The following is a 230,686-nucleotide window of genomic DNA, read 5'->3' as shown; positions in this document are numbered from 1 at the left end:
CAGCGAGCCGAAGCTCATCGCGGAGACGTTGAAGATCGACATCGAGTACGGCTGCGCGCGGTCCGGGCCGACGACGATACGGAAGTCGTGGCTGTCGAGCGTGGTGGGCGCGAGCGAGTGGCTGATCCATTCGTGCGCGACGGCTTTCACGTCGAGCTCGGTGCCGTACGGGCGGCTATCCACGTCGTTCTTCGCGCGCTGATAGACGATGCTGCGTTGCGCACGCGAGAACGGTTTCTCTTCGGTATCGTCTTCGACGAAATACTGGCGGATTTCCGGGCGGATGAATTCGAACAGGAAGCGGAAGTGGCCCCACAGCGGATAGTTGCGCAGAATCGCGTGCCGTTCCTGGTTCAGGTCGAACAGGCCGAGCGCGACGAGCGCCACCGGCACGATGATCCAGAGCCACGAAATGTGATGCGTCGCGGCAAACAGCGCGCAGGCTGCGAGCAGAATGACTGCGCACCACATCGCCAGATAACGTCGAGAAAACATGGGGACTCCAGTGCAGTGAGGATCGTCGCGGCGGGATCGTCGACGCTGTCGGCGCAGACGGAGTCTGCCGCGAGGGGAACGAACACCTGTTTGTTATCGTGAAGCTAGCTGCGGCTTGAAGGTGACGCGTATGGGTGAAGCGTGAAGTCTGAACCTTGAAGATGAGGCATGCAGGTAAACCGCGTGCGGCGGCGCCAAAGCGTTGCCGCACGATCGGACTCAGGGCTCAACGGGCGGTGAGCAAGGCTGCCTGTTGTGGCTGGCGCGCCGCTGGCTGCCCGGTCGCCGCATGTTCGATGATGCCGCCACCGAGGCACACGTCGCCATCGTAGAGCACCGCAGATTGCCCCGGTGTGACAGCCCATTGCGCGGCGTCGAAATTCAGCTCGAAAAGGCCTTCGCCGACACCGGCCGTGCTAAAGGAGCATGCTGCGTCCGCCTGCCGGTAACGGGTTTTCGCGCCGCACGCGAAACCTTCGGCCGGCGGTTCGCCCGCCACCCAGCTCGTATTGCCGGCGGAGAGCGTATGGCTCAGCAGCCACGGATGCTCGTGGCCTTGCGCGACATACAGCGTGTTCGACGCAATATCTTTGCCGGCGACGAACCACGGCTCGCCGCTGCCGTCCTTGCTGCCGCCGAGGCCGATACCCTTGCGCTGCCCGAACGTGTAGAAGGCGAGGCCGATGTGTTCGCCGATCACTTTGCCGTCGGTGGTTTTCATCGGGCCGGGTTGGGTCGGCAGATAGCGGTTCAGGAAGTCGCGGAACGGCCGTTCGCCGATGAAACAGATGCCGGTCGAATCTTTTTTCTTCGCATTCGGCAGCGCGATCTGTTCGGCGATCTCGCGGACTCTGGTTTTCGGAATCTCGCCGAGCGGGAATAGCGTCTTCGACAATTGCGCCTGATTCAGCCGATGCAGAAAATACGACTGGTCCTTCGTATGATCGAAGGCCTTCAGCAGTTCGAAGCGGCCGTTGTTCTCGCGCACCCGCGCATAGTGGCCGGTCGCGATGGTTTCCGCGCCGAGCGACATCGCGTGATCGAGAAAGGCTTTGAACTTGATCTCGGCGTTGCACAGCACGTCGGGATTCGGCGTGCGGCCGGCCGAGTATTCGCGCAGGAATTCGGCGAACACGCGGTCTTTGTATTCGGCGGCGAAGTTGACCGCTTCCACGTCGATGCCGATCAGGTCCGCGACCGAGACGACGTCGATCCAGTCCTGCCGCGTCGAGCAGTACTCGCTGTCGTCATCGTCTTCCCAGTTTTTCATGAACAGGCCGACCACGTCGTAGCCCTGTTCCTTCAGCAGCCACGCGGTAACCGACGAATCGACGCCGCCCGACATGCCTACTACGACTTTCTGCTTGCTCATAAGGTGCTCACTGGGTACTGCGTGACTTCATTGATCGTGGGTTGACTGTATTGCCCGGCCGGTTGCCTTGCCGCTTGTGGCGGATCAGCCTCGTTTACGACGGGTTAAGCCAGCGACGGCTCGTAAAGCCGGCTGCCGTCTGCTTATATCTGTTTATGCCCGACCGAATGCGTATGCACGAAGTCGAGCGGGAAACGCCGCCCCGCGAGGTAATCGTCGAGGCATTGCATCACGAGCGGCGTGCGATGCCGTTCGGGGCAGGCGCGCAATTCGTCGGCGCTCATCCACAGTGTGCGGACAATGTCGGGATCGAGCGCGCGCTCCGCATCCGCTTCGCCACTCGTGCCGCAATAGGTGAAGCGCAGATACGTCACACCCTCACTGCCGGGCCGCTCAAAATGTGTCATGTACATGCCGACCAGCGCCTCGGGCGCGAACGGATGCGCGGTTTCCTCGAGCGTTTCGCGGATAACCGCCTCCAGAAGCGTTTCGCCCGCCTCCAGATGGCCGGCGGGCTGATTCAGGCGCAGGCCGTCGGCGGTATGTTCCTCGACGACGAGAAAACGCCCGTCACGCTCGACGATGGCCGCAACGGTGACGTGCGGCAGCCAGGTTTCCGGTTTCATGGGTGCGCATTTTACCGTTTATGGGCCAGGGCTGCCGGGAAGCGGACGGCCGGGATGGACCGGCAGGGCCGCTGGCCTTGATTGGGCGGCAGGTGAGGCCGGCGGCGCGCACCTGCCGCGAAACGGCAGGCAACGCACGCATGGCGTTCCCGGCCCGCAAGCCACGAGGCGTCCGCCGGGCCAAGACCCCCGGATTGTCCCCGATTTCTGCGCACCCCCAGGTTTCGGTTAAAGTGACGCGGTTAGCCGTTGCACCTGCAAGCCGGCGTGCCTCGTCGGCAGCTCTGTCGTAAAACAGGAAGTCGAGGAGGAAAAAAAGATGCACATCGGAGTGCCAGCCGAGACGCGCGCGCACGAAACCCGCGTCGCCGCGACGCCCGAAACGGTCAAGAAGTATGTGACCCAGGGCCACCGGGTCACAGTCCAGAGCGGCGCCGGCACCGGCGCGAGCTTTCCTGACGATGCCTTTACAGCCGCCGGCGCCGAAATTGTCGACGCGGCCACTGCTTTTGGCGCAGATCTGGTCCTCAAGGTCCAGTCCCCGACCGATGCCGAGTTGCCGCTGCTCAAGCGCGGCGCGACGCTGGTCGGCATGCTCGATCCGTTTAATACCGAAAACTCATCAAAGCTGGCGGCTGCGGGCGTGACGGCGTTCGCCCTGGAAGCCGCGCCTAGAACCACCCGTGCGCAGAGCCTCGACGTTTTGAGCTCGCAGGCGAACATCGCGGGCTACAAGGCGGTTCTATTGGCCGCCACGCTCTATCCGCGCTTCATGCCGATGCTGATGACCGCGGCCGGCACCGTGAAGGCGGCCCGCGTGCTGATTCTCGGCGCAGGCGTGGCCGGTTTGCAGGCGATCGCGACCGCCAAGCGCCTCGGCGCGGTGATCGAAGCGTCGGACGTGCGGCCGGCGGTGAAAGAGCAGATCGAATCGCTCGGCGCCAAATTCCTCGACGTGCCCTACGAAACCGACGAGGAACGCGAAGCCGCGCAGGGCGTTGGCGGCTACGCGCGGCCGATGCCGCCTTCGTGGCTCACGCGCCAGTCGGCGCTGGTCCACGAGCGTGCCAAGCAGGCTGACGTGGTCATCTCGACCGCGCTGATTCCGGGCCGTGCCGCGCCGACGCTGATCTCGGTGGAAACCGTGCAGGCGATGAAACCCGGCTCCGTGCTGGTCGACCTCGCGGCAGGACGCGGCGCCGAATACGAAGGCCGTCGCGGCGGCAACTGTCCGCTGACCGAAGCGGACCAGGTCGTCACCCGGCACGGCGTGCAGATCGTCGGCTATACGAATCTGGCGTCGATGGTGCCCGCCGACGCGTCGTCGCTCTACGCACGCAACCTGCTCGACTTCCTCAAGCTGATCATCACCAAGGAAGGCGCCCTGAACATCGATCTTGCGGACGACATCGTCGCGGCCACGCTGCTGGCCCGTGACGGCGAAGTCACGCGTAAGGCATAGAGGAGAACGGCGATGGAAGTCATCAACCACACCGTCATCAACCTGATCATTTTCGTGCTGGCGATCTACGTCGGCTACCACGTTGTCTGGAACGTCACGCCCGCACTGCACACGCCGCTGATGGCCGTGACCAACGCGATCTCGGCGATCGTGATCGTCGGCGCGATGCTGGCGGCCGGTCTCACGCTGGGCACGCCGGGCAAGTTCTTCGGCACGCTGGCGGTCGCGCTCGCAGCGGTGAACGTGTTCGGCGGCTTTCTCGTGACGAGGCGAATGCTGGAGATGTTCCGCAAGAAAGAGCCGAAGAAGCTCCCCGCCGCTGCCAAGGAGAACGCGTAATGAGTCTGAACGTCGTCACGCTGCTTTATCTGGTCGCGTCGGTCTGCTTCATTCAGGCGCTCAAGGGGCTGTCGAATCCGAAGACGGCGCGCACCGGCAATACCTTCGGCATGGTCGGGATGGCCATCGCGATCCTCACTACGATTGCGCTGATCGTCAAACAGGCTGCCGGGCTTGGCTCCAATCTGGCGCTCGGCCTCGGCCTGCTGTTTGCCGCGCTGATTGTCGGCGGAGCGATCGGCGCGTTCGTGGCTGCGCGCGTCGAGATGACCAAGATGCCGGAACTGGTCGCGGCGATGCACTCGCTGATCGGTCTCGCCGCCGTCTGTATTGCGTATGCGGTGGTGTCGGAGCCGTCGGCGTTCGGCCTCGTCGATCCTGATAATCCGATTCCGGGCTTCCTGCCGTACGGCAATCGGGTCGAGCTGTTCATCGGCACGTTCGTCGGCGCGATTACGTTCTCCGGTTCGGTGATCGCGTTCGGCAAGCTGTCGGGCAAGTACAAGTTCCGGTTGTTCCAGGGCGCACCGGTCGTCTATGCGGGGCAGCATCTGATCAACCTGCTGCTTGCGATCGCGATGCTCGGCTTCGGCGTGATCTTCTTCCTCACGCAGTCGTGGCTGCCGTTCATCATCATGACGCTGATCGCGTTCGTGCTCGGTGTGCTGATCATCATTCCGATCGGCGGAGCGGATATGCCGGTGGTGGTGTCGATGCTCAACTCGTACTCGGGCTGGGCGGCGGCAGGCATCGGCTTCTCGCTGAACAATCCGATGCTGATCATCGCGGGCTCGCTGGTGGGCTCGTCGGGTGCGATCCTGTCGTACATCATGTGCCGGGCGATGAACCGTTCGTTCTTCAACGTGATTCTCGGCGGCTTCGGCAACGAGGCGGGGGCGGCTGCGGCGGGTGGCGCGGCGGAGCAGCGTCCGGTGAAATCCGGTTCGGCCGACGATGCGTCGTTCATGCTAGGCAATGCTGAAACCGTGGTGATCGTGCCGGGGTATGGTCTTGCCGTGGCGCGTGCGCAGCATGCGTTGAAGGAGCTGACCGACAAGCTGGTCGAGAAGGGTATCGAGGTGAAGTACGCGATTCACCCGGTGGCCGGGCGCATGCCGGGTCACATGAACGTGCTGCTCGCCGAAGCCGAAGTGCCGTACGACATGGTCTACGAAATGGACGATATCAACGGCGAATTCGGTCAGGTCGACGTGGTGCTGGTGCTCGGCGCGAACGACGTGGTGAATCCGGCGGCGAAGAACGATCCGAAGTCGCCGATTGCCGGTATGCCGATCATTGAGGCTTATAAGGCGCGTACGGTCATCGTGAACAAGCGGTCGATGGCGGCGGGTTACGCCGGTCTCGACAACGATCTGTTCTACATGGACAAGACGATGATGGTGTTCGGCGATGCGAAGAAGGTGATCGAGGATATGGTGAAGGCGGTGGAATAACGTGCCTCGGCGGTTCGCGGCTTGCCTGACGGCGGGCGGCGAACCGCCGGGCGTACTGCCGCCTCGCACCGGGAAGAGAAGCACTCGCGTCCCGTCACCACCGCGGCTTCGTCTGCATCCTTATCGCGGCTTCGCATTCACATGCCGCAGCAGGTCCGCCAACCGTCGTCCTTCCAGATCCGGGTACGGTTCGAGCACCTGAAGCGCCTGAATCTTTTCCAGCCCGAAATTGCGGAAATCGCTCCGTAATTCGCACCATGCGCCGAGCGTCCAGCGCGCTCCCCAATAAGCCAGTGCGAGCGGCCATACGCGCCGTTCGGTCGCTGCGCCGTTCACATCGGTATAGGCAAAGCTCACGACGTGCCGGGCGTCGATCGCGCGATGCAGGATATCCACCTTCGCTGAAAAATCCGCCTTGATGTGAAACGACGGCGCGAAGATCGCCAGACGTTCGAGCTTGGCGCGCTTGTCGGCGGGCATGGCCGAGGCGATCTTCGCCAACGCCCCACGCGCGCCGCTCGCGAAGCCCGCGCCGCCCCACGATTCGAGCATCCGCGCGCCTGCTGCGAGCGCGGCCAGTTCATCGGCGGTGAAGGTAAGCGGCGGCAGGCTCGCCGCGCGGCTCAACCGGTAGCCGATGCCCGCTTCGCCTTCAATGGGCACGCCCGACAATTGCAGATCGCGCACGTCGCGATAGACCGTGCGCAGGGAGATATTCAGCCAGTCGGCGAGTTGTTGCGCAGTGGTCAGACGCCGTCCGCGCAACAGTTCGGCGATCTGGAACAGGCGGTCGGCGCGGCGCGTCATCGTGGGCGTCTTGTAGAAAAGGACGGGGACAGTCCCGCGATGATAGCGCCGCATGCCGCGCTCCGGTCGGCGTTCTGCGGGGTGCCTGCTGGCCGCCGTGCTTACGTGCCGTTTTGCGTGTTCAACCGTTGGTCCGTGAATGCAGGCCGAGGCGGTTGCCTTCCGTGTCGGTGAAGAACGCAATGTAGCCGATGTCCTGCGGCAGCTTGATCACCGGACCATCGGTCTTGCCGCCGGCCTGTTCGACGCGGGCAAGCACGGCGTCCACGGTGGGTTGCGCGTTCAGATAGACGAGCACGCCGTCGTTGGTAGGCGTCATCGACGGGTTATGGACGATCGCGCCGCCGGTGGCCGGTTCCTCGTAGCCGAAGATAGCGATCGGCTGGCCGCCGATTTCCTGACGGTTCAGTTTGATGTCGAAGGTGGTTTCGTAAAAGCGGACAGCGCGGTCGAAATTGACGGACGGGATCTCGAACCATGCAACAACTTTGGATGATGCGGACATGACACTCTCCTGTGGATGGCGGTAGGCCGTGCAAAGCGCCGGATGGCGTGAGAAGGAGTGTGCAGGGGGGCTACTGACAGCGTAGTGTCAGTAGGGCGTGGCGGACGTCGCGAAAGGGCATGGTGGGCGCGGAGGACGAATCACGGAGGACAAATAAGTCGAGGTGGCAATGGATGAGACCCGACTCCCGTTGACTACCGAAGGTACCGGCGAAAAAAAACCGCGGACCAGTATCCGCGGTTTCTTTCGATGCTGTTGTTCAGCGCCGGATTAAGCGGCTGGCGTGTCGTTGTTCTGAGGCCGCTGGCGAACGCTGCCTGCGATCAGATCGAAGCGGAACAGCCGGCATTCGAGCGCGCCGTTGAAGAGCGGCGTCTTGGTCGATTCACGCAAACGCAGTTGGCCCGGCAGTTTGCGATCCGACGTCAGGATGAACGCGTGCCAGCCGGTGAAGCGCTGCTTCAGCGCATCGCCGAGGGACTGGAAAAACTCGCTGTCCGGTGCTTCTTCCTGGACACGGTGGAAGCTTTCGTCATCCCGGCCTTCGCGTGTGGCGCGGCCTTCGCGGATTTCGCCGCGCGCATTGCGGCCGCGCACTTCGATCCGCTCGCCATACGGCGGATTCGCGACGAGAATGCCCGGCTCAGCCGATGGCGCCGTCATGCCGCGCGCATCGACCTGCTTGAGCGGAATGGAAGGCAGACCGGCGCGCTGGAAGTTCGCCCGTGCCTTGTCGAGCATATCGCCGGAAATATCGCTGCCGAAGATTTGCAGGTCGGCGCGCGAGGTGCGCGCGGCATGCTTGGCGTCGAGCGCGGCGGCCTTCAGCGTTTGCCATGTCTTGGCGTCGAATTGCTTGAGTCTTTCGAAGCCGAAGCGGCGCTCCGCGCCCGGCGCGATATTCAGCGCCACTTGCGCGGCTTCCGCGAGGAAGGTGCCGCTGCCGCACATCGGGTCGTACAACGGCGTGCCCGCAGTCCAGCCAGTCAGACGCAGGATGCCCGCCGCGAGGTTCTCGCGCAGCGGCGCCGCGCCCTTGTCCAGCCGCCAGCCGCGCTTGAAGAGCGGATCGCCGGAGGTGTCGAGGTAGAGCGTGCATTCGGTGGCGGTGAGGAAGGCGAACACGCGCACGTCGGGCATGGCGGTGTCGATGTTCGGCCGCGCGCCGCTGACTTCACGCAGACGGTCGCAGATTGCGTCCTTGACCCGCAGCGTTGTGAATTCGAGGCTGCGCAGCGGCGACTTGATGGCGGTGACATCCACCCGCAGCGTCTCGTTCGCCGAGAACCACTGCTCCCAGCGCTGTTCGACCGCTAGCGCGTAGATGTCCTGCTCGCTGCGGTACGGCCGATGCGCGATTTTCAGCAGCACGCGGCTCGCGAGGCGCGAGTGCAGGTTGGCGGCCATGCCGGCGGCCCAGCCGCCGCGGAAATGCACACCGCCCGGCACTTGCGCGCCGGCCGCGAACGGCGCGCCGTTCAGGTGCTTCGCAGCGATTTCGGCGAGCTCGGTGGCGAGCGAGGCTTCAAGGCCGCGCGGACAGGGAAGGAAGAAATCGAAGGACATTGAGGTTGCCGGAAGGCGTTAGATAAGGCGCTATTGTACGCGGTCGGGGTGCGGCGCCGTTTTGGCCGGCCATACCAGTTCCAGCGGATGCCTGAACACCCGCTGCCAGATCGCGCCACGCAGCGAGCGCACGGCGTTGCGGCGCAAGTCGCGCGATTTCACCGCCATGTAGAAGGCGAGCGCGAAACTCACGGCCACGTTGAGGATCGCCATGCTGCCGACACCCGCGACCGCCCACCACAGCTCCGGCAACTTCAAGGCGTCCTTGCCGAGCACGCCGAGCGCGATGCCGATCGAGCCCGCGCTCAGCGTCACGTGACGCACCTCGAAGGTGAAGGCGAAGGCGGTGAGGATCGCCGGTACGAGCCCAAGCATCAGGCCGAGCGTGATATTGCCCACGACGCCCGCTACATTCGAGCGGCAAAACGCGGCGAGCCGGGCGGCGCCGGCCGCGCCGAGCGTCATGCGCAGACGCCGGTTATAGGCGAGCGCATCCGCCACGCGATGCAGGACGAACCAGTTGTCCGCCCAACCCGACAGCAAACTCGACGACCACAGCAGCACGCCGGTCAGCGCCGCGTAGAACGGCGTCGGCCCCGCCAGCGAGAACGAGTGCAGCGTGGCGTGCGCCTTCTCGGGCGAAATGATGTTGGCGTTGAACAGCGCGTGCCACAGCAACTGCACGGCGAAGCACACGGGAAACACCAGCAGCACGTTGCCGAGCACCGCGGCTGCCTGCGTGCGCATCAAGGCGGTCACCGAACTCACGAAGCTGTCGACGCCGGCCGGCGTGCCGGTGCCGTCGAGTTCGCGGGCGAGGGTGGGCGCGGTCATCGCCGGTTGCTTGGTGGCGAGCGAGAAATGCAGGAAGTGCATCAGCAGGAAGCTGGCCGCGTAGTTGATGCCGGCGAGCAGGCCTTCGAACATCGATTGCAGATGCGCGCCGGTGATGGCGAATTTCACGCAGACCGTGACGACGGTCACGAGTCCGCCGCCCGCCGCCATGCGCAGCATCTTCAGGTATTCGGCGCGATCGCGGGCGATGTAGTGTTCGCCGGTATCGGCGCTGTACTCGACGACCTTGCGCGCCAGCAACGAGAAATTGCTGCGCACCAGATGCGCGACGCTCTGGCTCGCGCGATTCGCGTCCACCAGTTCGGCGGCGAGCCGTGCGCCGGCGTGCGGATCGTCCTGCGCCATCCAGGCGTTCAGCAGATGCTCCGCGCGCACGATGCGCATGCGCATCCGCTCGACCTGGAACACGATATCGACACTGACGCCGTTGCGGTAGAGATGGGCGAAGACGTTGTCGGTGGCGCTGCGGCATTCGTCGAGCAGCAGGCGCAGATAGTTGACCTCATGCAGCAGCTTGTCTTGCGGGGCGCCGGCACTGACCGCCTGATGGGCTGCTTCGACGGCGAGCATGGCGCGCGTGAGCCGGTAGAACGGCTGCTTTTCCATAGCGACGCGTACGTCCCCGGGGTCACCGACGTCGACTTCGCCGAGACGGCTGCGGACAGTTTGCGACAGACCGGTCGAGCTGATCTGGCAGGTGAGGTTGTGCAGGGCGGCCAGCAGGTCAAGCGAGAACGGGGTGGTGTCGCGTGGTTCGCTGTCGTCCTGTTCGTAGTCGAAGAGGGCGCGGATACGGGTGAGCAGATCGGTTGGCAGATTGGCGATCCATTCGGCGTCGCGTTCCTGGCTGAACATCAGCGTGACGATCGCGCGCAGATCGCGCTGGTTTGGCGCGGGGGGAATCAGTGAGGCTTCGAGGCGCTCGAAGAGTGCGCCGAAGAAGCCTGAGTGCACGGGCATGCCCGCATCACAGAGAAGCGAGAGGCCGTCGCTTTCGCGCAGAAGCGCGCGGAGAATGCCCGCGACGTTGGACTTCCAGGCCGGGTTGCGGTCCAGTACGTGGAGCAGATAGCGGATTCTGGTGTGTGCTGGGGTTGAGCGTGATGGGGTGTCTGCTTCGATGTTATCGAGTTGTTCGGGGGGGACTACTGCGCGGCTGCGGTGGATCCAGTGGGCGAGTTCGATCAGCCATTCACTGCGGTCTGGATAAGGTGCCGTCTTGTCGGCGATTGCTAGTAGCGCGTCTAGCTGGTGGCCGCTGTCGCGGGAGGCGCGCCATTTCTTTAGGAGTCTTTTGATTGAGGTGAACATTTTGGGGTTTTTGCCCTACGGGGGTGGGTGCCTGTGGGGGCTGGGTTGTGTACCTGCGGTGCTAGCTTTTTTGTTGAGCTGGTTTATTTGGGTTTTCCCTTGCCTTGTTTGCTTGCGGTGTTGGCCTTTCCTTGAATTGCTAATGGTCTATTAGCGTTCGCCCCTGTGCGGGGCAGGCACTTACTTTCTTTGCCGCCGCAAAGAAAGATAAGCAAAGAAAGCGGCTCACACCGCCAGCTCATAAGCGGGGCCTCCGCACAGTTACGGTAGTGGTGCATCTGGAATCTGTGTTCTCGCACATTCGGCGGTAGTGACAAAGGTGTCATCAATTCCCACTCCGCACTGCGTGCGTCGCGGATGGGTATGCAAAGGAAACCAGCGGCATCGCTTGGAGATGGTGGGAGTCATCGGCTTCGCCTTGCCAACGTGCCTCTGCACTTATAAACAAATCCCCACTTCAAATGGAATGATGATGTGCAGCACTCGCACTCGCACTCGCACTCGCACTCGCAACCACTGCCACTGCCACTGCCACTGCCACTGCCACTGCCACTGCTACTGCTACTGCTACTGCCATTACGGTTGCGAAGCAATCACGAGTTTGGGAGATGGGTAAAACACGAAGGTCAAAACGTAGCGGGTGGTTTTAAGAAATGGGTTTCGGCGCGCGCAGCGTCGCTGGACGTATGACGGCTTTGTCACTGGCGCCGAATGTGCGAGGACACGGATTCCAGATGCACCACTATCCGTAGCGGACCACGGTACCCACTTAGCATTAGCGGTGTGAGCCGCTTTCTTTGCTTATCTTTCTTTGCGGCGGCAAAGAAAGTAAGTGCCGCCCCGCACAGGGGCAACGCTAATAGACCACTACCAATTCAAGAAAAGGCCAAAAAAAATCCAGACCAACGAAAAACCAAAACCGCAAAACCACCACCGAAAACCCACCACCAAACCCCACCCCGCGAAGCGCCCCAAACCACCCCAGCGCCCGCAGGGCAAAAAACCCTTCAACTACCTGCAGCAGCCACAACACCAGAAGGACAAGCCGGCGGCACAACAACCCTACCAGCGGAGCCACCCTTAGACACAATAACCGCCATCCCCTGCACCGCACCCGCAACCTGCCCAGCAATCTGCTGCAACGCCGCCCGATGCCCATTAACAAGCGCGTCGTAGCCGCCGCTAACCGGCTCACTCACCACACTCCGACAGGTCATCACAGCAGTACCACGCACAGCCCGCACACTCCAGACCGCATCGATCAACGCATGCGACCCCGGCCATGACTCGAACCGCTGCACATTCATGCTGACCCGGTACACCGGCGTCGTATCCGGATACGCGGTGCCATACACGTCGATCGTGCCCAACTGCTGCGTCAGACTGGTCGACAAAGCCCGCCGAATCTCGTCACCCGGCAACGACGCCCAACGCTCCTGTTCGAGCACCTGAACCTGCGTCGGCCCCGTCTGCACCACAAGCTGATTCTTTGCCACTTGCGGCGGTACGTCGATCGGCGCGACTTCGATCAGCCACGCCGGCGCCGCCGTGGTCCGGGCGCTAACCGGTGCCGTGGCGCCAGCAGGCGCACCCTCCGCGCCGAGCGTATAGAAGCGGCTGCTCGGCGACGAACACGCCGCCATCGCCACCAGTCCGGCCAGAGCGCCAACATAAACAGCGCCTCGCACGAGCCCGCGCGGCGGGCGGGGGAGCCGGGCAAACATCATGGTTTATCTCCTGTTTTACCGCGCAACAGCGATTCCGGATGACGCTCCAGATAATCCGACAACGCATTCAGCGACTGCAACGTGCGCGTCAGTTCCTGCAACGCCTGATGAACATCCGACTGCAACGGCGAGTCCTGCTGCAGCGTCGCCTCGGCCGAACCGAAGGTCTGCTTCGCCGCGGCCAGGGTGTCGCGCGCCTCCGGCACGACTTCCTTGTCGAGTCGCGTGAACAGCTGGTCGGCATTCTTCAGCGCACTGTTCAGGTTCGAACCGATCTGGTCGAACGGCACCTTGTCGAGCTTCTTCGCAATGTCGGCGACCTGCACCTGCAGTTCGTCGAGCGAGTTCGGAATGGTCGGCAATTCGAGCGGGTCGCCCGTTACATCAACCGTGGCCGGTGGCGCTTTCGGGAAGATATCGAGCGCCACGTACAACTGGCTCGTAATCAGATTGCCGGTCCGCAACTGGCCGCGCAGACCATGCTTGACGAGCTGTTGCAGCAAGCTTTGACCCGCAAGGCTGCCCGGCACCGGCGCGGTTTCGCGGAAACGCTTGCCGAGTCGGTCCGGGTACAGGTTCATCGTCACCGGCATCGTGAAGCTGCGCGTCTTCGGATCGTAGTCGATGCCGATGTTGGTCACCTGACCCAGCACGATGCCGCGGAAGTCGACCGTCGCGCCGACCGACAGCCCGCGCAGCGACTGATTGAAGTTCATCACCACGCGCAACGGCACGCCGTCCGGTTCGCGCATCGCATCCTGTTCATCGGAGCCGAGGCGGAACGTCATGTTGTTCGGCGCCTGCGCACCCACGCCCTGGCCCGGTGGCGACTGGAACGACAAGCCGCCGACGATCACCGTCGCAAGCGACTGCGTATTCAGCTTGAAGCCGCTCGAGTCGAGCCGCAGATCGACGCCGCTCGCGTGCCACCAGCGCGAATTGGTGCCGACGTACTGATCGAACGGCGCCGATACGAACACCTGCATCGTCACGCCGGTGCCGTCCTTGTCCAGCGAAAAGCCGACCACCTGGCCGACCTGCACGCGGCGGTAGAAAATCGGCGAACCGATGTCGATCGAGCCGAGCGAGTCGCCGTGCAGAATGAACTGGTGGCCCTTCTGGTCGCCGGTAATCGGCGGCGGCGTTTCGAGGCCGACGAAGTTCTTTTCGGTGTCCGGCGAATGGCCGGCGTCCGCGCCGATGTACGCACCCGAGAGCAGCGTGGTCAGCCCCGACACACCGCTCGCGCCGACGCGAGGGCGCACCACCCAGAAGCGCGAATCCTTGACCGCGAAGTCTTCGCCTTCCTTGGTGAGCTGCACCTGGACCAGCACGTGCGACAGATCTTTCGAGAGCGTGATGGTCTTCACCGAGCCGACGTCGACGTCCTTGTACTTGACCTTGGTCTTGCCGGGTTCGAGGCCTTCCGCGCTCGTGAACGTGATCGTGATGGTCGGGCCTCTTTCAGTCACCGATTTGATCACGAGTGCGAGGCCGATCAGCGCGGCGATCAGCGGAATCACCCAGACGAGCGAGGGCAGCCAGCGGCTCTTCGGCTCGATGTCGGGGTCGGGCAGTTGGGGCGGCAGCTTCGGTCCGTTCGAATCGTTGCGCGGCGCATCGGAGGCGGGCGTCGGTCCTTGCGGGCTAGTCATGGTCGAGGTCCTGAGGTTTTGGAGTACTGCCTTCCACGTTGTCCCAGATGAGCCGTGGATCGAATTGCATGGATGCCATCATCGTCAGAATCACCACCGAGCCGAAGGCGATCGCGCCCGGTCCGGCCGTGATCACGGCAAGCGACTTGAAACGGACCAGTGCGACGGTCAGCGTGACGACGAACACGTCGAGCATCGACCAGCGTCCGATCCGTTCGACCATCCGGTACAGCGTGGTGCGTTGCTCCGGCCGCCAGCGCGAGCGGCGCTGCGCGGTGGCGGTGAGCAGCACCAGCACACTGAGCTTGAGCATCGGCACCATGATGCTGGCGATGAACACGATCACGGCCAGCGGCCAGTCGCCCGAGGTCCAGAAGTACACGACACCGCTCATGATGGTGTCGTCTTCCGAACCGAGCAGCGACGACGTATGCATCACCGGCAGCAGATTCGCGGGAATATACAGCAAGGCCGCGGCGATCAGCAGCGCCCAGGTGCGCATCAGGCTATCGGGGTTGCGCCGGTGCAGCACCGCGCCGCAACGGCTGCAGTGCTGCGGCGTGACGGAGCGGATGCGCGGCTCGACGCGTCCGCACGCATGGCAGGCGACGAGGCCAGCGCGCTTCGCGGTGACGTATTTCATGGCGCGCTCATCCCTGGTGCGGGGCCGGTGGCACGCCTGGCGGCAACGCGGATTGCGTTCCGGCTTGCACCTCCGGCGGCGCGGGCGGCCCGGCGACCGAACTGACGGCAGCCGCCGCGCTGTCCGCGGAGGTGCGCGGCAGCGGGCGCCGGTCGCGGTCGCCCATTTCGTCGGCCACATCCCACAGCACGCGTGGATCGAACGTGAGGACCACCGCGATCATCAGCGTCAGCACGCCGAACGCGAACAGCGCCGCTTCGGGAATCACGCGCGCGAGACTCACCATCTTCACGATGGTGATCAGCACGCCGAGCATGAACACTTCGATCATGCCCCACGGCCGTACGAATTGAATGGCGCGCAACACCCGGTTGAAGGCGGGCGGCACGTAGCCGGCGCGCAGCGGGATCAGCACGTAGAGCAGCGCGACTAGTTCGGTCAGCGGGAACAGGATGGTCGAGCAGAACACCATGACCGCAACGATCTGCATGTCCTCGCCCCATAACGCGATGAGCGCGCCGAACAACGTGGTTTGCGAGGTGATGCCGTTGGTTTCGAGTTCGACGATCGGGAAGGCCTGGGCGATGATGAAGGTGATCAGCGCGGCCAGCGTCATGGCACAGATGCTGTCGAGCTTGCGGGAAACGCCGCGATAGAGCGTCGCGCCGCAACGCGGACAGCGTGCGACTTCCCGCCCGACAAGCCGGGGCTTGCGGAACAGCGTATCGCATTCATGGCACGCGATCAGGTTGTCATGGTCCATACGGCAGAAGGGCTAACGACGTGATGGGAGGCGTGCGATGCCGGTTTTAGGACAGGGCTGCAGAAAGCGTGGAGCAATAGTACCAAACGCGCTTGTCCGCTGGGCGGGCCATTGCACCTTGTGGAAGCAGCGGCCCCGCCGACGTCGAAAACAAGAATAGTCTTACACAAAAATGCTTACTTCTGACATTGTCCGTCCCCAATTGTTCAATACTATTCTGCATGCGGGAAAACTTTCCGCGTGGACGTGTTCAGGGCAGTCGGCTTTGCATGGGGAACGGAGTAAGTAAGTGTTCAAGCGCTAACTCGGGTCCCATGCACAGCCAGCTTTTTCCGCTTGCGGTAGCATGGCGGCCTTGGCGTGTGCCGCAGCCGCCATGCGTTCTATCGCGTCGCACGATGCAGCATGCATTGCCGCCGGCATGGAATAGCAGGGGCGGCTGCGCCGTTAACCTCTCTTAGCTTGCGTTGACCTGTCATGGCACTCAATCCTTCTTTCGGTAGCAGGGAGTCGTACACTCGGACCGCCATTGCCTTTCACTGGTTGATCGCGCTGCTGATCGTATGCGGCTTCGCGCTCGGTTGGGTGATGACCGATATTCCCGGCTTCACGCCCGCCAAGCTGCGCTACTTCTCCTGGCACAAATGGATCGGCGTGACGGTGTTCGCGCTCGCCGTGCTGCGCATTCTGTGGCGCGCCACCCACGCGGCCCCGCCGATGCCGCGCCGCATGCCGGCTTGGCAGCGCGGCGCCGCGCATCTCACGCATCTGCTGCTTTACGTGCTGATGGTCGTGATTCCCGTCTCCGGCTATCTGTATAGCTCGGCGGCCAACGTGCCGGTGGTGTACCTCGGCCTGATTCCGCTGCCGCGTCTGATCGCACCGGACCCGCATCTCAAGGAACTGCTGAAGAATGTGCATATCGCGCTGAATTACACGCTGCTCGTGCTGGTCATATTGCACGTCGCGGCGGCGCTCAAGCATCAATGGTTGGACCGCGACGGCCTGTTGTCGCGCATGCTCCCTTTCATCAAATAAGGATAACCATGAAAGTTTCGTTTTATCGCTACATGCTCGCCGCGTTTGCCGCGGCCTCGCTGACTGCAGCCGGCAGTGCGCTGGCCCAGGTAGACGTCGCGAAGAGTTCGGTGACGGCAACCTCGAAGCAGATGAACGTGCCGGTGGAAGGCAAGTTCGGCAAATTCACCGCGCAAGTGAAGTTCGATCCGGCAAAACCGGCCGACGGCAGTGCACAGTTCAGCATCGACGTGGCCAGCTACGATCTCGGCGACGAAAGCTACAACGACCAGGTGCGCGGCAAGGACTGGTTCGACGCGAAGACTTATCCGGCTGCAACTTTCGTGTCGAGTGCGATCGCCCCGGCCGGCGGCAATCAGTTCAAGGTCACAGGCAAGCTGACCATCAAGGGTAAATCGCAGACCGTCGTGGTGCCGGTCACGGTCACCCAGCAGGGTGCGACGCAAACGTTCGACGGCTCGTTGCCGATCAAGCGCTCGCAATTCGACATCGGTACGGGCGAATGGAAAGATACCTCGGTGGTCGCCGATGAGGTGGTGATCAAGTTTCATATCGTTGCAGCACACAAGTGACGTTTGCCGCGCTCTCTGGGCGCGGCCGCTTTTCTTCAGGTCAGGAATTCCGGAAACACAAGGAGCATGAATTGAAAACATCCCTCTTGATCGCCGTCGGCGCATTGGCCTCTTCTTTCTCGCTCGGCGCATTTGCGGCCGATACGTATCAGCTCGACCCGACCCACACGTATCCGAGCTTCGAAGCGGATCACTTCGGCGGCCTCTCGGTGTGGCGCGGCAAGTTCACCAAGAGCTCCGGCACGGTCACGCTCGACCGCGCGGCGAAGACCGGCACGGTGGACGTCACGGTTGACCCGGCTTCGGTAGACACCGGCAACAGCAAGCTCGATGAGCATCTGAAGACGGACGCGTTCTTCGACGTGACCAAGTATCCGACAGTGACCTACAAGGGTACCGATATCAAGTTCGACGGCGACAAGCCGGTCCAGGTGATCGGCAGCCTGACGATCCGTGGCGTGACCAAGCCGCTGAATCTGACGATCGAATCGTTCAAGTGCATGCAGCACCCGGTGCTCAAGCGCGAAGTGTGCGGCGTGGAAGCGAGCGCGCATTTCAACCGCTCTGACTACGGCATGGATTTTGGCGCGAAGTACGGCTTCAGCATGGATACCAAGCTGCATATTCAGGCCGAAGGCATCAAGCAATAAGCGCGTTAACGGGCCTTTTGCGTCTTCGTATTGAGTGACACGAGGGTGCCGTCGTTGCGTCGCAACAAAAAACCGCTTCGTTCGCCTTTGCGATGAAGCGGTTTTTTTATTGCCTCCCCGAAGCGCCGGAAGCCTTGTGCAATGGCCGCAGGCGATTTCCTGCTCGCGCCGTTTTAATTTTTCAGGTACATAGAGCGCTGACACCGCATTGGTTGTGCGCGCACCCAGTTCGGCAAGATTCAGCGTAAAGCCTACGTCAATAATATTTCGCGCGCATTGGAGATCTGCATGAATGCAACGACAGCGACAAGCCTGGCGGGGAGCCGGAGGAATTCGTGGCGCGCGGTGGTCGCCGCTTCGATTGGCAACGCGCTGGAATGGTTTGATCTGGTGGTGTACGGATTTTTTGCGGTCACCATCGCGAAACTGTTTTTTCCGGCGGGTAATGACACGATCTCGCTGCTACTGACCCTTGGCACTTTCGGCGTGTCGTTCTTCATGCGGCCGCTCGGCGCGATTGTGATCGGTGCTTATGCCGACCGCGCCGGACGCAAAGCGGCGCTCACGCTGTCAATCCTGCTGATGATGTGCGGCACGTTGATCATTGCGGTTTTGCCGACGTATCAGAGCATTGGTCTTGCCGCGCCCGTGATTCTCGTGGTGGCGCGTCTGATGCAAGGTTTTTCGGCGGGTGGCGAATTCGGTAGTGCCACGGCTTTCCTCGCGGAACACGTACCGGGGCGGCGTGGTTTCTTCGCGAGCTGGCAGGTCGCGAGCCAGGGGCTCACCACGCTGCTCGCGGCCGGCTTCGGTGTGTTGCTGACCGGCAAGCTGTCGCCGGAGCAGATGGCCTCCTGGGGTTGGCGCGTGCCGTTCTTCTTTGGGCTCCTGATCGGGCCGGTTGCGTGGTACATCCGCACCAAGCTCGACGAAACGCCGGAGTTCCTTGCGGCGGAAACCACCACGACGCCGCTGCGCGACACCTTCGCGAACCAGAAGCTGCGCCTCGTGATTGCGATCGGTGTGGTGGTGCTCGGCACGGTGTCGACCTATCTGGTGCTGTTCATGCCGACTTATGGCGTGAAGCAGTTGGGTCTGGCGCCTTCGGTCGCGTTCGCGGCGATTGCGCTGACCGGTGTAATCCAGATGGTGTTTTCGCCGCTGGTCGGCCATCTGTCGGATCGCCACGGGCGCATCACGATCATGCTGATTTCGGCGCTGCTGCTTCTCGTGCTGATCAATCCGGCGTTCGTGTATCTGGTCGCGCATCCGACTTTCGGCACGCTGATCGCGCTGCAGGTGGTGTTCGGTTTTCTGATGACGGGTTACTTCGCGGCGCTGCCGGGTTTGCTCTCCGAGATGTTCCCGGTGCAGACGCGCACGACCGGCATGTCGCTGGCCTATAACATCGCCGTGACGATCTTCGGTGGCTTCGGGCCGTTCATCATCGCGTGGCTGATCAGCTTCACGGGTTCGAAGGCCGCGCCGAGCTATTACATGATTTTTGCGGCGGCGATTAGCCTGGTGGCGCTAATGGCGGCGCGACGCAAGCTTGGCTTCCGTTAAAACGCGGCACAGGCGGTAAACGTAAAAGGCCGGTTCGCGAGAACCGGCCTTTTTTCATGACGACGCTATCGACGGCAAGCTCAAACTTGCGCGCCTGCGTTTGGATCGTCCGGATCGACGCGTTCCTTCTTGTCCTTGATCAGGTCTTCGCGCTTCACGCCGAGCCACATGGCGAGCGCTGCAGCGACGAACACCGACGAGTAGATACCGAACAGAATACCGACCGTCAGCGCCAGAGCGAAGTAGTGCAGTGTCGGGCCGCCGAACAGGAACATCGACAGCACCATCATCTGCGTACAGCCGTGGGTGATGATGGTACGCGACATGGTGCTGGTGATCGCGTGGTTGATCACCTCGATCACGGTCATCTTGCGTTCGCGGCGGAAGGTCTCACGAATCCGGTCGAAGATAACGACGGATTCGTTCACCGAATAGCCGAGCACCGCGAGCACCGCAGCCAGCACCGACAGTGAGAACTCCCACTGGAAGAACGCGAAGAAGCCGAGAATGATGACCACGTCGTGCAAGTTCGCGATCACGCCGGCCACGGCGTATTTCCACTCGAAGCGGAACGACAGATAGATCACGATGCCGATCACCACGCAGGCCAGCGCGAGCAGGCCGTCGGTAGCGAGTTCCTTGCCGACCTGGGGGCCGACGAACTCGACACGTTGCAATTGCACTTCCGGCGTGTCGGCCTTCAGCGCGCCCATCACCTGGTCGCTCTGTTGAGCCGACGTGTAGCCCTGCTTGAGCGGCAGACGGATCAGCACGTCGCGCGAGGTGCCGAAGTTCTGCACCTGAGCGTCGGCATAACCGAGCTTGCCGAGCGTGCCGCGCACCGGTTCGAGCGGCGCGGCGCCCGGATACTGTACTTCGATGACCGTCCCGCCGGTGAATTCCACCGACAGATGCAGCCCGCGATGCAGCAGGAAAAACACAGCAGCGACGAACGTCAGCAGCGAGATGGCGTTGAACAGCAACGCACGCTGCATGAACGGAATGTCTTTGCGAAAACGGAAAAATTCCATGGTCTTGTTCTCCGGGACTCAGCGGGATGAACCCGGTTTCTGCGGCGTGTTCGACGAACCGGACGCGTCGCGGCGGCGCACGGTCGGCTTGGCACGCGCTTGGGCCGCAGCTTTGGCTTTGGGCTTGGCGCTGGCCGCGGCGACGGCTCGTGCTGTGTCGGTCGCGGCGTCGTCGTTACCGAGGTAGGCGGCAGCACCATCGATGCCTTCCGCCTGCGGACGCCACACCTGACCGATCGCCAGCGATTTGAGCTTCTTCTTGCCGCCGTACCAGAGGTTGACGATGCCGCGCGAGAAGAACACGGCCGAGAACATCGAGGTCAGGATGCCGATACAGTGGACCATCGCGAAGCCACGAACCGGGCCGGAGCCGAAGGCGAGCAGCGCGAGGCCGGCGATCAGCGTGGTGACGTTCGAGTCGAGAATCGTCGCCCATGCATGTGCGTAGCCGTTCTGGATCGCCAGTTGCGGCGGCGCGCCGTGGCGCAGTTCTTCGCGCACGCGCTCGTTGATCAGCACGTTTGCGTCGATTGCCATACCGAGCGCGAGCGCGATAGCGGCGATACCCGGCAAGGTGAGCGTGGCCTGCAACATGGACAGCACGGCGATCAGCAGCAGCAGGTTGACCGACAGGCCGATCATCGAGATCACGCCGAACAGCATGTAGTACGCGATCATGAAGACGGCGATCGCCACGAAGCCCCACACCACCGAGTGGAAGCCCTTCTTGATGTTGTCCGCGCCGAGGCTCGGACCGATCGTGCGTTCTTCGATGATGTCCATTGGAGCCGCGAGCGAACCGGCGCGCAACAGCAGCGCGAGGTCGGCGGCGCCTTGCGGCGTGGCCTGGCCGGTGATCTGGAAGCGGTCACCCAGTTCCGACTGGATGGTCGCCACCGTCAGCACTTCGCCCTTGCCCTTTTCGAACAGCACCATCGCCATCGGCTTGCCGATGTTGTCGCGCGAGACGCTGCGCACCGCGCGGCCACCGGCCGAGTCGAGGCGGATATTGACCGACGGACGCTGATGTTCGTCGAAACCTGCCGACGCGTCGATGATGCGGTCACCCGTGAAGATGATCTGCTTGCGCAGCAGCACCGGTGTCTGGTTGCCTTGCGTGAACAGTTCGTCGCCCGGCGGCACCGGATCGGACGGATTCGGATGCGTGTTCACCGGGTCGGCGAGGCGCGCTTCGAGCGTTGCCGTGCGGCCGATGATGTCCTTTGCCTTCGCCGTGTCCTGCACGCCCGGCAGTTCGACGACGATACGGTCCGAGCCTTGCTGCTGGATCACCGGCTCGGCCACGCCGAGTTCGTTCACGCGGTTATGGAGCGTGGTGATGTTCTGCTTGAGCGCAGCGTCCTGCACGGCTTTCTGCACCGCCGGCGTGAACGTGCCGACCAGTTGCACACCGCCGTCCGGGTTCGCTTGCGAGGCCCACTGGAGTTCGCTGATGCCGCGGCCCAGTTGTTTGGATGCCGCGTCCGCCGTGGCCTGGTCGGCGAAATTGATCACCACCGTCTGGTTGACGCGGTTCACGCCGCCGTCACGGATGTTGTTGTCACGCAGCATGGTGCGTGCATCCGAAGCGTCGGAGTCGAGCTTCTTGTTGAGCGCGCCGGCCATGTCGACCTGCAGCAGGAAGTGCACGCCACCGCGCAAGTCCAGACCGAGGTACATCGGCAGCGCATGCAGGGCGGTCAGCCAGCGCGGCGACGCGCTTTGCAGGTTCAGTGCGACGATGAATTGCGGGTCGGTCGGGTCGCTGTTCAGCGACTTCTGCAGCAGGTCCTTCACGCGCAACTGCGTGTCGGTGTCCAGCAGGCGCACGCGGATGTTCGCGTTGGTCGACGAATTGTCGAACGTGACTTCGTCAGGCTTGATCTGATTGGCGGCAAGCGCCGTTTCGACTGCCGACAGCGTGGTCGAGTCGAGCTTGACCGTTGCCTTGCCGCTCGACACCTGCACCGCCGGCGCTTCGCCGAACAGGTTGGGCAGCGTGTACACGAGGCCGATGACCAGAGCCACCAGCATCACGGCATATTTCCAGAGGGGGTAACGATTCATGAGTGGTCCAACGGGAAGGTTGGCTTGGAAGCGATGCGCCCGGCGATGAGCGCGGGCAGTTCAGCGTTGTGCTGCGAGAACCGCCGGCGAGGCCGCGCCGGACGCGAGAGAGCAGGCCTTACAGCGACTTGATCGTGCCCTTCGGGAGAATCGTCGTAACCGACGCTTTTTGCACGGTGATTTCCGTGCCTTCCGAGATTTCGACGCCGACGTAAGCTTCACCCACCTTGGTCACCTTGCCGACGATGCCGCCGTTCGTCACCACCTCGTCGCCCTTGGCCATGGCGGCGAGCATGTTGCGGTGTTCCTTCTGGCGCTTCATTTGCGGGCGAATCATGATGAAGTACAGCACGCCGAACATCAGGATCAGCGGCAGGAAGCTCATCAGGTTCGATTCAATGCCACCTGTTGCTGTGCCTTGGGCGAAGGCATCGGTAATGAACGACACGTTGGTCTCTCCGGTATATATCGAAACAATCAAAAAAATCAGCCGGTTATTCTACCACCGGCCTGACAGGGGTCGGCACGGCGAATCGGCTTTCCGATCAACCGTTTAAAGCCTTTTTGCCGTGCGCGAAAGTTAATTGTAAGGTTTTCCGCGCGACGCCAGCAGATTCTTCCGGCAAATTCGTCAGCGGATTCCCGAATGCCGGCTAGTCGATGCCGCGCGCGCGGTTCTCGTGGAAGCGCTTGCGGAAAGGCTCGAACAGTTTTGCGTCGATCGCGTCGCGCATTTCCTGCATCAATTCGAGGTAGTAGTGCAGGTTGTGGATCGTGTTCAACTGCGCACCGAGGATTTCCCCTACACGATGCAGATGGTGCAGGTAGCCGCGAGTGAAATTTCGGCAGGTGTAGCAACCGCACTGCTCGTCGAGCGGGCGCAGCGAGTTCTTGTGCGCGGCGTTGCGGATCTTGATGTCGCCGAAACGGGTGAAGAGCCAGCCGTTGCGCGCGTTGCGGGTCGGCATCACGCAGTCGAACATATCGACGCCGGCGGCCACGCCCGCCACCAGGTCTTCCGGCGTGCCGACGCCCATCAGGTAGTGCGGCTTGTCGGGCGGCAGCTTCGGGCCGATGTGGTTCAGCACGCGCATCATGTCTTCTTTCGGTTCGCCAACCGACAGCCCACCGATCGCCAGGCCGTGGAAATCCATCTCCGCGAGCCCCGCCAGCGACTCGTCGCGCAGGTCTTCGAACATGCCGCCCTGGACGATGCCGAACAACGCGTTCGGATTGCCGAGGCGGTTGAATTCGTCGATCGAGCGCCTGGCCCAGCGCATCGACATGCGCATCGAATCGGCCGCCTCCTGATGCGAAGTCGGCACGTTGTTGGTCGCGTAGGGCGTGCATTCGTCGAACTGCATGACGATGTCCGAGTTCAGCACCTTCTGGATCTGCATCGACACTTCGGGCGACAGGAAGAGCTTGTCGCCATTGATCGGCGAGGCGAACGTGGCGCCATCTTCGGTGATCTTGCGCAGATCGCCGAGCGAAAACACCTGAAAACCACCCGAGTCGGTCAGGATCGGCTTCTTCCAGCCCATGAAGCCGTGCAGGCCGCCGTGCGCCTCGATGGTTTCCAGACCCGGGCGCAGCCACAGGTGGAAAGTGTTGCCGAGGATGATCTGCGCGTGCATTTCCTCGAGCTCGCGCGGCTGGACCGCCTTCACGGTGCCGTACGTGCCGACCGGCATGAAGATCGGCGTCTCGACCACGCCGTGGTTCAGCGTGACGCGGCCGCGGCGGGCCTGGCCGTCGGTGCCGAGCAGTTCGAATTTGAGGCCGTTGTCAGGGCGCTCGCCTTGGCTCGCGCAGGTATTGCAGGTACCGCTTGTATCGTGGGTATGACCGTCGGTCATGGGGAACTCCTGTGCCACCGGAGAACAGTCCGGCGCAAATGATGAACGCCGCCGGGTAGGCCGCGGCGGCTGGGTAAAAAATTCGAGATGCTGCGCCGATCTGCCACTGCATGTGGGCGCAGGAGAGGTCGGCAACAACTGCCGCTACATCAACGTAGCAAGGAGCGGCAGACTACCGCGCGCGCTGCCGGCGCGCAACGCTATCGCACGGGATATTGCCGTGCGACACGAAACGTGTCAGACGTCGCGGCGCGTCAGCAGCATCGCGTCGCCATAGCTGAAGAAGCGGTAACGCTGTTCGATCGCATGCCGATACGTTTCACGGATGGTCTCGACCCCCGCGAACGCCGACACCAGCATCAGCAACGTCGACTTCGGCAAATGGAAATTGGTCACCAGCCGGTCGACCACGCGGAATGTGTAGCCGGGCGTGATGAAGATGTCGGTCTCTGTGCTGGCCGCGCCGAGCGGGCGGCCGGCGGCTTCGGCATCGCGCGCGGCGGCTTCGAGCGCGCGCATCGACGTCGTGCCCACCGCGATCACGCGGTTGCCGCGCGCACGCGTCGCCGCGATCTTGTCGGCAAGCGATTGCGGCAAGTGATACCACTCGCTGTGCATCTTGTGCTCGGCCAGATTTTCCACCCGCACCGGCTGGAAGGTGCCCGCGCCGACATGCAGCGTCAGCGTCGCGCGCTCCACGCCGCGAGCGTCGAGCCGCGCGAGCAGCGCGTCGTCGAAATGCAGACCGGCGGTGGGCGCAGCCACCGCGCCCGGATTTTGCGCGAACACGGTCTGGTAGCGGGTTTCGTCGGTTGCGTCGGGATCGTGCTCGATGTACGGCGGCAGCGGCAGGCGGCCGAATTGCTCGATCAGCGTCAGGCAGTCGTCGGGGAAATGCAGCGTGTAGAACGGTTCGACGCGTTCGCCGATCGTGACGTCGAACGCGTCGGCCAGACGGATCGTAGTGCCTGGCTGCGGGCTCTTGCTCGCGCGGATTTGCGCGAGCGCCGTGCGCTCACCCGTCAGACGCTCTACCAGCACTTCGACCTTGCCGCCACTGGCCTTCTGGCCGAGGAAGCGCGCCTTCAGGACTTTGGTATCGTTGAAGACCAGCAGATCGCCGGGCGTGATGCATTCGGGCAGTTCGGCAAAGCGGCGGTCGATCAGGCGCGCGGCGTCGGCCGCGCCGGCCAGGTTGGCCACTTCGAGCAGACGGCTGGCGCTGCGCTCGGGCAGCGCGACTTGTGCGATCAGCTCGGGCGGCAGATCGAAATCGAAATCGGAAAGCGTAAACATGCGGACGACTGGAAGCGAATTGGGACTGAATTGAGCCGAAGCCGGAGCCGGGCGGCTATGATTGCGGGACGCCGGAGCGGCCCGCGGACCCGTGTGCTGCTTGGCGGCGACACCTTTGACAGCCGATATTGTACTTGCGAAGCAACCCATGCCTTTGTCCGAACGCCGATTGCCCTCCGCTACCGATGAAGTGAGCGCCGAGCCGAAGCGCCGCGTCTCGCGGGGCAAAGCAGCGGCGGCCGACCTGAACGACCTCGGCGCGGACGTCGCGCCGGCGAGCGACAAGGCCGCGCGTGAAGGCGAAATGGTCAACCCATTCGGCGACAAGCCCGCCGGCAAACCCGCGGGTAAAGCCGCCGGGAAGCGTGCTGCCGAAGCCGGCGCCAAACCCGCGGCCAAACCCGTCGACAAGCTCGCCAAACTCGGCCTCACGCGCGACATCGATCTGGTGCTGCATCTGCCGATGCGCTACGAAGACGAGACCTCGCTGACACCGATCGGCCATCTGCTGCCAGGTGGCATTTCGCAAACGGAAGGCGTGGTGTTCGATAACGAAATTGCCTATCGCCCGCGCCGGCAGTTGCTGGTGAAACTGCGCGACGACGCAGGCGACGAACTCGTCCTGCGCTTTCTGAATTTCTACGGCTCGCAGGTCAAGCAGATGGCGATCGGCGCGCGGCTGCGCGTGCGTGGCGACGTGCGCGGCGGTTTCTTCGGTATGGAGATGGTGCACCCGGCGGTGCGCGTGGTCGATGAAGACACGCCGCTGCCGCAAGCGCTGACACCGGTGTATCCGAGTACGGCGGGCGTGACGCAGGCGTATCTGCGCAAGTCGATCGACAACGCGTTGTCGCGCACCGCGTTGCCGGAGTTACTGCCTGAGCCGATCGCGCAGGCTTATTTGCAGCCGCTCGGCGTGCCCACGCTGATGGAGGCGGTGCGCACGCTGCATCATCCGGGCGTGCAGTCCGATGAAACCGCGCTGATCGACGGCACGCACCCGGCGTGGGTGCGCATCAAGTTCGAGGAATTGCTGGCGCAGCAGATGTCGTTGAAGCGCGCCCATGACGAACGTCGCACGCGCGCCGCGCCGGCCATGCCGCGCCGCAAGCTGGGCGACGAAGCGGCGCTGGTGGCGCGTTTGCTGAAGGCGCTGCCGTTTTCGCTGACGGCGGCGCAGGAGCGCGTGGGCGGCGAGATCGCGCTCGACCTCACGCAGCCTCATCCGATGCAACGGCTGTTGCAGGGTGATGTCGGCAGCGGCAAGACCATCGTGGCCGCGCTGGCCGCGGCGCAGGCGATCGACGCCGGCTACCAGGCGGCGCTGATGGCGCCAACCGAAATCCTCGCCGAACAGCACGCGCGCAAATTGCGTGGCTGGCTGGAGCCGCTCGGCGTAAGCGTCGCGTGGCTCGCCGGCAGCCTGAAGACAAAGGAAAAGCGCGCCGCGATCGAAGCGGCGGCGCTGGGCACGGCCCAACTCGTCATCGGCACGCACGCGATCATCCAGGACGCGGTCGAGTTTGCGCGGCTGGGTCTCGTGATCGTCGACGAACAACATCGCTTCGGCGTGGCGCAGCGTCTCGCCTTGCGCGCCAAGGCGCGCAAGGCCGCCGACGGGGCGCGCGATTTCCAGCCGCATCAATTGATGATGTCCGCCACGCCGATTCCGCGCACGCTGGCCATGACCTATTACGCCGATCTCGACGTCTCGACCATCGACGAATTGCCGCCTGGCCGCACGCCGATTCTGACCAAGCTCATCTCCGATGCGCGGCGCGAAGAGGTGATCGGCCGCGTGCGTGAGGCTGCGCTGACGGGGCGCCAGGTGTACTGGGTGTGTCCGCTGATCGAGGAAAGCGAGACCTTGCAGTTGCAGACCGCCGTCGAGACCTATGAGACGCTGGTCGCCGCGTTGCCGGAATTGAATGTCGGTCTGGTGCACGGACGCCTCGCGCCGGCGGAGAAGGCCGCGGTGATGGATGCGTTCACGCGCAACGAGGTGCAGCTGCTGGTGGCGACGACGGTGATCGAAGTGGGTGTCGACGTGCCGAATGCGTCGCTGATGGTGATCGAGCATGCCGAGCGGTTTGGCCTCGCCCAGTTGCACCAGTTGCGCGGGCGGGTGGGGCGCGGGAGCGCGGCTTCGGTGTGCGTGCTGCTATACACGGGGCCGTTGTCGATGACGGCGCGGGCGCGCTTGCAGACCATGCGGGAAACGACTGACGGATTCGAAATCGCCAGGCGCGACCTCGAGATTCGCGGTCCGGGCGAGTTTCTTGGCGCCCGGCAGTCGGGTGCGGCCATGTTGAGGTTTGCCGATCTCGAGAATGATCAATGGCTCATCGAGCCGGCCAGAGAGGCCGCCGCGGCTTTGCTCGCGTCGTATCCCGACGTGGTGATCCAGCATCTGGCTCGGTGGCTGGGTGCGCGAGAACAATATTTGAAGGCCTAGAATTGTGCTGTTGGCGGCGGCATGGTCCGTAAGCCTGCGCGATTAGCTTTCTTTGTGTTCTTCCGGCGCGGCGCTTCGCCTCTACGTGCCTGCCGCAATGCCTCGCTTGCAGCACTTGCCGCGCGGCGCCTGCCGCCTCTGGAAGCCCAAAAGGTTGGCGAACCGACCCTATAGGTGTATAACTAGAACCTATCGAACTCATCGCACTGATTGGTCCCCCAATGACGCTCACCGAATTGAAATACATCGTCGCGGTTGCCCGCGAGCGGCACTTCGGCCGGGCCGCCGAAGCGTGTTTCGTTAGCCAGCCGACTCTGTCGGTGGCCATCAAAAAGCTCGAAGATGAACTCAACGTCCAGATTTTCGAGCGCGGCACCAGCGAAGTCAGTGTCACGCCGATCGGCGAACAGATCGTCACGCAAGCTCAGCGCGTCCTCGAACAAACGCTCGCCATCAAGGAGATCGCGAAACAGGGCAAAGACCCGCTGGTCGGGCCGTTGCGCCTCGGCGTCATCTATACGATCGGGCCGTACCTGCTGCCTACGCTCGTCAAACAGATGATCAAGCGGGTCCCGCAGATGCCGCTGATGCTGCAGGAAAATTACACCGTCAAGTTGATTGAACTGCTCAAGCAGGGTGAAATCGACGTCGCGATCATGGCGTTGCCGTTCCCGGAAACGGGTCTCATGCAGCGTCCGCTCTATGACGAGCCGTTTGTCGTCGCGCTGCCGTCCGGCCATGCGTGGGAAAACCGCGCCAAGATCGACGCCGAGGACCTGAAGCAGGAAACCATGCTGCTGCTCGGTAGCGGCCACTGCTTCCGCGACCATGTGCTGGGCGTTTGCCCTGAGCTGATGCGTTTCTCGCAGAACGCGGACGGTATCCAGAAGACTTTCGAAGGTTCGTCGCTGGAAACCATCCGTCATATGGTGGCGAGCGGCGTTGGCATTACCGTGCTGCCGCGCATGTCGGTGCAGGAGGTCAAGCCGCACGCCGCCGGTATCGACGCGGGTCTGCTCAGCTACGTCGCCTTCGACGAACCGGTACCGGATCGCCGCGTCGTGCTCGCCTGGCGCAAGAGCTTCACGCGGATGCCCGCTATCGACGCCATCTGCGACGCCATCAATGCCTGCGATCTGACGGGCGTCAAAAAGCTCGATCTGCCTGTCGCCGTCAGCTAAGCGGCATGTCATACCCGCACCGACCGTTGCCGCCTTCCCGGCGGCCGGTCGGGCAAGCGCCTAAGGCGCCGATAGCGCCAATCCCTATCAAATAGATAAAATTAATCAAACACGTTTGTTTGATAGGATTGTTATAGTTTCCTCCATGGATCGCCCGATCCCACAGACCCGGAGGAAATCATGACGCAATCGAACTCGCAGCACGTCCAAGCCGTCGCCGCTCAACCCCTTCAACCCGCCCGCATGGTTACTGGCAGCACCGGCAACTTCGCCGCGTCGGTCAGCAGCATGCGCACGGTTGCATTGTCCTTGCTGGTCGATCGGGCTCTGTCCGCATAAGCCGTACGCATCCGCGCGCCGCACCTCCTTCTCAATTCCATTTCCGATAAAAACCACTCAGGAGTTATGCATGTCCGAACATAAGCTCACCAGCGCAGCAGGCGCACCCGTCGCCGACAATCAGAATTCGATGACCGCCGGCGCGCGCGGTCCGGTCGTGCTGCAAGATGTCTGGCTGCTCGAAAAACTGGCTCACTTCGACCGCGAAGTGATTCCGGAACGCCGCGTTCACGCCAAAGGGTCGGGCGCATTCGGCACGCTCAAGGTCACGCACGACATCTCGCGCTTCACGAAGGCGAAGGTGTTTGCCCAGGTCGGCAAGGACACGCCGCTCTTCATGCGATTTTCGACGGTGGCGGGCGAACGCGGCGCGGCCGACGCAGAACGCGACGTGCGCGGTTTCTCCATCAAGTTCTACACGGAAGAAGGCAATTGGGACGTGGTCGGCAACAACACGCCGGTGTTCTTCATTCGCGATCCGCTGAAGTTTCCCGACTTCATCCACACGCAAAAACGCGACCCGTACACCAATATGCGCAGCAATATCGCGGCATGGGATTTCTGGTCGCGTCATCCGGAATCGTTGCATCAGGTCACCATCCTGATGAGCGATCGCGGCATTCCGCAGAACTACCGCCAGATGCGCGGTTTCGGCTCGCACACGTATTCGTTCATCAACGCGAACAACGAGCGTTTCTGGGTGAAGTTCCACTTCAAGTCGATGCAAGGCATTGAGAACTTTACCGATGCCGAAGCAGCGCAAGTGGTGGCGCAGAACCGCGAAAGCGCGCAACAGGATCTGCTCTCGAGCATCGACGCAGGCAACTTCCCGACATGGCGTTTTGCCATTCAGGTGATGCCGGAAGCGGAAGCCGCGAACTATCGCTTCAATCCGTTCGACATCACGAAGGTGTGGTCGCAGAAGGACTACCCGTTGATCGACGTCGGCACGATCGAGTTGAACCGCAACGCGGCGAATTATTTCGCGGACGTGGAGCAGGCCGCGTTCACGCCGGCCAACGTGGTGCCTGGCATTGGCTTCTCGCCGGACCGCCTGTTGCAAGGCCGTTTGTTCTCGTATGGCGACACGCAGCGCTACCGGCTCGGTATCAATCACCATCAGATTCCGGTGAATGCCCCGCGCTGCCCGGTTCACCATTCATTCCATCGCGACGGCGCGATGCGCACGGATGGCAATCTCGGCGGCAACGTGAACTACGAGCCGAACCGCTTCGGTGATTTCGCGCAGGACACCAACGCGTCGGAGCCGCCGCTCGCAGCGGGAACGGTCGATCGTTACGACCATCCCGAGGACGAGGATTACTACACGCAGCCGGGTATGTTGTTTGCGCTCTTCGACGCGGCACAGCGCCAGCGTCTGTTCGGCAACATCGCACGCCATATCAACGGTGTGCCGCAAGATATCGTCGCACGTCAGATCGAGCATTTCCGCCGTGCCGATCCGGCCTATGCCGAAGGCGTGATCGCCGCGATAGCCGAGCTCGCCGAAGGCGGCAAGAAGTAAGCAGTTGAAGTGAATTGATGCAGCAAGGCGGGGCGCATCGGCGCCCCGCCGGTATTGATACGAATCGAGGAAGCACGATCATGATCCAGATGATGATGTCCACTATTGGCGGCTCGTCGGCCGCTCGCGGTACGCAACGGCAGCAAGCATTGATGCTGCGCAAGGTTGTGGGATTTGCGATCGTCTCGAGCGGACTCGTGGTGATCGTCGCGCAGGCTCTGCAGCATGCGCTGGGCGCGTGATTGAGCGGCCGGCGGTGGGTGCGGCAAGCGGCCACGCGTCACACGAACGCAGCTGCTTTCTAAGATAAACTGGCGGGCGTTCGAAGTGCCAGGTTTGCTATCCGCACGCCGTCACTTTGCCGATCGGTTCGTATCACTCTTCAAAGGAGTCATCATGGCCAAGAAAGAAGCCGTAGCCGTACAGCACGTCAATATCGGGATCAGCGACAAGGATCGCAAGAAGATTGCAGAAGGTCTGTCGCGCCTGCTCGCCGACACCTACACGCTTTACCTGAAGACCCATAACTTCCACTGGAACGTGACGGGTCCGATGTTCAACACGCTGCATCTGATGTTCGAAACGCAGTACAACGAGCTGGCGCTCGCGGTCGATTCGATCGCTGAACGTATCCGCGCACTGGGCGTGCATGCGCCGGGCAGCTACAAGGAATTCGCGAAGCTCTCGTCGATTCCGGAAGCGGACGGCGTGCCGGCTGCGGAAGACATGATCCGCCAACTGGTGGAAGGCCAGGAAGCCGTGGTGCGTACCGCACGCGCGATTTTCCCGTCGACGGAAGCCGCCAACGACGAGCCGACCGCCGACCTGCTGACGCAACGCATGCAAACGCATGAAAAGACCGCGTGGATGTTGCGCTCGATGCTGGCTTAAATGCCTGACATTCCGGGCGTTGTGCCCGGGATTGCAGTGCGGCGCTTGAGCGCTGCATTGAGTTGAGTCGAGTGGCAAAACAAACAAAGCCTCCTTTTGCGGGAGGCTTTGTTTTTTGCGGTACTGGATTCGGATTCGGATTCAGCTTTAGCACAAGGCGCGGTGCGGTTGCCGCATCGCGTGCCCCTACGGCGAAGGGCCGGTGGTAGTTTCATAGCTCCGGTTGATGAGCCATAAAGCGCCGGGCTGGTCAGCCTCGCCTGCCTGAAGGCGCCTCGCGGTCCGCATCCCGTAAAATAGCCGCACCGTCTGCACTTCTCCGAATCCGCCCATGTTCGCCCGACTTCCTCTGTATCTGCGCCTCGTCCGCATGGACAAGCCGATCGGCAGCCTGCTGCTGCTGTGGCCGACGCTCAACGCGCTGTGGATCGCGTCCGACGGCCATCCGTCGTGGCCGCTGCTGGTGATCTTTACGGTGGGTACGGTGCTGATGCGCTCGGCCGGGTGCGCGATCAACGACTACGCGGACCGCGATTTCGATCGCTACGTGAAGCGCACGGAAAACCGTCCGATCACCTCGGGCAAGATCAAGGCGTGGGAAGCGGTGGCGCTGGCCGCTGGTTTGTCGTTGCTGGCCTTTCTGCTGATTCTGCCGCTGAATACGCTGACCAAGGAATTGTCGGTGGCTGCGCTGTTCGTCGCCGGGTCGTATCCGTTCACGAAGCGCTTCTTTGCCATTCCGCAGGCTTATCTGGGCATTGCGTTCGGCTTCGGCATTCCCATGGCGTTCGCCGCGATTCAGAACCACGTGCCGATGCTCGCCTGGATCATGCTGCTGGCCAACGTGTTCTGGTCGGTTGCGTACGACACCGAATATGCGATGGTCGATCGCGACGACGACATCAAGATCGGCATCCGCACGTCGGCGCTGACCTTCGGCCGCTTCGACGTGGCGGCGATCATGCTGTGCTATGCGGTGACGCTGGGGATTTATGTCGGCATCGGCGTGATGCTCGGCTTCGGTGCGCTGTATTGGCTGGGATGGGCGGCGGCGGTGGGCTGCGCGATCTATCACTACACACTGATCCGCAATCGCGAGCGGATGGCGTGCTTCGCGGCGTTCCGTCATAACAACTGGCTGGGCGGCGCGTTGTTTGTCGGGATCGCCGCGCATTACGCGGCGGCTTCGTTTTAAAAATGGCTAACCGACCGCCGACCGCGATCAGCCAGACCGTCCTCACAGCTTGCCGAACTCGTCGCCCATTTCCTTGGCGCGCGCATCGGCGGCAAGCACGCCGCGCACGATCGCGTCCTTGATCCCGCTAGCGTCGAACGACGTCAGCGCGGCCGCCGTGGTGCCTCCCTTCGACGTCACGCGTTCACGCAACAGGCTCGGCGGCTCGTCCGAATTCGCGGCCAATTGTGCCGCGCCGGTGAAGGTGGCGACGGCCAACGCGCGGCCTTGCGCTTCGTCCATGCCGAGTTGGCGCGCGGCTTCCTGCAGCGCTTCGATGAAATAAAACACGTAAGCGGGGCCGCTGCCCGAGATCGCGGTGACGGCGTCGATCTTTGCTTCGTCGTCGAACCAGACGGTTTCGCCGACCGCACCCAGCACCTGCGACGCGAGCGCGCGGCCCGCTTCGTCGACGCTGCCGGTTGCAACGAGGCCCGTGACGCCCATGCCGATCAGCGCCGGCGTATTCGGCATCACGCGCACAATGCGCGCGTGGCCGTTCAGCCAGCGCGACATGTCATCCATACGAATGCCCGCGACGATGCTGATCGCCAGTTGCGACGCCGACAGATGCGGCGCCAGTGTCTCGGCGACGCTCTTCAGAATCTGCGGCTTTACCGCCAGCACGACGGCGTCGTACGACGCGAGCGCGGCGTCCGCGGCGGCGCCGGTCTTGATGCCGAATTGCTGCTCGTTGCGTCGGCGCGCGTCTTCGTTGGGATCGATTGCGTACAGGTCAGTGGGCGCGACGCCGCGCTTGATGAGACCGCCGATCAACGCGGCGGCCATATTGCCACCGCCAATAAAAGCAATTTTCATGATGTTCCGAAAGAAGTGCCGTGAGGTGTCGAGAAGGGAAAGATCTGAAACGGTCAGTGAGAGTAATCACGCGCACCGAAGATGGCAGTACCGACGCGCACGATCGTCGCGCCTTCCAGCACGGCGGCTTCGAGGTCGCTCGACATGCCCATCGAGAGCGTATCGAGTTCGAGGCCGTCGTTACGCAGACGCTCGAACAGTTCACGCAGTTGCCGATGCGGCACGCGCTGTTCTTCGAGGTTGCCAGCCGGCTCCGGAATTGACATCAGGCCACGCAGATTCAGCTTCGGCAGCGCGGCGATTGCCTGCGCGACTTCGACGGCCTCGGGAATGCTCACACCGCTTTTCGATGCTTCCCCGCTAATGTTGACCTGCAGGCAGACGTTCAACGGCGGCAGGTTGTCCGGGCGCTGCTCCGAGAGCCGCTGTGCGATCTTCAGGCGGTCGACCGAATGCACCCAGTCGAAATTTTCGGCAACCGGGCGCGTCTTGTTCGATTGCAACGGCCCGATGAAATGCCATTCGAGCGACGCGCGCAGATCGGCTAACGTTTCGATCTTGGTGATGGATTCCTGCACGTAGTTCTCACCGAACGCGCGTTGACCGGCTGCGTGGGCGGCACGCACGTCTTCGGCGGGAAACGTCTTCGAGACCGCGAGCAGGGTGATCGAACGCGCATCGCGTCCGGCCACCTGCGCGGCGAGGGCGATGCGCTGCTGCACCGCTTCGAGGTTGTGAATCAGATCGGGCATGGAACGGATCCGGAAGTCCAGCGAAAGGCGATGATCGAATTATACGGACGCCGCCACCTCGTGCCGCTTTATGCCGCTGCCGGACAGGCGAAAACGCTTGCGGTGATGTACCGCAAGCCACGTGCCGCGCTTCTCGTCCAGATCGCTCGCCTCAGGCGGACAGCATGTGCTCCACCAGTTCGATCCAGTGCGCGACCGGCGTGGACGTGCCGCTTTGCAAATGCGCAATGCAGCCGACGTTCGCCGACACGATCACTTGCGGCTCCTGCGCCTGCAACCGCTCGAGCTTCTGGTCGCGCAATGCGTACGAGAGCTTGGGCTGGGTCAGTGAATAGGTGCCGGCCGAGCCGCAGCAGAGATGATTGTCGGCGGGCAGGCGCACTTCCACGCCGAGCGCCGTCAGCAGATGTTCGACCTTGCCGCGCACCTGCTGGCCATGCTGCAACGTGCACGGCGGATGGAACGCCACCGTATGGATCGCGCGGCGGCGCGTCACGGCGACGAGCGCTTCTTCGAACTCCGGCAGGATCTCCGCGACGTCGCGCGTCAACTCGGTCACGCGGCGCGCCTTCTCCGCATACGCGGGATCGTTGCGCAGCAGATGCGCGTATTCCTTGACCGTCGCGCCGCAGCCGGACGCGTTCATGACGATCGCTTCGACACCCTGCTCGACATACGGCCACCATGCGTCGATGTTGGCGCGCAGGTCGTCGAGCGCTTCGTCGTTGTAGCCGAGGTGCAGACGGATCGCACCGCAACAGCCTGCTTCGGGCGCGATCAGCGTTTCCACACCGAGCGCATCGAGCACCCGCGCCGTCGCGATGTTGACGTTCGGCATCATCGACGGTTGCACGCAGCCCGCGAGCATCAGCATCTTGCGCGGATGGTGCGCAGTGGGCCATTCGAGCGGACGCTGCCGGGCGGGCACCTTGTCGCGCAATTTCTTGGGCAGGAGCGGGCGGATGTGCTGACCGATGCGCATGGTCGGCGTGAACAGCGCGCTGTTCGGCACGAAGCTCGCGAGCAGCCGGCGCACCATCCGTTGACTGAACGGACGCGCGACTTTTTCCTCAGTGATCTTGCGGCCGATTTCGACCAGCCTGCCGTATTGCACGCCGGAGGGGCAGGTCGTCTCGCAGTTGCGGCAAGTGAGGCAGCGATCCAGATGAACCTGGGTGCTGCGCGTGACCGCCGCGCCTTCCACCATCTGCTTGATCAGATAGATGCGGCCGCGTGGGCCGTCGAGTTCGTCGCCGAGTATCTGATAGGTCGGGCAGGTCGCCGTGCAGAAACCGCAATGCACGCAATTGCGCAGGATGGCGTCAGCTTCGTCGCCATCGGGCGTGTTGCGAATGAAGTCCGCGAGGTTGGTTTGCATCGCGTCGCTCAGAAGTCGGGGTAGAGGCGGCCGCGATTGAAGATGCGGGCCGGGTCGAAGGCGGTTTTCAGGCCACGATGGATTTTCATCAGCGGTGCGGGTAGCGGCGTGAATACTCCGGCGCTGCGGTCGTAGCCATAGCCGGTCCGAAAGATGGTGGCGTGGCCGCCGGCCTGTTTGGCGCTGATACGCACGGTTTGCGCGTCGGTGTCGGTAATCCACCAGCGCTGGCTGCCGCCCCATTCCATCAGTTGTGCGCCGGGCAATTGCATCGGCTCCGTGATCGACGGTAGCGCGAGGCGCCAGAGTGCGGACTTCGGCGGGATGGCGGCAAAGAACGAGTCGGTCTGTTCGCGCAGACCGGCCCAGAAGCGCTCTGCCTCGACGGCATCGACGACTTCGCCGCCGAGGGCGGTACGCGCCGCCTTGACCGCGGCTTCCGCGCCGGCCATTCGCACGGCCAGCGTGCCGTGCCGCCATGCGCTCGCCGTGATCGGCAGTGGGCGGCCGCCCCATTCGTTGAGCTTGCGGACCGCGTCGGTGCCGTTCATGTCGAACTTGAGCGTGGCTTCGGCCTGCGGCAGCGGCAGCACTTTGACCGACAGTTCGAGGATCAGCCCGAGGGTGCCCAGCGAACCCGCCATCAAACGGGAGACGTCATATCCGGCGACGTTCTTCACCACCTGGCCGCCGAAATGCAGCGTCTGGCCCTGGCCGTTCATGATGACGGCGCCCAGCACGAAGTCGCGCGCCGCACCGGCCGCCGGGCGGCGTGGACCGGCAATGCCCGCCGCAATGCAGCCGCCGAAGGTGGCCTGCGGCCCGAAGTGCGGCGGTTCGAAGGCGAGCATCTGATCGTGCTCGGCGAGCGCGGCCTCGATCTCCAGCAGGGGCGTGCCCGCGCGCGCCGTGATGACCAGTTCGGCCGGGTCGTAGGCGATGATGCCGCGAAAAGCGCGCGTGTCGAGGATGTCACCTTCCAGCGTCTGACCGTACCAGTCTTTGGTGCCGCCGCCACGGATGCGCAATGTGCGCCCTTCGGCGCTGGCTGAACGTACGCGTTCAGACCAAACGGCGACGATGTCGTCCTCTTCCATGGTGTCCTGCGTCGTTGTGTTTCGATTGATTGTACCGGGCGGGGGGCCGCTGGCAACCCGGAGCGGACCCGTATCGGGTAATCAGGGTGGGAGCCGGGAAGTGCTAGGGGCGTGGGGTATGCGGGATGCGTTGGCGGCGGTGCGCATGCGTAGGGAACGGGCGGGTGGCGCGTAGGAATTCCACTATGTGGGGAGGGGGAGCCCCACGGCGAACGGACCATGCGACGCTGCGAACCCGCCTTGGGCCGGCAGCGTCGCAAGCCATATCAAAACCGCGGCAGGTCCGGATGCGGCAGCAAGCCGCCGCGCACATGCATCTTGCCGTATTCGGCACAGCGCGCGCGGGTGGGAATGCCTTTGTCGGGATTGAGCAAACCCGGCGCGTCGAAGGCGCGCTTGACCGCGTGGAATGTATCGCGCTCTTCGGGCGAAAACTGCACGCACATCGAATTGATTTTCTCGATGCCCACGCCATGCTCGCCGGTCACCGTCCCGCCCAGTTCGACGCACGTTTCGAGAATATCGGAACCAAACGCTTCGGCCCGGTGCCACTCGTCCATGTCGTTGCCGTTGAACAGGATCAGCGGGTGCATGTTGCCGTCGCCGGCATGGAACACGTTGATGCAGCGCAGGCCGTATTTCTTCTCCATGACTTCGATGCGCGCCAGCAGCGGCCCGATACTGCGGCGCGGCACGGTGCCGTCCATGCAGTAGTAGTCGGGCGAAATGCGGCCGGCGGCCGGGAACGCGTTCTTGCGCCCGGACCAGAAGCGCAGCCGTTCGTTTTCCGAGCGCGAAATCTGGATGCGGGTTGCACCCTCTTCGCGCAGCACTGCGGTCATGCGCACGATTTCGTCGGCCACTTCTTCAGGCGTGCCGTCCGATTCGCACAGCAGGATCGCTGCCGCGTCGAGGTCGTAGCCCGCGTTGACGAATTCTTCGACGGCGCGCGTGGCCGGTTTGTCCATCATCTCCAAACCCGCCGGGATGATGCCCGCAGCAATGATGCCGGCGACTGCGTTGCCGCCTTTCACGACGTCGTCGAAACTGGCCATGATGACCTGCGCAGTTTGCGGCTTCGGGATCAGCTTGACGGTGACTTCGGTGACGATCGCGAACATGCCTTCACTGCCGATCAGCACCGCGAGCAGATCGAGCCCGGGTGCGTCAGGGCCGAGCGAACCGAATTCAACGATGTCGCCTTCCATTGTCACGGCGCGCACCCGCAGCACGTTGTGCACGGTAAGACCGTATTTGAGGCAGTGCACGCCACCCGAATTTTCAGAGACGTTGCCGCCGATCGTGCAGGCGATCTGCGACGACGGATCGGGCGCGTAGTAAAGCCCGTAGGGCGCGGCGGCTTCGGAGATCGACAGATTGCGTACGCCCGGTTGCACGGTTGCGGTCCTGGCATACGAGTCGACTTCGACGATCTTGCGGAAGCGCGCGAGCGACACCACCACGCCGTGACGAATCGGCATTGCTCCGCCGGACAAACCGGTGCCCGCTCCGCGCGGCACGATCGGTACGTCGAGCCGATGACAGATCTGCACGATCCGCTGGACCTGCGATTCCGTCTCGGGCAATGCGACCGCGAGCGGCAGACGTCTGTATGCGGCGAGACCGTCGCACTCGTAGGCGACGGTGTCTTCTTCGCGATACAGCAGACAGTGGTTCGGCAACACGGCCATCAGCGCCTGCACGACTTCGCGCTGGCGTTGGGCGAGAACTTCGGCCGTCAGTTCGACGGGTGCGTTCATATGACTTGTCTCCTGGTGTCTTTCACCCTGCGTACCCGGTCAAGCCTGGTTGTGCGGCAGCAGGCGTGGCCGGTGCCGCTGTTGCTGTTGCTGTTGCTGTTGAAACTGAGCTGAGCTGAGCTGAGCGTGAATGATCCCTCAAGCCGCCCAGGAAAATATCTTGCCCGGGTTCATCAGATTGTGCGGATCGAGCGCGTGCTTGATGGAGCGCATGGTGTCGACGGCGACTTCACCGTGTTCTTCGAGCAGGAAGTTCATCTTGTGCAGACCGACGCCGTGTTCGCCCGTACAGGTGCCGTCCATGCGCAGCGCGCGTTGCACGATGCGACGGTTCAGCCGCTCGGCTTCGGCGAGCTCTTCCGGCTTGTTCGGATCGATCAGGATGGCGACGTGGAAGTTGCCGTCGCCGACATGGCCGACGATCGGGCAAGGCAGCGGCGACGCGTTCAGATCCTGCTCGGTTTCCACCACGCATTCCGCGAGGCGCGAGATCGGCACGCAGACATCGGTAGTGACGGCGCGGCAGCCGGGCTTCAGCTGCAGCATGGCGAAATAGGCATTGTGGCGCGCGTTCCACAGGCGGCTGCGATCTTCCGGCCGGGTCGCCCATTCGAAACCTTCGCCGGCGTTCTGTGCGGCGATCTCCTGCACCAGTTCGGCTTGCTCTTTCACACCGGCTTCGGTGCCGTGGAATTCGAAGAAGAGCGTGGGCGCCTCACGCAACGTGAGGTTCGAATGGCGATTGATCGAGCGGATCGCGAGCGAGTCGACGAATTCGACGCGCGCAATCGGCACGCCCATCTGAATCGTTTCGATGACCGCGCGCACGGCGTCACCCATCGACGGGAACGTGCAGACCGCGGCCGAGACCGCTTCCGGCTGAGGATACAGCCGCACGGTGATTTCGGTAATCACGCCGAGTGTGCCTTCCGAGCCGACGAACAGACGCGTGAGGTCGTAACCCGCCGACGACTTGCGCGCGCGCGTGCCGGTTTTGATCACGCGGCCGTCGGCCAGAACCACTGTCAGCCCGAGTACGTTTTCGCGCATCGTGCCGTAGCGCACGGCATTGGTGCCCGAGGCGCGCGTGGCCGACATGCCGCCGATGCTCGCGTCCGCACCCGGGTCGATCGGGAAGAACAGGCCGGTGTCGCGCAGTGCTTCGTTCAACTGCTTGCGCGAGATGCCCGGTTCGACGGTGACGGTCAGGTCTTCAGCGTTGATCGACAACACACGGTTCATTTCCGACAGGTCGATCGACACGCCGCCTTGCACCGCCAGCAGATGCCCTTCGAGCGACGAACCGTTGCCGTAAGGGATGATCGGTACGTTGTATTGGCCGCACAGCTTGACGATGGTTTGCACGTCTTCCGTAGTGCGTGCGAATACGACGGCATCGGGCAGTTGAGGATCGAACGGCGATTCGTCGCGGCCATGGTGGGTACGCACGGCTTCCGCGGTGGACACGCGTTCGCCGAAAGTGGCTTTGAGGGCAGTCAGCAACTCGGCGGGAAACGGCCGGCGCAGCGGGGCCGGCGGTACGGGATGATTCACGCATGTCTCCTGATAGTGGGGCGGCGCTGTTCTACAGCATGTGCTTCATTTTACGCCGATCGCTTGCAGGCCGGCGTCGGGGGCGGCTGCCGCTCCTATAATGGCGGCGACTTCACGATGCGCGCAATATGGATAACCCGGTGGTCAAGCTGGTGGCTCACTTGTCGGACTCGCCGGCGCCGTGCTGACGCATCGTCACTGAATGAATGCATGGGAGATATCATGGGCAACCGCTTGAGCAAGATCGCCACCCGTACGGGCGACGACGGCACCACCGGTCTCGGCGACGGCCGCCGTGTGCGCAAAGACAGTGCGCGCATTGCCGCAATCGGCGACGTCGACGAACTCAATTCGAATCTTGGCGTGTTGCTGTGCGAAACGCTGCCCGACACCGTGCGCGCGCCGCTGGTCGCGATTCAGCACGACCTGTTCGATCTTGGCGGTGAACTCTGCATTCCCGGCCATACGATGATTACCGACAAGCATCTCGGCCAACTCGACGACTGGCTCGCCGACTACAACGCGACCCTGCCGCCATTGAAGGAATTCATTCTGCCCGGCGGCTCGCGCGCGGCCGCGCTTGCACACGTATGCCGTACCGTGTGCCGGCGCGCCGAACGGTCGATCGTCGCGCTAGGTGAAAGCGAAGCGGTCAACGAGGCGCCGCGCCAGTATGTGAACCGGCTGTCTGACCTGCTGTTCGTGCTGGCGCGCGTGCTCAATCGCGCGGACGGCGGCAGCGACGTGCTCTGGCGGCACGATCGTAGCGCCGGCTAATATCGCGCTTCGGTCCGCTTAAGCGCGGCGGCAATCTGCCCGGCGTGGCGCGGATTCATATCGAAGCGTTCGATTCGGACGCGGTGCAGTGAAGCAGGACGCATGGCAAGCTGCGGATGAGAGCACACCGGGCTGCGCCATGCGCCTTACCCAACAGCCAGCGTGACCGGCTTGCCGATCCGGCTCATCATTTCGACCAGCGTATCGATAGTGAACTTGGTGGTCTTCTTGTTGACCACGTCTGACACGCGCGGGCGCGACACCATCAGAATCTCGGCTGCCTCGGCCTGCTTCAAATGGTGCTGTTCGATCCAGCTGGACAGCTCGGTCATCAGTTGCTCCTTGAGCAGCCGCGTGTCGTTGATCTGTTTTTGCGAGGCGGCGTGCAAGCGCTTCGCTTCTTCGGCGGAGAAGCCGAGTTCGAGAAACAGGTTTGCGCCGGGTTTTGTTACGTGACGGATTTTTGTGTCGATCGTCATTTGCTAAGTTTTCCTCTCATTGATGATGGCGCGATACCGCATTTCGGCAATCTTTCTATCCTGCGGTCCGAGCTTCTGCGTTTTCTTCTGGAAGCAATGCAGTACATACAAAGCTTCCACGAACTTGGTGACATACATCACGCGGAAAATACCGTCAGCCTCACGGATGCGAATCTCGCGTGTTCCGGCGCCGATCGAATCAAACGGCTTCCAATCGTCGGGGTCCAGACCTGCCTGAATCTTGCCAAGTTGAAATCCGGCCCGGCGACGCGGTTCTTCGGGAAAGGCGAGTAAATCGTGATAGCTGGAGCCCATCCAGTGAATTTCTTTTTCCTGCCCCATAGCCACCTTTCATGTACAAAATCTTATACGTAACACTCAGCCCGGTCAAGTCGTATCCGACCCGGCAACGAGTTGTTACGGTACAGAGGCGGCGCATGGAGCACCATTCGTCCGTTCGGCTAATAAAAAACCCGGCTGCATGAGCCGGGTTTTCGTTGAGCCAACTACATCGATCGCGCGGAGGCGCCTGGCGATTTTTTAGTTGCCGCTACCGCGCGCCACACGCCGTTGCTTGACCGCTTCGGCGAGACCTTCCAGCACGGCGACACTTTCGTCCCAGCCGATGCAGGCATCGGTGATGCTCTGACCGTACGTCAACGCGCAGCCTTCCTGCAGATCCTGGCGGCCTGCGACCAGATGCGATTCCACCATCACGCCGACAATCCGTTCGTCGCCCGAAGCAATCTGCCGGCCGATGTCCGCGCACACCGGAATCTGGTTCTCGTGCTTCTTCGAGCTGTTCGCGTGGCTCGCGTCGATCATCAGACGCGCGGCGAGACCGGCCTTGCCGATATCGGCGCATGCCGCATTGACGCTGTCCGCGTCGTAGTTCGGCGTCTTGCCGCCGCGCAGGATGATGTGGCAGTCCTCGTTGCCGGCCGTCGAGACGATCGCCGAGTGGCCGCCCTTGGTGACCGACAGGAAATGGTGCGGCTGCGAGGCGGCCTTGATCGCGTCGACGGCGATCTTGACGTTGCCGTCCGTGCCATTCTTGAAGCCGACCGGGCACGACAGCCCCGAAGCCAGTTCGCGGTGCACTTGCGATTCGGTCGTGCGTGCGCCGATTGCACCCCACGAGATCAGGTCGGCGATGTACTGCGGGCTGATCATGTCGAGGTATTCGGTGCCGGCCGGCAGGCCGAGTTCGTTGATACGCAGCAGCAGTTCGCGCGCGGTGCGCAGGCCGTCGTTGATCTTGAAGCTGTTGTCCATGTGCGGGTCGTTGATGAGACCCTTCCAGCCCACCGTCGTGCGCGGCTTTTCGAAGTACACGCGCATCACGATCTCGAGTTCACCGGCGAAGCGCTTGCGCTGTTCGACGAGACGCCCGGCGTATTCCATTGCCGCCTTCGTATCGTGAATCGAGCACGGTCCGATGATGACGATCAGACGGTCTTCCATGCCGTGCAGGATGCGATGCATCGCATTGCGCGAGTTGTAGATCACGTCGGACACCGTTTCGTCGCAAGCGAATTCGCGGATCAGGTGAGCGGGCGGCGTGAGTTCTTTCAATTCGCGGATGCGGACATCGTCGGTGTTGTGCGGGGGCATGTTTGTTCTCCTGAATCGGTCGTAGCGTGTTCGCACGGGCAACGAGGGCTGCGATCAGACGGCGATCAGGCAGCGATGCCACGGCGAACAACAATCAAAAAGATTTCAACGGCAAAAGTTTCAAAGGCGTGGGGCGAAAAAAAACCGCCAGGCTAGCTGGCGGTTTTCGTGAATTCTGGGTGTCTTGCGTGCACTAACACCCCTCTCGATCCGCCAGCGGTCTGAGATGCCAAAAAAAATAAAAGTAAAACTTGGCGGACATGGCGAAATAGGTCGCTGGTCAAAAAGGGTGAGTGACTTTATAACCCGGGCAAGCGGGGTTGGCAAGCTGCAAGGTGCAAAAATGCGGTAAATCCGCATACTTCGAGCGTTATGTGCACGAAGTATGCGTCTACATCCAAATCAGGCCGTGCCGCCGACCGTCATCTTGTCGATACGCAGCGTCGGCTGACCCACGCCGACCGGCACGCTCTGCCCTTCCTTGCCGCACACGCCGACGCCCGAATCGAGCTTCATGTCGTTGCCGATCATGCTGACGAATTTGAGCGATTCCGGGCCGCTGCCGATCAGCGTCGCACCCTTCACCGGGTACGTGACCTTGCCGTTTTCGATCATGTATGCCTCGGAGGCCGAGAACACGAACTTGCCGTTCGTGATGTCGACCTGGCCGCCGCCGAAGTTCACCGCGTACAAGCCGTTCTTCACGGATGCGATGATTTCCTGCGGGTCTTTGTCGCCGTTGAGCATGTACGTGTTGGTCATGCGCGGCATCGGCAGCGCGGCATACGATTCGCGGCGCGCGTTACCGGTGACCGGCATCTTCATCAGGCGTGCGTTCAGCGTGTCCTGGATGTAGCCCTTCAGGATGCCGTCTTCGATCAGCGTCGTGCACTGGGTCGGATTGCCTTCGTCGTCGATGTTCAGCGAGCCGCGGCGGTTCGGCAGCGTGCCGTCGTCGACCACGGTCACGCCCTTGGCCGCAACCTGCTCGCCGATTCGCCCCGCGAACGCCGACGATCCCTTGCGATTGAAGTCGCCTTCGAGGCCGTGGCCGATCGCTTCGTGCAGCAGCACGCCGGGCCAGCCCGGTCCGAGCACGACGGTCATCGCGCCGGCCGGAGCCGGGCGGGCGTCGAGGTTCACGAGCGCCGCATGCACGGCGTCGTCGACATAGCCCGACAGCACTTCGTCGGTAAAGTAACCGTAGTCGAAGCGGCCGCCACCGCCGCCGCTGCCGATTTCGCGGCGGCCGTTCTGCTCGGCGATCACCGTGACCGACACGCGCACGAGCGGACGGATATCAGCTGCAAAGCCGCCGTCGCTGCGCGCGACCAGCACCACGTCGTATTCGCCGGCGAGGCCCGCCATCACCTGCTGGATGCGCGGATCGCGGCCGCGCGCCATCTGTTCGATGCGCTCGAGCAGCTTGACCTTGGCGGTCGCGTCAAGCGAGTGCAGCGGATCGGCGGGCAGGTACAGATCGCGCCCGGCAATGCCGGTCAGCGATGTGGCCACCTTGATCTTCTGCTTGCCGCCGCCCGCCTTGGCAATCGAACGGGTGGCGAGCGCCGCCTGACGGATCGCTTCGGGCGACAGGTCGTCCGAATACGCGAAGGCCGTGCGGTCGCCCGACACGGCGCGCACGCCGACACCCTGGTCGATGCTGAAGCTGCCCGACTTCACGATGCCTTCTTCCAGACTCCACGCTTCGCTGCGCGTGTACTGGAAGTACAGGTCGGCGTAATCGATCTTGTGCGTGAAGATTTCGGCGAGCGTGCGGGTGAGCAGGGATTCGTCGAGACCGTAGGGCGTCAGGAGAATATCCTTGGCGGTGGCGAGATTACGGATACCGGGTTCGATGATGTTCATGCGAAGTATGTTCTGCTCGATACGAAGGATTCGGTTAGCGCTTCTATCACCCCTATATGAGTGACAGGCGCCGCACTTTCAATGTCAGGTAATACGTCAGCAGCTCAGCACGCGGTGACGCCAGGCGGGCAGGCTCTGCCGCACTTCGTCGATGCGCGCACGCTCGAGATTGCCGGCCACCACGCCGGTGCCTTCGTCGCGCACCGCGACGATTTCGCCCCACGGGTCGATCAGCATGCTATGGCCCCATGTCCGGCGGCCGTTTTCATGTTTGCCGCCTTGCGCGGCGGCCAGCACGTAACACTGGTTTTCGACCGCCCGGGCGCGAAGCAGCATTTCCCAATGCGCGCGGCCGGTGGTGTAAGTGAACGCCGACGGCACCACGATCAGCGCGCAGTCGCCCATGCGCCGGTACAGCTCCGGAAAGCGTAAATCGTAGCAGACCGACAGGCCGACCCGGCCGAACGGCGCCTCGAAGGTGCGAACTTCGCCTCCGGGGCAGATGGTGCGTGCCTCGTCGAACGATTCTTCACCCTTTTCGAAATTGAACAGATGGATCTTGTCGTAGCGCGCGGCCTCGTTGCCTTGCGGGTCGAACACCAGCGTGGTGTTCAGCACGCGTGCCGGTTCCTGCGACATCAACGGCAAGGTGCCGCCGATTACCCAGACCTTGTGGCGGCGCGCGGCGTCGGCGAGGAAGCGCTGGATCGGGCCGTCCTGGTAGGGCTCGCGCACGGCGAGCTTATCCGTGTCCTTGAAGCCCATGAAGCAGAAATACTCGGGCAGCAGGACCAGTTGCGCGCCGTCGGCGGCGGCTTCGGCGATCAGTCGTTCCGCTTCGGCCAGATTGCGTTCGCGATCCGGCGTGCTCACCATTTGCAGCGCGGCCACGCGGAACGCGCTTTCGGAAGATCCGCTGGACACCACGCTGGGCGAGGCAGCGGACGAAGCGGTGGACGAGGATGAAGAGACGTGTGTTTCGCTCATGAGCGTTTCGAAAAACTCCCGGCAAGGCGGCGGCGCGAACCGTGGGCGCCGCATACGTCGTTCAAGGCTGGCTGGGGACGGTGGGGCGGCACGGCGCTCTTCTGATCAAACACAGGATCGGGCTCAGTGCGCTTCCACGGTCGAAGCCGGAGCGTCCATCTTACCGCGATCGCTCTTCACCCGCTCGATGTGCGGTTTCGACCACGGGCCGGTAATCGCGTACTCGCGCGCAAACGCGGTGGAGACCGACTTGCTGAACGCCAGATCGGCCACCAGCGCGCCCAGCCCGAGCAGCGGATTGATTACGGTCGCGGCGATCACGGCAGCGCCGGCGCTGACGGTCGGCACGATCTGCACGTGCAGATCCTGGGTTTCCTGCGCCAGATCCACCGAGCCCTTCATCTCAGCGCGGGCCGGCGCCGTCACCATCTCGAAGTTCTCGGTGCGGCCAATGCCATTGTGGATCTCGCCCGTGCCGGTGACGTGCTCGAACGGCAGCCCCTCGCCGATCACGTCGCGGAAATTGAGCGTGGCGAAGCGCGCGAGGCTTTGCAGGCTGAGCACGCCCAGCAGCTTCGCGACGCCTGGGTCCACCTTGAGAATCTGCCCATGGCGCAGATCGACGGCCAGATTGCCGTTGAGCGTCGGATAGTCGATGGTGGTGGGGCCGCCGAGCCACACCACCTTGCCGGACAGCGTGCCGTTGCCGGCCTTGAGCGTGTGCGGCTGGCCGAAGCGCTCCAGCAGCGCGCCGGCGTCCTTGATGTCGAGCTTGAAATTGAACACGGTACGGCGCGGCGTGGCTTCGTCGGCGGTGTTGCTGAAGCCTGTCGACGTGCGCCAGTTCGCGGTGGCGGTCAACGTCGCGGCGGGGTTGGTGATGTCCAGCTTGTCGAGTTGCCAGACTGGCACACCGTCTTCTTCGAAGTTGTGCGCATCGACTTCGAGCCGGCCTATGTTGCGATCGCGCACGATCAACTCGTTGACCACCAGATCGATCGACGGCATGTTCTGCGCCGGCGCGGAAATGGCCCGGCCGAGCAGGTCTTTATCCGTGGCCGAGGGGATCACCACACGGGCAAAGCGTGCCTGCAGCGTGCCCGGCGATTCCTTGCTGGCGCCCGGCAGCCAGGAGACGTGGCCCGACACCTGGTTCGACGCGATATTGGCCTGCCATTTGCCGTCCGCATGCGACGCGCCGACGATCACGCTGTCCCAGTGCCGCTTGAGCAGTGTCAGCGTACCGATGTGCACCGCGAAGCGGCTCGGCAGGAATTGCGCGAGGGTCGGATTCGGCGTGGTCGGAGCGGCGGGCGCGGGAGTGGGCACGTCCTTGTTGCGCATCTGCGTGACGAGCGCGCGCCATGCATCGGCGTCGAACGCTTCCAGGTCGACGGCGGCGATCACGCCTTCGGACGGCATGTCGGCGGGCTTGTTGACGCCAATTGCGCCGCTCACGACCGTCGGCGGCGTTTTCGGCTGGTAGCGCAGCAGATAGGTGGCGGCGATCGGACCGAAGGTGAGATCGGCGCGTTCCAGGCCGGCTTCGCTTGCATCGGCGAAGGGGCTGATCGCGAAGTGCAGCGGCATCGGCGTGCCGACCGGTTTATTGAACGGCGCGGGGAAGTCGAGGGCGAGGCCGGTCAGATCGGAGTTCGCCGTGACTTCGGGCAACCGCTTTTTGGCGCCGCGAACGTTGAGCGAGTAGGGCGCGCTACCGCTCATGCGCGTCAGCACCTCGGCGGCCGGACCATGCAGATTGAGGCCGCGCGCGGCATCGACGGCGATATGGCCGCCGAGATCGAGTGCATACGTGCCGTCCTGCTTCAGACCGCCATTGGCGTGTACGTCGCCCCCCATGAACTGGCCGGAGAGCCGGTCGAGTTGTGCCGAATGTTCGGTGAAGTGCACCTTGCCGTTCAGTTGCGACAGCGGCGGCACGTTATCGACGGTCAGGCGATTGTTCTGGAAACCCACCGCGCCTTCCACGCCGATATGCGGCTTCGGCGTGCGCGGCACGGTCAGTTTGAGCGCCAGCGCGGCGGGCCCTTCGGCGCGCACTTTTTCGGTCTCATGCTTGGCCATGATGCCGAGCGAGCTTGCGTCGACGTAGTCGAGCATGTCGGCCAGCGGCCCACGGCCGTTGCCCGTAATGATGAGGTCCGATGCGCGGGTGCCGAGATCGTCGATCTTGCCGTTCACCTTGTTCAACGCGACCCGCTTGTAATGGGCGCGGTCGATATCGAAGCGCAGCTTGTTCTCTTTGAGTTCGAACACGCCGTCGATGCCATCCAGCGGCGGCCACACGTTCGGCGTGCCGTTCTTCATGTTGCGCGGCGGGTACGGCGAAGGGTCGAACTTGCCGCCCTTGAACGGCGCGACGATATGGAAAATCCCGGCCTCCGGGGCGCGCGAGTAGGGGAATTTGGTCAGATCGCCGTGTATTTCGATCGTCGCGCCGCGTGAGATGCCGGCTTGCAGCCCATGGCCCAGATAGATGCGCAGCTTTTCGCTGATGCTGGTCGGCAGATAGCGGACGATGCGCGTGACCTGCGCGCGCTGGAAGTCGGCCTTCAGATCGAGCGAGCCGCGCCCATGGCCTGGGTTGCTGTAGTCGGCGGTAGCGGTGGCGTCAGCGTCTGCGTTCGAGATGCCGAAGTCGGCCAGCTTGACTTTGAAGGCAGGGTGATTTTCGCCCGGCGCCTTGGGCGTGATGGTCCAGTCTGCCCGCCCATGCAGACGGTCGAGTGTCAGGCGCGGGTCGTCGAATACGCCTGGCAAGGTAATCGCGACGTTGGAGGTGTCGAGCGTCGCGGTGCCGTGTTTTTCGTCGGCATCGACGCTGCCCCATAGATTTTCGATGCCGGGAATGCCGGCGCGCGGGTGGTTCAGCGGGGTGAGTCCCGGCGGCGGTTCCTGCGCGGCGATGCTGATGCCCTGCAGATCGCCCTTGAAACGATAGCGCTCGATGGGCTCGGCGCCGCTCGGCCGGTGGTCGCTGCCCGCTTCGCCCGACTCGGGCTTGCCGCGTTCCACCTCGATCACATAGTTCGCCACCATGCCGCGTGGATTGAAGCGCACCAGATTGTTCAGCAGGAGGCGCGGCAAGGGCAGCGCGCGGCTGAATTCGGCGAGGATGCCCAAATCGGCGCGGTCGCCACTGACGCTGACGAGTTGGCCATGCTGCAGCGAGGCGGTCCGGAGGCGACCGTTCAGCGTGGTGAGCGCGAGGGTGCGGGTGAGTGGTGTGCCGTCGTCGAGCGGCGGCTGGCCGAGTTCGGCGTGCAAGTCGTTCAATTGCAGCGTGTAGTCGCCCTGGTTGACCGTGACGCGCCACGAGAAATTGGCGATGGGCACGTCCAGCTTGGGCTGGGTCGGGCGCACCCGCATCGAGACATTCGTACCGGCCAGTTGCCCGCTCGCTGACGTCATGCGGCCGTCGGCGAAATCGGCCCAGATGGCGTTGTCGATACGGCCGGCGAACGTCTCGATCGGAAAATTGATGTAGCGCGCGAGAGTCGGCAGATCGACCGGACCGGTCGACATATAGACCTGGCCGGCCCAGTTGATCGGCTTGCCGATCGCGGAGAGCCGGGCGTGTTTGAAATGCGTGCGGAAGTCGATCGGCCCGTGCAGGACATGGCCGTCGGCGGGCGCCTGCAACGCGAGCTGGTGATCGTAGCCGTCGTTGAGAATCGCAATCCGGATGTCGCGCAGGGCGAGTTCCGGCGCGTCATGTTCGGCATCGCGCCAGCGCAGCACGCCGCCGCGCACCACGATCGCCTGTTGGCGCAATAGCCATGTGGAGAGGGTGTCGTTGCCGCTGTGCCGGGTGGGCACCGGCACGCCCGCCACCGAAATCACGCCGTCGCTGCTGCGCGATACCAGCACATCGGGTTGATCGACGATCAGGCTGGACAGCGCGGGATGGAATTGCCAGAGCGACTTCCACGAAACGGTGGCGGTGGCATGGGGAATGGTCAGCGCCGCGTTGCCTTCAGCGTCGCGGATGACGATATTGGTGACGTCGAGGCCCGGCTGGAAGCCGCTCCAATGCGGCGCCAGCTTGCCGATGGTGAACTGGGCGTGCAGCTTTTCGGAGACCGTGGCCTCGATGCGCGGCCGGAACGCGTCGACGCGCGGCAGCACTACGTAACGCAGGCCGAGAAAGAGGCCCGTCGCGATGAAGTACAGGACCAGGGCGAGCGCCAGGACCACGTGAAAGGTCCGACGCAGCACGATGTGGTCGCTTCCGCTCACAGGCCGGACCTGCCCGGTTTCGTGCGGGTCGGCGGATTCGTTTCGCTCGGACATGCTGCGGCGGGTGGGCGTATGGTAGTTTTGCGAATTAACGACGAAATGTAACACACGGGAAAGCGTCGGCGGACCTCCGGCAAACCCTTTCTCCATGCCGTCTCCAGACCTGTGCGAGGCCATGGGGTCCGCATGGACCCGTGTGTTGCAGCGAACTGAACAATACTGACAAAGCAACGAGCGAGCCAGACCCCTGATGACCGACGCTACTCTCCTGAGTTCAAGCTATTCACATTACGCGGCGCGTGCCGCGGCGGCTCGTCCGCAAATCGTGCCGCAGGTGGCGGCGCTCGCGTCCGCACCGCTCACACGCGAACGGATCGATGCGCGGTTTGACGCGCTGTGCGCAGAAGCGGGTGGCGCGGGCGGTGGTCCTTTGAGTGAGGATGCACTCAAACGGGCTTTGCGCCAGTTGCGTACCGAGGTATTTTGCGCCGTGATGGAGCGCGACCTGGCGGGCGAGGCGGATGTCGCCGAAGTCACCGGCGCAATGACCGATCTGGCCGAGACGACGATCCAGCGTGCGCTCGCGGTCGTGTCCGCCGAACTCGAAACGCTCTATGGCGAACCGCGCGGACCGCAGGGCGAGCGGCTTGCGCTCGGCGTGGTCGGAATGGGCAAGCTGGGTGGGCGCGAGCTGAACGTGTCGTCGGATATCGATCTGATCTTCATTTATGAAGAGGACGGTGAGACCGCGGGCGGCCAGCGTTCACCGATCGCGACGCAGGACTTTTTTACGCGTCTGGGCAAGCGGTTGATCGGCGCATTGGCGGAGGTGACCGCCGACGGTTACGTGTTCCGGGTCGATATGCGCTTGCGGCCGAACGGCGATTCCGGGCCGCTTGTGTGCAGCCTTGGCATGCTCGAAGAGTATTTCTACGTGCAGGGCCGCGAGTGGGAGCGCTATGCGTGGATCAAGGGCCGGCTCGTATCCGAAGGCACGAGCGAGGCGGCTGTGCGGCTGCAGAAACAACTCGACGCGATCGTCACGCCGTTCGTCTATCGGCGCTATCTCGACTTCGGCGTGATCAGCGCGATTCGCGCGCTGCATTTGCAGATTCGCCAGGAAGCGCAGCGGCGCGCCTCGATGCGCCCCGACAAGGCTGACGACATCAAGCTGGGCCGTGGCGGCATCCGCGAAATCGAATTTAGCGCTCAGGTTTTTCAGCTGATCCGCGGCGGCCAGGATGCCGGCTTCCGGGTGCGGCCGACGCTCGCCGTCTTGCGGCACGCGGCCACGCACGGGCTGATCGATACCTCGGTCTGCGTGAAACTTTCGCAGGCGTACCGCTTCCTGCGCGAACTCGAGCACCGTCTGCAATACCGCAACGACGCGCAAACTCACGCAATGCCGGTCGATCCCGAGGAGCGTGTGGCGCTCGCGCAAGCCATGGGTTGTGACGACTATGCCGCACTGATGCTCAAGCTCGACGCGCACCGCGAGTTCGTCGAACAGCAGTTCGACCAGATTTTTGCCGACAAGGTGAGCGGCCGCGACGGCTGCGGCGCACCGGAAGACGGCGCGGCGGCGTGGGTCTGGAGCAGCGCGCTCGCCGACGACAGCGCAGACGACGCGCTTGGCGCGCGCCTGATCGAATTGGGCGTGCCCGAGCCGGGCGAGCTGCTGGCGCGGCTGCGTGCGGTATGGCAGTCGTCGCGTTACGCGGGGCTCGCCGAGCGCAGCCGTCAGCGCTTCGATATCGTCGCGCAGCGAGCGCTGGAAGCCGCGCGTACCTTGGAGCCGCCCGAACGGCGCGGCGATACGGTGGCGCGTTTCTTCGATCTGCTCGAAGCCGTGAGCCGGCGCGGCGCGTACCTTGCGCTGCTGACCGAATATCCGCAGGCGCTGCATCGGGTGCTGTCGGTGCTGGGTGGTTCGCGCTGGGCCGCCGGTTATCTGATTCGCCACCCGCAATTGCTCGACGAACTGCTCGACGACGAGGCGATGGACAGTCCGTTCGACTGGCCTGAATTCAAGCGCACGCTGCGCCTGCGTCTGGCCGCGGCGGATGGCGTGGAGCAACAGATGGATCTGCTGCGCCACGCCCATCAGGCCGAGGTGTTCCGCATCCTGCTGATCGATCTGGCCGGCAGGCTGAGCGTCGAGCATGTGAGCGACCGCCTGTCCGAACTCGCCGACGCCGTGCTCGACGTCACGCTCGAAGCGGTCTGGAAGCAACTGGCCAAGCGCCATCGCGAGGTGCCGAAGTTCGCAGTGATCGCATACGGCAAGCTCGGCGGCAAGGAGCTCGGCTACGCGTCCGACCTCGACGTCATCTTCCTCTACGACGATCCGGACGATGCCGCCGCCGACGTCTACGCCACCTACACCCGCCGCCTCATCACCTGGCTGACGACGGCGACCGGCGCGGGCACCTTGTTCGATGTCGACTTGCGGCTGCGGCCGAACGGCGAGTCGGGCCTGCTCGTCACCGATCTGGACGCGTTCCGCCGTTATCAACTACGCGAAGGCGATGCCGCCAACACGGCGTGGGTGTGGGAGCATCAGGCGCTGACCCGCGCGCGCTACTGCGCGGGCGACGCCGAAATCGGCGCGAAATTCGAGCAGATCCGCGAACAGGTGCTGACCACGCCGCGCGAGGCCGCGCCGCTCGCAAAGGAAATCGTCGAGATGCGCGAGCGCGTCGAGGCGGGGCATCCGAACCATACCGCGCTGTTCGACCTGAAGCACGATCGCGGCGGCATGGTCGATATCGAATTCACCGTGCAGTACTGGGTGCTGCTGCACGCGGCGAGCGATCCCGAACTGATCCGCAATACCGGTAACATCGCGCTGCTGCGTGAAGTGTCGCGCTTCGGCTTGATGAGCGAGGCGGAAGCGGAGACGGTCGGGGCGGCTTATCGGGTCTACCGGAAGCTGCAGCACCAGTTGCGGCTGGACGGCATGGAGAAGGCGCGGGTCGATCCGGCGCTGGTGGTGACTGAGCGTGAAGCGGTACTGGGGCTTTGGGAGCGGGTGTTTGGCTGAGTTGCGCTTTGCGCAACTCAGTAGGGGCAGGGACCGCCGCCGACCTTGCCTTGTGCTGGCAGGAGGCGGCCACGATGGTTTGCCGCCTGCGCTTCTAGGCTGCCAGCATTTCCTTCGCATGCTTGCGCGTCGTCGCGGTGATCTCCAGCCCGCCCAACATCCGCGCGACTTCTTCGACGCGACTCGCGCGGTCGAGCGAGGTCACGCTGCTGACCGTGCCGCCCTTGCCGTTGCCCGACTTCGCCACCTGGAAGTGGTGATCGCCACGCGCGGCAACTTGCGGCAAGTGCGTGACGCACAGCACCTGACGTGCTTGTCCCAGTTGATGCAGCAATCGTCCAACCACTTCGGCCACGCCGCCGCCGATCCCCGTGTCCACTTCGTCGAAGATCAGGGTGGGTGTCGGGCTCGCGGCGCTCGCAATGACAGCCAGGGCGAGACTGATCCGCGCCAGTTCGCCACCTGACGCGACCTTCGCGAGCGGCCGCAGCGGCACACCGGCATGACCGGCGACGCGAAATTCGACTTGCTCGAGCCCGTGCGCGCCGCCTTCCGGCAACGGCACCAGCGCCACTTCGAAGCTGCCGCCTTTCATCGACAATTCCTGCATGCCCGTGGTCACGGCTGCGCCCAGGGCCTTTCCGGCTTTGGCGCGCGCCTTCGAGAGCTTTTTCGCTTCGGCGAGGAAGGCTTCTTTGGCTTTGGCTTCGGCCGCGTGCAGGCTGTCGAGATCGGCTGCGGCGTCGAGCGCGGCCAGTTGCGCGCGACGCGCCTCGTGCTCTTCCGGCAGCGTCTCGGGTTGCAGGCGGAATTTGCGTGCGGTCGAGTGCAGCGCATCGAGACGCTTTTCGACCTGGGCGAGCCGGTCGGGATCCAGTTCGAGCTTCTGCGCGTAGTGGCTGAGCGAATAGGCCGCTTCCTGCAACTGGATTTCCGCCGGCTCCAGGGCGGCCAGCACGTCGTTCAGCGCCGGGTCGATTTCAGCGAGGTCGCGCACCTTCGACACGATCGAGGCGAGATGCGTGATCATCGCCTCGTCCGATTCGGAGAGCGCGCCGAGCGCCCCTTGCACGCCGTCGATCAGATTGGCCGAGTGCGACAGGCGCCGGTGTTCGGCGTTGACCTCTTCCCATTCGCCCGGTTGCGGCGACAGTTTGTCCAGTTCGGTGAGCTGCCAGGCGAGACGCTCGCGCTCCAGTTGCAGCTCGCGGTCGCGCGTTTGCGCATGCTCGACGGCCTGAACCTTTTCCCGCCACGACCGCCATGCACGCGTGACGGTTGCAGCGGTTTCCGTGAGGCCGGCGTGGGTGTCGAACAGTTCGCGTTGCGCGTCCGGACGCATCAGCAACTGGTGCGCATGCTGCCCGTGAATATCCACCAGCATCTCGCCGACTTCACGCAACTGCGCGAGCGTCGCCGCCGTGCCGTTGATGAACGCGCGCGAGCGGCCGGTCGCATCCACCACGCGACGCAGCATCACGGTGCCGCCGTGGTGATCGTCGTCGGCGGTTGCGCCGAGCGCCTGCTCGTCGAGCCATTGATCGACTTGCGCATGCGTCTCGAACTCCGCGGTGATGTCGGCACGGCTCTCGCCGGTGCGCACCACGTTCGCATCGGCGCGGGCGCCGAGCGCGAGGGCCAGTGCGTCGATCAGGATCGACTTGCCGGCGCCTGTTTCGCCTGAGAAAACGGTAAAGCCGCTGTCGAATTCGAGATCGAGCGCGGCGACGATGACGAAGTCGCGTATCGAGAGGTGGCGAAGCATGGAGGTCGTCTGATGAGCGTGATGGTCAGGGTTCGGCAGCGGCGGCGTTCGCGTTCCGGGAGACGACCTTCCGGGGGCCTTCCGAGAACCGGCCTTCCGGCGGCTGGCGTTTCGGGGGCAGGCCATCCGGGGGCCGGCGTTCCGTATTCCGGCGGTCCGGCCGCTCAGGGCTTGGGATCTTCTTCGTGCGACGGGTATTCGTTCCAGTGCAGCTTCTTGCGCAGCGTCGCGAAATGGCTGTAGCCGACCGGGTGCAGCATCGGCACCGTATGACGCGAGCGGCGCACCTCGATCGTGTCGGCCAATTCCAGCGAAGTGAACGACTGCATGTCGAAATTGACGTTTACTTCGCGGCCCGAGACGATCTGGATGCTCACCTTCGAGTCGTCCGGCAGCACGATGGGCCGGTTCGACAGCGCGTGCGGCGCGATCGGCACCAGCACGATGCCTTGCAATTGCGGATGCAGGATCGGCCCCTGCGACGACAGTGCATAGGCGGTCGAACCCGTGGGCGTGGCGACGATCAGGCCGTCCGAGCGCTGGTTGTACATGAAGCGCCCGTCCACCGAGACATGCAGCTCCGCCATCCCCGAGAAACCGCTACGGTTGACCACCACGTCGTTGAAGGCAAGGGCGTGATAGATCGGCGTGCCGTCGCGCATGATGCGCGCTTCGAGCAGCATGCGTTCTTCGCGCTCGAAGTTGCCGGCGAGCATTTGCGGCACGATCTCGCGCATGTCGGAGATCGGAATGTCGGTAATGAAGCCGAGCCGCCCGTGGTTGATGCCGATCAGCGGCGTGCGATAGGGCGCAAGCTGACGGCCAATGCCTAGCATCGTGCCGTCGCCGCCTAGCACAATGGCAACGTCGGCGCGCGCGCCGATCTCGGCGGGACGCAGCGCCGGATAGTCGGTGACGCCGATTTCGGCGGCGGTGTCGGCTTCGAATACGACCTCGAAGCCGCGCCTCGCGATGCACGAGGCGAGCGCGGTTAGCGGCTCGCCAATGCCCGGCGTATTGTTGCGCCCGACGAGCGCGACGGTCTTGAACTGGCTGGTCACTTGCATGCCGGCATTACACCATAGGTAGGGCCTGAAAAGAACCGCAGGCAGACCCGGTAGCAGGCCGGCGCAAGTGCGCTGGCAGCGTATTGGGCGATTATCGTTAGAATGGTGAAACCTTGATGACATGCGCGCCGGCTGGAGTCCGGCGGCGTGCCGCCAGCGGACCCGGCACAATGGTGGCCGGCGAGCCGCAGGGCATGAGCCTGGGCGACACGCCGGCGATGACGCTGGACCCAGCGCCAGTCAAGGCGCCGCACAGAATAACAGGCTTCACTCCGCCAACCGGCGGTGCGATAGCCAGAGGTTGGCGCCGTTAGCGCTCGCTGTAGTCGTTTCATTGAGCTAAAATTTTCCGTCATGCTAGATCCCCGCGCACAGACCCTCCTCAAAACGCTGATCGAGCGCTACATCGCCGAAGGTCAGCCGGTCGGCTCGCGCACGTTGTCACGCTATTCCGGCCTCGAACTGAGCCCGGCAACGATCCGCAACGTGATGTCCGATCTCGAGGACCTGGGGCTCGTGATCAGTCCGCATACTTCGGCGGGCCGGATTCCCACGCCGCGCGGCTACCGGCTGTTCGTCGACACCATGCTGACGGTGGAATCCGCCGCCGACGAAGAAGCGGTGATGCGCACCGTCAAAACCACGCTGCAGGCCGGCGAGCCGCAGAAAATCGTCGCCGCGGCGGCCAGCGTGCTGTCCAATCTGTCGCAGTTCGCCGGTGTGGTGCTCACGCCGCGGCGCAGCCACGTGTTCAAGCAGATCGAATTCATGCGCCTGTCGGACAAGCGCATCCTGCTGATCATCGTGACGCCCGAGGGCGACGTGCAGAACCGCATCATGGCAACCCAGCGCGACTTTTCTCCGTCGCAACTGGTGGAAGCCTCCAATTACATCAACGCGCACTTCGCGGGCCTTTCGTTCGACGACGTGCGCCGCCGGCTGCGCGAAGAAATCGACGAATTGCGCGGCGACATGACTACGCTGATGCACGCCGCGGTCACAGCCAGCACGGACGAATCCGATACCGGCGAGACCGTGCTGATTTCCGGCGAGCGCAACCTGCTCGAAGTCGCCGACCTGTCGTCGGACATGGCGCGCTTGCGCAAGCTGTTCGATGTGTTCGACCAAAAGACCAGTCTCCTTCAATTGCTCGACGTGTCGAGCCACGCCGCGGGCGTGCAGATTTTCATTGGCGGCGAGTCGAATCTCGTGCCGATCGAGGAAATGAGCGTCGTCACCGCGCCTTATGAGGTGAACGGCAAGATCGTCGGCACGCTCGGCGTAATCGGGCCGACCCGCATGGCCTACAACCGCGTGATTCCGATTGTCGACATCACCGCGCGGTTGCTTTCCCTGACGCTCAGTCAGCAGTAAGCGGCGGTATCTGCCGGCAGCGGCACCTCTTGCTGCACATGATGCGTGACGGCGCGCGGCTTGCCAATTGGCCGAATGGCCAGGGGTCCCTGGCGGACCTTGCAATGGACCGCGCCGCTATAATGAATTCCACCTGAACCGACTCTCCGCCCAAAGCGGTTACTCCTGCTGCCTATGCGCTTCGACCTCGAGCGGCCATCGCAGAACGCCACGTCACACCGTGTCGCCGTGTTGCTGATCAATCTCGGCACGCCCGACGCGCCGACGCCGCGTGCGGTCCGGCGCTATCTTGCGCAGTTCCTGTCCGATCCTCGCGTGGTCGAAATTCCGGCGCTGCTCTGGCAGGTGATCCTGCGCGTGTTGATTTTGCCGTTCCGGAGCCCCGCGTCAGCGAAGAAGTACGCGGCTGTGTGGATGCCGGAAGGCTCGCCGCTGCGCGTCTTCACGGAGAAGCAGGTGGAAGGGTTGCGTCATCTGCTGCAATTGAACGATTACACGGTGCTGGTCGACTACGCGATGCGCTACGGCACGCCCGGCATTCCGGCCATGCTGAACCAGCTCAAGCTGGCGGGGGCGGAGCGCGTGCTGCTGGTGCCCATGTATCCGCAATACTCGTCGTCGACCACGGCCACGGCTTTCGACGACGCCTTTTCAGCCCTCAAGCGCATGCGCAATCAGCCGGAAATTCGCACGGTGCGGCAGTACGCCGATCATCCGGCGTATATCGCCGCGCTCGCCGCTCAGGTGCACCATTACTGGCATCAGCACGGCCGGCCGGACTTCGCGGCGGGCGACAAGCTGGTGCTGAGTTTTCACGGCGTGCCCAAACGCACAATGGATCTTGGCGATCCGTACCACGAGCAATGCCAGCAGACCGGCGCGCTGTTGACACAGGCGTTGGGATTGACGCAGGTGGAATGCCGTATCACGTTTCAGTCGCGCTTCGGCAAGGCCGAGTGGCTGCAGCCGTACACCGCGCCTACGCTGAAGGAATTGGGCTCGGCGGGCGTTCGGCGTGCCGACGTGTTCTGTCCGGGCTTTACCGCCGACTGCCTTGAAACGATTGAAGAAATCGGCATGGAAGTACGCGACGAGTTTCTGCAGGCGGGCGGCAAGGAGTTCCATCGGATTCCCTGCGTGAACGCCTCGCAACCGTGGATCGCCGCGCTCGGCGAAATCGTCGCGCAGAATCTGCAGGGCTGGCCCGTGCAAGCGGTGCCAGTGCCGCACACGACTGGAGCTTGAGCAGGCTCATGAATTACAGGATTTCAACCGAACCGGGCGCGAAGCTGCGCATCGACAAATGGCTTTGGGCGGCGCGCTTCTTCAAGACCCGCTCGCTCGCGGCGGATGCCGTCGACAAAGGGCACGTGCGCATTGGCGGCGCGAATGTCAAGCCGGCCAAGGATGTGCGCGTCGGCGACCTGGTCGAGATCGAGATCGAGCGGATTGTCTGGCAGGTGGAAGTGCTGGGCGTATGCGACGTGCGTGGCCCGGCCAGCGTCGCGCAGACCCTTTATGGAGAAACCGAAGAGAGCAAAGTGAAGCGGCAGGTCGAGCAGGAGCGGCGCAAGACATACCGCGAACCGGCCGCCGCTTTGCACGGCAGGCCGACCAAGCGCGACCGGCGCACTATCGACAAACTTTCAGGTGGGGATTGAACAATTGTTCCATCGTCGCGTGCACACCGCCGTATTCGGTGGTGTGATCGTTGACGGCCCCGGACATGCAGATGGTCGTGGTGCCCGCGATCAGTACCAATGCGACCACCGATATTGCAAAGGTCAGTTTCACGGTACTCCCCTTGGGAAGATTCAGGACGGAAACAGGCGAATCAGGTGGATTGAAAAATGTCGGTAAGGCTTACGTTAGATTAGGGTTAACGTGTCTTTTCCGACGCTTTATTGGAGCATAGGCCACTTGTCGGGCGCACTCAATCTCAATCTCAATCTGATTGCGACGCAATAAGGGTTGTAACCGGGCATTTCTGCCGGCCGCTCACGGTGTGAAAAGTTCCGCGAGAGGCGCTTGAATTGGGTCTTTCCGGCCCCATCTGCCGTTTCGATACGCGTTAACGTACCAAGTTGTCTGTCGCAATTTTGCAACGCACAAATTGCGGCCGCTTTGACGCGTTGCCGCCACCGATAGCTTTAACTTTTTAACGACTTTCAGCGACATGGAAAACACGCAAGAGAACCCGACGAGCCAGAATCCCACGCCCGCCGACGAAACCGCGCGCCAGGCCGCCGAGGCTGCGGCATCCCAGCAGGACGCGGCTGCAAACGCAGCGCCTGAAGCGCCGGCAACCGGCGCGGAAGCCGCATTGGCCGAAGCCGCGGCGAAGCTTGCCGAAATGCAGGAAAACTTCCTGCGTGCGAAGGCGGAGACAGAGAACGTGCGCCGCCGCGCTCAGGAAGATGTCGCCAAGGCCCACAAGTTCGCGATCGAAAGCTTCGCTGAGCATCTGCTGCCGGTGGTCGATAGCCTCGAAGCCGCAGTTGCGCACTCGTCCGACGACCTGCAAAAAGTCCGCGAAGGCGTCGAACTCACGCTGCGCCAGCTCTCCGGCGCGCTGGAGAAAGGTCGCGTCGTCGCCTTGAACCCGGTTGGCGAGAAGTTCGATCCGCACCGTCATCAGGCTATTTCGATGGTGCCGGCCGATCAGGAACCGAACACCGTCGTCGCTGTGCTGCAAAAAGGCTTCGTGATCGCCGACCGCGTGCTGCGTCCGGCCCTCGTGACCGTCGCCGCGCCGAAGTAAGCAGCCCATGCTGCGGCACGGGCCGCAGCAGAAGCCGTTTGTCAGCCAGTCAGCCAGTCCGCCTGACACGTGCCGTCATAGCCGATATTCCCGTCGTCGCCGCCGCGGTCATGCTTTGCAGCGTGACCCATCTTTCTTTTACCGAGGCAAGCGGCTCGATCGGGTAACCGGCGTGCACCGTCTCGGGCAGTCCGCGGCTGCGACTGTGGCCGTGTGAGGCAACGCAGGACAAGATTCGTGCAGCCACGGTGGCCGGCAGCACGGCAGATGGTGAAAAAAGCGGCAAAAGTTCGGCCGATTGAAAAAATTAAAGACCGCATCGCAAAAGAGGTCTTGAAAACGATGCGGACGCACTTATGTTGAGTGCAGGCAGGAATTCAGAGCGGATCGCCGTACCGCCAGATGGGCAAAAACGGCGATTCCCGCAGCGATCAAAGTCAGGAGATTAGTAAAAATGGGCAAAATCATCGGTATCGACCTTGGCACGACCAACTCGTGCGTGGCGATCATGGAAGGCAATTCGGTCAAAGTGATCGAGAATTCGGAAGGCGCGCGCACCACGCCGTCGATCATCGCTTACATGGAAGACGGCGAGATTCTGGTCGGCGCGCCTGCGAAGCGTCAGTCGGTTACGAACCCGAAGAACACGCTGTACGCGGTTAAGCGCCTGATCGGCCGCCGCTTCGAAGAAAAAGAAGTGCAGAAAGACATCGCGCTGATGCCGTACAAGATCATGAAGGCCGATAACGGCGATGCATGGATCGAAGTGCGCGATCAGAAGCTCGCGCCGCCGCAAATCTCGGCGGAAACGCTGCGCAAGATGAAGAAGACCGCTGAAGACTACCTCGGCGAGCCGGTCACCGAAGCTGTGATTACGGTTCCCGCGTACTTCAACGACAGCCAGCGCCAGGCGACCAAAGACGCAGGCCGCATCGCCGGTCTGGAAGTGAAGCGGATCATCAACGAACCGACCGCGGCTGCTTTGGCGTTTGGTCTGGACAAGGCCGAAAAGGGCGACCGCAAGATCGCGGTGTATGACCTGGGCGGCGGTACGTTCGACGTGTCGATCATCGAAATCGCCGACGTTGACGGCGAAATGCAGTTCGAAGTGCTGTCCACGAACGGCGATACGTTCCTCGGCGGTGAAGACTTCGACCAGCGCATCATCGATTACATCATCGGCGAGTTCAAGAAGGAACAAGGCGTCGACCTGTCGAAAGACGTGCTCGCGCTGCAACGCCTGAAGGAATCGGCTGAAAAGGCGAAGATCGAACTGTCGTCGAGCCAGCAAACTGAAATCAACCTGCCGTACATCACGGCCGACGCCTCGGGTCCGAAGCATTTGAACCTGAAGATCACGCGCGCCAAGCTGGAAGCACTGGTTGAAGAACTGATCGAACGCACGATCGAACCTTGCCGCATGGCGATCAAGGATGCAGGCGTGAAGGTCGGCGAAATCGACGACGTGATTCTGGTCGGCGGTATGACCCGCATGCCGAAGGTGCAGGAAAAGGTTAAGGAATTCTTCGGCAAGGATCCGCGCCGTGACGTGAACCCGGACGAAGCCGTCGCCGTTGGCGCCGCGATTCAAGGTCAGGTTCTGTCGGGCGACCGCACGGACGTTCTGCTGCTCGACGTGACCCCGCTGTCGCTCGGCATCGAAACGCTCGGCGGCGTGATGACGAAGATGATCAACAAGAACACCACGATCCCGACCAAGCACGCACAGGTCTACTCGACGGCTGACGACAATCAGGGCGCCGTGACGATCAAGGTGTTCCAGGGTGAACGCGAAATGGCGGCGGGCAACAAGCTGCTGGGCGAGTTCAACCTCGAAGGCATTCCGCCGGCACCGCGCGGCACGCCGCAGATCGAAGTGAGCTTCGACATCGACGCGAACGGCATTCTGCACGTCGGCGCGAAAGACAAGGCGACCGGCAAGGAAAACCGCATCACGATCAAGGCGAACTCGGGTCTGTCCGAAGCCGAAATCGAGAAGATGGTGAAGGACGCCGAAGCGAACGCTGAAGAAGATCACAAGCTGCGTGAATTGGCCGACGCCCGCAACCAGGGTGACGCGCTGGTCCACAGCACGAAGAAGGCGCTCACCGAATACGGCGACAAGCTGGACGCCGGCGAGAAGGAAGCGATCGAAACCGCGCTGAAGGACCTCGAAGAAACGCTGAAGAGCGGTTCGAGCGACAAGGCCGCGATCGAAGCCAAGATCGAAGCCGTGGCCACCGCCTCGCAGAAGATGGGCGAGAAGATGTACGCCGACATGCAGGCTGCGCAAGGTGCCGAAGCTGCGGCAGCGGGCGCGGCAGGTGCGGGCGCATCGGCGGGTGGCGCAAGCCAGCAGCAGGACGACGTGGTCGACGCCGAGTTCAAGGAAGTGAAGAAAGACTAAAGCCGGGTCGCAATCTGACCGTAAAGCCGCACACAGCGATGTGTGCGGCCTGGCTGCAAAACGGTTTGCTCCCGTCCGGGTGCATGAACCTGCAAAGCGGTTATCGCGCCTGGTGAGCCTTTTTGGGCTCTCCGGGCACATTTGTTTTATGGAGGGCGTTGTTTGAGCCGCGTAAAAACGGTGTGAACAGCGGCCGGACGAGTCGCAAGACTCCAGCATTCAAGAGGAGCCACCGCGTCGCATTGCGCGAGTGGCGTTGAACCGATATGGCGAAACGGGATTACTACGAGGTTCTGGGCGTCGCAAAGAACGCGAGCGACGACGAAATCAAGAAGGCTTATCGCAAGCTTGCGATGAAGCACCACCCCGACCGCAATCCGGGCAACAAGGATGCGGAAGAGCATTTCAAAGAGGTGAAGGAAGCCTATGAAATGCTCTCGGACTCGCAAAAGCGTGCCGCGTACGATCAGTACGGCCACGCGGGCGTCGATCCGAACATGGGCGGAGCCGGTGCGCAAGGTTTCGGCGGTTTTGCCGATGCGTTCGGCGATATTTTCGGCGACATCTTCGGCCAGGCGGCCGGCGGCGCCGCGCGCGGCGGTGGTGGCCGTGCCGGTCCGCAGGTGTATCGCGGCGCCGATTTGCGCTACAGCATGGAAATCACGCTGGAACAGGCCGCGCACGGTTACGACACGCAGATTCGCGTGCCGAGCTGGGTGTCGTGCGAAATCTGTCACGGCTCGGGCGCGAAGCCCGGCACCAAGCCGGAAACCTGCCCGACCTGTAGCGGTTCGGGTTCGGTGCGGATGTCGCAGGGTTTCTTCAGCATCCAGCAGACTTGCCCGAAGTGCCATGGCACCGGCACCTATATCCCTGAACCGTGCGGCCACTGCCACGGCGCGGGCAAGGTGAAGGAAACCAAGACGCTGGAAGTGAAGATTCCGGCAGGTATCGACGACGGCATGCGCATCCGCTCGGCCGGCAACGGTGAGCCTGGCATCAACGGTGGTCCGTCGGGTGATCTGTACGTCGAGATTCACATCAAGCAGCACTCGGTGTTCGAGCGCGACGGCGACGACCTGCACTGCCAGATGCCGATTCCGTTTACCACGGCGGCACTCGGCGGCGAAATCGAAGTGCCGACCCTCGCGGGCCGCGCGAGCTTCACGGTGCCGGAAGGTACACAATCGGGCAAGACGTTCCGTCTGCGTGGCAAGGGTATCAAGGGGCTGCGTTCGAGCATTGCCGGCGATCTGTACGTGCACGTGCAAGTCGAAACGCCGGTCAAACTCACCGAATCGCAGCGCGAGTTGCTGCAGCAATTCGAGAAGGCACTTGTGGAAGGCGGCGCGCGGCATAGCCCGCAGAGCAAGAGCTGGTTCGATCGGGTGAAGAGCTTCTTCGATTAATAGCGGTTTGATGTGGCGGTAAGCATGACGGCAGATGAGCGCGGCGCAGTGTTCGCGTTGCTCGACGACTGCGACGCGACGGCGGCGCGCCGTTCGAGTCGTCTGTACACGGGTTTTATGCATGAACGGGTTTGTGCGGACGCCGCGCAACTTGAGGTCGTGTGTGAGACCGTGGCCGCGGACACACGGCGTGGTTTGCATGCCGTCGTGCTCGCCGACTATGAGTTTGGCCGGCATCTTCTGGACAGCGGCCTTTCTCACGAGGCATTGAAAGAAACGCAGCGTGGCGATGCCACGCTGCGTTTTTTATTGTTCGAACGTTGCGAGAAGTTGTCGCGCGACGAGGTCGACGCGTGGCTCATGACGCGCGACGGCGGAGCGGCTGAGGCATCGGTGGCGGGTACGGCAAACGTGCGTGCGAGCGTCGATCCACAGCAATTCAACAAGGCGATCGATGCGATCCATGCCGCCCTCCGCGCGGGCGATTCTTATCAGGTGAACTACACGTACCGGCTTGGTTTTGACGTATTTGGCTCGCCGACCGCGTTTTATCGGCGGCTGCGCGCGCGTCAGCCGGTGCCATACGGCGCGTTGATTGCGTTGCCGGGCGGCGAGTGGGTGCTCTCGTGCTCGCCGGAGTTGTTCGTCGAGAAGGAAGGCGAGCTATTGCGCGCCCGTCCGATGAAAGGCACGGCGCCTCGGTCGGAAGATCCTGACGCGGATCGCGCTGCGGCTGACTTCCTCGCCAACGACCCGAAGAATCGCGCCGAAAACGTGATGATCGTCGACCTGTTGCGCAACGATCTGTCGCGCGTGGCGCAGACTGGGTCGGTGAATGTGCCGGCGCTGTTTTCGGTCGAGCCGTATGCGTCGGTTTGGCAGATGACGTCGAGCGTGCATGCGACGTTGCGCGCCGGCACGTCTTTCGCCGAGATCCTGCGCGCGCTGTTTCCATGCGGCTCGATTACCGGTGCGCCGAAGCATCGCACGATGCAATTGATCGAGGCGCTCGAAAGCACACCGCGTGGACTTTACACGGGCGCGATCGGCTGGCTCGACGCGCCCTTGAGCACAGCAAGCAACACAAGCAACACAAGCAACACAAGCAACACAAGCAACACAAGCAACACCGGCACCACCGGCACCACCGGCAACACCGCTTGTGGCGACTTCTGCCTGTCCGTCGCGATTCGAACCTTGACCTTAACCCCGGCCGCGCAACCGGGTGAGTTGCATGGCAAGATGGGCGTCGGCGCGGGCATCGTGCTCGACAGCGTCGCCACCGACGAATATGCGGAATGCCAATTGAAGGCCAGCTTTCTAACCGGCGCTGAGCCTGGCTTCGAGCTTTTCGAAACGATGTATGCGACGCGGGAAGAGGGCGTGCGGCATCTGTCGCGACATTTCGCGCGGCTTTCGGCGAGCGCCGCAACGCTGGGTTTCAAACTCGACGACGAAAACGAAATTCGCACGCAAATCGCGGAGAAATGTGCGGCATTGCCGACGCAAACCCCGCACCGTCTGCGCCTCGCATTGAGCAAAAACGGCACGGCCCACATAACGGCGGCAGTGCTGACGCCGCTGGCCGACTCGACGGTCGGCGTGCTGCTCGGACCGGATCATGATTTTCCCGCGACGGACGCCAATGATCCGCTGCTGCGCCACAAAACCACGCGCCGCGCCGAATACGATCGCGGTTGGCGCGAAGCCGAAGCGAAGGGCGCATTCGATACGCTGTTCTTCAACGAGCACGGCGAGTTGACCGAAGGTGGCCGGTCGAACGTGTTTGTGAAGCTGGCGGGGCGGTGGTGGACGCCGCCACTAGAATCGGGCGTGCTGCCCGGGATCATGCGCGGGGTGTTGCTGGAGGATGCCGGTCTTCACGCGACTGAGCGCGTGCTGACTCGCGCCGATGTGCGGAATGCCGAAGCGCTTGTGGTGTGCAACGCACTGCGAGGGGCGGTGAAAGCGCGCGTGCTGGGCTAAGACTAAGAGGCGATTGCCGCAAGGCAAAGGTGCCTAACAAGGACCCCACGCTGCCTGCTTCGGATATCACATACCGCCCGACCGCTCAACGAACGGCTCAACCGTGGCGAACAATAGTAAGTAGGCCATCCAACTTCGGATACCGCATGCCGCCACAGCCGCCGACAACGAGCCACTCAACCATGGCGAACATGCAATAAGCGAGCGATCCACCCAGGCAGTCGTGCGTGCCAGCTGGATTCCCACACATCGTGCGGCGCGGTGGCGTGGTTGCGGATTTCCGCTACGTCGATCAGGCAAAAGGGGCTCATGGTCATCTCTCTTCGTCTCGCGGCAGCGCCGCGTTAATGGGTAGACGAAGATAGACGACCACGTTTTCAGACGATATCGGACGGGTCCCAAACAGGCGCGACCGCAACCGCCCCCGACCGAGGTAGCCCGTGATCCGACCGCGTGATCAGAACGTGTGCTCAGGCCCCGGGAATGAGCCGTCCTTCACGGCACGCACATACGCTTCCACCGCAGCCTGGATGTTCGCCTGCCCCTGCATGAAATCTTTCACAAAGCGCGGCCGCTTGCCGGGGAAAATCCCCAGCATGTCGTGCAACACCAGCACCTGACCCGAGCAATCCGGACCCGCGCCGATGCCAATCGTCGGAATCCGCAACTGCTTCGTGACTTCGCTGCCGAGCAGCGTCGGAACCGCCTCTATCACGACCAATTGGGCGCCCGCATTCTGCACGGCGAGTGCGTCGCGCAGCATCTGGCTCGCGCCGGCGTCGGTCTTGCCCTGCACCTTGAAGCCGCCGAACGCATGCACCGATTGCGGCGTCAAACCGATGTGCGCACACACCGGAATCGAGCGTTCGACCAGAAAGCGCACCGTCTCCGCGAGCCACTCGCCACCCTCGAGTTTCACCATCTGCGCGCCGGCGCGCATGAGTTCCACGGAGCTCCTGAAGGCGTCTTCCGGCGTGCCGTACGTCCCGAACGGTAAATCGGCGACCACCAGCGCCGAAGGCTGCGCCCGCGCGACGCTCGCCGTGTGATATGCGATGTCGGTGAGCGTGACCGGCAGCGTGGTCGTCTGGCCTTGCAGCACATTGCCGAGCGAGTCGCCGATCAACAGCACGTCGACGCCCGAGCGATCCAGCAACGCGGCGAAGCTCGCGTCGTAACAGGTCAGCATGGTGATCTTTTCGCCAGCGTCGCGCATCGCCTGCAGTTTCGGCACGGTGATGGCGCTCCGACTCGCTTCCTGCAAATAGGTCATGGGGAAATCCGTTGGAAAAAGGAGGGGCGCGCCGCTTAAAGCGACGTGCCTTTGACAAAGAATTCCTTGCGGCCGCGCATGGTTTCGATGCGTTCGGCGAGTAGCGCAAGGTCCGCGTCCGAGTCGAGCGGATTCAGGTGTTCAGCGTTGACCGTCAGCACGGGCGTGCGGTCGTAATGATAGAAAAACTCGTTGTAGGCGTCGCAGAGCGCGTGCAGATACGCATCGGAAATCTGCAGTTCCATGGGCACCGCGCGTTTCTGGATGCGTGCGAACAGCACTTCGGGACTGGCCTGCAGATAAACCACGAAATCCGGTGCCGGCGCGCTCACGTCGAGTCGCGCGGCGAGCGCGCGATAGAGCTGCCACTCGTCTTCCTGCAACGTCAGACGCGCGAAAATCTCGTTCTTCTGCGTCATGAAATCAGCGATCAGCGGTGTGCCGGCCACATGCGCGGCCACCACGTCTTGCGCCTGCTGCGCGCGCTGCAAGGCGAAGTGCAATTGCGCGGGCAGCGCATAACGCGCGGTGTCGCGATAAAAGCGCTCGAGAAAGGGATTGTCCTGGGGCCGCTCGAACAGTTCCTGCATCGACCAGCGCTGGGCGAGCCGCCGCGCGAGTGAGGTCTTGCCGACGCCGATCGGCCCTTCGATCGCGAGATAGCCAAAGGGCGGCCGGAGTTGCGGCGCGGTGACGGTGAGCGGCGGCGAATTCATTCGCAACGGCCCTTGTCCCCAGCAGGGGCGCCGGCAGTCAATGCATTGAGCATCGGGCACTGGCACGGGCCCTTCACCTTTTCGATGCGTTGATCGCTCACGCTAACCAGCAGCGCCTCGGCGCGGCCGTGTTGCGGGATGATCAGTGCTGGATCGATCTCGACGAGCGGCACCAGTGCAAAGGCGCGTTCGATCAAACGCGGATGCGGCACGATCAGATCGGCTTCGTCGATCGATTGATCGCCGTAGAGCAGGATGTCCAGATCGAGCGTGCGCGGGGCGTTGCGAAACGGCCGTTCACGGCCGAACTGATGCTCGATCTTGTGGCACAGCGCGAGCAGATGCCGCACGGGGAGCGTCGTTTCAACCTTCACGACGCAGTTGAAATAGTCGTCACCGCCCGCGTCGATCGGGGCAGTGCGATAGAGGCTCGACTTGGCGAGCACGGAGATGGTGTGCTGTTGTGCCAGGCACACCACCGCGTCTTTCAGGGTCTGGCGCGCGTCCCCGAGATTCGCGCCGAGGCCGAGATAGGCAACCGTCATGGCATAACTTCCTGCAACTATCGTTCGACGGCAACAGCCAACGCTGTGTCAGTCTTCGTGCGGGCCGTCATGACCCGCATCGCTGGCTGTGCGTTCGGCTTGCGTGCCGCCCTCCATTCCGTCGCCCGGTTTGCGGCTCCTCGCGCCACTGCTGCGCCGCCGTCGTTTTCTGGGGCTTCGGTCCTTCCCGCCTTGCGTGAGCAAAGTTTCACGCGCAGCGACGTCTCCTTCTATGAACTCCGTCCACCACGCTCCGACCGACTCATCGAGTTCGCCCGATTCGCAGCGCAACAGGAGGAAATCATACCCCGCTCTAAATCTTTGGTGTTCCAGCAGCTTCAGCGCGCTTCTGCCCGAGCGTTTCTCGAGGCGCAGTTGCAGCCCCCAGATCTCGCGCATATCCGACGAAAAGCGCTTGTGGATCGCGAGCTTCTCCGTTTGCATGTCGAGGACCTCGTCCATCGCGCGATGCAGGGCCGGCACCGGATATTCGCCGTTCGCTTCAAATTGTTGCCAACGGGTTTGTACGTCGTGCCACAGCAGCGTCGCGAACAGGAAGCCCGGCGACACCGGCTTGCCGGCGCGCACGCGAGCGTCCGTGTTGGAGAGCGCGAGCGTGATGAATTTCTCGCCGATCGGCTGTTCCAGCACCACGTCGAGCAGGGGCAGCAGACCGTGATGCAAGCCTTCCTGGCGCAGACGCTTCAAGCAGGCGAGCGCGTGGCCCGACAGCATCAGCTTGAGCATCTCGTCGAATAGACGCGCGGCCGGCACGTTGTTGATCAGATCGGCCATTTTGGCGATCGGTGCGCGGGTTGTGTCCTCGATCTCGAAATCGAGCTTGGCGGCAAAACGCACCACGCGCAGCATGCGCACCGGATCCTCGCGATAACGCGTGGCCGGGTCGCCAATCATGCGCAACAGACGTGCGCGCATGTCGGCCATGCCGTTGTGATAGTCCAGCACGGTTTGCGTGGCCGGATCGTAGTACATCGCGTTGATCGTGAAGTCGCGGCGCGTGGCGTCTTCGTGCTGCTCGCCCCAGACGTTGTCGCGCAGCACGCGGCCGCTGGCGTCCACCGCATGCGTGCGGCGGTCGAGCTCGTCGCGCTTGAGGCGACGCGGCGGTGCTGCGTCGGCCGCGGGTGGATCGACCAGCGCGCGGAACGTCGAGGTTTCGATGATTTCCTGGCCGAACTGCACGTGCACGATCTGGAACCGGCGGCCGATGATGCGCGCGCGGCGGAACAGCTTCTGCACCTGTTCGGGCGTGGCGTCGGTCGCGACGTCGAAGTCTTTCGGCTTGATGCCGAGCAAGAGATCGCGCACCGCACCGCCGACGATAAACGCGCGATGCCCCGCCTCCTGCAGACCTTCGGTGACGCGAATCGCGTTCCTCGAGATCAGCGACTGATCGATGCCATGCACGTCGTGCGGAATGATGACCGGCACGTCGGGGTCCCGCACGGTTTTGGCGGCCGGGCGTGCCGGTTTGCGGCGCGCTTTGGTGGCGCTGGACGCGTTGCGTGCCGGTGCCTCGCCGGCTTCGTCTGATTCGGTTTCGGCGGGCGGGGTGTCGTCAGCGGGCGCCGAGTCCTGGCCGAATAGCTTGCGGATAAGTTTTTTGATCACGAGGGTTGAAAGAGTTCGAGGATGCGCCAGCCTTTGGCCTGCGCATGGGCGCGCAATGTGTCGTCGGGATTGGTCGCGATCGGATCGGTGACCTTCTCGAGCAGCGGGATGTCGTTGTGCGAGTCGCTATAGAAATAGCTGCGCTCGAAGTCGCTCCAGGTCTTGCCGAGCGATGCCAGCCACGCTTCGGTACGGACGATTTTGCCTTCTTTGTAACTCGGCGTGCCGGTGGGGCGGCCGGTGTACGGCGAGTGCGGCTGGCCGTCGACGGTTTCCGCCTCGCAGGCAATCAGCGCGTCGACGCCGAACGCCTGAGCGATCGGGCGGGTGATGAATTCGTTGGTGGCGGTGACCACGCAGCAGAGATCGCCGGCTTCACGGTGCTCCCGGACCAGTTCCAGCGCGACCGGAAAGATCGCCGGTTTGATCACTTCATGCATGTACTGCGCGTGAAGGTCCGCAAGCTGCGCGCGCGTGTATTTCGCGAGCGGGGTGAGCATGGCGATCAGATAAGCGTGAATGTCGAGCTTGCCGGCTTTGTAGTCGGCGAAAAAGCGGTCGTTTTCACGAGCGAAGCTTTCGGCGTCAACCATGCCTTGTTTCACCATGAAGCGGCCCCATTCGTGGTCGCTGTCGGTGGGAATGAGCGTGTGATCGAGGTCGAAGAGTGCGAGATTAGCCATGGGGGCCTATTTTACTTGAAGCGGCGGCGGGGGACGCAGATGAGGCGGACGAAGCGGGCGCGGTTCGCCGTTCGTCGGCGTCGGGCGAGGCCAGCATGGTGCGCAAAAGCGGCAGCGTGACCGCGCGTTTCTGTTCGAGCGAGAAGCGGTCGAGCGCATCGAGCAATGCCATCAGACTCGGCATGTCGCGGCGAAAATGCGTGAGCAGGTAGGCGGGGACGTCGTCGGCAAGCATGATGCCGCGCTCGCGCGCCGCGTGTTTCAGCACCGCGGCCTTGCCTTCGTCCGGCAGCGGTGCGAGGTGAAACACGAGACCCCAGCCGAGACGGGTGCGCAGATCTTCGCGCACCGTCATGCCGATCGGCGGCGCGTTGCCCGCGGCGACGAGCGCGCTGGTGGGATGCGCGCGCACTTCGTTGAACAGGTTGAACACGGCAATCTGCTGCGCCGCGGACAGGGCATCGCAATCGTCGATCGCATACAGCGCGACGCGCGGGTCGAACGTGAACGCGGCGAGGCTGCTCTGCGGACTGGCAAAGCGGGCATGACCCGGCGGCGCTTCGTGGACCAGCGCCTGCAGCAGATGCGTGCGGCCGCTGCCGGCTTCGCCCCAGAGGTAGAAGGTGCGATCGGCCACTGGCCCGGCCGCGAGCGCGTTGTCGAGCTCGCGCAGTCGCGTGACCAGCTCGGCGTTGGCGCCAGCGAAGAAATTGTCGAATGTCGAAGGCGGCGGGGTGCCGAGATCGAGCGTCAGTTGACGAAGCACAGTAGGTGAATGCCGAAAATGAGGCCTAGGCCGTAAATGACCCGAGTCCGGGTCCTAAAACGTCCATAAATAGTCAATGAGCAGCCAGTGACTCAATTGTTGTAAAGCGTGCTCGCCAGATAACTTTGACGCAACTCGCGCATGGCTACCGACAGAATGGCGCTGACCGGCAACGCCAGCAACACGCCGAAAAAGCCGAACAGCTGACCGAACGCGAGCAACGCGAAGATGACCGCGAGCGGGTGCAGGCCGATCCGTTCGCCAACCAGGCGCGGCGTGAGATAAAAGCTCTCTACGATCTGGCCGACGCCGTAAATCAGCGCGACCGCGCCGAAGCCATACCAGTCGCCGAACTGTAGCAGGGCTGCGAGCAGCGCCAGCGCGAGACCGGTTGCAAAACCAATGTACGGGATGAACACCGCGAGGCCCGTGAAAATACCCACCGGCAGCGCGATCTCAAAGCCGGCGACGGTCAGCGCAATTGCATAATAGACCGCGAGCACCGCCATCACGAGCAGTTGGCCGCGCAGGTATTGCGACAGCATCTGGTCCATGTCGCGCGCGAGTTGCAGCGTTTTTTCGAGCCAGCGGCGCGGCACCGTGATTTGCATGCGGGCGAGCATGCGGTTCCAGTCGTACAGCAGATAAAACAGCACGAGCGGCACCATCACGAGGTTGCCGACCACCGTCATCATCACGTTGCCGCTGGTGCGAACGGACGTCCATACATACAGTGCGACCTGCTGCGCGCTGCCTTCGAGCTGCCCCATCACAAGATCGCGGATGCTGGCGAAATCGAGCGAATCGGCAAGGCCCAGTAAAGCAAGCTTGGGTTGCAGCCACGCGCTCACGTGGGCGAACAGCACGGGCACCTGTTGCTTCAACTGCGGACCTTCTTTCTGGATGACGGCCAGCACCAGCAGCACGAGCAGCGTCATCAGCAGCGAGAACAGCAGCATCATCAGCAAGGCAGCGAGTCCGCGCGGCACACGCCGGCGCACCATCCACGCGACGCCCGGTTGCAGAATGTACGCGAGAATGGCGCCCAGCAGGAATGGTGTGAGGACCGGACTCAGGAGCCAGAGCAGAATGCCGACACCCAGCGCGATCGCCAGCCAGATGAAGGCACGGCGCTGCACAGGCGTCAGGATCGAGGGGTTTTGTTGCAAAGTTATTTCCCAGGTGTCGTCGCGACCGGATGAGTCAGGGTGATTCAAATTCCAGCCAGCCGGCCGGCAACTCTGTATGGGACCCGAGTAAGCGCGGAAGCGCCGACTCTGGTCGGCATCGGGTAAAATCGCATTTTACCGACCTTCGAGCTCTTCCCCATGAATCAACCGAAATCCGCCCAGCCTTCAACTGATTCGGCCCAAGGTTTGTCGTATCGCGACGCCGGTGTTGACATCGACGCGGGCGACGCCTTGGTCGACGCGATCAAGCCCTTTGCCAAAAAGACGATGCGCGACGGCGTGCTGGGCGGCATCGGCGGGTTTGGCGCGCTGTTTGAAGTGCCGAAGAAGTACAAGGAGCCGGTGCTGGTTTCGGGCACGGACGGCGTCGGCACCAAGCTGCGCCTTGCATTTCAACTGAATAAACACGACACCGTGGGCCAGGATCTGGTGGCGATGAGCGTGAACGACATTCTGGTTCAGGGCGCTGAGCCGTTGTTCTTCCTCGATTATTTCGCTTGCGGCAAGCTGGACGTCGGTACGGCGGCAACGGTCGTGAAGGGCATCGCGCACGGCTGCGAACTGTCCGGCTGCGCGCTGATCGGCGGCGAAACGGCTGAAATGCCGGGCATGTACCCGGACGGTGAATACGATCTGGCCGGTTTTGCGGTCGGCGCGGTGGAAAAGAGCAAGATTATCGACGGCAGCACGATCGCCCCGGGCGATGTGGTGCTGGGTTTGGCGTCGAGCGGTATCCATTCGAATGGTTTTTCGCTGGTGCGCAAGATCATCGAGCGCGCGCAACCGGATTTGAACGCGGATTTTGATGGCCGCTCGTTGGCCGATGCGCTGATGGCGCCTACGCATATTTATGTGAAGCCTTTGCTGGCCTTGATGCAGCAGATCGCGGTGAAGGGTATGGCGCACATCACCGGTGGCGGGCTGGTCGAGAACATTCCGCGCGTTTTGCGTGAAGGTCTGACGGCTGAACTGGATCACCGTGGCTGGCCGCTGCCGCCGCTGTTCTCGTGGCTGCAGAAGCACGGCGGCGTGGCGGATGCGGAAATGCATCGCGTGTTCAACTGCGGGATCGGGATGGCGGTGGTTGTTTCCGCGGCTGATGCCGATGCGGCGATCGGCCTGTTGTCGGCGGCCGGTGAGCAGGTCTGGAAGATCGGCGTGATTCGCGAAAGCGCAGCCGGTGAAGCTCAGACGGTAGTGATCTAACTAAGCAGCCAGCCTGATCAAAGACTGGCTTGCCCGCGCGGCGTACAGAAAGAACACGTCGCGCGGGTAAAAAACTCAAATCAACGCTTCAATCAGGCTGACGACCTGTGCAGTTGCGCCAGGATCGCAGCAATCAACAACCACCCGTTCTGTCATGCTGCGCAGCCACGTGAGCTGCCGCTTGCACAATTGCCGGGTGGCAAAGACGCCCTTGTCCCGCATGGTCGGATAGTCGACCGCCCCGTCGAGATATTCCCAGACCTGCCGATATCCCACACATCGCATGGACGGCATCTCGGGCAACAGATCCCCGCGCGCGCGCAATTTCACCACTTCTTCGATAAAGCCGCCGGCCAGCATGGCGTCGAAGCGCTTTTCGATGCGAGCATGCAGCACGCTGCGCTCGGAAGGCTCCAACGCAATGGGCACGAAGCGCCATGCCAAAGCGGCGTCGTCCGTTCGAGCGGGTGCGGCCAGTAAAGCGGACATCGCTTGCCCGGTCAGCATGAAAACTTCGAGCGCTCGCTGAATTCGCTGCGAATCGTTCGGCGCGAGACGCGCAGCCGTAGCGGGATCGACAGTGGCGAGCCGCGCATGCATTGCCGGCCAGCCGTCGCGGGCGGCGTCGGCATCGAGCGTTGCGCGCACGTCGGCATCGGCGGCCGGCAGATCATTGAGGCCTTGAGTGAGCGCCTTGTAGTACAGCATCGTCCCGCCGACCAATAACGGCAGCCGGCCGCGTGCACTGATCTCGCCGATCAGGCGCAACGCATCGCTGCGAAATTCCGCCGCCGAATACGCGTCCGCCGGATCGACAATATCGATCAGATGATGCGGCGCCACCGCGCGTTCTTCCGCCGTCGGTTTGGCAGTACCGATATCCATCTCGCGATAGACCAGCGCCGAATCGACACTGATGATTTCCACCGGCCGCTGCGCGGCGAGTGCCAGCGCGGCGGCGGTTTTGCCGGATGCAGTCGGGCCGAGCAGGCAAGGGACCGGCGTGGGTGTGCCGGAAGTGCTTGAGGTCATAGGCAAGACGGCGTGCGCCGAAGCAGCGTAATCAGGCGCACCGTCATTGCCCACGCATGAACAGCCGATCGAGATCGGACAGCGTCAACTGATACCACGTCGGACGCCCGTGATTGCATTGATCGGCGCGCTCGGTCGCCTCCATTTGACGCAGCAGCGCGTTCATTTCGTCGAGCGTCAGACGCCGGTTCGCGCGCACCGCGTGATGGCAGGCGAGCGTGCCGAGCAGTTCATGCTGACGCTCGGTCAATACGCGGGAGCCGCCGAACGCGTGCAGGTCCGAGAGGACCGCGCGGGCCAGCGCCAGCAGATCGGCGTCTTTCAGCAGAGCCGGCACGGCGCGGATGGCGAGCGTGGTCGGCGACAGCACGGCGAGGTCGAAACCCAGTGCGTCCAGTGTGTCGCGCTCCTCTTCGACCGTGCCGATTTCAATCGGATCGGCCTGCATGGTTTGCGGGATCAGCAGCGGCTGCACGGCAATCGTGCGATCGGCCAGGGCGTTCTTGAACTGCTCGTACAGGATGCGCTCGTGCGCAGCGTGCATGTCGACAATCACGAGACCATGCGCGTTCTGCGCGAGCACATAGATGCCGTGAATCTGACCGAGGGCGAAGCCGAGCGGTTGCTCGTCCGAGGCATTGAACGCAGGCGGTGCGTACGTCCCTGAGGCGTTGTACGGGGACGGCCCGGCCGCTGTCGAGTCGCGTGCTTCGAAGAGCGTCGCGCCTTCCACGGTGCCGGCATGGGTGTCTCTGCGGCCGAAGAGGGCGTCGTAGAAGCCTAGCGGTTGGGCAACCGGCAGCGTGCCTTGTGTCATGCGCGCCTGGCGCATCCACGTATTGCCTGGCTGTGAGGATCCGGACCCGCCGCCGAAGCCTCCGCCGCCGAAGCCGCCTGCACCGGCGCTAAAGCCACCGCCGCTCACACCCGCCCCGCCCAGCGGCGTAGCGCCGAACGAAGCAGGCCCGCCCGGCGCCGCTTCCAGATGCGCCGCATGTCCACCGGCGGTCGTTTCCGGCGACGCGCCCGCGTGCCGCGCCAACGCGCGCTGCACGGCGTGGAACACAAATTGGTGAATCGAGCGTGAATCGCGAAACCGCACTTCGATTTTCGACGGATGCACGTTCACGTCGACCGCTTCGGGCGGCAAATCGAGAAACAGCACGTAGGACGGATAGCGGTCGCCATGCAGCACGTCTTCGTAGGCGGCGCGCACGGCGTGCGTGAGCAGCTTGTCGCGCACGAACCGGCCGTTGACGAAGAAGTACTGCTGATCGGCGCGCCCTCGGCTCGCGGTCGGCAGGCCGGCGCAGCCGTAGACGGCGAGCGGGCCGGCGGACTCGTCGAGCGGTAAATGAGCCGTCGCAAAAGTTTCGCCGAGAATTTTGGCGACACGCGCCGGCGGCTCGCTGGCGTTCCAGTGCTCGACCGCCTTACCGTTATGGAGCACCGAAATCGCGACATCCGGCCGCGCCAGCGCCGCGCGGCGAATCTGTTCGAGGCAATGGCCGAGTTCGGTCTGCTCGCTTTTCAGGAATTTGCGGCGTGCAGGCGTGTTGAAATACAGCTCGCGGACTTCGATCGTGGTGCCTTGGGTGCCGGCGGCGGGGCTCAGCACGCCCGTCTGCGCGTCGACGCGCACAGCATGTGGCGCGTCGGCCGTGCGGCTCGTGATGGCCATCTGCGCGACGGATGCAATCGACGCCAGCGCTTCGCCGCGAAACCCCAGCGTGGCAACCGCTTCCAGTTCGGCGAGCGAGCGGATCTTGCTGGTCGCGTGACGCATCAGCGCGAGGGCGAGTTCGTTTTCGGGGATGCCGCAGCCGTCGTCGGTGATCGAAATGCGTTTGACGCCGCCCTCGTCGAGCAGGATGCGCAGCGTCTGCGCGCCTGCGTCGAGCGCATTTTCCAGCAATTCCTTGACGACCGAGGCCGGCCGCTCGACCACTTCGCCGGCGGCAATCTGGCTGATCAGCTGATCGGGCAGGGGCTGGATCGCCCGCAACGGGCGTGGGACGGGCGCGGCGGCGGAAACTGCGGCCGCGTCGGCGGTGCCGGCAGGCGTTTCGGAGAATTCTGACATGGCCAAATTATAGCGATTCGGCGTGAGCAGGCTGAATGCGGGCCGAAGGGTTGGATGACTGCGGTCTTGCGACCGGTGACCGTCGAATTGCCGAACCGCCGCATGGCGTCGAGATTGCCCACACACGGCAGATTTTTAATCGCAGCCGGGCACTTTCGGTATCATGACGCGGTCAATTTCCAGCGGCGAGCATGCGCTCGCTGCTCATCTCCCGCAAGGCTGCCGGCTCGCCGCTCCCGCCACGCTTCACATTCGCTTAATAAAGGACGCTTTTTGGACACGCTGCTACAGTTCGCCAATCTTGTCTTGCACATCGACAAGTTTCTGGGAGTCTTTATTCACGAGTACGGCGCCTGGGTCTACGCGGTGCTGTTTCTGATCGTGTTCTGCGAAACCGGGCTGGTCGTCCTGCCGTTTCTGCCGGGCGATTCGCTGCTGTTCATCGGCGGCGCCTTTTGTGCGACCGGTGAAATGAATCTCGGTTTGCTGATCGTGCTGCTGCTTGTCGCAGCGGTTGTCGGCAACACGGTTAACTACATGGTCGGGCGGTCCATCGGGCCTCGGGTGTTCAATTCGCACATCCCTTTACTTGAGCGGTTCCTCGACCGCGCCGCGCTGCAGAAGACGCATAACTTCTACGAAAAGCATGGTGGCAAGACCATCGTGCTGGCGCGTTTCATTCCGGTAGTTCGCACATTTGCGCCGTTCGTCGCGGGCGCCTCGGAGATGACGGTTAGCCGGTTCCAGCTTTTCAATGTCCTGGGTGCGCTGCTTTGGGTGTTGCTGCTGGTGTTCCTCGGTTACTTCTTCGGCAACATTCCGTTCATCCGGCAGTATTTGAACCTGATCGTGCTGGTGGGTATCGGCGCGGCCGTCGTGCCGGTTGTGCTCGGCGCGCTGTGGAAAGTGACGCGTAAGAACGCTGCGGCCAAGTCGGGCAGCCACTGACACTTCACGTGGTACGAAGCTGGACAAACAAACGGCGTCGCGAAAATCGCGACGCCGTTTGTTTTGTGCGGTCCGGTTCCTGATAAGTCGGATGACTGAGCCAGCGAAAAACGGTTCACCTTGGCGAACGTCAGCCTCGATCCAGAGACCTACGCGCGGATCATGCTCAACTGACTATACGTGGCGCAATCGGTGTTTCCGGTGTCGGATAACCTGCATCCTTGAAGGTCTGGATGATCGCGCGGTTGGTATCGAAGTAGACCTGCCAGTAATGGTCGGTGTGCGTGTAGGGGCGCACGCATAGCAACGGTCCTTCCGGCGTGAAGCTTAGCACCTCGATATCCGGTGCGGGACTCTCGGCCACGTTAGGAATCTGCGTAACGGCCGTCTTAAGCCGGTTCATCGCATCCGTAGGATCAACGCCGTTTGCAATCTTCGCGGTCAACTCGACACGCCGTACCGGCAATGCGCTGTAGTTCGAGATTGTGTCCGAAAAAATCTTGTTGTTGCCGACGATGGTGACCACATTGTCGGGCGTTACGATGGTCGTGCCGAACAGGCCCAGTTCCGAGACCGTGCCCGTAACGCCGCCCGCCATGACGAAATCCCCCACCTTGAACGGCCGCAGTACCTGCATGAAGATGCCTGCCGCGAAGTGAGCGAGCAACCCGCCCCAAGCAGTGCCGATTGCAAGGCCGAGGCCGGCGAGCAACGCGGCGAACGAGGTAGTCTGGACACCGAACACCTGCAGGATCGCGAGGATCAGCAGCAGGTTCAGCAGCGCACCGAGAATCGAGCCGAGGTATTTAGCGAGTGTTGGATCGACGCGGCCGTTTTTCGATAGCAGCTTGCGCAGCAAGCCGGTGATCAGGCCAATGACCCACCGGCCGACGATCCACAATACGATCGCCCCGAGTACCTTGGTGCCGAGGTCGATGCCTCGGGTCATGATGAACACGCGTACGGTTTCGAGATCCAAGATGTTCCTCGCTGGTTAAGTTGCCTTCGACTGATTGAACGGCGGTAGTGCAATACAGCGGCAAATGCCCGGCGACGGGCGCAAACGATAAATCTCGATCTTCGAAAGTTATACGCGACGGCGCGCGCAACCGCAAGGACCGTTCCCGCTGACGATGCGGATTGCGTAGGGGAAGAAAACGGACCGTGTGGCGTTACATCGGCAGATGGGATTCGGAATACGGGGACGTGCGAATGACCAGTGTATTGTCATTAGTTCTGGCGGCGCGCACGCGACGACGTGCCACGTACCGCGACGCCAATGCGGCAATGGCTGCCAGTCCATACGCGCTGGCGCGTTCGAAGAACGCGGTCGGCGTGCTGAACTTGCCGTAGCGGTTCTGCGCATCGGCGAACACGAGAAAGGTCAACGCGGCGTCGAGCACCAGGGCGGCCGATATCAGCGCGATGAAAATATGCGGACCGTTGAGCGCGGCGCCGGATACGAGCCGGTTGTACAGACGACACACGCTCAGCACCACACCCAGCAGAACAAGGTTCGAGACGAGGTCGAACAGAAAATTGGACATATTGACGGAATGAAAGCCCACGGATTTGCGGTGTTGCCGAAGTGTCTGCTCACGCAGCATTGCTGCGCGATTCGCAGAATCGGCGGCGATCATTGCACGTCTTTACGTCTCAATAAATATCAATGTTCGGAGTCCGTTGTATCTGTTTCGTATCGAAGAAGCGTGATGTAAGAGCGGGCTGATGACTGTGTGGGGCTTTGTGATTCGCGCTGTGAGAATGCGTCGCCGGACGGTCACACTTTTCCGTTGTTCTGAAAAGAAGCGAACAGCCATCGTTCGCCGATCCGCATCTCGCGCCATGGTTCAGGTGCGAATCCCATCGTGTGGCAAGCAGCAAACGCGCGCGGCATGGCGCTTGCTGAACTCATGATCAAGCAGACGAAAATCGTCTGCGCCCACATTCCAGTCCCTATTAAGGAGGAACGGATCATGAACAAGGCAACCAGCATCCTGATCGCAGCCGTCGCCGCCCTTGCGCTGTCCGGCGGCGCTTACGCGCAGACAGCGGGCGCGGGCGGCGGCGGTAGCGGCAACGGTTCGTCGAGCCACGGCAGCACGGCCAGCCCCGCAACGGGTCAGACGAACGACACGACTAGCGGCTACGGCACGCCGGGTACCACCGGCTCGGATAGCGGCACAAATTCGGGCTTGCCGAACGCACGTATGCAACCGGGCATGAACGGCGCGCCCGCCGACACCGCACCGGCGCCGAAGACGAACAATACGCTGGCCACGCCCAGCGTCGTCTCGCCGGCCGGCAATAAATAAGGCTGCGGCGGTTGTCCAGGACAAGCGCGCAATAACGGTGTAATTGGCGGCATATCCGGAATGAGCCGCGAGGATTTATCCGCGCACGATTGACTGCGCGGATTTACCTTGGAATTTTTATATCGTAGCGGTGACAACGTTTGCGTGTTTAAAAAATCACTCCGCATTCGTAACTCGCTGTAATAATAAGGGCTGTTGTCTTTTCGACAACGGCCTGTTATTTCGCGTCACGTCAATCATTCAATAAATAATAAGCGCGTCGCGCTCTGTGAACAGAATCGCGCGGAAAACCCCGCTACAGCCGCGAGTTCATTGACAGTTTCCGGCACGCTACGGTAGTCTTTTTCCGCCTTACACAATTACTATTCAGACAAAACAAGTTTTTACGCCTGAGAGCGCTTTACCGCTACCGTGCCTGTCCGCCGCGAAGTCACGATCTGCAATACCCGTATTCCATAAGAAGTCTCGCTGTCGCGCCACGGCGGTACCCGCATTGCGCATTCAGCGACTTCGGTTTGGCGTGAACGTGTCGTTCGCATCGATCGAAACAGCTCAATAGCCCTATAGCTTCCAGGATAAAAGCCGATATCCATATAACAAACTTTTCCAAATGGAGACCACGAGATGGCTCGCGTTCGCGATTCGAAACATGCCGAACTGCCCAAACTGCTGCCCGCCATGGGTGTATTCGTCGCACTGGTGGGTGCCGGCATTATTCCCGTGCACGCGAGCTGTACGTCGGCAGGCAGCAACGTGAGCTGCTCCGGCGCCGCGAATCCGCTTTCGCCCAGTTACACGAACGGCGCGAACAACCTGAACGTCACGATCAATCCGGGCGGCAGTCTCGGCGTGCTGCTCGGTATCGGTGGCTCGTCTTTGACGCTGACCGGCAGCAACACCACCGTCACCAACAACGGCCGGGTCGATCCGACCGTGCTGGGCTCGAACCTGAGCATCCTGTCGGGGGGGCTCGTGATCGGCAATGCGGTGGCCAGCACGCAGACCATCACCAACAACGGCACACTCAACGGCTCCACCGGCACGACGCTCAGTCAGACCGGCATGGCGCTCGTGTCGCAGAACGGCGCCGGCGGCGTCACCAACATCACGAATACCGGCACGATGTCGACCACGCCCATCAGCGGCGGCACTATGACTGGCGCCGACGCGGGCGTGATCGTGGCCTACGGCGGCGCGCAGATCAACGTCAGCAACTCCGGCACGATCACCGGACGCGTGGGGCTCGCCAGTTCGGTTGGCGGCAATACGTTCACGAACTCGGGCGCCATCAACGGCAGCGTGTCGATGGGCGCCAGCAGCACGAATCAATTCATCGCGACCACCGACTCGTCGGTGAATGCGGCCGGCGGCACCGCCGTGGCGCAGGACCTCACCATCGGCGTGAATACGATCAACTTCGCGGCCACCGGCGTGGTAGACGGCGGCGCGGGCGGCAACAACACACTGAGCCTGCAACAGGGCGTGTCGGCGACAGGCACGATCAACAACGCCAACTACATCGACTTCAGTCATCTGGACGTGCAGAGCGGGACGTGGACGCTCCAGGGCGCCTCGGGTGTCAGCGACGCGACGCTGGAAAACGGCGCGACCGCGCTCGTCAATAACGCCGCATCGCTGGGCACCGGCACGATCACGTCCACCGGCGGCGGGATCCAGTCGCTGGTGCCGGGTCTCACGCTGTCGAACAACATCGGTGTGAGCGGCAACGGCCTCATCGTGGGAGGCAGCACCGACCTCGGCCTGTCGGGCACGATCTCGGGCACGGGCGCGCTCACCCAGGCGGGCAGCGGCACCCTGACCCTGTCGGCGGTCAATACGTACACCGGCGGCACCAACCTGAACGCGGGCGGAATCGTCGTCGGCAACAACCAGGCGCTCGGCACCGGCACGGTAATCGTCGGCGGCAATGCGACCCTCGACAACAATCAGGGCGCCGCGCTTGCCAATCAGATCGCGCTCAATACGGGCGTGGCGTTGACGCTCGGCGGCAGCAATGCGCTAGAACTCACCGGCGTGATCGAAGGGGCGGGCGGCATCGTAAAAAATGGTGCGGCGACCACCACGCTGAGCGGCGCGAACACGTTCACCGGCGGCACGAACGTCAATGCCGGCACACTCGCGCTCGGCGCGGGCGGCTCGCTCGCGGCGACGGGCGGCGTCAATCTCGCGAACCCGGGCGCCACTTTCGACATCAGCGCTGCGGGCGCCAACCAGACGATCGGCGCGCTGTCCGGCGTGGCAGGCACGGCGGTCTCGCTCGGCGCCAACGCGCTGAACTTCGGCGACGCCACCAACGCGACCTTCGGCGGCACGATCGGCGGCACCGGCGGCGTCGTCAAACAGGGCTCCGGCGCCGAAACCTTGACGGGCTCCAACACCTACACCGGCGGCACCATCATCGAATCGGGCACACTCGCGCTCGGCGCGGGCGGCAATCTCGCGGCCGGCGGCGCGCTGACCCTCGGCGCGGCGGGCACCACCTTCGACATCTCCGGCGCTGGCGCCAACCAGACCGTCGGTGCGCTGTCGAGCATGGCCGGCAGCACGGTGGCGCTGGGCGGCAACACGCTGACGTTCGGCGATTTCACCACTCAGACTTTCGCGGGTTCGTTCACCGGCACCGGCGGCATCATCAAGCAGGGCTCGGGCACCGAAACGTTCGCGGGAACGAATACCTATAGCGGTACCACCACGATCGAATCTGGCACGCTGGCGTTGTCGGGCAGTGGCAGCCTGTCGGGCGCGTCGGACGTGAATCTGGCGAACGCGGGCGCGTCGCTCGACGTGAGCGGCGCGACCGCCTCCCCGACCATTGGCGCGCTGTCCGGCGTCGGTGGCACATCGGTCTCGCTCGGCGCGCAGACGCTCACCCTCGGCAGCGCGAACAGCACGACCTTCGGCGGCACGATCGGCGGCATCGGCGGCGTCGTCAAAGCGGGCACCGGCACGCAGACGCTGAGCGGCACGAACACTTACACCGGCGGCACGACCATCAACAGCGGCACGCTCGCGCTGTCCGGCAACGGCAGCCTCGCCGCCGGCAGTTCGGTCAACGTGGCCGGCAACGGCGCGAGCTTCGACATCAGCGGCGCTGTGGCCCCTCAGACGGTCGGCGCACTCTCCGGCGCGGCAGGCAGCACGGTGAGTCTCGGCGGCAACTCGCTGACCTTCGGCGACGCGACCAACCAGACGCTCGCCAGTTCGGTGACCGGCACCGGCGGCCTCGTGAAGGAAGGGGCCGGTACCGAAACGATCAGCGGCAACAACACGTATAGCGGCGGCACCACGCTCAACGCGGGCGGCCTCGTGGTGGGCAGCAATACCGCGCTCGGCACGGGCGCGCTGACGGTGAACGGCGCGTCCACGCTCGACAGCAATGCGGCCACCACACTGGCCAACAACGTCGTGTTGAACGCGGGTCTGAGCGTCAACGGAACCAACGATCTGACACTGGACGGCTCGATCTCGGGCACAGGCGGCCTGACCAAGGACGGCAGCGCCACGCTCACGCTGAACGGCACCAACACCTACACCGGCGGCACCCAGGTCAACGCGGGCACGCTCGCGCTGGGCGCGAACGCAAGCCTCAACGCAAACGGCACGGTCAACGTCGCCAGCGGCGCGGTGTTCGATCTGTCGGCCGGCAACGGCACGCAGACGTTCGGCACGCTGACCGGCTCGGGCACGATCAACGTCGGCACGAACGACCTGACGGTGGGCAGCGCGACCGACGGCACGTTCAGCGGCGGGATCGCCGGCACCGGCACGCTGACCAAGGTCGGCAGCGGCACGGAGACCTTGACCGGCGCGAACACCTTCACCGGCGGCACCACGATCAGCGCCGGCACGCTGGCACTCGGCGCGGGTGGCAGTCTGGCGGCGACCGGCGGCGTGACGCTGAGCGCGGCGGGCACCAACTTCGACATCAGCGCGGCGGGCGCGAACCAGACGATCGGCGCGCTTTCGAGCGTGGCGGGCAGCACGGTGGCCATGGGCGGCAATACGCTGACGTTCGGCGACAGTTCGAACCAGACTTTTGCCGGCACGCTCAGCGGCACGGCCGGCATCGTGAAGGCCGGCAACGGCACGGAAACACTGACGGGCGCGAACACCTACACCGGCGGCACGACGATCAACGCGGGCACGCTCGCGCTCAGCGGCGCGGGCAGTCTCGTGGCGGGCGGTGCGCTGAGTCTTGCCGGCGCGGGCGCGACCTTCGACATGAGCAACGCGGCGGGCAACCAGACGTTCGGCGCGTTCTCCGGCGTGGCGGGCAGCGCGGTCGCGCTCGGCGGCCATACGCTGACCTTCGGCGACGCGACCAGCCAGACCTTCGCCGGCACGCTGAGCGGCACAGGCGCGCTGGTCAAGAACGGCGCGGGCGTCGAAACGCTCAGCGGCGCGAACACCTATTCAGGCGGCACCACGCTCAACGGCGGCGGTCTCGTGCTCGGCACCAACAGCGCGCTGGGCACCGGCACGCTAACGGTGAACAACGCCGCGACGCTCGATGCATCGACGGCCGTCAACGTCGCGAACGCGATCGTGCTCAACGCGACGACCACAGTCGGCGGCAGCGCGGACACGACGTTGTCGGGCAACGTGTCGGGCACCGGCGGCCTGATCAAGAACGGCAACGCCGGGCTGACGCTCGGCGGCTCGAACACGTTCTCCGGCGGCACCACGGTGAACGGCGGCTCGCTCACGCTCACTTCGGCGAACGCGCTCGGCACGGGCGGCCTGACGATGAACGGCGGCGCGCTGAACGTCGGCAACGGCGGCTCGGCTCAACCGCTGCAAGTGAATTTCGCGTCGCTGGCCGGCGCGGGCAGCAGCGCCATCAATCTGAGCAACGCCGCGCTGGGCGTGAGCGGCGCCGGCACGTACGCCGGCACGATCACGGGCAACGGCTCGCTGCAGAAGAACGGCAACGGTCTGCTGATCCTCAACGGTGTGAACACCTACAGCGGCACGACCGAGGTGGCCGCGGGTGAACTTGAAGTCGGCGACATCAACAACCTCAACGCGCGTATTGCCGGCAATGCGCTGGTGGATAGCGCGGGTACGTTGCGCGGTCACGGCACGGTGGCGGGCAACGTGACGAACAATGGCACGGTGGCGCCGGGCGGCTCGATCGGCACGCTGAACGTCGGCGGCAACTACACACAGGCCAGCAACGCGACGCTCGCCATCGAAGTGAGCCCGACCGCGGCATCGCAACTGAACGTGACCGGCAGCGCGGCGCTGAACGGCGCGCTGGCCGTGACCTTCGATCCGGGCACGTACACGGCGAAGCAGTACACGGTGGTGTCGGCGGCGGGCGGCGTGACGGGCACGTTCACCAACAGCGCGTTCAATGCGTCGACGGGCGCGAATCTCGGAGCGTTGCAATCGTCGGTGTCGTATGGGGCGAATACGGTCGAACTGGTGCTGGCCAACGCGCAAGGCACGCCGGGCGGCGGCACGGCGCCGACCGTGATCGCGCCGGTCAACACGAGCATCTACACCGCGCAGGGCACGGCGGCGCTGCTCAACGCGCAGACCACCACGGCCGCGCTGCTTGGCCATTTGAGCGGCGCGGGCGCATCAGGCGCGACGCCGGGCGTCGCCGCAGGGTGGATCAACGCGAGCGGCGCGCAGACGAAGGTCGGCGGCACGAATGGCGCGCCGGGCTTCCAGGCGAACCAGTACGGCTTCCTCGCCGGCCTCGATCAGCGGATGGGCGACTACACGGTGGGCGTGGCGGCAGGCTACACGCATACGGATCTCGACGAACAGTCCACCGGCGATTCGGGCACGCAGGACACGCTGCGCGCCGCGCTGTACGCGAGCCGTCCGCTCGGGCCGGTGCAGGTGTCAGGCACGGTGAGCTATGGCGTCGACTTCCTGTCGCAGAAGCGGCCGTTCGCGGGTGTCGGCACGGCTGAGGGCGATCACGTCGGACAGGAGTTCACGGCGGGCGCGCAGGCGAGCTTGCCGCTGACGCTCGGCAGCTTCGTGCTGACGCCGCTGGCGGGCTTGCGCTACGCGTATTTCCACGCGAATGGTTTCGGCGAGAGCGGTGCGGGCGGTCAGGATCTGCGCGTGGGCACGGACAATGTCCACAGCCTGCAACCGTATGTGGGTCTCACGCTGGATCGTGCGTTCGGCGACGCATGGCGGCCGATGGCGGTGCAACTGCGGGTCGGCTACGCGCATGAGGTGCTCGATGCGGGCCGCGCGGTCAGCGTCTCGGCACAGGACGGCACGTTGTTCACCGCGCCGGGTACGAGCTTGCCGCGTGGTTATCTGACCACGGGCGTGAGCGTCAGCATGCAGCCGATGAAGAACCTGACCGTGTCGGTTGGGTACGATGCATTGATCAATACGACGCATGCGTCGGCGCAGCAGGGGACGGTGAAGGCGGAGTATCGGTTCTGAGTGGGATGAGCCGCGTTCGTGGAAAGCGGGCGCGGTATCGACATTCAAACGCCGATCAGACTTTGCCCCTCGCGATAACTTGGCAATCGGCGAGTGGTCCCAGGGAGTCGGTCACAACGCCCCCTCGGCTGATTTCGCCGTTGGCCTTTTGATTGCGGAGTGTGTGCCGGTTTGCTGGGGCAAAGAAAAAGGGCTCAGCTTGCGCTGAGCCCTTTAAATCTTTGGTAGGCCGTACGGGATTCGAACCTGTGACCAACGGATTAAAAGTCCGCTGCTCTACCAGCTGAGCTAACGACCCAAAAGAGAAGCGAGATTATAGCGATCGCACCTGCGGACTGTCAACCCATGGTGGTGAGTCGAGCTATCGGCACTTCAGATAGTGAAAAGCCCAAGGTATCGCTACCCCGGGCTTTCCAGCGAGAGGCGCGCGTGGCTGTTGATTTGAATACTGCGTGGCCACTGCGCGTTACGCCAACTGCTAAACCATGTACGGCCTTACTTGATCTGCGACAGCTTGCTTTGAGCCGACTGCGCGACGTCCGAGCCGCTGTACTGCGCGACGATCTGCTCCAGCGTTTTTTTGGCCGCAGCCTTCTGACCTTGCTCGAGCTGATTGTTCGCAATCGCGAGCAGTGCTTCCGGCGCACGCGGATGCTGCGGATAGTTCTTCACCACACCTTGCCAGGTCGCCGTCGAGCCCTTGTAGTCGCGCAGCGCATAGAGCGCGTTGCCGAGCCAGTATTGCGCGGTCGGCTGGTAAGGGCTGTTCGGAAACTTGGAGATGAAGCTGCGGAACGACGCCGCCGCATTCTTGAAGTCGCCGTTGCGGAACTGCTGTGAAGCCGCATTGAACGAATCGGTTTCACCCGGCTGCACCTCACCCTGGACACCGTCCACAGTCTGTTGCTGCGGCTCGAATTTCTTCAGCCGCGTGTCCAGATCGGTGTAGTAGTCCTTCTGCTGTTTTTGCAGCGTGGAGAGTTGGTTGCCCATGTCTTCGTTCTGCCCACGCAGCGTCGCGACCTGCTGATTCAGCTGATCGAGGCGGTTGGACTGATCGAGGATCGTGCGTTGTGCGGCCGACAGCTGGCTCGATAGGCTATCGGTCTTCGAGCGCAGATCGAGAATGGCCTGACGGGCCTGATCGTCGTCGAAGATGCCCGCATGCGCGGGCACAGCCGCGAAGGCCGTGCCCGCGACGCAGGCCGCTGCGGCAAACCGCAGCCAGGAGAAACGATGCGTCATTCGGCTCATCACCTGTTACTTACTGTTGGTACACGAGGTCGGCGCGGCGATTTTGTGCCCACGACGATTCGTCATGACCGGTCGCTTGCGGCTTTTCCTTGCCGAGGCTCACGGCTTCCATTTGCGAGTCCGCTACACCCATCAGCGACAGCGAACGGCGCACTGCTTCAGCACGCTTCTGGCCGAGTGCCAGGTTGTACTCGCTGGTGCCGCGTTCGTCGGTGTTGCCCTGGATCAGGACGTGACGTTGCGGATGGCTCTTCAGGTATTGCGCGTGTTGTTGCAGCAGCGATTGATAGTCGTCTTTGACCGAATAGCTGTCGAAGTCGAAGTAGATGCTGCGCTTGGCGAGCGGGCTGTTCGGGTCGTTCAGCGGATCGACGTTGACCTGAGCGACATCGGTCGGATTCGGTTGCGTCGAAACTGCACCACCCTTGTTAGCGTTTTCGTCGAGCTTGACGCCCGAGTGACATGCGGCCAACGCACCGACCATCAATACGGCAAATGCGAAACGAAGTTTTGACATCATTTTGTTACTCTCCTTGTGTTATTGCATCAACGTTACTGCATAAACGGGCCCCAGGATGGCTCGCGTACGCTGCCACCCTGAACGGACAGGACCTGCCGAGTGCGACCGTCGGTCGATACTGCGGCCAACACGCCACGGCCGTTCACCTGTGTGGCGTAAAGAATGTACTGACCGTTCGCCGCGAAGCTCGGCGATTCGTCATGCGTGGTGTCCGTCAGGCCCGTCGCAGTGTTGCCTTGCAGGTCCTGGATATACAGCTTGAAGCCGCCGCCGACGCGCGAGATATAGGCGAGCTGCTTACCGTCCGGACTCACGCGCGGGCTGGTGTTATAGCTTCCCGTGAAGGTCACGCGTTGCGCGGTGCCGGCGTTCTCGCCTTGGGCCGACATCTTGTAGATCTGCGGTTGGCCGCCACGGTCGCTGGTGAAATAGATCGACTGGCCGTCAGGAGAGAAGCACGGTTCGGTGTCGATCGAGCTGCCTTGCGTCAGGCGCCGCAGGCCGCTGCCGTCCGCATTGACGGCGAAAATCTGCGTGTTGCCGGTGCGTGAGAGCGCGACGGCCAGCGTGCGGCCGTCCGGCGACCATGCCGGCGCACTGTTGTTACCCTTCTGGTCCGATACGACCACGCGACGGCCCGTAGGCAGGTCGTGGATATAGACGATCGGCTTTTTCTTTTCGAACGAAACGTACGCGACCTTGGTGCCATCAGGCGACCAGGCTGGCGAGATGATCGGCTCGGGGCTCGACAGCGCGATGTGCGCGTCCTGGCCGTCCGAATCGGAGATCTGCAACTGATAACGGCCACCGGTCTTGATGACGTACGAGAGGCGCGTGGCGAACACGCCGCGGCCGCCCATCAGCTTCGCGTAGATATAGTCCGCGACTTTGTGCGCGCTCATGCGCAAGCCGCTTTCCGGGCTCACCAGCACGAGGCCACCCAGGCTTTCGCCCTTGACGGTGTCGTACAGCTTGAAGCGCACTTCGTACTGGCCGTTCGGCAAGCGGTTCACGCTGCCCGACACGAACGCGTTGGCGCCCTTGGCCTTCCAGCTGCCGAGGTCGACGGAATCAGTTTCGGCGACCGGCGTGCTGCCCGCGTCGATATTCGTGAATTTCCCGCTGCGTTGCAGATCCTGACGCACGATCGTGCTGACCTGCTGCGGCGAGTTCGCTTCATTGGCGAAATTCGCCGTTGCGATCGGAAACTGGGTGGACCCGACGCCCGTCACGAGGACTGTTAGTTCCGCGTGCGCGGCGCCGCCGACGGCAATCAGGCACGACGCTACGAGTGTTCGCAGGCCTAGCTTGGTCATCAAACTCATGCTGTATGGATTCCCAAAAGACAATTTAGAGCATATATCGACAGCAGAAAGACCCTGGAATGCCGGATTCGTTCCCATGCGTCCGGCATACATCCTTCTCGCAGTGTCTCCATCAGCCTGCTGGCCTCAACCTTATCGTAAAGCTTGCAGGGGTTTTTCCATCTACATCTTGCGGCAGCGGGTCAGACTGCTGAACAGCCCGGAGTGCTGCAGCGTCCCATTCCGAGTTGCCACTGCTTCGCTTGATCGCTGCGCCAAGAATGGTCCCGGACGGAGAGCATCGTACGGCGATATCCGTTACGAGACCTTCAGTCGGACCCGACCAAATGACGTTCGGATGAACGCGACGCTGCACTTTGTCGTTGAATCCCGAGGACGCCGCGTTGCCGCCCGAGCCACTACCGGCGCCACTCTTTCCGAGCCCATTGCTCGTCGAGCTCGTGCCGCCCGCCATGCCCTGCATCTGCGCGAGCCGCTCACGACGCTCCGCATCGACCTTCTTCGCTTGCGCCGCTGCATCGGCTTGCGCCTTGGCCTTCGCCGCCTTTTGCGCATCAGCCTTCTTCTGCGCGTCGGCCTCGGCCTGCTTCTGCTGTTCCTGTTGTTCTTTCAACTGCTGCTGCTTTTGCTGCTCGGCCAATTGCTGTTGTTTCAGCTTGTCGGCCTGCTGCTGTTGCTGTTGTTGCAACTGTTTCTGCTTGGCCGCCGCAGCTTTTTGTGCAGCCTGATCGGCCGCCAGTTGCTGCAGGCGCTTCGCCTCGGCTTCCTGCTGGGCTTGCAGCTTCTGCTGACGCAACTGCTCGGCCAGTTGTGCCTGGCGGGCCGCTTCCTGCTGCTGGCGTTTCTTTTCCTGTAGCGCGATATCGGCCTGTTCATCCGGCAGCGGCGGGGCAGGGGCGACCGGCACGGGCGGCGGTGGGGGCGGGCGCGGAATCGCCGAATCCGGCACCTCGGTCCACAGTTCTGCCTCAGCGCCTTCGGGCGTACTGTTCTGCCATTGAATGCCGTGATACAGGAAGAACCCGAGCAGCGCGTGCATCACCAGGGCGAACACAAAGGCTCGCCAGGTGCCGCGTTCACGCGGCGGCTGAAGCGGATATTCGGAATTCTTGCGGATCATTGTGATTTGACGAGCAATCCAACGCGCTTGACACCCTGAGCCTTCAACTCGGACATCACGTTCATCACGACTTCGTACTTCACGGTCTTGTCGGCGGCGATCACGACAGGCTGATCGGGGTGCGACTGCGCGCGGTCGGAGATGAAGCCGTGCAGATCGGCCTTGGTCATGTCTTCCTGCTGCTGCGCGCCGGAATCGTCCTTGTATTTGACGCTCATATTGCCGTCCGCGCGGATGTTCACGATCACGGGCGGAGTCTGCTGCTGCGGCGCGGCGCCGCCGACGGTCGGCAGATTGACAATCGACGGGGCGACGAGCGGCGCGGTCACCATGAAGATCACGAGCAGCACGAGCATCACGTCGATGTATGGCACGACGTTGATGTCGGCCATCGCGCGGCGCTGACGGGAGCCGCGCATGCCGGAAGAAGAACCTGCCATCGTGGACTCCTTACTGTGCCTGACGCTGCAAAATGTTCGAGAACTCTTCGATGAAGGTCTCGAAGCGGATCGCCAGACGGTCGATGTCGTGCGCGTAGCGGTTGTAGGCGACCACAGCCGGAATCGCAGCGAACAGGCCGATTGCGGTGGCGGTCAGCGCTTCGGCAATGCCCGGCGCGACATTCGCAAGCGTAGCCTGCTGCACGTTGGCCAAGCCGCGGAACGCATTCATGATCCCCCATACCGTGCCGAACAGACCGATATACGGGCTGACCGAGCCGACCGACGCGAGAAACGCCAGATTTGCCTCGAGCACGTCCATTTCACGCTGGAACGCGGCGCGCATGGCACGGCGTGCACCGTCGAGAATCGCGCCTGAATCGTTCAGCCGCTTTTCCTTGCCTTTCAGGAATTCACGCATGCCGGATTCGAAAATCCGTTCCAGCGCGCCGATCGTGTGGCGGTTGTTCGCGGCGCTCTGATAGAGCGCCTGCAGGTCGCCGCCCGACCAGAAATCGCGTTCGAAGCGTTCAGTTTGCGCGCGTGCCCGGCGGATCGCAAACCACTTGCGGAAGATGAAAGTCCACGACAACAGCGACAGCAGAAGCAGCAGCGCCATGACGGCCTGCGCCAGCAGGCTCGCATTGAGTACGAGAGAAACGATCGACAGATCTTGTGTAGTGTTCATAAAGGTTCGTTTTAACGTCCCGGAAGGGGGCGTCCGGCTGCAAGGTCACTCGAAGCTTGCCGTGAGCAAAACGGAAGCATCGGCGATATTGCAAGCCGAACCATGCTTTGTGTTGCTTGATCGATACGAGTTCACTGGCCCCGTAACAACGGGGTTCAGTCGTTGTCCGTTGACATGCCACCGTTGTTCACGCCCGGCCCGCGCCGCAAAGCCGCAAGAACCGGCGGAGGAATCGCGGCCGGCCGCAGCGCAATGCGGTCGACGCAGCCGACCCGGATGGAACCGGCAGCAAGCAGCGTGCCGTCCCGCCACGCTTCCTGCGCAAAATCGACGGATGCGCGGCCAAGACGTTCGATTCGGCTCACCACCTTGACGACATCGTCGAGCCGGGCCGGCGCCCGATAGTCGACTGCGGTGCTGCGCACGATGAAGATTGCCCCCGCTTCGCCGGCGAGCCGATTCTGGTCGACGCCACACGCGCGTAGCCACTCGGTGCGCGCACGTTCGAAAAATTTCAGGTAATTCGCGTAAAACACGATGCCGCCGGCGTCGGTATCTTCGTAGTACACGCGGATTGGCCACGTGAAGCCGATTTCCGTGCCGGGCTGGCTGGTCGACATATTCATGCCGCGCATTTTACCGGAACGCATACCCCGAGGTCTGTTTCAAGATGTACGCCCCGCCTGGCGGGCCTCAGCTGCAATTTCAGCCGCGATGAACGGACAAAGCGGAGAAGGATTGGGCTATCGGCATCAGTTCGATCGTGTTGATGTTGACGTGGGCGGGGCGCGTGGCGATCCAGTAGATCGAGTCGGCGATATCTTCGGGTGTCAGCGGTTGTACGTTCTCGTACATCTTGGCCGCTTTTTCGTCGTTCCCGCGGAAACGCACGTTCGAGAACTCGGTGCCGCCACATAGGCCCGGCTCGACGTTGGTCACGCGCAATGCCGTACCGGTCAGATCGGCACGCAGATTCAGACTGAACTGGTGCACGAACGCCTTGGTGGCGCCATAGACGTTACCACCCGCATACGGCCAGCTGCCGGCCGCCGAACCCAGGTTGAAAATGTGCCCGCGGTTGCGTTCCACCATGCCGGGCAGGAGTGCGTGCGTGACCTGCACGAGGCCTGTGCAGTTGGTCTCGATCATGGTGTTCCACTCGTCCAGACTTGCTCGTTGTGCCGGCTCGATGCCGAGCGCGAGACCGGCGTTATTGATGAGCACGTCGACCGCGGCGAAATCCGCGGGCAGCGAGGCCGGCACGGCTTCGACGGCGGCGCGGTCGCGCACGTCGAGCTCATAGGGCAGAAGGGCGTCGCCGAGTTCGTCGGCGAGTGCCTGCAGGCGGTCCTTGCGGCGCGCAGTGGCGACGACGCGATGGCCGCCCTTGACGAAAGAACGGGCGATAGCGGCGCCGAATCCTGCGGACGCTCCGGTGACGAACACGATCATTGCAGTTCCCTGATTGGTAGGAGAGAAAGGTCCCAAGCCTACTTCCAATGCGGCGCTGCGGCAAGGATGAACCAACCGTACCAGCGGCCGCGGCAGAGACGCGGAGCGGGTTGTGGGTATGCAATTATCAGACGTTTGCACGCCGCCTGCGGCGGTGCCAGGAGCGGCTTCGCGAGCGCCCGCCGGCCCGGCAGGAAGTCGGTTGCCTATTCGATCCTCTTCCAATAAACTAACGCGCTCATCCCTGCGTGACTGGCGATAGAACCGGTTCAAGCAATCGGGTTCAAGGTGGAGCAACCCACCGTGAAGCGCAGGGAGCCGTTTTGCCGTTCGCCTGGGCAGCCGTGATCCGCGCGCATTGATCTGCGCTGACGGTGGCTGTCCTGCCTCGCGTGTGCGGCGATTCTCCATCCGCCACGTCAGGGCTGGCCCAGCCGCCAGCAGCGCTGCGTACCCTCTACGCAAGATTCGGCGCACGATCCGGTCAACCTGAACACACTCAACGGAATCCGTATGTTTGACAGAGCCCAAAGCACCATCGCCAACGTCGATCCTGAACTCTGGAAGGTCATCGAGCAGGAGAACCGCCGTCAGGAAGAGCACATCGAACTGATCGCGTCGGAAAACTACACGAGCCCGGCCGTGATGGCTGCGCAGGGCTCGCAGCTCACCAACAAGTACGCCGAAGGGTATCCGGGCAAGCGCTATTACGGCGGCTGCGAATATGTCGACATCGCCGAGCAGCTGGCGATCGACCGCGTGAAGCAACTGTTCGGCGCCGAAGCCGCCAATGTGCAGCCGAACTCCGGCTCGCAGGCGAACCAGGGTGTGTTCTTCGCCATGCTCAAGCCGGGCGACACGATCATGGGCATGAGCCTCGCGCACGGCGGTCACCTGACGCACGGTTCGCCGGTCAACATGTCCGGCAAGTGGTTCAACGTGGTGAGCTACGGTCTGAACGAAGCCGAAGATATCGACTACGACGCTGCTGAAAAGCTGGCTCAGGAACACAAGCCGAAGCTGATCGTGGCTGGCGCGTCGGCGTTTTCGCTGCGCATTGACTTCGAGCGCCTGTCGAAGATCGCCAAGTCGGTTGGCGCGTATTTCATGGTCGACATGGCGCACTATGCCGGCCTGATCGCTGCGGGTGTCTACCCGAACCCGGTGCCGCACGCCGATTTCGTCACCACCACCACGCACAAGAGCCTGCGTGGCCCGCGCGGTGGTGTGATCCTGATGAAGGCCGAGTTCGAAAAGCAGATCAACTCGGCAATTTTCCCGGGCATTCAAGGTGGTCCGCTGATGCACGTGATCGCCGGTAAGGCCGTCGCGTTCAAGGAAGCCCTGTCGCCGGAATTCAAGGCGTACCAGCAGCAAGTCGTCGAGAACGCGCGCGTGCTGGCTGAAACGCTGGTCAAGCGCGGATTGCGCATCGTCTCGGGCCGCACCGAAAGCCACGTGATGCTGGTCGATCTGCGCGCGAAGAAGATCACCGGCAAGGCAGCGGAAGCTGCGCTCGGCGCGGCGCATATCACGGTCAACAAGAACGCGATTCCGAACGACCCGGAAAAGCCGTTTGTGACGAGCGGTGTGCGTCTCGGCTCGCCGGCCATGACCACGCGCGGCTTTGGCGTCAAGGAAGCGGAGCAGGTAGGTAACCTGATCGCCGACGTGCTGGACAACCCGGAAGACGCAGCCACGATCGAACGTGTGCGCGCGCAAGTCGCCGAGCTGACCCAGCGCTTCCCGGTTTACCGCTAAGCCGCCATGCACTGCCCTTTCTGCCGTCACGCCGATACGCAAGTTGTGGATTCCCGCGTGTCCGAAGACGGCGCGACGATTCGCCGGCGCCGCCGCTGCCCGGCCTGCGACAAACGTTTCACGACGTATGAGCGGGTCGAGCTGGCGTTGCCGTCGGTCGTCAAAAAGGATGGCAGCCGCACGGAATTCGATCGCCGCAAGATCGTCGCGAGCATGCAACTGGCGCTGCGTAAGCGCCCGGTGGCAGCGGACGCGATCGACGCGGCAGTCGCCCGCATCGAGTATCAACTGCTCGGCAGCGGCGAGCGTGAGGTGCGCAGTGAGCGCCTCGGCGAACTCGTGATGAACGAGTTGCGTGCGCTCGATACGATTGCCTATGTTCGTTTCGCTTCTGTTTACCGGCGCTTCGAAGACGTCTCCGAATTTGAGGACGTGATCGAAGAATTTCGCCGTGCCTCCTCTCCTCCCAAGCCGTCCCGCAAGCGCTGATTGCTGTCGCGCCTGAAGTCGCGCGCCAGGTTTTGTTTTCCGCTGCGTAGGTTCGCGCATCTGCATCTCCGCTCCCGTTATGGTTCGTCACGCGTGCATTTTTGCGCGGGATAGCGTCTGAGTGCCACCTGGCCATTCGGCCGATTGTTGAGTCCCTTGCGAATCGCTAGATTGGCTGCATTCTTTGAAACGATCAGGGATGCAGATGAAATGGAATGCAGTCTGTTTGCGGCCGTACCGCGGCTTTACGCTTATCGAAACACTGGCTGTTGTCGCGCTGCTGGCGGTCATTGCGGTAATGGCGACGCCGTCGTTCGTTGCATGGCACGTGCGGGACCAGGTCGATGCACGCGCGAAGGCGCTTGCCTCAACGCTAGCCTATGCGCGCAGCGAGGCATTGCGCCGCGGTGCTCGCGTCACGGTATGCCGAATCGACGCGGCACGGCATTGTCTTGCGGCAGGCCAGGCCTGTGGGAACGGCGTCACGGACTGGTCATGCGGCTGGGCCGTTCTGGCCGAACGAGGTGGCACGCTCTCGCTATTGCGCGCGCATCCTTTGCTTGCAGCGGTCAGCATCACCGGGACGCAGACAAATCTCACGTTTACGCCACCGGCGGGGCAGTTGATCGGCACCTTTCGCAGCTTTGATATCGCGCCGCGTGTGCCGTCGAAAGCGACGCAGGGTGACAAGTGGCGGCGTTGCATCCACATCGCGGCGGGCGGGCGCGCGCGGATTGTCGAGGGCGCATGTGGAGCGGCATCGTGAGGCGATATCCATCGAATCCGTGGGCGCACAACGGTCCGGTAACGCGTTTAACAAGACATAAGGGTAGTTCTCTGATCGAAGTAATGCTGGCGGTCGCCCTGATGGCGGTGACGGCGCTCGGGTTGATCGCTGGTCAGTTGTGGACTGCGCGCGAAGCTCGTGCGATGGCAATGCGCGAGCACGCGGCATGGATAGCCGATTCCGTTGCCGAAGCGATGCTCGAGCCTGCATCTAGCGATTCTGCGGTCAGGCAATGGAGCGCGCGCGCAACGGCCCTGTTGCCGCATGGCGAAGCGTCGGTCGGGGCGAGCAACGGTTTATCCACCGCACGCGTCATGTGGATGACCCTGCGCGACACGCCGCGCGCCGACGATGTCATCGATAAACCCGAATCGTGCGGTGCTATGGATATTCCCACAGGCTCATCGTGCGTTGTATTGGCGTTCGCAAGATGACGCAACGTGGGGATATTGCGCGCGGCCATACGCTCGTCGAGTTTGTGATCGCCATTGCGCTGGGGCTGCTGGTGACCGCTGGCGCGGTCTCGCTTTATACGGCGCAGCGTAGCGTGTTCGAGCGCTCGAGTGATGCGATGCGGATCCGCGAAGCCGGCCTGACCTCGCTTACGCTGATGGGCCAGCAAATTCAAATGGCCGGCTTCGTGCCCGCAGACACCGCGAGGTTCGTTAGGCCGCCGCCGTTATTCGGTTGTTCGGGTGGACGCCCGACCGGCGCGGACGACAGCGTTGCCTGCGAGGCGTTGCCCGCTCGTTCGGACGGCATCGTAGTTCGTTATGTCGGGGACACCGTTTCGACCTGGCCGTCAGCGACCGGCCAATCGACAGACTGCCTCGGTCAGGCCGTAACGAACAGCAATGCGGCACTCGGCGGCCAAGGCGTGTTGGTGGTCAACCGATACTTCGCCAGGGTCAGTGGTTCGACCGGTGAGCCGGAGCTTTACTGCGAAGGCAATGGCAAGGCAGGGTCCGCGCAGCCGTTGGTCGAAGGCGTCGAGTACGTGCGATTCAGATACTGGCTGGCCGGCGGGTCGGCCGCAATGGATGCGTCAGCGGTAACGGCCAGTCAATGGGCAAAGATCGTTGCCGTCGATCTCTGCGTGCTCGTCCGCGGAGCGCCGCAAGGACGGCGTGTGCGTTATGTCGATTGCGACGGCGCGAGCGCTCTTGGCGCCGACATGCGGGCACGGCAGGCTTTCTGGCGACGGGTGGCGATACGCAATCATGCGGAGGAATCCCTGTGACAGGAGGAATTTGCAATCCAACGCATCGCGCGTCGTCGAAACATTTGACACGCGTTGCGCGCACCGGTCGCAGATTACGCACTCGCACTCTCGGCACCGTCCTGCCGATTGTCCTGCTGATTTCCGCGATGATGTTGGCCACCTCCGCGGCCTGGTTTGAGATATCGGTGGCGGCAGCGCGTAGCGCCAACAACGTGCGCGACTATTTGCAGGCATTTCATGCCGCGGATTCCGCGCTGACGTTATGTGCCCGGAGCGTGGTCACCGCGGCAGCTTTTGAGCCACAACCAGTGATGCCGCTCTCACCCGGTGAGCCGACGCAATGGAAAGAGGAAGCCGCCTTCGAAGCCGGCGCCGTCGCACCTGTCGCGCAATGGCCCGGATCGCTGCGTGCGCCGCAATGTCTGATCGAGGCATGGCGTTTGGGCACTCGCTCCGATGCCCGGGGCTATTTACTGACTTCGCGTGGCTTCGGCCAGACCAAAGAGTCACAGGTGTGGTTACAGATGGAACTCGTGATTGCAGGCGAGCAGATCGAGCGGCATTGGCGTCGCGTTGCCGCTCGCCCATTTTGAAAGGAGGTCCATGATGAGGCCGCACACATCTGCATTTACGCTATTGGAACTCATGATCGCGCTGGCGATTGCTGCCACGCTGGTGGTGTTTGCGGTGCCCTCGTACCGGAGCCACGTCGCGCGAACACACCGGGTCGACGCGTCGTCCGCCCTTTATCGGGCGGCGCAATTCATTGAGGGTTCGGCAGTCGACAGGGCCGTGATATTGCCGCCGGGTCTGGATCAGGCGCCGCAATTCGGCACACCGATCTACCGGTTGCAAGTGCTGCCGCCAGACGACGCAAACGGTGGTTATTCGGTCGAGGCGGTGCCGACCGAAATCGGTCCTATGCGCGACGATGCTTGCGGCACCTTCACGCTGGACGCGACAGGGCTGCGAAGCAACAGAAACGGTGCCAACGGTACACTGCCGACCAGCGGCGAGTGCTGGAATACGAGCTAGCGGGCGCTAATGGAGAGTGCGTCGACCACGGGAGCAAAACTCAATGGCAATGCAAACGGCATGCAAAAACTCAATAGCATGCAAATAGCCCGTTCTCGCGTCGCGCTTCAGTACCCGCTGTCAACAGCCGTTTCCTTATTGTTGGCAGACGCGGCGGAATCATTCTTCATCTGCTTCCAGATCCGGTACGCTTCCCAGCCGGCAAGCGCAAGGCTGCCCCATTTGAGTGCGGGTTTTGCACTGGCGGCGAGGGTCGCGCGCAGCGGCTTCGCCAACAGCAGCGAAGCGATCGAACTGATAAGCGGGTACTGTTTGAGGAGCGCGCCGATGCTCCCCGCGTTGAAGACGCTCGCCTTCGATCCGCTACCCACGCGCATGCCACCGAAGCCCGGCAGAATGAATTTGAGCCAGCTAAAGTGCGTGACTGCCTGCCGCAATTCGATGGTCGCCTGAGCAAGTTCCATGCGCTCGACATCCGCGCGCACCAGCAGCAATTCCTTGCGTAGCGCTCGCAGGTGTGGCGCACTCAGATCTTTGGCCGGGTGGCGCTTGTTGCGGAATGCGGTATCGGAATGGGTCGGGCTCATGGCGTGTCGGCGGCAGTGGAGGTGGGGCAGTAAAACTATGCTGCAAATCGCTCGAGATGCATGCGAAGTCTCTTCGAAGGCTAAGGGCATTCGAGGTACGCCCATGAGCCCGTTACGCCTACCGTGTCACGGTTTGCGGAACACGTCGCGGTCTTTTTCGAACTCGGCAAGGGTCGCTTCGAACACCATTGGAGCATTGCGCAAACCGCTGCGCGCTTTCAGCGCACAAGCTAATCCCGCAATGGCATAAACCGCCGTGATGCCGGCGAGCGCTTGCCACCGGTAGGTGTCCCAGAATGCGATGGCGACCAGCGCCGTCAAAGCAATCAAGGCCATCGTTGCGAGCATCATGGCCGCGAGGCCGAGGAAAAGCACGCCGATCAGACGGTCTTTTTCTTCGGCGAGTTCGATGCCGACCAGTTCGAGCCGCGTTTGCAAAATGGCAAACACGGATCCGATGATACGGCGCAATGGACTATGTTCGCCGTGCTGCGATTGTGTTTCGATCGTCATGGCTTTGGGCGTTGCGCGTGAAGGCCTAACCGGCGCATGAAAACGAGCGCGCCAAAAGAAGCGGACCGGCCAGACATGCGCCGGTCAACTCGATTCGCTGGTGTGCCGGACCTGCTTCCTCCGGCAGCGCGCCAGTGTTACTTGCGGTTGATCAACAGCCCCAGCAATACGCCGGCGCCCGCGGCAATGCCGATGGATGCCCACGGATGCTCATGCACGTAGTCGTCGGTAGCGCGGGCGGCCTTCTTGCCTTTCTCGACCACCACGACCTGCACGTCAGCCGCCTTTTCCTTAGCCTGCTTCAGGCGCGTAAGCGCCGTTTCACGCAGTTCCGAAGCGCGCTCGCCGGTGGCGCTCGCGGCCTGTTTCAGCAAATCTTCAGCGTCCGCGAGGACGGTTTTGATATCCGACATCAATCTCTCCTTGTTGACTTCCGACATTGACAGCTCCCTTCGTTTCACGCCACGCGTGAATCGTAACCAAAGAAACGGCCGCTGGCGAGCGCAGCGCTCTATTCATGAAAACAAACGCACGAACCGTTCCCGGTTGAAGCAAAACCTTAAAAACTGCACCTTTGCATTAGCGTGCAGCAAGTTTGCTTGAGATCGGGTTGCTCCGTCCTGCAAAGTTTGCTTAAGATGGAGTTGATCTGTCCCGCAAAGTTTCCACTAAATTGGTGAAAATTACAAAAACGCATAAGGTAGTGACGCAATGTTGGTTCGTTGTATAGCGCCACTCCCGTATCCTGCAATTTTGCCAGGCGCGCTTTAGCGGGGCGTCGCGCGCGAATGCTCACGCGGAATGTCCGAGCACAATCAAGGAGCTGCTTCATGAGTCTACGTCTTGGCGATATCGCACCGGATTTTGAACAGGAGTCGAGTGTCGGTCGCATCAAGTTCCACGAATGGCTAGGCGATAGCTGGGGTGTGTTGTTCTCGCACCCCGCTGACTTCACGCCAGTCTGCACGACCGAACTGGGGTTGACGGCGAACCTGGCCGGCGAATTCGAGAAGCGCAATGTGAAGACGATTGCATTGTCGGTCGATAGTGCCGAGTCGCACAAGGAATGGATCAAGGACATCAACGAGACGCAGGCCGCCAGTGTCGGCTTCCCGATTCTCGCTGACGGTGATCGCAAGGTCGCTGAGTTGTACGACATGATCCACCCGAACGCGAGTGAAACCTTCACGGTCCGGTCGCTGTTCGTGATCGATCCGAAAAAGAAGGTGCGTTTGACCATTACCTACCCGGCCAGCACCGGGCGCAACTTCGATGAAGTGCTGCGCGTGATCGACTCGCTGCAACTCACCGACAGCCACTCGGTCGCTACGCCCGGCAACTGGAAGCAGGGCGACGACGTGGTGATCGTGCCGTCGTTGAAGGACGAAGAAGTCATCAAACAGAAATTCCCGAAGGGCTATAAGGCCCTGCGCCCGTACCTGCGTCTGACGCCGCAGCCGAATAAGTAAGCGGCTGATGCGCCACGAAGCGCACGCTTAGCTGCAACACGGCGGCACAACGAAAAAAGGCCGGTTCAAAATGAACCGGCCTTTTTCTATTCTAAGGTCAGATTTTCCTTTCGGCGGCCAGGACGAAACCCCGCCATCAAGGCATTCAACGCATCAGAAAAACGCCTGAATTCCCGTCTGTGCGCGCCCGAGAATCAGCGCGTGAATGTCGTGCGTCCCTTCATAGGTGTTCACGACTTCCAGATTGACCAGGTGCCGCGCAATGCCGAACTCGTCCGAGATACCGTTGCCGCCGAGCATGTCACGCGCGAGCCGTGCGATGTCCAGCGCCTTGCCGCACGAATTGCGTTTCATGATCGACGTGATTTCGACGGCGGCCGTGCCTTCGTCTTTCATGCGGCCGAGACGCAGTACGCCTTGCAGGCCGAGTGTGATTTCGGTTTGCATGTCGGCGAGCTTTTTCTGGATCAACTGGTTCGCCGCGAGCGGCCGGCCGAACTGCTTGCGATCGAGCACGTACTGGCGCGCCGTGTGCCAGCAGGCTTCAGCCGCGCCGAGCGCGCCCCAGGCAATGCCGTAACGCGCCGAGTTCAGGCACGTGAACGGACCGCGCAAGCCGCTGACTTCCGGGAAGCGGTTTTCTTCCGGCACAAACACTTCATCGAGCACGATCTCGCCGGTGATCGACGCACGCAGGCCCACCTTGCTATGGATGGTCGGTGCCGACAGCCCCTTCCAGCCCTTCTCGAGAATGAAACCGCGGATCGAATCCTTACCGTTCTCTTCGAGCTTCGCCCATACGACGAACACGTCTGCGATCGGCGAATTGGTGATCCACATCTTCGAGCCCGACAGCGAATAACCACCGTCGACCTTTTTCGCCCGCGTGACCATGCTGCCCGGATCGGAGCCGTGGTTCGGTTCGGTCAGGCCGAAGCAGCCGATCCATTCGCCGGTGGCGAGCCTCGGCAGGTACTTCTGCTTTTGCGCTTCCGAGCCGAATTCGTAGATCGGCACCATGACGAGCGACGACTGCACCGACATCATCGACCGGTAGCCGGAATCGACGCGCTCCACTTCGCGCGCGATCAGGCCGTACGCCACGTAATTCAGGCCAGGGCCGCCGTATTGTTCGGGGATCGTCGGGCCGAGCAGGCCGAGTTCGCCCATCTCGCGGAAGATCTCGATGTCGGTCTTTTCGTGACGGAACGCTTCGAGCACGCGCGGTTGCAGCTTGTCCTGCGAGTAAGCGGCGGCGGCGTCGCGCACCATGCGCTCGTCTTCGGTGAGCTGCTGATCCAGCAGCAACGGGTCTTCCCAGTGGAACTGCGCGGCCTCTGCCATGACGTATCTCCTGATTCCTTGCTTGACTAAAACGGATTTGAGCTTGACTTAAGTTCCGCTCTGCGAAACAATGTTTTGCAAAACATGCCCGAGTGTACCACCCCATGACGCCCACATCTACTCTCTCCGACCCGCTTGATGAGCGCAAATTTGTCGTCGCCCTTGCGCGCGGGCTGGACTTGCTGCGCGCGTTCAAGCCGGGTGAAACGATGCTCGGCAATCGCGATTTCGTCGAGCGCACGGGTTTGCCGAAGGCGACCGTCAACCGTCTGGCCTACACGTTGACCGTGCTCGGCTATCTGCGGCTCGACGAAACCCTGGGTAAATATGCGCTCGATGCCGGCGTGCTGTCGCTCGGTTTCGCGTTGCTCTCGGGCACGGACACGCTCGAACTCGCGCGCCCGCACATGCGCACCTTCGCGCGCGAAGTGGGCGCAGCGGTGTCGCTCGGATGCCGTGACGGCCTCGACATGATTTATCTGGAGACGATCCGCAGCGAAACCGCGCTGACGCTCGGACTCGCTTCCGGTTCGAAATTGTCGATGCTGACCAGTTCGATGGGGCGCGCCTATCTGGCGGTGCAGGCGTTGGACGTGCGCGCTGCCTTGCTGGCCGAGCTCGGGAAGGTCGCGGGCAAAGAGGGGGCTGCGTTGCTGGCCGATGCGGAAAAGGAAATCGAAGCCTTCGCGCAGGAACGTTGCTGTTATTCGTTCCGCGCATGGCATTACGACGTAAACGCGGTTGCGGTGCCGTTTCGCGAGCCGCGCGAGGGCCGCTGGCTGGTGCTCAGTTGCAGCGGGCCGGCGTCGTCCATGGGAGAGGCGATATTTCGGGAAAACGTGGCGCCGCGGTTGAAGGCGCTAGCGAGACGGCTGGGCGATACCGGTTGAAGCAGCGGTCTGCGCTGTGCAGCGAACCGGACATCCCGTGCGAACGCGGACTCAAGTCCATCCTCGGCGCTGCCATGCCGCAGTCCGCGCCGCAGCGGCTTCGGCAATCAATACTCACACCGCCCGATCATGATAATGCGCGGTGAACAACGGCCCTTGCACGAAGCGCACATCGTACTGTTGCAGCGCGACGAATTGCGGCTCATCCATCACCCGATTGAAAATCAGTGGAATCCGCAGCCGGCTCGCATAGCCGACTAGCGGCTTCACCATCGAATCGCGCAACGCAGTCGCCGCATCCATCTTGATGAAGTCGAGCCGCGCCGTTTCCGATACCGACAGAATCTGCCCCGCATTCGAGAGATTCCCCGCCACCTTGAAGCCGTAGCGCTGATAGCTCGTGGTCAGATAGCCGAGGAAGGTCTTATGCGCGACCGCGGCTGCCGGCAATTCGATCACCACTCGCGACGGGTTCAGTCCGAACGACACCAGCACGCTCGAGAAATGCCGTCCGTGGTCGTACTTGACGCTCTTGAGCAAGCGCTCGTGTACGCGCAGAAACAGCAGCCCGTGACGCTGCGCACCGAAGAAATTGATCGCATGCAGCGCGCGCGACATGCGGTCGAGTGCGACGAGTTCCTGATCGTCGGCGACCCGGTCGAAGGGATCGAAGGCATCGAACGGCGCGCCGTCCAGACGCTGTGTGACCGCCTGAAACCCGAGTTCATCGCCGAAACGATCCACGCCCTCAGCACCCGACGACAACGACTGCGCCAGCGCATGCACGCTGATATCGAAGATCGGCTCATAGGCGCTGGCGAGTTCGACGCCGCCGAATTGCGCCAGCGCGATCTCGCTATGCACACCGGTTCCCATCACCAGATGTTCGCCGAGAAATGGGTGGTCGGCGGCACGGGCAATGAGATTGGGGATGGTCGGCGGAATCATGTAGGCGAATGGATGGCGATAGGTGCGCACGGGGCGCCTGGCAACGCGATCTGGTTGCCTCATCCACTGATGGTAGCAGTCCGCGCCGCGCGCACTTGAACAAAATGCTCATAACGTTATCGGCCGAACGCTTGTCGCGACGGGCCGTCGGGGCTTTTGGGGCGAGCTTCCAGGGTATACGTTAATTTCACTATGCGTAATTAGTTTTACCATACGTAAATTGCGGCGAGGCTGCGATGGCGATCGCGCTTGTGTGTTCCTCATGGGAAACGGCGCGTTTCCTGATCGCCGATCGAGTGCCCGCCGCGACCAAACAATCCAGTCAGGATGAGGGGACAACCCATGAGTGTTAAACCGGCCGTGGCCGCCGCCAATGTGATCGAAGTCGAGCGCGTGCTCGGCGAAACGCATCACCCGGCATTCCAGTTGACGCTGCTCGCGCTATGCGGGCTGTGTCTCGTGATCGACGGCTTCGACGCGCAAGCCATGGGCTATGTCGCGCCGAGCGTAATCGGTGAATGGCATGTCTCGAAAGCGGCGCTCGGGCCAGTGTTCAGCGCCAGCCTGTTCGGCATGCTGCTGGGCGCGTTGGGCTTGTCGGTGCTGGCTGACCGCGTCGGCCGGCGTCCGGTATTGATTGGCGCGACGTTTTTCTTCGCGCTGTCGATGTTGGCCACGCCCTTCGTCACGACAATCCCTGCACTGATCACGCTGCGCTTCATTACGGGCCTCGGGCTCGGTTGCATCATGCCGAATGCGATGGCGCTGGTCGGCGAGTTTTCCACCCCCGCGCATCGCGTCAAGCGCATGATGCTGGTGTCGTGCGGCTTCACGCTGGGCGCGGCTTTAGGCGGTTTCATCAGCGCCGCGCTGATTCCCGCATACGGCTGGCGCGCGGTGTTCTGGGTGGGCGGCGCGGTGCCCTTGCTGCTCGCATTCGCGATGCTGGCGGCATTGCCGGAGTCGCTGCAATTCCTGGTCCTCAAAGGGCGCAGCGATCGTGCGTTGCGCTGGCTCGCGAAGTTCGATCCGGCGCTGCCGATCGATGCCAATACGCGCGTCGTCGTGCGTGAGAAGGGCAACGGTGGCGCGCCCGTCGCCGAATTGTTCCGCGCGGGCCGTGGCCCGGTCACGCTGATTTTGTGGGCGATCAGCTTCATGAACCTGATCGATCTGTATTTCCTGTCGAACTGGCTGCCCACCGTGATGCGCGATGCCGGCTACTCGCCTGGCACGGCGGTGATCGTTGGCACGGTGCTGCAAACCGGCGGTGTGGTCGGCACCTTGCTACTGGGCTGGTTTATCGAACGTTTTGGTTTTGTGCGCGTGCTGTTCGTGTGTTTCGCGGGCGCGGCGCTGGCGGTCGGCACCATCGGTACGGTGGCGCATGCGCTGCCGTGGCTGCTGCTTGTCGTATTCGCAGGCGGCTTCTGCGTGGTCGGCGGACAGCCGGCGGTCAACGCGCTGGCGGGTCATTTTTATCCGACCACGCTGCGCTCTACCGGCATCGGCTGGAGTCTCGGCATTGGGCGCATCGGCTCGGTGATCGGGCCGCTGATCGGTGGGCAACTGATTGCGCTGAACTGGTCGAATGAATCGCTGTTTCATGCCGCCGCAGTGCCGGTGCTGTGCTCCGCGTTGCTGGTGATCGCGCTGGCTGCTGCCACGCGGCAACGCGGCAGCCCATCCGAGCCGCGGACGGCCTGAGACAGACAGATCACGTCGACAGATCAAGTATCAACGGAGAACCTTGCATGGATACCCAAACACGCACGCCGAATACCGCCAGCTCGCGGCTCGAAATCGAGCCGGGCTATCAGTCGGGCTTCGCAAATGAATTCGCTACGGAAGCCTTGCCGGGCGCATTGCCGGAAGGTCGCAATTCGCCGCAACGCGCGGCCTATGGCTTGTACGCCGAGCAACTGTCGGGTACTGCATTCACCGCGCCGCGCGGCCATAACCGCCGTTCGTGGCTGTACCGGATTCGTCCGGCGGCGGTCCACCAGCCGTTCACGCAGCTACCCTCGCCGCGGCTCGTCGCCAACTTCGCCGAGGTGCCGCCGACGCCGCCGAACCAGTTGCGCTGGGACGCATTGCCGATGCCGACCGAGCCGACCGATTTCGTCGACGGCTGGGTAACGATGGCGGGCAACGGTTCAGCCGAAGCGATGAACGGCTGCGCGATCCACCTTTACGCGGCGAATCGCTCGATGAAGGATCGCTTCTTCTACAGCGCCGACGGCGAATTGCTGATCGTGCCGCAGGAGGGCCGCCTGCACATCGCCACCGAAATGGGTCAACTCGACGTCGAGCCGTTCGAGATCGCCGTGATCCCGCGCGGCGTGCGCTTCGTGGTGAGCCTGCCGGACGGCACGGCGCGCGGCTATATCTGCGAGAACTTCGGCGCGTTGCTGCGTCTGCCGGATCTCGGCCCGATCGGCTCGAACGGCCTTGCCAATCCGCGCGATTTCCTCACGCCGCATGCTGCCTACGAAGACCGCGAAGGCGACTTCGAACTCGTCGCCAAGATGAACGGCAACCTGTGGCGCGCGGATATCGGTCATTCACCGCTCGACGTGGTGGCATGGCACGGCAACTATGCACCGTACAAATACGATCTGCGCCGCTTCAACACGATCGGCTCGATCAGCTTCGACCATCCGGATCCGTCGATCTTTCTGGTGCTGCAATCGCAAAGCGATACGCCGGGCGTCGACACGATCGACTTCGTGATTTTCCCGCCGCGCTGGCTCGCGGCCGAAGATACGTTCCGCCCGCCCTGGTTCCATCGCAACGTCGCGAGCGAATTCATGGGTCTCGTGCACGGCGTGTACGACGCAAAGGCCGAGGGCTTCGTGCCGGGCGGCGCGAGTCTGCACAACTGCATGTCGGGCCATGGGCCGGACGCGGACACCTTCGAGAAAGCGTCGCATGGCGACACATCCACGCCGAAGAAAGTCGGCGACACGATGGCCTTTATGTTCGAAACGCGCACGCTGATCAAGCCGACCCGTTTCGCGCTCGAAACCGCTCAATTGCAGGCGCATTACTACGAGTGCTGGCAAGGTCTCAAGAAACACTTCAACCCGGAGCAACGATGAACGCATTGAGCGATCTTCAGGCGACGCTCGATCCGTCGCGCAAGAGCTGGGTCGAGTCGGCCAACGACTCGACTAACGATTTTTCGATCCAGAACCTGCCGTTCGGCATTTTCAGCGACAAGACCAACGGCGCGCGCCGTGTGGGCGTGGCGATCGGCGATGAGATCGTCGATCTGAGTGTCCTTAAGGCTGCCGGCTTGCTCAAGCTTCCGATCGCATCGGCCGATCAATTCATTGCGATGAAGGACCGGGCGTTCGAGCAGGACACCCTCAACGATTTCATCTCGCTTGGCCGCGATGCATGGCGCAGCGTGCGCATCCAGCTGAGCCATCTGCTGGCGCGCGATACGGCGACCTTGCGCGACGATGTGGGCTTACGTTCGAAAGCGCTCGTGCGCCAGTCCGACGCGCAACTGCATCTGCCGGTGCAGATTCCGGGTTACACCGATTTTTATTCGTCGAAGGAGCACGCGACGAATGTCGGCTCGATGTTCCGCGATCCGAAGAATGCGCTATTGCCGAACTGGTCGGAGATGCCGATCGGCTACAACGGACGCGCGTCGTCGGTGGTGGTGAGCGGTACGCCGGTGCGGCGTCCTAACGGTCAGCTGAAACTGCCGGATCAGGAACGTCCGGTGTTTGGCGCATGCCGCAAGCTGGATATCGAACTGGAGACCGGTTTCGTGATCGGTGGCGGCAATGCACTGGGCGAGCCGATTGCCTGCGCCGATGCCGCAGCGCACATCTTCGGCATGGTGCTGCTGAACGACTGGAGCGCGCGGGATATTCAGCAATGGGAATACGTGCCGCTCGGTCCGTTCAACGCAAAGACCTTTGCGACCACGATCTCCCCGTGGATCGTGACGCTCGACGCGCTCGAACCGTTCCGTGTCGAACAGCCGGTGCAGGAACCGCAGCCGCTGGAATACTTGCGCCACGACGGCAAGCACGCGTTCGACATCTCGCTGGAAGTGACGCTGCGGCCGCAAACGGCAAAGCAGGCCACCACGATCTCGCGGACCAACTTCAAGCACATGTACTGGACGATGGCGCAACAGCTCGCGCATCACACGGTATCGGGCTGCAATACGCGGGTCGGCGATCTGATGGGATCGGGCACGATCAGCGGTCCGACCGCCGACTCGTGCGGCAGCCTGCTCGAGTCCACATGGAACGGCAAGAATCCGTTGGAATTGAAGGAGGGCGGCACACGCGGGTTTATCGAAGACGGCGACGAACTGACGCTTACCGGCTGGTGCCAGGGCGATGGGTATCGCGTGGGTTTCGGCACGTGTGTTGGGGAGATTCTGCCGGCGCGGGGGTAAGCCTGGCGGCCCGCGATAAAAAACGGGGAAGCCATCATGGCTTCCCCGTTTGCATATTAGGCGCGACAGAGTTCTGCCGGCTACGCGCCGTATCGTTCGAGTAGGCCACAACATCGTCCACGACAGATTCAGAGGCGCCGGATCTCGAGCATCGAAACGGGCATCGGCATGCTAACCGTTGCGTCAACGATCTGTGCCAGACCGTCAGCCGATCGCCCGCATCGGGGCGCGTCGTCTTTCCCACCACGCTGCGGCGAGAAACGCGAGCGCCGCAGCGAGCAGCACCCCCACCATCGCATCGTTGCCGACACCCTTCATCAACGCGCCAGCCACCAGCGGCCCGCCGAAGCTGGCTGCGCTCCACGACGCCCCCACCAACGAACTCGCTGACACCAGCGCGGCGCCGCGAAACCGCTCGCCGCAGGCGACCAGCGATAGCGTATAGATCGCCCCAGCCGTCGCGCCGAGCACAAAGAGCAGAGGCCAGCACAGCCACGGCGATGCCACCGCCCATGGCAGAAACGGCAGCAACGCCACGACGATCACCCCGCAACCGACATGCGCGCGTTCGCGGCCGAGCCGGTCGGCGAGCCAGCCGATCGGAAACTGCATGGTCGTATCGCCGAGCAGCAGCGCCGACGCGAACAGCACAGCCACCTCGCTCGTGATGCCGTGCGACATGGCGAAGAGCGGCAGCAGTGACAGCGCGATCGTATCGAACAGCGCAAAGAAACCCGTACCGATCACGAGCGCCGGCATCTGCGGCAATACATGGCGCCAACTGCCGTGCGCGGCGTGTTCATCCTCCGACGCCTGGGGCGTCTTGCGGATGCTGGCAAGCGCGGGCAACGCCAGCAGGAAGATCGCACCGCAAATCAGGAAGCGCCAATGTATGAAGTCGTTGATCTGGCTCACCAGTACCGGACCGACCATCTGGAACAGCGTGAAGTTGGTCGCGTAGATGGCGACGACGCGGCCGCGTGTCGCGTCGTCGGCGAGTTGATTGACCCATGCTTCGCCGATCGTGAAGAGCAGCATCAGCGCCGCGCCGCACAGCACGCGCAGCATCGCCCATAGCCACAGGTTCGAGGCGAGTTGCATCAGCGCGGTTGCGAGCGCGACCACCAGCACCGCGCCGACGATCACCTGGCGGCCGCCGAAGCGCGCCGCGATCCAGGCTGCCACCGGCACGACGAGAAGGCCGCCGCCCGCTTGCGCGGCGGTCAGCAGGCCGACCACGTCGGTGCCATAGCCGGCTTGCGTCAGTGCGAGGGCAGTCAGGGGAAGCGTGGCGCCGCTGCCGAGTCCGACTACGGCAACGCTCAGGATCAGGGCGAGGAAATCGCGAGTGAAGATGACTTTCATCGGGCGAGATGCTACTACGGCCGCGAGTCATTCGCACCTTTGTGCGGATTGCCTGAACGCGGTGAAGGACCGCGTTCGCTTGCTATCGAGGGATGCCTGGAGTCCAGTCTGTAGAGGAAGGCACGTGACCAACGGCGTTGGCCGGCGGCGGCGAGGTGAAACCTGTCCTGGCTGAAGCCGTCCGCGCAGCCGGCGCGTACAAGCCTCGGTTAGCCGGCCACGGCCATCCGTTGCGCGCGCCGGTCGATCGACACCGACCACAGCGTCAGCGCCAGGGCGCCGATCGAGGTTGCCACGCCGACCCACGGCAGCATGGTGAGCGGCGCACCCGCGCCGATCGCCATGCCGCCGAGCCACGCGCCCGTTGCATTGCCGAGGTTGAACGCACCCTGATTCAGGGTCGACGCCAGATTTGGTGCATGGCTCGCGCGGTCGACGATCAGCATTTGCAGCGGCGGCACGATCGCGAAGGCCAGAATGCCCCACACGAAAATCGTGATCATGGCCGGGATTTCGGCGTGCATCGTGCCGGCGAAGATCGTCAGGATGACGACGATCGCCAGCAGAAACGCGACCAGCGAAGGCATCAGCCGCCAGTCGGCGAGCTTACCGCCGAGCGTACTGCCCACCGTCAAGCCGAGGCCGAAGAGCAGCAGCACGAAGGTGACCGCGTGCGGCGTGAAGCCGGTCACGTCTTCGAGAATCGGCGTGATGTAGGTGAAGGTGGAAAACAGGCTGGCGGAAGCGAGCACGCTGATGCCGAGCACCATCAGCACTTGCGGGTTCTTCAGCACGTTGAATTCGTGGATGAGGCTCGCCTTCTGCATCTCGATCTTCGCCGGCAGGCAAACCGCGAGCGCAAGTGCTGCGAGCATGCCGATGCCGGTCACGGCCCAGAAGGTGGCGCGCCAGCCCACTGCCTGGCCGAGCGCTGTGCCGAGCGGCACGCCGAGCACGTTGGCAAGTGTCAAGCCGGTGAACATCAGCGCGATGGCTTGCGCGCGGCGGTTCGGCGCGACCAGCCCCGCGGCGACCACTGAACCGATGCCGAAGAACGCGCCATGGCAAAACGCCGTGACGATGCGCGCGGCCATCAGCACCGCGTAGCCCGGCGCAACCGCGCACAGCAGATTGCCGACGATGAAGACGCCAATCAGGCTCATCAATGCCTTCTTGCGCGGCATGTTGGCCACGGCGATCGCCACGATCGGTGCGCCGATGGTGACGCCGAGCGCATAAGCCGACACCAGCATGCCGGCCGCCGGAATCGACACGGACAGATCGCGGGCGACATCGGGCAATAGCCCCATGATCACGAATTCAGTGGTACCGATTCCAAACGCGGCAACGGCAAGGGCGAGCAGGGGTAAAGGCATGGTGATGGAGCGTGAATCGGCACGACGGGAAACGTCGTGCGGCAGGCGCGCATTTTTCGGGACGAGAACGCATGCGCCATGCGAGGGGAAAACAGTAGGGGATTCTACCTAAGTCAAAACAGCCTTGCTGAGCGTTAAGCCGGCTGTTGTTTTTTTTGCTGAGAGCACACCTTGGTGTGCGCTTTGGCATGGGCCGCCCCAGCACAACGGCATCGTTTCATGATGTCCTTTCGTCTGACTTGAAGACCTTGCCGTGACGGCCGGCACCTTCGGCAAAACGCGCGGCGCCCGCCACGCCTTCATCGAATACCGCCTGATAGCCGCCCGCGCCTTCGCGCTGCAGCGCGAGGGCAAGATCCTCCGGCATGCTGTTTTCCAACGCGGAGCGGCGGTCCGCCAGCAGCGCCGCTTGCGGGAAGGCCGCCAGTTCAGCGGCCAATTGTTCCGCCGCCGCGCGGGCCTCACCCTTGCGCACCACGCGATTGGCAAGACCGAAGTTGAGCGCTTCCTGCGCCTCCACTGCGCGGCCGGTCAGGATCAGATCGAGCGCTCGCGACAGCCCGATCAGACGCGGCAAGCGGATCGTGCCGCCATCGATTAGCGGAATCCCAACGCGTCGGCAGAACACGCCGAGCACGGCATCTTCTTCGACAACGCGCAGGTCGCACATCGCGGCCAGTTCAAGGCCGCCCGCGACCGCATAGCCGGTAATCGCGGCAATCACCGGTTTGCTGAAACGCATGCGCGTCGGTCCCATTGGACCGGGGCCGCTGCCGTCGGCGTGCAGTTCATTGCGGCGGGTCTCGTCGGCGAGCGCGGTGAGATCCGCGCCGGCGCAAAAGGTGCCACCCGCGCCGAATAGCACGGCCGTGCGCCATGCCGGTTCCGCTTCGAAGCGGCGGAAGGCCGCGCTGAGCGCTTCCGCGGTCGGGCGGTCGACGGCATTGCGCCGCGCCGGCCGTTCGAGCACGATAGTGGCGACGCCAGTGTCCTCATTGGCTTCGATACGCACATGGTCATTCAGATTTTGCGTGGTTATCATCGTCTTATCCGTAATGGTTCACGTCCGGCTGCTCGTGCCGGGTACTCATGCAGTGCGATTAATACCGTTGGCTGTCATGCATCTTTCACAATCGGCTCGTAGCGTTACCGCTCTTTTAACGCGCTGGCACTTTTTAGCCAGCTTCTCGAGCCCGTCTTTGCCCTTGTCCAATTCATCGCCCGAAACCGCGCCGGCCTGTGCCGAGACTGTCTGGATCGTGCCGCTACACGAACATGACCATCCATGGTACGACCACGTGCGCCTGAAACGCGTCTTCGTGACTGACGGCACACGCCATCAGGTGGTCATGGTCGATGCACGCAAGCTGCTGGAATGCGCGGATCGCGACAACACCGATTACGTGCTGAAGCCGGTCGCCGAATGGCATGCGGGCAAGGTGCGTGGCATTCGCGAGTTTCTCCATCCCGAGAGTCCGCGTATTCCGCAGATGCCTTACGTGACGATTTCGACGCGTCGCGCGCCGGGTCTGCTGGGCTGGTTCGGTCTCGAGCGCGAGGGCGTGGTGGCGTTTCGCAACGGGCAGCATCGCGCGCGCTATCTGGCCGATGCGGGCGCACGCTGGTTTCCGGTGGAAGTGCACGAGCGTGAGGTGGCCTTGCTGCGCGAGATGTGCGGCGCGGCGGACGACGCTCGCACGGCGATCCGCCCGATCACCGTGGATGGCGGCGGCAACCCCTAACTTCGCGCCAGCACGATATTGCGCGGCGTGCCGGCATGCCATGCCGCGACATTGTCGAGCGTGGTCTGCGCGATCTCGTTCATCGCCTCGCGCGTGAAGAATGCCTGGTGCGCGGTGACGATCACGTTCGGGAACATCAACAGGCGCGCCAGCACGTCGTCCTGCAACGGCAGGTTCGAATGGTCCTCGAAAAAGAGGCCGCTTTCTTCCTCGTACACGTCGAGCCCGAGATGGCCGAGCTGGCCATCTTTCAACGCGCCGATCAGCGCATTACTTTCGACCAGGCCGCCGCGCCCGGTATTGATCAGCATCGCGCCACGCTTCATTTTCGCCAATGCCGGCCCGTCGATCAGATGGTACGTGTCAGGTACCAGCGGACAATGCAGGCTGACCACGTCGCTTTCAGCCAGCAGCGTGTCGAGCGGCACGTAGCGCGCGCCGAGGGCAAGCAGATCCCCGGCCGGCGTGCCGGGGTCATAGGCTAGCACCTGCATCCCGAAGCCCGCCATGATGCGGCCGAACACGCGGCCGATCATGCCGGTGCCGATCACGCCCACCGTCTTGCCATGCAGGTCGAAGCCGAGCAACCCATGCAGCGAGAAATCGCCTTCGCGGGTGCGCGCGACCGCGCGCGGCAGGCGCCGGTTCAGCGCGAGAATCAGACCGGCCGCATGTTCGGCGACCGCGTGCGGCGAGTAGGCCGGCACCCGTGCAACCGTCATGCCGAGGCGTTCCGCCGCCGCCAGGTCGACGTGATTGAAGCCCGCCGAGCGCAGCGCGATCATGCGCGTGCCGCCGGCATGGAGATGCTCCAGTACCGCGGCGTCGACGTTGTCGTTGACGAACGGGCAGACCACTTCGTAACCCTGCGCAAGGATCGCCGTTTCGACATCGAGGTGCGATTCCTGGAAATGCAGTTCATAGCGATGCGTGCCGTTGGCCTCGGCGAACGTGTCACTGTCGTATTGGCGGCTGCTGAACAGGATCATGCGCATGGGTGGCTCCGAAGAATGCGTGCCGGTGCGGCGAATGTCGACTTACGATGTGGCATGCGGGCAGATCAGTATATCGGCCCTTTACGGTAAAGATCGCCGTTTGCGATGCGCGGTCCGAAAAACCAATTCGATCTTTACCAGACTAGAAAAGATCGTCTTTTCGCTAAGCAACACCGGCGCAGTTGAAAATCATATTGACAGCGATGCCGATCTACAATATTTATTAAAAAAGAAGTCCAAGAAATGCATGAACATATCGTGCTGAAAACTGGCCATCAGCAGGGCATGGCACTATCAATGCGTTGCAACTTCGCGAGGAATGCGTGACTGTTGAGCTTGCTGAAAAGTATTTCGCTATCGTCGCTGCATTGCGGCATATCTTCTATGGCGCCCGGGGCGTCATGCCATTGCCATAAAGTTTCCCTTCAATGGGATCCGGTTATGCTGGATGCGTCATTTCTGGGCATGGCGGCTCAGATCGAATTCGCTTCAAATTCCAGAAAGATTTTTTCAGCTTTCTGCTAATAAACCGTAAATCGGCGAGCCAACATGATCGGTGAATTGCTGAGATCTCAACCGGAGATCGCGCTGTTCGCAAGCCTTGCAATCGGATATTTCATTGGTTCATTTCGCGTGGGGCCAATTCAGCTGGGCGGCGTCTGCGGCACGCTGATCGTGGCCTTGTTGCTGGGGCAGACGGGCGCGCGGCTGGCCCCCGACCTGAAGAACATCGCCTTTGCGCTGTTCATCTTCGCGCTCGGTTTCACCGGCGGCCCGCAGTTCTTTGCCAACATCGGCCGGGGCTGGCGCTATGGCTTGCTGTCGGTGGTCGAGATCGTCTCGGTGCTGGTGCTGATCATGATCGCGGTCTTCGTGATGCGGCTCGACGCCGGCACGGCGGCCGGCTTGCTGGCCGGCGCCGCGACGGAGTCGGCCGTGATCGGCACGGCTTCGGAGGCGATTGCCAAGCTCGGCTTCAGCGACGCAGAGACGCTGCGTCTGCAGGCCAACATCGTGACCGCGTACAGCGTGAGTTACCTGTTCGGCCTGATCACCATCGTCCTGTTCACCAGCCAGTTCGCGCCGCTTCTACTGCGCATCAATCTGCGCGAAGAAGCCGAGCGCGTGTGGCACAAGCTCGGCGGCGATGGCGCCTTCGGCGACGGGCAGCAGGCGGCGGCGCCGGCGCTCGTGGGCCGCGCGTTCCGGATCGGCACGGCGGCCGGCGGAACGATCCAGGCGCTTGAACGAACCTATGGCTTCAACCTGACCATCGAGGGGGTCCGTCGCAACGGAGCCGACGTGCCGGTCGAGCCGCAACTGACGTTGGCCGCCGGCGACCTGATCCTGGTGGCCGGGCGGCGCGAAGCGATCGTGGCCGCGGCCGCCAGCCTCGGCGAAGAAGTGGCGGATGCCGGCTTTGGCCAGTTCATGGTGGAGGAGCTCGACGTCGTGCTCACGCGCAGCGATGCGCACGGTCTGACGGTCGCGCAGATGCGCGAACGGGCAAAGCCGGAAGACGGGCGCGGTGTCTATATCGCGGCCGTTACGCGGCTCGAAACGACGGTGCCCGCGCTGCCCGGCACCGAGCTCAATCGCGGCGACGTGCTGACGCTGGTGGGCGCAAAGGCCGACGTCGAGCGCGGTGCGCGGCGTCTGGGCTACGTGCTCCCCGCGACCCAGAAAACCGACTTCGTTTATCTCGGCCTCGGCGTGCTGGTCGGCATGGCGATCGGCCATCTCGGCGGACGCATCGGCGGTGTGTCGATCGCGCTCGGCACGGGAGGCGGCTGCCTGCTGTCGGGCCTGCTGTTCGGCTGGATCCGTTCGCGCCATCCGTTAGTCGGTTCGCTGCCTTCGGCGGCTGCGCAAATTCTCAAGGACTTTGGCCTTGCCACCTTCATTGCCGCCGTCGGTCTGTCGGCGGGACCCGATGCCATCAAGCTGGTGCGCGAATACGGCCTGGCGCTGCCCGTGGCCGGCATTCTGATGGTGCTCGTACCCGGCTTGCTGTCGCTCTGGATCGGCCGCGCGTTTCTCAAGCTCGAAGCGCCCATGCTGCTCGGCGCCATTGCCGGTCAGCAATGCAGCACGCCGGCGATCAGCGCACTGGTCGGCGTAACCGGCAATTCGACTCCCGTGATCGGCTACACGATCACCTATGCACTCTCGAACATTCTGTTGCCGTTGATGGGGCCGGTCGTGGTCGGCCTCGCCGGGAAGTTCGGCTAGACGGACGGATGGGCTGCGCGTGGCGCGCAGCCGGCCGCATGCGGATGCCGTGCGATCCGTATGCAAACGCGTAGCACCCAGTACTCAGTACTCAGTATCGCAAACTATCTAGCGAGGGCATGATGGACTGGCTACACCACATTTTTCAGAAATCACCCGAGATTGCGCTGTTTCTGTCGCTTGCAGCCGGTTACTTCATCGGACAGATCAACTTCGGCAAGTTCCAGTTAGGCGGCGTAGGCGGTTCATTGCTCGCCGCGGTCGTGATCAGTCAGGCGGGCGTGACGATCGACAATGGCGTGAAATCGGTGATGTTTGCCGTGTTCATTTACGCGGTCGGCTATGACTCCGGGCCGGGCTTCTTCAACTCGCTGAACCGCAAGACACTGCGTGAGATTGCGATGGCGGTGTTTCTCGCCGTCTCCGCACTGGTCACCGTGGTGGTTTGCGCGAAGCTGTTCCATCTGAACAAGGGCCTCGCGGCAGGGCTCGCGGGGGGCGCGCTGACGCAGTCGGCGATTATCGGCACGGCCGGCGACGCCATCGCGCGTCTCGGTCTGCCCGCCGATCAGGTCAAGTCGCTGCAATCCGACGTGGCAATTGCGTACGCCGTGACTTACGTGTTCGGCTCGCTTGGCGCGATCATCGTCTGCGTGAACATCCTGCCGAAGTTCATGGGGCAGGGGTTGCGGGAGGCGTCGATCGAAGCGGAGAAGGAGCTGTCCGCAGGCGGGTCGTCACTCGGCGCGGGGCAGATTCGTGCGTTGCCCGAACTGGTGGGCCGTGCGTACAAGATCGACGTCAGCGCCGGGAAAACGGTGAAGGCAGTCGAGACCCAGCATCAGGACATGTTGACGATCGAGAAGATCAAACGTGGCGGCCAGCAACTCGACCCAACGCCCGATCTGGTGTTGAAACCCGATGACGTGGTGCTGGTGGTCGGCCGCCGCGAGGCGGTGGTTGAATTTGGCGCGAGCGGCGGCGAGGTTGCCACCGTCGATGACGTCGGCGTCGTCATGCAATCGCGCGAAGGCGTGTTCACCCGCAAAGGCATGAATCACACGACGATCGCCGCCGCACGCGAAGTCGTGGATCGCGACATGCGCCACGGGGTCTTCATCCAGAGCGCTTCGCGTGCCGGCCAGCCGCTGCCGATCCTGCCCGAAACCAAGCTCGAGCACGGCGACGTCATCACCTTCTACGGTTCGCCGAAAGACACCAAGCGCGCCGTCGACGCCGCCGGCTACGAACTGCCGTACAGCAACAAAACCGACTTCATCTATATGGGCGTCGGTCTTGTGCTCGGTCTGCTGATCGGCCTGATCGTCCTCAACGTAGGCGGCATTCCGCTCACGCTCGGTTCGGGTGGCGGCTGTCTGCTGGCCGGTTTGCTGTTCGGCTGGATGCGCGGCAAGCATCCGATGTACGGCGCAATGCCGGCGGCCGCTTCGCAGTTGCTGAAGGACTTTGGTCTCGCAGCGTTCGTGGCGGTGGTCGGCTTGAATTCCGGTTTGCAGGCGGTTGTGACGGTCAAGCAGAGCGGCATGACGATCTTCCTGCTCGGCGTGTTCGTTACGTTGTTCCCGTTGTTGCTGACCATGCTGTTCGGCCGCTACGTGCTGGGCTACAAAAACGCGGCGATTCTCGCCGGTGCGCTGTCGGGCTCGCGCAGTGCCAATCCGGCATTCGGCGGCGTGCTCGACAAGGCGGAAAGCGCCGTGCCGACCGTGCCGTTCGCGATCACGTATGCGATTGCAAACGTCGCGTTGACGTTGCTCGGACCGCTTGTTGTCGGGTTGGTTTAACCCGGTTTAGTGCACGCATCTATCGATCTCTCTGACGCCGGCGGCAACTGAACGATCACACGCGACGCCGGCGTTATTCACTTGCACATTGGAGAACGCATCATGGCAAAAGAGAAAAGCGGCAAGAAGCAAGGCGATATGGCTCAAGCCGGCTTGTCGGCGCTCAGCCCGTTCGAACTCAAGGACGAATTGATCAAGGCCGCCGGCGGCGGCGCGGTAGAGCGTGCCGCCAACGCATCGATGCTCAACGCCGGCCGCGGCAACCCGAACTTTCTCGCGACCATTCCGCGCCACGGCTTCTGGCAACTCGGTCTCTTTGCGATGCGCGAGTCGGAGCGCTCGTTTGCGTTCATGCCCGAGGGTGTCGGCGGCTTCCCGCGTCGCGAAGGGCTCACGGAACGCTTCGATCTGTTCCTGCGCGAAAACAAGGGCGTACCCGGCATCGACTTTCTGCGTGGCGCCGTGTCGTATGTGCGCGATCAGCTCGGGCTGTCCGCGGGCGACTTCCTCTATGAAATGTGCGAGGGCATTCTCGCGTCGAACTATCCGGTGCCGGACCGGATGCTCAAGTTGTCCGAACTGATCGTCGGGCAATATTTGCGCAAGGAGATGATCGGCAACCATCCGTTCGTCGGCGAGTTCGACGTATTCGCGGTGGAGGGCGGCACGGCGGCGATGACGTATATCTTCAACACGATGCGCGAGAATCACCTGATCAAACCGGGTGACACGATTGCGCTGGGCTTGCCGATTTTCACGCCGTACATCGAAATTCCGCGCCTGAACGACTATCAGCTCAACGTCGTCAATCTCGAAGCTACGGTTGAAAGCGGCTGGCAGTATTCGAAGAAGGAACTCGACAAACTGCGCGATCCGAAGGTGAAGGCGTTCTTCCTCGTGAACCCGAGCAATCCGCCTTCAGTAAAGATCAACGACGAGAGCCTTCAATATATCGCCGACATCGTCAAGGAACGCCCCGATCTGATTCTGTTGACCGATGACGTGTACGGCACCTTCGCCGACGACTTCGTCTCGCTGTTCGCGCTCGCGCCGAAGAACACGATCCTCGTGTATTCGTACTCGAAGTACTTCGGTGCGACCGGCTGGCGCCTCGGCACCATCGCGACGCATCGCGACAATGTGCTCGACAAACTGATCGCCGAGCTGCCGAAGGACGCGAAGAAGCAGCTACACGAGCGTTACGAATCGATCACGACCGAACCGGAAAAGCTCAAGTTCATCGATCGGCTGGTCGCGGACAGCCGCACGGTCGCGCTGAATCACACGGCGGGTCTGTCGACGCCGCAGCAGGTGCAAATGGTGTTGTTCTCGCTGTTCGCGCTGATGGATACGCCCGACGCCTACAAGAACGCGTTGAAGCGCCTGATCCGCAAGCGCAAGCAGGCGCTGTACGAAGAGGTCGGCATTTCGTTCGAAGACGACGATCCGAATCAGGTCGACTACTACACCATCCTCGACATCGAGTTTCTCGGCGAACGGATGTTCGGGCGCGAGTTCGTCGAATGGCTGCTGAAGAACACCGAGCCGTCGGAATTGCTGTTCCGCCTCGCGCGCGAAGCACGCGTGGTGCTGTTGCCGGGACGCGGCTTCGGTACGCAGCATCCGTCGGGACGGGTGTCGCTGGCGAATCTGAACGAGTCGGACTATCGGCAGATCGGCCGCGCGATGCGCAAGCTGATCGAGGAATATGTCGAGCGGTATAACGCGGCAACCGGCAAGAAGCTCGATAAAAGCAAGGTGAAGTGACAAAAATCTTGCGCAATTGCGCGGATCGGTGAATGATCAGTCAAGCGGCCCCGCCAGTGTCATTGCTGGCGGGGCCGCTTGTCCCTTTGCGCTCTGACATTCACGTACCGATCATGCCGACTTCATCCTCTCACTCCACTTCTACCGCAGTGCCTTGTCCGGTTGTCGAATCGCTTGACGCCATTCTTCCCGAAGAACCGTTGCTGATGATGGGCGCCGGCCCCGTGCCGATTCCCGCGGCGGTGGCCAAGGCCAATACGGTGGTGATCAATCATCTGGGCAGCACCATGGTGAAGGTGATCGGCCAGGTGAAGACCATGGCGCGCTACGTGTTCCAGACGAATTCGAAGTGGGTGCTGGGCGTAGCCGGCCCGGGTTCTGCCGCGATGGAAATGGCGATCTCCAATCTCGCGTGGGAAGGCACGAAAGTGCTGAGCATCAGGAATGGCTTTTTCAGCGAGCGGATGGCGGAGATGGGGCGGCGTGTCGGCGCGCAGGTGTCGATGCTGGATGTCGCCGATCGTTCGGTGGCGAGTCTCGAACAGGTGGCCGAGGCGATTCGCCGCGAGCGTCCGGAGATCGTGACGGTGGTGCAGGGCGAGACGTCGAACACGGTGTGGAATTACCACTTGAAGGACATTGCCGCATTGGCGAAAGCCGCGGGCGCGCTGGTGATCGTCGACGCGGTGTGCACGTTGAGCACGATGCCGCTCGACATGGATGCATGGGGTATCGACGCGGTGATTACGGGCGGGCAGAAGGGCCTGTCGTCGATTCCGGGTGTCTCGCTGATCGCGTTTTCGGACACGGCCTGGGAGCGGGTGAAAGGGCGTACGGCGCCGAATGCGCACTGGTGTCTGGATGCTTCGCTGGCGGAGAACTTCTGGCACAACGCGGGGTATCACTATACCGCGCCCGTGTCCGGCGTATTGGCATTGCACGAGGCGTTGCGGCTCGTGTGTGCGGAAACGCTGGAGAAGCGCTTTGCGCGGCACTTGAAGTGCTCGTTGGCGCTTCAGGCGGGGATCACTGCGTTGGGCTTGCAACTCTACGCGCCGGCGCCTTGCCGTCTGAATTCGGTTGTCGGCATCGTCGTGCCGGAGCGCTTAAGTCCGGCTGATATCTGTGGCCACATTTCGCGGCATCACCAGGTTGAAATCTCGGGTTCGTTTGGTTTGCCGATCGTGCGTATTGGACAGATGGGCGAACAGTGCCGGGAGCACAACCTGTTCAGGACCTTGCACGCGCTCGGACGAACGATGGTGGACCTGGGGGTTAAGGTTGAGTTGCCGGCCGGCGTCGCGGCGCTTGAACGTGGGTTGTCGGAAGGGAAGTGAGATGGCGCTGCCTTTCCTTGATTCAAGGAAAGGCACAAAATCCGGAATTACAGACGAACAACCCGCTGGGCGAGCAAGAACTCAGGTCGCCGCAGGCGCATTCGGCGCTCTCGAATTGCGCAAATACATCATCGTCGACAGCACGACCGCCATCGCGGAAGCCACCGCTGCAAACAGAAACACCTGTGCATAGCCGAACTCCCCGGCGATATACCCGGCCAACGGCCCCGTAATCCCCAGCGAGAGATCGAGAAACACGGAATAAGCCGACAACGCCGCCCCACGGCTAGCGGGCGGCACGAGCCCAACCGCTTCCACGCCGAGCGCAGGAAACACCAGCGCAAACCCAAACCCGGTCAATGCCGCCCCTGCGAGAGCAATATGCGGCTCAGGCGCCAGCCACAACATCAACAGCCCGGCGCATTCAAACGAAAACGAAGCAATCGCGACCCGGAACCCACCGTAGGCCTTGATCGTATTGGCGAACAACAGGCGCGCTCCGATAAACAGCGTGCCGAAAACAGTCAGCGACAAAGCCGCATTGGGCCAATGCCGCGCGGCATAAAACAGCGTGATGAACGTCGCAATCGACCCAAAGCCGGCCGAGCCCAGCGCCAATCCGATCCCATGCGGCAGCACCCGCGTGAACACGCTCCGGTACGACATCCGCTCGCCATGCACGATCGGCACCGCCGCGATGGGTCGCGCCAGATAGAACCCGAGCGCAGCCAGCAGGATCACCAGGATGCCCAGCGCGGCGAATCCAATCGTGTGGGCGATCGCTACGCCGAGCGGTGCGCCGATCGCGAGCGCGCCGTACGTTGCGATGCCGTTCCACGAAATCACCCGGGCATTGTTGCTCGTGCCCACCCGGCCGATGCCCCACAAAATTGCGCCGGTGCCGCACAGGCTCTCGCCGAAGCCGAGTACGAGACGGCTGCATACCAGCAGCCCCAGACTCACCACGGGCCAGCGTCCGCACAACACGGCCAGCAGCAACAAAATCCCGCTCGCGCCGCAACCCAGCAAGCCGATCGACACCGTCCGCTTGGGCCCCAGCGTATCGGCCGAGCGGCCGGCGAGGGGCCGCGATGCCAGCGTCGCCAGGTACTGCACGCTGATCGCCGCGCCGGCCAGGATCGCGCTGTAACCCAGGTCGTCGTGGACGTAGCCAGGCAGCACCGCGAGCGGGATGCCGATCGTCAGGTAACAAAGAAACGTGAAAAAGACGACCGGAATGATCTGCATGGTCGTCGCAAATTCGCTGCGAGGTGTCGCGGAGTCGGTGGACATGGGGAAAACGAGACTTGAAAACGGCGGGAAGGCGTGATTTTCCCATGGAACCGATTCCCTTGCAGGGCTTGCTTAATAATTTCGACGCCTGAATAACGGTGCCGGATCGATATAGTGGTCTGTTTTCGCCCTGCACGAGTGGTCTTTTCAGGCGTGGCGGTTCAGGAGACATCAACCGGCTGTGGCTATAAAACTAAAAATTTACAAAAAATACGGTAAAACGGCCATAGCAACATAAGCCGACCGGCCCTCAAACCCATCTCTATATCGTTTCGCGAATATGTCCCGCATGCGATCCCTGCTATGGGTTGTATTTATTGATGATGATAGTTTTCGAACCATCATCGCAGCACGTCCCACGGACACAGAACATTGAGAGCAACGAGACATGACTGAGCCGATCCGCTTCTACCACCGCAACGCGATCCGTGAGATCAAGGATGCGCCCGTCACCCGCACCGTCCTGCAGTATTTGCGCGAAGACGCGCATTGCACCGGCACCAAGGAAGGCTGCGCCGAAGGCGACTGCGGCGCATGCACGGTCGTGATCGGCGAGCGCAACGAAGCGGGCGGCGTCGACTTCAAGGCGGTCAACGCCTGCATCCAGTTCGTGCCGACGCTGGACGGCAAAGCGCTTTTCACCGTCGAAGACCTGCGCCAGCCGGACGGCTCGCTGCACCCGGTGCAGGAAGCGATGGTCGAGTGCCACGGTTCGCAATGCGGTTTCTGTACGCCGGGTTTCGTGATGTCGATGTGGTCGCTCTACGAAAAGCACGGGCACGAACACAGCTGCGCAAACAGGACTGTGCCGTCGCGCGACGCGATCAGCAACGCGCTGACCGGCAATCTGTGCCGCTGCACCGGCTATCGTCCGATCGTCGACGCGGCCGTGCGCATGTTCGAAGCGCCCGCGCCGAAAGCGCCGGTCAATGTCGAAGCGCTGGCGAACACGCTCGCCACCCTCGAGCGCAAGGACACGTTCCACTACGTGCACGCCGGCCAGCAGTTCGACGCGCCGCGCACCGTCGCCGCGCTCGCGAAAATCAAGGAAGCCGCACCGGCCGCCCGTATCCTCGCCGGCAGCACGGACATCGGTTTGTGGGTGACCAAGCAGATGCGTGAACTCGGCAACATTGTCTACGTCGGCCAGATCGCCGAGTTGCAAAAGCTCGAAACCAACGCCGACTGGATCGAGATCGGCGCGGGCGTGACCGTCGAAAAGGCGTACGCGGAAATCGCGAAGCAATATCCCGAACTCTACGAAATGTGGCAACGCTTCGCGTCGCTGCCGATCCGCAACGCTGGCACGCTCGGGGGCAACGTCGCCAACGGCTCGCCGATCGGCGATTCGATGCCTGGCCTGATCGCGCTCGGCGCGCATGTGATCGTGCGCGGCGGCGAGATCGAACGCGAAATGCCGCTCGAGGATCTGTACCTCGCGTATCAGAAGAAGGACATGGCGGAGCATGAGTTCGTCGTGGGGATCAAGGTGCCGACCCGCACGGGCGCGCGCAAGAACCTGCAATTCCGCACCTACAAGCTGTCGAAGCGTTTCGACTCGGACATCTCGGCCGTGTGCGCCGCGTTCTCCTTTATCGCCGACGGCAACGTGATCCGCGAGCCGCGCATCGCGTTCGGCGGCATGGCTGCCACCTCGAAGCGCGCGACGCACGCCGAAGCCGTGCTGCGCGACGCCGAATGGCACGAAGCGACCGCGCAGGCCGCGATGCTCGCGCTCGGCAACGACTACGCGCCGCTGTCCGACATGCGCGCGACCAGCAACTATCGCCTCGAAGCGGCGAAGAATACCTTGTACCGCTTCTGGCTTGAAACGCGCCCGAACAATCCGCTGCCCAAGAGCGCACTGGATGTTCGCGCAGTGGCCGCTGCCTGCGCACCTGTCGGCGCGAGCGCCTGAGAAGCCACGAGGATACGGAGAACACAAGAATGAATCAGCAAGCAGAACCGTTCCTGAAAGACCTTCAGGATCTCGATGACTTTACCCAGGTCCACATCTCGCGTCCGCACGAGTCCGCGCATCTGCACGTGAGCGGTCGCGCCACCTATACCGACGACATCCCGACGCTCGCCGGTACGCTGCATGCCGCGCTCGGCCTGTCGACGAAAGCGCACGCGAAGATCGTCTCGATGGCGCTCGACAAAGTGCGCGCCACGCCGGGCGTGGTCGCGATCTTTACCGCGGGCGATATTCCCGGCGTCAACGACGTGGGTCCCATCATCCACGGTGACGATCCGATTCTCGCCGATGGCGTCGTGCAATACGTCGGCCAGCCTATGTTCATCGTGGTCGCAACCTCGCATGAAACCGCGCGTCTGGCTGCGCGCCGCGCGGACGTCGTCTACGAAGAATTGCCCGCGATTCTCACTGCGCAACAGGCCCGCGCCGCGAACCAGCACGTCTTGCCGCCGATGAAACTCGCACGCGGCGAAGCCGGCACGAAGATCGCCCGTGCAGCGCATCGCGAAGCTGGCGAGATGCTGCTCGGTGGGCAGGAGCAGTTCTATCTGGAAGGCCAGATTTCGTACGCGGTGCCGAAGGACGACGACGGCATGCACGTCTACTGTTCGACGCAGCACCCGACCGAAATGCAGCACATGGTCGCGCACGCCTTGGGCGTGGCGTCGCACAACGTGCTGATCGAATGCCGGCGCATGGGGGGCGGCTTCGGCGGCAAGGAATCGCAATCGGGTCTGTTCGCGTGCTGCGCGGCGCTGGCTGCATGGAAGCTGCTGTGCCCGGTCAAGCTGCGTCCGGACCGCGACGACGACATGATGGTCACCGGCAAGCGCCACGACTTCCACTACACGTACGAAGTGGGCTACGACGACAAGGGCGTGATCGACGGCGTGACGGTCGACATGACCTCGCGTTGCGGCTTCTCCGCCGATCTGTCCGGTCCGGTGATGACGCGTGCGCTGTGTCACTTCGACAACGCGTACTGGCTCTCCGACGTGACGATCGACGGCTTCTGCGGCAAGACCAACACGCAGTCGAATACCGCGTTCCGCGGTTTCGGCGGTCCGCAAGGCGCGTTCGCGATCGAATACATCATGGACAACGTCGCGCGTTCGGTCGGCGAAGATTCGCTCGACGTGCGCCGTCGCAATCTTTACGGCAAGACTGAGCGTAACCAGACGCCGTATGGTCAGGTGGTCGAAGACAACGTCATCCACGAACTGATCGACGAACTCGAGGCGACCAGCGAATACCGCGCGCGCCGTGCGGCGATCAACGAGTTCAATGCGAACAACGAAGTGCTGAAGAAGGGCCTGGCGCTCACGCCGGTCAAGTTCGGTATCGCGTTCAACGTGACCCACTTCAATCAGGCCGGCGCGCTCGTGCACATCTACACCGACGGCTCGGTGCTGGTGAATCACGGCGGTACCGAAATGGGCCAGGGTTTGAACACCAAGGTCGCGCAGGTCGTCGCGCACGAACTCGGGATCGGCTTTAACCGCATCCGCGTCACGGCGACCGATACGAGCAAGATCGCCAATACCTCGGCGACCGCTGCATCGACCGGTTCGGACTTGAACGGCAAGGCGGCGCAGGATGCCGCGCGCCAGTTGCGCGAACGCCTGTCCGCGTTTGCCGCCGAGCGTTTCGGCGCAGGGCAGGTGGCCGCATCGGAAGTGCGTTTCGTGCACGACCGCGTGGTGGTCGGCGAGGTGGTCGTGCCGTTCGAGGAAGTGATCGCGAAGGCCTACGTCGCGCGTATCCAACTCTGGTCGGATGGATTCTACGCAACGCCGAAGCTCTACTGGGATCAATCGAAGCTGCAAGGCCGGCCGTTCTACTACTACTCGTACGGCGCGGCCGTGTCGGAAGTGGTGATCGATACGCTGACCGGCGAAATGCGCGTGCTGCGCGCGGATGCTTTGCATGACGTTGGCGCATCGCTGAACCCGGCGTTGGACGTCGGTCAGGTGGAAGGCGCGTTCATCCAGGGCATGGGCTGGCTCACGACCGAAGAACTGTGGTGGAACGCCGGCGGCAAGCTGATGACGCACGCCCCGTCTACCTACAAGATTCCGACCGTCAACGATACGCCGCCCGACTTCCGTGTGCGCCTGTTCAAGAACCGCAATGCCGAAGACAGCATCCACCGTTCGAAGGCGACCGGCGAGCCGCCGCTGCTGCTGCCGTTCTCGGTGTTCTTTGCCGTGCGCGATGCGGTGTCGGCCGTGGGCAACCACAAGGTCAATCCGCCGCTGAATGCGCCCGCGACCAGCGAGGAAATCCTCAAGGCTGTCGGCGCAGTGCGGGCGGCGACTGCTGCGGCTCGTCAGTAGGCGTTGCCAGGCGCGCGTGACACGGGCCTGGCCGCCGCGTTACGCGTGAAATAGCGAGGAACGGCCTGTCGCCGCGAGGGACGTCCTCGTAGCCTGCAGTCGCGAGCAACCGTCGGAAACCTTGAGGCAACGTCATCGTGCAACTATCGAAACCAACTGGATTGATCGCCATGAACGACTTTTCTTCCGTTCAGATCGGCCGGCGCAGCGCCGTGCAAGTGCCGCGTCCGGCGCCGATGCACATCGTGCTGTTCGGCGCGGGACACGTCGGCCATGCGCTCGTCACGCTGCTCGGCAGCTTGCCGTGCGTCGTCCAGTGGGTCGATGAACGCGACGAACTGTTCCCCGACGAAACGCCGGCCAACGTGCAGATCGAAGCAACCGACACGCCCGATGCAATCGTCGACACGGCGCCGCCCGGCGCGTATTTCCTTGTGATGACGCATAACCACGCGCTCGATTTTTCGCTCGCTGCACGCATCATGAGGCGGCGCGACTTCACCTATTTCGGCATGATCGGGTCGAAGACGAAGCGCGTGAAATTCGAGCGCCGGTTGCTCGATCGCGGCGTGGATCTGGATCGGCTGGCAGAGATGACTTGTCCGATCGGCGTGACCGGCATTGTCGATAAAGCGCCTGCGGCGATCGCGGTCGCGGTGTGCGCCGAGTTGCTGCAGATTCGGACGCGCGAAGCCGCGGCTCAGGCGGTGACGCAGAAGCTCTGCGCAAGCGTGTGAGTAGACAGAGCGCGGTTCAAACCACAACGTCAGCCCGCCGCGGCTGACGTTTCCTTTTTCGCCGGCCGTTTCGCGCGCCGCACCTTCTGCGCGATCAATTCATCCGACACTTGCGACATCAACGTACGCAGCCAGCCGACATCGCTCGGCCGGTCCGGCTGCGGATGCCACAGCTGATAGCACTTGATGCGCGGAAACGGAATCGGCACCTCGACCACGGCGAGCGGCAGGATGCTTGCATAGTGCATGGCGAAGCGGCGCGTGGTCGTGAAGATCAGATCCGATTGCAACAGCGTTTGCGGCACGAGGCCGAAGTAGGGCAGCGTGGCGACGATGCGCCGCTCGGCGCGGGCTCGCGCGAAGCCGATGTCGACGGCGCCGCCGCGCGCGCCGCTATAAGGCGTTGGTGCGAGATGCGGCGCGGCGAGATACGCTTCGCGCGTCATCGGCTGGCGGGTGAGCGGATGATCGGCGCGCATCAGGCACACCACCGTATCGGAGAACAGGTCGCTGCGCTCGAAACGCGGGTCCGGTTTCGGCCAGTTGCCGATCACCAGATCGAGTTCGCCCGCATCGAGCGCGGCCGAATGGTCGAGCATCGGGCTCAGCGAATCGATCTCCAGACGGGCATGCGGGGCCGCTTCGCGAAACTGCGCGATCACGGTGGGCATGAAGAAATCGTTCAGATAATCCGGCGCGGCCACGCGGAAGGTCCGCCGCGAACGGCCGGCATCGAAATCGCCGTGCGGCGTCGCCACGAAATCGACCTCGCGCAGCACGCGTTGCGCCGAAGCCAGCAACGATTCGCCGTATTCGGTCGGCACCATGCCTGACTTGCCGCGCACGAGGATCGGATCGTTCAGCGTCTCGCGCAATTTGCGCAGTGCGGTGCTGATAGCAGGCTGGGTCTGATTCAGACGCAGCGCGGTTTGGGTGACGCTGCGCTCGACGATCAGCGTGCGCAGCACGCGCACGAGCCAGATATCGAGGGAAGCGGCGGAATCGTCCATGGTTTAGGCGAGGCGATGCAAGCAGGTCGGGCCCGGATGAAGCGTGGTACGGAGCCGCCCGCGAGTCAGATCGCGAGAGTGGGGCGCAAAGGTTATAACCTTAGGCCCGTTTGGGGTGCGGCGGCATAGCAGGCACGGTATGACCGGCATCAGGACGGCCTTTTTTGAGGCCGTCATGTCGAAAAGACATGCGCAGATGCAAGCACGGCGTGCCTGTCAGTACGAATAGTAAGGCTTGCGTGCGCTGCTCAGTTGTCCGCAAAGCCTGAAGGCAGCGAACTGACGCGCTTCACTTCCTTCGATTCGAGCCAGTTCGGCGTGCGTGCGCAATACAGCACCATGGGCAACGCGTCTTCACCCCAGAACAATTGGTCGTTCAGACGGAACGTCGGCACGCCGTAGACGCCCAGACCGATTGCATCCGTGGTGTTGCGCTGCAGTTGCGCTTTCACTTCTTCGTTCTTGATGAGTTCCGGGCCGTCCGGCATCCCGACGCGCTCGCACAGTTCGGCGAATGCTGCAGCGCTCGATGGATCGCGGCCTTCACGCCAGATGAAACGGAAAATATCCCGGACGAAGCCGATATCGCCCTTCGCCGCGGTGGCGAGCAGGAGCGGCTTCATGGAGTCGAACGGATGGGCCGGCGGCATCTTGAACGGAATGCCGAGTTGTTCCGCCCGAAACAGCGCGTGGCGGTACAGGAAGGTGCGTTTGGCGGGCACGCTATAAGCGGGCCGCTGACCCCAGTGGCTATACAGATCGTTCAGCACGACCGGCTTGAACGCGAAGTCGAAGCCCGGCCATTTGTCGTGTTGCTCGAGCAACAGATACGTGAACGGCGAGACAAAATCGTAAAACCACAGCGGTTGCCTGGGGTCGATGCCAACGGTCATAAATGTCTCCCGGATTACCCTTTCCGACCGGTATCGTCTGCTGGACCGTCGGAATTGTAATGATCTTACGCGGTGCCGCCGCTGCTTGCACCGGTCAATGTGGTTTCGGGGCGGTCCGGTTCGTCCGCTGCGTCGCGCGGAGCCTCGCGGTTATGCGTGAGGCGCTCGCGCACGAAGCCGATATGCTCGCGCAGCACGTAGAACTGATCGGCATAGGCGAGCGGCATTTTCAGGCCGTTCACCGATTCTTCGATCGCATCGAGGCGCTCGATCAGCGACGCGCGTTCGGCAGCCGAATGCTCGCTGAGGGCGCTGCGCTCAATCGCGATCAGCGCGCCATACCAGCGGTAGATGCGCGATTTCACCCGCCACGCATACAGCGACGGCACGAGGCGCAGCGCCGGAATCAGCAGCACGATCAGCGGCACCACGACCACCAGCAGCCGGTCCGCGAGGCTCGCCAGCCAGAACGGCAGGATCCGGTAGAGGAAGCTCTTGCCTGACTTGTAGTAGCGGGCGGCGTCGTCGCTGATGGGGAAATCATGGGCGAGCGGCGCGGGGAATTCGCCGGCGTGCTGCATGATGTTCGCCTTCCCGTGGACCTCGCGTGCGGCTTCGATCAGCAGATCGGACAGCGCGGGATGCAGCGAGTCGCGCGCCACCAGTTCAGCCGTCGGCGCAACCATGTGCATCGGGGCGGACGGCAGGTTCTTGCCGAGGTCGAACGCGCCCATTGGTATCTCGATCTGCGTCAGATACGGAAAGCGGCGGGTGTAGGCGTCGGCTTGGGTGAAGTCGTAGAACTGCACATTCGGCGTGCGATTGAGCTTGCCCATTACGGCGGGTTGCGCCGAATCGCCGGCCAGAAACGCCGCGTCGACCTTGCCGGCCACGAGCGCCTGGGCGGCATCGTCGCCCGAGAGCGGCAGCAGCCTGGTCGGGCCGTCCGGCACAATGCCGTTTGCCTTGAGCAGCGCGAGCGCCAGTTCGCGCGTGCCACTGCCTTCGGCGCCGACCGCGAGGCGCAAGCCCTTGAATTCGGAGAGCCGCGTGACCGTCGGCCCGTGGTAGAAAATCGCCAGCGGCACGTAGGCCACGCTGCCGAGCGACATCAGGCCCTCGCTCGCCGGGCCGGGCGCGACGCCGTCCTGGACGAAGGCGACGTCGACGTTCGACTTCGGGTCTGAGAGCCGCTTGAGATTCTGCAGTGAGCCTTCCGAGGCCAGCACGTTCAACGTGATGCGGTTACGCGCCAGAATCGCCTTGTACTTCTGCGCCGCGTTCCAGAAGGTGCTGCCTTCGGGGCCGGCGCTGATCGTCAGCGTATTGGGCGGGGCAGGCTGGATCAGGCGCACGGCGACCCAGATCGCCGCGGCGGCGATCAGCAGGATCGGCCCGAACGAGACCGCCAGATCGCGCCAGGAGATCGCCACGAAACGGGCGACGAGACGGGGAGGGCGTTTGCGGCCGGTGGCTGGCTTCATCAGGTGACGTGACGGCTACGGTCGAAAGTGGACAGGATGGCGGCGCGCTGCGGCGTGCGAGCCGGATCGAGGCGCCTGCGCCGTGCCTGACGGCCGCCGCGCAAGACGCACGAGCCGTGCGGCAGCGCGTCGCGCCGATGGTACCTGAGAATCGCGCGGCGGCGCAGCGTCCGGCTGGGGCTGGCGCCGTCAAACCCGTAACAATTCGTGAACGGCGCGTGAACCTTCTATGAACGATGCCGGAACGTCCAATGAAGCATGCCCCGGCCCGAATATGAACGGCGCATGAATAACACGATCCATAGCCCTATGACAACCGGTCCGCACCCAAGCGTATCACTAAACCCTTTGCGCTTCTGGCGCGGCTAGATTAAATTGTGGATCGCTGCCGCGAACAGATGTTTGCACAGCGTGACCCGGCACGACAGACAAGAACCGGGCGCGCTGGCGGACCTCGCGGCTTGCCGGCTCCCGTACCGCATTGCATGCGTGGCATCGCATGCGACTAACGGCGGCCGGCCTCTCTCGCCTCTCGCACATCGTGTCGCAGCCCTAGTCGGCCGTCGCTCAGCCACGCCTTGTCGTGGCTGAAGCACGGTCGCCGGTAGTCGTAACGAAGCCGCTTTTACATGCGGTCCAATGTGTAGCTAAGGAGAATAGAAACTATGAAATCGGTCGGTTTTCTGAAAACGCTGGGCTCGGTTGTGGCAATGGTGGTGGCGTGCAATGTGTACGCGCAGGCAAGCGATGCAACGGCGACGGGCACGACCGCAGCGCCGGCTGCAAGCGCCAAGGCCGGCAAGAAGGCCAATAGCCAACTGGGTCGCAAGGTTCGCAGCGCGCTTGCCAAAGCACAAGGCATCGACGTCTCGAACATTGCCGTGCGTGCTCGCGGCGGCGCGGTGGTCCTGACGGGCTCGGTGCCTGACCAAGGCCAGATCGACGCTGCCGGCGAAGTGGCCAAGGGCGTCGCCGGCGTGACGTCGGTGTCGAACAAGCTGACCGTGGTTCAGCAATAAGACGGCTGCAAGGAGCAGGCCGCGACAAGCGGCCTGGTATCAGCGGCTTGCAGCACATGCACGAGGCGCCGACAGGCGCTGAAGGCGGCAACAGGAGGCGCATGCGATTCGATGTCGCTATGCGCCATCGTGATGCATGCCAGTGCGAGGGTTCCGGCGAAAAACCGGAACCTTTTTTTTGCTTTATTTTCCGCAGCGGTGATTTTTGAAACGGTGATGATGATTCCAGTTAATGCCGGGCCGAACGCCGGCGCCGCAACAGCCCATCTGTGCGCTGCGACACACAATTGACGCCTCGCGAAGCGTACTGTGATGCAAGCGGAACGGGAGTCAACGCCATGGAAACCACGCTTTTGCGCTATACCGATCTGCCGATCGGCGATCGGGCGGCTTTCGAACTGGTCTGTGCGCGGCACGGCTTTGCGCCCGTGCATTTCGACATCAGCGCCTGCCCGGACCCGGGCGATGCCGCACACGAGCGACTCGTCACGGTTCGGCGCGGCGGTTGGGCGCAGTCGTATCACGACCGTCATGGTCAATGGGTCAGGCAGTTCGAGACCGATCTGACCTGCCGGTTTTTCAAATAGCCCAGCCGTTTTATGACAGCACGAGGCGCACGCCGACCAGCGTGAGCGTGGCGGCGAGCACGTTGCGCAGCAGCGCGTCCGGGGCGCGCGACGACAGATAGCTGCCGATCGCGATGCCCGGCAATGACCCCGCCAGCAGCGACAGCAGCATCGACCAGTCGACTGAACCCAGCAGCCAATGACCGGCGCCCGCCAGCAGCGTGAGCGGCACCGCGTGCGCGATATCGGAGCCGACGATGCGCGTGGTCGGCAGCAACGGATACAGCAGCAGCAACACCGTCACGCCAATCGCACCCGCGCCCACCGAGGTCAGCGACACCAGTACGCCCAGCACGGCGCCCGTCAGCATGGTGAGCGCGAGCGTACGCCCTTGCCTGGGCGCACGCTGACGACGCGCGCCGAGTCTTGCGAGTTGCGGGCGGAATATGAGCGCCACGGCCGTCACCAGCAGGGCGGCGCCGAGCACGATCTGGATCAGCCGGCTTGCGCCCGGTGTATCCATCCCGTACCGATGCAGCAGGATCAGGGTAATGGTCGCGGCCGGTACGCTACCGGCCGCGAGGCGCAGGGTGATCTGCCAGTCAACCGAGCCTTTCAGGCCGTGCACCAGCGTGCCGGTCGCCTTGGTGGCGGCCGCGTACAGCAGATCGGTGCCGACTGCGGTAGCGGGATGCACGTTGAACAGCAGGACCAGGATCGGCGTCATCAGCGAGCCGCCGCCGACACCCGTCAGTCCGACCAGAAAGCCGACGAACAGGCCGGAGACGGAGTACAGCAGATTGATGTGGGGAAGAGCCATTGAGCAGACCGCTGACGGTCGGGTGGGTTGGACAGGTTTAGATGGCAAGGCCGGCGCGCACGGGCCTTCGCGTGTCGGCGATTCTCGACGACAGGCCGCTGCCGCGACGGCGCGGCGAAAGCCGCTATTGTCGCAAAACTGCTGCGCTTGCGTACGAAGTGCTACGACACGCCCTGCTGGGCCGCCTGCATCCGGTCGATCAACGCCAGTACTTCGGGCCGGCTTTCACCCTTTGCATGCACGAAGTAGTAAGTCAGCGGGGACGCGACTTCGTGGCGGCTTACCCGCACGAGACCGCTCCTGCGCAGATACGCGTCGGCGAACGGCACGCGCGCCAGCGCCACGCCGAGCCCCGCTTCGGCGGCGGCCAGCACCAGCGTGTAGTCTTCGAAGCGCCGATCCTGCGCGCGCGGCTTCAGCGGAATAGCCAGCGCGTCGAACCACGCGCGCCAGCCGGTCACATCCGAGTCGTGCAGCAGCGGCACATCGAGTAGCGCGGCGTCGCCATGTTTGTGCCGCTGCTTCGCGAGGCGCGCGGCGAGCGTGGGATGTGCAACGGGATAGAGCCGCTCCGGCAGGAACGGCTTGACCTCGAGTTGACGCCAACTGCCGCGCCCGTAGCGAATCGCCAGATCCGCTTCACCGCCGGCGATGTCCGCGTTGCGGTGGTCGATGTCGAGCTGGATGCGCAGCGCCGGCGCGGCGCTCTCGAAGGCCGCCTGACGCTCGAAGAACCACAGCTTGGCGAACGCGGGCACCACGCTCAGCTTGACCAGTCTAGGGCTGCGCGGCGAGCGCCACTGATCCGCCGCGCTGTCGATGATGCCGAACGCCTGCTCGATACGCCCCACGAAGCGCTGCCCGTCCGGCGTGAGCCGCACGCCGCGCGCATGGCGTTCGAACAACGTCATGCCGAGCCAGTTTTCGACCGAGGCGACCCGCCGGCTGATCGCGCCGTGCGTCAAGCCGGCAACCTCGGCGGCAGCGAGAAACGAACCTTCGCGGGCGACGGCGCAGACGGTTTCGAGGCTCGCGAGCGGTGGCCGTGCCGACGAAGCCGGTGAGGAGGTGTGAGCCATATTCACATCATGATGTTCATTTATGCGCTAGCTTAGCAGCTCATGGCGCGGCACTCTTTGCACATGAACACACTCACTTCGTCCTCATCGCCGCGTTCAGCGCGGCGGCCGCTGCTGGCGGCAGGTGCGGTTGCCTTCACCGTCGTGTCCTGGGCATCCGCCTTTCCATTCATCCGCATCGGCTTGCAGGGTTTGGGGCCTTTGCCGTTGGCGGCGGCGCGTTTCGCCACGGCGGCGCTGCTGGTGATCGCATGGCTCGCCTATCGGCGCCCGCCTTTGCCGACATGGCAGGACGGTCTGCGTTTCGTGCTGTGCGGGTTTCTCGGTGTCGCGCTCTATAACGCGCTGCTCAATACCGGCGAGAAAACGGTAGCGCCAGGCGCGGCGAGTTTCATCGTCAATACGCTGCCGATTTTCACGGCGTTGCTGGCGGCCGTATTTCTCGGCGAGCGATTCAATCGTTGGGGATGGGCCGGCTCGCTCGTCAGTCTCGCGGGTATCGCTGTGATTGCACACGGTCAGCCGGGCGGATTGACGCTCGGCGCGGGCAGTACGCTGATTCTCGGCGCGGCGTTGTGTTCGGCGAGCTACTTCGTGTTGCAGCGACGTCTGATTCCGGTCTACGGGGCGCTGACCTGTACCGCCTACACGTTGCTGGCAGGCGCGGTGTTGTTGACGCCGTGGCTGCCGGGCGCGTTGAGTTCGCTTGGCAGTGCGCCGCACGGCACGTTGCAGGCGGTGCTCGTGCTCGGCGTATTTCCGGCGGCGCTGGGCTATGCGACGTGGACCTTCGCGTTGGGCTACTTCGGCGCGGCGCGTGCGGCTAATTTTCTGTATCTGACGCCTGCGGTGGCGACGGCGTTGTCCGCCGTGCTGACCGGTGAACGCCCGGGCCTCGCGACGCTATGCGGTGGATTGATGGCGATTGCCGGCGTGGTGTTCGTGGCGTTGCGCGGACGCTCGTGAGCCGGAAGGCGCGACCTTGCGTGTCCTTGCCTGTTTGTGCAGCGCCGTTAAACCCCACTCAAAGCGCGGCGAATCTCGACGATGCCGAACGCCGCGAGCGTGATCCCGACGATCCGGTCGATCGCGACGCGCAGCTTGCTGCCGATCGCATGACGCGCGAGCGACACCACGGTCACGAGAAAACACCACCACGCGATCGAGCCACAAAACACGCCGCCTACGGTGGTCAGCGCGATGCTCGATGAAAACGCGCCACGCGGTGCGAGCGTCGTGAACAGCGCCGCGAACATGATGACGGTTTGCGGATTGGTCAGCGTGAGCAGCAATGAACTTGCATACGCGCGCAACGCGCCGGCACGGCCCACCTGAGCGAGCTTGGTGTCGCCGTTGCCGCCGTTGCCGTTTGCTGCGTCGGTGGGCGCTTTTTGCAGCAGCGCACGCACGCCGAGATAAAGCAGAAACAGACCGGCGAGCAGATGCAAGGGGCGGTCGTAGGCCAGCATGAACTGCGAAATGCCGACAAGGCCGAGCGCCGCGATCAGCCCATAAACCGCATCGCCGGTCGCGATGCCGAAGCCGATGGCGAGACCCGCGCGCGGACCACCGGTCAGCGTGCGGCGAATGCATAGCATGCCCATCGGGCCGACCGGAGCGGCAATCGCGAGGCCGACACCCGCGGAGGTGACGAAGAGACTGGCGGTGGACATGGGGAAGCCTTGGTCGGTTGTTCTGAGTGCACAGTTTGACACACGCTCAGCCTTCACAACCCGACGCGCGATCGACGACGCAAACCAGCGTGTCGGTGGTGGATATCCTGGGATAAATGCGATCGCGATTGCCGACCGCTTCTAACACGAGACGGTGACTATCTGCATGGCGGTGGTGAACGTGGGGTGCGGGCGGCTGTTCAGCCAGGCGCGGGAGATGGTGCCGCGCGTGAGCTTTGGCGTGAACCGGGTGGTTTGTGTTTATCTCGGGAGCGGTAATGATCCTTACGCTCGCCGCCGGGACACTTGAGCCGAAGACGCGAGATGTCGCGTCGGAAGATCTGTCGAGGTAGTGCAGTGCGGAGGGGTGATGCCCGCCTGGCAGGGCGGGCTTGTTCGATTAGTGCTTCTTCGGGGTCGACGAAACAGCCGGCGCCACGCGGATCGGCGGCGCGCCCGACGGCGTTGTGGCCGGTGTAGGTTTCTTGGCCTGCTTCGGTTTCTTTACTTCGCGGTTACTGCGCATTTGACCTTTTGCCATGATGGGCTCCCAATTGGCTTTATCGCTCCGCGGGGGAGCAGTAGGAGAGTGTGCGCTGATTTTCGAGTTTCGGGGTGGGATTTCGGTTTTGCCTGGTTTTTTTACCTGCTTGGCGCTTTCGTCTGCTTGTCTGTGGCGTGAACTGCACCCTGAAGGTTGGATCGCTGTCCGACTCTTTTGAGTGCAGTTCATCCACCGCGCGCCGAAGCGGGGCATATTCCGCTACCAATTTGCCATTGCTAGCAGATCCGTGAGGAACTTGTTTTGAACTTTGCGCAAGTCGAATATGCACTCCTGGTATAACGCGGGATACATGGAACCGTCAGGGTTAGTCTTCCATCCCGCGCTCGCGTCGCGCTGCAACTCACAGAATCACCCCGTCATCCTGCGCCGCCATATAGGCATCAAGCACTTCGGCGTGACCGTTGCCGGCCGGGATTTTTGAACGTATTTTTTTGTACAGCAGATTGTTTTCCTCTACGAGATCCGCTTGCAAACCGGCGAAGCATTGCGCATCGGAAAAACCGCCGCCCGGGTGCTTCAAACATTCTGGGTCGGTCTTCGCGAATGCCCAGCCAGAAGATACGGCGAGGACAATCACTGCGGAGAGGTGTCTAGTGAGACGCATCATAGATCATTCGCCTGGGTCGTCCGTGATCGTGCAACTGTCTTTGCCTGTAACCACATAGCTGCTGTCACTGTTATCAAGGGATCGCCTTCGACTATTTCGTAATAGAGGCACATTGTTCAACTCCCGCTCCGTGGCCTACTAAACTAGGGCTGTGCGGCGGGATGATTCATCTTTTCTAATTCCATTATTTCGAGCAAGTGTTGGTATTGTTCTTTTCTACGGTTATAAACGCACTCTGCGTAGATCGAATCCCACATGTTACGAACGTGAGGCCCCGAACTCGACGGTCTCCATGCAGACCCGGCCTGCTTGTTGAGCATGCAAAACCGCAGGTCCTGATCTGCGTTGATCATGTATTGCTTGAGCAACCTCGCGTTACGATTCCCGTGCGGGATCGTTGACATCAGCTTGTCTACTATTGCCTGATTCTCTTTCTGGATCGCATCAGCAGACCCCAGATAGCAATCGGTATCCATGCTACTGCTGCCGCTAAGATGCTTGAGACAGTCGTCATCTGTGCCTGCCGCGTAACAGAAAGAAGCTGTGAGGCAGGGAGCCAAACACAGAAGCGCTTTAATGATGTGCATCGTATATCCCCGTTTCAAAGAGACGGGCCTCGCTTTGCCGTCTCTGGCGTAGGTTTGGATTCGTGGCGTGAAATGTTCGAATAAATCCAGGCATTCCGCGATAGTCCCCGGTGTTCACCTCGTCGGCCAACTCCCTAACTGCACTGCCCGCACCAGCGTTAAATACGACGCTCACCATGGCGTCATACTCATACTGAAAAAGCGGGACCATTACAAGAGAGTTCAATCTTTTCTCTACCTGTTCCAGATCGCGTCTTAAGAGCGTTCTTGCACGCTCTACGGATATTATTTGGCCCGCGTGAAGGTTATCCGTCACTAAGACGAGGTGCCCGCATCCGACCGTAGGATTGCCCCGATCGTCGAGGTAGACCTGGAGAATCATGCCGTCTACTACCTGAACATCTATATAACTATGGTTCGAATGGTAGATTCGTTGCGTGCCGTTCATTCGTCCACTTTCCCATTCCCCGAGGAACGAAAAGCACTGGTTAGATGCTTGCCACGGCTTACCGAGCCGACCGCAATTAACTGTTATGCATGAGTTCGGATCGGTGTTGGTAACGACAGTTGTAAGTGGCCGAGTCATTGAGCACCTTGCAAATGGCCGAGGTGGATAGAGATATTCCTTGCTTGGTCTGTCCGATAGCGCGCCGTTCGCCCTTGAGAGTCGGTTACTCCATGCCGCAACTCGCCAGACGGTAGGCAGATCGAGTAGTAGGTTTCTGTCAAAGGCTGGCCATGCGTATCTTTCAGCACGAACTGTTGTCGCCATTGCTCAAACTACTTCCGACCAATGCAGCGGGGCGACCGTCTATCGCGCACATTAAACCCGCACCGTCCACAATCACCGCCTCGCTGCCGTCAGCGTATGTCACAACATCGCCGACAGATGCCAGGCCGAGGCCGCAATAAGCCCCGCCGGCCGCCGCTGTGGTCACACGTCCTCCGCGCTCGGTTAATGAGCCAATCGTCGCGAACAGATATTTGATTTCTTTGCTTTGCTGATTTTTCATGTGCTGTCTCCTGCTAGTGGTTGAACAAGACCAATTCGCCGAGACTCGCTGGGTTTGAGCGCGCCTCCTATAAGACAGGTCCGAAAAGATAACAACTTGATTCAGGACGCATGGGCAACTGCGTGAAACGTTACAGATGGTGACGGGATCGTTGTAGTTCTAGTTAAAGGCGCGTGTACTCTGGATTCTGTGAGCAGGGAAAAGCGACACATGGAAGATGTGCCCAGTATTGAAGTGGAATTTCTATGGGCGGGCAGTGATGAGGGAGCCGCGAGGCTCGAGGGTTTGGTGCATCACCCAGTCCGTCAACCTTGCCACGTCCCCGCTCACCTATCTATTAGCGAGTATCGGGTAATTGAGGAACGAACCGGAAAACGCACCATAAGCAAAGCCACTAAAAAGACCCAATCCACAACACGTCTTTCCGTTGACGCTCTCTAGTACAAAAAACTAGTGCGGTCAGTGCACAATTTGTGCCGCGGGCAGTTGGATCGACTCAGGAGACCCGCATGGACTCGATCCTGTTGCTGCCGAGTGGGGACGAAATAACCCGGATCAGGCATTGCGCAACGCGGATACGCTTGCTGGCTATGTAATCTACGGTGAACCACTTTTCGCCATTTAAAGAGGAAGATAAAAATGGCTTTGCAAACAGCAATTCGGCTTTCGTTGTTCCTTGTAGCGCTTGTCGTTTGCGTCGATATCCACGCGGAGTGTAACGGCCCGCAAAATCTATCGTCTGAGCAGGTCCATATCACATTCGAAATCAACGGGGACAAGGTTAGTGTGGCGGAACGAGCACGGCTCGGTGAATGGGTATCGAGGACGAATGCCAAATATACGATACAGAAATGGGTAACGGTAATTGGTAGCGCGTCGGAGGTGGAAAGAAACGCTAGCGCATTGGCCTTAAAGCGCGCCGTAGTTATCGCGCAAGATGTCCTCGCGGATGGTCTGGTGAGCGCCCCGCTTCAGGTCAGGACACAAATTTATCCAGTCGCAAACTCGCACAACCTGGGCACGGAAAGTCGGGAGACCACGGTCGAAATTAGCCCGGGTTGTCCGAATGACTGTTGCGACGGTCAGTAGTATTTAGCTCTTTACCCTTGCGGAAAGAGTCGTCATCGCACGTCCATTCTCAATTCAAGGAAAGCCCAACGCTGTCAGCATTCAGACGAACAAGCGTCACTCAGGCAAAAACCAAACTCACCCTCCACGGCTCTTATCACGCCGCCAGGTCTCGCTCGGCAACTCCCCAAACTGCCCGCGATACTCGTTCGAGAAATTCCCAAAATGCCAAAACCCCCACCGTGTAGCGACTTCGGTCACCGAAGCAGAACCGCGCAATTCCCGCCGCACATGATCAAGCCGAACCGCACGGATATACGCTGAAGGATTCACCCCAAGCGTATCCTCAAACGCATACTGCAAAGTGCGCCGGCTCGCGCGGAACCGCGCACATAGTTCGGCCACGGAAAGCGGGCAATCGGGCGACTCTTCCACCAGTTCACGGACGCTCCGCACGAGTTGCCAGTTTCGCGCCGTACGCGCTTCGACATTCCCGTGTGGATCCGCATCGCGCACTTCCTGCAATGCATCGGCAAGACCAAATATCACCGACTTCTCGAACGACGCCGCCACGCCCGCGTCATCGAGCAAAGTCGGCGTCGCAGCCACGGCGTCGAGCAATTGCTGCAGTACATCGCGAAAGCCCTGCAATTTCGCAGGATCGACATTTAACACGCCAGGCTTCGCACCCAGCAGCGTCGCAATTCCATCGAGTTGCGAGCGCACAAGCTCATCGCCGATCGCACCAGGCTCGATTTCCAGATTCACCACCACGTGCTTGTCTGGCGATAAAAACTCAAACCCGCCATCGCCGGAAAATACATGCAGGCCGTCACGATGACTCGTCTGTCCGCACAACAGCGCATGCCCTTCGAGTTGAAACGGAATGCCCACGGCCAGCTTGGATCGTGCCACCTGACCGCGTTGATAGACCGTGCGGTTCAGGCGTTCCACCAACACCCGCACACCGCCCGCGGCGAACGAACTCACCGAGCCGTCGAAGGCGCCGCGCGAAATCTGGCAATAGCTCTGGTTCCATGCATCGAGCAACATCGCCTGCTCGTCGATGTTCCGGCAACTGCGAATCTCGACGGCGCTGCCTGTCTGATTGACCGCCTGCATAGCTTCTCCCGATTCTGTTGACGCTCCCCGAAAGCTTCGCGCGGATCAGTGTATGCGAAAAAAAATTGACGTCGCAGTGTTGGAGCGAGCCATCCGGGGCACGCATGCGGCTTCCCGCTCCGTGGCCGCCCGGACCACGAAGCAGGCTGCAACCCAATACGGCAAGCATTCAGGTTCAGACGTAATCCATTTGTCAGCATGCCGGGCTTTTACGGGATTTTTACTTTTTGCCAATTTTGGATAGTCGCCGCTTTTTGCCGCTCCTACCTTGTGCATAACGCAATGCGTTGCGTTGCACAGGACACTAAACGGGAGTCGCGCATGAGTAGATCGGCAGGCAGGCTGGAAGGCAAGATCGCAATCGTGTCGGGCGGCGCGACCGGCGCGGGCGGCGCGGCGTCGCTGCTGTTCGCGCAGGAAGGCGCGCAGGTCGCCGTGGTCGATATCAATACCGATGCGGGCGAGGAAGTCGTGACGCGCATTCGCGCGGCAGGCGGCACAGCCGAGCTATTTGCCGCCGATGTATCGAAGCGCGCAGCGGTGGACACCGCCGTAGCGAACATCATGGCGCGCTTCGGACGCATCGACGTGCTGTTCAACCACGCCGGCAGCATCGTCGTGAAGCCGTTCGTCGATACCACGGACGAAGACTACGACTGGCTCATGAACGTCAACGTGAAAAGCATGTTCATGATGACCCGCGCGGTGCTGCCGCACATGCTCGCGGCGGGCGGCGGTTCGATCGTGTGCACGGCGTCGATTTCGTCGGTCGCGGCCACGCCGCTTGAAGTGCTGTACTGCACGACCAAAGGCGCGTGCGCCATGTTCGCGCGTTCGATTGCCGTGGAGTATCGCGACCGTGGCATTCGCTGCAATGCCGTGTGCCCGGGTTTCATCGATACGCCGCATGGGCGCCGCGAAATCAGCGCGCTTGCGAAGTATGGCTTCGATGCTAGCGAGGCGGCGCTGTCGGTGCAGCAGGGCCGTCTATGCGCGCCGGAAGAAGTCGCGCGCGCGGCGCTCTTTCTCGCCAGCGACGACGCCAGTTTCGTCAACGGCGCGCACCTGTACGTGGACAACTGCTTTACGGCTGCGTGAGCCGGTCCTTCGCCGCGCGGTCACGCCTTAGCATCGCTCAGCCGCTTCGTCATAACCCTGTTCAAAGGATCGCGTCATGGACATCAACACGGCCGTGCCGTCGGCGGAGTCCGCCGACAACGACGTCAAGCTGTTGCACAAGATGGGCTACGCGCAGGAACTGTCCCGGCGCATGGGGGCGTTCTCGAACTTCGCGGTGTCGTTCTCGCTGATCTGCATTCTGTCGGGCGGCATCACGTCGTTCCAGATGGGCTTGTCGGCGGCGGGCGGGGCGTCGATCGGACTCGGCTGGCCGCTGGGCTCGCTGTTCGCGTTGGTCGTGGCGGCAGCGATGGCGCAGATCGCGTCGTCGTATCCGACAGCCGGTGGTCTCTATCACTGGAGTTCGATTCTCGGCGGCAAAATGTGGGGCTGGCTCACGGCGTGGCTGAATCTGCTCGGTCTCGTGTTCGTCGTCGCCGCAATCAATTACGGTACTTATGATCCGTTCTTTCGCACGCTGATCGCGCCGATGTTCGGTGTGAGTCCCGATTCGCTCGGCTGGTGGCAGCAGACGCTCTTTCTGACGGTGATTACCGCTTCGCAAGCATTCCTGAATCATCGCGGCATTCGCATCACCAGCAAGATCACGGACCTGTCGGGCTATCTGATCTTCGTGGTGACGATCATGCTGGTGGTATCCCTGCTGGTGTATTCGCCGGTCAAGATCGATCTGTCGCGACTCTATACGTTCACCAACTTCACGGGTGTCGATGGCGGCGCGTGGCCCAGGCAGACCATCGCGATGGCGTTCTTATCCGGCCTGTTGCTGACCGCTTACACGATCACGGGCTTCGACGCTTCCGCGCACACCTCGGAGGAAACGCATCAGGCGGCGCGCAATGTGCCGCGCGGCATCGTCGGTTCCGTGTTCTGGTCGACGACCTTCGGCTACGTGATGGTGTGCGCGTTCGTGCTGGTGATGCCGGATATCAGCGCGGGGGTGAAGCAGGGCACCGGGTTCTTCGAAGCGATTCTTGCGCCGATTCCGGGACCGCTGCGCATCCTGATCGAATTGCTGATGTTCTTCATCAACTACGTGTGCGGTCTCGCAGCCGTCACGTCGACCTCGCGCATGATGTTCGCATTTGCTCGCGACGGCGGCTTGCCTGGCTCGAAGTGGCTGCGCAAGGTGAATGCGGCACACCGCACGCCGGGCGCGGCAATCTGGACCTCGGCGGTGCTGGCGATCGTGGTGACATTGTACGGCGATGCGTTCACGGTGCTGAGTGCGGGGAGCGCGGTGTTCCTGTTCATCTCTTACGCAATGCCGATTGCAGCCGGTATTTTCGCCGAGGGGCGCACGTGGAAGGAAAAGGGACCGTTCCAGTTAGGCATGCTGTCGAAGCCGTTCGCCGTGGCAGCGGTGTTCGGCGCGCTCGTGCTCGCCTATGTCGGCATGCAACCGCCTAATCAGAAAGTGGTGTACGTGATCGTCGGCTTGCTCGCGATACTGCTGGCGATATGGTACGGCGCGGGTGTGCGCAAGCGCTTTGCGGGGCCGCCGATCGGCAAGGTGTCGACGGAGCGAGAACGGGAACTGAGCGGCATGGAGGGACAACTGGGGGAAAGCTGACGCCTTGTGTATGCGCGGCCAGTGGCCGCTGCCCAAGTCCGAAAAAAACGTCAGCCGGCCCTGAAGCCGGCTGACGTTCTTACATCTGCCGCGTGATGTGGCGGTCGAAGTTAGATCCCGACGTATCCCACCGGCACCGTCGCGTTGGACTTGGCGACCGACGCGTTATTCGACACCACATACACCGGCGATTCGGTCAGGTTGAGCGTAAGCGTGCCGTTGCTGTAGTTCGCGCTCGAGGCATTGCCCATCATGTCGACCACCTTCACCGTGCCGCTCGTGCCCGGTGCATCCACCGTGAGGCTATACGGCACGCTATAGGTCGAGCTGAAGCCGACGCTCGCGTCCCACACGCTATTGTTGTGCGCCCACAGGGCGGTGATCACCGCGCCGTTGCCCAGTTGCTGGAACGCGTAGGCGTAGACGCCGGTCGGCGTGCCGTTCACCGCGCCGAGCGTGTGCGTGCCGTCGAGCGTATGCGTCATCGCGCTGATCGCCATCGCGACCGGCTTCGGACTGATGTTCGTCGCGCCGAATGCGCCTTGCGCGTCGTTCAGATCGAAGAACGTGCCGTAGCCGACTTCGCCCGGATAGTCCGCGCCGTAGAACACGTAGGTCTGATCCGCGCCTTCGCCGAGCGTGATGATGTGCATGCGCGCCGCGACCGCCGCTTGCGCGTACAGCACGTTCGCGGTCGGATAGTTCGGACCGTACGACGTGCCGAGGTCGTAGCTGATGCCGGCTTCCGTCGAGAACAGCTTCATGCCCGGACGGTAATCGGTGGCCATTTCCGCGCGCAGGTCACGCATCTGGCCGCGCAGCGAACCTTCGGCGGTCGACGGGTCACTGTCGTAGCGCTCCGGCGGATGTGACGGCGAGGTGCCCGCGTCGTAATAACCATGGGTTGACACCGCGTCGATGTACTGGCCGAAGCCGAGTGGCGCGAGGCGCTTCAGACGCGTGGTAGTCAGGCTCGGGAACGCATCGGTCGGGCCCATCACCACCGCATTCGAATCCGTCGAGTGGAGGCCTTGATAGACGGACTGATACAACGCGATGAAGTTGGCGTCGGTGTCGGTCCAGAACTCATTAGGCTCCCACGTCACCTGATAGTAGTTCGCCGACTGGGTTGGGAAGTACGCCGCGCGAATCGCGCTCGATTCCGTGCCGACGCGGCTCATGTAGTTCTGGTAATACGAAAGACTGGTCGGCACGCTCGTGTCGTCCTGGAACGCACCGGTGCTGCTCGCCCACGCCGGGATGCCGTCGAGACGGATCAGGCGCATCACGTTGCCGGTCTTGTAGAACGGATCGAGATTGTTGGCTGAGGGATTGAACGTGTTCGCCGCGTTCGGCTCCATCGTCGAAAGTTGACGGTCGTCGATCGTCGACGAAATGCCGAGGTCGGCCAGCAGGGGACCGTTGTCGTTCGCGCCCTGCATACCGAAGCGGTGCTGTTCCTGATGCGTGTAGGTGACGGCAGGCACGACCTGGGAGAGATTTGGCAACACACCGAAGGTCGCGATGCCGACCGGACGCGTGCCGGCCTGCGGCAGTTGACCGCCGTTCTGCGCGAGCGTGCCCGTCGCGGCGAAATAGCCGGCGAGCGTCGAGGTGCAGCTGAGCGTGATGGTCTTCGATCCGCTCGGGACGGCGGTGCTGCCGCTCGCCGCCACGCGGCCGATGGTGTCCGTGATTGCCCAGTTCAACGTGTCGGCATTCGGCACGTTGGTGCTGAATGTGAGCTGGAAGGCGCTGCCGGACGCGAAGATGCGAGTGCCGTCCGCGCTGGGGGTGTCGGCGGAAATAGTGGCGCTGCCGGAGCCTGCCGAGACGGCCGGCGAGGTACAGCTGAGTGCCGCGACGGCGTTGCCCGCGCCGTTCACTGTGGCGGTGCCGCCGGTGCTGCTGTTGCCCGCCGCAGTCGAGTTGGACGAGCCGCTGCTGCCGTTGAGCTGGGTGTTTGCGTTGCTGCTGGCACCATTACCGCCGCCGCCACCACCACCGCAGCCCGCGAGTGCCAGGGAAAGTGTCGAGAGTAGGAGGAGTTTCGATTTCATCAATCTTTAACCAATGCGTTGGCAGAACATTCGTTCGCCTCTTCGCGCAAAGCGCGTGGGGAGACGGAGCGAACATCGGGGTTCAATTGCAAGCCAGCCGAGGACCAAAGCGTCGACACTGGCTGTCCTGGATGCGCAACTGTTCGGTTGCGCGAAGGTGTGATGCTTTCCCGGTTGTCGGCCCCGAACGCATTTTTCTGCAGAGCAATGCTTACGTACGAATCCGTCCCGCGCGTCATGGCGGATTTGGCGGAATCGGACGGTCGGGGAAGGTACGACGAAAACAACCCACGTCTTGAGGAACAGCGAAACCACATCGCAGTGCGCGAGCTCATCGCGCCGATCGATGAACTTTTTACTGTCCTGTAAGCTGGAAAGGCCCGGATGGGAAGAATCGACAGCAACAATACGCATTAGTATGCTTAAAAGAAGTAACGAGTCGTTACGTATGAACAATCATGCAGTACTAATTGCATTGATCGCATCAAAAAATAGGTATGAGAAAACCTGTCTTTATCCGCCAATCAAAAATGGGGTCGAAAAAAATTGAAATGGATGACTAACTATACGAATTGGGGTAAACCGCTGAGAAATGGGCGCTAGCGCTCATTCCATAGCCGATGGAGCCTTGGAGATGGCGGAAAAGTGCTGGGCCTTCGGTGTAACGTTTCCTCGCGATAGTGACTTCGCGGCGGACCTGTCGCTGTTTTACGGAGACGAGGCCGCGCCCCGCAAAAAAGGGCGCGCCGAATAAACGATGATGGATGCCGATGCTTTTTGGGGCCGGTACTTACTGGTCGGCTTGTCCATCCGCTGCGCAAAAAAGGCGGTTATCCAGAGAGATAAATCGTGAGAATTCTTCAGTTGGTTCACGCACCGCGGCTATCCGGGGCAGAGATATTGGTAAAGGGGGTCGCGATTCAACATCAGCGCGATGGCCATGAGGTCTGTATGACGTCGCTGCTTCCCCAACAGGACGATTTCGTTGCTATTCGTGCGGAACTGGAAGCCGCGGGTGTCACCTGTCTGTTCCCCAGTAGCCGCTATGGCAGAGTGGGCAAACTGCTGCACCTGTATCGCGTGGTGCGCCAGTTCCGTCCCGACTTTATCGTGGCTCACGCCACGCTCGCCGCCCTCTATGTGCGTCTTCTTCCCGTGCACACGCCGATCGCGTGGGTGATGCACTCCGGCGTCAACGACTTCGAGAACGGCTCGCTCAAGCGGGCCGAGCGCCTGCTGTCACGCCGCGCGAGGGCGATCATCGGCGTGTCTCAGCAAAATATCGACGACTATCTGCGGGAGATCGGCAAGCATCCGGCGATGATCGTGATCCCGAATGGCGTGGATGCGTCGCTGTTTGCCGAAGACAGCAACCCCTCCGCGCCGGATATTGCCGTGCCTGCGAAGCAGATTGTTCAGCTGGGCCGCTATATAGAAGGGAAGAGTCAGTTGGACACGATTCGCGCGTTCGAGCGTGTCGTACAGAGCGAGCCTGAAGCGCGCCTGCTGTTGTGCGGTGTTGTCGAAGATATTCCGTACCACGAGGCGGTCCTGTCGCTGGTTCATCAACTCGGCCTGGACAGTCGCGTGACGGTATGCGGACCGCGCCTGGATGTCGCCGCGATCCTTCGCACGTCGCGCGTCTTTGCTATGCCTTCGCGTTTCGAAGCGCAGAGCATCGGTTTTCTGGAGGCCCTTGCCTCGGGTATTCCTGTCGTGGCGAGCCGGATTCCGTCGTTCGGTTTTGCAAGCGGATTTGCCGGCGTCAATCTGGTCGATACGGCCGATCCTGAGGCTTACGGCCGCGCCTTGCTCAGGGCGCTCGACATGCCGCGCGCGAAACGGCAACTGGCGGGATACACGTTGCATGACACGGCAGATCGTTACATGACGATCGCACGGCAGTTCGTTCAGCCGCTGCGCGTGTCGGCCTGAAGTCGGCCTGAATGGCGCGGGATCGGGCGGCTTGCGCTACTGCGCCAACCGGTCGATCCGCACCGTCTCCGAGAACAGCCCCGGCAGTTCACCGAGATCCTGGGCTGGGCTCAGAGCGAAACCATCGCCTACCGGATAGCGCGTCAGCGCTGGCGCACCGCCGGTGAAATAGAAGTTGCCGAGCGTCGCGTCGATTCTGCGATAAAGCACGAGCGCCGCATTGTGCTTGTCACGCACGAAAGCCGGAAAGACATCCGACCACGACATGCCACGCAATGTCGCTGCCTGGACCGGTACGCTGGTCGCATCCGCCGTGTCCAGCGTGGCAATGTCGACGACCGCGTCCTCGTTCGTTCCATCAAAGTGGGGTGTCAAAAGAATCAGCGTATTGCTCGCTTTGCCTTGCACGGCTCCCATCGTCACTTTGACGAAGTCGGGCAGGAAACTCGCCGGCAATAGTTTGCGTTCGCCGATGGTCATGCGCGTGCCGTCGTTGGCGATTTGCGTTAGTGCGAGCCGGCCGTCCGCGCCATCCACTGCGATCAGGGACGCGTGTGATCCGGGAGTCTGGACTGGCAAAAGGTTTGCGTTTTGCCGCAGGGTTTTGGCCTGCGCCATCAGCGTCGGCGCTGAGCCCGCTGAACCCGTGGAAGACACCACCCAAAGGTCGAGCCCGCTATCGCTGCGTTTCTGCGCGATCAGCACGCCGGCTCGTCCTGTTCCGCTGAAATCCGCTGCCACATACTGCTGCGTCAACTCAGGCCTGAACGCACGGCTGGTCTGGAGCCAGAGACGGGGGGGCTCGAATCGCTCGCCCGTACTGCGGAGCAACCAGAATGCGGTGCCGCCCTGGCGCGCGGTGATGATCATCAAATCGGCCTTGCCGTCGCCGTCGAAGTCGCCAAGCAGGAAGCGGGCGCTATCGAAGCACAGCTTGTCATCCGCGCAACTGGGGGCCGTGGCGCGGGGATTGAAAGCGACCGTGCCGGCGTACCAGAGAGCGGGAGGCGACGCTTTCGCGAGCGACGCTGCATACACGTTGAAGCCGGGCCCATCGTGTTGCCGTTGCACGTAGACCGCGGCTTGTTCACCCGTGCCGGCGATGTCGCCGACCATCGCGGTAGCGAGCCGCAGATCGGTGGCCTGGGTGCGTTGCGTGGTCGCCCACCGGTAGCGTGTGGTGAGCAGGGTGCAGCCGCGCATGGTGAGCTTGCCGTCGTTTTCGCCGAGACAGTGCCGCTGCGGCGTGTAAACGAGGCCGAAGTCCCACGGTGTCCAACGCTGCGCCATGTCCCACTGATCGCAGGTCTCGGAGATCAGATAGCCGTCGCGTTCGGCGATGCATTGCGAAGTCGCGACGCTGACGAGCGCGGCGTTACGCGTATTGCCGGGATAGACGGTTAGTGGATCCCAGCGCCACTGTTGCGCGGGTGAGCCCGTGCACGCGGCGAGCGTCGGCGCCTGGCCGCTGCCCGCGGAGGTCAGGCAGCGGGTTGCCGCCGCATTGAAGAGCTGCATGGCATGCGGCTGGAAATCCGCTATGCGGTGATCGCTGCGATCGGCGAAGGCGTAGCGGCGCGCGACCCAATTGCCGTCCCACTGAAACTCGCCGAATACATGCGAAAACTCGCTGCCGTCGACAGAAAAATAGCTGGCGACGATGTCACGCTTGCGTTGAACTTCAGCCGCCGGCACATTGCCGGGCCAGTCGCCGGTCGGATAGGTGATGTGGTATTCGATCGGCACGCTTTTGCTCAGCGTTTGGGCGACGTGGCGCGTGATACGCGCAGCGTAGATGTGATCGGGATGCTCGAGAAACGGTACGGTATCCGGATTGAGCGTGTAGATCTGCGACGCCTCAGCGAGTATCACTTTCAGTGTGGCCGACAGCGAAGCCCGATCGTATTGCACGCGCACGGAACCATCGGCGTTCATCGGATAGGTAGAGAGCGTGGCGTGCTGTTCCCACAGGAGGCCGAGCGGTTCGCGTCCGCCGCGCACGGCGCCGCCGGGCAGGCGGAATTCGAGCAGACGGACTTGCGGCTTCGCTTTCAGCACCATCTGATGCACGAGCTTGCCGGCGATCGGGATATTCGCTTCGATCCATTCGTCGGGCACGCCCGCCATGCGCGCATACGCGAGCCGCGAAGCCCGCTCGCGGGTCTGAACGTAAGCGAAATCCGCGCCGTTGGCGCCGCCGATCAGATGGACGGTGGTGATGCACCAGCCGGCGTCGAGCCGCTCGCTGATGGCGGGGTCTACAAAGAGCAGATCGTCGTCGAGGTGGGCGACGACCGTGACCAGCGTGCCGGCGCCGCAATCCGCCGCGCGTGCCGGACCGGGCAGGAGAGCGAAAAAAAGTAGCGCTAGAAAAGCAAGGGATGAATCGCGAACGAGCCTGGCTGCCGATGATCGCATGTTGATTCGAGCTCTGACGGTGAGCTCGATGATACTGTACCGGCGCGGATCGTCACGTTGGCGAACTCACAGTAGGCACCACGTTGCGTGCCGGTACGGGATCATGTGGATACCGGCACCGGCACCGGCACTAACGATAGCCTCGGCGCCGACGTTAGCGGAAATAAGCCTTGGTGTTCTCGTGAACATCGGCGCGTGCGAGCAGTTCCGAAGGCGCGAGCCAGAGATAGTCGCTATGCTGATCGAGCCGGCCGACTGAAATGGTGCTAGTGAACTGCAGCGCATAGGCGAGCACGATGTAGTGCGTCGACACGTCAGGCTCGGCGGCGAAGTTGTCCTTATAGTGGTGCTCGAAAACGCCCTCGAAGCGTGCGGCCGAGCGCGTCAGCCGGGCAATGCCCAATTCGGCGTCGGCAATGCGGGTGAACGCTGTGTCGAGCGTTTCGTCTTTATGAATGCGCCCGCCGGGAACGAACCATGTGCCGCGAGCCGGCCGATTACGCCGATGGCCGATCAACACGCGGCCTTCGGCGTCGCTGACGATCAGGTCGATCGCAACCAGCGGGGTCAGACGCACCACGTCCAGAAAATCGATCTCGGTCAGCATGTCATCTCCTGCGGGGGCGCGGTCGAGCGCCGGGTGATCGTGAGGCGATGCTGAAGGCGCTAGTAGCCGCCATGGTGCTCATCATTCCGGGTAAGACGGTTCGAGACATTCGCCAGCAGCAGTGCGACCAGAATCGCGCCGACCGTGGCGAAGAGAAACGCCCCGGCCATCGCGGCCAGCACCAGCATTGTCCATGCGAGGCCGTTCATCTGTCGGCTCCAGCGCGTTGATTGGCATGCGAGGTAGTCTCCTTCTGGATTTTACGGGTGTAAGAAACGCGTTGCCCTGTCACATCACGCCGAAGTATCGGCGCGTCTCGACAGCAAGGGGCGCCCGTCGGCGGGGCCAAGGCAGGCGCGATGCATGCCCCGCGCCGTGCGCCGCACATTTAGCGAGGCACGTAACCCTCCGGCGTCATGACCGCGTCCTTGAATACGCCGGCATTGGTGGAGACGACATAGATAGGCGCAGGCGACAGCTTGAGGCTCGCGACACCGTCGCGATACGGCAGGCTCGATGCGTTGCCCATCATGTCGAACACGGCGACTTCGCCGGACGTGCCGGGCGCATCGACTCGCAGACGGTAGTCCGCGCTCTGGCTCGCATTGAAACCGGTCCTGGCATTCCATGCGTCGTTGTCATGCGTCCACAACGCGGTCACGATCTTGCCGCCGCCGAGCCGGCGGAACGCATACGCGTAGACGCCTTTGGGCAAACCTTTGAGCGGCCCGAGCGTATCCGTCCCGTCGATGATCCGCGTCATCGCCGCCACCGCGAGCGCGGCGGGTTTGGGACTGATGCGAGCCGCGCCGTAGGCGCCACCAGGATGATCGAGCTCGAAGAAAACGCCGTAGCCGGGCGCGGCATCCGGCATGTCCGCGAGGTAGAACACATAGGTCATGTCCGCGCCTTCGCCGAGCAGGATGAGATGCGTACGCGCGACGACCGCGGCCTGCGCGTACAGCACGTTCGCGCTCGGGTAGTTCTTGCCGTATGCCTCGCCGATGTCGTAGCTGATGCCGGTCTCGGTGACGAACAGCGGGGCGCCAGGCTTCAGGTACTGACGCAGTTCGCGGCGCAGGGCGCGCATCGCGGCGGGCAGCGCGCCCGGCACGGTGCCCTGGTTGCCCGGATCGGCGACGCGCTCGGGCGGGTGCGATGGTGTCGTGCCGATGTCGTAATAGCCATGAATGGTCATGCCGTCCATATAGCGGCCGATCCCGAGCGGACCGAGACGGCGCATCCATGTGACGTTGGCCTGCACCGACGCATACGTCACGCCCATCACCACGGCATGCGGGTCTGTCTGATGAATGCCCTCCCAGACGGCCTTATACATCGCGACGAAATTCGCATCGCTATCGCGCCACGGCAGACCGCCGTCGGCGTCCGGCTCCCACGTCACCTGATAGTAGTTGTCGCGTTGTTTCGGGAAGTAGGTCATCCGTGTGCGGTTGGACTCGGCGCCGACTTTGGCCATGTACTCCCTCATTTGCGCGAGCGAGGTCGGCGCGTAGCTGTGCGTCTCTTTGCCGGTCGGGCTTGCCCACTGAGGAATACCATCGAGCTGGATCAGACGCATGATGTCGCCGCGCCGGAAGTAGGGAAGCAACTGCTTGCTCGCGGGATCGAACGTGCCCGCGTTTTTCGGCTCCTCCATGTACCAGTTGCGGTTGTCGTTCGCCCACGAAAGACCGAGCGCGGTATAGACCGGCCGGTAGCCGTCGCCATCGCAGCAATGCTGCCCGGGTGCCAGGTAGGCGGTGCCCTGTCCGCCGAATCGATGCAAATCTTCGTAGGGAAAGCGGACGGCCGGCAACGCAGCAGAGGTGTCGGGCAGGACACCGAAAGTAGCGATGCCCGCAGGACGTGTGCCGCGTGATTCGAGCTGGCCGTGGGCGCGTTCCAACGAAGCGGAGACGGCGAAGTAGCCGGCGACGGTCGATGCGCAACTGAGCGTCGATAGCGTGGCGCCGGCCGCAACGGGGAAGCGGCCGCTGGCACGCACGGCATTCCAGCTGTCGCGGATCTGCCAGTTGAGCGTGTCGTTTTGCGGCGGACGTGTCGTGAAGACGAGTGCGAAGGGTTTGTCCGCCGCGAACAGGCGCGTGCCGTCGCCCGGTGTGTCCGCTTCCAGCAGATCGCCGCTAGCGGCTGCGCGCACCTGCGAGGAGGGGGCGGCGCAACGCAGACCTTGTCCCGGTGGTGTCTTCAAGGAAGTGGGTACGGTGGCTGCAGTTTCCGGCGTGGTGTCTTTGTTCGCGGAGGCCGAGGCGGCGATCGTGCCCTTGGCCGGCGTGCCCGAATCAGCAGCGGTGAGCGCAACCGCACAGCGCTTCTCCACGCCGGGCGCCGGATCGCCGAACACCCCGTTATTGCAATCGGCGCTGTTCGAAAACGTCTTGATGACATGCTGCTCGACCGTGCCGTAAAGCACGTCGCGCGTACCGCTGAACTGGCAGGTGCCGTATTCCGCCGCGCACGGTGTCCACTTTCTGCCGTCGACTGTCAGATCCGCATTGCTCGCGCTGCCTGAGCCAGTTGAAGCGGCTGCCACACTACACGAGGAGGCCACGATGCCTGTCAGGATAAATGCCGCCGCCAAGGCGGCAACGCGCAGCGCTAACCCGTGGGCGGGAACGGTGCCGCGGCGTGATTGCAGCGCGCGATGTTCGGATACATCAGACATGTGTTCCCCGTGTCGTTCGAGGTCTGGATTCCGGCATGTTCGTACGATAAGGCGTCGCCGGATTGCTAGTTGACCAGGCCAGAGCCGCCTCGCGCTACCTCGCATTGCAATCTGTTGCGGAAACCACATAGGCCATTTCCGCAATTCGGTGGCGTAAACGTACCGGCTCTCATCCGACAGGATTTGCCATTGGCCCGTCTATTGCCGGGCTGACTAAAGCCGCCTTATTGCCGTGTTTCACGTTTGAAACATTAATCGTCACGTTTATATTCGCTGGATCTAATAACAACGAATTAAATAATTTTGTCTCTCGAGAAGTGCTTATATTGGATACTGCTTTACATGTCTCCGCTGACCGAATATATCGTCAGAAGAAAGCTCCTCGGGTGTGTCGTAAGAGCAGTGAGTGGTGCAAGCAAGGCAGTTGCACTCATTCTGACGACGTAATGGAAATAAGTCACTTCAAATCTGCGGAATGGCGAGAAGATCGATTGCAACTCAAGAATTTCGAGCGGCGATTGTCTGTGTGCCAACGCACAAAAAACCACATTAATCATAATTAAGATTCGCGGAATGTGAATTCATTCATATGCAGAATCGGTATTTAATTCATTGAAAAAATAGTAGTCGAGCAACTGTTCCGAAAATCACTGGCCGGCCACCATTTCGAAACGCCAACATGTCTGCACTTTCGGTCATGGCGGCTAAATGCTTGATTACGGATGACTATGATGCACTGCACAGAGCATCCCTCTGTGTGGGCGTTCAAGGTTGAAAAGTAGATCCGTTTTCTGGTGAGAGGATGACTATGACCTGCGCGAGTCTCGAGTCTGCAATGTTGCGCTGGGTGCACGCACCGAACAAAGGTATGCGTCGCATCGCAATCCTGATGTTCAACGACTGCTCGCTGCAAGGCGCGGGCGTGGTTGCCGAAGTGTTCCAGGCTGCCAACGAACTGGCATCGTCCGGCTCGGGCGGCTGGTTGTATGACGTTTCCTTCCTGTCGGCCGACGGCGGCATGGTGACTTCGTCATCGGCACTGCGCGTTTGGACCGACGGGCTCGACGCGCGGCATTACGGCGGTTTCGATGCGTTGTATGTCGCCGGCGGCAAAGGCGCATGCGTTGCAGCCGGCGACGAGCGGCTGATTGCCTGGTTACGTCGCGTTCGCCGCAACACCGGCATGATCCGCCCGATCGCGGAAGGACGCGCGCTGCTTGAAGCGGCTTATGTGCCGGACAGCAAGGAACTCGGAGATTTCCGCCAGTCTCAAACGATGCCGTCGCGCCAGGCCGAGCAGAACAGTGACGCGGGTGACCGGCTTGAATCGATGAGAAGCGCGCTTGCCATGATCAAGCGCGATCTCGGCGGCGCGACCGCACGCACGGTGGCCGAGCGTCTGCTGGCCGATTCGTGTTCGAACCTTGCGCCGCTGCTTGGTGAAGATGGCGGTTTGAGCCCCGGCGACAAAGTGCGCGCGGCGGCCCGCTGGCTGCAAGAGAATTGCCAGCAATCGATTTCGATTGCCGATGCGGCTCAGTTCGCCGCGATGAGCGAGCGCAACTTCCTGCGCCGCTTCAAGATGGAAATGGGCATCACGCCCTCGAGTTTCCTGTTGCATGAGCGCCTTGCGGTGACCTGCAGCCTGCTGACCGAGTCGGAATTGCCGGTGGACAAGATTGCCCGGCGTACCGGCATGGGCAACGGCGACCGTCTCGCGAAAGTCTTCCGCAAGCGGATGAGAATTTCCCCCACTGAGTTCCGGATTCAAAGCCGCCGCATGGTCGGCGGATAGCGCGCGCAGCGAACCGCGAACCGTACTGGGCGCGCCCAACACGCAGTTGTTTCGTACCGTACTTCGGTAAGTATTCCCGTGATCTCAAAGAATTATAAGGAATCCGAATATGTTGACTAAGGGAGTTGTGAGCGCTGCGTCGGCGAACCCGGACGGCGCCAGTGCCGGGGACACCGGTGCGCAGTGCGCGCGCATCGTCCCGGTCATTCTTGCCGGTGGCTCGGGCACGCGGCTGTGGCCGGTATCGCGCGAAAACTATCCGAAGCAGCTGATCGACGTGGTCGGCTCCGACTCGCTGTTGCAGGCGACCGCGCGGCGTATGGACGGCTTTCCCGCCGGCTGGAACGTGGACGCGTCGCCGATTATCGTGTGCGGCGAAGAACACCGGTTTGTGATTGCCGAGCAGCTTCTGGAAAACGGCGTGAACGCGCGTTTGATCGTCGAACCCGCGCGGCGCGATACGGCGCCGGCGTTGACGCTCGCGGCGTCGCTCGCGTGCGCGGACGGCGCCGACGCGATTCTTATCGTGATGCCGGCCGACCATTCGATTGCGGATGTTCCTGCGCTGCAAGGCGCGCTGGAACGTGCCGCCAGGTATGCGGAACGGGGTTCGATCGCCACGCTGGGCGTGCCGCCCACGCGTCCCGATACGGGCTTCGGCTATATCCGCATTGGCGCGGAATTGCCGGATGGCGGTCATGCGATCGACGGTTTCGTTGAGAAGCCGGCCGAGGAAATTGCCGCGCAGTATGTCGCTGCGGGCACGTATTGGTGGAACGCCGGGATATTTGTCGTGCGGGCGCGTGTATGGCTCGATACGCTGAAACGCCTGCAGCCCGAGATGCATGCCGCGTGCGAGCGTGCATTTGTGGACGGCCGCAGCGAAGGCGCGTATTTCCGTCCGCTGATGGACGCTTTCCTCAGTTCGCCCGCTGACTCGATCGACTACGCCGTGATGGAGCGTCTCGCTGACGTGAACGATGTGAGCGACGCGAATGCCACGAACGCCACGAACGAAACCGCCATCCCCCCCTCCACCGACCCGCAATTGCCCGCCGCGAATCCATCTGGTGTCGTCGTGCGGCTCGATGCGGGCTGGTCGGATCTCGGTTCCTGGGACGCCGTTTGGGCCGCGATGGAGAAGGACGCCAACGGCAACGCCGGACGCGGCCGCGTGACATTCGAAGGCGCGGTGTCGAGCTATGCGCATTCCGAAGGACGGCTCGTCGCCTGTGTGGGCACGACCAATGTGGTGGTGGTCGAAACGGCGGACGCGGTGCTGGTGGTCGACCGCTCGCACGTCCAGGACGTCAAGGGCCTTGTGTCGCGTATCAAGGCGCAGCACGCACCCGAGGCCGACGCGCATCGCAAGGTGCGGCGCCCATGGGGTTTCTACGATTCCATCGACCATGGCGAACGCTTCCAGGTGAAGCGCATCGTCGTCACGCCCGGCGCGAAGCTTTCTTTGCAACTGCATCACCACCGGGCCGAACACTGGGTTGTCGTGCGCGGCACGGCGCTCGTCACGCGCGGCGAGGAGCAGTTCCTGCTAAGCGAAAACGAGTCGACCTACATCCCGCTCGGCACACGTCACCGGCTCGAGAACCCGGGGAAAGTCCCGCTCGAAATCATTGAAATCCAGTCAGGCACCTATCTGGGTGAAGACGACATTGTGAGGTTTAACGACAACTACGGCCGCTGCTCCTAACAGCGCTCCCGGAATCATGTGTGGAAAAGAACGAACGGCAAGAAAGAGGTAAGCAAAATGCGCAAGTTTCAGGATTTGCTCGCGCGAATTTCCGATGTCGCGCTGGTGCTCGTTGGTGCGGCGGTGGCGTCACAGATCCGCTTTGATTACCTCGCTCAATCCGGGTTCTATTGGGCGCTCGTGATGTTTTCCGCTGCCTTCGCGCTGGCCATCTTTCCAGCCTTCGGCGTGTATGAATCATGGCGTGGCCGTTCCAAGCTCTCGCTGGCCGGGCAGGTGTCGCTCGCGTGGTTGATCGTGCAGGTCAGTGCCCTGGTACTGATGTATTCGTTGCACCGCATCGACTTCGTGTCGCGGCTGTGGTTCTCGTACTGGACCGCGGTGACGGGCGGCCTGCTGATCACTTACCGGCTGATCACGCATGCAGTGCTGGCGCGTGCGCGCAGTGCGGGTCTGAATCTGCACCAGGTCGCGATCGTCGGCAGCGCTTCACAGTGTGACGCGATCATCCACCGGATCGATTCGGCGCCCGGCACGGGCTTTCGCGCTACGGCCGTCTACAACACGCGCCCTGACGTGTCTCCTGTTACCAGCAGAGTGCCGGTCTGCGAGACGGTGGATGCGCTTGCCGACTACATTCGCAGAAACGATGTGCACGAGCTTTGGCTCATGGTGTCGCTTGCCGAAGAGCCCCTGATCTGCAAACTGATCAGCGAGTTTCGCGACGATCTGGTGAATATCCGCTTCATGCCGGACGTTCGCAGCATTGCATTGTTCGGTGGCAGCGGCGTGATCGACCTGCTCGGTGTGCCGGCGATCAACCTGGTCGCTTCGCCCCTGTCAGCCAGTTCGATGCTGAAGAAGGAAATCTTCGACCGCCTGTTCGCCGCTGCGGCATTGATCGGCCTCGCGCCGATTCTGCTCTGCATTGCGATCGCCGTGAAGCTCTCGTCGCGCGGCCCGGTTCTCTTCAAGCAGAAGCGTAAAGGCGCGGACGGCCATGTATTCACGATCTACAAATTCCGCTCGATGCGACTGCATCACGAGCCGAAGGGCACGCTCAAACAGGCCACGCGCAACGATCCGCGCGTCACGCGAGTCGGTGCATTTCTACGCCGCACGAGCCTCGACGAACTGCCGCAATTCTTCAACGTGTTGCGTGGCGACATGTCGGTCGTCGGACCGCGTCCCCATGCACTCGAGCACGACGACCTCTATCAGAAAGTGGTCGCCGGCTACATCAATCGCTATCGGATCAAGCCGGGCATTACAGGCTGGGCGCAGATCAACGGCTTTCGTGGCGAAACCGACCGCATCGAGAAGATGGAGCGTCGCGTCGAACATGACCTGTACTACCTGGGGCATTGGTCGTTCGCACTCGATATGCGGATTATCGGCGCGACGATCGTTGCCGGACTGGCGCATCGAAACGCTTACTGAGTACTAAGTAGTTAACAAGCACGCTGGGTGCGACCTCCCCCGAGGACTGTCCCTGGCGCAAGGAGGAAACACCATGAGCTCGCTTGGTATACGCACGGGAAGTCTCGTGATTTTCACAGTTGCAACAGTGCTTTCCGGTTGCGGAATCGTACCGGGTCAACAAATGATTACCCCAGCCGCGGTTCAGGACACGGGTGGGGACTACAGCACGGAAGCGTCGCAGCAACAGCAGATTCCGATTACCGATATCAACCTCGCGCTGCTGCGCAAGATGAACGCGACGCAGACGGCCGCGACGCTGCCGCCGGAGACGACCGCGCTGTTCGGCAAGCCGACGGCTTATAAGGTCGGCCCGGGCGACGTGCTGCAGATCGTCGTGTGGGATCACCCGGAACTCGCCGCCGCGCTAGGCCAGCCAGCGCAGAACGCGAAAACGACGGATGCCGCACCCGGTTTTCTGATCGACGAAAACGGCGACGTGCAGTTTCCGTATGCAGGCACGGTGCACGTGGCCGGCAAAGACGTCGGGACGATCCAGAGGGACCTGCACAAGCGTCTGAGCAACGTGTATCAGAAGCCTGAGGTGACGGTGCGGGTGGCTTCGTTCCGGAACGCGCAGGTCTATGTCGACGGTGAAGTGCGCACGCCTGGCGCGCAGTCGGTCACCGACATTCCGTTGTCGTTGACGAGCGTGATCAACCAGGGCGGCGGCTTCAGCCCGAATGCGGATCGCAGCCGCGTTGAGCTGATCCGCAACGGCGTGACGTATCCGCTCAACGTGGACGACCTGATCAAGCGTGGCCGCAATCCGTCGGACATCTATCTGCAAGCGGGCGACATCGTGCGGGTGGCTTCGCGCGAAGACAGCGGCGTGTACGTGATGGGCGAGGTCAACAAGCCGGCGACCATCCTGCCGATGCGCAACGGCACGCTGACGCTTTCGCAGGCCATTTCCGACAGCGGCAGCTTCGACTCGAACACGGCGGCGGCCAGACAGTTGTTCGTGATCCGCAATTCGACCAGCGAATCGCCACAGGTCTATCACCTCGATGCGACCTCGCCGGTGTCCATGATCCTCGCCAATCAGTTCGAGCTGCAACCGAAGGACGTCGTGTATGTCGGTCAGGGCGGCCTGGTCCGCTTCAACCGTGTGCTGAACCTGCTGCTGCCGGCGATCAATGCGGCTGTGACAGGCGCTGTTCTGGCGAAATGACAACCGTGCAATGTGACCTTGAACTGTCGGGCTTTGTTGGGTGAAGAACATGGCAATTAACTTCGAAAACCGCTACACCGACGTGTCCGGACCGGACGAGCTGCACCTGTCGGACTATCTGCGCACGATCGTGAGGGGCTGGCGCACGATCGTGATGGTGACGCTGATCGCACTCGCGCTGGGGTGCGCGTATGCGTTCCTGGCGCCGCCGACGTATCGCGCGGATGTACTGTTCCACGTCGAGGACAAGACGGCGAATGCCAACGCGAACGGCAAGGATTCCTTGCCGCCGCTCACCGGCATGTTCGACACCAAGCCTTCGACGGCGGCGGAGATCGAGTTGCTGAAGTCGCGTCTCGTCACCGAGGAAACCGTCAAGAACCTGCACCTCGACATCACGGCGTCGCCGCGCTACATGCCGTTCATCGGCGGGATGATCGCGGGGTTGGTGAACGGGCAATGGGGCTTCAAGTTGCCGTCGTTCATCAACCTGTCGGGCTACGCGTGGGGTAACGAGAGCATTGCCGTGTCGCGCTTCGACACGTCGAAAGACTTTTACGACACGACCTTCACGCTGATTGCCGGCGACGGAGGTTCGTACGTGCTGCGCGACAAGAACGGTATTGCGATACTCTCCGGCCGCGTCGGCGAGACCGTGGAAACCGACACGGCCGATGGCCCGATCGCGTTGCACGTCGACAAGCTGGTCGGCGAGCCCGGCGCGCGTTTCGAACTGCAGCGCGCGTCGACGCTGGGCACCGTGGACCGTTTGCAAAAGGCGCTCGTAGTCCAGGAAACCACGCTGCAGTCCGGCGTGATCCGCACGAGCCTCGAAGGCGGCGACCCCGCGCTGACCGCGGCGATCGTCAACAGCATGGCGCGCGAGTTCGTGCGTCAGGACGTGGAAAGCCGTTCGACCGAAGCGGAGCATATGCTGGCCTTCCTCGATCAGCAACTGCCCGGCTTGCGCAAAGAGCTCGACGACGCCGAGCAGCGCTACAACAAATTCCGCAACGCGCACGGCACGGTCGATCTGGGTGAAGAAAGCCGCCTGCTCCTCCAGCAGGTCGTCGACAACAAGACGAAGCTGCTCGATCTGCAGCAGCAACGCGCGGAGATGTCGCAGCGTTTCACGGCGAATCACCCGGCGGTGGCCGCGCTCGATGCACAGATCGCGGCGTTGCAGGGCGCGGCGGCCACCATGAACCGCAGCGTGGCCGTGATGCCGGATACCGAGCAGACCGCGCTGCGTCTGCTGCGTGACGTGCACGTGGATACGGAGCTCTATACCAATCTGTTGAATAGCGCGCAGCAACTCCGGGTGGCGAAAGCCGGCCAGGTGGGCAACGTGCGCGTGGTGGATTTTGCCGAAACGCCTGACGAACCGGTGCGCCCGAAACGCGTGCTGGCGATCCTGATCTCGCTCGGCGGCGGCTTGCTGATCGGCATCATGCTGACCTTCTTCAAGCGCGCGATGTACGGCGGCGTGGAGCGTCCGGACGAACTCGAAGCGGTGCTCGGCGTGCCGGTGTTTGCGATCGTGCCGCGCAGTCAGACTCAACTACGCTTGCAGGAAAACGTCATGCTGCGCCGCCGCGGGCTGCATGTGCTCGCGCAGCAGGCGCCGGAAGATATCGCCGTGGAAGGCGTGCGCAATCTGCGGACGTCGTTGCAGTTGTCGCTCGATCATGCCGAGAACAACGTCGTGATGATCACGGGTTCGCGGCCTGATACCGGCAAATCGTTCCTCTCGGTGAATCTGGCGGCGCTGGTGGCGTCGGCGAACAAGCGGGTGCTGATTATCGACGGCGACATGCGCCGTGGCGATGTCCATTCGCATTTCGGCATCGGCCATCAACCGGGACTTTCGGACGTGCTGAGCGGCGGCGATCTCGCGTCGATGATCCAGCGCGACGTGTTGCCCGGACTCGACGTGCTCGCCAAGGGCACGCTGCCCTCGCATCCGTCTGAATTGCTGATGAGCAAGCGTTTTCAAACGATGCTCGACGAGCTGAAGTCGCACTACGACATCGTGATTGTCGACACACCGCCGGTGCTGGCCGTGACCGACTCGACCTTGATCGGCAAGTACGCCGGCACGACGTTGCTGGTGGTGCGCCATGGCCGCCATCCGCTGAACGAGATTGCCGAGACCGCCAAGCGGCTGCTCAACGGCGGCGTATCGCTCAAAGGCGTGTTGCTGACCGACGTGCCTCAGGAAGGAGCATTCCTCGGTTCCGGCTACCAGGGCGGTTATTACGGATACGACAGCATCGCCGGTTGAGGTGGCGGCTCCATGACGGGAGCCGTCCATTCGATCGTGATGTTGCACGGCGTCGCAAAGTTCAACAAGGGAGAGCTTCATGAAACGCAAGGTTGCGCTGATCACCGGCATTACTGGACAGGACGGGTCGTATCTCGCCGAGCTGCTGCTCGCCAAGGATTACGACGTACACGGCATCAAGCGCAGGTCATCGCTGTTCAATACTGACCGGATCGATCATCTCTATCGCGACCCGCATGATCTCGACCAGCGGCTCTTCCTGCATCACGCCGACCTGACCGACTCGACCAGCATCCTGCGCGTGATCCAGCGCGTCGAGCCTGATGAGATCTACAACCTTGCGGCGCAGAGCCACGTGGCGGTGTCGTTCGAGGAACCGGAATATACCGCCAATGCTGACGGCCTCGGCACGTTGCGGATTCTCGAAGCCATCCGCATTCTGGATCTGCAGCACAGAACGCGTTTCTATCAGGCCTCGACCTCGGAGCTGTACGGCCTCGTGCAGCAGGTGCCGCAGTCCGAAACCACGCCGTTCTATCCGCGCAGCCCGTACGCGGTCGCCAAGCTGTTTGCGTACTGGACTACGGTCAATTACCGCGAGGCCTATGGGCTCTATGCCTGCAACGGGATTCTGTTCAATCACGAATCGCCGGTGCGTGGCGAGACCTTCGTGACGCGCAAGATCACGCGCGCCGTGGCGCGCATTGCGGTGGGCATGCAGAAGACCTTGTATCTCGGCAATCTGTCGGCGTTGCGCGACTGGGGCCATGCGCGCGACTACGTCGAGATGCAATGGCGCATGCTGCAACAGGAACGGCCGGAGGATTACGTCATCGCCACCGGCGTGCAGTACAGCGTGCGTGAGTTCGTTCAGCATGCCGCCGCCGAGTTGGGCGTCACGGTGCGTTTCGAAGGCACCGGCGTGGATGAAGTCGGCATTGTCGAAAAGGTGGAAGGGCGCGAAATAAAAATGTCGCCCGGCGACGTGATCGTGCGTGTCGATCCGCGCTACTTCCGGCCCGCCGAGGTCGAGACCTTGCTGGGCGATCCGTCGAAAGCCCATGCACAGCTCGGCTGGCAGCCGACCACGTCGTTCAGCGCGCTCGTCAAGGAAATGGTGCGGGCGGACTATCAGATTGCGAGACGTGACGCGCTTGTCACGCTGGCCGGTTTCACGGCGCTGGAACATCACGAGTAACGGCGATGAACAAACAAGCACGCATCTTCGTGGCGGGCCACCGTGGCATGGTGGGCTCCGCGCTGGTCCGGCGGCTCCATGCCGACGGTTATGCCAACGTCGTCACGCGGACGAGGGCGGAGCTCGACCTCACGGATCAGACGGCCGTGAACGGCTTTTTCGAGCGGGAAAAGATCGACGTGGTGCTGCTCGCGGCCGCGCGCGTGGGCGGCATTCTCGCCAACGCATCCCAGCCGGGCGAGTTCATCTATGAAAACCTGGTGATCGAAACCAATGTGATTCATGCCGCGTATCGCGCGCAGGTGGAGCGATTGGTGTTCTTCGGTTCGTCGTGCATTTATCCGAAGCAATGTCCGCAGCCGATCCGCGAGGAGTATCTGTTGACCTCGCCGCTCGAGCCGACCAACGACGCCTACGCGATTGCGAAGATCGCCGGCCTCAAGCTGTGCGAGGCGTACAACCGCGAATACAACACGCAATACGTCTCGTTGATGCCGACCAACCTGTACGGCCCCAACGACAACTACGACCTGAACAGCAGCCATGTTTTGCCGGCGCTGCTGAGGAAGGCGCACGAAGCGAAGGTGAACGGCTCCGCGACGTTGACGGTGTGGGGTTCGGGCACGCCGCGCCGTGAGTTTCTGCATGTCGACGATCTTGCCGCCGCCACGCTCTTCGTGCTCGAGCACAACGTGACCGAAGGTCTGTTCAACGTCGGGGTGGGTGAAGACCTGTCGATTCGCGAACTGGCCGAATGCATCTGCAAGGTGGCCGGCTTCGAGGGTGAACTCGTGTTCGACGCGTCCAAACCCGACGGCACGCCGCGCAAGCTGCTGGACGTATCGCGGCTCGCGCAAATGGGTTGGCACGCGACCATTGCTCTCGAAGAGGGCATCGCGTCTACGTATCGGGAATTCGTTGAGTTACACGCCGGCTCGACCTCCGCTGCCGCGATGCACGTCTAGGCGCGCACGGAAGGGCAGTTGAGCGCGATTCCGGCAACGAGGGAGCGCGTGGGGCGTTTCGCGCGAGCAGCGTGCAACGCACACAGGGACGATTTTCGAGGAGCGGCATAAAAATGACTGCGTCAGTCACGATCTTCCACAACGTCGTGTGGTCGCGCCACAAGGGTGTTGTGTTTTCTGCCTTGCATAACATCTCGGCATCCGGTGCGATTCGCTACTCGATGGTGCAGATTGCGGATACCGAGCACGACCGTGTCGGCTTTTCGGACGTCGACTATTCGTACCATCGCTATCCGATGCAGAAGCTGTTCGACGGTTGCTACGAAGATGTGCCGACGATAAAGATGATCGCGCGGCTCACGTGGGAAGTGTTGCGCGCCAAGTCGGATCTGATCGTTCTGCCAGGTTATCACCGTCCGGAATACTGGGCGATGCTGGCGGCATGCATCCTGACCGGCAAGCGGCGCGCGGTGTTTTGCGATTCGACCGCGCGCGACCGGCCCAAGAAGCTGCTGACGTCGATTCCGAAGCGCGTGTTCTTTTCGCTCTGCGACGGCTATTTCGGTTTCGGCGAGCGCAGCCGCGAGTATCTGCTGTCACTTGGCGCGAAGCGCGACAAGATTTTCGTGCCGTGCCAGGCCGCGGCAATGCCCGGATCGTTTTCGCCGGAGCGTGCGCTGGTCGAGCGGATCGCTGCCCGCGCCGGCAATCCACCGGTGTTTCTGTACGTGGGCCGTCTCTCGGAAGAGAAGGGCATCGGCACGCTGATCGAGGCGTTCGCCGGCTTGCGGCGCCGCGTTCCGGCGGCCAGGTTGCGCATTGTCGGCACCGGGCCGATGGCGGACGCGCTGCACGCAAAGGTGGCCGATCTCGAACTGGGCGACGCGGTCACTTTCGCCGGCAGTTTGCAGGACGAACCGCTCACCCGCGAATACTACGGCGCGACCTGCATGGTGCTGCCGAGCTATAGCGAGCCGTGGGGGCTCGTCGTCAACGAGGCGCTTGCGCATGGTTGCCCGGCGGTGGTCAGCGAGAGTTGTGGTTGTGTGCCGGAACTGGTGATCGACGGCGTGAGCGGCTATGCATTCACGGCGGGTGATGTTGCCGGGCTGCAGCGCACGATGCTCAAGGCGATGGAAGCATTCGCCGACGCCGGCGGCACGGCGCGCCGTTGCATGGATGTGATTCGCCGTTTCGATCCACCTTCTGCCGCCGCCAATATCGCGCGTGGCTGCGCGCTGATGCTGAGCGACTGACGCGCCTCACGGTTCGTCGCCCATGCGAAGCTCTAACCCGTTCTGGCAGTCACAATGAAGATTCTGATCTACGGCCTCAATTACGCGCCTGAACTGACGGGGGTGGGTAAGTACACCGCGGAAATGGCGGTGTTGCTGGCTAGCCGCGGCCACGAGGTTCGCGTGGTATGTGCGCCACCCTATTACCCTGAGTGGCGCGTGGCGGCGAATTATGTGTCATGGCGGTATCGGTGCGAGACGCGCGACGGCGTGACGATCTGGCGCGCACCGCTATGGGTGCCGGCGCATCCCAGCGGTCTGAAGCGGATGCTGCATCTGGCGAGCTTCGCGGCGAGTTCGCTGCCGCTGCTCGTCCGGCAGGTCCTATGGCGCCCCGATGCCGCGATGCTGATCGCGCCGACGCTGATGTGCGCACCCGCTGCGCTGGTGTTCGCGCGTCTCGCGAGCGCGAGTGCGTGGCTGCATATTCAGGACTTCGAAGTCGACGCGGCGTTCGATCTGGGTCTTCTCAAAAGCTCACGCGCGGCACGTGTGGCGCGCTGGATCGAAAGCACGCTGCTGCGGCGCTTCGATACCGTGTCGTCGATTACGCCGCAAATGAGTTCGCGCGCGGTGTTCAAGGGCGTCGATCCTTCGCGGGTTGTGTGTCTGCCCAACTGGGTCGATGCATCGACCATCTTCCCGCTGACGCGCGCGAGTGACTACCGGCGCCTGCTAGGCATTCCGGCCGACCAGAAAGTGGTGCTGTACTCGGGCAACATGGGCGCGAAACAGGGCATCGAAACGCTCGCCGATACGGCGGCGTCGCTTGCCGCGCGGACCGATGTCACTTTTGTTTTCTGCGGCAGCGGCGCGGCGAAGGAGAATTTGCTCGAACGCTGCGCGGGACTGGCGAACTGCATTTTTATTCCGCTGCAACCGGTGGAGCGCCTGAACGAGTTGCTCAATCTCGCCGACATTCACGTTCTGCCGCAACGGGGCGATGCCGCGGATCTGGTGATGCCGTCGAAGCTCACCGGCATGTTCGCAAGCGGCCGCGCGGTGGTGGCCATGGCGCGGCACGGCACGGCTCTCTACGACGCGGTGTCGCCGCGCGGCCTGGTCGTGCCGCCGGACGACGTCAAGGCTTTGGCGACGGCGATCACAGCATTGGCAAGTGATCCCGAACGCCGTGCGGCGCTCGGTAAGGCGGCACGCCGTTACGCGGAACTCGCGCTATCGCCGGAGTCGACGATCAGCACCTTCGAAGCGCGGCTCGCGGCGCTGGGCCGCGGCTCACGCAGCAAGCATGCGACGGGGGAGACGCCGTATTTCGGCGGCCCGAGGTCTTCAGCCGCTGCGGCCCGGCGGCGCAAGCCGGCTACGACGGAGGAAGCCGCGCCGGATTGAACCGGCATGCGGCCATCTCATGAATGCGATATCACCACGGGGACTTGTAGACGGCGTGCTTGCCCGCATCGAACGGATCGGCGTACGTGGTTTTCGCGGCGCCGTCGGGCATCAGGCGGTCGGCGGCATTCGGACCGCCTGGCTGGCCGGCCGCGCCCACCTTGCCGTTGGCGGCGATCTGCGCCTTGTTGGGCTGGCCCTTGCGCACGGCAGGCTGTGCGCCGCCCAACACCGTCATGCGTTGTTCGTCGAGCAGGGCTGCCTGCTGGGCGTCGGCGGTATTGCCTTGTTGCGTGTCGGGCGAGCCATATTCGCGTGGGGCGCCGAGCAACTGCGCTTCACTGTTGCGATTCGCCGCGCCCGGATTGGCGCGCGCTGCTGGGGCGGGAGTGCTGTAGCTGGTCGCAGCCGTGGCGGCAAGGGCCGGTGCGGCGGGCGCGGGCGCTCCTGCGTTTTGCGCGAGCGCCGGTGCGGCATAGAGGGCGAGGGCGAGAAGCAGCGAAGGTGTCATATGCCGGGAAGAGATGGCCATCGTATGCCCCAGGAAGATGCGGTCGCAATAGCGCTATCGTGCGCCAACCAGCACGCGTGCAGCCGCCAAAACGCTTGCTCGTACGGCCATGGAGCGGGTGACAGTAAGGAGTCGAAACATAATGTAAGCCTGACGCAGGGGATGTCGATTCCCGTTCGTGGTCTGGAGAAATCTGATGGGTAACGCTGCCGACGATCCGCACATCGGGCGTATGCCGGAAGTCGAAGGCGTCCGCGAGAATGGCCGCGTCATCGATCTGAGTCTGGCCGGAAAGGGAAACTATCGCGCGAAGCGCGGCGCCCTGACCGAGCTCATCTGGTTTGTCGTGGAAGCCTGCGTGATCAACAACAAGCTGCTGCCGCTTTCGTCGGTCCGGGTTGCGCTGTTACGTCTGTTCGGCGCGAAGATCGGCACGGGTTGCCGCTTCGTGCATCCATTGCGGGTGAAGTCGCCGTGGAACCTGGAGGTGGGCGACAACTGCTGGTTCGGCGTCGACGTCTGGATCTATAACCAGGCGCTGATCCGCATCGGCTCGAATGTCTGTATTTCCCAGGGGACGTTCCTGAGCGCCGGCTCTCACGATATGAGCACCACGATGGATTTGCGCGTCGCACCGATCGTCATCGAGGACGGCGTCTGGATCACGTCGAAATGTGTTGTGCAGATGGGTGTGACGATCGGCCGGTCGGCCGTGGTGACACCGTTGTCCGTCGTGCATCGTTCGCTCGAAGCAGGAGGCGTGTATGGCGGCAATCCATGTCGTTTTATCCGGAACCGTTTCGATTCCGTGACCTGAAGCACAGAAAGAGAACCGCAGCGTTTATACGCTGAGGAGGCCAGGTCGTTGACAAGCCGGAATGTCGGCGGCCGCAATGGATTGCCGATCGATGTCTTCGATCGACAACCGCGGCGACGCCGATGATGCGTTCGGCAACGACGTGTGCGTGGTTTGCTTGCCAGCCCCGGTTGGATAAGTAGCCGGATTGACGCACTCAGACATGCATGAAGAAGATGGGGAGTCGGGATGTTCATCGATACTCGCACGGTTGAACACAACACGGTCGTTGAAACGACGGTCTGCATCATCGGCGGAGGGGTTGCCGGCATCACCCTTGCGCGTGAGATGTCGAGAGCGGGGGTCGACGCCTGCATGCTCGAGAGCGGAGGATTCAAGCCCGATGACGAAACCCGCGACCTCTATCGCGGCGAGAACGCCGGACTTCCCTATTGGTTCGCGGACGGCTCGCGCAGCCGCTACTTCGGCGGCAGCAGCAACTGCTGGGGTGGCTGGTGCCGCCCGCTCGATCCGTGGGACTTCGACAAGCGCGACTGGATCCCGCACAGCGGCTGGCCATTCGGACTCGACGAACTGGCGCCGTATTATGCGCGTACACACGAACTGCTGAAGCTCGGCCCGCAGAATTTCGACCCCGCCTATTGGGAGCGCGAGATCGGACGTCATGACGTGCGCCGCATACCGCTCGCAACCGGCGATATGCGCGATACCGTCGCGCAGTTCAGCCCGCCCGTGCGTTTCGGCAAGGCTTATCGCGACGAGCTGTCGCGTTCGGCGCGGGTGCGCGTGTTTCTGTATGCCAATGTGCAGAATATCGACGCCGATGCTCAGGGCACGTCCGTTTCGCGTGTACAGGTGGCGACCATCAGTGGTCGAAAACTGACGGTGACCGCGAAGATTTTCGTGCTGGCCACGGGCGGCATCGAGAATGCGCGCCTTCTGCTCGCCTCGAACAACGTGCAGGCCTCGGGCCTCGGCAATGCCAACGACCTGGTGGGCCGCTACTTCATGGATCATCCGCGGATGATGTCCGGGAAAGTGCGTTTTCGCCCGGGCAACGCGCGCAACAAACTGTATGACATCAAGTATCACTATCAGAACGCCGCAGTGTCGGCGCACGGCACGAAGATATCCTCGCAGTTCGCGCCGAAACAGGAGCTGATGGAACGCGAGAAGCTGCTGAATTCGCGCGTGTGGCTCTATTCGCGCTGGTACGGTGAAGGAACCGCGGGGTCCGAAGCGTTGATCCACTGCAAGGAAGCGCTGTTGCAGAAGGATCAGCCGGGCCGCAGCCTGAAAACCGATCTTGCAACGATGGTCGCGCATCCGCTGCACACCGTGGGCTACGGTTTGACGCGGCTCCTGCAATGGCCCGCGCTGATTACAGATGTGACGTTGCAGGCGATCGTCGAAGCGGTGCCCGATCCGGAAAGCCGGGTCACGTTGTCGGCTGATAAACGAGACCGGTTCGGCATGCCGCGCGTGAAGGTGGAATGGCGTCTGGGCGAACAGGTGAAGCGCACCTTCGACAGAACGTTCGCGTTGCTCGCGCAGGAGCTGCAGATGGCCGGCATTGCGGACGTCGAACTCGACGCGCCGCTCGAAGGCCGGCGCTGGCCGGAGAAACTGGAAGGCACGTGGCATCACATGGGCACTACGCGCATGCATGATTCACCACGCGAAGGCGTGGTCGATCGCGATTGCAAGGTGCACGGGATGAGCAATTTTTATGTGGCGGGCAGCTCGGTGTTTCCGACCGTCGGCGCCAACTTTCCGACCATCACGATCACCGCGCTTGCGCTACGCCTCGCGGGTCATCTGGTGCGGCAACTCGATGTGCCGGATATTGTCGGCAATACGCGGGGCGATGCCGCGAACAGCCCCCTGATATCGATTCAGACACAGCAGCCTCAAGTCGAGACCTTGCCGATCGCAGCCTCGACTTTGACGCCGTTGATGAAGGAGCAGTGAAGAACAGCCGGTGACTAACTAACGTGCGGCAGGCGCCGCGCTATCTGTTCTCTCACCGGCTCGGTTGAGTCGTGGCTTCGCGCAGCGTGGTGAGCGTGTTTTCACGCGTTTCCCCGATGCTGCCCTTCGTCTCTAGCAGCGCGGTCAAGGCGTTGACCATGATTTCGACCCTGAAGCGTGCCTCGAAAGTGCGAACGGCCTGAGCGCGCATGGCGGCACGCGCAGTGTCGTCGAGTTCGAGCCAGCGCACGAGATTCCTTTCAGTGCCGTCGACCGTATCGGCGGCCACCATCCCCGCACCGTCCGCTTCGATTTCGCGCCACACGTTGACCTTGTCGGAGATCAGCGCCGGTAGGCCGCAGCCGAGCGCCTCGGCAACCGCCACGCCGAAGTTCTCCTGATGCGAGGGCAGAACAAAGACGTCGCTTGCATGAAACGCTCCCCACTTGAGATCGCCCTGCAGCATGCCCGGCAGACTGAGGCGGTGCGCGATGCCGGCCGCCTGCGCCTGGGTGCGCAGATTGGCCACCCAGCCGGTTTCATCGGGACCCGCAATCACGAGATGCAGCGATTGATCGCGGCCCGCGACGCGCGCGAACGCGTCGATTAGCAGATCGCAGCCTTTCTTCGCATGCACGCGGCCGAGGAACAGCACGATGCGTTTGCCGCGCAAACCGGGCACCGCTTGCAGGAATGCTTCGCGCGAAGTCGCTGCGTCGAGCGGCGGCACGGTCGCGCCGTACGGCACGATCCGTTCATGCGCCCGGTACAGCCAGAATGATTGACGGGCGCGCGCGCGTTCTTCCTCCGTCGTGAAGATGACGGCGCGTGCGTCGCGCAGAATCCGGTATTCGGCCCACGGCCAGTACAGCCATTTTTTCAGGTGCTTGAGGGGGTAGGTCTGTTTGAACCAGGGGTCGAGCATGCCATGCACATACACGTAGTAGGGCACGTTGCTTTGGCGCAGTGCTTTCCATGCCGCGAAGCCGTGGTATTGCCACAAGCCGTGCACGACGACCGCGTCGAAGCGGTTCGCGTTGGCGGCGAGCCACGGCGCGAGTTGCGCGCTATAGCTGTAGCGGCTGTTGACGGGGCCGAACGCGTGGACCGGAAACGGGAAGGACGTGAGATAGGCGTCACCGGGGGCATCGCAGGTGGCCACTTCGATTTCGTGCCCCGCGTTCTGCATCGCCGCGCCGCTGTGGCGCACGCCTTCAACCGGGCCGCCGGCGCGCGGATCGACGCTTGCAAGCAAATGGAGAATTTTCATCGGACGATATTCGGTCGATTGGCGTTTTGCGTCGACGTGGTGTGCGACACGAGAGCGCCGAACTGGCTGGAACCGGGCGCGGTGTTTGCCGCGCGCGACAAGCCGAGGGTCGTCGCGAGATCTGAGCGACCCATGCCGGGCTGGATTCTGCCCGGCAATTCAGGCATGGCGGCCGGGTGCACATGCGGCGGAGTCGGTGCGTGCTTCACCCGCGCCGGCAGCGCGCGCTGCAATCGCGCATGCGTGGCGATCATCAGGCCGAGGGCGACGCCGAATACCAGCCCGGAAAAACGCGGCCCGAGCGGATTGCCGCCGATCGACGTAGCCGGCAGCGCGGCAAACAGCATGATGGCGCGGCCTAGCACCGGAAGCATGGGCGCATCGGGGACCACCACGCGCCAGTAGCGATACGAGAAAAAGCAGATGACCAGCGCGGCCAGGGTCGCCAAAGGCATGGCGATGCCGAACAGCAGCCCGCCTGCGAAGAGTTGATAGACCCAGAAATTGTGACCCGCCGGCCATTCGTTGATTGCGTAAAAGTCTTTCTCGCTGATCTGGCCGGCGAGGTCCGGCAGGTAAACGGGGGAATAGCGGTAATAGTGCCCGTAGCCTTCGCCGAACAGCAGCGTTTCCGGGGACGCCGTCACCTGGTCGTACTGATCGCGCATTTCGGCGAGACGGGTGATCGTGGTTGGATCCTTGCCGGTGACGGTTTCCTCGGAGGCGAAAATACGCTGCGTCCAGTGCTCCGTGACGGTTGGAAAAGTCACGGCCACGATGCCGACCACGCCGGCCAGCACCGCGCCGGTGATCACGCTGCGGGCGGCCGTGCGCCAGATAAGCTGGATCGACGGTGCGCTCAGTGCCATCGCGATCAGGAACAGCAAGACCGTGCCGACCAGCAGACTGCGCGTCACACTCAGCAGCTCGACGATCACGCTGAACGCGAACACCGCGACGGTGAAAAACGAAAAGCGTTTGGCGACGACGAATTCGTGCAGCAGCACGGCTTGCAGCCCCAGCAACGTCACGGAGATGATGCGAAAGCGCGCGTCTTCGAGGTCGCCGCTCGTGGCTAAGCCATAGACGAAGGTGAACACGAGACAGATCACATTGGCGACGAACACGGCTTTCTCGAACTGCGAGATTCTGTATTCGCTCCACGGACGGCACGCCACGAAATAGCCCAGCAAAAACAGCAGGAACGGCAGGAGAACGCGTAGATAGTTGCCGGTGTCGTTATCCTGAACGAACTGGGCAACGACGCTGCCGAGCACGCACAGCAGCATGCTGAAGGTGACGACCGAGCGCAGCCGCGAGCCGTTGTGAAAGCGTGGCGCGACCAGGACGAGCGCGAGTCCTGCGGCGACCACAGGGATGACGAATACGAACTGGACAAAGTGGCCTACGTTGGCGTCGGGCGCTTTATAGTCCAGCGCAAGCGGTAGCAGAAAAAACCATATCCAGAGCGTCGCATACTGATGGCGCATTGCTGATTCCTCCCCGTGCTGTCGATCCGCCGTCGGTGTAAAGCGGACGGTCTCGCATCGGGTCATTGTGCGGGAATATCCCCGCGCGGCCGTCCTGTTCACGGGGTTTCGTCGCCCATTGCCTGGGTTCTGGCGACCGTGGCAAGGGCGCTCCCTGCAAGACGCGCGCACACTTGTTCATGTTGTCGGCCAATACCTTGATGTTGGCGCGCACGCACGCGTGCCGCCACCGAAGATGCAAAAAGGGACATGCGCCCGCGAATGGTGAGAGGGGAGAACAACATGAAATTATTCGGCGGGGCGGGATCCGCGACAGCCGGCCGGGCCATCGAGCTGGATTTCGTGCGGGGCATCGCCATTATCATGGTGATGGGTTTTCATTTTCATGCCGTTCAGACCGGTAACTTCCTGATCCAGATCGTCGAATACCCCCTGAAGAATTTCGGGCGCGAAGGCGTCAATCTGTTCTTTACGCTAAGCGGTTTTCTGGTGGGTGGCCTGCTGCTTCGACAGTATGCAGAAACCGGTAACGTCGACGCAAAGCGCTTTATCATCCGGCGGATTTTCCGCATCTGGCCGGCGTATTACGTGTTGATCGCGTTTCATGTGCTGGCCGGGCGCCATCCGTGGAATACGTTTCTGATTCAGAACCTGACCCATCTGCAGAACTATCTGGGCACCTCGATTACCCAGACCTGGAGCCTCGCGGTCGAAGAACACTTTTATCTCGTCTTGCCGGCGTTACTGTTGCTGTTCGCGCGCTGGCGCCTCGGCGCGTGGACGATCGTCAGCGTGCTCACTGCAATCTGCGCGGTGGTGCTTACCGCGCGCTGTTTCGCGGTGGCGGGCGGCAACCTGGAGGGGGCATTCGCGTACACGCAATACCGGATCGACAGTTTGCTGGTCGGCGTGATTCTGTCCGCGATCTACTGGATGAAACCGGGTGTCTATCATCAGATCGCGAAACGCAAGTGGTTGCTGATAGCCAGTGTCGTGCTGCTGTGCGCATGGCTCGCCCTTGCAACGAAACACATCGCGCTCGACGAAAGCATTGGCTACACGATTCAGGCGCTTGGTTTCGCCGCACTGATCGTGTTGGTTCTGGAGTATTCGGGATCGCTCAAAACGTCGTGGGTGTATCGCGGAATTGCCTGGATCGGCCTCTATTCGTACGGTATTTATCTGTGGCATTCTCTCGCGCTCGCCCCGGGCGATATGCTGATTCGCAAAGCGACCGCCATGGGTCTCGCACCGAGTGTCATCTGGATTGTGGCGCTTACCGCGCAATTCGCTTTCGCGATTGCGATCGGCTACGTAACCACGCGCGCGATCGAGTATCCGTTCCTGCTGATGCGCAACGCGCTGTTTCCGGCAAAACGCAACAGTTCGGTGCGCGAAGCGGTGCCGGTGGCCGGTGGCCAGTTGTCCTGACTGCGTTCGGCCGACCGTGTACCGTATGCGGCCTGGTTTCGCACCAGCCGCCTGCGCTGCCGCGTGTTGACATAGCGTGTAGCACGAGACGCTTTGAGTTTCTGCCACGGCGAGCCGTGTGTCGACAAGGCGCGCTGCCGGATCAAGCCATCTGCTGAAGCAAGGTCTGCTTGAATTGCCCGAGCGTATGCCGAGACAGCAGATCTTCGCCGGCAGCCGGAACGGCCTGCGGATCGTGGGGCCACGATGTCATGGTTTCGGTAATCGCCTGGCCGATCGATGCGGAGCTCAGATCCTTCAGAATCGGCCCCAGTTCGCAGCGCCGGCTGAACCAGCCGATCAGTCCGTCTTCCGTTGCGATCACCGGCTTGCCGAAGCGGTAGGCCTGCACGAGCACGCCGCTCATGCCGTAATGTCCCTTGTAGCCTAGCCAGACCGCGTCGCAGGCGGAGAACAGATCGCGTTCGACGTCGTTCGCAATGAACGAATCGAGGATCAGCGGCGCGGGCGTGAGACTGCGCACATGATTGCGCATGAAATGGCGCGTGCCTGCATCCTGTTCCCCCGCGACGATCAGCGTGGGCGCATGCTCCAGACGCGTCAGCGCGTGGACCAGTTCATAGATGCCCTTGCGTTCGGTGATCGAGCCGTACACCAGCAGATAACGCTGCGTGGAGTCGAGGCCGAGCCGTTGGCGGGCCAGCGCCGGATTCTCCGCGTGCTCGTCCGGAAACGGATCCGCTACATAGGCGACGGCCGCGCTGTTTTTCGACGCATTGTGCGCGGACCATTCCGGCAGAGTCGGGTCGATCGTCAGCAGTGTGCGCAGGCCGACGGACCGGATCGCGCGTTTGAACAGCAGCGCCTTGACCGCATTCACAATCGGTCGATCAGGCGACTTGATGCCGACCTTGTGATGATGGAAGGTCGAGCGCATCGTGATGCCGATCCACGGGGTCTTGCGAAAAGGCGAGCCGAGAAACGGCAGCGCATAGAAAAAGTAATCGACATAAGGCACGACCACAAGCCTGATCGGCTGAGCGTGGCCGACGATTCGATACACGCGCTTGAAATAGCGGTGAAAGCGCGAATACTGATTCGACGCACGCAGCACCCCGCGCGGCCGCTCCTCGGGATCGACGAACGCGATCTGCAGATCCGCGCGATTCGCGGCGACGATCTGTCTGGCGAGCCGATGGTCTTCGTTGGCGGATTCGGTCGCGAGAATGCAGGGATAGCCGGCTTCCGTGCAGGCCTGCATGGTCCACTCGACATAGCGCCAGCGATGGCCTGTTAGGTTGGGTTCCACAATCAGGACGTAGTCTTGTTCCATCGATTCAGTGATCTTCAGTGGTCGACTGCGTTGTGGAAAAGCGCCCTCGCGCCGGCTGTCTGGGGCGCTAGCTGAATAACGTTAGCATCGGCGGCGTCGGTGAATTCGTCTATTTGACCCGTTCTGTGGGTAAACGTACTAGCGCGTCATGGCTTCGGCTGAACTGGCCTAGCTGATGGCGGTTGTTGCCGAATCTCTCGCGGTAAGGTCGTATATGGGATTCGATGAAAAACTCGCCAGCTTGCTGGTGCAACCTAACAATCCATGCGCCGGCGGCGTTTCGCAGCGATGCATTGAATCGCTGCAGGCGGTCGACTCAACGGCGTTCCGATTCGACGGAGATACAGCTTGCGGGCGATCAGGCTTCCGGCACTCTCGATAGCGGGCAGCTTCGGCGCGAGTGCGGCGACGTGGGTGCTATTGCAGCAGTTCGCCGTGCGCGGACTCATAGCCGTCAAATTTCTTGCGATTGGCCGGATGCTCGGGCCGGCGGCAATCGGCAGCGTGAGCGTGGCCTTGCTCGCGGTGGCGATTGCCGAAGCATTGTCGGACACGGGTCTCGCGCAAGCGGTCATTCAAGGCGAACATCCGCCGACGCGTTCGCAACTTGGCGCGCTGTGGACGACGCTGACCGCGCGCGGCGTGCTCATCTCACTGCTGCTGGTCGCGCTTGCACCATTGCTGAGTAATCAGTTTCATCTGAACGGCTCAATGGTGCTGATTCAGCTTGCCGCGCTGTTGCCCCTGTTGCGCGGGCTGGCATCACCCACTTACTACCTCGTGCAGCGCGAGCGGCGCTTCCAGCATATTGCGGGCGTCGAGGTCGGGGCGTCGTTTGTCGACTGTTCGGTCGGACTGGGGCTCGCGTATTTCGGCGCCGGTGCGGCCTCGGTGCTGCTCGGCCTCGTGGCCGGCGAGAGCCTCAAAAGCATCCTCACCTGGGCGACGATGAAACCGCGCCCGCCGATCCGTGCCGTATGGTCAGGCATCGGTCACTACGTGGGCTTCAGCCGCTGGATCTGGGCGAGCAGCGTGATCAACCTGCTGCTCAACCAGTTCGACAAGGTCGTGGTCGGCAAGCTGCTCGGCCCGGCGCAACTGGGTAGCTATCAGATGTCGTCGCGGCTCGCGCAGATGCTGCTCGCCGACGCCGCGATCGCGATGTCGCAATATCTCTTTCCCACCTTCGCGGCACGTCATCGCAGGAGTCCGCAGGCAGCGTCGCGGCTCATCAAGATTTATCTGCTCGTGATCGCAATCGGGCTGGCGGCGTTCGTCGAGGTGCTGAGGCTGATCGCCGAGCCGCTCTTCTCGCTGATTCTCGGCGCGGCGTGGTTGCCCGCGGTGCCGCTGTTCAGGATTCTGGTGATCAACATGGCGATCGGCGCGTTGATTGCCGTGCTGGTCGCTTATCTGCGCGCCGTAGGTGACGCGAAGGCGACAGTGCATGCGTCGCTGATTCAGGTCGTCGTGCTGCTGGCCAGCGTGCCTGTGGCGGTTCATTGGTGGGGCGTGACAGGCATTGCCTGGTCCATGACCTTTGGTCTTGGCTGCGCCGCGGCGTGGATGCTGTTCAGAACGCTGACTGCAAGGACTTCGTGATGCGCGTTCTACACCTGGTTCTGGCGCCGCGCTTGTCGGGCGCCGAAGTGCTCGCCAAGGATCTCGCGATCGATCAAAGCGCTGAAGGCATGGCCGTGTGTGTGGCCTCGCTGTTGCCCGCGCACGCCGAATTCCTGTCCTTGCAGGACGAGCTGCAGCGGCATGGCGTGCAGTGCTGGTTTCCTTCGCGGCGCAGGCGCCTCGCCGGCAAACTGTGGAATCTGTTCTTCACGGTGCGGCGGTTTCGCCCGGACGTGATTTTCGCGCACGCGACGATTCCTTCGTTTTACGCACGCGCGTTGCCGCTGCGGGTGCCGGTCGTCTACGTCATGCATTCGGCGACTAACGACTTCGAGCGGCCGCTGTTCCGGCGCGTCGAGCACATTCTGTCGGGACGCGCCCGGGTGGTGATCAGCGTATCGCAACAGGGCATGACCGACTATGTGCAGGCCATCGGGCCGCATCCTTCGATGACCGTGGTGCCCAACGGGGTCGACCTCGGCCGCTTTGCATTCACCGACGGCGCGGCGCACAACGATCGGGCGCCTCAGGTCGTGCAGATCGGGCGGTATGCGTCAGTGAAGAATCAGCTTTTGACGGTGCGCGCCTTCGGCCAGGTGCTCGAGCGGGTCACGGACGCGCGCCTCGCGCTGTACGGCGTGGTCGAGGACCCGGATTATCAGCGCTCCGTCATTGGCCTCGTGGAGGAGTTGGGGATCGCGCACCGGGTGGTGGTGGGCGGTCCGCGCACCGATGTGGCGAGCGTGCTGTCCGAGTCGAGTGTGTTCGTCATGCCTTCGCGCTCCGAGGCCCATAGCGTGGCGTTTCTTGAAGCGCTGGCCTCCGGTATTCCGATCGTCGCGAGCAAGATTCCGTCGTTTGCCTTCGCGAATGGATTTCCCGGCGTGCAATTGATCGATACGGACGACGTGCCGCGCTATGCGGATGCCGTGGTCGCGGCGTTGGGTCAGGCGCGGGCGCAACGCTCGCTTGCCGGTTTGACGCTCAGGGATACGGCGGCCCGTTATCGGGCGATCGCGCATCAGGTCAGCCGTCATCTCGCCGTGTCGGCTCGCTAGGTCTTCGCCTCGTCACACCCTGTTGCTTGTGCCGGGGCACCCGACGTTCAATGGTGGCTGATGGCGAGGCTGCGTTCGTCGGGTGTCGTTGCGGGCGCGGGCGTCGGCGGCCACGCGCTCGCCAGTTCCGACTCGTGCAGCGCGAGGGTCAGCAGGCGCTGGGCTTCCTTGCTGCTGGAATCGATCTTCGCCGCGTCGCCGGCCTTGTGCCAGACGCACGCCCATCGTGCGACATAGCCGCAAGCTCGTGCCACGCTCAAGAGTGCGTCCCGCTGCTGTTCGCGCTCGGCCACGGCTTCGCGCATGCGCAGCGCGTCAGGGTTATCCGGCTGGGCCGCGATGGCTGCCGCCAGACGGGCTTTCGTCGCCGACAGATTGTTCTGTTGCAGATTGGCGCGGGCAGACCTGATCTGCTTCGTGGCATTCGCGGACGGTCTGACGGGTGGCGTGTTGGACGGACTGCCCGGATTGTGTTTTGCCTCGGCCGATGCCGTCACCATGCGCCGCGGAGCCGATGGCGCAGCAGCGGGCGGCGGGATAGGGGGAGATCGGACGGGCGCGGGCTTCACGGGCCGTTGAGCGACGATGGTCGGCGCGGGCCGCTGCGCGACGGCGACCGGCGGCTTGACGTTCTGGGTTTTTACTTTGCCGGACACTGCAACAGGCGTGTCGTCGTCCGGGTCGTTGCTATGAATGAAGCCCAGATACACGGCGGACGCCACGACCAGCATCGATATACCGAGCACGACGGGCTGGCGCAGTCTCTGCAAGACGGGGACGGCGGTCGACGACTCCTGAGCGGCGGGATACGGATCGGCTAAGTCGCGCGAGGACGGGCGCCAGATTCGCGGCGTCGTCAGCCGGGTTGCCGGCATCGGCTCGGTGTCGCTCAACGGCACGTTCAGGGGCGGACGCGGCATGCGGCGCGCGCCGAGCGAATCGACCGGACGCTTGCCGCACTCGGTGCACGGCGTAAAGCGACCGGCTAGCGACGCACCACAGTGCCCGCATTGGGGGTAATCATGCTGATCGGAAGTAACGTCGCTAAGCATTGCCATTTCGCAAATGGGCGTCGAATGCCGGCGCCACAATCAAGAAGAACAGGCACGGCAGCGAAGCTTGCAATCGGGGTTACTGTGCGACGACGTAGCCCCTTGCTTGCATGCACGCGCCATACGCGGCCCAATACTGTGTCATTGGCGGTTCAGGCGCCGGCAGCGGCGGCAGCTTCACGCCGGAGGCTGCGGCCGTCTGTGCCGCGCCGGCGGCTGCCGTCTCCGATGCGCCGTTATCCGCGCTGGTTGCCGATGCCGGCGTGGCGGCCGCGGTCGTTGCGGTTGCCGTGGTCGAACTTGCTGTTTTCGTTGTTGCCGCGGCCGTTGCAGTGCTCACACCGGACCCGCTTGCGGCAGAGGCAGAGGTAGCGGTCGCTGCTGCGGGCATGCTTGCGCCAGGCGGGGTCGCTGAAAAAGTGCTGGAGGGCAACGGTGGCCGCGAAGGCACGCCGGTCGACGACGTTTTGGTTGCCGCAGGTTTGCGCGGCGGAAGCTGCGATTCGTGCGCGATGTTGATCTTGGTCTGCTCGTTGGCCGCGGCGTAGCACATCGCGGTGTCGATGCTGCGCTGATAGGCGCTTTGACTTCGGATTGGATAGATGAGCGGCTGCCAGGCGAAGGCAGCACTGCTAAAGACCCATAGCGTCAACGCCGTATATATTCTGATTCCCATCGCAGTCGCTCCCGCAGCGATGTTTCGCCGTTCGCCGGCAATCGCGCTTCGCGGTATGTTCTCGTGGCTGCTGATTTTGCCGCTGAACGGCGGCTCAATGCCGCGAAGGCTGCTTTCCTGAGCGTAACACCAGGCACTGTCGACGCAACGCGCCGTATAGCGCGCGAAAACGCCATCCTGCAGTCGAATCAAGACACCTCGACGGGAAAGGGCGGGAAACGCGGCGAAAACGTAGGGGAATTCCCCGTGCCCCGGGAGCGGCAACGGGTGAGTCGGGGCTTCGACGATAGAGACGCGAGCGTGCGGATTTCTGAGCCCGATCCTCACAACTTTTGGATCGGGCATCCTCTCGCCAGTGCCGACGCCAATCCGTAATCTCGTCCTCGCAGCGATTCTCGCCGGGCTGGACGGTGCCGTGTGTTAGACAACCTCGCCATGCACGGCCGTGTCTGCTTCCTGTGTATCGCCGGTTCTGAAGACCGCGACTGAATCGCGCAGGCCGCTTGCACCGCTGGCCATGGATCGCGCCGCGGTGGAGACTTGCTCGACGAGTGCCGCATTCTGCTGGGTGACCTTATCCATTTCGGCAACGGCGTGATTGACCTGCTCGATGCCCGCGGTTTGCGTGGTCGATGCCTGTGCGATCTTGCCCATGATGCCGGTGAGCTGATGCACCGATCGCATGACCTGGTCAATCGTCGCGCCTGCTTCGGTCACGAGATGGGCGCCGGCTACGACATGCCCGGCCGACTGTTCAATCAGCGCCTTGATTTCCTTGGCCGCGCCCGCGCTACGCTGCGCCAGCGTGCGCACCTCGCTCGCGACCACCGCAAATCCACGTCCCTGATTGCCGGCGCGGGCCGCTTCGACCGCGGCGTTCAGCGCAAGAATATTGGTCTGGAACGCGATGCCTTCGATCACACTGATGATCTGCCCGACTTTCGAAGAGCTCGTGGAGATGTCCTGCATGGTCGTGACGACGCGCTTGACGACCTGGCCACCCTGGACGGCGGTGTCGGAAGCCATGTTCGCAATCGCGCTCGCTTGCATCGCGTCCTCGCTATTCTGCCGGACCGTGGTAGTCAATTCCGCCATGCTGGCAGCCGTCTGCTGCAGCGAGGCGGCTTGCTGCTCAGTCCGTTGCGATAGATCGACGTTGCCCTCGGCCGTTTCGACGGCACGTACTGCGATCGACTCTGCCGAAGTCTTGATTTGCGTGACGATGGATGTCAGTTGCACGCGCATCGTGTCGAGCGAGGCCATCAGGCTATGCGTGTCGCCTTTGTTCAGTTTGACGGTCACCGCGAGATTGCCGGCGGCGATTTCCCGTGCAATGCGCTGTGCCTCGGCGGGTTCCGCGCCAAGCTGCCTGAGTATGCCGCGCGTAATCAGAACCGCTGCCGTCAAGCCGATCAGCAGCGCGGTTGCCACCGAGACGGCGGTGACCACCTGCAAGGTCGCATAGGTGGACGTGGCGCGGTTCGCCGCGGCCCGGCTGCGGGCTTGTTCCAGTGTCAGCAGTTCGTCGAGGGTTGATAGCCAGGCGACCTGTTTCGGACGCACTTCGCTCACGAGGACCTTCACGGCCGCGTCCTGATCAGTCGACAGCGCCCAACTCCGTGCTTCTTTTTCGACGAGCGGCAAGGTTGCGGCTTCTTCCTGCTTAAGCACGGTGAATAATCGGCGCTCGTCGTCGGTTGTCAGCGAGGATGCGTTGAACAGGCGTCCAAGCGCCTGATAGTTCTCTGTATAAACCGCTTCCTGCTTCGCAATGGACGCCTGCTCGCTGGCTACGTCTTTCTCGTCGGTCAACAAGGCCATATTGCGGATCGCAATGGCGATGCCGCTCACCGCGCCCCGCAGATTCGTTACGCGAGCCGTTTCGACGTCGTGGACCTCGACGATGTCGTCGAGTTTGCCGCGGATACTGGCCACTCCGCTCATCCCCACTGCGGAAATGGCCGTGAGCAGCAAGAGTACGGTGCCGAAGCCAAGCGCCAGTCGCGCAGACACGTTAATTTGAGCCATGGCGGTTCTTTTTTTGGTCGTTAGGCCGCGCGGCGATTGACGTATTTGAATGCGTGCGCTGGCCGGTTTATTGTTAGCCGGGCAATGCTAGTGCACTTCGCGTAGTGGAAATAACTGTTTTTTTGACATTTGCAGCAGGTAGATTCGGGCGGTGAGGGTTTCGCCTGATGCGATCAATTTCTTTGGTCTGGATCGAACGTTGCCGTCCTGGATGAGATCATTTGGATCTATTTGGATCGGCCATTTGCGTTATTCCGGACTTCTATTCAGACTCGGCAAATCGTTCGCGCCTAGGGGGATTTCTGGCGTTGCCGACAAGATCATCCTTGTTGTCTGCCGTACCATGCACGCCGAATTCCCGGACCAGGCTCCGGAGACCTTACGAATCTGCGTCTGCGGGCAGATCTTCCTACCCCACGGATTCAGACGCATTTCCCAGTTGCCATCAGGACGCGGGATTTCCCTGGTATGGCATCAGGTCGCTAGTCTCGCCGCGGCAAGTCCTTGAACGAATGCCGATTCTGGCGCTTGCGCCGGCAAACCGAGTGTGGCCGGTGAGGGGTGTAAGTCATTGATTTCAAATATGACTTGAATGGCTGGCCGGTTCGCGCTGCCGCGCAAGGCTCAGGCTGAAGCGAGTGGGGGGCAGCGTTACGTGAATCTCGCCCCTCGTTTCCCAACTGGTCTTGAATTTGTCACCACCCGTCCATATAATTAGCACTCGCTGCACGAGAGTGCTAACAACATCGCCGGTTGGCTCAGCCAGCCGGGTTTTCTCAGCGTTCTTCAGTCTCAATCAAGAGAGGAGTATGTATGAACCTTCGTCCTTTGCATGATCGCGTGATCGTCAAACGTCTGGATCAAGAAACCAAGACTGCGTCGGGCATCGTGATCCCCGAAGCCGCAGCGGAAAAGCCGGATCAAGGCGAAATCCTGGCAGTCGGTCCGGGCAAGCGTGACGACAAGGGTGCACAAATCGCACTCGACGTGAAAGTGGGTGATCGCGTCCTGTTCGGCAAGTACGCAGGCCAGACCGTCAAGGTCGACGGCAACGAACTGCTCGTGATGCGCGAAGAAGACATCATGGCCGTGGTGCAGAAGTAAGCGAGCAAATCGCTACTTACCCGGCTATATCCCAAGAATTCAAGGAGTTAGAAGATGGCAGCTAAAGACGTCGTATTCGGTGATTCCGCCCGTGCCAAGATGGTTGAAGGCGTGAACATCCTCGCGAACGCTGTGAAGGTCACGCTGGGTCCGAAGGGTCGCAACGTTGTCCTGGAACGCAGCTTCGGCGGCCCGACGGTCACCAAGGATGGTGTTTCGGTCGCGAAAGAAATCGAACTGAAAGACAAGCTCCAGAACATGGGCGCACAAATGGTCAAGGAAGTGGCTTCCAAGACCAGCGACAACGCAGGTGACGGCACCACGACCGCAACGGTCCTGGCTCAGTCGATCGTCCGCGAAGGCATGAAGTACGTTGCATCGGGCATGAACCCGATGGATCTGAAGCGCGGTATCGACAAGGCTGTTGCAGCTGCGATCGAAGAACTGCGCAAGATCAGCAAGCCGTGCACGACCAACAAGGAAATCGCTCAAGTCGGTTCGATCTCGGCAAACAGCGACTCGTCGATCGGCGATCGTATCGCTGAAGCGATGGACAAGGTTGGCAAGGAAGGCGTCATCACCGTTGAAGACGGCAAGTCGTTGCAAGACGAGCTGGACGTTGTCGAAGGTATGCAATTCGACCGCGGCTATCTGTCGCCGTACTTCATCAACAACCCGGACAAGCAAGTTGCTGTGCTCGAAAACCCGTTCGTGCTGCTGCACGACAAGAAGGTTTCGAACATCCGTGATCTGCTGCCGGTACTGGAACAAGTCGCCAAGGCTGGCCGTCCGCTGCTGATCATCGCAGAAGACGTCGAAGGCGAAGCGCTGGCTACGCTGGTTGTGAACAACATCCGCGGCATCCTGAAGACGGTTGCTGTCAAGGCTCCGGGCTTCGGCGATCGTCGTAAGGCCATGCTGGAAGACATCGCGATCCTGACCGGCGGTCAAGTCATCGCTGAAGAAACCGGCCTGACGCTCGAAAAGGCAACGCTGGCTGAACTGGGCCAAGCGAAGCGTATCGAAGTGGGCAAGGAAAACACGACGATTATCGACGGCGCTGGCGAAGCTGCAAACATCGAAGCACGTGTGAAGCAAGTCCGCACGCAAATCGAAGAAGCTACGTCGGACTACGACCGTGAAAAGCTGCAAGAACGCGTGGCCAAGCTGGCCGGCGGTGTTGCAGTGATCAAGGTCGGTGCTGCGACCGAAGTCGAAATGAAGGAAAAGAAGGCACGTGTCGAAGACGCACTGCACGCAACGCGCGCAGCTGTGGAAGAAGGCATCGTTGCTGGCGGCGGCGTCGCACTGATCCGTGCACGTACGGCAATCGCTGGCCTGAAGGGCGCTAACGCCGATCAGGACGCAGGTATCAAGATCGTGCTGCGCGCGATGGAAGAGCCGCTGCGTCAGATCGTCACGAACGGTGGCGAAGAAGCCAGCGTCGTGGTGGCGGCGGTTGCTGCTGGCACGGGCAACTACGGCTACAACGCTGCAACGGGCGAGTACGTCGACCTGGTTGACGCTGGTGTCGTGGACCCGACGAAGGTGACGCGCACGGCGCTGCAAAACGCAGCTTCGGTCGCTGGCCTGCTGTTGACCACCGACGCAGCAGTTTGCGAACTGCCGAAGGAAGATGCTCCGATGGGCGGCGGTATGCCCGGCGGCATGGGCGGCATGGGCATGGACATGTAATTTCGATTGGGCCTCGTATGAGGCTCAGTTGGAAATACATGGGGAAGTGTGCCGCGAGGCGTACTTCTCAAGTAAAAAACCCGCAGAAATGCGGGTTTTTTTTCGCCTATAGATTTTGGCGGTGGGCCGCCTGATCTCGCTAGCCTGTCGAGGTGGTAACGAATAGGTGGCTGAATATTACAGGCGTAATTAAATGTTACAGCATTTCGTCTAATGACAAAGTACGATTTACAAATCGTAATCCGCTGCGTTTCATTGTCCTGACATCATTTTGTGGTTGGGCTATCAATTTTCACTTGGACGGTCGCGGGAAGTAGCGCGCTTGGGCTGATGAAAGCGCGATGAAAGGGCGAACTAAGCCATCCTTTTAGATTTCATTTTTCCGTTGCGGAGGTATTTTTGAAGCGACGGAAGTTCAGTTTTTGTGTGCGCGAACAAATTTCGGTTACTGAGGCGGCATGTAATCCCATTTGAACTCCGGGCCAAATCTGTTATTCGAGGTAGTAGGACGTGTGTGGATTAATTTTTTTACAGCAAAATTCGGAACGTCCTGTTAGCCGGGAGCGGTTTGAGACCGCCCTGAATGCACAATCATGGCGCGGACCGGATGCCCAGCAGATTATTGTCGAAAATGAGGGGCAGTTTCTCCTCGGGCACAATCGGCTATCAATAATTGATCCCGTTGCGCGGTCGAATCAACCGATGCGTTCCGCATGCGGGCGCTACCTCATGGTGTTCAACGGCGAAATCTACAATCACCTGGATTTGCGGAAATCGCTGAAGGTAAATTTCAAAACAACATCGGATACCGAAACAATCATTGAGGGATTTGCACGCCACGGCATTGATTTTCTAAGCCGGCTAGATGGGATGTTCGCGCTTGTTATCTACGATAGCGAGCATAAAAATTGGCTGGCCGCACGAGATCCTTTTGGGATAAAGCCGCTTTTTATATATCGTTCGGACGATATGGTGGCGCTTGGCTCCGAAGCCGCCGTTGTCGCAAGTCTTGTCAACGCACGCCCTTGCGATCGATCGATAGAAGAATGGAAGTTGATTCGTCGTCCAGTTCCCGGCGCATCGTTTTTCATTGATGTGGATGAAGTAAAGCCCGGAACAATCGTTCAGGCAAGCGGCGTTGTCACCCAATACTGGAAGCGAACACCCAGTGTCGAAACATTCTCCGACAGCCAGTTTCAGGAATTGCTTTCGGCGTCTGTGCGAACCCATGAGCTAAGCGATGTCTCCAACGTCGCCCTTTTAAGCGGCGGACTTGATAGCGCAGTTATTACGGCCCTTTCATCGGTTCAGCGAACGTATACGGTTGGGCTGAACGAGAATAACGAAGCCGAAGGAGCGATGGAAACGGCCCGGCATCTGGAGCGTGAAGTCGTTGTCCGGAAAGTGTCCTCGGATCAATTAATTGAGAGCTGGCGGAAATTGACCCGACTTCGAGGGGAGCCTCTTTCGGTCCCTAACGAGGGGTTGATTTATCTTGCATGTAAGTCGATGAGTGACGACGAAAAAGTTGTCTTGACCGGAGAAGGGGCCGACGAATTACTGTTTGGCTACGATGGAATCTACCGTTGGTCTACCATGGGGAAATGGGAAGGAGTGAGGGACTTTCTTGATCGCTATGGATATTCGGATACGACAGCGGTCTCTGATCGACTGACCCAGTATATCGAGACGATCCGCGCTGGAAAGACGCTCACAGAATTCGTGGAAGACTTTTTCTATGATCTTCATCTTCCCGGACTGTTGAGGCGGATGGATTTTGCGTCGATGGCTGCTTCAAAAGAGGCGCGCGTCCCCTTTGTGAATAAGTCGCTTGTCAATTATATGTATCGGCGACCCGCGTCCCTAAAAATTACGGCTACCCAATCGAAAATTCCGTTGAGGACTGTTGCGGAAAGTTTTGGTTTGCGAGGCGCACTTGATCGAAAAAAGATTGGTTTCAGCGCCAGTCTTGGTCGTGCGGATAGAAAAAAGGAGTATGCCTTCTTCCAGAAGCTCATGCTCGAGGAGTTGAAATGGTAATCGGATATACAACTGGCGTCTTCGATCTTTTTCACGTGGGCCATATTAATCTGCTTAGAAATGCGAAGTCCATGTGCGATCGGTTGATCGTTGGCGTCACCGTAGATGAACTGGTTGCCTATAAAAACAAAAGGGCAGTCATTTCGTTTTCTGAGCGAATCGAAATCGTCAGGGCCTGTCGATACGTAGATCTTGCCGTGCCGCAGGATTCGATGGACAAAGTAGACGCCTTTCATCGTTATAAATTCAATATTATGTTTGTTGGCGATGATTGGTATAAGAACGAGCGGTGGAAGGAGTACGAGGCCAGCCTGTCCGATCACGGTGTGGAAATAATATATTTTCCGTACACTAAATCGACGTCATCGACGTTGATTAATGCTACGTTGACTAAACTTAGGGGCGCATAAAGGCGCTATTCTCGGTTTTTGCGGTGTTCCCGTGCGCAGAAGTGGGTATTGCGCAAGTTATGTTCACCGCAGCAATATTCTGAGTTTGCATGGTGCGTCCTGTTTTTCATAATCTGACTTGGTGGCTGATCTATGGTATTTTCAGAAAAAAAATTTGAGATTTTTGATGAGGAAACATATCTGTCCGAAAACCTCGATGTGCTGAATGCTGTAGAAAGCGGGGTGGTGAATTCGGGATATGCTCATTTTCTGAATCATGGACAGGCAGAAGGGCGGCGCGCGTCGTCCAGAGAGATTTCGCTGAGCCAGATCAATGAGGCTGTTGAATTTATAAAGAGGCGAAAGGTAGCTGAAAAAATATGTGAAAATTTTTCCCATGTATCGAAAAGAAAAAACAAGAAAAATACCATAATATTTTATACGCCTCGACACTTTGAGGGTAATCTGAAGTACGTCTACCTGGAGATGATGGCGTCTATCAAGCGGGACGGTCTGGATGTTTCATGCTTCTTTTTGACGTTAAATCTGGATACCTTTAATTTATTAAAGGATTTGAATCTTCCTGTCCTGCTTTGGCAGAAGTCCGGATCGAACATTGTTAAACATCTGCTCGACGCAGCAATTGTGGTCGACGATGGTTTTTTTGTTGATGGTCCGCCGAATCCTCCGCTTTTGTATGCCTATCTTTCCGGGGCATTGCGTATTAATTTATGGCACGGCACACCCTTGCGTAAAATTCTCCTGCAGAAATTGGGGATAAACAGGGAGATAAATTTACACTATTCAACCATTCTGAAGGCTGCGGTCGATAATAATGTGTTTTGCGCTGCTGCGCCTGGCGACTATGATCTGTTCATGGAAGCAATGGTGATCGATGAATTTTTCGTAACTGGGTATGCCCGGAACGATATATTTTATCGAAATGTTGATTCGGACGATCTTTTGAATGTGGATGAGGTTACTTATTCTCATATAATTGAGAAGAGGAAAAGTGAGAAAATAGCCTTGTACGCCCCGACCTGGCGCGACGGCAGACCTGACTGGGTGAGGGATATCAAGCTGGGTGAACTGGCTGCCGAATTGAAGCGGCGTGGGATTCATCTTGTCGTGAATCTTCATCCGTTTGAAATGCATGGGCAAAAAGAATTTCTGGATGGGATTCCAAATATTACTCTGATCAAAGAGAATACGGATATTTATCCAATTTTAAAGAATGTCGATGTCCTGATTACTGACTATTCTTCAATTGTGTTTGACTATCTGCATGCGGGGAAGCCTGTTATTTATTTTCGCCCGGATCATGAGTTATATCTTTCGGGTAATAGGGCGTTAATTGCGGAGCGAGTAGATCGAATTCCTGCGCCCGTCACCAACGACGCGGAAACGTGTTCGGCTGCCGTGGCGAATGTCTTGACGGACACGTCGTATCCAGAGGTGCTGAAGGATGAAATCGAAACGGCGCATTATTATCGAGACGCCAATTCCTCTCGCAGATGCGTTGCTGTGATTTTAAAAAGCCTTGATTCTGTTCTGTCCAGTCAGCCAGCTGGAAGGCCCAAGTTTATTGACGAGGCGCTTTGACTGCCCGCGGACGCTAGTGCCTCTACGGGTTCGTCCGCAGTTTGAGCGAGATGTCGCGAGCTCTCTTTTGTTGCGCCCGCCAGACGATGTTGACGTAGGCCACTACTCTCGGTGTCAGTCATACGGATGAGCCCGACTCTCGATTTTTATATCGATACAGCCGAGCTCATCGTGTTCCGGGCATCCGAGGGCGTGTCGGCGTCAATCCGAGGAATTCAATGCCGTGCTTCGCCCGGCGCTGCATCCTTGCCAGCCGTAGGCGGCGTGTCGTCGTCACTGCTGCGGGCCCAGAAGAACCGGTCCGGCAAATACGCGCCCATGCCCGGCCGGAACGCATTGCGCATTGCCTGATACAGATACTCCTGCGCTTCGCGCACAGCCTCCGCGGGCTCCTGGCCATTGGCCAGCAACGCGGCAATCGCGGCACCGAGCGTATCGGTAATGCCCATGATCCGATGGGCGCCGCGGTCCCACATATCCTGGCGCAGTTGGCCGTCTTCGCTGAACAGCGTGTTGACGAGCCGGTGCGTGCCGGTTTCCGTCGACAGAATGTACTCGCAGCCTTGCGACAGCAGATGCGAGATCGCCGCGTCGAGGCTCGGCGCTTCGGCGTCGCCGTCCGGTTGGGCGAGGGCGAGCAGCGTGGTCGAATCGGCGACCAGCAAGGTGGTCTGCGGCGCCAGCAGGTCGGCGATCGCTTCGCGCAATTCATCGGCGGCGAGTACGTGTTCGTCGTCGAGCGTGAAATCGGGGGCGAGGATCAGCGGGATGTCGTCGTAATCGGCGACCACCTCGGCAATCGCGCTCACCACTTCCGCGCGCGTGCATGCGCCGACCTTGAACGCGGCGATCGGCATGTCTTCGAGCAGCATCCGGGCCTGGGTCGCGACCACTTCGGGATCGAGCCCGGTGACTTCGTCGCAGCTTGCCGAGTCGCGCACGGTGTAACCCGTGAGCACGGAGACGCCATGGCAGCCCATGCTGGCAAGGGTCATCAGGTCGGCTTGCAGGCCGGAGCCGCCGGTGGGATCGGAAAGGCCGAAGGTGAGGACGATCGGAGGCGTATCGCTGGGCATGAAGATTTGCAAAAAGGAGCTGTATTTAGGCGCAGAGGGTGCGCAATCGGCTCAATTATGCGGCCTAAACTGTTGTGAAGGCGTTTTTTCGCATTCTTCGACGCGTAGCCGCGGGCCCGCAGCACGTAACCGGCAACCGGGCGCGCCCCGACGCCCGAGCGCCGGCCAAACCGATGCGACCCTCTAGCCAAAGGCCGCCGCACACGACGATTGCGCGTTTCTGATTGCTAGGCATTGGGGCGGCAACACGGTACCATCATGGCTCCCGTTTCCACGGACTCTACGACGCGACACAAGAATGGAATATCAAAGCTGGATGTGCCTGATTTGCGGCTGGATTTACGACGAAGAAGCCGGTTTGCCGGACGAAGGCATTGCGCCGGGCACCCGCTGGGAGGACGTTCCCATTAACTGGACCTGCCCGGAATGCGGCGCGCGCAAGGAAGACTTCGAGATGGTCCAGATCTGAGGCCCGAGGGGCAAACGGTGGTGTCCAGCTTAGCGCCATGCCGCGTGCCTGCGGCGCGGCGTTTTGCGGGCGGTACCAGCCAGCGCGAACGCGGTTCATGCGTCTGAAGCGCAGCCCCAACGCGGTGGTGCGGAACATCCCCGGTTGCGCCGTGTCGCAGCGGTAATCTGTCATTGTCCTGTCGCCAGTTCGCGCGTTAGCCGATCAGTCTCTCGTGCGGCGCCAAGCGGCGGCCCGTCAGCTTCCTGTCGCCTGCCCATGACTCTTCGATCCGCTGCACCCGATTCCTTTGATGCATTGCCCAATCCGCGCGGCGGCGCTGTCCGTCCAGCGGAACTGGCGCTGGCAGAGGCGCTGCTGGCGTTCGAGCAACACGGCGAGAGCGCCTCGGCGCTGCTGCGTGCGTCGCACGCGTTGCGCGAGGCCGGCTGGCTGAGCGCGCAGCGCTTCACGGACGCGCTGGTGCGGCTCTCGCCGTTGGCCGAGGGCGACCCGGCTGAGGCGGACAGCGTACGGCCGGTGTTTGGCGCGGCATTGCGCGATTTTCGCGCGGCGCTCGAACGCCACAATCTGCGCGAGCTGTCCTGCTCGCCCACACTGTTCAACCACTATCACGCGCTCTGTGTGCATCTGTTGGAGCACACGCCGGGTTCGACCGTCGCTTTCGAAGATCTCGCGTTGAGCGCACGCCCGGTGCCGCCGGTGTCGCTGCATCCCCAGTCCGCGGATCAGCTGGCCCATTTGCGGGCGCGCTACGAGCGCGCGCTGCTGCCGGTGTTGCGCGCGCAGCCTGATAGCCGTGGCGCTGCGCTGGCGTTCACGAACGCGGCGCTCGACGAGCTGGACGCTGTGTTTGCCGAACTCACCGGCCCGGACCCCTACGATTTCTGGCGTCTCGCCAAAGCCTGCGCCAAGGCGCTACGCGTCAGCGGCCGCGCCACGGGGGACGCCGACGCGCGGCGTTTCTACGCGCGTTGCAACCTCACGCTGGCCGATCACGCGCACGGCATCGAGCGCGCGCCGCGTTCGCTGGTGCGCGCGACGTTGGCGCTGCTGTGGCGCGACTTCGCGTTGTTCGGCGCCGCGGCGGAGGATGCCGATCAGGTCGAAGTGCTGCACGATTATGGCTTGACGGTCGATTGGCACGTCGCGGGCACCCAGGCATCCGAAATGCTTTGGGAAGCGGGCGTCGCGCAGGCGCAGGCGGTCAGTGCGACTCGCAGTACGCTGACTCGTGAGCTGGGCGTGCTGACGGTCAACGCGCACGCGTATGAAGATTTCCTGCAAACGGCCGATGCCTCGATTTCGGCGCTGACCGAGCACGCCCGGGCCGCCGATCAGCCTGAGAAAGCCGATCCAACCGAAGCGTTGCAGGCGGGCGATGCCGCCTACCGGCTGGGCGCCGCCGCATGTGCGCTGGGCCTCGGCCATGTGGCGCTGGTTGCCGATGCGCTCGGGCTTGCGTGGCGCCGCCGCGCGCATGCCGGCGTATCGACGCCGGCGGTGCGCGCCCACGTCATCGTCGCCGCGCCGGCGGCGAGCGCGCTCGAGCAGGCCGCCGAAGCGTTGCGTGCGATGCTGCATAAAGTCGCTGCGGGCGTCGCGCCGACCGGCAGCAGCGCCGCGCTGGCCGCCTTGACACGGTCCATCGAGCAGGGCGGCGCCTGAACTGCTGCGGCATCCGCGGCACGCCCTGCACACCTGCAAGCATCCTCAGCCGGCCGCAGCGAGGCGCAATATTTCGAACCCCGGAGGCACGCGATATGCGTGTCGTCAACGCCGCTAACCCGCACCGTGGACAAGGCCTGCGTGCGTGATAGAGTGGAACTTGATTCGCCGTCGATGGCTCGCGGCGCACTTCATCGCACACATCGCGGTCCCGCGCTCAAAGCCCGCCATCCCGCATCGTCTTTGCTAAAATCCGAACTATGTCCAAGAGTACCGATCGCATCAACCTGACCAACCAGTTCCTGATCGCCATGCCGAGCATGGCCGATCCCACGTTTTCAGGAACGGTGGTCTACCTTTGCGATCACAGTGAGCGCGGCGCGCTCGGCCTCGTGATCAACCGGCCGACCGATATCGACCTCGAAGCGCTCTTCAGTCGCATCGATCTCAAGCTCGAGATCGAACCCCTTCTCCATGTGCCCGTGTATTTCGGCGGCCCGGTGCAAACCGAGCGCGGCTTCGTGCTGCACGATCCGAAAGACGGCAATGCGTATACGTCGTCCATGTCGGTGCCGGGCGGCCTTGAGATGACCACCTCGAAAGACGTGCTCGAAGCCGTCGCGAGCGGCACCGGTCCGGAGCGCTTTCTGCTCACGCTCGGCCACGCCGGCTGGGGCGCGGGTCAGCTCGAAGAAGAGATTTCGAAGAATGGCTGGCTCACGGTTGAAGCCGACCCGAAAATCGTTTTCGACGTGCCCGCCGAAGAGCGTCTGGAAGCCGCGCTCGCGCTGCTCGGCATTTCACTGTCGATGCTGTCGGGCGAAGCAGGTCACGCATGAGCCTGCAGGCCGGACGTGAGGCGACGCTGCTTGCGTTCGACTATGGTGAAAAGCGGATCGGCGTGGCGGTGGCCAATTCGCTCACCCGCAGCGCACGGGCGCTCGTGATCGTGCAGAACCGCAGCCGCGAATACCGTTTCGAGGCGATCGGCAAGCTGATCGCCGAGTGGAAGCCGGACATGCTGGTGGTCGGCTTGCCTATGCATCCGGATGGCACGCCGCATGAAATGACCCAGCTCGCGAAACGCTTCGGCAATCAGCTGAATGGCCGCTTCAATCTGCCGGTGACATGGATCGACGAGCGTTATTCGTCGGTCGAAGCGAGGGCGGAAATCCGCGCCGGCAATGGCCGCGCTGACATGCTCGACGCCGAGGCCGCCAGCATCATCCTCCAGCAATATCTAGACGGACTTTCCGACGATCATGAGTTCCATTGACGCCGAAGGGCTTTATCGCGCCTTGCTCGAACAGGTTCGCGCAGCGTATGGCGACGCGTTTGGCGCTGCCGATGGCCCCGTGCTGGCCGGTATCTATAGCGGCGGCGCGTGGCTCGCCGAGCGACTCGCGCGCGATCTGAAAGCGCCGAGCTTCGGCGTGGTGAATGTCGCGCTGCATCGCGACGACTACGCGAAAAAAGGCCTGCACTCGCAGGCGAGCCCGACCTCGCTGCCGTTTTCCGTGGACAAGCGCCGCATCGTGCTGGTGGACGACGTGCTGTACACCGGCCGCACGGTTCGCGCGGCGTTGAATGAGCTGTACGACTACGGCCGCCCGGCATCGGTCGAACTGGCGGTGCTCGCTGATCGCGGTGGACGCGAGTTGCCGGTGGCGGCGCGTTTTGCCGGCGGCGTGGTGGACGTGCCGGCCGATGCGACCCTTGTGCTCGCGCGAGAACAGGGCGGCGCCGACGGCAGCCCGCATTTCACGTTTCACACTGAAGCACGCGTTGACTGAACGCGATTCCGTATATCGAGCAGTGCGGTTCGCGCGCTGCGGCACTGAACGCGCCAATCGAACCGCCATACGTACATACGCACACACACACGCAGTCAGCATCGACACCGAACACGTTGAAGCCCGTATTTGAAGCAGGTACACCATGAACACCGCCACCCAGGCCTCCCAGGATTCAGCCGACAGCGCCACCGAGCGCTTCCGTTATGGCTTCCTGAAGGGCAATCCGCAGCTCACGAAAAACGGCGAGCTCAAACATCTGTTGTCGATTGAAGGTTTGCCGAAGGCGATCGTCAATCACATTCTCGATACCGCTGACCAGTTCGTCAGTGTGACCGATCGCGAAGTGAAGAAGGTGCCGTTGCTGCGCGGCAAGTCGGTGTTCAACCTGTTCTTCGAGAACTCGACGCGCACGCGCACCACCTTCGAGATCGCCGCGACGCGATTGTCGGCGGATGTGTTGAATCTGAACATCAATGCTTCGTCGACGAGCAAGGGTGAGTCGCTGCTCGACACGATCAACAACCTCTCGGCGATGCATGCCGATATGTTCGTCGTACGTCATGCGTCGAGCGGCGCACCGTACTTGATCGCCCAGCACTGCGCGCCGCACGTGCATGTGATCAATGCCGGCGACGGCCGTCACGCACACCCGACCCAGGGTCTGCTCGACATGTACACGATTCGCCACTACAAGAAGGATTTCACGAATCTGCGGGTGGCGATCGTTGGCGACATTCTGCATTCGCGGGTCGCGCGTTCGGACATTCATGCGCTGACCACGCTCGGCGTGCCGGAAGTGCGTGCGATCGGTCCGCGCACGCTGCTGCCGGGCGGTCTCGAACAAATGGGCGTACGCGTGTTCCACAACCTCGACGAAGGTCTGAAAGACGTCGACGTCATCATCATGCTGCGTTTGCAGAACGAGCGGATGAGCGGCGCGCTGCTGCCGTCGGCGCAGGAGTACTTCAAGAGCTGGGGTTTGACGCCGGAGCGCCTCGCGCTCGCCAAACCCGATGCGATCGTGATGCACCCCGGTCCGATGAATCGTGGTGTCGAAATCGATTCGCAGGTGGCTGACGGTCCGCAATCGGTGATTCTGAACCAGGTGACGTTCGGCATCGCGGTGCGCATGGCAGTGATGGGAATCGTCGCGGGCAATCACGATTGATCTGGTAGCCGACGGGTGCCACGACGCACGAGCTTAGCCGCTCAGAGCGCGTTCAAAGCGGTGCGGCACGCAACGAACACGCGACAAGTTACGCGGAACCGAGCTGAACGCTTGGCTAAATCGCCAGGCAAACATTAAGGCAGCGCATGAAGATTCATATTCAAGGCGGCACGCTGATCGATCCGGCAGCGGGCACCGAACAGCAGCAGGACATTTTTATCGCAGCGGGCAAGATCGTCGCCATCGGCAACGCGCCTGCTGATTTCAACGCAGCGAAGACGATCGACGCTAAGGGCCTGCATATCGTGCCGGGCCTGGTCGACCTGTCCGCGCGCTTGCGCGAACCGGGCTACGAACACAAGGCGACGCTCGAATCCGAAATGGCCGCGGCGCTCGCCGGCGGCGTGACGAGTCTCGTGTGTCCGCCGGACACCGATCCGACGCTCGACGAACCGGGCCTCGTCGAGATGCTCAAGTTTCGCGCGCGCAATCTGAACCAGGCGCATGTGTATCCGCTCGGCGCGTTGACCGTCGGCCTGAAAGGCCAGGTCATCACCGAGATGGTCGAACTGACCGAAGCAGGCTGTATCGGTTTTTCGCAGGCCGATGTGCCGGTGGTCGACACGCAGGTGCTGATGCGCGCGTTGCAGTACGCGAAGACTTACGGCTACACCGTGTGGTTGCGTCCGGTCGATGCGTATCTCGGCAAGAGCGGCGTGGCCGCGAGCGGTGCGCTGGCGTCGCGGCTCGGGCTGTCGGGCGTGCCGGTGTCGGCTGAGACGATCGCGCTCCACACGATCTTCGAACTGGTCCGCGTGACGGGAGCACGGGTGCATCTGTCGCATGTGTCGTCGGCGGCGGGCATCGAGTTGATGCGCGCGGCCAAGGCCGAGGGCTTGCCGGTGTCGTGCGACGTCACCGTCAACCATGTGCATCTGATCGACCTCGATATCGGCTACTTCGACGCGCAATTCCGCCTCGATCCGCCGTTGCGCCAGCAGCGCGATCGCGAAGCGATCCGCGCGGGTCTCGTCGACGGGACGATCGACGCGATCTGTTCCGACCACACACCGGTCGACGACGACGAAAAACTGCTGCCGTTCGCCGAAGCCACGCCGGGCGCGACGGGCCTCGAGCTGTTCCTCTCGCTGACGGTCAAGTGGGCCGAGGAAGCGGGCGTGCCGTTGGCCAAGGCGCTGAACCGCATCACCACGGCGCCGGCCGACGTATTGAAGCTCGAGGCGGCCGGCCGCCTCGCCGTGGGCGCCGTCGCCGATCTCTGCGTGTTCGACCGCCACGCGTATTGGCGCGTCGAGCCGCGTGCATTGAAGAGCCAGGGGCACAACACGCCGTTCCTTGGCTATGAACTGCCGGCGCGCGTGCGAGCGACCATCGTGTCCGGTCACGTCGCATTCGAACAGCGTTAATATCCGCGGCATTGCCCAGTTACGGAAAGCTCCGACAATGAAGCTCGCGTTACGCAAGGCCCGTCTCGTCGCCCATCTGCTGCACGGCATGTGGATCGTTGCGACGCGCTTTTCCAAGGCCGGTGCGGAGGGGCGGCAGACGCTCAACCGCGCATGGTCGCTGAAAATGCTGCGCCTGTGCGGCATGCGGCTCGTCGTGCATAACGACAGCGCGCGGCTCGATCGCGGCGCGCTGGTGGTCGCCAATCACATCTCGTGGATCGACATCTACGTGATCAATGCGTGGCGGCCCACGCCGTTCGTCTCGAAGGCCGAGATCCGGCAGTGGCCGGTGGTCGGCTGGCTGGCGCAGCAACTGGACACGGTGTTCATCCAGCGCGAGAAGCGCAGCGACGCGAAGCGGATCATGCACGAACTGTCCGACCGCCTGAGCGCGGGCGAGCTGATGTGCGTGTTTCCGGAAGGGACGACGTCGAACGGTCTGGCACTGCTGCCGTTTCACGCGAATATGTTCCAGGCCGCCGTGTCGGCCTCGGCGCCGGTGCAGCCGCTGTGCATCATGTATGAAGATGCACAGGGCCGGCAATCCACCGCGCCTGCGTATATCGACGATCTGACGCTGGCTGATTCGCTGAATATGCTGCTGCGCGGCGGCCCGTTGACCGCGCACGTGTATGTCGGTGCGCCGCTCGCGCCCGGTGCCGATAGACGCACGTTGGCGGCGGAGGCGGAAGGGGTGATTGCGGCAGCGTTGCGGGAGATGCAGAGCGGTATGGCGAGGTCTGGTGCAGCGATCGCGGCGTCGATTTCGTCGCCCAATTCGTCCATGTCGTCCATTCCGCTCGACACGCACGGTGCCTCTGACGCTTCCAACGCTTCGCCGACGCTGATCGAACCCATCGATCAGCCCGGCCGCTCGGCTTAGCGAAGCGGCTTAGTTACCGCCGCCCGGCGTGCGGCAAGCCTCGCAATCGACCTGCGTCAGCGTGCGCTCGGCAGGATTCTGCGCAAGGCGCACGGCCGAGAGTTTCTCACCCCAGACACAGCCGGAATCCAGCCCGATCAGGTTGTCGCGCAAGGTCAACCCAAGCGCAGCCCAATGGCCGAACACCACGGTGACGTCCGCGGTCTTGCGCGACGGCACGTCGAACCACGGCATGCTGCCCGGCGGCGCGGAATTCAGGCCGCCGCTGCTGCTGAAATCCATCGCGCCTTCGGCGTTGCAGAAGCGGATGCGCGTCAACGCGCTGCACGTCAGGCGCAGCCGCTCAATACCCTTGATGCCGGGCGCCCAGCGATTCGGCTCGTTGCCGTAGAGTCCCGCGAGCGTTTCCTTCCAGTTCGGTGCGCGCAGCGCCCGCTGCAATTCGTCGGCGAGTTCCATCGTCAGGGCGGCATCCCATTGCGGCAGCACGCCGGCATGCACCATCAGCATGCCGTTGTCGAAATGCGCGATCGGACGGTGGCGGACCCAGTCGAGCAGATCGGCGGCATCCGGTGCGGTGAGAATGTCGTCGATCGTGTCGCCCTTTTTCGATTTGCGGATTCCCGCCGACACCGACAACAGATGCAGGTCATGGTTGCCTAGCACCGGCACCGCGCGATCGCCCAGCGCAATGATGTCGCGCAGCGTGGCGAGCGATTCGGCTCCGCGGTTGATCAGGTCGCCGGCAAACCAAAGCGGCGTATCTTCGGGCGGCGCGGCTTTGGCCAGGAGTTGCTGGAACGGCGTGCGGCATCCTTGCAGGTCGCCGAAAGCGAGCGGCAGCGGATGCGGTCGCGAAATGGCAGGAATCCCGACACTGGACGCGGCAGGAGAAGCGACAGTAGAAGCAGTGGAAGATGTCATTGGGAAGTCGATGCAGTTCGATACACGCGGTTACGAACAAGGCGGGCCGCGTTGGGCGGTGCAGCAAGTTAGCGTGACATAATAGCCCGTTTGAAGCACGGGTATCGTGACAGGCGCCGCTGGAAGCCCCAAGCAACCGGCATTCCCGGGGCGGTGTTGTCAGGCGCGCCGCACGGGCCGCACGCGATATTGCACTACAACAGGATGACCCTCGTGAACGGAGAAAGCATGTCGTCTTTTCATGCGAATCAACCTATCCGCACGCTCGTCACCGGGGCAAGTGGCTTCACGGGCCGCTATCTGGTCGACAACCTGCTCGGCCGTGGCCATACCGTGATTGAAACGGTGGCCGGGCGCAACGAGCCCGAAACGCCGACGCGCCTCAGGCTCGACATTACGTCGCCCGACGCGTGCCGGCGCGTGATCGAAACCGCGCGGCCCGACTATATCGTGCATCTGGCGGCGATCAGCTTCGTGGGTCATAACGATCCGCTCGACTTTTACCGCGTCAACGTGATCGGCACGCTGAATCTGCTGGAAGCCTGTGCGGCGGTCGGCCATACGCCCCGCAAGCTCTTGATCGCGAGCAGCGCGAATGTCTACGGTAATGTCACCAGCGACGCCATCGACGAAACCTTCCCCGTCACGCCGGTGAACCACTATGCCGCGAGCAAGGCAGCCATGGAAACGATGGTGCGGACCTGGTTCGACCGGCTGCCCATCCTGATCGTGCGACCGTTCAACTACACCGGCCGCGGCCAGGCGTCGAACTTTCTCGTGCCGAAGATCGTCGAGCATTTCGCGCGGCGTGAGCCGGCGATCGAGCTCGGCAATATCGACGTCGCGCGTGATTTTTCCGACGTGCGCTACGTGGCGAACGCCTATGAGGCCCTGCTCGATTCGGAGGCCGCTGCTGAAACGGTCAATGTCTGCACCGGCACGCCTTACACGCTGCGCGACATTCTCTCGGCGGCGAGCGATCTGACCGGGCATGAGCTCGAGATCCAGATCAATCCCGCTTTCGTGCGGCAAAGTGACGTGAAGATGCTGGCGGGGTCGCCAGCCAAGCTGCGCTCGCTGGTGCCGAAGGTCGAGGCGATTCCGTTCATGGATACGCTGCGGTGGATGTTGGCGGCTTAATTGACGCAACCAGCGGTATCTGCTCGCAACTGCCGTTATTTTATGGAGTGGAGCCGCTCGACCGGCGCCACAACGCGGCTACCCGCGCAAGCGGCCGGCCGGTTTGGCCTTCCTGCGCCCGTGCCCTCCGGAGGCGGCGCTTGCCGTCAAACTACCTCCTCGGTAGTCAATGGAAACCAAACTTGTCAAGCTGTTTCAAGTTGTTAGGGTTCTAGTTTTTGCCCCGCGCGGCTTTATAATCAGGCCTTTATAAGATTGGCGTTTGAGCGCCTGCCCGCCGTGCGAGGGGCGGCGCCGGGCGTTGACAAAATTCGGACTCCACCATGCGGGGTGTGCAGATTGGTGAATCCATTCCGATCTGCTGCCAACATCTAGAAGGGAAATTCATGATCCTGGTAACGGGCGGCGCCGGCTTTATCGGCGCCAATTTCGTGCTCGACTGGCTCGATGCGTCGGACGAAGCGGTGCTGAACGTAGACAAGCTGACCTATGCTGGCAATCTGGGTACGCTCAAGTCACAACAGGGCAATCCCCGGCATGTGTTCGTGCGAGCCGATATCTGCGATCGTGCCGCGATGGATGCGCTCCTTGCCGAGCACAAGCCGCGCGCCGTGCTGCACTTTGCCGCGGAAAGCCATGTGGACCGTTCGATCCACGGCCCGGCCGATTTCGTGCAGACCAACGTGGTCGGCACCTTCACGTTGCTCGAAGCGACCCGTCAGTACTGGAATACGCTCGGCGAGGCCGACAAGGCCGCGTTCCGTTTCCTGCATGTCTCGACCGACGAAGTGTTCGGCTCGCTGTCCGCTACCGATCCGCAATTCTCCGAAACCACGCCGTACGCGCCGAATAGCCCCTATTCGGCCACCAAGGCGGGTTCCGACCATCTGGTGCGCGCCTACCATCACACGTATGGTTTGCCGGTGCTCACCACGAACTGCTCGAACAACTACGGCCCGTACCAGTTCCCCGAGAAGCTGATTCCGCTGATGATCGCCAACGCGCTCGGCGGCAAGGCGCTGCCAGTGTACGGCGACGGTCAGAATGTGCGCGACTGGTTGTATGTCGGCGACCATTGCAGCGCGATCCGCGAAGTGCTCGCGCGCGGCACGCCGGGCGAGACGTACAACATTGGCGGCTGGAACGAAAAGAAGAACCTCGACGTCGTGCATACGCTGTGCGACCTGCTCGACCGGTTGCGTCCGAAGGCGGGCGCCTCGTACCGCGACCAGATCACCTACGTGACGGATCGCCCCGGCCACGACCGCCGTTATGCGATCGACGCCCGCAAGCTCGAGCGTGAACTCGGCTGGAAACCGGCAGAGACGTTCGAGACCGGCCTCGCCAAAACGGTCCAGTGGTATCTGGACAATCAGGTGTGGTCTGACGAAGTCGCTTCGGGCGAGTATCGGAAGTGGGTTGAGACCAACTACGCGCAGCGCGCGTAAGGGCACGGCAATGGCGCGCAAAGGCATTATTCTCGCGGGCGGATCGGGCACGCGCCTGTATCCGATCACGCATGTCGTCTCCAAGCAGTTGCTGCCGGTTTACGACAAACCGATGATTTACTATCCGCTGTCCACGCTGATGGTGGCGGGGATTCGCGACGTGCTGATCATTTCCACGCCGCAGGATACGCCGCGTTTCGAAGCCATGCTCGGCGACGGCAGCCAGTGGGGCATGAACATTCAGTACGCGGTTCAGCCCTCGCCGGACGGTCTCGCGCAGGCATTCATCATTGGCCGCGATTTTGTGGGCAACGATCCGTCGGCGCTGATTCTCGGCGACAACATTTTCTACGGCCACGATCTCGCGAAGCAGCTGGAACGCGCGAACGAGCAAGACGAAGGCGCTACTGTCTTCGCCTATCACGTGCACGATCCGGAGCGCTACGGCGTCGTCGAATTCGATAAGCAGTTCCGCGCATTGTCGATCGAAGAGAAGCCGGCCAAGCCGCGTTCGAACTACGCTGTTACTGGCCTGTACTTCTACGACAAGCAGGTCTGCGATATCGCGGCGGACATCAAGCCGTCGCCGCGTGGCGAGCTTGAAATCACCGACGTCAACTCGCGTTATCTGGCCAACGCCGCGCTCAATGTCGAGATCATGGGGCGTGGTTATGCATGGCTCGATACGGGTACGCACGATTCGCTGATCGAAGCGGCGACATTCATCGCGACGCTGCAAAAGCGCCAGGGTCTGGTGGTCGCGTGTCCGGAAGAGATTGCCTACCGTCAGGCATGGATCGACGGTGAGCAACTGCTGGCTCTAGCCAAGCCGCTCGCGAAGAACGCGTACGGCAAGTATCTGCAAAACCTTCTTACGGACCAAGTTGCATGGCCATCCAAGTAACCTCCACGGCATTGCCCGAAGTCAAGATCATCGAGCCGAAAGTGTTCGGCGATGCGCGGGGCTATTTCTACGAAAGCTTCAATGCGGTGGAGTTCGCGGAGCACGTGGAGAAAGACGTCACGTTCGTTCAGGACAATCATTCGCGTTCGGCGAAAGGCGTGCTGCGCGGCCTTCACTATCAGATTCAGCATGCGCAGGGCAAGCTCGTGCGCGTGGTTGAAGGTGAGGTGTTCGACGTTGCTGTCGACATCCGCAAAAGTTCGCCGAATTTCGGCAAGTGGGTGGGGGTGACGCTGTCGGTCGAGAACCATCGGCAGTTGTGGGTGCCGCCTGGTTTTGCGCACGGCTTCGTCGTGTTGTCCGAATCGGCGCAGTTCCTCTACAAGACCACCGACTACTGGTTCCCTGAGCACGAGCGCAGCATCGTCTGGAACGATCCGGCGGTCGGCATTGAGTGGCCGATCGACTTCGAGCCGTTGCTGGCTGCGAAAGACGCGGCAGGCAAGCGTCTTGCCGATGCTGACGTCTTCGCCTAAGGAGTTGCCGCATGAGCGCACATGATGCCAGGCGGACGATTCTCGTCACCGGTGTGAATGGCCAGGTTGGTTTCGAGCTTGCGCGTACGCTGCAAGGTCTCGGCAACGTAGTCGCGGTTGATCGCGCCACGCTGGATCTGTCCAATCTGGATCAGGTTCGTGCCGTAGTTCGCGAAGTGCGGCCCGCACTGATCGTCAACCCGGCGGCCTACACCGCGGTCGACAAGGCGGAAGAGGAATTCGATCTCGCCATGCGTATCAACGGCGAAGCGCCGGGCGTACTGGCTGAAGAAGCGAAAAAGCTCGGCGCAGCGTTGATTCACTATTCGACCGATTACGTGTTCAACGGCGAGAAAGACGGCGCCTACGTCGAAGACGATCCCACCGATCCTCAGAACGCGTACGGCCGCACCAAGCTCGCCGGCGAGCAGGCGATCGCCGCGACCGGCGTGAATCATCTGGTCCTTCGTACAAGCTGGGTGTACGGCACGCGCGGCAAGAATTTTCTGCTCACCATGCTGCGTCTCGGCGCAGATCGGCCCGAGTTGAAGGTCGTTGCCGACCAGTTCGGCGCGCCGACTTGGAGCAACACGATTGCAACGCTGAGCGCGCATCTGAGCGCACAGGCTTTTGCCGCGGAAGACAGCGCTGCGTGGTGGAGCGAACGCTCGGGCATCTATCACCTGTGCGCCGGCGATGCGACGTCGTGGCACGGCTTCGCGTCGGCCATTTTCGAACTCGCGGATCTGCCGAACCGGCCGAAGGCACTGCCGATTCCGGCTTCCGACTATCCGACGCCGGCCAAGCGTCCGTCCAATTCGCGCATGTCGAACGAGAAGCTGGCACAGGTGTTCGGGCTTGCCGCGCCGCATTGGCGCGATGCCTTGAAACTGTGTCTGACCGACGCTTTTCCACGGTCGCCTGCCGCCCGTTCTTGACGCATAGTACGCGCCCTCGCGCGAAGCTCGCCATGCGGCGAAGTGCCTTGGCTGTCTGACGATAGTGAAAGGGGGCGGGGGTAGAATATTGTTCGGTCTGGAAGACGCGCGCCGGCCCGCTATTTGGGCCACGCGCGTCAACGTTCAGGGCTCGCGGATCGTCGCACGATCCCTTGATTTTGTGGGTTGTGCTGACTATTCGCGGTCATGGCACTTCCGTAATAAATACATTACTGAGAGGACTCTGTGAGTTTGTTACCGATCATTCTGTGTGGCGGGGCGGGTTCAAGATTATGGCCGGTCTCGCGTGAGTCGCACCCGAAACCGTTCATCCGTCTTGCGGATGGCGAGAGCCTGCTGCAAAAAGCATTCTTGCGTGCGGTCGCGCTGCCGGGCGTGAAGGAAGTGCTCACGGTAACGAACCGCGATCTGTTCTTCAAGACCGAAGACGATTTCCGCGAGGTGAACGCGAAAGGCTGTGCAACCTCGTTCATTCTCGAACCGTTCGGCCGCAATACGGCGGCGGCGGTCGCCACGGCTGCATTGCATACGGCGAAAGTGCACGGCGACGAGACGGTCATGCTGGTGTTGGCCGCCGATCATCTGATTACCGACCAGCAGGCGTTCGGCGCGGCTGTCGCGGCTGCGCAGAAGCTTGCGCAGGCGGGCAAAGTGGTGACGTTCGGCGTGCATCCGGAGACGCCGGAAACCGGTTATGGCTACATCGAGGCGGATGGCGACAAGGTGGTGCGCTTTGTCGAGAAACCGTCGCTCGAGAAGGCCCGCGAGTATCTCGCCTCGGGCAAGTTCGTGTGGAACTCGGGCATGTTCTGCTTCACCGCGGGCACGATCCTGAAGGAAATGCAGCAGCACTGCCCTGAGATTCTCAGCGCGGCGGCCGAGTGCATGGAGAAGTCGCCTTCCGCCGCGGGTAAGGACGGCGCGCAGATTCGTCTCGAGCCGGGCTCCTTCGGCGCGGTGCCGGACGTGTCGTTCGACTATGCCGTGATGGAGAAGTGCGAGCAGGCCGCCGTGGTTCGCTGCGACATCGGCTGGACGGACGTCGGTTCGTGGACGGCGCTCAGCGATCTTTCGCCGGCGGACGGCAGTGGAAATCGTGTGGAAGGCGAAGCGTTGCTGCTCGACGTCAAGAACTGCTATTTGCGTGGCGGTGAGCGCCTGATCGGCGCAGTGGGCGTCGAGAACCTGATCGTGATCGATACGCCGGACGCGCTGCTCATCGCGGACAAGGACCGCGCACAGGACGTGAAGCAGATTTTTGCCGAACTCAAGTCGCGCGGTCACGAAACGTACAAGGTGCATCGCACGGTGCACCGGCCCTGGGGGACGTATTCGGTGCTTGAAGAGGGCCCGCGCTTCAAGATCAAACGCATCGAGGTCAAGCCGGGCGGCAGTCTCAGCTTGCAGATGCATCATCACCGCAACGAACATTGGGTCGTGGTCAGCGGCATGGCCAAGGTCGTGAACGGAGAGAAGGAATTATTCGTTTCGACCAATGAGTCGACCTACATCCCGGCGGGTCACAAACATCGCCTCGAGAACCCGGGCGTAGTCGAGCTCGTGATGATCGAAGTGCAGAGCGGCGAATATCTGGGCGAAGACGACATCGTCCGCTTTGAAGACATTTACGGACGTACTTGAGATGGATATTAGTTTTAGCAACGATTCGGAAGATCTGACTCGTCACAATGAAAGCGACGATCTGATCGTTGGCATGAAGGCGGTGCGGGTATGGGGCACGCTCGGTTGGCACGATATCCGGCAACGGTATCGCCGTTCGGTGCTCGGGCCGTTCTGGTTTACGTTGAGCACGATCATCATGGTGGTGGTGCTGGGCGCGCTGTATTCCACCTTGTTGCATCAGGAAATTTCCAACTATCTGCCGTACCTCGCAGTCGGTCTGGTTGTGTGGGCGTATCTGTCCGCAGTAGCCAACGAGGGGTGTATTGCCTTTATCGGCGCCGGCTACCTGATCAAGCAGATCCGCTTGCCGCTCACCGTCCACGTATGCCGTATCGCGTGGCGCAATTTTGTGATTCTGCTGCACAGCTTGCCGGTGGTCGTGGTGCTGCTGCTCATCTTTGGGCGCTGGCCGGGCTGGGAATTCCTGCTGGTGCCGTTTGCGCTCGTCATTCTGCTGCTGCATGGCGTGTGGCTCGGCGTGACGCTGGGTGTGTTGTGCGCGCGCTTTCGCGACATTCCGCCGATCGTCGCCAACCTGATCCAGGTTGTGTTCTTCTTTACGCCCGTGATGTGGTCCCCTGAAATTCTGAAGGACCGCGCGTGGGTCGCCGAATACAACCCGCTTTATCACCTGATCGAAACGGTGCGTGCGCCGCTGACCGGACGTCCGACGCACTGGCAGTCGTGGGCATGGTCGATCGGCCTGTTGATTGTCGGTTTTGCCTTCGCGCAATTCCTGATGAAACGTTTCCGTAATCGCGTTCCTTACTGGCTTTGATATTGTGAGTTCTTCATCGATTGTTGCTCGTAACATCTCCGTCGAATTTCCGATCTACGAGAACTCCCATCGCTCGTTGAAAAAGGCGGTGCTCAATCTCACGACGGGTGGCCGGATCGGCCAGGACGCCGGTCGTCATGCGATCGTCAAAGCGATCGACGACCTGAGCTTCAGCTTTACCGAAGGTGAGCGTATTGGTCTGATCGGCCACAACGGCTCCGGCAAGACGACCCTGTTGCGCACGCTCTCCGGCGTGTACGCGCCGGTACGCGGCGAACTCAAGGTGAACGGCAAGATTGCTTCGCTGCTGGACGTGTCGATGGGTCTCGACCCCGACGCAACCGGCTTCGAAAACATCTATCTGCGCGGCATTCTCGACGGCCTGAAGCCGGCGCGCATCCGCAGCAAAATCGACGAAATCGCCGATTTCAGCCAATTGGGCGACTACCTGAATCTGCCGGTGCGCACCTATTCGAGCGGGATGATGCTGCGTCTTGCGTTCGCGATTTCGACCAGCGTCGAAGCCGATATCCTGATCATGGACGAATGGCTGAGCGTGGGCGACGCGGAGTTCAGCGTCAGGGCGGCCGAACGCCTCGAGAGCCTGGTGGGCAAGGCGTCGTTGCTGGTCGTGGCATCCCACGATCCGAAGCTGGTGGCGCGCGTGTGCAATCGCAAGATTTCCATGGAGCACGGCAAGATGGTGTCCGACGAAGCGGTGATCGCACCGGAAGTCAACGAGGGCCCCTTGATTAGCGACACGGCGCGGTTGCCGCACTAACGCCGCAAGCGGGCGTGCCTGAACGGGTCGCATGACCACGGCACGCCCCGGTGTGACCATTCAGAAAAGTGTGATGCGGGTGCCGAGCTTCGGTCCGTAGACAGGCTTCGCGCCCAATACAACAGTGACAACAGTGCCGCTGAACGCGCCTGCGAACTTCCCGCAGCGCGTTCGGCGGGAGCCACACAGGCGCAACAAGGTTCGAATTCATGCGAGCTAATCATCCATTTCTGCGGTATTCCGAGTCCCTGTTGGTGCGCCAGCCGTTTCGCACGTTGAAGGGTTTCGCGGGAGGTTACATTGCGTATCCGATCGCGGAGAGTCGCGAAAAGCGCAGCGTGCGTCCGAAGATTGAAGAGCTGCGGCAGCACTACACGTTGCCGATGCCGCACCGTCGCCGCATCGCGCTGGAGCGGCTGGCCGGCATTCTCGAATTCGCCGGTGCGCAGGTGCCGTATTACCGCGATCTGTTTCAGGCGAAGCAGTTCGATCCGGCCAAGGTCAAGCAGGACCCGCGGTATCTGGAAGAACTCCCGTATCTGACCAAGGACATCATCCGCGAGCAGGGTCCGCGCATGCTGTCGATCCCGCTCGAAGCAGGCCGCCACCACGTGTGCAAGACCGGCGGTTCGACGGGATTGTCGACCACGATCTACTACGACCAGGAAGGCGCGGATTATTCGTCGGCGGTCACGTTCTATGCGCGCGAACGGATCGGCAAGCTGCGCCATCGTTCGGAACTTCACTTTGCCTGCCGTTTCCCGGATCAGGCGGTGCCTGAATGGCCGTCGCGCGAAGATTTCAAATGCTTCGCGATGAATCGCAGCAACATTTTCTTCGACCGGATCGACGATCAGGGTCTCGAAGAAATGTGGCAGACGCTCAAGCGTCGCAGGCCTTATCTCGCGCACTCGCATCCGTCGACCATGTATGCGCTCGCTTGCTACGTGCAACGCAAGTACGGCGGCGGCAAAGCGTTTGCGGTGTTCGAATCGAGCGGTGAATTGCTCGAGCCGCACGCCCGCGAAATGATCGCGAAGGCGTTGCGGTGCCGCGTGATCGATCGCTATGGGCTCGCCGAGCTCGGCGTGATGGCTTACGAACTCGATGGTCATGAAGGCGGTTTCCAGATTCTCGAATCCGAAGGGTGGCCGGAAAGCCGCGTGTCGGAGGGCAATCCCGATGGCGCACATGAACTCGTGTTTACGGGGTTCCGCAACCGGTTGATGCCGTTGATCCGCTACGCAACGGGCGATCTGGCGCGGGTGCAGGAAACCGAAAAGGGTTTCTTCCTGACCGACGTCGTCGGCCGGATCCACGACGTCGTGCCGATCAACGGCGTGGCGCACCCGACACACCATATTCAGGACATGCTCGACCATCGTGTCGGCGGAATTCAGGAGTTCCAGATCGATCTGCGAACCACGCCGCCCACCCTGCGAATCGTGCTTGAACCGACGGCGAACGCGGAAGAAACGACCAACAAGTTGCGTCACTTCTGGCAGGACGCTTTCACGATTGCCTATGTGGGACACGACGATCTGGTGCGTGTCGGCAGCCGGGCGAAATTTCGTCACGTGGTCACTGCATGATCGGCATTCTTTTTCCAGACGCGGCAGCAGAGGCCGGCCAGTATGTGCTGGCGGCGGTGCAGCGCTCGGTCAGCTCGACCCAGGCCCAGGCGATCTCGCGCAGCAGCCTGCGTGAGATCGCACGGGATGTGGTTGTCGCAGTCGATGCGCCCGACGGCTGGAGCGCGGACCTGATCGCGTGGTTGCGTGCCCGTCCTCGCAAGCTCGTGGTGTTCGGCCATGTGCCCGTATCGCTCGCGGAATATCTGGGCTATCACACGACGGAATGGCCGGCCGGGTTGGCGGGCGCGAGCCGCAGCGCGTCGGCGCCGTCGGGCGAAGCGCGCGAGAGCGCGGCGGTGGTGCGCTATGGCGCGTTGGCGCAGGCGCTGGGCGGCCAACCGTGGCAGCGCCCGTTCGAGCGTTTCGACTTTACTGACGAATGGAACAACCTCGGCTATGGCGCGATCCGCGGCGACGGTTCGATCTGGTCGGTTGGGCAAGCGGTCCAGGTGCCTGCGGCGGCCGAACTCGCGGCGGTCGTCGTAAGCGGGGAACGGCAGTTTTCGTACGCCGCACTATCCGATATCGGCGCGTCGAGCGTGCTGTGGTTCAACCGCGCGGTCGGCCCGTGCGACTCGTTCGAATGGCGCATGGTCGAAAATTTTCTGTCGGGCTACCGCTCGGACACGTTGCCGTGCCAGCCGGTGCTGAGCGAGTTGCCGTGGGGTTACGACGCGGCGATCACGTCGCGGCTCGATTGCGACGAAGACGTCGAGTCGGCGCGTCCGTTGTGGCAAGCCTATCAGCGTCTGGGCGTGCCCTTCACATTGGCGGTTCACACACAGAACCTGAACCGCACGGAGCACCACGGCATTCTTCGTGAACTGCTGGCCGACAGGCAGCAGGGCGCGGTGCTGTCGCACACGGCGACCCATGCGCCGAACTGGGGCGGCAGCTATGAAAACGCCCTCGCGGAAGGTGCTCATTCCGCGGCCATGATCGAGGCGGTGACGGGTGTACCGGTGCGTTACGCGGTATCGCCGTTTCACCAGTCGCCACCGTATGCGATGCGCGGTCTGGCCGACGCGGGTTATGACGGTTGCATCGGCGGGATCATCCGCAATGATCCGGAGTTCCTGACGGCCCGTGGCGGCGCGTTGGCGGGCTTGCCTCTGGGCTTCATCGGACACAGTCAGCAGTGCATGCTGCACGGCGCATGCATGCTCAACGAAGGCGACAAGCTTGCCGTTTTCAAGCAGGCTTTCGACTACGCTTACGCCACCAACACGCTGTTCGGCTATCTCGATCATCCGTTTTCGGAACGCTACGCGTACGGCTGGCCGGATGAGGCGTCGCGTATCGATGCTCACGAGAAATTCATCGCGTACATCCGAAGCAAGGCGCAAAAACCGCTCTTCATGCACGAGGACGCAGCGCTTGATTTTCTCAAGTTCAGGTCGCTGACCCAGATTATCGAAGAGGGTGGTACGTTCCGCGTCCTGACGCCGTCGAATGGTGACTCGCGTTTGACGCTCGGCGTCGAGTTTCGCGGCGCTCACGTGCAGGTCGAGGCAGGGAAGCCATTGCAATGAAAGTCATGGTGGTAATGGGCACGCGGCCCGAGGTCATCAAGCTGGCGCCGGTGGTGCGGGCTTTGCGTGCCGAAGTCGACACCATTGTCTGCGCGAGCGGTCAGCACAAGGACATGGCTGCGCAGGCGCTCGAATTCTTCGGCATCGAACCGGATATTACGCTCGATACGATGAGTCCCGGGCAATCGCTGAACGCATTGTCCGCGCGCCTCTTATCCGCGCTCGATCGCGCGCTGGAGCAAGTGCGCCCGGACTGGGTGATCGTGCAAGGCGATACCACGACGGCATTTTGCGCGGGTCTCGCTGCTTTTCATCGCGGCATTCCCGTGGGTCACGTCGAAGCCGGATTGCGCACCGGCGATCTCAAGAGCCCGTTCCCCGAAGAAGCGAATCGCAGTCTGCTGAGCCGCATCACCACGCTGCATTTCGCGCCGACGGAGCTTGCCCGTGAGAACCTGTTGAACGAAGGCGTTGCCGCGGAAAAAATCATCGTCGCCGGCAATACGGTGGTGGATGCGATTGCCGCCGTGCGCCGGAGCTGGGATGTGACGCCCCCGGAAAGTCCGTTGCCGCCATGGACGGGCGCGGAGAAGCAACACATTCTCGTCACCTGCCATCGGCGAGAAAACTTTGGTGACGTGTTGCAGGATATTTGCCACGTGCTGCGCGACCTGTGCCAGCGCTATAGCGAACACCGCTGGATCTTCCCGGTGCACCTGAATCCGGCCGTGCGCGAACCCGTGCTGCGCGAACTGAACGGCATCCCTAACCTCGCGTTGATCGAGCCGGTCGACTATCCGACCAGTCTCTATCTGATCAGCGGCAGCGCGGTCGTAGTCAGCGACTCTGGTGGCATTCAGGAAGAAGCGCCGACCTTCGGCGTACCGGTCGTCGTGATGCGCAATCACACCGAGCGGCGCGAAGGCGTCGATGCAGGTTTTGCGACGCTGGCCGGTCAGGCGCCGGACAGTATCGAACGCGCGGTGATTGGCTGGCTCGACGATCCGGCGCGCCGCGAGGCGCTGCGCAATCGCGCGAACCCTTACGGTGACGGACTGGCTTCGCAGCGTATTCTCGATAGTCTGCTGGGCCGGCCGGTCGAGGTGTTCAGTGGTTGAAGGCAAGGACACGGTGTTTGCCGCGCGGGACTGCGTGTTGTTCTCGACGGCCGATTGGGACGAACCGTATTGGACCAACAAGCAGCATACCGCGAGCATTCTGGCCGCACGCGGCTGGCGAGTGCTTTACGTGGAGAGCGTCGGTTTCCGTTCGCCCAAAGTCGGCAGCGGGCGCGACTGGGCCCGCTTGTGGCGTCGTCTGTGGCGCGGCATGCAATCGCTCGTGCTCGGGCCGCCGCGGCGCGCTGAAAACATCTGGGTGTTGTCGCCGTTGATGGTGCCGGCCGGGCACCACGTGCCGTTCGTTCGCTCGCTGAACCAGGCGTTGCTGCGTTTTTCCGTGACCCGTTTCGCGAAGTCGCGGCGCTTCCAGGATCCTGTCGTCTGGACCTATCACCCGTACATGCTCGATGCGATTGCGACGCTGCCTCGCGGGCCGCTCGTGTATCACTGCGTCGACGATATCGCGGCGATTCCCGGCGTCGATGTGGAGGCATTCCGCAACGCGCAGCAAGCGCTGGTGGGACGCTGTGAGGCAGTCTTCACGACGGCGATGTCGTTGAAGGAAACCTGCCAGCCGTTTAATCCCAACACGCATTTTTTCGGCAACGTGGTGGACGAAGCCCACTTCGGCGAGGCGCGTGCTGATGGACCGCTGCCGCCTGAGCTTGCCGCGATTCCGGAGCCGCGGCTGGTGTATCACGGCGTGCTGTCCGACTTCAAAGTCGACTTTCCGCTGCTGTTGCAGACCGCGCAGGCCCGGCCGCAATGGCAGTGGGTCATTATCGGCGAGGAGCGTGAAGGACAGCGCAGCGACTTGCTCGCGCAACTGGCGCGCTTGCCGAACGTGCATCTGCTCGGTTATCGCAGCTATCAGACTTTGCCGCGCTATATGCGCGGCATGCAGGTCGGCGTGCTGCCGACCTTGCTGAACGAATACACCCGTTCGATGTTCCCCATGAAGTTTTATGAATTCCTCGCGGCGGGTTTGCCGGTGGTGTCGACCCCGTTGGATTTTGCGAAAGAGCCGCGTGCGGGTCTCGAAGTGGGGGGCGACCTCGACGCCTTTATCGCTGCCATCGAGAAACAGCTTGCGCGTGGCAAGCTGAGCGCGGATGAGGCGCGGGCGGCGGTGGGTGAGAATACGTGGGAGCGTCGGCTGGACAAGATGCTGCAGATCACCTTCAATGGCCGTGAATCGGGCAGCGGCAGCGCGCAACAGCGCCACGGCGCGGAGGTGCGCACGTGAAAGTGGTTCATGTTTACCGCACCTATTTCCCCGATCCGCCAGGTGGCTTGCAGGAAGCGATTCGCCAGATCGCGCTGTCCACGCGCGCATGCGGTGTCGAGCCGCGCATTCTGACCTTGTCGCCGACACCCGTGCCGACCGAGATCGACTATCCCGAGGGGCGCGTCATACGCGCGAAGTCCTGGGCGGCGCCGGCGTCGTGCGATCTGGGCGGACCGGGCGCGTTGCTGAAGTATCGGCAGATGGCCGATTGGGCCGACGTCGTGCATTTCCACTTTCCGTGGCCGTTTGCCGATGTGCTGCATTTACTGGGGCGAACGAAAAAACCAACAGTGATGACCTATCACTCGGATATCGTGCGGCAGAAGGCGCTAGGCGCCGTCTACGGGCCGTTGATGCGGCGCACGCTGCGCAGCATGTCCGCGGTGGTTGCAACCTCGCCTGCCTATGCGCAGACCAGCGAGGCGCTGACGGAATGCGTGACGAAGGAACGGTTGAAGACCATTCCGCTCGGCATCATCGATTACCGCGACGACCCGCATTCCGTGGATGCGCAACGCGACATCGCCAACCGTCTCGGTCTTGCAGCCGGCGAGCCGTACTTTCTCGCCCTCGGCGTGTTGCGCTATTACAAGGGCCTGCACACCCTGATCGAGGCAGCAAGCCATGTCAATGCGAAAATCGTGATTGCGGGCTCCGGTCCGGAACGGGAGCGCCTGGCGGCGCTGGCGCAGCAGACGGGCGCGACCAACGTCGTTTTTGCCGGGCAGGTGACGCACGAAGAAAAGGTCGCCCTGCTCAAGGGATGCCGTGCAATGGTGCTGCCGTCGCACTTGCGCTCTGAAGCGTTCGGCATGGTGCTGGCGGAGGCCGCCATGTTCGGCAAGCCGATGGTGTGCTGCGAGGTGGGATCCGGAACGTCCTACGTCAATCAACATGGTGTGACGGGTTTTGTCGTCGCACCGGAACAAGCAAAAGAACTGGCTGGCGCAATGAATGTGCTGCTGAGCGACGATGCGATGGCGGCGGCGATGGGAAGCGCCGCTCGTGCGCGATACGAAACGCTGTTTTCTGGCGTGGCGCTTGGCAAAGCATATAGTGCGCTATACCAGGAAGTCGCGAGACGCGGCGAGGGGAAGGATTAGCGAAATGCAATGGAAAACACTGGCCGTAGATCTGGACGGCACGCTGATGCGATCGGATATGCTGATCGAGACGGGTTTTGCCTATCTGAAGGCGAACCCGTTGCGCTTTTATCGTCCGTTGGTCTGGATTGCCCAGGGCGGCAAGGCGCATCTCAAGGCAAAGCTTGCCGCAGCCACGCACGTCGACGTCGCGACCTTGCCCTATGACCCGAAGGTGATCGAGTGGCTCAAGCGCGAGCGCGCGGCCGGCCGCTCGCTGGTGCTCGCGACTGCCAGCGACGCCCGCTACGCCGAGGCGATCTCCGGTCATCTCGGCTTGTTCGACAAGACCCTCGCCACCGACGGCAAGGTCAATCTCTCGTCAGGCCGCAAGCGTGATGCGCTGGTGCGCGAGTTCGGCAACAAGGGTTTCGATTACGCCGGCAATTCACACGACGACATCGCGGTCTGGGAAGCAGCCGAGCGCGCCTATGTCGTGAATCCTTCGCTCGGCGTAGCGCGGCGCGCGCAGAAGATCGGCAACGTCGAGAGCGTGCTGCAGACCCGCAAGAACCCGCTGCGCGTGTGGATCAAAGCGCTGCGCATGCATCAGTGGCTCAAGAACCTGCTGATCTTTATTCCGCTGCTGGCGTCGCATCAGGTATCGTCGCTGCAACTCGATCTGCGTGGCGTGCTCGCGTTCGTGCTGTTCGGTCTGTGCGCGTCGAGCGTCTATCTGCTCAATGACCTGCTCGATCTCGACGACGACCGGCATCATCCGACCAAGCGGCGGCGCCCGTTCGCCTCGGGTTCGTTGTCGATCATCTGGGGCATGGCGGCGTTTCCGGTCCTCGCGATCGGGGCGTTCGCAGGCGCGCTGATCTGGCTGCCGTGGCGGTTCGCTGCCGTGCTTGCAGGCTATTACGTCCTGACGATGCTGTATTCGTTTCTGCTCAAACGCCGCGTGATTCTCGATGTCGTGGTGCTGGCGATGCTCTATACCGCTCGCATCATTGCCGGTACAGCGGCGTTCCGGATGACCCTGACGTTCTGGTTGCTGGGCTTCTCGATGTTTCTGTTTTTGAGCCTGGCGTTGGTGAAGCGCTATGCCGAACTACATGCCACGCGCGCAGCGGGCGGCGCGAAAGCGCGCGGGCGCGGCTACGTAGCCGACGACCTGCCGATGATCTCGTCGCTCGGCGCCGCCTCCGGTTATCTTTCGGTGCTGGTGCTCGCGCTCTACATTCAGGATTCGAAGACGACGCATCTCTACAGTCATCCGCAGGTGATCTGGCTGGCGTGTCCGTTGTTGCTCTACTGGATCAGCCGCACATGGCTCATCACGCACCGTGGGCTGATGCATGACGACCCGGTCGTGTTCGCGGCCAAAGACCGCACGAGTCTGTTGACCGTGGCGTTGATGGGGCTGGTGTTCTGGTTCGCCATATGACGAAGCCACTCAAGTCCTGGGGGCGTTACCCAGATCATCCGCAGGCAGGCCATCCGGTGGTGTGGCGTGACCGCCTGCAACCGGTCTGGGCGCAGGTCGCGGGTGCCAACGGCACGACGCTGGCCTATGGCAATGGCCGTAGTTACGGCGACAGTTGTCTCGCTGCGAGCGATCAGGTCGTGCATACGCGACCTCTCGATCGTTTTATGGCGGCCGACTGGCAAACTGGTGTGGTGCGCGCGGAGGCTGGTGCGACGCTCGACGACATTTTGCAAATAGCGGTTCCGCGTGGCTGGATGCTGCCTGTCACGCCCGGCACCAAATACGTGACGCTGGGTGGCGCGGTCGCCAACGACGTGCACGGCAAGAACCATCACGTGCGGGGTACGTTTGGCCGTCAAGTACGCCGCTTTGCGCTATTGCGTTCGGAGGGCGAGGCGTTTGAATGTTCGCCGGAGGAGAATGCCGGGTTCTTCGCCGCAACGATCGGCGGCCTCGGACTCACTGGCGTGATCGCCTGGGTGGAGATTCAGTTGATGCCGATTCGCTCGAGTCGCGTGTCGGTGACGAGTATCCGTTTTGGCAATCTCGACGAATTTTTTACGTTGTCGGAAGAGCTCGACAGCAAGCACGAATACAGCGTGGCTTGGATCGATTGTCTGAGCCGTGGCTCATCGCTCGGACGCGGCATCTTCATGGTCGGCGATCATGCGGAGCAGGGCGGTCTGCAGCTTCCGGTCAAGAAGAAGCGCGCTGTGCCGGTCACGCCGCCGATCTCGCTGATCAATCCGCTGACGCTGCGCGCCTTCAATGCGCTGTACTACAACCGTCAGCAGCAGAAAACGGTGCAAACCGAAGTCGATTACGACAGCTATTTCTATCCGCTCGACAGCCTGCTCGAATGGCACCGGATTTACGGCAAACGTGGGTTTCAACAGTATCAGTGCGTGCTGCCTCAGGTGAATTCCCGCGACGCCATGCACGCAATTCTGGAGGCAATCGGGCAAAGCGGTACGGGCTCGTTTCTCGCCGTGCTCAAGCGTTGCGGCAATGCGGTCTCGCCGGGGTTGCTGTCTTTTCCAATGGAAGGGGCATCGCTCGCGCTGGATTTTCCGCAGCACGATGAAAGCAATCGTCGGCTGTTCGAGCGGCTCGACGCGATTGTGCGGGAAGCCGGCGGACGCTTGTATCCGGCAAAGGACGCGCATATGTCCGCGCGCGATTTCCAGCTCGCGTATCCGGCGTGGCATCAGTTGGAGGCATTGCGCGATCCCGCGCTGATGTCCCGTTTTTGGCAACGAACAACACAAACATGAAAAAAGTCCTGATAGTCGGTGCGACTTCCGCAATTGCCATCGCCTGTGCGCGCCGTTGGGCGTCCGAAGGCGCGACGCTGTTTCTCGTCGGGCGGCAGGCGGAACGCCTGGAACAGATTGCCGCGGATCTCGTGGCGCGCGGCGCCAAGGCGGCGACGAGCCACGTGCTGGACATGAACGATTTCGATGCCCATCAGGCGATGCTCGATGCGTGCGTCGGGACGCTGGGCGGTATTGATGTCGCGTTGATCGCGCACGGAACATTGTCCGATCAGAAGGCTTGCGAACAGGATGTGAAGGTCGCATTGCGCGAACTGTCCACCAATGGTTTGTCGGTCATCGCATTGCTGACGCCGCTGGCGAATGTCATGGAAAGCGCGAAGAGCGGCGTGATTGCGGTGATTTCGTCGGTGGCAGGGGATCGGGGCAGGCCTTCGAACTATGTCTACGGGACCGCGAAGGCGGCCGTGTCGACTTTCTGTGAAGGCTTGCGCGCGAGGCTGTTCAAGTCGGGCGTCCATGTGCTGACCATCAAGCCGGGGTTCGTGGATACGCCGATGACGGCTGGTATGCCGTTGCCCGGGCCGCTGGTCGCCACGCCTGAGCGTGTCGCGAACGACATCGTTCGTGCGGTCGAGAAGAAGAAGGATTCGATTTATACGCCGTGGTTCTGGTCGGGAATCATGTTGATCATCCGGTCGGTGCCGGGGTTCTTGTTCAAGAGGGCGTCGTTGTGAGAGGGCGTTTGACGACGATTGCGGCGTGGGCGCTTGGACTGTGTGGCTTGTTCGTCATTGTCAGTTGCGTCATCGGCGTGGTGAGAAACTATTCTCCTGTGCCGTTCTGGGACCAATGGGACGGCTCCCTAGGCGGTTACATACGCTTCGCAGACAATTGGTCGGTGCTGTGGGAGCAACACAACGAACACAGACTGCTGTTGCCACGGCTGATTTTCTGGACGGATATTCGATGGTTCGAGGGGCGAAATGTCGTCGATCTCGTAGCGAATCTCGTCTTGCTTGGGGCTTTGGCAGCAACGGTCGGCCGGATCGTATCGCGCGATGTCCGTTTGACGTGGGTCGCGGGAATTGCGCTTGCCGGCGTAATAGCAACAATGGCGTTCTCCTGGATACAGGATGAGAATCTGACATGGGGATTCCAGAACCAGTGGTTTGGCGTCTATTTGTTCGCGATGTTGGCATGTGACGCATTGGCACGTAGCCGTGGCTCACCTGAACGAAGCGGTCAATTTTTGCTGGCGTTGCTATATGGCGTGTTCGCCGCGTGCTGGATGGCTAGCGGCTTGTTGGTGTTGCCGGTGTTGCTCGCTTTTTCGCTTTATTTCGGTCTATCAAAGCAGCGCGTCGCATTGATAGGGCTCGCAACTGCTGTGGTATGGGCTGCATACTTCAGGCACTACGTGTCGCCACCTGTGCACGGCAGCGTGCTGAGCTCGCTACTCCATCATCCTATAGGGATGGCAGAGTACGTACTGCTTTATCTTGGTGCTCCCGTTTGGGCCGCGACGGCACAGCTTTCGCTGGCATATCTGGCTGGTGCCGTTGTTGTTGTCGCGACACTGGTTGGTTTGTGGATCGGGCGTAGCGGTGAGGTTCGTGCGCCCGCATTACTCGCTTTCGCCGTTTTTGTATGCGGCTGCGCGTTCATTACCGCCGGGGGGCGCTTGCCCTTTGGTGTCGAATCCGCGTTCGCGCACCGTTACACCACGTCGTCGCTATTTGCGTGGCTGTCGCTTCTGCTTTACTTCTGGGTCAACGCACCGCGCCCGCAGGCTCGCGCCGTGAATGCCGGGCTATTTGCCTTGGCGCTTGCCACGGTTTTGTCGTATCAGGGTGCAGCTTTCAGGCCGGATCGAGATCAGTTGTTTGCCCGAAAGCTGGCCGGACTCGCGGTGCGAGAGGACGTATACGATAGCGAATGGACACATGCCGTCTATCCCGGCGTCGAAGCGCTTCGGATTACTGCGCAAGCCGCGCAAGCCCGAGGTCTGTCGATCTTCAAGCAATGCTCGCCGGACTATCCGTGCGCGCCGGAGCAACCTACGGCCAGTCGCACGTGTGAAGGCGAGATCGATCTGGTCAAGCCTACTGCCACGCCGGGGCGATATATGGCCAGCGGCTGGATTTTCGATCAGGACGCGAAAGTGCAGCCGAAGGACGTTGTCATAGTCGACGCGCAAAACGACTTGCGCGGTTATGGGATTATCGGCAGGCACCGGCCAGATGTTGATACGGTACAAAAATTTAACGGCGACCGTGTTGGCTGGACCGGTTTTTTCCGTGCCGATGGCAAGACGATTCGCGTCCTGGCGAAACACGGAGATACCTACTGCGCGTTGACCGGCGCAGGCAACGTGCCGGAGCAAGTTGCCCAGTAGCGTGGCGCTACCGTTCGAACCGGACGGCGATGAAAAACCTGAACTGCCGCCCCGATTGAGAAGGGGCGTTTCGCAAAGCTTAAAATGTCGCGTTATCTGACGCGAGCGTGTGCTAGCCCGTGTGCGGCGCATTACCTAAACTCGAGTAATCTGAACGATAGATCAATGAACGATACGCGCATCATTCTCCCAGGCGGCGCCGGCCTCGTCGGCCAGAACCTTGTCGCTCGTCTCAAGCAGCGCGGGTATACGAACCTGGTCGTACTCGACAAACATCGAGCCAATATCGAAGTCTTGCGCAGCGTGCACCCCGACATCACCGTCGAGTACGCGGATCTGGCTGAGCCGGGCGATTGGACTCGTTACTTTGAAGGCGCGGCTGTCGTCGTGATGCTGCAGGCCCAGATTGGCGGCCCGACGATCGAGCCATTCATCCGCAACAATTTGACGTCGACGACTCACGTGTTGGCGGCGATCAAGCAATTTAACATTCCATACACGGTGCACATCAGTTCATCTGTCGTGGAATCCGTGGGCGACGATTTCTATACCGACACCAAGAAGCAGCAGGAAGAGATGGTGCTGGCGTCAGGTATTGAATGCGTGGTGTTGCGCCCGACACTCATGTTCGGCTGGTTTGACCGCAAGCATCTTGGCTGGCTTTCGCGTTTCATGCAGCGCGTGCCAGTCTTTCCGATTCCCGGGAGTGGGCGTTACATGCGCCAGCCGCTCTACGCGGGGGATTTCTGCAACGTGATTATCAGTTGCATCGAATCGCGCATTAGCGGCAAGGTGTTCAACATCACGGGGCTGGAGCAAGTCGACTACATTGACATCATTCGTCAAATCAAGGCCGCTACGAATGCCCGTTGCGCGATCGTGCGCATTCCGTACGGACTGTTCTATGCGCTGTTGAAGGTCTACGCGCTGTTCGACAAGAACCCGCCTTTCACGGCGGATCAGTTGAAAGCCTTGACTGCCGGCGACGAGTTCGAGGTGATCGACTGGGAGGGCATATTCCAGATCAAGGCCACGCCATTTGCCAAGGCGATGCACGAAACCTTCAACGATCCTGTGTACAGCCAGATCGCGCTTGAGTTTTGAAGTAGGAAATAGTGATGAAAGACGAAAAGATCGCGGTGTTGGGCGCAGGCCCCATGGGCCTCGGGGTTGCTTACCAACTGGTTAAAGACGGGCGCAAGCCCGTTATATTCGAAGCAGACGACCGCGTAGGCGGCATGGCCGCATGCTTCGATTTCGGTGGGTTGTCGATCGAGCGCTACTACCACTTCCACGCGATCTCCGATCACGCGTTCTTTGAGGTGCTGCGCGAACTTGGTATCGAAGACCAACTGAAGTGGGTCGAGACCAAGATGGGCTACTACTATCAGGGACATGTGCAGGCGTGGGGAAACCCGATTGCGCTGCTCAAGTTCAAAGGGCTGAGTCTGACGGCGAAGATTCGCTACGGCCTTCACGCGTTCCTGTCCACCAAGCGCGATGACTGGCGTCCGCTCGATCACGTTGAAGCGTCCGGCTGGATTCGGCGCTGGATTGGTGAAGAGGCGTGGGAAGTCCTGTGGCGCCGGCTGTTCGACTATAAGTTCTACGACTATGCGTACAACCTGTCGGCAGCGTGGATCTGGAGTCGCATTCGCCGTATCGGCCGTTCGCGCTACGACTTGTTCCGCGAGAAGCTTGGCTATCTTGAGGGCGGCTCGGATACGTTGCTCGAGGGCATGCGCCGCTATATCGAGGCTAATGGCGGAGAATTCCGTTTGGGTTCGCCGGCACAGAAAGTTGTGATCGAAGACGGCGCAGTGAAGGGCGTGCAGGTCAACGGTGAAGTGCTGCCCTTCGACAAGGTTATCAGCACGATTCCGCTGCCGTATGTCCCGCGCGTCATTCCAGATTTGCCCGCTGACATTTCGGCCGCATTCCAGAGCGTGAAGAACGTGGCAGTGGTTTGTGTGATCGCCAAGCTGAAGAAGGCGGTAACGAATAATTTTTGGCTGAACGTCAACGATCCGGATATGGACATTCCTGGCCTCGTTGAGTACACCAATCTCCGCCCGCTCGACGAACACATTGTGTACGTTCCGTTTTACGTGCCAGGCGAGCATCCGAAATACCAGGAAGCAGACAGTGTTTTCATCGACAAGGTGAAACGCTATCTGATGAAAATCAATCCGGCTTTGACGAGCGACGATTTCATCGACGTTCGCGCGAGTCGTTACCGCTACGCACAGCCGATTTGCGAGCCGGGCTTTCTTGACCGGATCCCGCCGATTCAACTTCCTGTGAATGGGCTTCTGGTGGCCGATACGTCTTATTACTATCCGGAAGACCGGGGTATTTCCGAAAGTATCGGTCTGGCGCGAAAGATGGCGAGGATGCTGTGACGATGCCCGCAGGGACCGCGAAGGGGCGACTGGTGTCGCCCCGTTTCCTCAAATTTTTGCTGGCCGGCGGTGTGGCGGCCGGCGTGAATTTCGGCAGCCGGATCATTTTCAACAACTGGATGCCGTTTACGGCGGCGATCGTACTTGCGTATATCGCAGGCATGATCACTGCCTTCGTTCTGACGAAGCTATTCGTTTTTACAGAGAGTGTTCACTCCACGTCGCGATCCGCGATGTTTTTTACGTTGGTGAATCTCGTCGCCGTCTTGCAGACGTGGGTGGTGAGCGTGGTGCTGGCTTTTCATCTCTTGCCGTGGCTCGGCGTGGTGTGGCACAAGAAGGAGATCGCTCACCTCGTGGGTGTGATCGTGCCGGTATTTACCAGCTACGTTGGCCACAAAAAGTTGTCGTTTCGATCACATTAGGGCTGCATCGGCTAGGCCCGTTGCCTCTTTCTGCGCAACGTTGAAACCAATGAACGCATCGGTCCAGTCACTTTCCACGAAGTGGAGTCTTGGAGGTCCTGGATCGTCCGGTGTGCCGCCTCCAGTTTTCTTGAGAGCGCGAGATTGCGTGACCGCTCAAGGTCGAGCAGATTTGCGAGCGACTCGCTACTTGGGGTAGTTTCACGCGGCATGGAAGTCTTCGTAGCGCTCTTCATGGCCGCCCAACTGTCAATGATCTGCTGTTGATCGTCCGATGCTTTTAGCGTGACGAAGAATTCGATTTCATAGCGTTCTGTGTCGAAAAAATTATCACAGGCGAAGTGAACGAGTCCGGCGCGTGCCAGACTTTCAAACAGGCTCGCGAATGAGCGGGGTGTGAACGTCCAACAGTGCACGTCGTGGTACGTGCCGTTCTGGAACGAATCGGTTGCAGGTGGAATTGCGTCAGCAAATGAATGGCAACGCTCGACCGACTCAGCATTCAACCCAGTATCCCAGGCGCGTCTGGCGTCGACATGGGAGACATTCAACAGATGGTCAAGGATGCATATGGGTTGCGGCACGCGGGCATGCGCAATGTAGGCGCTTAGAACGTCGCATAGTTCCGTTTCGCGGCGTATGAGATCAAAGGTAAAACGCTTATCGGGGACGACGAGTCTCAGTTCTCCCTGCTGATTCAGAATGGAATGTAGTTCCTCCAGCCATGTGATCAGATCGGGGACATGTTCGATTACGTGAGACGCTATGACGTAGTCGACGGTCCTATTCTTCAGGCATTCACGTAATGTTTGGGTGCCCCATACAGCATCGATCTCAACAATCGCGTCGATATCGACTGCGGCGTTGGTCCGATACTTGTTCCTTAAGGACTCGGTATCGGCATGGTCGATGTAGATGACATCGCCCTCTGATTTCGTCACTACAGGACGAAATAGAGGGCCGATTTCAATGCCAGTCAGTTGCTTTAGATTCAGGCCGTCGAGCAATTTCTGCTTGCGATTCATCAACTATTTCCTCGCGAAGTGAGCACTGAATGATGTCGGTCACATGTCTTAACTAAGGCTGATATTTGCGCTTCTAGATGTCCGCTCGATCCCCATGCAAACTGGATACGCCCGGGATCGCCTCGTGAACAGATGTGAACAGCATCGAGAACTAGCTTTGTTACTGGTTTGGGTAAACCCTAGGCACAGAAATATTGCGGCACTCGGTGGCGCGCGGTTGGTCCCCGGTTTCGCCTTCGCCCGCTAACGTGCCCATGATAGTGCCAGACTTTACGAGAAGCGATCTGTTTTACTTGCCTTGCTGGGAGGTTCTCACAAGGAGAGCGTCAAGATGGGTGACTATGAAGCGGAGCCCGGCGAAGGGGAGATCGCCGGACGGGGCCCATTTCAGGTGAGCTTGCAGAAGTGACCGTGCTGGTAGACATAGGCCGAGATAGGCCCTTCAGTGGCGTTGGCGAATCCGGTCCATCCCGCGTCGGGTGAAGCGCTTTTGACCGCCTTGGAAACGTCCAATCTGCGCTGGCCCGACACACCGTATCCAATCGTTTTACCCCCTGCGTCGGTCAAGACGATAAGCAAGGTCTCACGGTCTGGAGTCGTCGCCCAGCCAGTCGCGTGTGTCACACCCTTGTCTGTGGACGTCGCATCGAGATGTCCCAGGCAAAGGCTTTGATCGACCCGGGCGGCATCGAATTTCACGACGCCGGCATCGCGCAGCCAACCGCGTCCGTACAGACCGATTTCATAGTCGGCGGCGAAATTTGCGTTCGCTACAAACCAATCGTGCATCGAAGCTGGATAGATCGCCGCGTCATACTCAGGATGGTCGAGCCCGATTTTTTGACCCAGTACGGCGAGCTTCCATTTGAACAGATAGGCATTGTCTTCGAAAGCCTGGGACTGGTAGAGCGCGGTGAACGTAAGCAGCACAAGCGGGGCGACGGAGGCCAGGAGTCGCGCGCGACGGGTGGTCGCGACATCAAGAACGAGCAGCGCGAGAACGGCAAAGCTGATTACCACCGGCGTGGTGTAACGTCCCGATACTGACGCGCCAAGGCCGAGCATCCATCGGCTATTGGAAGCGCCCATTGCAGACGCAGCGACAAGCCCGTATGACGCTATAAGGAACGATCTGTATGGGGTGATTTGGGCCTTTGCGAATAGCCGTACAGTAACAACTGTTGCGATCGCAAGCGACGCAATGCCGAACAGGGCGGATACCTTCAGACTCCATGTAGTCCAATTCAGGGGATTGGACGGAGTCATCGCGGCAACGGTGTTCCATGCGAAAAACGTCGGATTCCCCATGAAGGCCACGAAAAACTTGAGCCGGGCAAGCGAGGTATGCGCGGCCGCCGGATCGATCGGCAGAACAGGTTTGTAGTAGCCATGGAAATAGATCAGTGCGCACACCGCGCCGCCCGCTGCCACGATGAGAGATTCGCGAATAGGCCGACGCTGCAGAACACCTTGGATTGCCATCACGCCGAAGGCAACGACGCCATTGCCCATGCTTAGCGTGGATGCGACGCAGAAGAGCATCGCCAGCGAGATTCGAAGTGGCCGGTTGTCAGAGCGGGAGAATTGTGCGAAAGCCATCAGCGCGAACAGATAGACAGCAATGCACTGGCTCTGGAAACCCCACTTGATGTTTTCGGCCTGAACCCAGAGCAGCAGGAACCCGAGGATCAGACCACCGACGAGCAGGGGAGGGTGTGGTTCTTTGTGCCCGACTCGATATTCACGCCATAGCACAAGCGCCACTGCGAAGAGCAGAACATAGTTTGCGACAATTGTGAAAACATTACGACCACCGAACAGGACGATGTCCAGCAAAAATAGCACTCGGGAAAATACAATCCGGTGCTCCATGTGCTGAGCCCAGAAAACGGCGTAGTTGCCTTCCGTAAGGTCCTTGAAGAATCCTAGTTCCCCGTCCCATTGGTCCCCATAAGGGATGGGCGAGAAAAAATGATACCCGCCGTAAATGGACGTGGCGACGATCAGGGCGGCAAGCAGTGAGGCCCAAATAGAGAGGGTGCGCGACAACTTATTCTCCGGAAATGGTCGCGCGAGTATGCCATATCGAATCCTCCCCGTTACCTGGGCGTTCGGATCGTGGCGCTTGGGGTGTCGTTACGGTGGCAGATCGCCCCCTCGGGTGAGCCTGTGTATCACACCTTGATTGGACGTCCCTCTCTGGCACCAAAATAACGATAGTGATGAATCGGATCCACGCCAGCGGCCTTGACGTCAGGATTCGCGGCTAGATACTCAGCGGAGTCGAAATCTGCAGGAAGCGGGGCGGCCCGATCAAGTTGCTGGAGACGAGTCGCCATTTCGACAAATTCGCCCGGAATATCGTATCCGCAGTATTTATTCGGAGATCTTTCGCCAGTGAGGATATTCAGCGGTTCCCGAAACTTGATGGCGCCATACATCGGATCGGAACTCAGGGGTGTGTAGTATGCGCAGCCCTCAAAATAGTAATGCGTCACCTGCGACCAACGGGTTTTGGTCTTGTCCGATTGCTTCAGCCCACCATGAAGGAGGTTGGCAAGCCAAATCAGGCTTTGTCCCTTCTTGGGTGTAAAGAGCTTCGGCTCGATACCGTGCTCCTCAACCAAGGCCTCCCACAGTGGTTCAAATGTCTGCTGATTCCGCGAACTAGGGGTTTCTACGGAGCAAACACCAAGATGCTCGTTCGTGTAAATCGGCCACTTATGCGATCCTGGGTAATAAATCAGCGGGCCGGCGTCTTCATCAATGTCTTCAAGGGCGGTCCAGACGCCGCACATGAAACGTTCCGGAACCGAACTGAAATGTACCGAATCACTATGGTAATGCTGCTGAGTGCCCACAGGGAAATTCAGCGTCTGAAACGGCCATGCCTGGCGACCGAACAGGTTGCTGAGAAGCGAGATGACCTTGGCATTCGATGCTAGTCGGCGCACGTTCCCATTATCTTTCCACGCGTCGATGACGCGCAGGCTATCGCCAGCGTCGTATCCTTTGGAAAGCCAATAATCCCAGTCATACTTGTGCACCAGATCCTGTTTGATCTGGTCCGCTACTGAGTCGAACTCTTCGTCAGGAAAGTCGATGACAGCGAAGCCGTCACGGTAAAGGTCTTCTGCAACCCGGCGCGTCTCGTCATCAAACCCAGCTGCCGCAATTCCCTTTTTGAAGAACGGGCTTTCGATAAACGGGACCCCGGGCAATAGATCGTTATGAATTTTCATTGGTCGAATATAGTGTTGATGTTTGTGTCGCTCTCAGGCCGTAATCATACCGCAGGCTTCCCGAAACACATTCCGTATCCGGGCGGCTGAGTGTCAACTGATGCCCACACTATTTAAGTGGACACTGGGTTCCCGAACCCCCCTCAGCGCAATTCAATGCAGGATGGCCCCGCGTTGCTGCGCAACGAAGCGGAGTTGATTTAGCTCGATCCGTTACGTCAGCATGTGCGATGCGGGGCATGACGTGCACTTATCCGCGAAGATAAGGATCAGCACGGTGCATTCGCCGCTTTGATCAAGAGCGCCGAAGGCCCAAGCGTTTTTGTTCTACTTTGTCGGCGGCAAAAACAGGTTTGGTGCAATGGATTGAGGATCAATGCGTAGGGCTTCGAGGACGACACGTATGTTCCTGCGCCATAGACCGTTCGTCGATGTTGTCAACTTCATTTGTTTTACGCGCAACGCATCTGTCTTGCCTGATGCCATCGCCAGGAAGTCATTGTTCGACTGCACGAGTGGTGACAAAACGAAGCCTGTTTCCCCCATTGATGGAATGTATCGGAACCGGAAAGTGCGGTCGTCTGTTAAGGTCAATTCGATGAACACTTCAGGCAATTTGTAAAGGCCGAGTGCTATTTTGCCGAGCACTGTCGGTTGCATGTCGATCTTCGCGATCAAGATTCCATCGCTTGGCGGAACTGCAAGCGGGGTGTTGATTGACGTCTCCATATCGGCCAGAGGTGTCAGCTCCGACGGGATGGGTGCTTTTCTACGAACCATATGCAGATAATTTTGATCCGGGTTCGTGAGGGAAATTCGGTCGACTATCGAATAGCGGCTGAGCAACTCGCGCCAACTCAGCGCATCTTCAATTGACGGTAACCGATGATCAATGGCGATGGCCGTGAAAATGACGTTCTGTGGAGCGTTGGCGCCGATCAGATGTTCCGCATTCAACTGATCAAGTTTCGGTGTGTATGCTGAGTAGCTTTGAATGATCGGCCGCGGAGCCCATTTAATGTCGTTCGCAAACAGAATGTCCATCCGAATCGGATAAACGTCGGCTGTCCCTGTAATACTGGGTAGCGGCGTCTTATCACGAATCCCCTGTTTCGTTGCAGCGAACATTTGGGGAAACGAATCAAGTCCAGTTATGCGTCTAGCGAGTGTGTCGAATAGCGGCTTATAGACGTCATGCGGTCGTTGGAACACAAGGTCGCGGCGAAAGTCTGGCATTGAATGCTCAATCACACTCCACCCAGACAGCGCCACCAGAGCGATTACGATCCCTTGTCTGACGGGTACCATTGGTGCAAGTGACAGTCCGGCAGCAAGAAACGCCGCAGCTGCGATGCGCGGATGCATGTCCTGACGCACAAACCCTGCCTTGAAACACACGAATAGATAAAAAACAAAGCTCGCAATCGCGATTGCACCTAACAGGCCGCGTGAGCGGCCCACGTAGAAGTAGAAAGCCAGAACACAGAGGGATGCCGCTATGAGCCAATGATAGACCTGCGAGACATGCCCTTCTATAGACATTGCCTCGGAATACCCCGAGATGATCGGAGTTTGGGCAAGGAAGAATTGCAGTAGCCCGTCAAGCGGTTGGCCAGTCCAAACCCACCCAGATACCATTGATAAAAGTGCTATCAGAACAATCGCTATTGCCGTCCTGAGATGCTGCCCACAGACGAGCATGACGGCTGAGAGAGCGAGTTCGACCGCCACAAGTCCAGAAAAGCTCGCCTTTATCAGTGGCAGGATTCCGATCGACATTGATACTGCGCTGACGAGCACCGCAGCCGATGGGGTCATCTTGATGCGCGCGATGCTACCGGGAGGTAGGCTTATACGAAACGCGATCAACATCAACAAAAGCGGAGGCGTCATCAACGTTGCATCCCGTACCCACGATTCGGCTCCTAGCAGCGGAACCAGCAGGAGCAGCAGCGGCCTATCTTTAAAGCTAAGCAGGGCAAAGCCAGCACAATATCCGATCGCAATAATCGCGCTCCCGATGAGTGCGATTGGGTAGGTTGCGGGATGATATAGCTGGGTATAGACCGAGGCAAACGGACCAAACGTGAAAATCACGTCTCGCCCAAAAACGAGATGATTGGCGACAGCCTCATTTAGTGCATATGTCCAGACCTCGACGCTGCCCATGGCAGGTCCAAAGGGCATGATCGATAAGCCTGCGATAAGTAGCGATAGCACCGCGAGGATTTTGATCGATGCTCGCAGGCTCAGAACTGCGACTTGTTTTGTTTGTTTGATTGTGTCGCTCATGTGTGTCGTGGACGGAGAGGGGCAGCGCGAATAGTAACAAAATGGTTGTGTTCCAAGATAACTACCGCTACGCGTGCCCCGCCATGCAACGGACGGTTTGGATGTGCCGAGCGGCGCCAGGGACGTCCAGATGCCGACGATGAATTGCGCGATCCGGTCGGACGTGTTCAGCACAGTGGCTCAGAGCGAATGATTGGAAGCGCCGACGTCGATGGCGGCGGTTGATCGCCTAGGATTGTCGTGTGCAGATGCGAGGAAAGGCCGAAACGGCAAGTGCAACGCATACCTTCGACCAACCGGAGATGAAGATAGGGCTTATGCACGAAGCACCGATTCACCCGAACGACGACATGTTCCACGGTTCGCGCGAGCACTACGCGGATATATCTTTGCCACCCGTCGCTAACCCCGAGTAACAACATTCGCCGTATGCGGATGCGGTCTCAAAGCGTAGTAGTCGAAGAAATGCTGCTGCCACAGCGCGCAGACCATATCCATCTGTTCGATAAGATCCGATCCAAAAGCATGGCCAGAATCTGCAGCGTCGATTCTGGCTTGCATGCGATCGAACAGCAATCGCTCGAAATCGTTGTTGCAATAGCCCTTTATCTGCTCGTGCGTGAACGGATAGGCCACAACGTCCAAGCCTGCATGAGTCGATACGAAAGTGCTAAATAGGCGCTCGACAATGAACGGCAGAAAGGGCGCGGGATCCGTATGGCTCGTCTCCGCCATGACGTTTCGCGCCGCGACGTGAGTCGGCTCAGACTCCAGAAATTCGGCGATCGGCACCAGAATGCCGCCTACATAGCGGTCCCAGAACTGCTGGGATCCCACCCAGAAATTGCTGTAGGCAAGGTGGCGATAATCATGTCTCGGCGTCTCGCCAAGTGCCCAACCCAACTTGCAAGCGTCTATTAGTTCTTGCGCCGCACGGGTGAGACCAGGATGAGCATGCTCGCCCTGCATCCAGACGTTATACGACCAATAGGCAATCTGCGGAAATGGATTGATGAAACAGACGTCCGCGTCAGCATGTGCTTGCACGAATTCGACGAAACGGGCGCCTGATATCTTTGCCTTCAGATTGAACTTCGGCGAGAACAGTCCCGTGAAGTCGTGGCGTAGATGAACCTTGTTGCGATACATGTCGATGAGGATCCCGAACTCACGCCACTCCGGTCGTGCATTTCCCGCTCGCGCGAGGGGAATGAACGCCGGATCGGCGAGTACCTGATCCTTCGCGTAAAGCGGTTCGTAGATCGCAACGCTCTTGTTCATACCTGGCCCACGCGCTCCACACAATAGCGTTTCAGGTCGCCGCGCCACTTCAGATAGGTGAATGACGCATTGGGGACGGTGAAGCTGGGGTAGCGCGTTTCGATAGGAATGTCCAGCAGGTGCTGCAGCACCACGCTAATGGGTCCGCCGTGTGCAACTGCTGCAGCCAATCCCGGTTCGGATGCGTGGGGCAGTACTTCTTGATCGACCCACTCGCGCACGCGATCGGCCATATCCAGATGCGACTCGCCGCCTTCATAGCGATTGGTGATGTCGTAGTTGAACGTCGGATGCGCGGCGTTAAAATCAGCTTCACGCCACGTGGCATAGATGCCGGGATTGGTCTCGGCAAGCCGGGAGTCGAGCTTCATCACCGCTGAATCACCAAAGACGATCTGCGCTGTCTCATGGGCACGCCGCCACGGGCTGCAAAAGATAGGGGACGGTTGATAAGCAAACCGCTCCAGTGTCTTCGCAAGCTGTGCGGACTGCGTTTTACCGAGGTCCGTGAGCGGATCCTGGTTGGTCGAAATGAGCAGTCCTTGCGCATTTGCGGTCGACTGGCCGTGCCTGATCAGTAGAAGGTCCATAGTTCGGATTGAGTCGACTAGATTGGATTGTCGCTGGTTAAAAGTGTCATTAGCATTTGCGCAGGTGCTGCAAGCCCAAACCGCTGGTGCACATCGTCGAACGCATTGCGTTTCAGCGCCTGTCGCAACTGGCTATCCTGATACATCTGTTCCAT

194 protein-coding genes, 1 tRNA gene and 1 riboswitch (2 of these 196 only partly in view) are annotated in these 230,686 nt (G+C 61.9%); of the genes, 102 read left to right on the top strand and 93 right to left on the bottom strand.

Annotated features, from left to right (window positions below; translation table 11 throughout):
• From PQQ95_RS03865 to PQQ95_RS03855, 3 genes are all read right to left on the bottom strand, one after another.
• A protein-coding gene (locus PQQ95_RS03865; RefSeq protein ID WP_408435051.1) for an FMN-binding glutamate synthase family protein crosses the window boundary here: on the bottom strand, positions 1 to 495 show its start. Its footprint begins 1,116 nt before the window's first position; the window shows 495 of its 1,611 coding nt (coding positions 1-495); it begins with the start codon at positions 493 to 495; the stop codon falls past the left edge of the window.
• Between the two features lie 226 nt (positions 496 to 721).
• A complete protein-coding gene (mnmA, locus tag PQQ95_RS03860) occupies positions 722 to 1,867 on the bottom strand; it encodes a tRNA 2-thiouridine(34) synthase MnmA (protein WP_408435049.1) in 1,146 nt (381 codons plus the stop codon).
• A gap of 143 nt (positions 1,868 to 2,010) precedes the next feature.
• Positions 2,011 to 2,493, bottom strand: a complete 483-nt coding sequence (locus PQQ95_RS03855; protein ID WP_408435047.1) for an NUDIX hydrolase — start codon at positions 2,491 to 2,493, stop codon at positions 2,011 to 2,013.
• 319 nt (positions 2,494 to 2,812) lie between these two features.
• Here PQQ95_RS03855 and PQQ95_RS03850 point away from each other — a divergent pair, with 319 nt between their 5' ends.
• From PQQ95_RS03850 to PQQ95_RS03840, 3 genes are read left to right on the top strand one after another with little or no spacing between them, the layout of a single operon-like run.
• Positions 2,813 to 3,955 (top strand): Re/Si-specific NAD(P)(+) transhydrogenase subunit alpha, encoded by a 1,143-nt coding sequence (locus PQQ95_RS03850; protein WP_408435045.1) that lies wholly within the window; start codon positions 2,813 to 2,815, stop codon positions 3,953 to 3,955.
• Between the two features lie 12 nt (positions 3,956 to 3,967).
• Positions 3,968 to 4,294, top strand: a complete 327-nt coding sequence (locus tag PQQ95_RS03845) for an NAD(P) transhydrogenase subunit alpha part 2 (protein ID WP_012431753.1) — start codon at positions 3,968 to 3,970, stop codon at positions 4,292 to 4,294.
• Positions 4,294 to 5,748 carry an NAD(P)(+) transhydrogenase (Re/Si-specific) subunit beta gene (locus PQQ95_RS03840; RefSeq protein ID WP_408435043.1) on the top strand — a complete coding sequence of 485 codons (1,455 nt, stop codon included), beginning with the start codon at positions 4,294 to 4,296 and terminating at the stop codon, positions 5,746 to 5,748. Before PQQ95_RS03845 ends, PQQ95_RS03840 begins: the two co-directional genes overlap by 1 nt.
• A gap of 120 nt (positions 5,749 to 5,868) precedes the next feature.
• Here PQQ95_RS03840 and PQQ95_RS03835 read toward each other — a convergent pair whose 3' ends face one another.
• From PQQ95_RS03835 to PQQ95_RS03800, 8 genes are all read right to left on the bottom strand, one after another.
• On the bottom strand, positions 5,869 to 6,609 hold the full coding sequence (locus PQQ95_RS03835) for a helix-turn-helix transcriptional regulator (protein WP_408435041.1): 741 nt from the start codon (positions 6,607 to 6,609) through the stop codon (positions 5,869 to 5,871).
• A gap of 67 nt (positions 6,610 to 6,676) precedes the next feature.
• Positions 6,677 to 7,060, bottom strand: coding sequence for a VOC family protein (locus tag PQQ95_RS03830; protein ID WP_408435039.1), 384 nt, complete (start codon positions 7,058 to 7,060; stop codon positions 6,677 to 6,679).
• Between the two features lie 270 nt (positions 7,061 to 7,330).
• Positions 7,331 to 8,626, bottom strand: a complete 1,296-nt coding sequence (locus PQQ95_RS03825) for a THUMP domain-containing class I SAM-dependent RNA methyltransferase (RefSeq protein WP_408435037.1) — start codon at positions 8,624 to 8,626, stop codon at positions 7,331 to 7,333.
• 30 nt (positions 8,627 to 8,656) lie between these two features.
• A complete protein-coding gene (locus tag PQQ95_RS03820; RefSeq protein ID WP_408435036.1) occupies positions 8,657 to 10,792 on the bottom strand; it encodes a site-specific recombinase in 2,136 nt (711 codons plus the stop codon).
• A gap of 1,007 nt (positions 10,793 to 11,799) precedes the next feature.
• A complete protein-coding gene (locus PQQ95_RS03815) occupies positions 11,800 to 12,519 on the bottom strand; it encodes a PqiC family protein (RefSeq protein WP_408435034.1) in 720 nt (239 codons plus the stop codon).
• Positions 12,516 to 14,174: a PqiB family protein gene (locus PQQ95_RS03810; RefSeq protein ID WP_408435032.1), complete on the bottom strand. Its 1,659-nt coding sequence runs from the start codon at positions 14,172 to 14,174 to the stop codon at positions 12,516 to 12,518. Before PQQ95_RS03810 ends, PQQ95_RS03815 begins: the two co-directional genes overlap by 4 nt.
• Positions 14,167 to 14,817 (bottom strand): paraquat-inducible protein A, encoded by a 651-nt coding sequence (locus tag PQQ95_RS03805; protein ID WP_408435031.1) that lies wholly within the window; start codon positions 14,815 to 14,817, stop codon positions 14,167 to 14,169. The genes PQQ95_RS03810 and PQQ95_RS03805 overlap by 8 nt, the downstream gene beginning before the upstream one ends.
• Before the next feature lie 7 nt (positions 14,818 to 14,824).
• A complete protein-coding gene (locus tag PQQ95_RS03800; protein ID WP_408435029.1) occupies positions 14,825 to 15,580 on the bottom strand; it encodes a paraquat-inducible protein A in 756 nt (251 codons plus the stop codon).
• 477 nt (positions 15,581 to 16,057) lie between these two features.
• Between PQQ95_RS03800 and PQQ95_RS03795 the strand changes: the two genes are divergently transcribed.
• The 4 genes from PQQ95_RS03795 to PQQ95_RS03780 all read left to right on the top strand — a co-directional run bounded on the left by PQQ95_RS03795 (position 16,058) and on the right by PQQ95_RS03780 (position 19,406).
• Complete coding sequence (locus PQQ95_RS03795; protein ID WP_408435027.1) at positions 16,058 to 16,618, top strand: cytochrome b; 561 nt, start codon at positions 16,058 to 16,060, stop codon at positions 16,616 to 16,618.
• Between the two features lie 8 nt (positions 16,619 to 16,626).
• Complete coding sequence (locus PQQ95_RS03790; RefSeq protein WP_408435025.1) at positions 16,627 to 17,190, top strand: YceI family protein; 564 nt, start codon at positions 16,627 to 16,629, stop codon at positions 17,188 to 17,190.
• Positions 17,191 to 17,261: 71 nt separating this feature from the next.
• Positions 17,262 to 17,840, top strand: coding sequence for a YceI family protein (locus PQQ95_RS03785; protein ID WP_408435023.1), 579 nt, complete (start codon positions 17,262 to 17,264; stop codon positions 17,838 to 17,840).
• A gap of 288 nt (positions 17,841 to 18,128) precedes the next feature.
• A complete protein-coding gene (locus tag PQQ95_RS03780; RefSeq protein ID WP_408435021.1) occupies positions 18,129 to 19,406 on the top strand; it encodes an MFS transporter in 1,278 nt (425 codons plus the stop codon).
• An 80-nt stretch (positions 19,407 to 19,486) separates the two neighbouring features.
• On the opposite strand, the gene secF is transcribed toward PQQ95_RS03780, so the two are convergent.
• The 5 genes from secF to queA all read right to left on the bottom strand — a co-directional run bounded on the left by secF (position 19,487) and on the right by queA (position 25,659).
• Positions 19,487 to 20,437: a protein translocase subunit SecF gene (gene secF / locus PQQ95_RS03775; RefSeq protein ID WP_408435019.1), complete on the bottom strand. Its 951-nt coding sequence runs from the start codon at positions 20,435 to 20,437 to the stop codon at positions 19,487 to 19,489.
• An 18-nt stretch (positions 20,438 to 20,455) separates the two neighbouring features.
• Positions 20,456 to 22,504: a protein translocase subunit SecD gene (gene secD, locus PQQ95_RS03770; RefSeq protein WP_408435017.1), complete on the bottom strand. Its 2,049-nt coding sequence runs from the start codon at positions 22,502 to 22,504 to the stop codon at positions 20,456 to 20,458.
• Positions 22,505 to 22,622: 118 nt separating this feature from the next.
• Positions 22,623 to 22,952: a preprotein translocase subunit YajC gene (yajC, locus tag PQQ95_RS03765; protein WP_175052113.1), complete on the bottom strand. Its 330-nt coding sequence runs from the start codon at positions 22,950 to 22,952 to the stop codon at positions 22,623 to 22,625.
• A gap of 205 nt (positions 22,953 to 23,157) precedes the next feature.
• Positions 23,158 to 24,363, bottom strand: a complete 1,206-nt coding sequence (gene tgt / locus PQQ95_RS03760; protein WP_408435015.1) for a tRNA guanosine(34) transglycosylase Tgt — start codon at positions 24,361 to 24,363, stop codon at positions 23,158 to 23,160.
• A 237-nt stretch (positions 24,364 to 24,600) separates the two neighbouring features.
• A complete protein-coding gene (queA, locus tag PQQ95_RS03755) occupies positions 24,601 to 25,659 on the bottom strand; it encodes a tRNA preQ1(34) S-adenosylmethionine ribosyltransferase-isomerase QueA (RefSeq protein WP_408435013.1) in 1,059 nt (352 codons plus the stop codon).
• A gap of 148 nt (positions 25,660 to 25,807) precedes the next feature.
• Between queA and recG the strand changes: the two genes are divergently transcribed.
• From recG to ubiA, 7 genes are all read left to right on the top strand, one after another.
• Positions 25,808 to 28,114: an ATP-dependent DNA helicase RecG gene (gene recG / locus PQQ95_RS03750; RefSeq protein WP_408435011.1), complete on the top strand. Its 2,307-nt coding sequence runs from the start codon at positions 25,808 to 25,810 to the stop codon at positions 28,112 to 28,114.
• A gap of 221 nt (positions 28,115 to 28,335) precedes the next feature.
• Positions 28,336 to 29,295 carry a hydrogen peroxide-inducible genes activator gene (locus PQQ95_RS03745; RefSeq protein ID WP_408435009.1) on the top strand — a complete coding sequence of 320 codons (960 nt, stop codon included), beginning with the start codon at positions 28,336 to 28,338 and terminating at the stop codon, positions 29,293 to 29,295.
• 180 nt (positions 29,296 to 29,475) lie between these two features.
• Positions 29,476 to 29,634, top strand: a complete 159-nt coding sequence (locus tag PQQ95_RS03740) for a hypothetical protein (protein WP_408435007.1) — start codon at positions 29,476 to 29,478, stop codon at positions 29,632 to 29,634.
• Between the two features lie 70 nt (positions 29,635 to 29,704).
• The gene (locus tag PQQ95_RS03735; protein ID WP_408435005.1) at positions 29,705 to 31,159 is read left to right on the top strand and encodes a catalase; all 1,455 of its coding nucleotides are present in this window, start codon (positions 29,705 to 29,707) and stop codon (positions 31,157 to 31,159) included.
• Between the two features lie 80 nt (positions 31,160 to 31,239).
• Positions 31,240 to 31,401 (top strand): hypothetical protein, encoded by a 162-nt coding sequence (locus PQQ95_RS03730; RefSeq protein ID WP_408435004.1) that lies wholly within the window; start codon positions 31,240 to 31,242, stop codon positions 31,399 to 31,401.
• A gap of 154 nt (positions 31,402 to 31,555) precedes the next feature.
• A complete protein-coding gene (locus PQQ95_RS03725) occupies positions 31,556 to 32,050 on the top strand; it encodes a Dps family protein (RefSeq protein ID WP_408435002.1) in 495 nt (164 codons plus the stop codon).
• 331 nt (positions 32,051 to 32,381) lie between these two features.
• Positions 32,382 to 33,245, top strand: coding sequence for a 4-hydroxybenzoate octaprenyltransferase (ubiA, locus tag PQQ95_RS03720; protein WP_408435000.1), 864 nt, complete (start codon positions 32,382 to 32,384; stop codon positions 33,243 to 33,245).
• A 42-nt stretch (positions 33,246 to 33,287) separates the two neighbouring features.
• Here ubiA and proC read toward each other — a convergent pair whose 3' ends face one another.
• The 6 genes from proC to PQQ95_RS03690 form a co-directional block, all read right to left on the bottom strand.
• A complete protein-coding gene (proC, locus tag PQQ95_RS03715) occupies positions 33,288 to 34,103 on the bottom strand; it encodes a pyrroline-5-carboxylate reductase (protein ID WP_408434998.1) in 816 nt (271 codons plus the stop codon).
• A 53-nt stretch (positions 34,104 to 34,156) separates the two neighbouring features.
• Positions 34,157 to 34,855: a YggS family pyridoxal phosphate-dependent enzyme gene (locus PQQ95_RS03710; protein WP_408434997.1), complete on the bottom strand. Its 699-nt coding sequence runs from the start codon at positions 34,853 to 34,855 to the stop codon at positions 34,157 to 34,159.
• Positions 34,856 to 35,006: 151 nt separating this feature from the next.
• Positions 35,007 to 36,233 (bottom strand): glycolate oxidase subunit GlcF, encoded by a 1,227-nt coding sequence (gene glcF, locus PQQ95_RS03705; protein WP_408434995.1) that lies wholly within the window; start codon positions 36,231 to 36,233, stop codon positions 35,007 to 35,009.
• A gap of 8 nt (positions 36,234 to 36,241) precedes the next feature.
• Positions 36,242 to 37,330, bottom strand: a complete 1,089-nt coding sequence (gene glcE, locus PQQ95_RS03700) for a glycolate oxidase subunit GlcE (protein WP_408434993.1) — start codon at positions 37,328 to 37,330, stop codon at positions 36,242 to 36,244.
• Between the two features lie 266 nt (positions 37,331 to 37,596).
• Positions 37,597 to 39,090, bottom strand: coding sequence for an FAD-linked oxidase C-terminal domain-containing protein (locus PQQ95_RS03695; RefSeq protein WP_408434991.1), 1,494 nt, complete (start codon positions 39,088 to 39,090; stop codon positions 37,597 to 37,599).
• A 138-nt stretch (positions 39,091 to 39,228) separates the two neighbouring features.
• The gene (locus PQQ95_RS03690; protein WP_408434989.1) at positions 39,229 to 40,644 is read right to left on the bottom strand and encodes an FAD-linked oxidase C-terminal domain-containing protein; all 1,416 of its coding nucleotides are present in this window, start codon (positions 40,642 to 40,644) and stop codon (positions 39,229 to 39,231) included.
• Positions 40,645 to 40,866: 222 nt separating this feature from the next.
• Between PQQ95_RS03690 and PQQ95_RS03685 the strand changes: the two genes are divergently transcribed.
• On the top strand, positions 40,867 to 41,421 hold the full coding sequence (locus PQQ95_RS03685) for a cob(I)yrinic acid a,c-diamide adenosyltransferase (RefSeq protein WP_408434987.1): 555 nt from the start codon (positions 40,867 to 40,869) through the stop codon (positions 41,419 to 41,421).
• 146 nt (positions 41,422 to 41,567) lie between these two features.
• On the opposite strand, the gene PQQ95_RS03680 is transcribed toward PQQ95_RS03685, so the two are convergent.
• The 6 genes from PQQ95_RS03680 to PQQ95_RS03655 form a co-directional block, all read right to left on the bottom strand.
• Complete coding sequence (locus tag PQQ95_RS03680) at positions 41,568 to 41,900, bottom strand: helix-turn-helix domain-containing protein (protein WP_063494819.1); 333 nt, start codon at positions 41,898 to 41,900, stop codon at positions 41,568 to 41,570.
• Positions 41,901 to 41,903: 3 nt separating this feature from the next.
• The gene (locus PQQ95_RS03675; RefSeq protein WP_408434985.1) at positions 41,904 to 42,242 is read right to left on the bottom strand and encodes a type II toxin-antitoxin system RelE/ParE family toxin; all 339 of its coding nucleotides are present in this window, start codon (positions 42,240 to 42,242) and stop codon (positions 41,904 to 41,906) included.
• Positions 42,243 to 42,440: 198 nt separating this feature from the next.
• On the bottom strand, positions 42,441 to 43,514 hold the full coding sequence (gene aroG, locus PQQ95_RS03670; protein ID WP_408434984.1) for a 3-deoxy-7-phosphoheptulonate synthase AroG: 1,074 nt from the start codon (positions 43,512 to 43,514) through the stop codon (positions 42,441 to 42,443).
• Between the two features lie 402 nt (positions 43,515 to 43,916).
• Entirely contained in the window at positions 43,917 to 45,383 is a 1,467-nt protein-coding gene (gene tldD, locus PQQ95_RS03665) for a metalloprotease TldD (protein WP_408434982.1), read from the bottom strand.
• Positions 45,384 to 45,479: 96 nt separating this feature from the next.
• Positions 45,480 to 46,370 carry a carbon-nitrogen hydrolase family protein gene (locus PQQ95_RS03660; RefSeq protein WP_408434980.1) on the bottom strand — a complete coding sequence of 297 codons (891 nt, stop codon included), beginning with the start codon at positions 46,368 to 46,370 and terminating at the stop codon, positions 45,480 to 45,482.
• A 123-nt stretch (positions 46,371 to 46,493) separates the two neighbouring features.
• Positions 46,494 to 50,684, bottom strand: coding sequence for a YhdP family protein (locus tag PQQ95_RS03655; RefSeq protein WP_408434979.1), 4,191 nt, complete (start codon positions 50,682 to 50,684; stop codon positions 46,494 to 46,496).
• Positions 50,685 to 50,880: 196 nt separating this feature from the next.
• Here PQQ95_RS03655 and glnE point away from each other — a divergent pair, with 196 nt between their 5' ends.
• Entirely contained in the window at positions 50,881 to 53,673 is a 2,793-nt protein-coding gene (glnE, locus tag PQQ95_RS03650; RefSeq protein WP_408434977.1) for a bifunctional [glutamate--ammonia ligase]-adenylyl-L-tyrosine phosphorylase/[glutamate--ammonia-ligase] adenylyltransferase, read from the top strand.
• 94 nt (positions 53,674 to 53,767) lie between these two features.
• Here glnE and recN read toward each other — a convergent pair whose 3' ends face one another.
• Together recN and PQQ95_RS03640 are read right to left on the bottom strand one after the other, a co-directional pair.
• Complete coding sequence (gene recN / locus PQQ95_RS03645) at positions 53,768 to 55,438, bottom strand: DNA repair protein RecN (protein WP_408434975.1); 1,671 nt, start codon at positions 55,436 to 55,438, stop codon at positions 53,768 to 53,770.
• Positions 55,439 to 55,602: 164 nt separating this feature from the next.
• The gene (locus PQQ95_RS03640) at positions 55,603 to 56,505 is read right to left on the bottom strand and encodes an NAD kinase (protein WP_408434973.1); all 903 of its coding nucleotides are present in this window, start codon (positions 56,503 to 56,505) and stop codon (positions 55,603 to 55,605) included.
• 354 nt (positions 56,506 to 56,859) lie between these two features.
• Here PQQ95_RS03640 and hrcA point away from each other — a divergent pair, with 354 nt between their 5' ends.
• The 3 genes from hrcA (at position 56,860) to PQQ95_RS03625 (ending at position 59,540) form a co-directional block, all read left to right on the top strand.
• A complete protein-coding gene (gene hrcA / locus PQQ95_RS03635; protein ID WP_120346113.1) occupies positions 56,860 to 57,879 on the top strand; it encodes a heat-inducible transcriptional repressor HrcA in 1,020 nt (339 codons plus the stop codon).
• 174 nt (positions 57,880 to 58,053) lie between these two features.
• The gene (gene hemH, locus PQQ95_RS03630; protein ID WP_408434971.1) at positions 58,054 to 59,124 is read left to right on the top strand and encodes a ferrochelatase; all 1,071 of its coding nucleotides are present in this window, start codon (positions 58,054 to 58,056) and stop codon (positions 59,122 to 59,124) included.
• 8 nt (positions 59,125 to 59,132) lie between these two features.
• A complete protein-coding gene (locus PQQ95_RS03625; RefSeq protein WP_408434969.1) occupies positions 59,133 to 59,540 on the top strand; it encodes an RNA-binding S4 domain-containing protein in 408 nt (135 codons plus the stop codon).
• Here the strand turns inward: PQQ95_RS03625 and PQQ95_RS03620 are convergent.
• On the bottom strand, positions 59,512 to 59,673 hold the full coding sequence (locus PQQ95_RS03620) for a hypothetical protein (RefSeq protein WP_012431795.1): 162 nt from the start codon (positions 59,671 to 59,673) through the stop codon (positions 59,512 to 59,514). The two genes, PQQ95_RS03625 and PQQ95_RS03620, sit on opposite strands and share 29 nt — an antisense overlap.
• Before the next feature lie 382 nt (positions 59,674 to 60,055).
• On the opposite strand from PQQ95_RS03620, the gene grpE reads away from it, so the two are divergent.
• The 4 genes from grpE (at position 60,056) to PQQ95_RS03600 (ending at position 66,442) form a co-directional block, all read left to right on the top strand.
• Positions 60,056 to 60,640 (top strand): nucleotide exchange factor GrpE, encoded by a 585-nt coding sequence (gene grpE, locus PQQ95_RS03615; RefSeq protein ID WP_408434968.1) that lies wholly within the window; start codon positions 60,056 to 60,058, stop codon positions 60,638 to 60,640.
• Between the two features lie 454 nt (positions 60,641 to 61,094).
• On the top strand, positions 61,095 to 63,047 hold the full coding sequence (gene dnaK / locus PQQ95_RS03610) for a molecular chaperone DnaK (RefSeq protein ID WP_408434966.1): 1,953 nt from the start codon (positions 61,095 to 61,097) through the stop codon (positions 63,045 to 63,047).
• Positions 63,048 to 63,313: 266 nt separating this feature from the next.
• Complete coding sequence (gene dnaJ, locus PQQ95_RS03605) at positions 63,314 to 64,456, top strand: molecular chaperone DnaJ (RefSeq protein ID WP_175052138.1); 1,143 nt, start codon at positions 63,314 to 63,316, stop codon at positions 64,454 to 64,456.
• Positions 64,457 to 64,480: 24 nt separating this feature from the next.
• On the top strand, positions 64,481 to 66,442 hold the full coding sequence (locus PQQ95_RS03600; RefSeq protein ID WP_408434964.1) for a chorismate-binding protein: 1,962 nt from the start codon (positions 64,481 to 64,483) through the stop codon (positions 66,440 to 66,442).
• A 457-nt stretch (positions 66,443 to 66,899) separates the two neighbouring features.
• Here PQQ95_RS03600 and panB read toward each other — a convergent pair whose 3' ends face one another.
• From panB to PQQ95_RS03565, 7 genes are all read right to left on the bottom strand, one after another.
• Positions 66,900 to 67,715 (bottom strand): 3-methyl-2-oxobutanoate hydroxymethyltransferase, encoded by an 816-nt coding sequence (gene panB / locus PQQ95_RS03595; protein WP_408434963.1) that lies wholly within the window; start codon positions 67,713 to 67,715, stop codon positions 66,900 to 66,902.
• Positions 67,716 to 67,750: 35 nt separating this feature from the next.
• On the bottom strand, positions 67,751 to 68,431 hold the full coding sequence (locus PQQ95_RS03590) for a deoxynucleoside kinase (protein ID WP_408434961.1): 681 nt from the start codon (positions 68,429 to 68,431) through the stop codon (positions 67,751 to 67,753).
• Positions 68,428 to 68,976 (bottom strand): 2-amino-4-hydroxy-6-hydroxymethyldihydropteridine diphosphokinase, encoded by a 549-nt coding sequence (gene folK / locus PQQ95_RS03585; RefSeq protein WP_408434959.1) that lies wholly within the window; start codon positions 68,974 to 68,976, stop codon positions 68,428 to 68,430. The genes PQQ95_RS03590 and folK overlap by 4 nt, the downstream gene beginning before the upstream one ends.
• A gap of 48 nt (positions 68,977 to 69,024) precedes the next feature.
• Complete coding sequence (gene pcnB, locus PQQ95_RS03580) at positions 69,025 to 70,608, bottom strand: polynucleotide adenylyltransferase PcnB (protein ID WP_408434957.1); 1,584 nt, start codon at positions 70,606 to 70,608, stop codon at positions 69,025 to 69,027.
• Positions 70,605 to 71,291: a histidinol-phosphatase gene (locus tag PQQ95_RS03575; RefSeq protein WP_408434955.1), complete on the bottom strand. Its 687-nt coding sequence runs from the start codon at positions 71,289 to 71,291 to the stop codon at positions 70,605 to 70,607. Before PQQ95_RS03575 ends, pcnB begins: the two co-directional genes overlap by 4 nt.
• Positions 71,284 to 72,057, bottom strand: coding sequence for a DnaA regulatory inactivator Hda (gene hda, locus PQQ95_RS03570; RefSeq protein WP_408434953.1), 774 nt, complete (start codon positions 72,055 to 72,057; stop codon positions 71,284 to 71,286). The genes PQQ95_RS03575 and hda overlap by 8 nt, the downstream gene beginning before the upstream one ends.
• A gap of 92 nt (positions 72,058 to 72,149) precedes the next feature.
• Positions 72,150 to 73,226 (bottom strand): AI-2E family transporter, encoded by a 1,077-nt coding sequence (locus PQQ95_RS03565; protein WP_408434952.1) that lies wholly within the window; start codon positions 73,224 to 73,226, stop codon positions 72,150 to 72,152.
• Between the two features lie 159 nt (positions 73,227 to 73,385).
• On the opposite strand from PQQ95_RS03565, the gene purM reads away from it, so the two are divergent.
• Positions 73,386 to 74,453, top strand: a complete 1,068-nt coding sequence (gene purM / locus PQQ95_RS03560) for a phosphoribosylformylglycinamidine cyclo-ligase (protein WP_408434951.1) — start codon at positions 73,386 to 73,388, stop codon at positions 74,451 to 74,453.
• A gap of 75 nt (positions 74,454 to 74,528) precedes the next feature.
• Here purM and miaA read toward each other — a convergent pair whose 3' ends face one another.
• Together miaA and mutL are read right to left on the bottom strand one after the other, a co-directional pair.
• Positions 74,529 to 75,485, bottom strand: coding sequence for a tRNA (adenosine(37)-N6)-dimethylallyltransferase MiaA (miaA, locus tag PQQ95_RS03555; RefSeq protein WP_408434949.1), 957 nt, complete (start codon positions 75,483 to 75,485; stop codon positions 74,529 to 74,531).
• A 43-nt stretch (positions 75,486 to 75,528) separates the two neighbouring features.
• Positions 75,529 to 77,568, bottom strand: a complete 2,040-nt coding sequence (gene mutL / locus PQQ95_RS03550) for a DNA mismatch repair endonuclease MutL (protein ID WP_408434947.1) — start codon at positions 77,566 to 77,568, stop codon at positions 75,529 to 75,531.
• Positions 77,569 to 77,841: 273 nt separating this feature from the next.
• Between mutL and PQQ95_RS03545 the strand changes: the two genes are divergently transcribed.
• Positions 77,842 to 78,516: a DedA family protein gene (locus tag PQQ95_RS03545; RefSeq protein WP_408435334.1), complete on the top strand. Its 675-nt coding sequence runs from the start codon at positions 77,842 to 77,844 to the stop codon at positions 78,514 to 78,516.
• A 166-nt stretch (positions 78,517 to 78,682) separates the two neighbouring features.
• Here the strand turns inward: PQQ95_RS03545 and PQQ95_RS03540 are convergent, their stop codons facing one another.
• The gene (locus PQQ95_RS03540) at positions 78,683 to 79,495 is read right to left on the bottom strand and encodes a mechanosensitive ion channel family protein (protein ID WP_408434945.1); all 813 of its coding nucleotides are present in this window, start codon (positions 79,493 to 79,495) and stop codon (positions 78,683 to 78,685) included.
• Positions 79,496 to 79,688: 193 nt separating this feature from the next.
• The gene (locus PQQ95_RS03535) at positions 79,689 to 80,063 is read right to left on the bottom strand and encodes a hypothetical protein (protein ID WP_408435332.1); all 375 of its coding nucleotides are present in this window, start codon (positions 80,061 to 80,063) and stop codon (positions 79,689 to 79,691) included.
• A gap of 429 nt (positions 80,064 to 80,492) precedes the next feature.
• Between PQQ95_RS03535 and PQQ95_RS03530 the strand changes: the two genes are divergently transcribed.
• Both PQQ95_RS03530 and PQQ95_RS03525 read left to right on the top strand, forming a co-directional pair.
• Complete coding sequence (locus PQQ95_RS03530) at positions 80,493 to 80,831, top strand: hypothetical protein (protein ID WP_408434943.1); 339 nt, start codon at positions 80,493 to 80,495, stop codon at positions 80,829 to 80,831.
• 624 nt (positions 80,832 to 81,455) lie between these two features.
• A complete protein-coding gene (locus PQQ95_RS03525; RefSeq protein WP_408434941.1) occupies positions 81,456 to 87,272 on the top strand; it encodes an autotransporter-associated beta strand repeat-containing protein in 5,817 nt (1,938 codons plus the stop codon).
• A 222-nt stretch (positions 87,273 to 87,494) separates the two neighbouring features.
• On the opposite strand, the gene PQQ95_RS03520 is transcribed toward PQQ95_RS03525, so the two are convergent.
• The 9 genes from PQQ95_RS03520 to ydfG form a co-directional block, all read right to left on the bottom strand.
• Positions 87,495 to 87,570 (bottom strand) — tRNA-Lys (locus PQQ95_RS03520).
• Between the two features lie 197 nt (positions 87,571 to 87,767).
• Complete coding sequence (gene ybgF, locus PQQ95_RS03515; RefSeq protein WP_408434939.1) at positions 87,768 to 88,517, bottom strand: tol-pal system protein YbgF; 750 nt, start codon at positions 88,515 to 88,517, stop codon at positions 87,768 to 87,770.
• A 19-nt stretch (positions 88,518 to 88,536) separates the two neighbouring features.
• Positions 88,537 to 89,046: a peptidoglycan-associated lipoprotein Pal gene (gene pal, locus PQQ95_RS03510; RefSeq protein ID WP_028198812.1), complete on the bottom strand. Its 510-nt coding sequence runs from the start codon at positions 89,044 to 89,046 to the stop codon at positions 88,537 to 88,539.
• Between the two features lie 32 nt (positions 89,047 to 89,078).
• Positions 89,079 to 90,371, bottom strand: coding sequence for a Tol-Pal system beta propeller repeat protein TolB (tolB, locus tag PQQ95_RS03505; protein WP_408434937.1), 1,293 nt, complete (start codon positions 90,369 to 90,371; stop codon positions 89,079 to 89,081).
• A gap of 112 nt (positions 90,372 to 90,483) precedes the next feature.
• Positions 90,484 to 91,491, bottom strand: coding sequence for a cell envelope integrity protein TolA (tolA, locus tag PQQ95_RS03500; protein ID WP_408434936.1), 1,008 nt, complete (start codon positions 91,489 to 91,491; stop codon positions 90,484 to 90,486).
• Complete coding sequence (gene tolR, locus PQQ95_RS03495; RefSeq protein WP_408434934.1) at positions 91,488 to 91,931, bottom strand: protein TolR; 444 nt, start codon at positions 91,929 to 91,931, stop codon at positions 91,488 to 91,490. The genes tolA and tolR overlap by 4 nt, the downstream gene beginning before the upstream one ends.
• Positions 91,932 to 91,941: 10 nt before the next feature.
• On the bottom strand, positions 91,942 to 92,619 hold the full coding sequence (tolQ, locus tag PQQ95_RS03490; RefSeq protein WP_012431821.1) for a protein TolQ: 678 nt from the start codon (positions 92,617 to 92,619) through the stop codon (positions 91,942 to 91,944).
• A gap of 155 nt (positions 92,620 to 92,774) precedes the next feature.
• Positions 92,775 to 93,254 carry a tol-pal system-associated acyl-CoA thioesterase gene (gene ybgC / locus PQQ95_RS03485; RefSeq protein WP_408435330.1) on the bottom strand — a complete coding sequence of 160 codons (480 nt, stop codon included), beginning with the start codon at positions 93,252 to 93,254 and terminating at the stop codon, positions 92,775 to 92,777.
• Between the two features lie 70 nt (positions 93,255 to 93,324).
• Positions 93,325 to 94,071 carry a bifunctional NADP-dependent 3-hydroxy acid dehydrogenase/3-hydroxypropionate dehydrogenase YdfG gene (gene ydfG / locus PQQ95_RS03480; protein ID WP_408434932.1) on the bottom strand — a complete coding sequence of 249 codons (747 nt, stop codon included), beginning with the start codon at positions 94,069 to 94,071 and terminating at the stop codon, positions 93,325 to 93,327.
• Positions 94,072 to 94,309: 238 nt separating this feature from the next.
• A riboswitch (ZMP/ZTP riboswitch) is annotated at positions 94,310 to 94,418 on the top strand.
• Positions 94,419 to 94,584: 166 nt separating this feature from the next.
• On the opposite strand from ydfG, the gene glyA reads away from it, so the two are divergent.
• The 7 genes from glyA to PQQ95_RS03445 all read left to right on the top strand — a co-directional run bounded on the left by glyA (position 94,585) and on the right by PQQ95_RS03445 (position 99,365).
• Positions 94,585 to 95,832 (top strand): serine hydroxymethyltransferase, encoded by a 1,248-nt coding sequence (glyA, locus tag PQQ95_RS03475; RefSeq protein ID WP_408434930.1) that lies wholly within the window; start codon positions 94,585 to 94,587, stop codon positions 95,830 to 95,832.
• A gap of 6 nt (positions 95,833 to 95,838) precedes the next feature.
• Positions 95,839 to 96,321: a transcriptional regulator NrdR gene (nrdR, locus tag PQQ95_RS03470; protein ID WP_027799387.1), complete on the top strand. Its 483-nt coding sequence runs from the start codon at positions 95,839 to 95,841 to the stop codon at positions 96,319 to 96,321.
• Positions 96,322 to 96,526: 205 nt separating this feature from the next.
• On the top strand, positions 96,527 to 97,087 hold the full coding sequence (locus PQQ95_RS03465) for a GspH/FimT family pseudopilin (protein WP_408434928.1): 561 nt from the start codon (positions 96,527 to 96,529) through the stop codon (positions 97,085 to 97,087).
• A 101-nt stretch (positions 97,088 to 97,188) separates the two neighbouring features.
• Positions 97,189 to 97,542, top strand: coding sequence for a hypothetical protein (locus tag PQQ95_RS03460; RefSeq protein ID WP_408434926.1), 354 nt, complete (start codon positions 97,189 to 97,191; stop codon positions 97,540 to 97,542).
• Positions 97,539 to 98,348: a PilW family protein gene (locus tag PQQ95_RS03455; protein ID WP_408434925.1), complete on the top strand. Its 810-nt coding sequence runs from the start codon at positions 97,539 to 97,541 to the stop codon at positions 98,346 to 98,348. Before PQQ95_RS03460 ends, PQQ95_RS03455 begins: the two co-directional genes overlap by 4 nt.
• Before the next feature lie 128 nt (positions 98,349 to 98,476).
• A complete protein-coding gene (locus tag PQQ95_RS03450; RefSeq protein ID WP_408434923.1) occupies positions 98,477 to 98,923 on the top strand; it encodes a pilus assembly PilX family protein in 447 nt (148 codons plus the stop codon).
• Between the two features lie 10 nt (positions 98,924 to 98,933).
• Positions 98,934 to 99,365 carry a type IV pilin protein gene (locus PQQ95_RS03445; RefSeq protein ID WP_408434921.1) on the top strand — a complete coding sequence of 144 codons (432 nt, stop codon included), beginning with the start codon at positions 98,934 to 98,936 and terminating at the stop codon, positions 99,363 to 99,365.
• 107 nt (positions 99,366 to 99,472) lie between these two features.
• Here PQQ95_RS03445 and PQQ95_RS03440 read toward each other — a convergent pair whose 3' ends face one another.
• From PQQ95_RS03440 to PQQ95_RS03430, 3 genes are all read right to left on the bottom strand, one after another.
• A complete protein-coding gene (locus PQQ95_RS03440; RefSeq protein WP_408434919.1) occupies positions 99,473 to 99,952 on the bottom strand; it encodes a DUF3318 domain-containing protein in 480 nt (159 codons plus the stop codon).
• A gap of 126 nt (positions 99,953 to 100,078) precedes the next feature.
• Complete coding sequence (locus PQQ95_RS03435; RefSeq protein ID WP_408434917.1) at positions 100,079 to 100,465, bottom strand: phage holin family protein; 387 nt, start codon at positions 100,463 to 100,465, stop codon at positions 100,079 to 100,081.
• Positions 100,466 to 100,602: 137 nt separating this feature from the next.
• Complete coding sequence (locus tag PQQ95_RS03430; RefSeq protein WP_028198798.1) at positions 100,603 to 100,905, bottom strand: ElaB/YgaM/YqjD family protein; 303 nt, start codon at positions 100,903 to 100,905, stop codon at positions 100,603 to 100,605.
• A 390-nt stretch (positions 100,906 to 101,295) separates the two neighbouring features.
• Between PQQ95_RS03430 and PQQ95_RS03425 the strand changes: the two genes are divergently transcribed.
• Complete coding sequence (locus tag PQQ95_RS03425; protein ID WP_408434915.1) at positions 101,296 to 101,934, top strand: peroxiredoxin; 639 nt, start codon at positions 101,296 to 101,298, stop codon at positions 101,932 to 101,934.
• Positions 101,935 to 102,087: 153 nt separating this feature from the next.
• Here the strand turns inward: PQQ95_RS03425 and PQQ95_RS03420 are convergent, their stop codons facing one another.
• Complete coding sequence (locus PQQ95_RS03420; protein ID WP_408434914.1) at positions 102,088 to 103,278, bottom strand: acyl-CoA dehydrogenase; 1,191 nt, start codon at positions 103,276 to 103,278, stop codon at positions 102,088 to 102,090.
• A 104-nt stretch (positions 103,279 to 103,382) separates the two neighbouring features.
• Between PQQ95_RS03420 and PQQ95_RS03415 the strand changes: the two genes are divergently transcribed.
• The gene (locus PQQ95_RS03415; RefSeq protein WP_408434912.1) at positions 103,383 to 104,168 is read left to right on the top strand and encodes an IclR family transcriptional regulator; all 786 of its coding nucleotides are present in this window, start codon (positions 103,383 to 103,385) and stop codon (positions 104,166 to 104,168) included.
• A 114-nt stretch (positions 104,169 to 104,282) separates the two neighbouring features.
• Here the strand turns inward: PQQ95_RS03415 and PQQ95_RS03410 are convergent, their stop codons facing one another.
• Positions 104,283 to 105,116 (bottom strand): diguanylate phosphodiesterase, encoded by an 834-nt coding sequence (locus tag PQQ95_RS03410; RefSeq protein ID WP_408435328.1) that lies wholly within the window; start codon positions 105,114 to 105,116, stop codon positions 104,283 to 104,285.
• Between the two features lie 342 nt (positions 105,117 to 105,458).
• Between PQQ95_RS03410 and PQQ95_RS03405 the strand changes: the two genes are divergently transcribed.
• Genes PQQ95_RS03405 through fahA form a run of 3 tightly spaced genes read left to right on the top strand, consistent with a single transcriptional unit; the run spans position 105,459 to position 109,542 of the window.
• A complete protein-coding gene (locus PQQ95_RS03405; protein ID WP_408434910.1) occupies positions 105,459 to 106,823 on the top strand; it encodes an MFS transporter in 1,365 nt (454 codons plus the stop codon).
• 47 nt (positions 106,824 to 106,870) lie between these two features.
• A complete protein-coding gene (hmgA, locus tag PQQ95_RS03400; protein ID WP_408434908.1) occupies positions 106,871 to 108,217 on the top strand; it encodes a homogentisate 1,2-dioxygenase in 1,347 nt (448 codons plus the stop codon).
• Complete coding sequence (gene fahA / locus PQQ95_RS03395; protein WP_408434907.1) at positions 108,214 to 109,542, top strand: fumarylacetoacetase; 1,329 nt, start codon at positions 108,214 to 108,216, stop codon at positions 109,540 to 109,542. The genes hmgA and fahA overlap by 4 nt, the downstream gene beginning before the upstream one ends.
• 204 nt (positions 109,543 to 109,746) lie before the next feature.
• On the opposite strand, the gene PQQ95_RS03390 is transcribed toward fahA, so the two are convergent.
• From PQQ95_RS03390 to PQQ95_RS03380, 3 genes are all read right to left on the bottom strand, one after another.
• Entirely contained in the window at positions 109,747 to 110,907 is a 1,161-nt protein-coding gene (locus tag PQQ95_RS03390; RefSeq protein ID WP_408434906.1) for an MFS transporter, read from the bottom strand.
• A 209-nt stretch (positions 110,908 to 111,116) separates the two neighbouring features.
• On the bottom strand, positions 111,117 to 112,283 hold the full coding sequence (locus PQQ95_RS03385) for an MFS transporter (protein ID WP_408434904.1): 1,167 nt from the start codon (positions 112,281 to 112,283) through the stop codon (positions 111,117 to 111,119).
• A 217-nt stretch (positions 112,284 to 112,500) separates the two neighbouring features.
• Complete coding sequence (locus PQQ95_RS03380) at positions 112,501 to 113,325, bottom strand: crotonase/enoyl-CoA hydratase family protein (RefSeq protein WP_408434902.1); 825 nt, start codon at positions 113,323 to 113,325, stop codon at positions 112,501 to 112,503.
• Positions 113,326 to 113,401: 76 nt separating this feature from the next.
• Between PQQ95_RS03380 and PQQ95_RS03375 the strand changes: the two genes are divergently transcribed.
• Complete coding sequence (locus PQQ95_RS03375; protein WP_408434900.1) at positions 113,402 to 114,025, top strand: plasmid fertility inhibition factor family protein; 624 nt, start codon at positions 113,402 to 113,404, stop codon at positions 114,023 to 114,025.
• Here PQQ95_RS03375 and PQQ95_RS03370 read toward each other — a convergent pair.
• Entirely contained in the window at positions 114,022 to 115,020 is a 999-nt protein-coding gene (locus PQQ95_RS03370; RefSeq protein WP_408434899.1) for a 2-hydroxyacid dehydrogenase, read from the bottom strand. The genes PQQ95_RS03375 and PQQ95_RS03370 overlap by 4 nt on opposite strands.
• Between PQQ95_RS03370 and PQQ95_RS03365 the strand changes: the two genes are divergently transcribed.
• From PQQ95_RS03365 to PQQ95_RS03345, 5 genes are all read left to right on the top strand, one after another.
• Complete coding sequence (locus PQQ95_RS03365) at positions 115,019 to 115,285, top strand: hypothetical protein (protein ID WP_408434897.1); 267 nt, start codon at positions 115,019 to 115,021, stop codon at positions 115,283 to 115,285. The genes PQQ95_RS03370 and PQQ95_RS03365 overlap by 2 nt on opposite strands.
• 284 nt (positions 115,286 to 115,569) lie before the next feature.
• Positions 115,570 to 117,252 (top strand): aspartate-alanine antiporter, encoded by a 1,683-nt coding sequence (gene aspT, locus PQQ95_RS03360; protein WP_408434895.1) that lies wholly within the window; start codon positions 115,570 to 115,572, stop codon positions 117,250 to 117,252.
• A 122-nt stretch (positions 117,253 to 117,374) separates the two neighbouring features.
• Positions 117,375 to 119,057, top strand: coding sequence for an aspartate-alanine antiporter (gene aspT / locus PQQ95_RS03355; RefSeq protein ID WP_408435326.1), 1,683 nt, complete (start codon positions 117,375 to 117,377; stop codon positions 119,055 to 119,057).
• Positions 119,058 to 119,159: 102 nt separating this feature from the next.
• Positions 119,160 to 120,824, top strand: a complete 1,665-nt coding sequence (locus tag PQQ95_RS03350; RefSeq protein ID WP_408434894.1) for a bifunctional aspartate transaminase/aspartate 4-decarboxylase — start codon at positions 119,160 to 119,162, stop codon at positions 120,822 to 120,824.
• A 113-nt stretch (positions 120,825 to 120,937) separates the two neighbouring features.
• Positions 120,938 to 122,161 carry a pyridoxal-phosphate-dependent aminotransferase family protein gene (locus PQQ95_RS03345; RefSeq protein WP_408434892.1) on the top strand — a complete coding sequence of 408 codons (1,224 nt, stop codon included), beginning with the start codon at positions 120,938 to 120,940 and terminating at the stop codon, positions 122,159 to 122,161.
• Between the two features lie 81 nt (positions 122,162 to 122,242).
• Here the strand turns inward: PQQ95_RS03345 and PQQ95_RS03340 are convergent, their stop codons facing one another.
• Positions 122,243 to 123,454, bottom strand: a complete 1,212-nt coding sequence (locus tag PQQ95_RS03340) for an MFS transporter (RefSeq protein ID WP_408434890.1) — start codon at positions 123,452 to 123,454, stop codon at positions 122,243 to 122,245.
• 388 nt (positions 123,455 to 123,842) lie between these two features.
• On the opposite strand from PQQ95_RS03340, the gene xdhA reads away from it, so the two are divergent.
• The 3 genes from xdhA (at position 123,843) to xdhC (ending at position 128,505) form a co-directional block, all read left to right on the top strand.
• Entirely contained in the window at positions 123,843 to 125,372 is a 1,530-nt protein-coding gene (xdhA, locus tag PQQ95_RS03335) for a xanthine dehydrogenase small subunit (protein WP_408434888.1), read from the top strand.
• A gap of 29 nt (positions 125,373 to 125,401) precedes the next feature.
• Positions 125,402 to 127,768 carry a xanthine dehydrogenase molybdopterin binding subunit gene (gene xdhB, locus PQQ95_RS03330; protein WP_408434886.1) on the top strand — a complete coding sequence of 789 codons (2,367 nt, stop codon included), beginning with the start codon at positions 125,402 to 125,404 and terminating at the stop codon, positions 127,766 to 127,768.
• A 170-nt stretch (positions 127,769 to 127,938) separates the two neighbouring features.
• Positions 127,939 to 128,505 carry a xanthine dehydrogenase accessory protein XdhC gene (xdhC, locus tag PQQ95_RS03325; RefSeq protein ID WP_408434885.1) on the top strand — a complete coding sequence of 189 codons (567 nt, stop codon included), beginning with the start codon at positions 127,939 to 127,941 and terminating at the stop codon, positions 128,503 to 128,505.
• A 29-nt stretch (positions 128,506 to 128,534) separates the two neighbouring features.
• Here xdhC and PQQ95_RS03320 read toward each other — a convergent pair whose 3' ends face one another.
• The 3 genes from PQQ95_RS03320 to PQQ95_RS03310 all read right to left on the bottom strand — a co-directional run bounded on the left by PQQ95_RS03320 (position 128,535) and on the right by PQQ95_RS03310 (position 131,892).
• Positions 128,535 to 129,515, bottom strand: coding sequence for a LysR substrate-binding domain-containing protein (locus PQQ95_RS03320; RefSeq protein WP_408434883.1), 981 nt, complete (start codon positions 129,513 to 129,515; stop codon positions 128,535 to 128,537).
• Positions 129,516 to 129,763: 248 nt separating this feature from the next.
• Positions 129,764 to 130,408: a 2-hydroxychromene-2-carboxylate isomerase gene (locus PQQ95_RS03315; protein WP_408434881.1), complete on the bottom strand. Its 645-nt coding sequence runs from the start codon at positions 130,406 to 130,408 to the stop codon at positions 129,764 to 129,766.
• A 65-nt stretch (positions 130,409 to 130,473) separates the two neighbouring features.
• Entirely contained in the window at positions 130,474 to 131,892 is a 1,419-nt protein-coding gene (locus tag PQQ95_RS03310; RefSeq protein WP_408434879.1) for a TAXI family TRAP transporter solute-binding subunit, read from the bottom strand.
• A gap of 665 nt (positions 131,893 to 132,557) precedes the next feature.
• Between PQQ95_RS03310 and PQQ95_RS03305 the strand changes: the two genes are divergently transcribed.
• The 3 genes from PQQ95_RS03305 (at position 132,558) to PQQ95_RS03295 (ending at position 133,498) form a co-directional block, all read left to right on the top strand.
• Positions 132,558 to 132,911 (top strand): BON domain-containing protein, encoded by a 354-nt coding sequence (locus PQQ95_RS03305; protein WP_408434877.1) that lies wholly within the window; start codon positions 132,558 to 132,560, stop codon positions 132,909 to 132,911.
• A gap of 111 nt (positions 132,912 to 133,022) precedes the next feature.
• Positions 133,023 to 133,202 (top strand): hypothetical protein, encoded by a 180-nt coding sequence (locus PQQ95_RS03300; RefSeq protein ID WP_408434875.1) that lies wholly within the window; start codon positions 133,023 to 133,025, stop codon positions 133,200 to 133,202.
• Between the two features lie 47 nt (positions 133,203 to 133,249).
• On the top strand, positions 133,250 to 133,498 hold the full coding sequence (locus tag PQQ95_RS03295; RefSeq protein ID WP_408434873.1) for a hypothetical protein: 249 nt from the start codon (positions 133,250 to 133,252) through the stop codon (positions 133,496 to 133,498).
• A 10-nt stretch (positions 133,499 to 133,508) separates the two neighbouring features.
• Here the strand turns inward: PQQ95_RS03295 and PQQ95_RS03290 are convergent, their stop codons facing one another.
• Both PQQ95_RS03290 and PQQ95_RS03285 read right to left on the bottom strand, forming a co-directional pair.
• A complete protein-coding gene (locus tag PQQ95_RS03290) occupies positions 133,509 to 134,297 on the bottom strand; it encodes a sulfite exporter TauE/SafE family protein (protein WP_408434871.1) in 789 nt (262 codons plus the stop codon).
• 161 nt (positions 134,298 to 134,458) lie between these two features.
• The gene (locus tag PQQ95_RS03285; protein WP_408434869.1) at positions 134,459 to 135,376 is read right to left on the bottom strand and encodes a LysR substrate-binding domain-containing protein; all 918 of its coding nucleotides are present in this window, start codon (positions 135,374 to 135,376) and stop codon (positions 134,459 to 134,461) included.
• Positions 135,377 to 135,439: 63 nt separating this feature from the next.
• Here PQQ95_RS03285 and PQQ95_RS03280 point away from each other — a divergent pair, with 63 nt between their 5' ends.
• Positions 135,440 to 136,342 (top strand): DMT family transporter, encoded by a 903-nt coding sequence (locus PQQ95_RS03280; RefSeq protein WP_408434867.1) that lies wholly within the window; start codon positions 135,440 to 135,442, stop codon positions 136,340 to 136,342.
• A gap of 47 nt (positions 136,343 to 136,389) precedes the next feature.
• On the opposite strand, the gene PQQ95_RS03275 is transcribed toward PQQ95_RS03280, so the two are convergent.
• The 6 genes from PQQ95_RS03275 to PQQ95_RS03250 form a co-directional block, all read right to left on the bottom strand.
• Entirely contained in the window at positions 136,390 to 137,049 is a 660-nt protein-coding gene (locus PQQ95_RS03275) for a LysE family translocator (protein WP_408434865.1), read from the bottom strand.
• A gap of 400 nt (positions 137,050 to 137,449) precedes the next feature.
• Entirely contained in the window at positions 137,450 to 137,590 is a 141-nt protein-coding gene (locus PQQ95_RS03270) for a hypothetical protein (protein ID WP_408434864.1), read from the bottom strand.
• Positions 137,591 to 137,954: 364 nt separating this feature from the next.
• Positions 137,955 to 138,221, bottom strand: coding sequence for a hypothetical protein (locus PQQ95_RS03265; RefSeq protein ID WP_408434863.1), 267 nt, complete (start codon positions 138,219 to 138,221; stop codon positions 137,955 to 137,957).
• 573 nt (positions 138,222 to 138,794) lie between these two features.
• On the bottom strand, positions 138,795 to 139,190 hold the full coding sequence (locus tag PQQ95_RS03260) for a lysozyme (protein ID WP_408435324.1): 396 nt from the start codon (positions 139,188 to 139,190) through the stop codon (positions 138,795 to 138,797).
• 367 nt (positions 139,191 to 139,557) lie between these two features.
• Positions 139,558 to 139,821 carry a PAAR domain-containing protein gene (locus tag PQQ95_RS03255; protein WP_408434861.1) on the bottom strand — a complete coding sequence of 88 codons (264 nt, stop codon included), beginning with the start codon at positions 139,819 to 139,821 and terminating at the stop codon, positions 139,558 to 139,560.
• Between the two features lie 1,206 nt (positions 139,822 to 141,027).
• Positions 141,028 to 142,011, bottom strand: coding sequence for a helix-turn-helix domain-containing protein (locus PQQ95_RS03250; RefSeq protein WP_408434859.1), 984 nt, complete (start codon positions 142,009 to 142,011; stop codon positions 141,028 to 141,030).
• 321 nt (positions 142,012 to 142,332) lie between these two features.
• On the opposite strand from PQQ95_RS03250, the gene PQQ95_RS03245 reads away from it, so the two are divergent.
• A complete protein-coding gene (locus PQQ95_RS03245) occupies positions 142,333 to 143,109 on the top strand; it encodes an SDR family NAD(P)-dependent oxidoreductase (protein ID WP_408434857.1) in 777 nt (258 codons plus the stop codon).
• Between the two features lie 76 nt (positions 143,110 to 143,185).
• Complete coding sequence (locus PQQ95_RS03240; protein ID WP_408434855.1) at positions 143,186 to 144,724, top strand: amino acid permease; 1,539 nt, start codon at positions 143,186 to 143,188, stop codon at positions 144,722 to 144,724.
• 110 nt (positions 144,725 to 144,834) lie between these two features.
• Here the strand turns inward: PQQ95_RS03240 and PQQ95_RS03235 are convergent, their stop codons facing one another.
• Positions 144,835 to 146,784 carry a hypothetical protein gene (locus tag PQQ95_RS03235; RefSeq protein WP_408434853.1) on the bottom strand — a complete coding sequence of 650 codons (1,950 nt, stop codon included), beginning with the start codon at positions 146,782 to 146,784 and terminating at the stop codon, positions 144,835 to 144,837.
• Between the two features lie 849 nt (positions 146,785 to 147,633).
• Between PQQ95_RS03235 and PQQ95_RS03230 the strand changes: the two genes are divergently transcribed.
• Entirely contained in the window at positions 147,634 to 148,719 is a 1,086-nt protein-coding gene (locus tag PQQ95_RS03230) for a glycosyltransferase family 4 protein (RefSeq protein WP_408434852.1), read from the top strand.
• 36 nt (positions 148,720 to 148,755) lie between these two features.
• Here PQQ95_RS03230 and PQQ95_RS03225 read toward each other — a convergent pair whose 3' ends face one another.
• The 4 genes from PQQ95_RS03225 to PQQ95_RS03210 form a co-directional block, all read right to left on the bottom strand.
• Positions 148,756 to 151,137, bottom strand: a complete 2,382-nt coding sequence (locus PQQ95_RS03225) for a hypothetical protein (protein WP_408434850.1) — start codon at positions 151,135 to 151,137, stop codon at positions 148,756 to 148,758.
• 154 nt (positions 151,138 to 151,291) lie between these two features.
• Positions 151,292 to 151,744, bottom strand: a complete 453-nt coding sequence (locus PQQ95_RS03220) for a GDP-mannose mannosyl hydrolase (protein ID WP_408434849.1) — start codon at positions 151,742 to 151,744, stop codon at positions 151,292 to 151,294.
• Positions 151,745 to 151,803: 59 nt separating this feature from the next.
• Positions 151,804 to 151,953, bottom strand: coding sequence for a hypothetical protein (locus PQQ95_RS03215; RefSeq protein ID WP_408434847.1), 150 nt, complete (start codon positions 151,951 to 151,953; stop codon positions 151,804 to 151,806).
• 179 nt (positions 151,954 to 152,132) lie between these two features.
• Entirely contained in the window at positions 152,133 to 154,433 is a 2,301-nt protein-coding gene (locus PQQ95_RS03210; RefSeq protein WP_408434845.1) for a hypothetical protein, read from the bottom strand.
• 808 nt (positions 154,434 to 155,241) lie between these two features.
• Here PQQ95_RS03210 and PQQ95_RS03205 point away from each other — a divergent pair.
• From PQQ95_RS03205 to PQQ95_RS03165, 9 genes are all read left to right on the top strand, one after another.
• Complete coding sequence (locus PQQ95_RS03205) at positions 155,242 to 156,228, top strand: GlxA family transcriptional regulator (protein ID WP_408435322.1); 987 nt, start codon at positions 155,242 to 155,244, stop codon at positions 156,226 to 156,228.
• Between the two features lie 109 nt (positions 156,229 to 156,337).
• Positions 156,338 to 157,936 carry a sugar phosphate nucleotidyltransferase gene (locus tag PQQ95_RS03200; RefSeq protein WP_408434844.1) on the top strand — a complete coding sequence of 533 codons (1,599 nt, stop codon included), beginning with the start codon at positions 156,338 to 156,340 and terminating at the stop codon, positions 157,934 to 157,936.
• A 57-nt stretch (positions 157,937 to 157,993) separates the two neighbouring features.
• The gene (locus PQQ95_RS03195; protein WP_408434842.1) at positions 157,994 to 159,376 is read left to right on the top strand and encodes an undecaprenyl-phosphate glucose phosphotransferase; all 1,383 of its coding nucleotides are present in this window, start codon (positions 157,994 to 157,996) and stop codon (positions 159,374 to 159,376) included.
• Positions 159,377 to 159,449: 73 nt separating this feature from the next.
• A complete protein-coding gene (locus PQQ95_RS03190) occupies positions 159,450 to 160,589 on the top strand; it encodes a polysaccharide biosynthesis/export family protein (protein ID WP_408434840.1) in 1,140 nt (379 codons plus the stop codon).
• Between the two features lie 49 nt (positions 160,590 to 160,638).
• Positions 160,639 to 162,873 (top strand): polysaccharide biosynthesis tyrosine autokinase, encoded by a 2,235-nt coding sequence (locus PQQ95_RS03185; protein ID WP_408434838.1) that lies wholly within the window; start codon positions 160,639 to 160,641, stop codon positions 162,871 to 162,873.
• Positions 162,874 to 162,952: 79 nt separating this feature from the next.
• A complete protein-coding gene (gene gmd, locus PQQ95_RS03180; RefSeq protein WP_408434837.1) occupies positions 162,953 to 164,071 on the top strand; it encodes a GDP-mannose 4,6-dehydratase in 1,119 nt (372 codons plus the stop codon).
• A gap of 5 nt (positions 164,072 to 164,076) precedes the next feature.
• Complete coding sequence (locus PQQ95_RS03175) at positions 164,077 to 165,036, top strand: GDP-L-fucose synthase family protein (RefSeq protein WP_408434835.1); 960 nt, start codon at positions 164,077 to 164,079, stop codon at positions 165,034 to 165,036.
• A gap of 113 nt (positions 165,037 to 165,149) precedes the next feature.
• Positions 165,150 to 166,292 carry a glycosyltransferase family 4 protein gene (locus PQQ95_RS03170; protein ID WP_408434833.1) on the top strand — a complete coding sequence of 381 codons (1,143 nt, stop codon included), beginning with the start codon at positions 165,150 to 165,152 and terminating at the stop codon, positions 166,290 to 166,292.
• A 54-nt stretch (positions 166,293 to 166,346) separates the two neighbouring features.
• A complete protein-coding gene (locus tag PQQ95_RS03165; RefSeq protein WP_408434831.1) occupies positions 166,347 to 167,681 on the top strand; it encodes a glycosyltransferase WbuB in 1,335 nt (444 codons plus the stop codon).
• Between the two features lie 31 nt (positions 167,682 to 167,712).
• Here PQQ95_RS03165 and PQQ95_RS03160 read toward each other — a convergent pair whose 3' ends face one another.
• Positions 167,713 to 168,213 (bottom strand): hypothetical protein, encoded by a 501-nt coding sequence (locus PQQ95_RS03160; RefSeq protein WP_408434829.1) that lies wholly within the window; start codon positions 168,211 to 168,213, stop codon positions 167,713 to 167,715.
• Positions 168,214 to 168,388: 175 nt separating this feature from the next.
• Between PQQ95_RS03160 and PQQ95_RS03155 the strand changes: the two genes are divergently transcribed.
• Positions 168,389 to 169,009, top strand: a complete 621-nt coding sequence (locus PQQ95_RS03155) for an LbetaH domain-containing protein (RefSeq protein ID WP_408434827.1) — start codon at positions 168,389 to 168,391, stop codon at positions 169,007 to 169,009.
• Between the two features lie 228 nt (positions 169,010 to 169,237).
• Positions 169,238 to 170,980 (top strand): FAD-dependent oxidoreductase, encoded by a 1,743-nt coding sequence (locus PQQ95_RS03150; RefSeq protein WP_408434825.1) that lies wholly within the window; start codon positions 169,238 to 169,240, stop codon positions 170,978 to 170,980.
• 52 nt (positions 170,981 to 171,032) lie between these two features.
• Here PQQ95_RS03150 and PQQ95_RS03145 read toward each other — a convergent pair whose 3' ends face one another.
• Together PQQ95_RS03145 and PQQ95_RS03140 are read right to left on the bottom strand one after the other, a co-directional pair.
• Positions 171,033 to 172,250, bottom strand: coding sequence for a glycosyltransferase (locus PQQ95_RS03145; RefSeq protein WP_408434823.1), 1,218 nt, complete (start codon positions 172,248 to 172,250; stop codon positions 171,033 to 171,035).
• Entirely contained in the window at positions 172,247 to 173,740 is a 1,494-nt protein-coding gene (locus PQQ95_RS03140) for an O-antigen ligase family protein (RefSeq protein WP_408434821.1), read from the bottom strand. Before PQQ95_RS03140 ends, PQQ95_RS03145 begins: the two co-directional genes overlap by 4 nt.
• A gap of 282 nt (positions 173,741 to 174,022) precedes the next feature.
• On the opposite strand from PQQ95_RS03140, the gene PQQ95_RS03135 reads away from it, so the two are divergent.
• On the top strand, positions 174,023 to 175,171 hold the full coding sequence (locus PQQ95_RS03135; RefSeq protein WP_408434819.1) for an acyltransferase family protein: 1,149 nt from the start codon (positions 174,023 to 174,025) through the stop codon (positions 175,169 to 175,171).
• Positions 175,172 to 175,313: 142 nt separating this feature from the next.
• On the opposite strand, the gene PQQ95_RS03130 is transcribed toward PQQ95_RS03135, so the two are convergent.
• Positions 175,314 to 176,504 carry a glycosyltransferase gene (locus PQQ95_RS03130; protein ID WP_408434817.1) on the bottom strand — a complete coding sequence of 397 codons (1,191 nt, stop codon included), beginning with the start codon at positions 176,502 to 176,504 and terminating at the stop codon, positions 175,314 to 175,316.
• A 348-nt stretch (positions 176,505 to 176,852) separates the two neighbouring features.
• On the opposite strand from PQQ95_RS03130, the gene PQQ95_RS03125 reads away from it, so the two are divergent.
• Together PQQ95_RS03125 and PQQ95_RS03120 are read left to right on the top strand one after the other, a co-directional pair.
• A complete protein-coding gene (locus PQQ95_RS03125; protein WP_408434815.1) occupies positions 176,853 to 178,106 on the top strand; it encodes an oligosaccharide flippase family protein in 1,254 nt (417 codons plus the stop codon).
• Entirely contained in the window at positions 178,106 to 179,185 is a 1,080-nt protein-coding gene (locus PQQ95_RS03120; RefSeq protein WP_408434813.1) for a glycosyltransferase, read from the top strand. Before PQQ95_RS03125 ends, PQQ95_RS03120 begins: the two co-directional genes overlap by 1 nt.
• A gap of 47 nt (positions 179,186 to 179,232) precedes the next feature.
• Here PQQ95_RS03120 and PQQ95_RS03115 read toward each other — a convergent pair whose 3' ends face one another.
• From PQQ95_RS03115 to PQQ95_RS03105, 3 genes are all read right to left on the bottom strand, one after another.
• A complete protein-coding gene (locus tag PQQ95_RS03115; RefSeq protein ID WP_408434811.1) occupies positions 179,233 to 180,237 on the bottom strand; it encodes a hypothetical protein in 1,005 nt (334 codons plus the stop codon).
• A 79-nt stretch (positions 180,238 to 180,316) separates the two neighbouring features.
• A complete protein-coding gene (locus tag PQQ95_RS03110; RefSeq protein ID WP_408434809.1) occupies positions 180,317 to 180,913 on the bottom strand; it encodes a hypothetical protein in 597 nt (198 codons plus the stop codon).
• Positions 180,914 to 181,333: 420 nt separating this feature from the next.
• Positions 181,334 to 182,941 (bottom strand): methyl-accepting chemotaxis protein, encoded by a 1,608-nt coding sequence (locus PQQ95_RS03105; RefSeq protein WP_408434807.1) that lies wholly within the window; start codon positions 182,939 to 182,941, stop codon positions 181,334 to 181,336.
• Positions 182,942 to 183,754: 813 nt separating this feature from the next.
• On the opposite strand from PQQ95_RS03105, the gene groES reads away from it, so the two are divergent.
• The 5 genes from groES (at position 183,755) to PQQ95_RS03080 (ending at position 189,771) form a co-directional block, all read left to right on the top strand.
• A complete protein-coding gene (groES, locus tag PQQ95_RS03100; protein ID WP_007178996.1) occupies positions 183,755 to 184,045 on the top strand; it encodes a co-chaperone GroES in 291 nt (96 codons plus the stop codon).
• A gap of 54 nt (positions 184,046 to 184,099) precedes the next feature.
• Positions 184,100 to 185,740: a chaperonin GroEL gene (gene groL, locus PQQ95_RS03095; RefSeq protein ID WP_201641775.1), complete on the top strand. Its 1,641-nt coding sequence runs from the start codon at positions 184,100 to 184,102 to the stop codon at positions 185,738 to 185,740.
• A 510-nt stretch (positions 185,741 to 186,250) separates the two neighbouring features.
• The gene (gene asnB, locus PQQ95_RS03090) at positions 186,251 to 187,780 is read left to right on the top strand and encodes an asparagine synthase (glutamine-hydrolyzing) (protein WP_408434805.1); all 1,530 of its coding nucleotides are present in this window, start codon (positions 186,251 to 186,253) and stop codon (positions 187,778 to 187,780) included.
• Positions 187,774 to 188,190, top strand: a complete 417-nt coding sequence (locus PQQ95_RS03085; protein ID WP_408434803.1) for an FAD synthase family protein — start codon at positions 187,774 to 187,776, stop codon at positions 188,188 to 188,190. Before asnB ends, PQQ95_RS03085 begins: the two co-directional genes overlap by 7 nt.
• A 132-nt stretch (positions 188,191 to 188,322) precedes the next feature.
• A complete protein-coding gene (locus PQQ95_RS03080; RefSeq protein ID WP_408434801.1) occupies positions 188,323 to 189,771 on the top strand; it encodes a CDP-glycerol glycerophosphotransferase family protein in 1,449 nt (482 codons plus the stop codon).
• A gap of 215 nt (positions 189,772 to 189,986) precedes the next feature.
• Here PQQ95_RS03080 and PQQ95_RS03075 read toward each other — a convergent pair whose 3' ends face one another.
• Entirely contained in the window at positions 189,987 to 190,847 is an 861-nt protein-coding gene (locus PQQ95_RS03075; RefSeq protein ID WP_408434799.1) for a hydroxymethylpyrimidine/phosphomethylpyrimidine kinase, read from the bottom strand.
• 298 nt (positions 190,848 to 191,145) lie between these two features.
• Here PQQ95_RS03075 and PQQ95_RS03070 point away from each other — a divergent pair, with 298 nt between their 5' ends.
• From PQQ95_RS03070 to PQQ95_RS03035, 8 genes are all read left to right on the top strand, one after another.
• The gene (locus tag PQQ95_RS03070) at positions 191,146 to 191,316 is read left to right on the top strand and encodes a rubredoxin (protein ID WP_006047743.1); all 171 of its coding nucleotides are present in this window, start codon (positions 191,146 to 191,148) and stop codon (positions 191,314 to 191,316) included.
• A 258-nt stretch (positions 191,317 to 191,574) separates the two neighbouring features.
• Positions 191,575 to 192,984, top strand: a complete 1,410-nt coding sequence (locus PQQ95_RS03065) for a FimL-related protein (protein WP_408434797.1) — start codon at positions 191,575 to 191,577, stop codon at positions 192,982 to 192,984.
• A gap of 260 nt (positions 192,985 to 193,244) precedes the next feature.
• On the top strand, positions 193,245 to 193,823 hold the full coding sequence (locus PQQ95_RS03060) for a YqgE/AlgH family protein (RefSeq protein WP_054041678.1): 579 nt from the start codon (positions 193,245 to 193,247) through the stop codon (positions 193,821 to 193,823).
• Positions 193,820 to 194,260, top strand: a complete 441-nt coding sequence (gene ruvX, locus PQQ95_RS03055) for a Holliday junction resolvase RuvX (RefSeq protein ID WP_408434795.1) — start codon at positions 193,820 to 193,822, stop codon at positions 194,258 to 194,260. Before PQQ95_RS03060 ends, ruvX begins: the two co-directional genes overlap by 4 nt.
• Entirely contained in the window at positions 194,247 to 194,777 is a 531-nt protein-coding gene (gene pyrR / locus PQQ95_RS03050) for a bifunctional pyr operon transcriptional regulator/uracil phosphoribosyltransferase PyrR (RefSeq protein ID WP_408434793.1), read from the top strand. The genes ruvX and pyrR overlap by 14 nt, the downstream gene beginning before the upstream one ends.
• A 145-nt stretch (positions 194,778 to 194,922) precedes the next feature.
• Positions 194,923 to 195,948, top strand: coding sequence for an aspartate carbamoyltransferase catalytic subunit (locus tag PQQ95_RS03045; RefSeq protein WP_120346234.1), 1,026 nt, complete (start codon positions 194,923 to 194,925; stop codon positions 195,946 to 195,948).
• A gap of 146 nt (positions 195,949 to 196,094) precedes the next feature.
• The gene (locus PQQ95_RS03040) at positions 196,095 to 197,375 is read left to right on the top strand and encodes a dihydroorotase (protein WP_408434791.1); all 1,281 of its coding nucleotides are present in this window, start codon (positions 196,095 to 196,097) and stop codon (positions 197,373 to 197,375) included.
• A 37-nt stretch (positions 197,376 to 197,412) separates the two neighbouring features.
• Positions 197,413 to 198,300: a lysophospholipid acyltransferase family protein gene (locus PQQ95_RS03035; protein ID WP_408434789.1), complete on the top strand. Its 888-nt coding sequence runs from the start codon at positions 197,413 to 197,415 to the stop codon at positions 198,298 to 198,300.
• A 9-nt stretch (positions 198,301 to 198,309) separates the two neighbouring features.
• Here PQQ95_RS03035 and PQQ95_RS03030 read toward each other — a convergent pair whose 3' ends face one another.
• Positions 198,310 to 199,224 (bottom strand): symmetrical bis(5'-nucleosyl)-tetraphosphatase, encoded by a 915-nt coding sequence (locus tag PQQ95_RS03030; protein ID WP_408434787.1) that lies wholly within the window; start codon positions 199,222 to 199,224, stop codon positions 198,310 to 198,312.
• Between the two features lie 228 nt (positions 199,225 to 199,452).
• Here PQQ95_RS03030 and PQQ95_RS03025 point away from each other — a divergent pair, with 228 nt between their 5' ends.
• From PQQ95_RS03025 to PQQ95_RS02930, 20 genes are all read left to right on the top strand, one after another.
• Positions 199,453 to 200,364, top strand: a complete 912-nt coding sequence (locus PQQ95_RS03025; RefSeq protein WP_408434785.1) for a GDP-mannose 4,6-dehydratase — start codon at positions 199,453 to 199,455, stop codon at positions 200,362 to 200,364.
• Positions 200,365 to 200,750: 386 nt separating this feature from the next.
• Positions 200,751 to 201,812, top strand: coding sequence for a dTDP-glucose 4,6-dehydratase (gene rfbB, locus PQQ95_RS03020; RefSeq protein ID WP_408434783.1), 1,062 nt, complete (start codon positions 200,751 to 200,753; stop codon positions 201,810 to 201,812).
• Positions 201,813 to 201,822: 10 nt separating this feature from the next.
• Positions 201,823 to 202,716, top strand: coding sequence for a glucose-1-phosphate thymidylyltransferase RfbA (rfbA, locus tag PQQ95_RS03015; protein ID WP_408435320.1), 894 nt, complete (start codon positions 201,823 to 201,825; stop codon positions 202,714 to 202,716).
• On the top strand, positions 202,701 to 203,252 hold the full coding sequence (gene rfbC, locus PQQ95_RS03010) for a dTDP-4-dehydrorhamnose 3,5-epimerase (protein WP_408434781.1): 552 nt from the start codon (positions 202,701 to 202,703) through the stop codon (positions 203,250 to 203,252). The genes rfbA and rfbC overlap by 16 nt, the downstream gene beginning before the upstream one ends.
• 11 nt (positions 203,253 to 203,263) lie before the next feature.
• Positions 203,264 to 204,190: a dTDP-4-dehydrorhamnose reductase gene (gene rfbD / locus PQQ95_RS03005; RefSeq protein WP_408434779.1), complete on the top strand. Its 927-nt coding sequence runs from the start codon at positions 203,264 to 203,266 to the stop codon at positions 204,188 to 204,190.
• 246 nt (positions 204,191 to 204,436) lie between these two features.
• On the top strand, positions 204,437 to 205,852 hold the full coding sequence (locus PQQ95_RS03000) for a mannose-1-phosphate guanylyltransferase/mannose-6-phosphate isomerase (RefSeq protein WP_408434777.1): 1,416 nt from the start codon (positions 204,437 to 204,439) through the stop codon (positions 205,850 to 205,852).
• Between the two features lies 1 nt (position 205,853).
• On the top strand, positions 205,854 to 206,672 hold the full coding sequence (locus tag PQQ95_RS02995) for an ABC transporter permease (RefSeq protein ID WP_408434775.1): 819 nt from the start codon (positions 205,854 to 205,856) through the stop codon (positions 206,670 to 206,672).
• Positions 206,673 to 206,676: 4 nt separating this feature from the next.
• Positions 206,677 to 207,453, top strand: a complete 777-nt coding sequence (locus PQQ95_RS02990) for an ABC transporter ATP-binding protein (protein ID WP_408434773.1) — start codon at positions 206,677 to 206,679, stop codon at positions 207,451 to 207,453.
• A 209-nt stretch (positions 207,454 to 207,662) separates the two neighbouring features.
• Positions 207,663 to 209,045, top strand: coding sequence for a phenylacetate--CoA ligase family protein (locus PQQ95_RS02985; RefSeq protein WP_408434771.1), 1,383 nt, complete (start codon positions 207,663 to 207,665; stop codon positions 209,043 to 209,045).
• Positions 209,042 to 210,619: a polysaccharide deacetylase family protein gene (locus tag PQQ95_RS02980; RefSeq protein ID WP_408434769.1), complete on the top strand. Its 1,578-nt coding sequence runs from the start codon at positions 209,042 to 209,044 to the stop codon at positions 210,617 to 210,619. Before PQQ95_RS02985 ends, PQQ95_RS02980 begins: the two co-directional genes overlap by 4 nt.
• On the top strand, positions 210,616 to 211,737 hold the full coding sequence (gene wecB / locus PQQ95_RS02975) for a non-hydrolyzing UDP-N-acetylglucosamine 2-epimerase (protein WP_408434767.1): 1,122 nt from the start codon (positions 210,616 to 210,618) through the stop codon (positions 211,735 to 211,737). Before PQQ95_RS02980 ends, wecB begins: the two co-directional genes overlap by 4 nt.
• Positions 211,730 to 212,986 carry a glycosyltransferase gene (locus PQQ95_RS02970; RefSeq protein WP_408434765.1) on the top strand — a complete coding sequence of 419 codons (1,257 nt, stop codon included), beginning with the start codon at positions 211,730 to 211,732 and terminating at the stop codon, positions 212,984 to 212,986. Before wecB ends, PQQ95_RS02970 begins: the two co-directional genes overlap by 8 nt.
• Positions 212,983 to 214,131, top strand: coding sequence for a glycosyltransferase (locus tag PQQ95_RS02965; RefSeq protein WP_408434763.1), 1,149 nt, complete (start codon positions 212,983 to 212,985; stop codon positions 214,129 to 214,131). The genes PQQ95_RS02970 and PQQ95_RS02965 overlap by 4 nt, the downstream gene beginning before the upstream one ends.
• Before the next feature lie 4 nt (positions 214,132 to 214,135).
• Positions 214,136 to 215,560 carry a UbiA family prenyltransferase gene (locus PQQ95_RS02960; RefSeq protein WP_408434761.1) on the top strand — a complete coding sequence of 475 codons (1,425 nt, stop codon included), beginning with the start codon at positions 214,136 to 214,138 and terminating at the stop codon, positions 215,558 to 215,560.
• Positions 215,557 to 216,876 (top strand): FAD-binding oxidoreductase, encoded by a 1,320-nt coding sequence (locus PQQ95_RS02955; protein ID WP_408434759.1) that lies wholly within the window; start codon positions 215,557 to 215,559, stop codon positions 216,874 to 216,876. The genes PQQ95_RS02960 and PQQ95_RS02955 overlap by 4 nt, the downstream gene beginning before the upstream one ends.
• The gene (locus PQQ95_RS02950) at positions 216,873 to 217,613 is read left to right on the top strand and encodes an SDR family oxidoreductase (RefSeq protein WP_115782029.1); all 741 of its coding nucleotides are present in this window, start codon (positions 216,873 to 216,875) and stop codon (positions 217,611 to 217,613) included. Before PQQ95_RS02955 ends, PQQ95_RS02950 begins: the two co-directional genes overlap by 4 nt.
• A gap of 8 nt (positions 217,614 to 217,621) precedes the next feature.
• Entirely contained in the window at positions 217,622 to 219,274 is a 1,653-nt protein-coding gene (locus tag PQQ95_RS02945) for a M48 family metalloprotease (protein WP_408434757.1), read from the top strand.
• 165 nt (positions 219,275 to 219,439) lie between these two features.
• Positions 219,440 to 220,378, top strand: a complete 939-nt coding sequence (locus tag PQQ95_RS02940; RefSeq protein WP_408434755.1) for an NAD-dependent epimerase/dehydratase family protein — start codon at positions 219,440 to 219,442, stop codon at positions 220,376 to 220,378.
• 14 nt (positions 220,379 to 220,392) lie between these two features.
• Complete coding sequence (locus PQQ95_RS02935; protein WP_408434753.1) at positions 220,393 to 221,676, top strand: NAD(P)/FAD-dependent oxidoreductase; 1,284 nt, start codon at positions 220,393 to 220,395, stop codon at positions 221,674 to 221,676.
• Positions 221,677 to 221,678: 2 nt separating this feature from the next.
• Complete coding sequence (locus PQQ95_RS02930; RefSeq protein ID WP_408434751.1) at positions 221,679 to 222,101, top strand: GtrA family protein; 423 nt, start codon at positions 221,679 to 221,681, stop codon at positions 222,099 to 222,101.
• 11 nt (positions 222,102 to 222,112) lie between these two features.
• Here PQQ95_RS02930 and PQQ95_RS02925 read toward each other — a convergent pair whose 3' ends face one another.
• From PQQ95_RS02925 to PQQ95_RS02895, 7 genes are all read right to left on the bottom strand, one after another.
• On the bottom strand, positions 222,113 to 223,126 hold the full coding sequence (locus tag PQQ95_RS02925; RefSeq protein WP_408434749.1) for a methyltransferase domain-containing protein: 1,014 nt from the start codon (positions 223,124 to 223,126) through the stop codon (positions 222,113 to 222,115).
• A gap of 387 nt (positions 223,127 to 223,513) precedes the next feature.
• The gene (locus PQQ95_RS02920) at positions 223,514 to 225,175 is read right to left on the bottom strand and encodes a hypothetical protein (RefSeq protein WP_408434747.1); all 1,662 of its coding nucleotides are present in this window, start codon (positions 225,173 to 225,175) and stop codon (positions 223,514 to 223,516) included.
• A 125-nt stretch (positions 225,176 to 225,300) separates the two neighbouring features.
• Positions 225,301 to 226,368 (bottom strand): phytanoyl-CoA dioxygenase family protein, encoded by a 1,068-nt coding sequence (locus PQQ95_RS02915; protein ID WP_408434745.1) that lies wholly within the window; start codon positions 226,366 to 226,368, stop codon positions 225,301 to 225,303.
• A gap of 327 nt (positions 226,369 to 226,695) precedes the next feature.
• Positions 226,696 to 228,660, bottom strand: coding sequence for a hypothetical protein (locus PQQ95_RS02910; RefSeq protein ID WP_408434744.1), 1,965 nt, complete (start codon positions 228,658 to 228,660; stop codon positions 226,696 to 226,698).
• 402 nt (positions 228,661 to 229,062) lie between these two features.
• Positions 229,063 to 229,941, bottom strand: coding sequence for a hypothetical protein (locus PQQ95_RS02905; RefSeq protein WP_408434742.1), 879 nt, complete (start codon positions 229,939 to 229,941; stop codon positions 229,063 to 229,065).
• Positions 229,938 to 230,531 carry a histidine phosphatase family protein gene (locus PQQ95_RS02900; protein ID WP_408434740.1) on the bottom strand — a complete coding sequence of 198 codons (594 nt, stop codon included), beginning with the start codon at positions 230,529 to 230,531 and terminating at the stop codon, positions 229,938 to 229,940. Before PQQ95_RS02900 ends, PQQ95_RS02905 begins: the two co-directional genes overlap by 4 nt.
• A gap of 17 nt (positions 230,532 to 230,548) precedes the next feature.
• Positions 230,549 to 230,686: the final stretch of a glycosyltransferase gene (locus PQQ95_RS02895; protein ID WP_408434738.1), read on the bottom strand. 918 nt of this gene lie beyond the right edge of the window; 138 of the gene's 1,056 nt are visible here — the last part of the coding sequence; the start codon falls outside the window, past its right edge; the stop codon is at positions 230,549 to 230,551.

This window comes from Paraburkholderia caffeinilytica (assembly GCF_046030355.1).
Lineage (GTDB): Bacteria > Pseudomonadota > Gammaproteobacteria > Burkholderiales > Burkholderiaceae > Paraburkholderia > Paraburkholderia caffeinilytica_B.
Note: the sequence above shows the minus strand (reverse complement) of the source record. Positions and strands in the feature narration are given on the sequence as shown.

Bases quoted from the DNA above. Each gene is read 5' to 3' on its own strand.
- mnmA (WP_408435049.1), bottom strand. From the start codon at position 1,867: ATGAGCAAGCAGAAAGTCGTAGTAGGCATGTCGGGCGGCGTCGATTCG.
- PQQ95_RS03855 (WP_408435047.1), bottom strand. From the start codon at position 2,493: ATGAAACCGGAAACCTGGCTGCCGCACGTCACCGTTGCGGCCATCGTC.
- PQQ95_RS03850 (WP_408435045.1), top strand. From the start codon at position 2,813: ATGCACATCGGAGTGCCAGCCGAGACGCGCGCGCACGAAACCCGCGTC.
- PQQ95_RS03845 (WP_012431753.1), top strand. From the start codon at position 3,968: ATGGAAGTCATCAACCACACCGTCATCAACCTGATCATTTTCGTGCTG.
- PQQ95_RS03840 (WP_408435043.1), top strand. From the start codon at position 4,294: ATGAGTCTGAACGTCGTCACGCTGCTTTATCTGGTCGCGTCGGTCTGC.
- PQQ95_RS03835 (WP_408435041.1), bottom strand. From the start codon at position 6,609: ATGCGGCGCTATCATCGCGGGACTGTCCCCGTCCTTTTCTACAAGACG.
- PQQ95_RS03830 (WP_408435039.1), bottom strand. From the start codon at position 7,060: ATGTCCGCATCATCCAAAGTTGTTGCATGGTTCGAGATCCCGTCCGTC.
- PQQ95_RS03825 (WP_408435037.1), bottom strand. From the start codon at position 8,626: ATGTCCTTCGATTTCTTCCTTCCCTGTCCGCGCGGCCTTGAAGCCTCG.
- PQQ95_RS03820 (WP_408435036.1), bottom strand. From the start codon at position 10,792: ATGTTCACCTCAATCAAAAGACTCCTAAAGAAATGGCGCGCCTCCCGC.
- PQQ95_RS03815 (WP_408435034.1), bottom strand. From the start codon at position 12,519: ATGATGTTTGCCCGGCTCCCCCGCCCGCCGCGCGGGCTCGTGCGAGGC.
- PQQ95_RS03810 (WP_408435032.1), bottom strand. From the start codon at position 14,174: ATGACTAGCCCGCAAGGACCGACGCCCGCCTCCGATGCGCCGCGCAAC.
- PQQ95_RS03805 (WP_408435031.1), bottom strand. From the start codon at position 14,817: ATGAAATACGTCACCGCGAAGCGCGCTGGCCTCGTCGCCTGCCATGCG.
- PQQ95_RS03800 (WP_408435029.1), bottom strand. From the start codon at position 15,580: ATGGACCATGACAACCTGATCGCGTGCCATGAATGCGATACGCTGTTC.
- PQQ95_RS03795 (WP_408435027.1), top strand. From the start codon at position 16,058: ATGGCACTCAATCCTTCTTTCGGTAGCAGGGAGTCGTACACTCGGACC.
- PQQ95_RS03790 (WP_408435025.1), top strand. From the start codon at position 16,627: ATGAAAGTTTCGTTTTATCGCTACATGCTCGCCGCGTTTGCCGCGGCC.
- PQQ95_RS03780 (WP_408435021.1), top strand. From the start codon at position 18,129: ATGAATGCAACGACAGCGACAAGCCTGGCGGGGAGCCGGAGGAATTCG.
- secF (WP_408435019.1), bottom strand. From the start codon at position 20,437: ATGGAATTTTTCCGTTTTCGCAAAGACATTCCGTTCATGCAGCGTGCG.
- secD (WP_408435017.1), bottom strand. From the start codon at position 22,504: ATGAATCGTTACCCCCTCTGGAAATATGCCGTGATGCTGGTGGCTCTG.
- tgt (WP_408435015.1), bottom strand. From the start codon at position 24,363: ATGACCGACGGTCATACCCACGATACAAGCGGTACCTGCAATACCTGC.
- queA (WP_408435013.1), bottom strand. From the start codon at position 25,659: ATGTTTACGCTTTCCGATTTCGATTTCGATCTGCCGCCCGAGCTGATC.
- recG (WP_408435011.1), top strand. From the start codon at position 25,808: ATGCCTTTGTCCGAACGCCGATTGCCCTCCGCTACCGATGAAGTGAGC.
- PQQ95_RS03745 (WP_408435009.1), top strand. From the start codon at position 28,336: ATGACGCTCACCGAATTGAAATACATCGTCGCGGTTGCCCGCGAGCGG.
- PQQ95_RS03740 (WP_408435007.1), top strand. From the start codon at position 29,476: ATGACGCAATCGAACTCGCAGCACGTCCAAGCCGTCGCCGCTCAACCC.
- PQQ95_RS03735 (WP_408435005.1), top strand. From the start codon at position 29,705: ATGTCCGAACATAAGCTCACCAGCGCAGCAGGCGCACCCGTCGCCGAC.
- PQQ95_RS03730 (WP_408435004.1), top strand. From the start codon at position 31,240: ATGATCCAGATGATGATGTCCACTATTGGCGGCTCGTCGGCCGCTCGC.
- PQQ95_RS03725 (WP_408435002.1), top strand. From the start codon at position 31,556: ATGGCCAAGAAAGAAGCCGTAGCCGTACAGCACGTCAATATCGGGATC.
- ubiA (WP_408435000.1), top strand. From the start codon at position 32,382: ATGTTCGCCCGACTTCCTCTGTATCTGCGCCTCGTCCGCATGGACAAG.
- proC (WP_408434998.1), bottom strand. From the start codon at position 34,103: ATGAAAATTGCTTTTATTGGCGGTGGCAATATGGCCGCCGCGTTGATC.
- PQQ95_RS03710 (WP_408434997.1), bottom strand. From the start codon at position 34,855: ATGCCCGATCTGATTCACAACCTCGAAGCGGTGCAGCAGCGCATCGCC.
- glcF (WP_408434995.1), bottom strand. From the start codon at position 36,233: ATGCAAACCAACCTCGCGGACTTCATTCGCAACACGCCCGATGGCGAC.
- glcE (WP_408434993.1), bottom strand. From the start codon at position 37,330: ATGGAAGAGGACGACATCGTCGCCGTTTGGTCTGAACGCGTACGTTCA.
- PQQ95_RS03695 (WP_408434991.1), bottom strand. From the start codon at position 39,090: ATGAACGCACCCGTCGAACTGACGGCCGAAGTTCTCGCCCAACGCCAG.
- PQQ95_RS03685 (WP_408434987.1), top strand. From the start codon at position 40,867: ATGGGCAACCGCTTGAGCAAGATCGCCACCCGTACGGGCGACGACGGC.
- PQQ95_RS03680 (WP_063494819.1), bottom strand. From the start codon at position 41,900: ATGACGATCGACACAAAAATCCGTCACGTAACAAAACCCGGCGCAAAC.
- PQQ95_RS03675 (WP_408434985.1), bottom strand. From the start codon at position 42,242: ATGGGGCAGGAAAAAGAAATTCACTGGATGGGCTCCAGCTATCACGAT.
- aroG (WP_408434984.1), bottom strand. From the start codon at position 43,514: ATGCCCCCGCACAACACCGACGATGTCCGCATCCGCGAATTGAAAGAA.
- tldD (WP_408434982.1), bottom strand. From the start codon at position 45,383: ATGAACATCATCGAACCCGGTATCCGTAATCTCGCCACCGCCAAGGAT.
- PQQ95_RS03660 (WP_408434980.1), bottom strand. From the start codon at position 46,370: ATGAGCGAAACACACGTCTCTTCATCCTCGTCCACCGCTTCGTCCGCT.
- PQQ95_RS03655 (WP_408434979.1), bottom strand. From the start codon at position 50,684: ATGTCCGAGCGAAACGAATCCGCCGACCCGCACGAAACCGGGCAGGTC.
- glnE (WP_408434977.1), top strand. From the start codon at position 50,881: ATGACCGACGCTACTCTCCTGAGTTCAAGCTATTCACATTACGCGGCG.
- recN (WP_408434975.1), bottom strand. From the start codon at position 55,438: ATGCTTCGCCACCTCTCGATACGCGACTTCGTCATCGTCGCCGCGCTC.
- PQQ95_RS03640 (WP_408434973.1), bottom strand. From the start codon at position 56,505: ATGCAAGTGACCAGCCAGTTCAAGACCGTCGCGCTCGTCGGGCGCAAC.
- hrcA (WP_120346113.1), top strand. From the start codon at position 56,860: ATGCTAGATCCCCGCGCACAGACCCTCCTCAAAACGCTGATCGAGCGC.
- hemH (WP_408434971.1), top strand. From the start codon at position 58,054: ATGCGCTTCGACCTCGAGCGGCCATCGCAGAACGCCACGTCACACCGT.
- PQQ95_RS03625 (WP_408434969.1), top strand. From the start codon at position 59,133: ATGAATTACAGGATTTCAACCGAACCGGGCGCGAAGCTGCGCATCGAC.
- grpE (WP_408434968.1), top strand. From the start codon at position 60,056: ATGGAAAACACGCAAGAGAACCCGACGAGCCAGAATCCCACGCCCGCC.
- dnaK (WP_408434966.1), top strand. From the start codon at position 61,095: ATGGGCAAAATCATCGGTATCGACCTTGGCACGACCAACTCGTGCGTG.
- dnaJ (WP_175052138.1), top strand. From the start codon at position 63,314: ATGGCGAAACGGGATTACTACGAGGTTCTGGGCGTCGCAAAGAACGCG.
- PQQ95_RS03600 (WP_408434964.1), top strand. From the start codon at position 64,481: ATGACGGCAGATGAGCGCGGCGCAGTGTTCGCGTTGCTCGACGACTGC.
- panB (WP_408434963.1), bottom strand. From the start codon at position 67,715: ATGACCTATTTGCAGGAAGCGAGTCGGAGCGCCATCACCGTGCCGAAA.
- PQQ95_RS03590 (WP_408434961.1), bottom strand. From the start codon at position 68,431: ATGAATTCGCCGCCGCTCACCGTCACCGCGCCGCAACTCCGGCCGCCC.
- folK (WP_408434959.1), bottom strand. From the start codon at position 68,976: ATGACGGTTGCCTATCTCGGCCTCGGCGCGAATCTCGGGGACGCGCGC.
- PQQ95_RS03575 (WP_408434955.1), bottom strand. From the start codon at position 71,291: ATGGCTAATCTCGCACTCTTCGACCTCGATCACACGCTCATTCCCACC.
- purM (WP_408434951.1), top strand. From the start codon at position 73,386: ATGAATCAACCGAAATCCGCCCAGCCTTCAACTGATTCGGCCCAAGGT.
- miaA (WP_408434949.1), bottom strand. From the start codon at position 75,485: ATGACCTCAAGCACTTCCGGCACACCCACGCCGGTCCCTTGCCTGCTC.
- mutL (WP_408434947.1), bottom strand. From the start codon at position 77,568: ATGTCAGAATTCTCCGAAACGCCTGCCGGCACCGCCGACGCGGCCGCA.
- PQQ95_RS03535 (WP_408435332.1), bottom strand. From the start codon at position 80,063: ATGTCCAATTTTCTGTTCGACCTCGTCTCGAACCTTGTTCTGCTGGGT.
- PQQ95_RS03530 (WP_408434943.1), top strand. From the start codon at position 80,493: ATGAACAAGGCAACCAGCATCCTGATCGCAGCCGTCGCCGCCCTTGCG.
- PQQ95_RS03525 (WP_408434941.1), top strand. From the start codon at position 81,456: ATGGCTCGCGTTCGCGATTCGAAACATGCCGAACTGCCCAAACTGCTG.
- ybgF (WP_408434939.1), bottom strand. From the start codon at position 88,517: ATGACGCATCGTTTCTCCTGGCTGCGGTTTGCCGCAGCGGCCTGCGTC.
- pal (WP_028198812.1), bottom strand. From the start codon at position 89,046: ATGATGTCAAAACTTCGTTTCGCATTTGCCGTATTGATGGTCGGTGCG.
- tolB (WP_408434937.1), bottom strand. From the start codon at position 90,371: ATGAGTTTGATGACCAAGCTAGGCCTGCGAACACTCGTAGCGTCGTGC.
- tolA (WP_408434936.1), bottom strand. From the start codon at position 91,491: ATGATCCGCAAGAATTCCGAATATCCGCTTCAGCCGCCGCGTGAACGC.
- tolR (WP_408434934.1), bottom strand. From the start codon at position 91,931: ATGGCAGGTTCTTCTTCCGGCATGCGCGGCTCCCGTCAGCGCCGCGCG.
- tolQ (WP_012431821.1), bottom strand. From the start codon at position 92,619: ATGAACACTACACAAGATCTGTCGATCGTTTCTCTCGTACTCAATGCG.
- ybgC (WP_408435330.1), bottom strand. From the start codon at position 93,254: ATGCGCGGCATGAATATGTCGACCAGCCAGCCCGGCACGGAAATCGGC.
- ydfG (WP_408434932.1), bottom strand. From the start codon at position 94,071: ATGATCGTGTTCGTCACCGGAGCGTCCGCAGGATTCGGCGCCGCTATC.
- glyA (WP_408434930.1), top strand. From the start codon at position 94,585: ATGTTTGACAGAGCCCAAAGCACCATCGCCAACGTCGATCCTGAACTC.
- nrdR (WP_027799387.1), top strand. From the start codon at position 95,839: ATGCACTGCCCTTTCTGCCGTCACGCCGATACGCAAGTTGTGGATTCC.
- PQQ95_RS03465 (WP_408434928.1), top strand. From the start codon at position 96,527: ATGAAATGGAATGCAGTCTGTTTGCGGCCGTACCGCGGCTTTACGCTT.
- PQQ95_RS03460 (WP_408434926.1), top strand. From the start codon at position 97,189: ATGGCGGTGACGGCGCTCGGGTTGATCGCTGGTCAGTTGTGGACTGCG.
- PQQ95_RS03455 (WP_408434925.1), top strand. From the start codon at position 97,539: ATGACGCAACGTGGGGATATTGCGCGCGGCCATACGCTCGTCGAGTTT.
- PQQ95_RS03450 (WP_408434923.1), top strand. From the start codon at position 98,477: ATGATGTTGGCCACCTCCGCGGCCTGGTTTGAGATATCGGTGGCGGCA.
- PQQ95_RS03445 (WP_408434921.1), top strand. From the start codon at position 98,934: ATGATGAGGCCGCACACATCTGCATTTACGCTATTGGAACTCATGATC.
- PQQ95_RS03440 (WP_408434919.1), bottom strand. From the start codon at position 99,952: ATGAGCCCGACCCATTCCGATACCGCATTCCGCAACAAGCGCCACCCG.
- PQQ95_RS03435 (WP_408434917.1), bottom strand. From the start codon at position 100,465: ATGACGATCGAAACACAATCGCAGCACGGCGAACATAGTCCATTGCGC.
- PQQ95_RS03430 (WP_028198798.1), bottom strand. From the start codon at position 100,905: ATGTCGGAAGTCAACAAGGAGAGATTGATGTCGGATATCAAAACCGTC.
- PQQ95_RS03425 (WP_408434915.1), top strand. From the start codon at position 101,296: ATGAGTCTACGTCTTGGCGATATCGCACCGGATTTTGAACAGGAGTCG.
- PQQ95_RS03420 (WP_408434914.1), bottom strand. From the start codon at position 103,278: ATGGCAGAGGCCGCGCAGTTCCACTGGGAAGACCCGTTGCTGCTGGAT.
- PQQ95_RS03415 (WP_408434912.1), top strand. From the start codon at position 103,383: ATGACGCCCACATCTACTCTCTCCGACCCGCTTGATGAGCGCAAATTT.
- PQQ95_RS03410 (WP_408435328.1), bottom strand. From the start codon at position 105,116: ATGATTCCGCCGACCATCCCCAATCTCATTGCCCGTGCCGCCGACCAC.
- PQQ95_RS03405 (WP_408434910.1), top strand. From the start codon at position 105,459: ATGAGTGTTAAACCGGCCGTGGCCGCCGCCAATGTGATCGAAGTCGAG.
- hmgA (WP_408434908.1), top strand. From the start codon at position 106,871: ATGGATACCCAAACACGCACGCCGAATACCGCCAGCTCGCGGCTCGAA.
- fahA (WP_408434907.1), top strand. From the start codon at position 108,214: ATGAACGCATTGAGCGATCTTCAGGCGACGCTCGATCCGTCGCGCAAG.
- PQQ95_RS03390 (WP_408434906.1), bottom strand. From the start codon at position 110,907: ATGAAAGTCATCTTCACTCGCGATTTCCTCGCCCTGATCCTGAGCGTT.
- PQQ95_RS03385 (WP_408434904.1), bottom strand. From the start codon at position 112,283: ATGCCTTTACCCCTGCTCGCCCTTGCCGTTGCCGCGTTTGGAATCGGT.
- PQQ95_RS03380 (WP_408434902.1), bottom strand. From the start codon at position 113,325: ATGATAACCACGCAAAATCTGAATGACCATGTGCGTATCGAAGCCAAT.
- PQQ95_RS03375 (WP_408434900.1), top strand. From the start codon at position 113,402: ATGCATCTTTCACAATCGGCTCGTAGCGTTACCGCTCTTTTAACGCGC.
- PQQ95_RS03365 (WP_408434897.1), top strand. From the start codon at position 115,019: ATGGGTGGCTCCGAAGAATGCGTGCCGGTGCGGCGAATGTCGACTTAC.
- PQQ95_RS03370 (WP_408434899.1), bottom strand. From the start codon at position 115,020: ATGCGCATGATCCTGTTCAGCAGCCGCCAATACGACAGTGACACGTTC.
- aspT (WP_408434895.1), top strand. From the start codon at position 115,570: ATGATCGGTGAATTGCTGAGATCTCAACCGGAGATCGCGCTGTTCGCA.
- aspT (WP_408435326.1), top strand. From the start codon at position 117,375: ATGGACTGGCTACACCACATTTTTCAGAAATCACCCGAGATTGCGCTG.
- PQQ95_RS03350 (WP_408434894.1), top strand. From the start codon at position 119,160: ATGGCAAAAGAGAAAAGCGGCAAGAAGCAAGGCGATATGGCTCAAGCC.
- PQQ95_RS03345 (WP_408434892.1), top strand. From the start codon at position 120,938: ATGCCGACTTCATCCTCTCACTCCACTTCTACCGCAGTGCCTTGTCCG.
- PQQ95_RS03340 (WP_408434890.1), bottom strand. From the start codon at position 123,454: ATGTCCACCGACTCCGCGACACCTCGCAGCGAATTTGCGACGACCATG.
- xdhA (WP_408434888.1), top strand. From the start codon at position 123,843: ATGACTGAGCCGATCCGCTTCTACCACCGCAACGCGATCCGTGAGATC.
- xdhB (WP_408434886.1), top strand. From the start codon at position 125,402: ATGAATCAGCAAGCAGAACCGTTCCTGAAAGACCTTCAGGATCTCGAT.
- xdhC (WP_408434885.1), top strand. From the start codon at position 127,939: ATGAACGACTTTTCTTCCGTTCAGATCGGCCGGCGCAGCGCCGTGCAA.
- PQQ95_RS03320 (WP_408434883.1), bottom strand. From the start codon at position 129,515: ATGGACGATTCCGCCGCTTCCCTCGATATCTGGCTCGTGCGCGTGCTG.
- PQQ95_RS03315 (WP_408434881.1), bottom strand. From the start codon at position 130,408: ATGACCGTTGGCATCGACCCCAGGCAACCGCTGTGGTTTTACGATTTT.
- PQQ95_RS03310 (WP_408434879.1), bottom strand. From the start codon at position 131,892: ATGAAGCCAGCCACCGGCCGCAAACGCCCTCCCCGTCTCGTCGCCCGT.
- PQQ95_RS03305 (WP_408434877.1), top strand. From the start codon at position 132,558: ATGAAATCGGTCGGTTTTCTGAAAACGCTGGGCTCGGTTGTGGCAATG.
- PQQ95_RS03300 (WP_408434875.1), top strand. From the start codon at position 133,023: ATGTCGCTATGCGCCATCGTGATGCATGCCAGTGCGAGGGTTCCGGCG.
- PQQ95_RS03295 (WP_408434873.1), top strand. From the start codon at position 133,250: ATGGAAACCACGCTTTTGCGCTATACCGATCTGCCGATCGGCGATCGG.
- PQQ95_RS03290 (WP_408434871.1), bottom strand. From the start codon at position 134,297: ATGGCTCTTCCCCACATCAATCTGCTGTACTCCGTCTCCGGCCTGTTC.
- PQQ95_RS03285 (WP_408434869.1), bottom strand. From the start codon at position 135,376: ATGGCTCACACCTCCTCACCGGCTTCGTCGGCACGGCCACCGCTCGCG.
- PQQ95_RS03280 (WP_408434867.1), top strand. From the start codon at position 135,440: ATGAACACACTCACTTCGTCCTCATCGCCGCGTTCAGCGCGGCGGCCG.
- PQQ95_RS03275 (WP_408434865.1), bottom strand. From the start codon at position 137,049: ATGTCCACCGCCAGTCTCTTCGTCACCTCCGCGGGTGTCGGCCTCGCG.
- PQQ95_RS03270 (WP_408434864.1), bottom strand. From the start codon at position 137,590: ATGGCAAAAGGTCAAATGCGCAGTAACCGCGAAGTAAAGAAACCGAAG.
- PQQ95_RS03265 (WP_408434863.1), bottom strand. From the start codon at position 138,221: ATGATGCGTCTCACTAGACACCTCTCCGCAGTGATTGTCCTCGCCGTA.
- PQQ95_RS03260 (WP_408435324.1), bottom strand. From the start codon at position 139,190: ATGATTCTCCAGGTCTACCTCGACGATCGGGGCAATCCTACGGTCGGA.
- PQQ95_RS03255 (WP_408434861.1), bottom strand. From the start codon at position 139,821: ATGAAAAATCAGCAAAGCAAAGAAATCAAATATCTGTTCGCGACGATT.
- PQQ95_RS03250 (WP_408434859.1), bottom strand. From the start codon at position 142,011: ATGCAGGCGGTCAATCAGACAGGCAGCGCCGTCGAGATTCGCAGTTGC.
- PQQ95_RS03245 (WP_408434857.1), top strand. From the start codon at position 142,333: ATGAGTAGATCGGCAGGCAGGCTGGAAGGCAAGATCGCAATCGTGTCG.
- PQQ95_RS03240 (WP_408434855.1), top strand. From the start codon at position 143,186: ATGGACATCAACACGGCCGTGCCGTCGGCGGAGTCCGCCGACAACGAC.
- PQQ95_RS03235 (WP_408434853.1), bottom strand. From the start codon at position 146,784: ATGAAATCGAAACTCCTCCTACTCTCGACACTTTCCCTGGCACTCGCG.
- PQQ95_RS03225 (WP_408434850.1), bottom strand. From the start codon at position 151,137: ATGCGATCATCGGCAGCCAGGCTCGTTCGCGATTCATCCCTTGCTTTT.
- PQQ95_RS03220 (WP_408434849.1), bottom strand. From the start codon at position 151,744: ATGCTGACCGAGATCGATTTTCTGGACGTGGTGCGTCTGACCCCGCTG.
- PQQ95_RS03215 (WP_408434847.1), bottom strand. From the start codon at position 151,953: ATGAACGGCCTCGCATGGACAATGCTGGTGCTGGCCGCGATGGCCGGG.
- PQQ95_RS03210 (WP_408434845.1), bottom strand. From the start codon at position 154,433: ATGTCTGATGTATCCGAACATCGCGCGCTGCAATCACGCCGCGGCACC.
- PQQ95_RS03205 (WP_408435322.1), top strand. From the start codon at position 155,242: ATGACCTGCGCGAGTCTCGAGTCTGCAATGTTGCGCTGGGTGCACGCA.
- PQQ95_RS03200 (WP_408434844.1), top strand. From the start codon at position 156,338: ATGTTGACTAAGGGAGTTGTGAGCGCTGCGTCGGCGAACCCGGACGGC.
- PQQ95_RS03195 (WP_408434842.1), top strand. From the start codon at position 157,994: ATGCGCAAGTTTCAGGATTTGCTCGCGCGAATTTCCGATGTCGCGCTG.
- PQQ95_RS03190 (WP_408434840.1), top strand. From the start codon at position 159,450: ATGAGCTCGCTTGGTATACGCACGGGAAGTCTCGTGATTTTCACAGTT.
- PQQ95_RS03185 (WP_408434838.1), top strand. From the start codon at position 160,639: ATGGCAATTAACTTCGAAAACCGCTACACCGACGTGTCCGGACCGGAC.
- gmd (WP_408434837.1), top strand. From the start codon at position 162,953: ATGAAACGCAAGGTTGCGCTGATCACCGGCATTACTGGACAGGACGGG.
- PQQ95_RS03175 (WP_408434835.1), top strand. From the start codon at position 164,077: ATGAACAAACAAGCACGCATCTTCGTGGCGGGCCACCGTGGCATGGTG.
- PQQ95_RS03170 (WP_408434833.1), top strand. From the start codon at position 165,150: ATGACTGCGTCAGTCACGATCTTCCACAACGTCGTGTGGTCGCGCCAC.
- PQQ95_RS03165 (WP_408434831.1), top strand. From the start codon at position 166,347: ATGAAGATTCTGATCTACGGCCTCAATTACGCGCCTGAACTGACGGGG.
- PQQ95_RS03160 (WP_408434829.1), bottom strand. From the start codon at position 168,213: ATGGCCATCTCTTCCCGGCATATGACACCTTCGCTGCTTCTCGCCCTC.
- PQQ95_RS03155 (WP_408434827.1), top strand. From the start codon at position 168,389: ATGGGTAACGCTGCCGACGATCCGCACATCGGGCGTATGCCGGAAGTC.
- PQQ95_RS03150 (WP_408434825.1), top strand. From the start codon at position 169,238: ATGTTCATCGATACTCGCACGGTTGAACACAACACGGTCGTTGAAACG.
- PQQ95_RS03145 (WP_408434823.1), bottom strand. From the start codon at position 172,250: ATGAAAATTCTCCATTTGCTTGCAAGCGTCGATCCGCGCGCCGGCGGC.
- PQQ95_RS03140 (WP_408434821.1), bottom strand. From the start codon at position 173,740: ATGCGCCATCAGTATGCGACGCTCTGGATATGGTTTTTTCTGCTACCG.
- PQQ95_RS03135 (WP_408434819.1), top strand. From the start codon at position 174,023: ATGAAATTATTCGGCGGGGCGGGATCCGCGACAGCCGGCCGGGCCATC.
- PQQ95_RS03130 (WP_408434817.1), bottom strand. From the start codon at position 176,504: ATGGAACAAGACTACGTCCTGATTGTGGAACCCAACCTAACAGGCCAT.
- PQQ95_RS03120 (WP_408434813.1), top strand. From the start codon at position 178,106: ATGCGCGTTCTACACCTGGTTCTGGCGCCGCGCTTGTCGGGCGCCGAA.
- PQQ95_RS03115 (WP_408434811.1), bottom strand. From the start codon at position 180,237: ATGCTTAGCGACGTTACTTCCGATCAGCATGATTACCCCCAATGCGGG.
- PQQ95_RS03110 (WP_408434809.1), bottom strand. From the start codon at position 180,913: ATGGGAATCAGAATATATACGGCGTTGACGCTATGGGTCTTTAGCAGT.
- PQQ95_RS03105 (WP_408434807.1), bottom strand. From the start codon at position 182,941: ATGGCTCAAATTAACGTGTCTGCGCGACTGGCGCTTGGCTTCGGCACC.
- groES (WP_007178996.1), top strand. From the start codon at position 183,755: ATGAACCTTCGTCCTTTGCATGATCGCGTGATCGTCAAACGTCTGGAT.
- groL (WP_201641775.1), top strand. From the start codon at position 184,100: ATGGCAGCTAAAGACGTCGTATTCGGTGATTCCGCCCGTGCCAAGATG.
- PQQ95_RS03085 (WP_408434803.1), top strand. From the start codon at position 187,774: ATGGTAATCGGATATACAACTGGCGTCTTCGATCTTTTTCACGTGGGC.
- PQQ95_RS03080 (WP_408434801.1), top strand. From the start codon at position 188,323: ATGGTATTTTCAGAAAAAAAATTTGAGATTTTTGATGAGGAAACATAT.
- PQQ95_RS03075 (WP_408434799.1), bottom strand. From the start codon at position 190,847: ATGCCCAGCGATACGCCTCCGATCGTCCTCACCTTCGGCCTTTCCGAT.
- PQQ95_RS03070 (WP_006047743.1), top strand. From the start codon at position 191,146: ATGGAATATCAAAGCTGGATGTGCCTGATTTGCGGCTGGATTTACGAC.
- PQQ95_RS03065 (WP_408434797.1), top strand. From the start codon at position 191,575: ATGACTCTTCGATCCGCTGCACCCGATTCCTTTGATGCATTGCCCAAT.
- PQQ95_RS03060 (WP_054041678.1), top strand. From the start codon at position 193,245: ATGTCCAAGAGTACCGATCGCATCAACCTGACCAACCAGTTCCTGATC.
- ruvX (WP_408434795.1), top strand. From the start codon at position 193,820: ATGAGCCTGCAGGCCGGACGTGAGGCGACGCTGCTTGCGTTCGACTAT.
- pyrR (WP_408434793.1), top strand. From the start codon at position 194,247: ATGAGTTCCATTGACGCCGAAGGGCTTTATCGCGCCTTGCTCGAACAG.
- PQQ95_RS03045 (WP_120346234.1), top strand. From the start codon at position 194,923: ATGAACACCGCCACCCAGGCCTCCCAGGATTCAGCCGACAGCGCCACC.
- PQQ95_RS03040 (WP_408434791.1), top strand. From the start codon at position 196,095: ATGAAGATTCATATTCAAGGCGGCACGCTGATCGATCCGGCAGCGGGC.
- PQQ95_RS03035 (WP_408434789.1), top strand. From the start codon at position 197,413: ATGAAGCTCGCGTTACGCAAGGCCCGTCTCGTCGCCCATCTGCTGCAC.
- PQQ95_RS03030 (WP_408434787.1), bottom strand. From the start codon at position 199,224: ATGACATCTTCCACTGCTTCTACTGTCGCTTCTCCTGCCGCGTCCAGT.
- PQQ95_RS03025 (WP_408434785.1), top strand. From the start codon at position 199,453: ATGTCGTCTTTTCATGCGAATCAACCTATCCGCACGCTCGTCACCGGG.
- rfbB (WP_408434783.1), top strand. From the start codon at position 200,751: ATGATCCTGGTAACGGGCGGCGCCGGCTTTATCGGCGCCAATTTCGTG.
- rfbA (WP_408435320.1), top strand. From the start codon at position 201,823: ATGGCGCGCAAAGGCATTATTCTCGCGGGCGGATCGGGCACGCGCCTG.
- rfbC (WP_408434781.1), top strand. From the start codon at position 202,701: ATGGCCATCCAAGTAACCTCCACGGCATTGCCCGAAGTCAAGATCATC.
- rfbD (WP_408434779.1), top strand. From the start codon at position 203,264: ATGAGCGCACATGATGCCAGGCGGACGATTCTCGTCACCGGTGTGAAT.
- PQQ95_RS02995 (WP_408434775.1), top strand. From the start codon at position 205,854: ATGGATATTAGTTTTAGCAACGATTCGGAAGATCTGACTCGTCACAAT.
- PQQ95_RS02985 (WP_408434771.1), top strand. From the start codon at position 207,663: ATGCGAGCTAATCATCCATTTCTGCGGTATTCCGAGTCCCTGTTGGTG.
- PQQ95_RS02980 (WP_408434769.1), top strand. From the start codon at position 209,042: ATGATCGGCATTCTTTTTCCAGACGCGGCAGCAGAGGCCGGCCAGTAT.
- wecB (WP_408434767.1), top strand. From the start codon at position 210,616: ATGAAAGTCATGGTGGTAATGGGCACGCGGCCCGAGGTCATCAAGCTG.
- PQQ95_RS02960 (WP_408434761.1), top strand. From the start codon at position 214,136: ATGCAATGGAAAACACTGGCCGTAGATCTGGACGGCACGCTGATGCGA.
- PQQ95_RS02955 (WP_408434759.1), top strand. From the start codon at position 215,557: ATGACGAAGCCACTCAAGTCCTGGGGGCGTTACCCAGATCATCCGCAG.
- PQQ95_RS02950 (WP_115782029.1), top strand. From the start codon at position 216,873: ATGAAAAAAGTCCTGATAGTCGGTGCGACTTCCGCAATTGCCATCGCC.
- PQQ95_RS02940 (WP_408434755.1), top strand. From the start codon at position 219,440: ATGAACGATACGCGCATCATTCTCCCAGGCGGCGCCGGCCTCGTCGGC.
- PQQ95_RS02935 (WP_408434753.1), top strand. From the start codon at position 220,393: ATGAAAGACGAAAAGATCGCGGTGTTGGGCGCAGGCCCCATGGGCCTC.
- PQQ95_RS02930 (WP_408434751.1), top strand. From the start codon at position 221,679: ATGCCCGCAGGGACCGCGAAGGGGCGACTGGTGTCGCCCCGTTTCCTC.
- PQQ95_RS02925 (WP_408434749.1), bottom strand. From the start codon at position 223,126: ATGAATCGCAAGCAGAAATTGCTCGACGGCCTGAATCTAAAGCAACTG.
- PQQ95_RS02915 (WP_408434745.1), bottom strand. From the start codon at position 226,368: ATGAAAATTCATAACGATCTATTGCCCGGGGTCCCGTTTATCGAAAGC.
- PQQ95_RS02910 (WP_408434744.1), bottom strand. From the start codon at position 228,660: ATGAGCGACACAATCAAACAAACAAAACAAGTCGCAGTTCTGAGCCTG.
- PQQ95_RS02905 (WP_408434742.1), bottom strand. From the start codon at position 229,941: ATGAACAAGAGCGTTGCGATCTACGAACCGCTTTACGCGAAGGATCAG.
- PQQ95_RS02900 (WP_408434740.1), bottom strand. From the start codon at position 230,531: ATGGACCTTCTACTGATCAGGCACGGCCAGTCGACCGCAAATGCGCAA.